The sequence below is a fragment of the Candidatus Rhodobacter oscarellae genome (genome assembly GCF_001078595.1).
Lineage (GTDB): Bacteria > Pseudomonadota > Alphaproteobacteria > Rhodobacterales > Rhodobacteraceae > Rhodobacter_B > Rhodobacter_B oscarellae.
Genome location: NZ_LFTY01000002.1, coordinates 2,666,793 through 2,891,881, shown reverse-complemented (window position 1 = coordinate 2,891,881; position 225,089 = coordinate 2,666,793). Strand labels below are relative to the sequence as shown.

Annotated in this window: 209 protein-coding genes, 2 tRNA genes and 4 pseudogenes (2 of these 215 cut by a window edge); 86 read left to right on the top strand and 129 right to left on the bottom strand. The window is 63.9% G+C overall.

From position 1 onward, the window contains the following. The 9 genes and pseudogenes from AIOL_RS18565 to cysQ all read right to left on the bottom strand — a co-directional run. A protein-coding gene (locus tag AIOL_RS18565) for a sulfotransferase family 2 domain-containing protein (protein WP_049644351.1) crosses the window boundary here: on the bottom strand, positions 1-1,269 show its 5' portion. Its footprint begins 159 nt before the window's first position; the window shows 1,269 of its 1,428 coding nt (coding positions 1-1,269); the start codon lies at positions 1,267-1,269; its stop codon lies off the left edge, out of view. A 6-nt stretch (positions 1,270-1,275) separates the two neighbouring features. Then, positions 1,276-2,958: a DUF5927 domain-containing protein gene (locus AIOL_RS18560; protein WP_049645537.1), complete on the bottom strand. Its 1,683-nt coding sequence runs from the start codon at positions 2,956-2,958 to the stop codon at positions 1,276-1,278. Between the two features lie 17 nt (positions 2,959-2,975). Beyond that, positions 2,976-3,906 (bottom strand): annotated as a pseudogene (locus tag AIOL_RS18555) (glycosyltransferase family 2 protein). Positions 3,907-4,030: 124 nt separating this feature from the next. Further along, a complete protein-coding gene (locus AIOL_RS18550) occupies positions 4,031-5,230 on the bottom strand; it encodes a glycosyltransferase family 4 protein (protein ID WP_049644350.1) in 1,200 nt (399 codons plus the stop codon). 99 nt (positions 5,231-5,329) lie between these two features. Then, the gene (gene galE / locus AIOL_RS18545) at positions 5,330-6,313 is read right to left on the bottom strand and encodes a UDP-glucose 4-epimerase GalE (RefSeq protein WP_049644349.1); all 984 of its coding nucleotides are present in this window, start codon (positions 6,311-6,313) and stop codon (positions 5,330-5,332) included. A 24-nt stretch (positions 6,314-6,337) separates the two neighbouring features. Beyond that, a complete protein-coding gene (gene galU / locus AIOL_RS18540; RefSeq protein ID WP_049644348.1) occupies positions 6,338-7,234 on the bottom strand; it encodes a UTP--glucose-1-phosphate uridylyltransferase GalU in 897 nt (298 codons plus the stop codon). 120 nt (positions 7,235-7,354) lie between these two features. Next, positions 7,355-8,590, bottom strand: a complete 1,236-nt coding sequence (locus tag AIOL_RS18535) for a glycosyltransferase family 2 protein (RefSeq protein ID WP_049644347.1) — start codon at positions 8,588-8,590, stop codon at positions 7,355-7,357. Then, positions 8,587-9,387: a 3-deoxy-manno-octulosonate cytidylyltransferase gene (locus AIOL_RS18530; protein WP_049644346.1), complete on the bottom strand. Its 801-nt coding sequence runs from the start codon at positions 9,385-9,387 to the stop codon at positions 8,587-8,589. The genes AIOL_RS18535 and AIOL_RS18530 overlap by 4 nt, the downstream gene beginning before the upstream one ends. Further along, on the bottom strand, positions 9,387-10,136 hold the full coding sequence (gene cysQ, locus AIOL_RS18525) for a 3'(2'),5'-bisphosphate nucleotidase CysQ (RefSeq protein ID WP_394298940.1): 750 nt from the start codon (positions 10,134-10,136) through the stop codon (positions 9,387-9,389). The genes AIOL_RS18530 and cysQ overlap by 1 nt, the downstream gene beginning before the upstream one ends. Positions 10,137-10,305: 169 nt before the next feature. Between cysQ and AIOL_RS18520 the strand changes: the two genes are divergently transcribed. Together AIOL_RS18520 and AIOL_RS18515 are read left to right on the top strand one after the other, a co-directional pair. Further along, complete coding sequence (locus AIOL_RS18520) at positions 10,306-11,127, top strand: ABC transporter permease (RefSeq protein WP_049644345.1); 822 nt, start codon at positions 10,306-10,308, stop codon at positions 11,125-11,127. A gap of 336 nt (positions 11,128-11,463) precedes the next feature. Beyond that, complete coding sequence (locus AIOL_RS18515) at positions 11,464-11,943, top strand: protein tyrosine phosphatase family protein (RefSeq protein WP_200898768.1); 480 nt, start codon at positions 11,464-11,466, stop codon at positions 11,941-11,943. Between the two features lie 107 nt (positions 11,944-12,050). On the opposite strand, the gene AIOL_RS18510 is transcribed toward AIOL_RS18515, so the two are convergent. Continuing rightward, on the bottom strand, positions 12,051-13,433 hold the full coding sequence (locus AIOL_RS18510; RefSeq protein WP_160314528.1) for a winged helix-turn-helix domain-containing protein: 1,383 nt from the start codon (positions 13,431-13,433) through the stop codon (positions 12,051-12,053). A 237-nt stretch (positions 13,434-13,670) separates the two neighbouring features. Between AIOL_RS18510 and AIOL_RS18505 the strand changes: the two genes are divergently transcribed. Next, the gene (locus AIOL_RS18505) at positions 13,671-14,144 is read left to right on the top strand and encodes a nuclear transport factor 2 family protein (RefSeq protein ID WP_082152679.1); all 474 of its coding nucleotides are present in this window, start codon (positions 13,671-13,673) and stop codon (positions 14,142-14,144) included. A gap of 48 nt (positions 14,145-14,192) precedes the next feature. On the opposite strand, the gene AIOL_RS18500 is transcribed toward AIOL_RS18505, so the two are convergent. Genes AIOL_RS18500 through AIOL_RS18490 form a run of 3 tightly spaced genes read right to left on the bottom strand, consistent with a single transcriptional unit; the run spans position 14,193 to position 16,626 of the window. Next, positions 14,193-15,254: a WD40 repeat domain-containing protein gene (locus tag AIOL_RS18500; RefSeq protein WP_049644341.1), complete on the bottom strand. Its 1,062-nt coding sequence runs from the start codon at positions 15,252-15,254 to the stop codon at positions 14,193-14,195. Then, entirely contained in the window at positions 15,239-16,210 is a 972-nt protein-coding gene (locus AIOL_RS18495) for a CobW family GTP-binding protein (protein ID WP_049644340.1), read from the bottom strand. Before AIOL_RS18495 ends, AIOL_RS18500 begins: the two co-directional genes overlap by 16 nt. An 8-nt stretch (positions 16,211-16,218) precedes the next feature. Then, positions 16,219-16,626, bottom strand: a complete 408-nt coding sequence (locus AIOL_RS18490) for a Fur family transcriptional regulator (protein ID WP_152912592.1) — start codon at positions 16,624-16,626, stop codon at positions 16,219-16,221. A gap of 94 nt (positions 16,627-16,720) precedes the next feature. Here AIOL_RS18490 and AIOL_RS18485 point away from each other — a divergent pair, with 94 nt between their 5' ends. The 4 genes from AIOL_RS18485 to AIOL_RS18470 are packed head-to-tail and all read left to right on the top strand — an operon-like array spanning position 16,721 to position 20,062. After that, entirely contained in the window at positions 16,721-17,143 is a 423-nt protein-coding gene (locus AIOL_RS18485) for a DUF1636 domain-containing protein (protein ID WP_049644338.1), read from the top strand. Between the two features lie 52 nt (positions 17,144-17,195). Beyond that, complete coding sequence (locus AIOL_RS18480) at positions 17,196-18,044, top strand: ABC transporter ATP-binding protein (protein WP_082152678.1); 849 nt, start codon at positions 17,196-17,198, stop codon at positions 18,042-18,044. A gap of 17 nt (positions 18,045-18,061) precedes the next feature. After that, positions 18,062-18,997 (top strand): ABC transporter substrate-binding protein, encoded by a 936-nt coding sequence (locus AIOL_RS18475; protein ID WP_049644337.1) that lies wholly within the window; start codon positions 18,062-18,064, stop codon positions 18,995-18,997. A 51-nt stretch (positions 18,998-19,048) separates the two neighbouring features. Next, positions 19,049-20,062: a FecCD family ABC transporter permease gene (locus AIOL_RS18470; RefSeq protein WP_235439086.1), complete on the top strand. Its 1,014-nt coding sequence runs from the start codon at positions 19,049-19,051 to the stop codon at positions 20,060-20,062. A 154-nt stretch (positions 20,063-20,216) separates the two neighbouring features. Here the strand turns inward: AIOL_RS18470 and AIOL_RS18465 are convergent, their stop codons facing one another. Together AIOL_RS18465 and AIOL_RS18460 are read right to left on the bottom strand one after the other, a co-directional pair. Further along, entirely contained in the window at positions 20,217-20,819 is a 603-nt protein-coding gene (locus tag AIOL_RS18465; RefSeq protein ID WP_049644335.1) for a superoxide dismutase, read from the bottom strand. Positions 20,820-20,864: 45 nt separating this feature from the next. Further along, positions 20,865-21,353 carry a hypothetical protein gene (locus AIOL_RS18460; protein ID WP_049644334.1) on the bottom strand — a complete coding sequence of 163 codons (489 nt, stop codon included), beginning with the start codon at positions 21,351-21,353 and terminating at the stop codon, positions 20,865-20,867. Between the two features lie 182 nt (positions 21,354-21,535). On the opposite strand from AIOL_RS18460, the gene mntR reads away from it, so the two are divergent. Further along, complete coding sequence (gene mntR, locus AIOL_RS18455; RefSeq protein ID WP_082152677.1) at positions 21,536-22,015, top strand: manganese-binding transcriptional regulator MntR; 480 nt, start codon at positions 21,536-21,538, stop codon at positions 22,013-22,015. 76 nt (positions 22,016-22,091) lie between these two features. Here mntR and AIOL_RS18450 read toward each other — a convergent pair whose 3' ends face one another. Together AIOL_RS18450 and AIOL_RS18445 are read right to left on the bottom strand one after the other, a co-directional pair. Next, positions 22,092-22,835 carry a Hint domain-containing protein gene (locus AIOL_RS18450; RefSeq protein WP_049644332.1) on the bottom strand — a complete coding sequence of 248 codons (744 nt, stop codon included), beginning with the start codon at positions 22,833-22,835 and terminating at the stop codon, positions 22,092-22,094. 766 nt (positions 22,836-23,601) lie between these two features. After that, positions 23,602-26,454: a DNA/RNA non-specific endonuclease gene (locus AIOL_RS18445; protein ID WP_049644331.1), complete on the bottom strand. Its 2,853-nt coding sequence runs from the start codon at positions 26,452-26,454 to the stop codon at positions 23,602-23,604. 799 nt (positions 26,455-27,253) lie between these two features. Between AIOL_RS18445 and AIOL_RS25220 the strand changes: the two genes are divergently transcribed. From AIOL_RS25220 to AIOL_RS18430, 4 genes are all read left to right on the top strand, one after another. Continuing rightward, positions 27,254-27,919 carry a hypothetical protein gene (locus AIOL_RS25220; RefSeq protein WP_152912591.1) on the top strand — a complete coding sequence of 222 codons (666 nt, stop codon included), beginning with the start codon at positions 27,254-27,256 and terminating at the stop codon, positions 27,917-27,919. Between the two features lie 108 nt (positions 27,920-28,027). Next, a complete protein-coding gene (locus tag AIOL_RS18440; RefSeq protein WP_049644330.1) occupies positions 28,028-30,166 on the top strand; it encodes an N-acetylmuramoyl-L-alanine amidase in 2,139 nt (712 codons plus the stop codon). Positions 30,167-30,185: 19 nt separating this feature from the next. Further along, positions 30,186-32,873 (top strand): hypothetical protein, encoded by a 2,688-nt coding sequence (locus AIOL_RS18435; protein WP_049644329.1) that lies wholly within the window; start codon positions 30,186-30,188, stop codon positions 32,871-32,873. Between the two features lie 631 nt (positions 32,874-33,504). Then, the gene (locus AIOL_RS18430) at positions 33,505-34,551 is read left to right on the top strand and encodes an IS30 family transposase (RefSeq protein ID WP_200898767.1); all 1,047 of its coding nucleotides are present in this window, start codon (positions 33,505-33,507) and stop codon (positions 34,549-34,551) included. Positions 34,552-34,699: 148 nt separating this feature from the next. On the opposite strand, the gene AIOL_RS18425 is transcribed toward AIOL_RS18430, so the two are convergent. The 4 genes from AIOL_RS18425 to AIOL_RS18410 all read right to left on the bottom strand — a co-directional run bounded on the left by AIOL_RS18425 (position 34,700) and on the right by AIOL_RS18410 (position 38,243). Then, positions 34,700-34,894 carry a helix-turn-helix transcriptional regulator gene (locus AIOL_RS18425; RefSeq protein ID WP_049645534.1) on the bottom strand — a complete coding sequence of 65 codons (195 nt, stop codon included), beginning with the start codon at positions 34,892-34,894 and terminating at the stop codon, positions 34,700-34,702. 261 nt (positions 34,895-35,155) lie between these two features. Beyond that, a tRNA-Arg gene (locus AIOL_RS18420) sits at positions 35,156-35,232 on the bottom strand. 122 nt (positions 35,233-35,354) lie between these two features. Further along, a complete protein-coding gene (locus AIOL_RS18415) occupies positions 35,355-37,868 on the bottom strand; it encodes a tetratricopeptide repeat protein (protein ID WP_049644328.1) in 2,514 nt (837 codons plus the stop codon). Positions 37,869-37,931: 63 nt separating this feature from the next. Further along, entirely contained in the window at positions 37,932-38,243 is a 312-nt protein-coding gene (locus tag AIOL_RS18410) for an ETC complex I subunit (RefSeq protein ID WP_049644327.1), read from the bottom strand. A gap of 388 nt (positions 38,244-38,631) precedes the next feature. Between AIOL_RS18410 and uvrB the strand changes: the two genes are divergently transcribed. The 3 genes from uvrB to AIOL_RS18395 all read left to right on the top strand — a co-directional run bounded on the left by uvrB (position 38,632) and on the right by AIOL_RS18395 (position 42,194). Further along, positions 38,632-40,809 carry an excinuclease ABC subunit UvrB gene (gene uvrB, locus AIOL_RS18405; protein ID WP_049645533.1) on the top strand — a complete coding sequence of 726 codons (2,178 nt, stop codon included), beginning with the start codon at positions 38,632-38,634 and terminating at the stop codon, positions 40,807-40,809. A gap of 1 nt (position 40,810) precedes the next feature. Next, the gene (locus AIOL_RS18400; protein WP_082152676.1) at positions 40,811-41,782 is read left to right on the top strand and encodes a DUF4268 domain-containing protein; all 972 of its coding nucleotides are present in this window, start codon (positions 40,811-40,813) and stop codon (positions 41,780-41,782) included. Positions 41,783-41,885: 103 nt separating this feature from the next. Continuing rightward, positions 41,886-42,194 carry a hypothetical protein gene (locus AIOL_RS18395; protein WP_049644325.1) on the top strand — a complete coding sequence of 103 codons (309 nt, stop codon included), beginning with the start codon at positions 41,886-41,888 and terminating at the stop codon, positions 42,192-42,194. A 398-nt stretch (positions 42,195-42,592) separates the two neighbouring features. On the opposite strand, the gene AIOL_RS18390 is transcribed toward AIOL_RS18395, so the two are convergent. Then, complete coding sequence (locus tag AIOL_RS18390) at positions 42,593-44,767, bottom strand: transglycosylase domain-containing protein (RefSeq protein WP_082152675.1); 2,175 nt, start codon at positions 44,765-44,767, stop codon at positions 42,593-42,595. A gap of 264 nt (positions 44,768-45,031) precedes the next feature. On the opposite strand from AIOL_RS18390, the gene AIOL_RS18385 reads away from it, so the two are divergent. The 3 genes from AIOL_RS18385 (at position 45,032) to AIOL_RS18375 (ending at position 47,630) form a co-directional block, all read left to right on the top strand. Next, a complete protein-coding gene (locus tag AIOL_RS18385; RefSeq protein ID WP_049645531.1) occupies positions 45,032-45,370 on the top strand; it encodes a P-II family nitrogen regulator in 339 nt (112 codons plus the stop codon). A gap of 24 nt (positions 45,371-45,394) precedes the next feature. Next, complete coding sequence (locus tag AIOL_RS18380) at positions 45,395-46,729, top strand: ammonium transporter (RefSeq protein WP_049644324.1); 1,335 nt, start codon at positions 45,395-45,397, stop codon at positions 46,727-46,729. 133 nt (positions 46,730-46,862) lie between these two features. Continuing rightward, positions 46,863-47,630 carry a hypothetical protein gene (locus AIOL_RS18375; protein ID WP_049644323.1) on the top strand — a complete coding sequence of 256 codons (768 nt, stop codon included), beginning with the start codon at positions 46,863-46,865 and terminating at the stop codon, positions 47,628-47,630. 73 nt (positions 47,631-47,703) lie between these two features. On the opposite strand, the gene xseA is transcribed toward AIOL_RS18375, so the two are convergent. After that, positions 47,704-49,263, bottom strand: coding sequence for an exodeoxyribonuclease VII large subunit (gene xseA / locus AIOL_RS18370; RefSeq protein WP_049644322.1), 1,560 nt, complete (start codon positions 49,261-49,263; stop codon positions 47,704-47,706). A 267-nt stretch (positions 49,264-49,530) separates the two neighbouring features. Here xseA and purD point away from each other — a divergent pair, with 267 nt between their 5' ends. Next, complete coding sequence (gene purD, locus AIOL_RS18365; protein ID WP_049644321.1) at positions 49,531-50,799, top strand: phosphoribosylamine--glycine ligase; 1,269 nt, start codon at positions 49,531-49,533, stop codon at positions 50,797-50,799. A gap of 81 nt (positions 50,800-50,880) precedes the next feature. Here purD and AIOL_RS18360 read toward each other — a convergent pair whose 3' ends face one another. The 6 genes from AIOL_RS18360 to AIOL_RS18335 form a co-directional block, all read right to left on the bottom strand. After that, positions 50,881-52,020, bottom strand: a complete 1,140-nt coding sequence (locus AIOL_RS18360; RefSeq protein WP_049644320.1) for an alpha-D-ribose 1-methylphosphonate 5-triphosphate diphosphatase — start codon at positions 52,018-52,020, stop codon at positions 50,881-50,883. A 12-nt stretch (positions 52,021-52,032) separates the two neighbouring features. Further along, positions 52,033-52,593, bottom strand: a complete 561-nt coding sequence (gene phnN, locus AIOL_RS18355; protein ID WP_049644319.1) for a phosphonate metabolism protein/1,5-bisphosphokinase (PRPP-forming) PhnN — start codon at positions 52,591-52,593, stop codon at positions 52,033-52,035. Between the two features lies 1 nt (position 52,594). After that, complete coding sequence (gene phnL / locus AIOL_RS18350) at positions 52,595-53,275, bottom strand: phosphonate C-P lyase system protein PhnL (protein WP_049644318.1); 681 nt, start codon at positions 53,273-53,275, stop codon at positions 52,595-52,597. 37 nt (positions 53,276-53,312) lie between these two features. Further along, positions 53,313-54,083 carry a phosphonate C-P lyase system protein PhnK gene (gene phnK, locus AIOL_RS18345; RefSeq protein ID WP_049645530.1) on the bottom strand — a complete coding sequence of 257 codons (771 nt, stop codon included), beginning with the start codon at positions 54,081-54,083 and terminating at the stop codon, positions 53,313-53,315. Continuing rightward, positions 54,080-54,646: a histidine phosphatase family protein gene (locus AIOL_RS18340; RefSeq protein ID WP_049644317.1), complete on the bottom strand. Its 567-nt coding sequence runs from the start codon at positions 54,644-54,646 to the stop codon at positions 54,080-54,082. Before AIOL_RS18340 ends, phnK begins: the two co-directional genes overlap by 4 nt. 210 nt (positions 54,647-54,856) lie before the next feature. Then, positions 54,857-55,759 carry an alpha-D-ribose 1-methylphosphonate 5-phosphate C-P-lyase PhnJ gene (locus AIOL_RS18335; protein ID WP_049644316.1) on the bottom strand — a complete coding sequence of 301 codons (903 nt, stop codon included), beginning with the start codon at positions 55,757-55,759 and terminating at the stop codon, positions 54,857-54,859. 62 nt (positions 55,760-55,821) lie between these two features. Between AIOL_RS18335 and AIOL_RS25595 the strand changes: the two genes are divergently transcribed. Next, the gene (locus tag AIOL_RS25595) at positions 55,822-55,986 is read left to right on the top strand and encodes a hypothetical protein (protein ID WP_160314527.1); all 165 of its coding nucleotides are present in this window, start codon (positions 55,822-55,824) and stop codon (positions 55,984-55,986) included. 99 nt (positions 55,987-56,085) lie between these two features. Next, on the top strand, positions 56,086-56,244 hold the full coding sequence (locus tag AIOL_RS25590) for a hypothetical protein (protein ID WP_160314526.1): 159 nt from the start codon (positions 56,086-56,088) through the stop codon (positions 56,242-56,244). Positions 56,245-56,267: 23 nt separating this feature from the next. On the opposite strand, the gene AIOL_RS18330 is transcribed toward AIOL_RS25590, so the two are convergent. The 3 genes from AIOL_RS18330 to phnG are packed head-to-tail and all read right to left on the bottom strand — an operon-like array spanning position 56,268 to position 58,354. Next, positions 56,268-57,350 carry a carbon-phosphorus lyase complex subunit PhnI gene (locus tag AIOL_RS18330; protein WP_049644315.1) on the bottom strand — a complete coding sequence of 361 codons (1,083 nt, stop codon included), beginning with the start codon at positions 57,348-57,350 and terminating at the stop codon, positions 56,268-56,270. Then, a complete protein-coding gene (gene phnH, locus AIOL_RS18325) occupies positions 57,351-57,911 on the bottom strand; it encodes a phosphonate C-P lyase system protein PhnH (RefSeq protein WP_394298928.1) in 561 nt (186 codons plus the stop codon). Beyond that, on the bottom strand, positions 57,911-58,354 hold the full coding sequence (gene phnG / locus AIOL_RS18320) for a phosphonate C-P lyase system protein PhnG (RefSeq protein WP_049644313.1): 444 nt from the start codon (positions 58,352-58,354) through the stop codon (positions 57,911-57,913). The genes phnH and phnG overlap by 1 nt, the downstream gene beginning before the upstream one ends. 104 nt (positions 58,355-58,458) lie before the next feature. Between phnG and phnF the strand changes: the two genes are divergently transcribed. Next, positions 58,459-59,172: a phosphonate metabolism transcriptional regulator PhnF gene (phnF, locus tag AIOL_RS18315; protein WP_049644312.1), complete on the top strand. Its 714-nt coding sequence runs from the start codon at positions 58,459-58,461 to the stop codon at positions 59,170-59,172. Here phnF and AIOL_RS18310 read toward each other — a convergent pair. Next, on the bottom strand, positions 59,165-59,467 hold the full coding sequence (locus AIOL_RS18310) for a DUF4387 family protein (RefSeq protein ID WP_049644311.1): 303 nt from the start codon (positions 59,465-59,467) through the stop codon (positions 59,165-59,167). The two genes, phnF and AIOL_RS18310, sit on opposite strands and share 8 nt — an antisense overlap. Further along, positions 59,460-60,788 carry an acyclic terpene utilization AtuA family protein gene (locus tag AIOL_RS18305; protein WP_049644310.1) on the bottom strand — a complete coding sequence of 443 codons (1,329 nt, stop codon included), beginning with the start codon at positions 60,786-60,788 and terminating at the stop codon, positions 59,460-59,462. The genes AIOL_RS18310 and AIOL_RS18305 overlap by 8 nt, the downstream gene beginning before the upstream one ends. Before the next feature lie 128 nt (positions 60,789-60,916). On the opposite strand from AIOL_RS18305, the gene AIOL_RS18300 reads away from it, so the two are divergent. Then, entirely contained in the window at positions 60,917-61,138 is a 222-nt protein-coding gene (locus tag AIOL_RS18300) for a DUF2061 domain-containing protein (protein ID WP_326973151.1), read from the top strand. Between the two features lie 4 nt (positions 61,139-61,142). Here AIOL_RS18300 and AIOL_RS18295 read toward each other — a convergent pair whose 3' ends face one another. Next, positions 61,143-61,907, bottom strand: a complete 765-nt coding sequence (locus AIOL_RS18295) for a citryl-CoA lyase (protein WP_049644309.1) — start codon at positions 61,905-61,907, stop codon at positions 61,143-61,145. Then, the gene (locus AIOL_RS18290; protein WP_049644308.1) at positions 61,904-63,094 is read right to left on the bottom strand and encodes a CaiB/BaiF CoA transferase family protein; all 1,191 of its coding nucleotides are present in this window, start codon (positions 63,092-63,094) and stop codon (positions 61,904-61,906) included. Before AIOL_RS18290 ends, AIOL_RS18295 begins: the two co-directional genes overlap by 4 nt. Before the next feature lie 117 nt (positions 63,095-63,211). Here AIOL_RS18290 and AIOL_RS18285 point away from each other — a divergent pair, with 117 nt between their 5' ends. After that, positions 63,212-64,234, top strand: a complete 1,023-nt coding sequence (locus AIOL_RS18285; RefSeq protein WP_049644307.1) for an aspartate-semialdehyde dehydrogenase — start codon at positions 63,212-63,214, stop codon at positions 64,232-64,234. Positions 64,235-65,455: 1,221 nt separating this feature from the next. Further along, positions 65,456-66,061: a hypothetical protein gene (locus AIOL_RS25210; protein WP_152912589.1), complete on the top strand. Its 606-nt coding sequence runs from the start codon at positions 65,456-65,458 to the stop codon at positions 66,059-66,061. On the opposite strand, the gene AIOL_RS18275 is transcribed toward AIOL_RS25210, so the two are convergent. From AIOL_RS18275 to AIOL_RS18230, 10 genes are all read right to left on the bottom strand, one after another. Continuing rightward, the gene (locus AIOL_RS18275) at positions 66,058-66,468 is read right to left on the bottom strand and encodes a GNAT family N-acetyltransferase (RefSeq protein WP_049644305.1); all 411 of its coding nucleotides are present in this window, start codon (positions 66,466-66,468) and stop codon (positions 66,058-66,060) included. The two genes, AIOL_RS25210 and AIOL_RS18275, sit on opposite strands and share 4 nt — an antisense overlap. After that, on the bottom strand, positions 66,465-67,109 hold the full coding sequence (tsaB, locus tag AIOL_RS18270) for a tRNA (adenosine(37)-N6)-threonylcarbamoyltransferase complex dimerization subunit type 1 TsaB (protein ID WP_049644304.1): 645 nt from the start codon (positions 67,107-67,109) through the stop codon (positions 66,465-66,467). The genes AIOL_RS18275 and tsaB overlap by 4 nt, the downstream gene beginning before the upstream one ends. Continuing rightward, entirely contained in the window at positions 67,106-67,522 is a 417-nt protein-coding gene (locus AIOL_RS18265; protein WP_235439085.1) for a GFA family protein, read from the bottom strand. The genes tsaB and AIOL_RS18265 overlap by 4 nt, the downstream gene beginning before the upstream one ends. Then, positions 67,515-68,075 (bottom strand): NifU family protein, encoded by a 561-nt coding sequence (locus tag AIOL_RS18260; protein WP_049644302.1) that lies wholly within the window; start codon positions 68,073-68,075, stop codon positions 67,515-67,517. Before AIOL_RS18260 ends, AIOL_RS18265 begins: the two co-directional genes overlap by 8 nt. A gap of 156 nt (positions 68,076-68,231) precedes the next feature. After that, positions 68,232-68,687, bottom strand: coding sequence for a universal stress protein (locus tag AIOL_RS18255; RefSeq protein WP_049644301.1), 456 nt, complete (start codon positions 68,685-68,687; stop codon positions 68,232-68,234). Positions 68,688-68,764: 77 nt separating this feature from the next. Then, complete coding sequence (locus AIOL_RS18250; RefSeq protein ID WP_049644300.1) at positions 68,765-69,730, bottom strand: ornithine cyclodeaminase family protein; 966 nt, start codon at positions 69,728-69,730, stop codon at positions 68,765-68,767. Then, entirely contained in the window at positions 69,727-70,587 is an 861-nt protein-coding gene (locus tag AIOL_RS18245) for a branched-chain amino acid aminotransferase (RefSeq protein ID WP_049644299.1), read from the bottom strand. Before AIOL_RS18245 ends, AIOL_RS18250 begins: the two co-directional genes overlap by 4 nt. 499 nt (positions 70,588-71,086) lie before the next feature. Further along, positions 71,087-72,109: a tryptophan--tRNA ligase gene (trpS, locus tag AIOL_RS18240; protein ID WP_049644298.1), complete on the bottom strand. Its 1,023-nt coding sequence runs from the start codon at positions 72,107-72,109 to the stop codon at positions 71,087-71,089. Positions 72,110-72,290: 181 nt separating this feature from the next. Continuing rightward, the gene (locus AIOL_RS18235; protein WP_049644297.1) at positions 72,291-72,590 is read right to left on the bottom strand and encodes a hypothetical protein; all 300 of its coding nucleotides are present in this window, start codon (positions 72,588-72,590) and stop codon (positions 72,291-72,293) included. 151 nt (positions 72,591-72,741) lie between these two features. Beyond that, positions 72,742-74,040: an aspartate aminotransferase family protein gene (locus tag AIOL_RS18230; RefSeq protein ID WP_049644296.1), complete on the bottom strand. Its 1,299-nt coding sequence runs from the start codon at positions 74,038-74,040 to the stop codon at positions 72,742-72,744. Positions 74,041-74,364: 324 nt separating this feature from the next. Between AIOL_RS18230 and AIOL_RS18225 the strand changes: the two genes are divergently transcribed. The 4 genes from AIOL_RS18225 (at position 74,365) to AIOL_RS18210 (ending at position 78,116) form a co-directional block, all read left to right on the top strand. Beyond that, positions 74,365-74,898, top strand: coding sequence for a DUF4329 domain-containing protein (locus AIOL_RS18225; protein WP_049644295.1), 534 nt, complete (start codon positions 74,365-74,367; stop codon positions 74,896-74,898). Positions 74,899-74,907: 9 nt separating this feature from the next. Then, a complete protein-coding gene (locus AIOL_RS26250; protein WP_082152671.1) occupies positions 74,908-75,360 on the top strand; it encodes a DUF4329 domain-containing protein in 453 nt (150 codons plus the stop codon). 98 nt (positions 75,361-75,458) lie between these two features. After that, entirely contained in the window at positions 75,459-77,021 is a 1,563-nt protein-coding gene (locus AIOL_RS18215) for an ABC transporter substrate-binding protein (protein ID WP_049644293.1), read from the top strand. Positions 77,022-77,204: 183 nt separating this feature from the next. Next, positions 77,205-78,116 carry a PAS domain-containing protein gene (locus AIOL_RS18210; protein ID WP_049644292.1) on the top strand — a complete coding sequence of 304 codons (912 nt, stop codon included), beginning with the start codon at positions 77,205-77,207 and terminating at the stop codon, positions 78,114-78,116. 125 nt (positions 78,117-78,241) lie between these two features. Here the strand turns inward: AIOL_RS18210 and AIOL_RS18205 are convergent, their stop codons facing one another. After that, on the bottom strand, positions 78,242-78,940 hold the full coding sequence (locus AIOL_RS18205) for an SDR family oxidoreductase (RefSeq protein WP_049644291.1): 699 nt from the start codon (positions 78,938-78,940) through the stop codon (positions 78,242-78,244). A 146-nt stretch (positions 78,941-79,086) separates the two neighbouring features. Further along, positions 79,087-79,539 carry a winged helix DNA-binding protein gene (locus AIOL_RS18200; protein WP_152912588.1) on the bottom strand — a complete coding sequence of 151 codons (453 nt, stop codon included), beginning with the start codon at positions 79,537-79,539 and terminating at the stop codon, positions 79,087-79,089. A gap of 63 nt (positions 79,540-79,602) precedes the next feature. On the opposite strand from AIOL_RS18200, the gene AIOL_RS18195 reads away from it, so the two are divergent. Further along, on the top strand, positions 79,603-81,063 hold the full coding sequence (locus tag AIOL_RS18195; protein WP_049644289.1) for a multicopper oxidase domain-containing protein: 1,461 nt from the start codon (positions 79,603-79,605) through the stop codon (positions 81,061-81,063). On the opposite strand, the gene AIOL_RS18190 is transcribed toward AIOL_RS18195, so the two are convergent. The 8 genes from AIOL_RS18190 to AIOL_RS18160 form a co-directional block, all read right to left on the bottom strand. After that, positions 81,060-81,389, bottom strand: coding sequence for a hypothetical protein (locus AIOL_RS18190; RefSeq protein ID WP_049644288.1), 330 nt, complete (start codon positions 81,387-81,389; stop codon positions 81,060-81,062). The genes AIOL_RS18195 and AIOL_RS18190 overlap by 4 nt on opposite strands. Positions 81,390-81,445: 56 nt before the next feature. Next, positions 81,446-81,916, bottom strand: a complete 471-nt coding sequence (locus tag AIOL_RS18185; protein WP_049644287.1) for a hypothetical protein — start codon at positions 81,914-81,916, stop codon at positions 81,446-81,448. Beyond that, a complete protein-coding gene (locus tag AIOL_RS25205; RefSeq protein WP_200898766.1) occupies positions 81,917-82,177 on the bottom strand; it encodes a sulfatase-like hydrolase/transferase in 261 nt (86 codons plus the stop codon). Then, a complete protein-coding gene (locus AIOL_RS26355; RefSeq protein ID WP_200898765.1) occupies positions 82,066-82,314 on the bottom strand; it encodes a sulfatase-like hydrolase/transferase in 249 nt (82 codons plus the stop codon). Before AIOL_RS26355 ends, AIOL_RS25205 begins: the two co-directional genes overlap by 112 nt. 81 nt (positions 82,315-82,395) lie before the next feature. Beyond that, a complete protein-coding gene (locus AIOL_RS18175) occupies positions 82,396-83,322 on the bottom strand; it encodes an OmpA family protein (RefSeq protein WP_049644285.1) in 927 nt (308 codons plus the stop codon). Beyond that, the gene (locus AIOL_RS18170; protein WP_049644284.1) at positions 83,319-83,894 is read right to left on the bottom strand and encodes a peroxidase-related enzyme; all 576 of its coding nucleotides are present in this window, start codon (positions 83,892-83,894) and stop codon (positions 83,319-83,321) included. The genes AIOL_RS18175 and AIOL_RS18170 overlap by 4 nt, the downstream gene beginning before the upstream one ends. 14 nt (positions 83,895-83,908) lie before the next feature. Beyond that, positions 83,909-84,604 (bottom strand): GNAT family N-acetyltransferase, encoded by a 696-nt coding sequence (locus tag AIOL_RS18165; RefSeq protein WP_049644283.1) that lies wholly within the window; start codon positions 84,602-84,604, stop codon positions 83,909-83,911. Beyond that, positions 84,601-85,329, bottom strand: coding sequence for a competence/damage-inducible protein A (locus AIOL_RS18160; protein WP_049644282.1), 729 nt, complete (start codon positions 85,327-85,329; stop codon positions 84,601-84,603). The genes AIOL_RS18165 and AIOL_RS18160 overlap by 4 nt, the downstream gene beginning before the upstream one ends. Positions 85,330-85,420: 91 nt before the next feature. On the opposite strand from AIOL_RS18160, the gene sfsA reads away from it, so the two are divergent. The 9 genes from sfsA to AIOL_RS18115 all read left to right on the top strand — a co-directional run bounded on the left by sfsA (position 85,421) and on the right by AIOL_RS18115 (position 94,041). Further along, positions 85,421-86,125: a DNA/RNA nuclease SfsA gene (sfsA, locus tag AIOL_RS18155; RefSeq protein ID WP_049644281.1), complete on the top strand. Its 705-nt coding sequence runs from the start codon at positions 85,421-85,423 to the stop codon at positions 86,123-86,125. 56 nt (positions 86,126-86,181) lie between these two features. Next, positions 86,182-86,997, top strand: a complete 816-nt coding sequence (gene map, locus AIOL_RS18150; RefSeq protein WP_235439084.1) for a type I methionyl aminopeptidase — start codon at positions 86,182-86,184, stop codon at positions 86,995-86,997. Further along, positions 86,997-87,923, top strand: a complete 927-nt coding sequence (locus tag AIOL_RS18145) for a serine hydrolase domain-containing protein (RefSeq protein WP_152912587.1) — start codon at positions 86,997-86,999, stop codon at positions 87,921-87,923. Before map ends, AIOL_RS18145 begins: the two co-directional genes overlap by 1 nt. 153 nt (positions 87,924-88,076) lie before the next feature. Continuing rightward, the gene (hpaE, locus tag AIOL_RS18140) at positions 88,077-89,591 is read left to right on the top strand and encodes a 5-carboxymethyl-2-hydroxymuconate semialdehyde dehydrogenase (protein ID WP_049644278.1); all 1,515 of its coding nucleotides are present in this window, start codon (positions 88,077-88,079) and stop codon (positions 89,589-89,591) included. A 122-nt stretch (positions 89,592-89,713) separates the two neighbouring features. Beyond that, on the top strand, positions 89,714-90,697 hold the full coding sequence (hpaD, locus tag AIOL_RS18135) for a 3,4-dihydroxyphenylacetate 2,3-dioxygenase (RefSeq protein ID WP_049644277.1): 984 nt from the start codon (positions 89,714-89,716) through the stop codon (positions 90,695-90,697). Between the two features lie 57 nt (positions 90,698-90,754). Beyond that, complete coding sequence (locus tag AIOL_RS18130) at positions 90,755-91,603, top strand: fumarylacetoacetate hydrolase family protein (protein ID WP_049644276.1); 849 nt, start codon at positions 90,755-90,757, stop codon at positions 91,601-91,603. Beyond that, positions 91,600-92,421 carry a 2-oxo-hept-4-ene-1,7-dioate hydratase gene (gene hpaH / locus AIOL_RS18125; protein ID WP_049644275.1) on the top strand — a complete coding sequence of 274 codons (822 nt, stop codon included), beginning with the start codon at positions 91,600-91,602 and terminating at the stop codon, positions 92,419-92,421. The genes AIOL_RS18130 and hpaH overlap by 4 nt, the downstream gene beginning before the upstream one ends. Positions 92,422-92,574: 153 nt before the next feature. Then, positions 92,575-93,537 carry an NAD(+) diphosphatase gene (gene nudC / locus AIOL_RS18120; RefSeq protein WP_049644274.1) on the top strand — a complete coding sequence of 321 codons (963 nt, stop codon included), beginning with the start codon at positions 92,575-92,577 and terminating at the stop codon, positions 93,535-93,537. Positions 93,538-93,573: 36 nt separating this feature from the next. Beyond that, positions 93,574-94,041: a DNA polymerase III subunit gamma/tau gene (locus AIOL_RS18115; RefSeq protein ID WP_049644273.1), complete on the top strand. Its 468-nt coding sequence runs from the start codon at positions 93,574-93,576 to the stop codon at positions 94,039-94,041. Positions 94,042-94,047: 6 nt separating this feature from the next. On the opposite strand, the gene AIOL_RS18110 is transcribed toward AIOL_RS18115, so the two are convergent. The 3 genes from AIOL_RS18110 to rpsO all read right to left on the bottom strand — a co-directional run bounded on the left by AIOL_RS18110 (position 94,048) and on the right by rpsO (position 95,740). Then, positions 94,048-94,740, bottom strand: a complete 693-nt coding sequence (locus tag AIOL_RS18110) for an EI24 domain-containing protein (RefSeq protein WP_160314525.1) — start codon at positions 94,738-94,740, stop codon at positions 94,048-94,050. Then, positions 94,737-95,315 (bottom strand): nitroreductase family protein, encoded by a 579-nt coding sequence (locus AIOL_RS18105; protein WP_049644271.1) that lies wholly within the window; start codon positions 95,313-95,315, stop codon positions 94,737-94,739. The genes AIOL_RS18110 and AIOL_RS18105 overlap by 4 nt, the downstream gene beginning before the upstream one ends. A gap of 155 nt (positions 95,316-95,470) precedes the next feature. Next, positions 95,471-95,740, bottom strand: a complete 270-nt coding sequence (gene rpsO, locus AIOL_RS18100) for a 30S ribosomal protein S15 (RefSeq protein ID WP_049645528.1) — start codon at positions 95,738-95,740, stop codon at positions 95,471-95,473. A gap of 316 nt (positions 95,741-96,056) precedes the next feature. Between rpsO and AIOL_RS18095 the strand changes: the two genes are divergently transcribed. Beyond that, complete coding sequence (locus AIOL_RS18095; protein WP_049644270.1) at positions 96,057-97,889, top strand: calcium-binding protein; 1,833 nt, start codon at positions 96,057-96,059, stop codon at positions 97,887-97,889. A gap of 64 nt (positions 97,890-97,953) precedes the next feature. Here AIOL_RS18095 and AIOL_RS18090 read toward each other — a convergent pair whose 3' ends face one another. From AIOL_RS18090 to AIOL_RS18065, 6 genes are all read right to left on the bottom strand, one after another. Beyond that, positions 97,954-99,138: a M24 family metallopeptidase gene (locus tag AIOL_RS18090; RefSeq protein WP_049644269.1), complete on the bottom strand. Its 1,185-nt coding sequence runs from the start codon at positions 99,136-99,138 to the stop codon at positions 97,954-97,956. A 79-nt stretch (positions 99,139-99,217) separates the two neighbouring features. Beyond that, on the bottom strand, positions 99,218-99,739 hold the full coding sequence (locus tag AIOL_RS18085; RefSeq protein WP_049644268.1) for a DUF1643 domain-containing protein: 522 nt from the start codon (positions 99,737-99,739) through the stop codon (positions 99,218-99,220). After that, positions 99,736-100,641, bottom strand: coding sequence for a tRNA pseudouridine(55) synthase TruB (truB, locus tag AIOL_RS18080; protein WP_049644267.1), 906 nt, complete (start codon positions 100,639-100,641; stop codon positions 99,736-99,738). Before truB ends, AIOL_RS18085 begins: the two co-directional genes overlap by 4 nt. A gap of 55 nt (positions 100,642-100,696) precedes the next feature. Next, positions 100,697-101,428, bottom strand: a complete 732-nt coding sequence (locus tag AIOL_RS18075) for a phosphodiester glycosidase family protein (protein ID WP_049644266.1) — start codon at positions 101,426-101,428, stop codon at positions 100,697-100,699. Then, a complete protein-coding gene (rbfA, locus tag AIOL_RS18070) occupies positions 101,429-101,827 on the bottom strand; it encodes a 30S ribosome-binding factor RbfA (RefSeq protein ID WP_049645527.1) in 399 nt (132 codons plus the stop codon). 84 nt (positions 101,828-101,911) lie between these two features. Next, entirely contained in the window at positions 101,912-102,619 is a 708-nt protein-coding gene (locus tag AIOL_RS18065) for a polysaccharide deacetylase family protein (RefSeq protein WP_049644265.1), read from the bottom strand. A gap of 86 nt (positions 102,620-102,705) precedes the next feature. On the opposite strand from AIOL_RS18065, the gene dapB reads away from it, so the two are divergent. Both dapB and AIOL_RS18055 read left to right on the top strand, forming a co-directional pair. After that, positions 102,706-103,518, top strand: coding sequence for a 4-hydroxy-tetrahydrodipicolinate reductase (gene dapB, locus AIOL_RS18060; RefSeq protein ID WP_049644264.1), 813 nt, complete (start codon positions 102,706-102,708; stop codon positions 103,516-103,518). A gap of 61 nt (positions 103,519-103,579) precedes the next feature. Continuing rightward, positions 103,580-103,936 carry a hypothetical protein gene (locus AIOL_RS18055; protein ID WP_049644263.1) on the top strand — a complete coding sequence of 119 codons (357 nt, stop codon included), beginning with the start codon at positions 103,580-103,582 and terminating at the stop codon, positions 103,934-103,936. A gap of 308 nt (positions 103,937-104,244) precedes the next feature. Here the strand turns inward: AIOL_RS18055 and AIOL_RS18050 are convergent, their stop codons facing one another. From AIOL_RS18050 to AIOL_RS18040, 3 genes are read right to left on the bottom strand one after another with little or no spacing between them, the layout of a single operon-like run. Then, entirely contained in the window at positions 104,245-105,024 is a 780-nt protein-coding gene (locus AIOL_RS18050; protein WP_049644262.1) for an ATP-binding cassette domain-containing protein, read from the bottom strand. Beyond that, positions 105,021-106,064 carry an ABC transporter permease gene (locus AIOL_RS18045; RefSeq protein ID WP_049644261.1) on the bottom strand — a complete coding sequence of 348 codons (1,044 nt, stop codon included), beginning with the start codon at positions 106,062-106,064 and terminating at the stop codon, positions 105,021-105,023. The genes AIOL_RS18050 and AIOL_RS18045 overlap by 4 nt, the downstream gene beginning before the upstream one ends. A gap of 29 nt (positions 106,065-106,093) precedes the next feature. Beyond that, on the bottom strand, positions 106,094-106,978 hold the full coding sequence (locus AIOL_RS18040) for a substrate-binding domain-containing protein (protein WP_160314524.1): 885 nt from the start codon (positions 106,976-106,978) through the stop codon (positions 106,094-106,096). Between the two features lie 504 nt (positions 106,979-107,482). Here AIOL_RS18040 and AIOL_RS24585 point away from each other — a divergent pair. Next, positions 107,483-107,896: pseudogene (locus AIOL_RS24585) on the top strand (integrase core domain-containing protein); the annotation flags it as partial. A 76-nt stretch (positions 107,897-107,972) separates the two neighbouring features. Here the strand turns inward: AIOL_RS24585 and AIOL_RS18030 are convergent. The 8 genes from AIOL_RS18030 to AIOL_RS17995 form a co-directional block, all read right to left on the bottom strand. Continuing rightward, positions 107,973-108,752 (bottom strand): hypothetical protein, encoded by a 780-nt coding sequence (locus tag AIOL_RS18030; protein WP_049644258.1) that lies wholly within the window; start codon positions 108,750-108,752, stop codon positions 107,973-107,975. Beyond that, complete coding sequence (locus AIOL_RS18025) at positions 108,749-109,120, bottom strand: hypothetical protein (RefSeq protein WP_160314522.1); 372 nt, start codon at positions 109,118-109,120, stop codon at positions 108,749-108,751. Before AIOL_RS18025 ends, AIOL_RS18030 begins: the two co-directional genes overlap by 4 nt. A gap of 118 nt (positions 109,121-109,238) precedes the next feature. Further along, positions 109,239-110,069: a dynamin family protein gene (locus AIOL_RS18020; protein WP_053101308.1), complete on the bottom strand. Its 831-nt coding sequence runs from the start codon at positions 110,067-110,069 to the stop codon at positions 109,239-109,241. Between the two features lie 111 nt (positions 110,070-110,180). Further along, positions 110,181-112,241 carry a dynamin family protein gene (locus AIOL_RS18015; protein ID WP_049644256.1) on the bottom strand — a complete coding sequence of 687 codons (2,061 nt, stop codon included), beginning with the start codon at positions 112,239-112,241 and terminating at the stop codon, positions 110,181-110,183. A gap of 181 nt (positions 112,242-112,422) precedes the next feature. Beyond that, a complete protein-coding gene (locus AIOL_RS18010; protein ID WP_049644255.1) occupies positions 112,423-113,454 on the bottom strand; it encodes a GTPase domain-containing protein in 1,032 nt (343 codons plus the stop codon). Beyond that, complete coding sequence (locus AIOL_RS18005) at positions 113,451-114,392, bottom strand: PP2C family protein-serine/threonine phosphatase (RefSeq protein ID WP_049644254.1); 942 nt, start codon at positions 114,390-114,392, stop codon at positions 113,451-113,453. Before AIOL_RS18005 ends, AIOL_RS18010 begins: the two co-directional genes overlap by 4 nt. Positions 114,393-114,396: 4 nt before the next feature. After that, positions 114,397-115,254, bottom strand: a complete 858-nt coding sequence (locus tag AIOL_RS25195) for an FHA domain-containing protein (protein ID WP_235439081.1) — start codon at positions 115,252-115,254, stop codon at positions 114,397-114,399. 33 nt (positions 115,255-115,287) lie between these two features. Then, the gene (locus AIOL_RS17995) at positions 115,288-116,553 is read right to left on the bottom strand and encodes a serine/threonine-protein kinase (RefSeq protein WP_053101306.1); all 1,266 of its coding nucleotides are present in this window, start codon (positions 116,551-116,553) and stop codon (positions 115,288-115,290) included. An 897-nt stretch (positions 116,554-117,450) separates the two neighbouring features. Here AIOL_RS17995 and AIOL_RS17990 point away from each other — a divergent pair. Continuing rightward, positions 117,451-117,807 (top strand): DUF2750 domain-containing protein, encoded by a 357-nt coding sequence (locus tag AIOL_RS17990; protein ID WP_235439079.1) that lies wholly within the window; start codon positions 117,451-117,453, stop codon positions 117,805-117,807. 811 nt (positions 117,808-118,618) lie between these two features. Here the strand turns inward: AIOL_RS17990 and AIOL_RS17985 are convergent. The 14 genes and pseudogenes from AIOL_RS17985 to AIOL_RS17920 all read right to left on the bottom strand — a co-directional run bounded on the left by AIOL_RS17985 (position 118,619) and on the right by AIOL_RS17920 (position 130,900). Next, positions 118,619-119,716: pseudogene (locus AIOL_RS17985) on the bottom strand (IS3 family transposase). 368 nt (positions 119,717-120,084) lie between these two features. Next, positions 120,085-121,389, bottom strand: coding sequence for a guanine deaminase (gene guaD / locus AIOL_RS17975; protein WP_235439077.1), 1,305 nt, complete (start codon positions 121,387-121,389; stop codon positions 120,085-120,087). A gap of 14 nt (positions 121,390-121,403) precedes the next feature. Further along, positions 121,404-122,477 carry a BMP family ABC transporter substrate-binding protein gene (locus AIOL_RS17970; RefSeq protein WP_160314520.1) on the bottom strand — a complete coding sequence of 358 codons (1,074 nt, stop codon included), beginning with the start codon at positions 122,475-122,477 and terminating at the stop codon, positions 121,404-121,406. A 27-nt stretch (positions 122,478-122,504) separates the two neighbouring features. After that, positions 122,505-123,401, bottom strand: coding sequence for an ABC transporter permease (locus tag AIOL_RS17965; protein WP_235439075.1), 897 nt, complete (start codon positions 123,399-123,401; stop codon positions 122,505-122,507). A 20-nt stretch (positions 123,402-123,421) separates the two neighbouring features. After that, positions 123,422-124,516 carry an ABC transporter permease gene (locus AIOL_RS17960; RefSeq protein ID WP_082152661.1) on the bottom strand — a complete coding sequence of 365 codons (1,095 nt, stop codon included), beginning with the start codon at positions 124,514-124,516 and terminating at the stop codon, positions 123,422-123,424. After that, positions 124,509-126,044 carry an ABC transporter ATP-binding protein gene (locus tag AIOL_RS17955; RefSeq protein WP_049644249.1) on the bottom strand — a complete coding sequence of 512 codons (1,536 nt, stop codon included), beginning with the start codon at positions 126,042-126,044 and terminating at the stop codon, positions 124,509-124,511. The genes AIOL_RS17960 and AIOL_RS17955 overlap by 8 nt, the downstream gene beginning before the upstream one ends. Next, a complete protein-coding gene (locus AIOL_RS17950) occupies positions 126,037-126,699 on the bottom strand; it encodes a glutathione S-transferase family protein (RefSeq protein ID WP_049644248.1) in 663 nt (220 codons plus the stop codon). The genes AIOL_RS17955 and AIOL_RS17950 overlap by 8 nt, the downstream gene beginning before the upstream one ends. Beyond that, a complete protein-coding gene (locus AIOL_RS17945) occupies positions 126,696-127,538 on the bottom strand; it encodes an aromatic ring-hydroxylating oxygenase subunit alpha (protein WP_049644247.1) in 843 nt (280 codons plus the stop codon). Before AIOL_RS17945 ends, AIOL_RS17950 begins: the two co-directional genes overlap by 4 nt. Then, complete coding sequence (locus AIOL_RS24005) at positions 127,535-128,179, bottom strand: Rieske 2Fe-2S domain-containing protein (protein WP_152912585.1); 645 nt, start codon at positions 128,177-128,179, stop codon at positions 127,535-127,537. Before AIOL_RS24005 ends, AIOL_RS17945 begins: the two co-directional genes overlap by 4 nt. A 137-nt stretch (positions 128,180-128,316) precedes the next feature. Next, positions 128,317-128,649: an acylphosphatase gene (locus AIOL_RS17935; RefSeq protein ID WP_049644246.1), complete on the bottom strand. Its 333-nt coding sequence runs from the start codon at positions 128,647-128,649 to the stop codon at positions 128,317-128,319. Between the two features lie 9 nt (positions 128,650-128,658). Continuing rightward, entirely contained in the window at positions 128,659-129,231 is a 573-nt protein-coding gene (locus tag AIOL_RS26005) for a hypothetical protein (RefSeq protein ID WP_235439074.1), read from the bottom strand. Positions 129,232-129,393: 162 nt separating this feature from the next. After that, positions 129,394-129,714, bottom strand: a pseudogene (locus AIOL_RS26350) (Rieske 2Fe-2S domain-containing protein); the annotation flags it as partial. A 260-nt stretch (positions 129,715-129,974) separates the two neighbouring features. Beyond that, a tRNA-Ser gene (locus AIOL_RS17925) sits at positions 129,975-130,064 on the bottom strand. A gap of 86 nt (positions 130,065-130,150) precedes the next feature. Further along, positions 130,151-130,900 carry an IclR family transcriptional regulator gene (locus AIOL_RS17920; RefSeq protein ID WP_049644244.1) on the bottom strand — a complete coding sequence of 250 codons (750 nt, stop codon included), beginning with the start codon at positions 130,898-130,900 and terminating at the stop codon, positions 130,151-130,153. Between the two features lie 80 nt (positions 130,901-130,980). Here AIOL_RS17920 and AIOL_RS17915 point away from each other — a divergent pair, with 80 nt between their 5' ends. From AIOL_RS17915 to AIOL_RS17850, 14 genes are all read left to right on the top strand, one after another. Then, positions 130,981-132,327, top strand: a complete 1,347-nt coding sequence (locus AIOL_RS17915) for a selenium-binding family protein (RefSeq protein WP_049644243.1) — start codon at positions 130,981-130,983, stop codon at positions 132,325-132,327. Between the two features lie 61 nt (positions 132,328-132,388). Further along, a complete protein-coding gene (locus tag AIOL_RS17910; protein WP_049644242.1) occupies positions 132,389-132,757 on the top strand; it encodes a 2Fe-2S iron-sulfur cluster-binding protein in 369 nt (122 codons plus the stop codon). After that, entirely contained in the window at positions 132,757-133,689 is a 933-nt protein-coding gene (locus tag AIOL_RS17905) for a hypothetical protein (protein WP_049644241.1), read from the top strand. Before AIOL_RS17910 ends, AIOL_RS17905 begins: the two co-directional genes overlap by 1 nt. After that, the gene (locus AIOL_RS17900; RefSeq protein ID WP_049644240.1) at positions 133,674-133,910 is read left to right on the top strand and encodes a hypothetical protein; all 237 of its coding nucleotides are present in this window, start codon (positions 133,674-133,676) and stop codon (positions 133,908-133,910) included. Before AIOL_RS17905 ends, AIOL_RS17900 begins: the two co-directional genes overlap by 16 nt. 10 nt (positions 133,911-133,920) lie before the next feature. Further along, entirely contained in the window at positions 133,921-134,385 is a 465-nt protein-coding gene (locus AIOL_RS17895) for a CoA-binding protein (protein WP_049644239.1), read from the top strand. Positions 134,386-134,500: 115 nt separating this feature from the next. Beyond that, complete coding sequence (locus AIOL_RS17890; protein WP_049644238.1) at positions 134,501-134,890, top strand: rhodanese-like domain-containing protein; 390 nt, start codon at positions 134,501-134,503, stop codon at positions 134,888-134,890. A 33-nt stretch (positions 134,891-134,923) separates the two neighbouring features. Then, positions 134,924-135,808, top strand: a complete 885-nt coding sequence (locus tag AIOL_RS17885; RefSeq protein WP_049644237.1) for an MBL fold metallo-hydrolase — start codon at positions 134,924-134,926, stop codon at positions 135,806-135,808. A gap of 208 nt (positions 135,809-136,016) precedes the next feature. Further along, on the top strand, positions 136,017-138,323 hold the full coding sequence (locus tag AIOL_RS17880; RefSeq protein ID WP_049644236.1) for a molybdopterin-dependent oxidoreductase: 2,307 nt from the start codon (positions 136,017-136,019) through the stop codon (positions 138,321-138,323). 607 nt (positions 138,324-138,930) lie between these two features. Next, complete coding sequence (locus AIOL_RS17875; protein ID WP_049644235.1) at positions 138,931-141,054, top strand: hydantoinase/oxoprolinase family protein; 2,124 nt, start codon at positions 138,931-138,933, stop codon at positions 141,052-141,054. Next, positions 141,047-142,747: a hydantoinase B/oxoprolinase family protein gene (locus AIOL_RS17870; protein ID WP_049644234.1), complete on the top strand. Its 1,701-nt coding sequence runs from the start codon at positions 141,047-141,049 to the stop codon at positions 142,745-142,747. Before AIOL_RS17875 ends, AIOL_RS17870 begins: the two co-directional genes overlap by 8 nt. Next, on the top strand, positions 142,747-143,970 hold the full coding sequence (locus AIOL_RS17865; protein WP_049644233.1) for an NAD(P)/FAD-dependent oxidoreductase: 1,224 nt from the start codon (positions 142,747-142,749) through the stop codon (positions 143,968-143,970). The genes AIOL_RS17870 and AIOL_RS17865 overlap by 1 nt, the downstream gene beginning before the upstream one ends. Positions 143,971-144,001: 31 nt before the next feature. Further along, positions 144,002-144,841 carry an NAD-dependent epimerase/dehydratase family protein gene (locus AIOL_RS17860; RefSeq protein ID WP_049644232.1) on the top strand — a complete coding sequence of 280 codons (840 nt, stop codon included), beginning with the start codon at positions 144,002-144,004 and terminating at the stop codon, positions 144,839-144,841. A 484-nt stretch (positions 144,842-145,325) separates the two neighbouring features. Then, positions 145,326-146,354, top strand: coding sequence for a uroporphyrinogen decarboxylase (hemE, locus tag AIOL_RS17855; RefSeq protein WP_049644231.1), 1,029 nt, complete (start codon positions 145,326-145,328; stop codon positions 146,352-146,354). A gap of 22 nt (positions 146,355-146,376) precedes the next feature. Then, on the top strand, positions 146,377-147,825 hold the full coding sequence (locus AIOL_RS17850) for a M81 family metallopeptidase (RefSeq protein ID WP_049644230.1): 1,449 nt from the start codon (positions 146,377-146,379) through the stop codon (positions 147,823-147,825). A gap of 421 nt (positions 147,826-148,246) precedes the next feature. On the opposite strand, the gene AIOL_RS17845 is transcribed toward AIOL_RS17850, so the two are convergent. Further along, positions 148,247-149,662: an amidase family protein gene (locus tag AIOL_RS17845; protein WP_049645521.1), complete on the bottom strand. Its 1,416-nt coding sequence runs from the start codon at positions 149,660-149,662 to the stop codon at positions 148,247-148,249. Positions 149,663-149,770: 108 nt separating this feature from the next. Here AIOL_RS17845 and AIOL_RS17840 point away from each other — a divergent pair, with 108 nt between their 5' ends. The 5 genes from AIOL_RS17840 (at position 149,771) to AIOL_RS17820 (ending at position 156,099) form a co-directional block, all read left to right on the top strand. Next, positions 149,771-151,360: an ABC transporter substrate-binding protein gene (locus AIOL_RS17840; RefSeq protein ID WP_049644229.1), complete on the top strand. Its 1,590-nt coding sequence runs from the start codon at positions 149,771-149,773 to the stop codon at positions 151,358-151,360. A gap of 93 nt (positions 151,361-151,453) precedes the next feature. Beyond that, entirely contained in the window at positions 151,454-152,395 is a 942-nt protein-coding gene (locus tag AIOL_RS17835) for an ABC transporter permease (protein ID WP_049644228.1), read from the top strand. Beyond that, a complete protein-coding gene (locus AIOL_RS17830; protein WP_049644227.1) occupies positions 152,395-153,303 on the top strand; it encodes an ABC transporter permease in 909 nt (302 codons plus the stop codon). The genes AIOL_RS17835 and AIOL_RS17830 overlap by 1 nt, the downstream gene beginning before the upstream one ends. Next, complete coding sequence (locus AIOL_RS17825; protein ID WP_049644226.1) at positions 153,303-154,916, top strand: ABC transporter ATP-binding protein; 1,614 nt, start codon at positions 153,303-153,305, stop codon at positions 154,914-154,916. Before AIOL_RS17830 ends, AIOL_RS17825 begins: the two co-directional genes overlap by 1 nt. A 10-nt stretch (positions 154,917-154,926) precedes the next feature. After that, positions 154,927-156,099: a M20 aminoacylase family protein gene (locus AIOL_RS17820; RefSeq protein WP_049644225.1), complete on the top strand. Its 1,173-nt coding sequence runs from the start codon at positions 154,927-154,929 to the stop codon at positions 156,097-156,099. Here the strand turns inward: AIOL_RS17820 and AIOL_RS17815 are convergent. From AIOL_RS17815 to betC, 6 genes are all read right to left on the bottom strand, one after another. After that, the gene (locus AIOL_RS17815; RefSeq protein ID WP_049644224.1) at positions 156,053-157,525 is read right to left on the bottom strand and encodes an amidase family protein; all 1,473 of its coding nucleotides are present in this window, start codon (positions 157,523-157,525) and stop codon (positions 156,053-156,055) included. The genes AIOL_RS17820 and AIOL_RS17815 overlap by 47 nt on opposite strands. A 113-nt stretch (positions 157,526-157,638) precedes the next feature. Beyond that, the gene (locus AIOL_RS25580) at positions 157,639-157,785 is read right to left on the bottom strand and encodes a hypothetical protein (RefSeq protein WP_160314519.1); all 147 of its coding nucleotides are present in this window, start codon (positions 157,783-157,785) and stop codon (positions 157,639-157,641) included. Positions 157,786-157,977: 192 nt separating this feature from the next. Continuing rightward, complete coding sequence (locus tag AIOL_RS17810) at positions 157,978-162,426, bottom strand: Hint domain-containing protein (RefSeq protein ID WP_152912583.1); 4,449 nt, start codon at positions 162,424-162,426, stop codon at positions 157,978-157,980. Between the two features lie 28 nt (positions 162,427-162,454). After that, entirely contained in the window at positions 162,455-162,625 is a 171-nt protein-coding gene (locus AIOL_RS25575) for a hypothetical protein (RefSeq protein ID WP_160314518.1), read from the bottom strand. An 895-nt stretch (positions 162,626-163,520) separates the two neighbouring features. Then, a complete protein-coding gene (locus AIOL_RS17800; protein WP_049644221.1) occupies positions 163,521-164,573 on the bottom strand; it encodes an acetyl-CoA carboxylase in 1,053 nt (350 codons plus the stop codon). A 296-nt stretch (positions 164,574-164,869) separates the two neighbouring features. Beyond that, positions 164,870-166,384 carry a choline-sulfatase gene (gene betC, locus AIOL_RS17795; RefSeq protein ID WP_049644220.1) on the bottom strand — a complete coding sequence of 505 codons (1,515 nt, stop codon included), beginning with the start codon at positions 166,382-166,384 and terminating at the stop codon, positions 164,870-164,872. 423 nt (positions 166,385-166,807) lie between these two features. On the opposite strand from betC, the gene AIOL_RS17790 reads away from it, so the two are divergent. The 3 genes from AIOL_RS17790 to AIOL_RS17780 all read left to right on the top strand — a co-directional run bounded on the left by AIOL_RS17790 (position 166,808) and on the right by AIOL_RS17780 (position 169,455). Beyond that, positions 166,808-167,689 (top strand): NAD(P)-dependent oxidoreductase, encoded by an 882-nt coding sequence (locus AIOL_RS17790; RefSeq protein ID WP_049644219.1) that lies wholly within the window; start codon positions 166,808-166,810, stop codon positions 167,687-167,689. Further along, positions 167,686-168,549, top strand: coding sequence for a sugar phosphate isomerase/epimerase family protein (locus tag AIOL_RS17785; RefSeq protein WP_049644218.1), 864 nt, complete (start codon positions 167,686-167,688; stop codon positions 168,547-168,549). Before AIOL_RS17790 ends, AIOL_RS17785 begins: the two co-directional genes overlap by 4 nt. Before the next feature lie 360 nt (positions 168,550-168,909). After that, a complete protein-coding gene (locus AIOL_RS17780) occupies positions 168,910-169,455 on the top strand; it encodes a hypothetical protein (RefSeq protein ID WP_152912582.1) in 546 nt (181 codons plus the stop codon). 424 nt (positions 169,456-169,879) lie between these two features. Here AIOL_RS17780 and AIOL_RS17775 read toward each other — a convergent pair whose 3' ends face one another. The 5 genes from AIOL_RS17775 to AIOL_RS17755 all read right to left on the bottom strand — a co-directional run bounded on the left by AIOL_RS17775 (position 169,880) and on the right by AIOL_RS17755 (position 175,228). Beyond that, positions 169,880-170,470, bottom strand: a complete 591-nt coding sequence (locus tag AIOL_RS17775; RefSeq protein ID WP_049644216.1) for a glutathione S-transferase family protein — start codon at positions 170,468-170,470, stop codon at positions 169,880-169,882. A 19-nt stretch (positions 170,471-170,489) separates the two neighbouring features. Beyond that, a complete protein-coding gene (gene holA, locus AIOL_RS17770; protein WP_049644215.1) occupies positions 170,490-171,518 on the bottom strand; it encodes a DNA polymerase III subunit delta in 1,029 nt (342 codons plus the stop codon). Between the two features lies 1 nt (position 171,519). Continuing rightward, the gene (locus tag AIOL_RS17765; RefSeq protein WP_160314562.1) at positions 171,520-171,999 is read right to left on the bottom strand and encodes a hypothetical protein; all 480 of its coding nucleotides are present in this window, start codon (positions 171,997-171,999) and stop codon (positions 171,520-171,522) included. Between the two features lie 40 nt (positions 172,000-172,039). Beyond that, positions 172,040-174,604 carry a leucine--tRNA ligase gene (gene leuS, locus AIOL_RS17760; RefSeq protein WP_049644213.1) on the bottom strand — a complete coding sequence of 855 codons (2,565 nt, stop codon included), beginning with the start codon at positions 174,602-174,604 and terminating at the stop codon, positions 172,040-172,042. Between the two features lie 84 nt (positions 174,605-174,688). Continuing rightward, entirely contained in the window at positions 174,689-175,228 is a 540-nt protein-coding gene (locus AIOL_RS17755; protein WP_049644212.1) for a DUF3576 domain-containing protein, read from the bottom strand. Between the two features lie 246 nt (positions 175,229-175,474). Between AIOL_RS17755 and AIOL_RS17750 the strand changes: the two genes are divergently transcribed. The 3 genes from AIOL_RS17750 to AIOL_RS17740 all read left to right on the top strand — a co-directional run bounded on the left by AIOL_RS17750 (position 175,475) and on the right by AIOL_RS17740 (position 178,546). Next, positions 175,475-176,485, top strand: a complete 1,011-nt coding sequence (locus AIOL_RS17750; protein WP_049644211.1) for a porin — start codon at positions 175,475-175,477, stop codon at positions 176,483-176,485. A gap of 85 nt (positions 176,486-176,570) precedes the next feature. Continuing rightward, a complete protein-coding gene (locus AIOL_RS17745) occupies positions 176,571-177,899 on the top strand; it encodes a tetratricopeptide repeat-containing sulfotransferase family protein (protein ID WP_049644210.1) in 1,329 nt (442 codons plus the stop codon). Then, positions 177,890-178,546, top strand: a complete 657-nt coding sequence (locus tag AIOL_RS17740) for a YggS family pyridoxal phosphate-dependent enzyme (RefSeq protein WP_049644209.1) — start codon at positions 177,890-177,892, stop codon at positions 178,544-178,546. Before AIOL_RS17745 ends, AIOL_RS17740 begins: the two co-directional genes overlap by 10 nt. A gap of 181 nt (positions 178,547-178,727) precedes the next feature. Here the strand turns inward: AIOL_RS17740 and AIOL_RS17735 are convergent, their stop codons facing one another. Both AIOL_RS17735 and ribA read right to left on the bottom strand, forming a co-directional pair. Then, positions 178,728-179,219: a L,D-transpeptidase family protein gene (locus AIOL_RS17735; protein WP_235439073.1), complete on the bottom strand. Its 492-nt coding sequence runs from the start codon at positions 179,217-179,219 to the stop codon at positions 178,728-178,730. Then, the gene (gene ribA / locus AIOL_RS17730) at positions 179,216-180,289 is read right to left on the bottom strand and encodes a GTP cyclohydrolase II (RefSeq protein ID WP_049644207.1); all 1,074 of its coding nucleotides are present in this window, start codon (positions 180,287-180,289) and stop codon (positions 179,216-179,218) included. Before ribA ends, AIOL_RS17735 begins: the two co-directional genes overlap by 4 nt. 152 nt (positions 180,290-180,441) lie before the next feature. On the opposite strand from ribA, the gene AIOL_RS17725 reads away from it, so the two are divergent. Next, complete coding sequence (locus tag AIOL_RS17725) at positions 180,442-181,128, top strand: response regulator transcription factor (protein WP_049644206.1); 687 nt, start codon at positions 180,442-180,444, stop codon at positions 181,126-181,128. A gap of 424 nt (positions 181,129-181,552) precedes the next feature. Here the strand turns inward: AIOL_RS17725 and AIOL_RS17720 are convergent, their stop codons facing one another. After that, entirely contained in the window at positions 181,553-182,800 is a 1,248-nt protein-coding gene (locus AIOL_RS17720; protein ID WP_049644205.1) for an MFS transporter, read from the bottom strand. Positions 182,801-182,881: 81 nt separating this feature from the next. Here AIOL_RS17720 and AIOL_RS17715 point away from each other — a divergent pair, with 81 nt between their 5' ends. From AIOL_RS17715 to AIOL_RS17675, 10 genes are all read left to right on the top strand, one after another. Further along, the gene (locus AIOL_RS17715) at positions 182,882-183,670 is read left to right on the top strand and encodes an exodeoxyribonuclease III (RefSeq protein ID WP_049644204.1); all 789 of its coding nucleotides are present in this window, start codon (positions 182,882-182,884) and stop codon (positions 183,668-183,670) included. Between the two features lie 171 nt (positions 183,671-183,841). After that, positions 183,842-184,624, top strand: coding sequence for a hypothetical protein (locus tag AIOL_RS17710; protein ID WP_049644203.1), 783 nt, complete (start codon positions 183,842-183,844; stop codon positions 184,622-184,624). Positions 184,625-184,717: 93 nt separating this feature from the next. Then, entirely contained in the window at positions 184,718-184,843 is a 126-nt protein-coding gene (locus AIOL_RS25570; protein WP_160314517.1) for an alpha/beta fold hydrolase, read from the top strand. A gap of 84 nt (positions 184,844-184,927) precedes the next feature. Beyond that, positions 184,928-186,415 carry an FAD-binding protein gene (locus AIOL_RS17705; protein WP_049644202.1) on the top strand — a complete coding sequence of 496 codons (1,488 nt, stop codon included), beginning with the start codon at positions 184,928-184,930 and terminating at the stop codon, positions 186,413-186,415. Between the two features lie 136 nt (positions 186,416-186,551). Continuing rightward, complete coding sequence (locus tag AIOL_RS17700; RefSeq protein WP_049644201.1) at positions 186,552-186,959, top strand: membrane protein; 408 nt, start codon at positions 186,552-186,554, stop codon at positions 186,957-186,959. Beyond that, entirely contained in the window at positions 186,956-188,020 is a 1,065-nt protein-coding gene (locus AIOL_RS17695; protein WP_049644200.1) for a hypothetical protein, read from the top strand. Before AIOL_RS17700 ends, AIOL_RS17695 begins: the two co-directional genes overlap by 4 nt. Further along, complete coding sequence (locus AIOL_RS17690; protein ID WP_235439072.1) at positions 188,010-188,312, top strand: hypothetical protein; 303 nt, start codon at positions 188,010-188,012, stop codon at positions 188,310-188,312. The genes AIOL_RS17695 and AIOL_RS17690 overlap by 11 nt, the downstream gene beginning before the upstream one ends. A gap of 65 nt (positions 188,313-188,377) precedes the next feature. Next, positions 188,378-189,301: a tetratricopeptide repeat protein gene (locus AIOL_RS17685; protein ID WP_049644199.1), complete on the top strand. Its 924-nt coding sequence runs from the start codon at positions 188,378-188,380 to the stop codon at positions 189,299-189,301. Positions 189,302-189,327: 26 nt separating this feature from the next. After that, positions 189,328-189,963 (top strand): LON peptidase substrate-binding domain-containing protein, encoded by a 636-nt coding sequence (locus tag AIOL_RS17680; protein WP_049644198.1) that lies wholly within the window; start codon positions 189,328-189,330, stop codon positions 189,961-189,963. Further along, entirely contained in the window at positions 189,963-190,145 is a 183-nt protein-coding gene (locus AIOL_RS17675) for a Trm112 family protein (protein ID WP_049644197.1), read from the top strand. Before AIOL_RS17680 ends, AIOL_RS17675 begins: the two co-directional genes overlap by 1 nt. A 166-nt stretch (positions 190,146-190,311) precedes the next feature. Here the strand turns inward: AIOL_RS17675 and AIOL_RS17670 are convergent, their stop codons facing one another. After that, entirely contained in the window at positions 190,312-190,917 is a 606-nt protein-coding gene (locus AIOL_RS17670; RefSeq protein WP_049644196.1) for a LolA family protein, read from the bottom strand. 77 nt (positions 190,918-190,994) lie between these two features. After that, positions 190,995-192,065, bottom strand: a complete 1,071-nt coding sequence (locus AIOL_RS17665; protein ID WP_049644195.1) for an ABC transporter ATP-binding protein — start codon at positions 192,063-192,065, stop codon at positions 190,995-190,997. A gap of 141 nt (positions 192,066-192,206) precedes the next feature. Here AIOL_RS17665 and AIOL_RS17660 point away from each other — a divergent pair, with 141 nt between their 5' ends. Continuing rightward, positions 192,207-193,352, top strand: coding sequence for a CaiB/BaiF CoA transferase family protein (locus AIOL_RS17660; RefSeq protein ID WP_049645519.1), 1,146 nt, complete (start codon positions 192,207-192,209; stop codon positions 193,350-193,352). 83 nt (positions 193,353-193,435) lie between these two features. On the opposite strand, the gene AIOL_RS17655 is transcribed toward AIOL_RS17660, so the two are convergent. From AIOL_RS17655 to AIOL_RS17640, 4 genes are all read right to left on the bottom strand, one after another. Beyond that, entirely contained in the window at positions 193,436-196,318 is a 2,883-nt protein-coding gene (locus tag AIOL_RS17655; protein ID WP_049644194.1) for a DNA translocase FtsK, read from the bottom strand. A gap of 12 nt (positions 196,319-196,330) precedes the next feature. Beyond that, the gene (locus AIOL_RS17650) at positions 196,331-197,518 is read right to left on the bottom strand and encodes an aminotransferase class I/II-fold pyridoxal phosphate-dependent enzyme (RefSeq protein ID WP_049644193.1); all 1,188 of its coding nucleotides are present in this window, start codon (positions 197,516-197,518) and stop codon (positions 196,331-196,333) included. Between the two features lie 271 nt (positions 197,519-197,789). Next, positions 197,790-198,518 (bottom strand): sulfotransferase, encoded by a 729-nt coding sequence (locus AIOL_RS17645; RefSeq protein ID WP_235439071.1) that lies wholly within the window; start codon positions 198,516-198,518, stop codon positions 197,790-197,792. A 246-nt stretch (positions 198,519-198,764) separates the two neighbouring features. After that, a complete protein-coding gene (locus tag AIOL_RS17640) occupies positions 198,765-200,099 on the bottom strand; it encodes an amidase (RefSeq protein WP_049645518.1) in 1,335 nt (444 codons plus the stop codon). Between the two features lie 81 nt (positions 200,100-200,180). Here AIOL_RS17640 and AIOL_RS17635 point away from each other — a divergent pair, with 81 nt between their 5' ends. After that, the gene (locus AIOL_RS17635) at positions 200,181-201,398 is read left to right on the top strand and encodes an FAD-dependent monooxygenase (RefSeq protein WP_049644191.1); all 1,218 of its coding nucleotides are present in this window, start codon (positions 200,181-200,183) and stop codon (positions 201,396-201,398) included. A gap of 345 nt (positions 201,399-201,743) precedes the next feature. Here the strand turns inward: AIOL_RS17635 and AIOL_RS17630 are convergent, their stop codons facing one another. Then, the gene (locus tag AIOL_RS17630; protein ID WP_049645517.1) at positions 201,744-202,340 is read right to left on the bottom strand and encodes a transglycosylase SLT domain-containing protein; all 597 of its coding nucleotides are present in this window, start codon (positions 202,338-202,340) and stop codon (positions 201,744-201,746) included. A 229-nt stretch (positions 202,341-202,569) separates the two neighbouring features. On the opposite strand from AIOL_RS17630, the gene hspQ reads away from it, so the two are divergent. After that, positions 202,570-202,896 carry a heat shock protein HspQ gene (hspQ, locus tag AIOL_RS17625; RefSeq protein ID WP_049644190.1) on the top strand — a complete coding sequence of 109 codons (327 nt, stop codon included), beginning with the start codon at positions 202,570-202,572 and terminating at the stop codon, positions 202,894-202,896. A gap of 180 nt (positions 202,897-203,076) precedes the next feature. On the opposite strand, the gene AIOL_RS17620 is transcribed toward hspQ, so the two are convergent. The 4 genes from AIOL_RS17620 to AIOL_RS17605 form a co-directional block, all read right to left on the bottom strand. Beyond that, the gene (locus AIOL_RS17620; protein WP_049644189.1) at positions 203,077-203,466 is read right to left on the bottom strand and encodes a rhodanese-like domain-containing protein; all 390 of its coding nucleotides are present in this window, start codon (positions 203,464-203,466) and stop codon (positions 203,077-203,079) included. Between the two features lie 12 nt (positions 203,467-203,478). Next, positions 203,479-205,059 carry a gamma-glutamyltransferase family protein gene (locus tag AIOL_RS17615; RefSeq protein ID WP_049644188.1) on the bottom strand — a complete coding sequence of 527 codons (1,581 nt, stop codon included), beginning with the start codon at positions 205,057-205,059 and terminating at the stop codon, positions 203,479-203,481. A gap of 325 nt (positions 205,060-205,384) precedes the next feature. Further along, the gene (locus AIOL_RS17610) at positions 205,385-205,816 is read right to left on the bottom strand and encodes an ATP-binding protein (protein ID WP_082152659.1); all 432 of its coding nucleotides are present in this window, start codon (positions 205,814-205,816) and stop codon (positions 205,385-205,387) included. Between the two features lie 15 nt (positions 205,817-205,831). After that, entirely contained in the window at positions 205,832-206,176 is a 345-nt protein-coding gene (locus AIOL_RS17605; RefSeq protein ID WP_049644186.1) for an STAS domain-containing protein, read from the bottom strand. Between the two features lie 93 nt (positions 206,177-206,269). Between AIOL_RS17605 and AIOL_RS17600 the strand changes: the two genes are divergently transcribed. Both AIOL_RS17600 and AIOL_RS17590 read left to right on the top strand, forming a co-directional pair. Next, positions 206,270-207,448 carry a thiolase family protein gene (locus AIOL_RS17600; protein ID WP_049644185.1) on the top strand — a complete coding sequence of 393 codons (1,179 nt, stop codon included), beginning with the start codon at positions 206,270-206,272 and terminating at the stop codon, positions 207,446-207,448. Positions 207,449-207,768: 320 nt separating this feature from the next. Beyond that, on the top strand, positions 207,769-208,779 hold the full coding sequence (locus tag AIOL_RS17590) for an NAD-dependent epimerase/dehydratase family protein (protein WP_049644183.1): 1,011 nt from the start codon (positions 207,769-207,771) through the stop codon (positions 208,777-208,779). Here AIOL_RS17590 and AIOL_RS25190 read toward each other — a convergent pair. The 8 genes from AIOL_RS25190 to AIOL_RS23995 form a co-directional block, all read right to left on the bottom strand. Then, positions 208,767-209,027, bottom strand: a complete 261-nt coding sequence (locus AIOL_RS25190) for a rhamnan synthesis F family protein (RefSeq protein WP_160314515.1) — start codon at positions 209,025-209,027, stop codon at positions 208,767-208,769. The genes AIOL_RS17590 and AIOL_RS25190 overlap by 13 nt on opposite strands. A 55-nt stretch (positions 209,028-209,082) precedes the next feature. After that, positions 209,083-209,283: a hypothetical protein gene (locus AIOL_RS17585; protein WP_049644182.1), complete on the bottom strand. Its 201-nt coding sequence runs from the start codon at positions 209,281-209,283 to the stop codon at positions 209,083-209,085. A gap of 209 nt (positions 209,284-209,492) precedes the next feature. Continuing rightward, a complete protein-coding gene (locus AIOL_RS17580) occupies positions 209,493-210,371 on the bottom strand; it encodes a glycosyltransferase family 2 protein (protein ID WP_049644181.1) in 879 nt (292 codons plus the stop codon). Next, positions 210,371-210,661, bottom strand: coding sequence for a TylF/MycF/NovP-related O-methyltransferase (locus AIOL_RS24575; RefSeq protein ID WP_200898764.1), 291 nt, complete (start codon positions 210,659-210,661; stop codon positions 210,371-210,373). The genes AIOL_RS17580 and AIOL_RS24575 overlap by 1 nt, the downstream gene beginning before the upstream one ends. A gap of 403 nt (positions 210,662-211,064) precedes the next feature. Then, entirely contained in the window at positions 211,065-212,108 is a 1,044-nt protein-coding gene (locus AIOL_RS17570; protein ID WP_049641827.1) for an IS110 family transposase, read from the bottom strand. A 143-nt stretch (positions 212,109-212,251) separates the two neighbouring features. Continuing rightward, positions 212,252-212,815, bottom strand: coding sequence for a TylF/MycF/NovP-related O-methyltransferase (locus AIOL_RS17565; RefSeq protein ID WP_049644179.1), 564 nt, complete (start codon positions 212,813-212,815; stop codon positions 212,252-212,254). Positions 212,816-212,899: 84 nt separating this feature from the next. Next, positions 212,900-214,093, bottom strand: coding sequence for a hypothetical protein (locus tag AIOL_RS24000; RefSeq protein WP_152912580.1), 1,194 nt, complete (start codon positions 214,091-214,093; stop codon positions 212,900-212,902). A 259-nt stretch (positions 214,094-214,352) separates the two neighbouring features. Further along, positions 214,353-215,537: a hypothetical protein gene (locus tag AIOL_RS23995; RefSeq protein ID WP_053101300.1), complete on the bottom strand. Its 1,185-nt coding sequence runs from the start codon at positions 215,535-215,537 to the stop codon at positions 214,353-214,355. Positions 215,538-216,461: 924 nt separating this feature from the next. Between AIOL_RS23995 and AIOL_RS17550 the strand changes: the two genes are divergently transcribed. Then, positions 216,462-217,274, top strand: a complete 813-nt coding sequence (locus AIOL_RS17550) for a creatininase family protein (protein WP_049644178.1) — start codon at positions 216,462-216,464, stop codon at positions 217,272-217,274. A gap of 541 nt (positions 217,275-217,815) precedes the next feature. On the opposite strand, the gene AIOL_RS17545 is transcribed toward AIOL_RS17550, so the two are convergent. The 5 genes from AIOL_RS17545 to AIOL_RS17530 form a co-directional block, all read right to left on the bottom strand. Then, positions 217,816-218,235 carry a hypothetical protein gene (locus AIOL_RS17545; protein ID WP_049644177.1) on the bottom strand — a complete coding sequence of 140 codons (420 nt, stop codon included), beginning with the start codon at positions 218,233-218,235 and terminating at the stop codon, positions 217,816-217,818. A gap of 344 nt (positions 218,236-218,579) precedes the next feature. Continuing rightward, positions 218,580-219,239, bottom strand: a complete 660-nt coding sequence (locus AIOL_RS17540; protein ID WP_152912579.1) for a hypothetical protein — start codon at positions 219,237-219,239, stop codon at positions 218,580-218,582. 571 nt (positions 219,240-219,810) lie between these two features. Continuing rightward, entirely contained in the window at positions 219,811-220,359 is a 549-nt protein-coding gene (locus AIOL_RS26000) for a hypothetical protein (protein ID WP_152912578.1), read from the bottom strand. Positions 220,360-220,527: 168 nt separating this feature from the next. Continuing rightward, positions 220,528-222,504 (bottom strand): bifunctional 2',3'-cyclic-nucleotide 2'-phosphodiesterase/3'-nucleotidase, encoded by a 1,977-nt coding sequence (locus tag AIOL_RS17535; protein ID WP_049644175.1) that lies wholly within the window; start codon positions 222,502-222,504, stop codon positions 220,528-220,530. Between the two features lie 602 nt (positions 222,505-223,106). Then, positions 223,107-225,089, bottom strand: the 3' portion of a protein-coding gene (locus tag AIOL_RS17530) for a glycosyltransferase (RefSeq protein ID WP_082152657.1). The gene runs 1,095 nt beyond the window's last position; 1,983 of the gene's 3,078 nt are visible here — the last part of the coding sequence; its start codon lies beyond the right edge, outside the window; its stop codon occupies positions 223,107-223,109.

Sequence of the window (225,089 nt, the reverse complement as noted above, 5' to 3'; positions counted from 1 at the left end):
CAGCTGCGCTAGCCCCGTCTTCAGATCCGGCTCGCGCAGCACCATATCGGGCACTTGGAATTGGGCGAAACCCGCCAGCACCTCGGTCTGCGAGGCCCAGGCCGCGTCCACCCGGATGCCGGTCTGCCCACCCAGATTGCCCTTCACGAAAGTGGCGAAGGCCAGGAAGGCGGCGCGATGCTGGTCGGCGCTGAAATCGTCGCCCGGCGCGCCCTCGGGCAGCGGCAGCGTGTAATTCTTGCGCAGGTTCTCGCGGATCTCGCCAAAGGTCTCATCGCCGTGGCCCAGGATATGCGCCACGAATGCCGCGTGCAGGCGCACCACCGGGTGGCGCACCACGGCAAAGCTGCGGTGACCGGGGTGCTGGCGCTTCCACTGCCGTAGTGTCTTTTGCGTGAAGCCGCGGCGCAGCGCGTCCGCGGTCACGCCATCCACCTGCGTCAGCCAGGCTTCGATCGCGGCGGTCGGCCCGGCCTTGATCGGCTGGTAAAGCAGCGGCGCCTCGGCGGCGGCGACATAGCTGGGGATCGCGGGGGCGCGCCGGGGCTCGAAATTCGGGGTGCGGGTGAGGTCAAAGCGGTCGATCTGGGCGATCTCGGCGCGCATCTCTTCAAAGTTGGCGACCTTGTGCTCCAGCGCGCTGGGGTTCTGCACCTTGGTGCGCTGCGTGGTGCGCTCTTTCTTGTGGTCGACGCCCAGATAGGCGGCCAGCCCGTCCAGCACGTCCAGGTCGCGGATGTCGTCATAGCCGATGTAGAACGCGGCCTGCCCGCTGGTCTGCAGCCCCTGCATCAGCCGGCGCTGAAAGCCCTGCAGCTTGTCCAGATGCGTCTCGAACTCGGCGCGATCAAAGGTGATCTGCGCGGATTTGGCGTTCTTCATGTCGTTGAGCCGCCACTGCCCGGTCTCGGCGGCGATCTTGCGCGAGACGTAGCTGTCGATGGGGTTGCGGGTCAGGATGATCTTGCCGCAGCGCGGGTCGGCCAGGGTCTTGTCCAGGATGCGCGGGTCGTGGTCGTGAAAGAAGCGAAAGCCGGGCAACCCTTCGGTCTCGGCCTGCATGCGTTGCAGCAGGCGCTCGGGGTCGGCCTCGCGCTCTTGCAGGGTGACGCCCAGCATCTCGGTCTTGTTGGCGCCGCCCATGAAGACCGGGTTAAACGCCTCGCCATAGCATTGCAGGCCGGGGTATTCGTTGACGTTCTCTTCCAGAAAGTTCGACCCGGTCCGCATCTCGGCATAGATCACAAAATAATCGAAGGGTCGGGTCATCCGTGTCTACTTTTTGATAAGGTAGGGTTTTCGGCGGTCGCGCGGGGTGTCCTGCACGGCGTCGCCGCTGGGGAAGTCGCCCATGAGATGCGGGTGCATGCCCTGGTTCTTGAGGTTCTGCAGGAACTGCCCAAAGCCGTTCAGGTCGACCAGCCGGGGCGCCTCGGTCAGGCGCCGCGAATAGCGCGGCCCGATCTCGTCGATCACGGTCTGCAGGGGCTCCATGGGGCTCTCGACGAAATCCGCCATGCTCCAGATGCGCACCCGCGCCTTGGTATGCGGCGAGCGCAGCGTGTCCAGGAACTGCGCCTCGATCTTTTGCAGGCGCGCCGCCTCTTTGCGGATCTCGGTGAAGTTTTGACTGGAATGAAACAGCGGAACCGCCCAGGCGCCGGAGATCACCGAGATCTGGGCGTTGGAATCCGCCGACAGGAACCGGTTTAGCTTTTGGTTGTCGCGCGGGCTTAGCTGGAAGCACTGGTGCTCGCCGCGCGTGTTCCAGATCAGATTGGTCAGGAAGCTGCGCGGGTTGTAATCCCGCAGGAGGGGGCTGTTGCTCAGCGCGCCAGAGAACGCCGTCTGCTCCCCCGCGAATTCCACGCGGTCGGGGGCGAACAGCTCGCCATGGACGCGGGCGCCGACCATCCGGCCCAGCCAGTCTTCGAACTCCTCAAAGAGGTCGCTGAAGCCTTGGAAGACAGAATAGGGCGCGCAGGTCTTGCCGTTCTCCCAGCCCTCGTTGGGGAAGCGGCTTTGCATGAACAGCCCGGCGCGGCCCCGGGTGCGCCGGTCCACCGCCTTGGCAAAGATCCGGTCGATCTTGCCGGGTTCGGGCTCTGCCGTGCCCATGATGTCGATGTCACCGGACAGGAAGGTCTCGTAAAGGCGGTTCGCGTGGGGCCAGATCTTGCGCGCCACAAAGCAGTTCGAGCGCCGCAAGAGCTGCAGGTGGTCGTCGTAGAAGATGTGCGGCTTGCCCTGGAAGTCGAACTTGGACAGGGTCAGCGACCGGCTCTCGATATTGCTGGAATGCAGCCTAACAAGGGTCTGATAATAGCTCTCGTCCGGGATCCAGACCCTTCGAAAGTAGGCGTCATAGGCGCGCCGATCCGGGTCGTGCAGGATCGCGGAAAGGGTCTGCCGCGTCAGGCACCACCACTGGCTGCCCAGATGCGGCACCAGGCCCTCCGGGACCCTGCGTTTCAGGCGCAGGGCGCGCTGCAATCTCACGTAGCGATCGAAAAGATAGCGCTGCCGCTTCCATGAGAACGGAAAGCGCAAGGTAAAGCGCTCGGAATCGAGCCCGCCAACCGTCCAGGGCACGTCCTCAGTCGTCACGGACTCGATGAAATTCGTCATCGGCCGGTCTTCAAGATAGTCGCGCAGCTCGCTGACGGGGCGCAGCGGTAGGCAGGACCCCGAGGCGAGATACACGTGCCGCACGTCTGGGAACGCGTCCAGCATCATGGTCGAGGCGCTTTGCGAGGCGGCCACAAGGCTCCACGTGCCCCATTCGCAGCGGTGCCGCTTGCAAAAGCGGATGTTGTCGAGATCGCGAAAGCTTTTGACGAAGTCGCTATGCGCCTTGCCGGGCACCCGCCGGTCGACATGGATCACCACGGGGCAGCCGTTCTTGGACCAGTGCCGGGCGACCCGCGCGGCGCGGTGCAGCGCGTCATGCACCAGCATCACAACGCCGAAGCCGCTCACGCCCAGTTCCCCTTGGACATCAGCCCGAGGATTTCAAGCTGGCGCCAGTTGATGTATTTCTCGGACCATTTGCACCACAGATCGGGGTTGTCCTTCAGGCGCCGGTTATAGGCCCGGTATTCGTGGCTGGCGGCGTAGTGCTGGCGGCGCTCAAGCTCTTCCGCGGCCTTGGTGCCGAACGTGTCCAGGAACTTGGCGTGCAGCAGGCAGCCCGAGGCTTTCTCGCCGCCCCACTCGTCATAGACCTGGTTCAGCCCGCGCGGCAGAACCATATGGGTCGAGCTGACATAGGCGTAAGAGCGGTCCCATTTGACCAAGGGGATCTTGTTGAGCGCCGGCGCGCGCGGGGTTGTCGGGGAAGAACACCCGCGCCCGGGGCCCGCCCTGGATCCATAGGTTGCCGAACTTCTTGTTCTTGGTGACCGCGTAGTTGCCGCTGTCGAACCAGTTGGCGATCTCGAACGGGTCCTGGCCCTCTCGGTAGGGGAAGGCGTCAATCGGCCCCTTGGGGTACATGTCCAAAAGCATCGCGCTGAAGGACTTGATCGAGGACGCGTCCAGCCAGTCGGTCAACGCGCGCAGCGGGCGGGTGTCGCAGAACGGGTAGATCAGGAACTCGTCGACATCGACCACCAGGTTCCAATGCCCGTGCCCGTATTTCGATTGCAGCCAGTTCAGCCAATCCACACCGAACCGCGCCCGCTTATAGCTGGCCTCTGTGGTCCAGACAGAGACGTCATCCTGCTCGGACAGGTACTCCAGCGAGCCATCATCCGAACCATTGTCCACGATCAGGAAATGGTTAACCCCCATCTGGCGGTAGTAGCGCAGGTAGTATTCCAGGCGGATCTTTTCGTTCCGCAGCGTGGCGAAGGCCAGGATGTCGTCAGGGCGAATGCGACCCGTCCGGTCGCTTGCCGCAACCATTTCCCGGCGCTTCCGAAACGCGCGAATGCGCCAGCGCTTGCGCTGAAGCCTAAGCCTGTATGACCGTATCGCGCCCAAACTCTTCCCCAATAGAGCCGCAAACCGTTGTCAGCCAACGCAGTTATCAGGATACCTTTAAGACGCGGTTGAAATGCGCGTCCCATGTCGGCAATGCCTGCGGCTTACTCCTTTTAGATGTGTCTGCCCTGTCATCCTGCCCCAGCAATTGTAGGATGGATTGTTTCCATAAATACATGTTGTTGGTATTTGCGTAAATGGGCATATCCCCCAATATTTCACGCAAGACCGGCAAATCTGAACAGATCACCGGGGTCCCCAGCCCAAGCGCCTCCGCCGGAGGCAGGCCGAACCCCTCTGCAAGCGTCGGAAAAAGCAGCCCCGCCGCGTTTTGGATCAGCGCCGCCAGGGCCCCGTCGTCCAGACCGTTCGCCTCAATGACGTTGGCGGGGTTGGCGTCCAAGCGGCGAAAGACCTCTGCGTTCTCCCAGCCGCGCGGGCCCGCGACAACCAGCGCCGGCGCCTGCGCGCCGAGATCCTGCCAGATGTCCAGCAGCAGCGCGTGGTTTTTGCGGGGCTCGATCGTGCCGATCGTGACGAAATAGGGTCTGTTCAGGCCCTCGAGGGCGGGCATCTCGCCCGGCTCGGGGATCTCGACGCCGATATGGGCCACATGGGTGGGCACCTCACGGCCCCATTGCCCGAACCAGTGCCTCACCCGTCGCTCTGTGTCTGCAGAGATGCAGATCACCCGGTCGGCATGGGCGGCCACGGCGCGCATCCTCTGCTCGAAACGCGCGACGGTGCCCGCGCGCTGATACTCGGGGAAATCCAGCGGGATCATGTCATGCACAAGCACGCTTACTTGGGCGTTTTCGACCCTGTTCCAGCCCGAAAGGCTCCTGTCGCTCAGGTTGGAATGCCCGACATTGAGGTAGCGGGTGCCCGGCGGCACGGCGCGCGCCAGCATGTCACCCAGGCGGGCGCGCCTGCATCGATCCGCGGCCAGCCGCCTTAGGTCGGCCTCGGCCCGGGCCTTGGCGGCAGGCAGGCGTCTCAGTCGCCCCAGCCAATCCGCCGCGCCCCATGCCGCGCGCCCCTCGATCCGATGCAGCACGGCCTCAAGCCCGTCCCGGTCCAGCAGAACATATCCCAAAGAGGTCCGAGCAAGCCCAAAGATCGGCGCGCCATGCGCCACGAAGAACCGCAGATAGGCCAGCTCCACCCGGTCCACGCCGGTCAGAACCCCACGCCCAACGCGCGAGATCAGCCGGGTTATGTCAAGGCACCGCGCTTGTTTTGGCACACCACACCTTCTGCCTTCTTCTTGGCCATAAATACGGTGGGGGGTCTGGGGGGCAAAGCCCCCCAGCGGGTCGACGCGCGAAGCGCGGCGAAAACAGCACTATTTCTCGTAATGCCCGTTTTGATGCCAGCGCCAGGCGTCGGTGACCATCTGCGCCATGGTGGAGCGCTTGGGCTGCCAGCCCAGCTCCTCGGCGGCGCGGGTCGAGCCCGACACCAGCCGGGTGCAATCCCCGGCGCGGCGCGGTCCGATCTGGAACGGCACCTCGCGGTTGGTGACGACGCGGCTTTGGTCGATGACCTCGTGCACCGAGAACCCGTGCCCGGTACCCAGGTTGAACACGCGGCTGCCCTTGTCGGCCTCCAGCCATTTCAGGCCCTGCACATGGGCGTCGACCAGGTCCATGACATGCACGTAGTCGCGGATGCAGGTGCCGTCCGGCGTGTCGTAATCGTCGCCGAAAACGGTCAGCCCGTCGCGCTTGCCGTCAATGGCGTCCAGGATCAGCGGCACCAGATGGGTCTCGGGCTGGTGGAATTCGCCGACCTCGCTGTCGGGGTCCGCGCCCGCCACGTTGAAGTAGCGGAAGATCACCGATTTCAGACCCGAACTCGCCTCGAAATCGACCAGCATGTCCTCGATGGCGCGCTTGCTGGCGCCATAGGCGTTCAGCGGCGCCTGGGGGCAGCTTTCGTCCAGGGTCACGCCGTCCTGCTCGCCATAGGTGGCGCAGGTCGAGGAGAACACGAAGTTCAGGCAGCCATGGTCCACCGCGGCCTCGATGAGGTTCAGCGATCCCAAAACGTTGTTGCGCCAGTATTTGCCGGGGTCGCGCATCGCCTCGCCGACCTGGCTGAAGGCGGCGAAATGCATCACGGCGGCGGGCTGGTGCTCGGCGAAGGCGCGGTCCAGATCGGCACGGCTCAGCAAGTCACCCTGCGCGAAGGGTCCGAACTTCACCGCGTCTGACCACCCGGTCGAGAGGTTGTCGAACGTGACCGGCGTGTAGCCCGCTGCCTTCAGAACCTTACAGGCATGCGACCCGATATAACCGGCGCCGCCGGTCACCAGAACGTTCGGCATATCCCTCTCCTGAGATGCGGCGCGCTATTGCGCGGCAAGCTGGGTTGCCGTCATCGAGCGAAGGTAGTCGCCGAATTCGTCCTGCAAGTCCTCGCGGGCCATGCCGAAGGCGACCGTGGCCTGCAAGAAGCCCGCTTTAGAGCCGCAGTCAAAGCGCTGCCCACGGAAGCGGTAGCCATAGACGGGACGCTCTTCTTCGATCTCATGCGCAATGGCGTCGGTGAGCTGGATCTCTCCGCCAGAGCCGCTCTTGAGCTTGTTGAGCGACTGCAAGACCTTGGGCGTCAGGATGTATCGGCCGATCACCGCCAGGTTCGACGGCTCGGTTCCGGCGGCGGGTTTCTCCACCATGCCGTTGACCGAGACCATGGCGCCCATATCGTCGCGGATGTCGAGAACGCCATAAAGCGAGGCCTGCTCTGGCGGGACCTCCATCGACGCGACCATGCAGCCTCCGGTTTCCTCATAGGCTTCGACCATCTGCTGCAAGCAGGGCTTCTCTGCCGCGATGACGTCGTCAGGCAGGATCACGGCGAAGGGCTCGTTCGGGGCGATCAGGCGGCGCGCGCACCATACGGCGTGGCCCAGGCCCAGCGGCTTGTTCTGGCGGACATAGGCGATGGCGCCGCTGTCCATGTTGGTGCTTTTCAGCTCCTCCAGAAGGGTGTCCTTGCCTTTCTTGCGCAGGGCGGTCTCAAGCTCGGGGGCGGTGTCAAAGTAGTCCTCAAGCGCGCCCTTGCCGCGCGAGGTCACAAAGATGAACTCTTTGATTCCCGCGGCCCGCGCCTCGTCGATCGCATACTGGATCAGCGGACGGTCCACCAAGGTCATGATTTCTTTCGGGATCGACTTTGTAGCGGGAAGAAAACGGGTCCCCAAACCAGCAACAGGAAAAACGGCTTTTGTAACTTTACGTGCCATGCTCACACCCTACATATTTTTGCTTTACTTACCACCACAGCGCGACTTTGCCACAGTCGATAGGCAAATTGCATCAGCTTTCTGATGTTAATCCGCTAATGTGCCTATCGCGCTTCGACGTCAAGATGAACATGTGATGCGAATGTCCGCAAGAAGCTTTTTTTCCCGTGCGACCCGTGACTTACGTCGCCAGGGCTTAAAAATCTTGTCATTGCGGTCCGACTTGCCGAACAAACCGCCGATTTGCTCCCAAAACCCGTGTTGAAAGCTCGCCCGGTGATAAAGCGCCGTGGAGCCGAAGAGAAACAGCGTGACCCGCCGTCCCTGGGCAGCGGCGGCGCGGGCCTCGGCCCGCAAACGGCCTGCGGCTAAGCGGTGCCCGGTCATGATCAAGGGGTCTCCGTAAGGAACTCGGCTCTGAAAGACCTTAAATGGGCGTGTTCGCTCGGGGATCGCGGTGGGCGGCTCAAGACTGCGCGCCAGCCCATCCTGGATGCCGCTCTCTAGCCCGGCCATCAACCCCGAGACGTCCCGCGGTTCGCAGGCCCCGGCGACCATATTGCGGACCAGCCGGGCGCGCTGCTCTTGCCGGAAAGCATCCATGGCGCCGTCTCGCATGTCAGGCAGAGCATGCTTGCGCAGAAAAACGGCTTGGCTGGCGCCGATTTCGGTCAGGCTTCTAGGCGTGCGGTCGGCGGCGCGATACCGGGACGCGTGAAAGCCGTGATGCACCTGCGCAAGGGGCACCACCGCGGTTTTGTGGTGGTCCTTCGCCAGGCGCATATTCACATCCGTTTCGTCCAGAAAGAACCTAAAATTCGGGTCAAAACCGCCGATCTTCGCCAGGACGCCGCGCCGGAAAGCGCAATTGGTGCCCTCGGTCTTCACGGCCTTGCCCGGGGCTCCGGTCAGCACCACATGGGCGCCCTCCGCCGCAATCGCCGTTTCGCGGCCGGTCGTGTCCACCCAATTGGCGCGGGACTGAAACGAGATACCGTTGCGCCCGCGCACGTAACCACCAGCGGCCACGACCTCGTGATTCGCGAATGGGGCAGACAGGTGGTTGAGCCAAGTCGGCTCGGGCACCGAATCGTCGTCAATGAAGGCAACGACCTCTCCCGCGGCCTGCGCGATGCCAAGATTGCGCGCCGCAGAGATATTGGCCTCGTTGAATTCGATCAGGCTTACGGCCTCGCCCAGCCCCATGTCGCGCACGGCGTCACATCCGGCGCGGTCCGCGACGATGACGACCTCGAATTGGCCATAAAAGAGCTGCTCTATCCCCTCCAGGCAGCGTTGCAGCGACGCCGGGCGATCCCGGCTGACGATGACAACGCTGATGGGGATTTCGGTCATGGCGTGCCGAGTTCCGCCAGAATAGTCTCGATCCGGGGCAGGTCCTCGGGGTTGTTAAGCTCCCAGAAGGCGCGCCCCTTGCCCTCGACCTCGACGCAAAGAACCGGGCGGGCCTGCTCTAGAAACCGAAGCTGTTCCAGGCCTTCCAGCGTCTCCAGCGGACCGACCGGCCAGCGCGGATAGGCGGCCAGCGCCGACGGGCGGTAGGCATAGACGCCGACGTGGTGGAAGACCGGCGTTTCATCCGCGTCCGCGTAGGTGCCAGGGGTGTAGGGGATCACCTCCTTGGAGAAGTAGAGCGCCTGGTTGTCCGCCCCGAACACCGCCGTGGTGCCGCCCACGCGCCCCGCGCGGCGGTCCCCCAGGAAGCCGTTCAGCGCCGCGCCGTCGCAGCGCAGCACCGGGGTGGCGACCTCTGCGGTGGCCGCATTCTGCAGGCCCGCCACAAGGTCCTCGATGAACCAGGGCGGGGTCAGGGGCGCGTCGCCCTGCAGGTTGACCACGATGTCATAGCCGCCGCCCAGCGCGTCGAGCGCCTCGGCGCAGCGCTCGGTGCCGTTGCGCGCCTCTGACGAGGTCATGACCACCTCGGCGCCGAACGCCTCCGAGGCAGAGGCGATCCTGTCGTCATCGGTGGCGACCACGACGCGATCCGCGCCCGCGACCTGCTGGGCGACCTCCCAGGTGCGCTGGATCAGGCTCTTGGCCTGGCCGGTCGCCCCGCGCAGCTCCACCAGCGGCTTGCCAAGGTAGCGAGAGGAGGCGTAGCGCGCGGGGATTACGACAAGTACAGACACTAACCCGCCTTAAGCTCTACGCCGGGCGCGTAGGCGATGAAGAACGTGTTCTCGTATCCCGGCTTGCCGTATTGGAAGGTCTCGTGGTCGTCAAAGCGCACCATCTTGCCGCCCGCGCCCCGCAGCACGGCGTCGCCCGCGGCGGTGTCCCATTCCATGGTGCGGCCCAGGCGGGGGTAGATGTCGGCCTCGCCCGCCGCGACCAGGCAGAACTTCAGCGACGAGCCCGCGCTGGTCATGTCCTTGACGGCGTATTTGTTGATGTAGTCGTCGGTGGCCTGGTCGCGGTGGCTCTTGGAGGCCACGACCATCAGCGCGCCGTTGTCGGGGGTGGTGACGCGCATATCGCGCTGGGCGCCGTCGATTTCCTCGACCGAGACACCATCGGCGCGGGTGTAGAACAGCCGCTCCTTGGCGGGGGCATAGACCACCCCGCGCACAGGCACGCCGTTCTCGACATAGGCTATGTTGACGGTGAACTCGCCGCGGCGCTTGATGAACTCCTTGGTGCCGTCCAAAGGGTCGACGATCAGGAAGGTCTCGGCCTGGGCGGAATGGCTGGCGGACTGCTCCTCGGTGACCAGCGTCACATCCGGGAAGGCGGCGCGCAGCCCGGCCGAGATATGCGCGTCGGCGGTCTCGTCCGCGATGGTGACCGGGCTCTCGTCGGACTTGGATTTCACCTCGAAATCCTCGCGCCCGTAGATCTCCATGATCAGCGCGCCGGCCTCCAGCGCCAGGCGCCGCATTACAGCCTCTAGTTGTACAAAATCCACCACTTGCCTCCGTTAGCCTGCATTCCAGGCCTGTTGATTGATAAACAGCCTCGGAACCCTTATGCTTTCATGTTAAACGAACGGCAAGAATTCCCTGCATATAGTATAGGGGCGGGCCCGAGGCAGAATCGCGAACCAATTTATGTTTCAGCAACGCACGCATACAACGACGTTTCAGTCGGCCATCTCGCTGCTGGAGCTGATCTATCATGCGATCGTGCGCAACGTCCGGCAGAGCCATGGCAACGCCGTCGTCGGCCTGCTGGTCAGCATCGCGCAGACGGCGATCCTGGTGGTCGTGTTCTACGTGATGTTCACGGTGCTGGGCCTGCGCGGGATGGCGATCCGCGGCGACTTCCTGCTTTACATCATGTCTGGGATCTTCCTGTTTCTGACGCATAACAAGTCGGTAAGCGCGGTCACCGGGGCAGAGGGCCCGGCCTCGCCGATGATGCTGCACGCGCCGATGAACACCACGATTGCGATCATTTCCTCGGCGCTCAGCACGCTCTACATCCAGGTGCTGGCCCTGATGGTGATCCTGTTTGTGTACCACGTGGGGTTCGCGCGGCTAGAGGTTTACCAGCCGATCTATGCCTTCGGGATGGTGCTGCTGGCGTGGTTCTCGGGCGTGGCGGTGGGCACGGTGTTCTTGGCGGCCAAGCCCTGGGCGCCGGGGTTCGTTGGGATCGCGCAGCAGGTCTACACGCGGGCAAACATGTTCGCCTCGGGCAAGATGTTCGTGGCGAACACGCTGCCAAGCTCGATGATCGCGATGTTCGACTGGAATCCGCTGTTTCATTGCATCGACCAGGCGCGGGGCTTCTCGTTCATCAACTACAACCCGCATTTCAGCTCGGTGTCGTATCCGCTATATCTGTCGTTTGCGCTGATCGCGATCGGGATGATGGGCGAGTTCTACACCAGGCGGCAGGTCTCGATCAGCTGGTCGGCGGGCAAGTAGGCTGCGCGGGCTGGTCCTGGGGCGCTGACCACCGCGCGCATTGGTTACCAGATCGTAACCGCCGGGCGGCATAACTTCGCCCCGAGCGCTCAACTCAACGACCATCCGGCCCCATAGACCACCCCCTCATTGGGTGCAGGGGCGGGCTTAGCGATGGGGCAAAACCAGCCCGAGCCTATTCTGGGGGCCAACCGGCCCTCGCGGAGACTTGGCGGCGCCGCCAACCCACCCTCGGTGCACGACACATAGAGCCATTGAGACGTCGCTTTGGGACCGCCCCCAAAGCGGGCGATTGCTATGCTGCGTTCAAGTCATTTTGAAAAGCAGGAGCATGTTATGGGCGATCCCACGGAAATTCTGAACTTTCGGCGCGTGAGCGACAAGATCACGCTGTCCGGGCAGCCATCCGAGGCGCAGCTGGCCGCGCTAAAGCCGCTGGGCGTCAGCCATGTGATGAACCTCGGCCCGCATCACAACAAGGGCGCCCTGCCGGACGAGGCGGGCAGCCTGGCGGCGCTGGGCCTGGACTATGTCTACATCCCGGTGGAGTTCGACGCGCCGACGCAGGACGATTTCGATGCCTTCTGCGCCGAGATGGACCGGCTCGACGGAAAGGTGATCCACGTGCATTGCATCTACAACGCGCGGGTCTCGGCCTTCTTCTATCGCTACGCCAAGGAGGGCCGCGGCGGGGATGCGGACGAGGCCTTCGCGCGGATGGATGGCATCTGGCGCCCCGGCGGGGTCTGGGCGGCGTTCATCGGCGACGAACAGTCTCTAAACCTGCCCAACCGATACGCGGGCGAGGATTACTAAGCCGGCCTTCGGCGAAACTAGGAAGCCGGGGAACGGACCAACGTCCTCTTTGCGGGGATGCTTGGGACCGGTCGGCTGAGGGGGCGACCCAACACCCGCGCAGTGTTCTAGAGCAAGAGGCCCGCGACAGTAGCGTCTTCCAGGATCGCCGCGCGCAAGGGATCGACCGTGCCGTGCGCCTCCAGCAACTCGGTAACGGTCAGGTCGGGGGGCGCTACGGCGCGAAAAGTGGCGAGCGCAGAGGCCAGGTGGCCCGGCTCGCCGGTGCGGACAGCGGCCGAGATCATGAACAGCGCATTGCCGAGCGGGAACGGAAACGGCTCCAATATGCGAAAGGCCTGCATATAATCCGAACTGTGATAGGCGGCAAACCCCAGCGCGTGCCGGTGAAACGGAACCTCCCCCGGCACCAGCGACAAGAGCCGGTCGCGCAGGTCTTTCGCCCGGCCTCCGAGCGGCGCGCAGAAGCCGCCCCAGATCAGGGACCGGGCCAGCACGTCCGGGTTGTTCGGCTGGAGCGCAACCGTGCGGTCGAGGATCTCCATGGCAGCGCCCGGGCTCCCTTCCAGCACGGCCAGAAGCGCCCCTTGCATCATCGCGATCGGGTCCTCGGGGTCCAGCGCCGCACAGCGCCGGGCCGCCTGTAGCAGCGCCGCGCGATGGGGCTGGCGCAGGTCACGGGTCTTTTCCGCGCAGAGCAGGGCGTGATGCGCCGTTGTCACCAGCGACCAAGCCGCGGTGTATTCGGGATCGGCGGCAACCGCCTTTGTTGCATGGTCAAGCGCCAGCCGTACCCCGGCCAGGTCGAAACGCAAAAACGCCTCGACGCCGAGCAGCCAGTGCTCGAATCCGCCCAGCGTGCCGGGCAGGCGCCGATGCGCGCGTAGCCGCAGGCTACGGACATGTGCCCCCGTCCAGGCTTGGGCAAGCCCAGCCACAGTCTCCGCCGCGGTTTCGTCGATCATCGAGAAGACATCATCGTCCGAGAAATCCCGCCGGGCGGACCAAACTACTTCGCCCGTGTCCTCCGCGGTCAGACAGAGGGAAATCAGCACGCGTCCGCCGTCGGCCAGCAGATCGCCAGACAGCGCAAATCCGCCCTCCTGCGGCCCGCCCCCCCGCAGCACCGCAAGCCAGGGGTTGGTGGACAGCACGCGGGTGATCTCGCCGCTGATGCCGCGGGCGATGCGCTGCCAGCGCGGGCTTCCCGTCAGGTCTTCAAGCCCCATAACGCGCAGGGTTAAGCGCGACGCCCCCGGCGGCGCGACGGGCACAGCGCGCAGCCGGTAACCGCGCCGCGGTACCGTCTCCAAGTGTGTGGCGTCGTCGCCAAGTGCCACGCGAATGTCTCCGATGCACTTGGTCAGACTGTCCTCAGTCACATGGACCTCACCCCAGACCGCGTCCATCAACGTGCGTTTGTCGATCGTCTGTCCGGGTAGGCTGGCCAGAACCGAGAGCAGCTGCGTGGATTTCGGTCGCAAAGCCACGTGCCGACCCGCCGGGTCCCGCAACTCACCTGCTGGCAAGCGAAGCCTGAATTGGCCGATATCGACCTCGACTTCCTGTGCCTCGCGCGCCAATCCGCTCCCCCTCTGCACAAAAATTCCGGGAAGTTTCCGAACACTTTCCGGACTTCCGGACCACGGGGAAACACTATCGAACACGGCCACCGGTGCCTAGAGCAGCCTTCCCAACAGGCCGACCCACCCCAAAGGAGACGTATCATGCCAAGAATGACCCGCCGCATAGCCCTGCTCGCTGGCCTCGCGCTGGGCGCCGCGACCATGGCATCCGCCGCCGACACAGACGCGGCCCTGACGGCCTTTATTGAGGCCAATAACCGCTATGCGCCACCCAATGCCGATCCCTCTGCCGTCGCCGCAACCTACGCCGGTAACGCAGTCGTGGCGCACCCGATGGCAGAGCTTCCCGGGGGTCCGGTGCATGGTGCGGACGCGATTCTCGCCATGCTGAAAGAGATCCACGGGCGCTATGACACGCTGGAGCATGTCGAGGCCCGGCGGCTTGTCTCTGGTGACCGCGCGGTCTGGGAGGGCTGGGTCGCGGCGACGATCCGGAACGACGGCCCGGCATTCCGGATCCCGTTTGTCCTCAGCCTTACCTTCGACGCCGACGGGCGGGTGACCGAGCAGTTCACCTATGTCCGTCCCGAGCAGGTTCGCGAAGCGCGGCAGTAGCCGCGCTTGCCTGAAACGGCGATGGCCTAGGGATCGGGGCGGGAGCGGTCAAACCCGTTGCGCAAAGCTGGTTCCCTCCCAAAGAGGCGCCCACAGCACGTTGCCCTTGGCGTCACCCACCAGGATATGCAGCCCTGATACAACAATCGCCGTGACCTCCGCGCCGGTGGAGCCAGAGATCACAATCGCCTGTTTGGCCTCATCAAGCTCGGCGAGTTGAACCGCGCCGTCCCGATAGCCCGCAAAGACGGCGTTTTCTCCGGGCAGGGTGCGCAGGCAGGTGACCAGCTCGTCTTGGTTATAGGCCACGCAGACCGGCTTGCGCCCCAGGGGGCCCTTCTTGCCGTCGAATGGCCAGGCGATGGCTTCATCGGCGCCAGAGGTGACCAGATGCGGGGCATCGCCGACCCAGGCCAGGCTCTTGATCTTCGCCGGATAGCCCGGCATCGCGAAATCCCCCTTGTCGCGCAGGCGCCAGGCATGCAGCGCGTTCTCTTGCATGCACGTCACCAGGTACTTGCCGTCCGGGCTGAAACAGGTATCGCCGTGGAAGCCCTTCCAGACCAGCTTTGAGGCCTTCCAACGCTTCTCGCGTGCCCAGACGGTCGCCCCGCCATAGTAGGTGACGGCCAGGCGCTTGCCCTTCGCGTCAAAGGCAAGCCCGCCCACCGTGCTGGCATGCTCAAAGACGGTCACTTTGCTTTGCCCGGCGGTCCAGACATGCGCCTCTTTCCCCGAGGAGCAGGCAATGTGGCCGTGGCTTGCGGCGACGCAATCCACCCAGCGGGTGCCGAAATGCGCCAGCTCATCAACGTGGCCGTCAAGCGAGGTCCGCAGGAACTGCCCGTCATCGCCGCCGGTCAGGACATGCCCGTCGCCATCGGCGGCCAGGCACAGGATAACGCCCTCATGCAGCTTAAGCTCCTGCGGCATCCTCCCTTCTCGGAAGAACCGCAGCATGCCGTCGCCGAAGCTGACAACAACGGTCTCGCCAACGCTCACCGCGGCGGTGACCGGGGCGCCAAAGGCGTACCGCGTGCCGCGCTGCTCGAGCGCCGTGGGCTTGAGGCCGGTTTTGCGGGCGGGCTCGGCCTCTACGCCGCCTTGCACGCTTCGAACCCTTCCTTGAGATCCATGCTGTCCAGATTGCGCCCAATAAACACCACGCGAGAGTTGCGCGCCTTACCATCGGGCCATGGCCCCATATCCGATCCGCTCATCAGCATATGCACGCCCTGGAAGACATAGCGGTCCTCCTGCCCGGCGAAGTCGAGAATGCCCTTGGAGCGCAGAATGTCCTGGCCACGGGTTTGCAGCAGCTTGCCGAACCAGGTCTGAAACTTCTCCAGATCAAGCGGCGTCTCAGAGGTGAAGGACACGCTGGTGACATCGTCATCATGGTCATGATCGTGGTCGGAGGTCAGAAAGTCAGGCTCGACCTCCAGGACCCGGTCCAAGCTGAACGCGTTCAGCCCCACGACTTCGTCCAGCGGCGCGGTGCAATGCGCGGTGCGGATGATCTTGGCGTAGGGGTTGATCTTACGGATGCGCGCCTCGACCCGCTCCAGGCCGTCGGCCTCGACCAGATCGGTCTTGTTGAGCAGGACGACATCGGCAAAGGCAACCTGTTCCTCGGCCTCGTGATGCGCGCCAAGCTGCCCGTCCAGATGCACCGCGTCCGCGACCGTCACAATCGCGTCAAGCTTGGTGCGGCTGGCCACGTCCTGATCAACAAAGAACGTCTGCGCGACGGGCGCGGGGTCGGCGAGCCCGGTGGTCTCTACGATGATGGCGTCCAGCTGATCGGCCCGCTTCATCAGGCCGCTCAGGATGCGGATCAGATCGCCCCGGACGGTGCAGCAGATGCAGCCGTTGTTCATCTCGAACACTTCTTCATCGGCATCCACAACCAGGTCGTTGTCGATGCCTTCCTCGCCGAACTCGTTGACGATGACGGCGTATTTCTTGCCGTGGCGCTCCGTTAGGATGCGGTTGAGAAGGGTGGTTTTTCCGGCGCCTAGAAAGCCGGTTAGTACGGTGACGGGCACCCGCGCGGTCTGGTCCATGGTTTGTCCTATTGGTGGGCTGGCACGGCGGTGTTGCATTCGCTGCATCGGCCGTGGATTTCGAGAACTGTGTGATTGGGCGCAAAGCCCGTGCGTTTGGAAAGGCTTTCGACGCTGTGGGCGAAGCCAGAGTCGACATGCTCGGTCACGTTGCCGCAATCGTCGCATATCGCGAAGACGGGGATGTTGTCGTCATGGCCGCCGCAGCAGACCGTCCAAGCGTTGAGCGATTCGATCCGGTGCACCTGGCCCGCGTCCAGCAGCTTCTCCAGCGCGCGATAGATGGTCGTCGACGCCGTGACGCCTTCCGGGCGAAGGCCCTCAAGGATCTCATATGCCGAAAGCGGGCGCTCCTGGCCTTTCAGAAAGCCCAACACGCGCTCGGCATGGGTGAGCCGTTTTTCACGATTCTGCACTGCTTCGCCTTTCGCACGGATTGCGCTTGACCTCATGTAACAGCTCAGATTACTTGACGCAATGTTACAACGTTACATCTAGGATGCTCTCTGCATGCAAGACGAACCTGCGCTTTTGTCGGTCTGCACGACCTGTCGGGATGGCCGCGAGAAGGACACTGGCGCGCGTGGCGGGTCGCGCCTTGCCAAGGCCATTCACGCGCGCCTTGACGAGCTGATTGCAGCCGGGGCGACGCTGCGCGGGGTGACATGCATGAGCCAATGCAAGCGCCCTTGCATCGTGTCGCTATGCCAGGACGAAAGGTTCACCTATGTCTTCGGCGATCTTGATCCCGAGCGCCCCGAGCACATAGACGCGCTGTTGGATCTCGTGGCGCGATACAAAGAGGCGCCCGAAGGTTTTTTGGGGCGCACGGACCGGCCTGAGCCGCTGAGGGCCAACATTCTTGGGCGGTTTCCGCCCACCCGCAGCGCGTCCTTGCTGGTCACGCATCTCGACCCGATCGCCGCGGAATGAGCGCGGATCAACGCGTCCGCCGCGTGCCAGCCCAGCCACAAGGGTCTGAGACATGAAGGACCTCGCGACGCATTTTGCCCCGTTTGATGCCCATTACACGCGTCACGACGCAATCGGTGTCGCCGACGCGGCCTATCTGAGTGTCGAGAACGCTTGCTGGTCAATCCCCCGAAGCGGGCAGCGCGTTCTGCATCCCGTCAGCTTCGAGCTGGCCCGCGGCCGCGTGCTTGGGGTGGTCGGGCCCAACGGCGCGGGCAAATCGACGCTGCTGCGGCTGCTCTACCGTTATCTCGCGCCATCCGAGGGCTGCGTAAGGATCGACGGCATCGACATTTGGTCCCTGACGGCCCGCGAGGTCGCGCAATCGGTGGCCGCGGTGTTGCAAGAGCAGCCCACGGATTTCGCGCTGACTGTGCGCGAGATCGTGGCGCTGGGGCGCACGCCGCATCGCAAGGGGTTTGGCGGCATGTCCGGGGCGAAGGACGCCGCCATCGTCCAGGAGGCGCTGGATCGCCTTGATCTGGACGGGTTCGCGAATCGGCGGCTCGGCACGCTGTCCGGCGGCGAGCGGCAGCGCGTCATGGTCGCGCGCGCCCTGGCGCAGCAGCCCCGGCTGCTGATCCTTGATGAGCCGACCAACCACCTTGATATCCGGCATCAGCTTGAGGTGCTCGCCCTGATCCGCGATCTGCCGCTCACGATTGTCACATCGCTGCACGATCTGAACATGGCGGCGTCCGCCTGCGATGACGTCTTGATGCTGCAGGCCGGGCGTCCGCTTGGCTTTGGGCCACCGGATACCGTTCTCACGGAAGGCACCGTGTCAAAGGCCTTCTATGTGACAGCCAGGCAGGAGCGTCTTGCGCCCAGCGACACCCATCACCTGACATTCCACCTGTAATCTAAAGGAAACCCAAGATGAGACAATTCGTTCTCGCAGCGCTTTCGCTCGGCCTAAGCGCGGGTCTGGCCTCGGCGGAGACCAGCGTGCAAAGCTGCAACCGCACGGTGACATTCGACGCGCCGCCGACGCGCGCGGTCTCCAATGACGTGAACCTGACCGAGATGATGCTGGTGCTTGGCCTGGCGGACCGCATGGTGGGCTATACCGGCATCTCAGGCTGGAAGACGCTCGACGCGGATATGCGCGCGGGGGTCGAGGCGCTGCCCGAATTGTCCGCGAAATACCCCACCAAAGAGGTGCTCGCAGGGGCCGACGCGGATTTCTTCTTCGCGGGCTGGAACTACGGCATGAAGGTCGGAGGCGAGGTGACGCCCCAGACGCTGGCGCCCTTCGGCATCAAGGTCTACGAGCTGACCGAAAGTTGCACCCATATCATGGACAAGGGCAAGGCCAGCATTGCGGATATGTATGCAGACCTGACCAATCTCGGCGCGATCTTTGGCGTTGAGGAAAAGGCCGCCAGCCTGATCGACGGCTACAAGGCGGATCTGGCGTCCTTCTCTGACGGGCTCGAGACCGGCGATCCATTGCGGGTGTTCGTCTATGACAGCGGCGAGGACGCGCCCTTCACCGCCGGTCTCTACGCCATGCCGACCGCTCTGATCGAGGCCGCCGGTGGCACAAACGTGATGAACGGCTTCGAGAAAAGCTGGGGCACCGTGACCTGGGAGGAAGTGGTCGAGCAGAACCCAGAGGTGATCGTGATCGTGAACTATGGCGACGTGACCGCGGCGCAGAAACGCGCGTTCATGATGTCAAACCCGGCCTTCGCCGAGATTGACGCGGTCAAGAATGATCGCTTTGTCACGCTCGAATATGTCGAGGCAACGCCGGGCCCCCGCAACATTCAGGCGATCAAGACGCTCGCCCAGGCGTTCTGGGCGCATTGATCCATGCATGAGGCAGCGGCGGCGCGATCTGCGCCCACCAAGGTGGCAAACATGCCATTCCTGGCCCTGGGCGGTCTGATCGCGCTGCTTGTGTCGCTTTCCATCGCCGTCTCCGTGGGGGCCGTCCCGATTCCCGCGGGCACGGTCTGGGGGGTCTTGGCCAACAAGCTGTCTCCGGGGTTTGCCGAGCAGACATGGAGCCAGGGCCGCGAGGCGATCGTTTGGAACATCCGCTTTCCGCGCGCGATCCTGGCCATGATGGTCGGCGGCGGGTTGGCCATCGTGGGGGCCAGTCTTCAGGCCGTCACGCGCAACCCGCTGGCCGATCCGCATCTGCTGGGGATTTCCTCGGGCGGGGCGTTTGGCGCGATCTTCGCCCTGCTGCATGCGGGGCTGTTCTTGGGGCTCTTGACGGTGCCGCTCTTGGCGTTCCTGGGGTCGCTGGCCGCGACGCTGATTGTGCTGGGGGTGTCGCGCCTTGCCGATGCCGCAAGCGCCGATCGGCTGGTGCTGGCCGGGGTCGCGGTGTCGTTCATCATCATGGCCGGGGCGAATGGGCTGATCTTTCTGGGGGACCCGCGCGCCTCGCACACCGTGGTCTTCTGGATGCTCGGCGGGCTTGGCCTGGCGCAGTGGGACCAATTGATCTACCCGCTGGTGATCCTGGTGATCCTGGTGCTCTGCGGGGCGTGGCTTATGTCGCGGACGACCCAGTTGAACGCGATGACCATCGGGGACGAGACCGCCGCCACGCTCGGGATCGCGGTGGCGCGGTTCCGGCTAGTCGTCTTCGTGGTCGGGGCCCTGATCACCGGGGTGATGGTCGCGTTCTCGGGGATCATCGGATTTGTTGGCCTAATGGTGCCGCATATCGCGCGGATGCTGGTGGGCGGGGATTACACCCGCGTTCTGCCGGCTTCGGCCCTGATCGGCGCGATCTTCCTGCTTTGGGCGGATATCGCGGCGCGCACGGTCATGGCGCCAGAGGACATGCCGATTGGCATCGTGACCGGGCTTGTGGGCGGCGTGTTCTTCGTGTGGCTGCTCGGGCGGCGCTCGCTGTGAGGCGCGATGCGGCCCGGGGAGGCCCGGCGCCTACCTGCCCTGTCTCTGCCCACCCCACTCGCTTTGGTATCCCGGGATGGTTCCGGACGGGCTTTTGATCAACGCCAGCGCCCGATGATCAGGCGCTGGCGGGTGCTGTGTTGCTGGGCCCGGCTTACCCGGTCACCGCTTCCAGCCGATCCGCAACGACCTGCCAGTCCACCAGGTCATTTAAGAAGGTCTCGACATATTTGGGACGCTGATTGCGGTAATCGACATAGTAGGAATGCTCCCAGACGTCGCATGTCAACAGGGCCGTATGGCCTTGCGTGATCGGCACTTCGGCGTTGCCGGTCTTGGTGACCGACAGCTTGTTGCCATCGAACACGAGCCAGCCCCAGCCCGACCCGAATTGCGTCAGGCATGCCTGAGTGAATTCGGCCAGAAACGCGTCAACGGACCCGAAATCGCTGATCAGCCGCTGCTCCAGGTGCCCGGGCATCGCACCGCCGCCGCCTTTGCGCATACCCATCCAGAAATGGGTGTGGTTCCAGTGCTGGCCCGCCTGGTTGAACAGCAGTGCCTGGCCGGGATCCTGCGCGGATTGCTGGATGATGTCCTCCAACGAGGCCGCCTCCAGCGGCGTACCCGCGGTCAACTCATTAAGCTTGTCGACATAAGCCTTGTGGTGCTTGCCATAGTGAAACTCCAGCGTTTCGCTGGACATGGCAGGGGCAAGCGCATCCATGGAGTATGGCAACTCCGGTAGTGAGAACATTCGGTGTCTTCCTTGATTTGGGTGGATGAATGAGGCTGATCTGGTTCAGCAGGCCCGGGCGTTTGGCGTCCACATCAGCTTGCGAACCCGTGCAATCTCCTGCGCGATCCGAGAGCGAGACGCCCCAGTCATCTGTAGATGCGTGGCCAGCGCGACCATCGCCGGTTGTAGCTGTGAGGCGCATAGCTGACGCAATGTGTCGGGGGCGGTGGTCTTGGCTGCCAGCTCAAGCAGGCAATCAAACGCGGCCTGATAATGCGTTGTCGCCCGGGCCGGCCGCGAGCGACCAAGTTCCAGTTCCGCGATGTTGTGGTGCGAGACAACCAGCAGGACCGGAGCCTGTGGCAGGTTCAGCCCGTTCTCCGCCTTTGCCAACAGATCCTCGGCTTCCGCAAGGGCGCTCGCATAGAGCTGTTCGGCCTGTTCGATGTCATCACGTTCCAGCGCTGCATTGGCGGATTGAGTCTGCATCTTCCAAAGCGTGTCAGCGGCGACCTGAATGGCGCCGGTTTGGGTGTCGGCTGGGGGGATCATCGCTCTACTCCGCGGGGCGAATAGTCCGAGGTCGAGTGGGGCATGCTGATCTCCTTGCACCTGGATTCTGGGTTCAGACCTGAGTTCCTATACATATTTAGCCGAGGCTAAATATTGTCAATTGGTTTTTAGCTCAGGCTAAAAGTTTGCCTCCTGCGGCGCGCCCATGCTAAGCACGCCGAATGAAAAACGGATCATCAGCCGCATCGCCCCAAATGGACTCTGAACCCTCTGCCGCTGATCAGGCCCGCAATTTCCTGCGCGTCCGCGAAGCGCATAAACGCGAGATCGCAGAAGACTATGTCGAGATGATTTCGGAATTGTCGCAGACCCAGGACGCCGTGCGCACCGGTCATCTTGCGGAACGTTTCGGGGTCTCGCACGCCACGGTCACCAACCACATCCAACGATTGATTGCCGAAGGGCTGGTACATGACAGGCCGTATCAGCCGCTCGTATTAACCGAGCAAGGCGCGGCGCTGGCCCATCAGTCCCGCGGACGGCATCTGCTGATCCGTTCCTTCCTGATCGCAATCGGCGTCAGCCCCGAAACTGCAGAAGCCGACACCGAAGGCATCGAGCACCACGTCAGCCAAGAAACCCTGGCCTGTTTCACCGAGCTGCTTAAATGGATTGAACGGGAAGGCTCGCCAATTAGCTGACACCCGCGCAGATCGCAGTGGATTTCTGCGTTCCTCCTGGTCAGGGGAACTGTCCCCTAGCGATCGAGCGCCGCGTTCAGAAGTTCGAGACAAGATCCAATTCATCCCGCCCATATCGCTCATATTCAATCCCCAAACGGGATTTGATGGCCTCTGGGAGGAGGCGGCGAGACGAGATGCGCGGGCGGTTTATCTCAGGGATAAGGCGATCCGCGCCGTAGAGGTCGACATATTCCTGATAATTGTCGAAATGGGAGCGGGTGGCGGCATCCACAAAGGTCTCGGCAGGCGCACCATTCGCGAGGATCACGTCATGGGCTTCCGTCTCGATGTGGTAGACGGCAAAGCTGCGTTCTAATGCGGCTGCAGGGATCCAATCTATTGAGCTTCCGTTCACGAGCGCCGCGGCGTTGATAACATAGCCATCAATGACTATGCCGTGATCGGCGGTAACGGTCAGGTCGCTGTGGGGCAAACCATTGGCCAAAGCGCCGGCACGAATAAGGACCAGTTGTGACCGAAGGCCAGAGAAAACACTCTGCATCGCTTGGACGCCTATCCATTTGACCGCCACGTGGGATCCTGCTTCCGTCAGGATCAGGTCCCCGATTTCCAAGCTCTCGACTGCTCGCTCGTTGTCTGGAGTGCTAATGAGTGTTCCCGCCGCGAAGCAATAGGCGTAGGTTCCTGAAGTCGAACTGGAGATTGTGCTTCCGTTCATGAGGCTGCTGTTGTTGGTCAGCAGATTCAGCGAGCTGTCTGCAAACTGAACAACCGGGCCCTCAGGCGTCAAGGCGACCAAGACCACCGGCTGGTCCAAACTGGGAAATCTAGGGAAGCCTTAAGTTAACGTCTCACCGATGGGCGACATGCCATCAACCGGGGCGTCGACCTCGGTTAGGGACGCAGAAACCCCGGCAGGATTAGCACTCAATGTCAGCGTGCCGCCTGGAGTCCCCGTAATGGCGATTGCCTCGGAGAATACTTCATTTGCCATGTCTACTTTGCTTTCAAAAATCTACGTAAGGTATGAAATCCAATGGGATGGGTGCACTGTAATGCTATGCCGATGAATAACACAACAAGTTTCTCTCGTAGGTAAAAAAAGCGGCACTGTTGTTGATCAGCTGATGCCATAGGGCTGGATCATTGCTGTGATCCACATTTCAACGCTTAATCGGATCTTAATGTTTCGGGCAAATCGCTAGAAAATGCAGAGAGCATTTTGCTAGGGTCTGAGAGAGTGCGGACATTCAATGCATTCCATTTGGACGGAGGGGTTGCGGGACCAGGCGGACCCCTGCACGTGCGGCGAGGATTTGCGAGGGATCGCGACTTTGACTTCGCGCGTGCAACACGCAGGATGCAGCGCCGCAGCAGGCTTGCACACCCATAGCCACCCTAAGATAACTCAAAGGTCCGCTCTTGGCGATCGATGGCTTGGGAACTCTCGACCCGGTTGTCGGAACCCTCAATTCAGCAAATGGCACAAATTGGCTTTGGCGGTCAGGTGTATCTTTGAATGCAGCCAAACAGCCCAGATTGATATGGATGAATGCACTGATTGAGATTCCCCTAAAGCGGGATCAATTCCCGGTGGATATACCCAGGAACATGATCGGCGGCAGGTCCCGGACGCTCCCGAAATCAAGTCCGGTGATTTCTTCGATTTCCGCAATCGAGACCTGGCTGTTAACTACATCGAACGGCTCGGCGGCGCCGGTCAGCTCGTCGCCATCAACCGCAATGGTTTGACGCAACACATATCCCACGGCGCTCGGAATTCCGTCGATCTCGGTAATCAGGACTTTCCAATAAGCCAGTGGGATCTGAACATCGCGATAAATTGGGTCTGCCTCAGAAAGAACCGGTCCGGAAAACACCGTCGCTTTCAGGCCGCCGTTCTCAAGGAAAGAGGAAATGCCGTTTTCCAACTCCCGCCAAGTCCGCCGATTAAATTCTTCGTGCTGCGGCGTGGCGTTGGTGTAATAGTACGCCGTCCGCTCCGCACGCTCCGCCACGATCAACCCGCCCCAGGTCACATTTCTGGGCCGCACCAAGTGCCCCCTATCCAAAGCGTTTCTTGCATATAGCTGATTGTCAGCCTGCTGTGCTGCGGCTAGTCGCGGATCCAGCATCCACTGGCCCGACCGCCTCATCTGGATCAGCCTTCCGCTATCAATGTTCTCTGCAGCAATGACCGGAAATCGTCTCTCATTGTGCATCACGATCGTATGATGGACATAATGCAATGGATCGCTCGCAACGGCCATCAGGTCGCCCCTGGCCGCCGGGAAGGGAATTGATAACTTGAGGAAATCCGAATCGTAACCGGGTGTCATGTCCGGCTGCAATTTGCCTGGATCCGGCGAGACCTCTTCTGGGTCCATGGGCTCTAGCTGCAACATCGCCAAGACATTTTCCACATCGCGTTTCTTAATATCCGGGACCTGTGCCGCCAGTCCGTCAAGCGACAGGTTGCCCACGTTTTCACGCATATACGCGCGCAAGGCGCCACCGTCGAACATCCACGAAACTGGGCGAACATAGGCAAATTTGCCGTCCCGTAGCGTTTGCCAACGGCCGGCCACGTTCAACCCAACTAGCCGCCCGGTGCTCAGGCTGATCAGCGGGGCGCCGCCTGTTCCGCCGCTGGTGCTTGCATCGACGACGATTGATCCGCCGCTCAAAACGGATGCATTCGATGGCGTGCCCGGTGCGGGAACGGCTAGAACCTGTCCCGGCATGATGCGCTTTACTCCACCACCCTTCTCGCCCAACAGGTTCTCCATGAATTCCTTGGGCAATCGCGCGTCCAGGTTGGGAAACCCGATCAGGAATGCGAAATCATTCACGCCCACTTGGGCGTTTTGCTCCAGATCGGCCGTCAGCGGCGGGAAGGCTGCTACATCATGGCGCTCGATCTCTAACAGCGCCAACTCGGGGCGGGTGTCATCACTCCTGCTCAGATAGAGAATGCGCTTGATCGGCAAACGCGGCGTGGTCGCGTCGGTATCCTCCGGCCAGGCATCGGCAAAGACGAATTCTGCCGTGTATTCGCCCGGAATGGCGATCAGTTCGGATCCGTCGCCTCCTGCGCGCAATCCGTCGTCCAGAATGCTGTAGGCCATCGTCGCAATCAGGTTTGGACCAATCGCAATACCCATCACCGGCGTGGAAGCAAAGGTCTCGCCCGCCTCAGGCGCATAGATCCGAAACAGCCCCGTAGCCCGCGCGGCCCGCTTGATCGCCTCTTTCGACGCCTCGTAATCCAGTGCACGTTTCCAAAGGTGCCTGGCTTCATCGACAACCGCCCCATCACTTACAACAAGAGCCGGACGAGCTTCGGCCAGAACCCGGTATGCCTCAGCGTCAGTCACGTCTTTATTGCGGGCCAGCGAATCCTTCGGGTCAAGTCGCAACAGGGTGAGATAATTCAATTGATCGTTCTGGATCCGGACCAACAGTGCATTGCGCTTTTCGTTCGGCAGCAGGTTTGAAAAATCCGCTCGCAAAGACCAGAATTTCGGATACTTCGCACCATTGTCGATTGCGTGGGTCAACGCGGTCAGCGCCGATTCGACTTTGGTCACCTCGTCTCTGGAAAGCTTGCCATTGCGTCGCAACCGATGCGCCAGAGTTTGATACTCGGTCCAGCGCATGGTCCAGTTACAGAACTCCTCGCGCCCAATGACCGCGATATCCTTGCCCAGCTTTGCCGCGTCCAACCAGATCAGGCTGCAGGCAAGATCAAACGCAATTTGACCGTAATCCCCCGCCCCCTGAAAGTGCAATGTACTGGGCAGCTTCCGGCCATCGGCCAGCACAATGTCCTGGTCAACCAGTTGCAACGCCGCCCGATAATCACTTCCAAGTTTCGAAATCGTGCCGCTCAGCTCGCGCGGGCCACCCACCCAACGACGGAGTTTTTCCAGAATGTTGGTGACCGGAATCTCCTGAACCGTAATCTGAAGATCGGTCAGCACAGTTTCAGCGCGTTCAATCGGCGGCCCCGTCACCGGCATCAGCTGTCGCTCGGTCTCAAATTCCGACGGCTCCACATTCGAAAATCGCCAACGCAGATCGGAATGGCGCTCGATAACGCTTAACCCCAGGCTACGCCCGATCTCCTCTTTCTCGACAGCCTCTTCGATATAGATAAAGCTGCCGATCGTTGTCCGGGTATCCAGCCAAATGCGCCGGATTTCCGAGGCAAACAAGAAGATGAGTCCAACCAGTATCATTGAATAGATGACCTTCACCCAGGTGAAGGTTAGAAACATGGTCGATATCGTGGCGGAGGCTGTCTCCCGAATCTCATGCCTATATGGCGAGAATAACAGGCCAAAACCGACGATCAGAAAGAGCGCGCCAAGAAAGATGTATGTGACGTCGCGACCCAAAATCATGCGAAGAGTAATTCCGAAAAAAGACTCCATATCAAATAAACTAGCACGAATCCGACAAAAGTATAACTTAGGAAATCTGGTTGGCACTTCTGTGATTGTGGCGGAATAGGGGCCGCCAAATGTTTGACCCCGCAACTTTGCGCGAACGGTACGGGTTAGTGCCTCTATAGAGGTAGCGGTTCACAGGTCGGCACTTACCAATTTTTGACAATGTGGGCAATTCTGTCTTCGGAACCGCTAAAGTATCTTGAATTTCATTACTTACCCGGTGCGTCGCGTGGCAGAGGGGGCCCGAGAGAAAGAGGTATAGGACCACCAACCCCAACGCCTGGCCAAGGTCGGTCCCTGTGCCTCTCCAATCCATGGCGTGGTCGCCGTCGGTCAATCAGAGGCCCGGCGGTCACGAAGTGGAATGCGTAAATGCCTGCTTTTTGAGCCGCACTGCGGCACCAGAATTTGCCGCGGGACCGCAAACGATATTCTGCGTGCGCGCGTAGCAAATTTCCCTATCTCTTTCGTTCGCTGCAGCCTTTTTGCAGTACTCAGATGACGCCGAATCAGTTTCGTCGCGCTAGACTCGTACGCCACCCGTTAATACTTCAATCCCGTGCGGCTGGAGAAAATTTAGGTGATACAGGATTTATTTATATTACAATCGCGTAGAGGAGATATTCACTCCTTACCGGACTCTTCGGGATCTTAATTTTCCAATGTTTGGTTTACAGGAAATTTATTGACGATATAATTCATAATATATATTTTGTTCTTTTTATTCATAAGTTAAGGGGGGGGTGCGGTTATCCGTTTGTCGCGATTCTCAATTATCACTGTGTGCCTCACACTGCTTGCTGGATGCAGTTATCAAACGAATATAACACGGGCAGAGTTAGAGGGCGCGAAAAAAGCATCTCTGGGATCACTGCCGATTGATGTAACCCGAAGTTATTCCGACGTTCTGAAATTCGGCACGTCGCTGTCGAACATCTATATCAACGAAGCATCCTCTGCTGCCAGTGACCAGGACGCAGGGTTCTTTGCATTGTTGGGAATTGCGACATTGGGCTCGGTCAGAGCTATCAATGGGGCGTCAGCTGTAGAATTAGGCAAAATTGCCGTTGCAGGTGCAAGTTCCAATCAAGCCATTCAGTACACGCGATCGGCGACGGCTGTCCAAGCCCTGATCACGGCAGCGACCCAAACGAATTGCCTTGTGTCGACTGGGGCTGCTTATGAAGTTGAATTCACGCCCGTTTCCACACATGGCACCAACGCCAAACAAACTCTTCTGACGGCCTATGATACCGTAAGGATCAATCTCAGGCGGTCCCTGCTCCGCCAGGCGCCGGACTATGCGACTTTGCTTGAAAACCTGCGCCAAGCATCCGCAGACAACGCGTCGAACGGTTTACTGGGGTTATCTGCGTCCTCAGTCGATCTTAATAAGCGATTGGCAGCGCTTCGAGAGCAAGTCGCCAAATGCCTTTTGAAAGTCTAAGACGTGTTGTTCAACTAGCATCATGATGAGACGGCCTTAGAAGGCCAAATACCCGCTCATCTTTTTTTGTTAATCGACTTCCGATTCTGAACCATAGGCAACGGTATTTTGCCAGATAAGGATATCATAACGATTGCTATCGACCCGCAGGGCGGCGGCGAAAATTCGATTGCCGGATCGCACCCCTCGCAGGTCGCTGCGCCGAACGGGCTCGTCGACAAGGACCTGATCCTGCAGATAGCTCTTGAGATCGAAAAGGTCTTGGAAGGGCGCGGCATGCGCGTGGCGATGACGCGCAAATCCGATCGAAACCTGGCCAAGGCAAAGCGCAGCCAAGTTGCCCGTGACGCCGCAGCGAGCCTGTTCGTTTCCTTGGGCTTTTCCGCGTCCGAGGACCCGAATGAACAGGGGGTGAAGGCGATCGTTCATCCCGACGCCGATGCCGGCTCGAGCAAACTGGCCGAAGACTTACAGCAAGCGCTCTCTGTTGCGGTTGGCCATCCGCGGCTGGGGATCAAACGGCGCAAGCACGCTGTCCTGCGCCCCGACCGTCTGCCCGAGGGGACCCCGGCCTGTGAATTGGCGATCGCCTATCTCAGCAATCCGGCAGAGGCTGATCGGCTCGCGGACCCGGCCCATCTGCAGGGCATCGCCCATGTGATCGCCGACGTTCTTTGGGACAGTGCCGGAGGTGCGTATCCCAGGATCGAAGAGCCCGAGGCGACGCGGCCCGAACCCAAGCGAATGCCCACAGCCGAAGTGCTCAAATCACAGGACCTTCCCGCCGAAAAATTGCAAAACCGAGAGGATTTCAACATGGCAACCATCGTCATTGACCCCGGTCACGGTGGCACCGCAGATCTGCCGTGCTCGTCGAAGAACAACGCAGTAGGCCCGGTCTTCGGAACGCTCGAAAAGAGCCTTACGCTGGACGTTGGCCTCAGACTCGACCGCGAATTGCGAAACCGCGGCCATAACGTGACGCTGACCCGGTCGACGGATGTGAATGTCGCCGGACGGGAGCGGGCCAAGATCGCCCAAAGGTTGAACGCCGACGTCTTTGTATCGATCCATTTCAACGGCTCGACCGGCCACAACGCCCAGGGCACCGAGACCTTCATCCACAGACGGCATTCCAGCACCGGAGACTCCGCCTCGCTGTGCCGTAGTGTGCAGGCGGCGGTCTTGCGGGCAACGGGATTGCGCGACCGCAACGCATTGCACCCGCCGCATTTCGTTAAGAAGGCCGGCTTCTGCGTGGTCAATCCCAGAGACCACTCCGCAAACACCGCCGCCGTTCTGACCGAGATCAGCTTTCTCGACCGCGCGGACGAAGAGCGGCGGCTGCAACGCGACAGCTATCGCGACGAGATCGCGTTTTCACTGGCGGAGGGCATCGAGGCTTATCTCACGCCCGAGACCTCTGTGTCGCCCGGGCTGGAGGACGCGGACGTCGAAGATGCGTTTGCCTTGTCCGACTGGGAAAGTGCCGCAGAAGGGTCGGCCTTCCTGCAGGCTGAGCCGCAAGAATATGGCGATGGGGTCGAACAGGGAGGCCATGCAATTGCGGGCGCAACGCCTGGGGTTTCTCCCTCAATCGACGCCGGTGTCAGGGACATCGCGCGCGCGTTAAGTGCCGCACCGCCATCAACCCGCGCCGATCCCGATGAACGGGGCGAAGAAACGCATCTGAATGGCAGCGACGCACCGGATTTCTCGGGCTTCGGGCAAGATGTTGACGCGGATGCCCGAACGCTCGGGCAGGTGTTCGGTCCCAGCATGGCCGCGCTGACAAGCTTCGACCACCCTGCATTCGCCGACTTCGTGCGTAGCCTGAACTTGCGGCATTTCCAACCGATTGAACTGCTGTTTCTCGGGAGCTCACATGGAAATCCGGGCAGCGATTGCCATAACCTGAACGAACTGCCGCCGCGGCATCTTTGGTCCCGCATCGCCGCGACGATCCAGATGCTCGATGAGATCCGCGCGCGCCTTGGCGGCCCGATCCGCATTCTGTCGGGCTATCGCAACGAGGCCTACAACGCTTGCGTCGGCGGCAAGCCGGGCAGCTTGCACAAGCAGTTCAACGCGCTCGATTGGACCTCTACCGTAGGCGACGTTCCGCAATGGCATGCGATCGCCAAACAGGTCAGGGCCAGCGATCCGAAGTTCCTCGGCGGGATCGGCGATTACCCGTCCCGGAATTTCGTACATATCGATACCCGCGGCCACCAGGCCGATTTCTGACCGATCCGGGAGAGTAATTATGTTTGTACATCGTGATCTGACGAAACCCCAATTTCTTGAGCGAAACAAAAGCGAACTCCAGGCACTGTTTGACAGGGTAAACGCGGATCTGGCGGCACGGTACGGCGCCGCGCTGCAGCCGCTGACGCCGCATGACTTCTGGCTGGTCTTCTTTGCCGAGGCCGCCATCGACGCGCGCGGACATGTAGACATCAACGGCAGACATTCGCTGGGCGAGCGCGGCCTGCTGCCGCTGCCCTCAAACATCACGTTCTGGAATGGCCCCGGCGCGCCGAACCCGACACAGCCGCATTCGCTGACCGAGAACCTGACGCACTACGCGCTCTACCTCGGGCAGCTGAAGAACAAGGTGGTCCGGCAGCGCGGTGGCAGAGACATCTATCCCGGGCTCTTCCGGCATCCTGGCATTGCCGGAAACAGGGGCCGCATGGCAAAGGTTCTGGCGGGGGTGGTTCATGGCTATTTCTTCGGCGGCAATTACCGGCCCGGTCCACCGCCGGACAACGCCCTTCTCGATGGATTTGCCCGGGATCGCTCGGTTGCCGACATGCTGCGCGGCACCACCTATGTCCATGCCGGCACGTCTATTCTGGAAAACCGGCAAAGAAATATCGACGAGGCGATGGCCTTTATCGAACGCCACTTCCCGCACAGCGGACCAGGAACCGGCGGCATTGTCCCTGCCAACGCCGACGGGCGATACACCCTCGCTTCCGGCGCCACGTCGGGATTTGCCACCGCCATTCTGCGCATTGATGTGGATGGGCCGCAGGCGCAAGGCCATCTCAGCCTCGAGGTCACCCAGGGCTTTCCCAGGCTGTTGACCCATGTGGTCGCCGAGGTCGTGGACGACGGCCAGCAAAATGGTGGACGCCGCATCCAGGCGGTGCCGATATATCAATCCGGTGATGATTGGCTGGTTCGCGGCGACGAAATCACGCTGGTGCTTCCTGCCTCGGGTGATGTGAATGTCGTCGTGCGCCGGGGCTCTGCCGTCATTTCAGAGTTCGATGTCACCCATGAAGGCCCGTATTTCGACAAGGTAGAATTCGAAGTCGACGTTGTCGAAAACGCCGGACGCGTGCACGAAATCTACGACCCACACAGCCATCCGAACCGCCCGGCAACGCTGCCCGCCGCAGCGGTCACGATTGAAAGAGCCTTCCGCGAGGCTGGCTTTGACGTGCAGATGTCGGCGGAGCGTTCGAGTATTCCGCTAGAGGATGCAGGAAGCAACGAAACCTGGAGCAACAGCGAGCTTCACAATGCCATGCAGCGCTTCTGGTCGCGCTATGACGACCAGGCCCAGTGGGGATTGTGGGTCATCTATGCTGCAATGCATGACAGGGGCGATGACCTTGGCGGCATCATGTTCGACAATATCGGTAGCAATCATCGCCAGGGCACTGCGATATTCACCGACAGTTTTATTTCCCGGCCGCCATTTGGCGAAACGCACCCGGATGCCTGGCGCCGCCGAATGCAGATTTGGACCGCTGTGCACGAGATCGGCCACGGCTTCAACATGGCGCATTCCTGGGAAAAGGCCCTAGGCGACGCCTTTCCGCTGACGGCGAAAAACGAACCCGAAGCACGCAGCTTCATGAATTATCCCTATGGGGTGAGCGGCGGCCAAGAGGCGTTTTTTAGCGATTTCGAATTTCGGTTCTCGGACCGCGAGCTTCTGTTTCTACGCCACGCACCGCGCGATTTCGTACGGATGGGGGGCGCCCGGTGGGGATCCAATCACGGGCTCGAAGCGCCGCCGGACATGACCGAGCAGCATTTCCAGCTGGAACTTCGGCCAAATCGCGACCGGAACGTCTTTCCGTTCATGGAACCGGTGCACCTGGAACTGAAGTTGACGAATACGTCGACCGAGCCACGCAAGGTTCCAAGCGACATTCTGACCGATGGGCACCATTTGGCAATTGCCGTCGCCCGTGACGGAGCCGAAAAAACGCGTCGGCACCGGCCCTTCGTGATGGCTTGCCAATCTCTGCAAACGACCGAGGTTGCGGCTGGAAAGTCGCTTTATGCGACGCATTTCGTCGCGGCATCGACCGGGGGCTGGCTGATCGACGAACCTGGATTCTACTCGGTCCAGGCAGCCGTTTCGATCGAGGGCGAGATGCTGATCTCGAATGTATTGCGGATCTATGTAAGCCCCGGTTCGCATATGCAAGCGCACACCATTGCGCCCGATTTTTTCAACGAGGACGTCGGTCGTGTGTTGGCATTCCAGGGTGTGCCCGAACTCAGCAAGGCAAACGACGTATTGCAGGAAGTGATCGAGACTATGCCCGACGCTGCAGTGGCTCAACACGCTCGGTTGGGAGTTGCAGGCCCTTACATGCGTCGCTTCAAGCGGTTGATAATCGGAGATGATCGTGCCGACCTTCGGGTGCAGGCTTCCGCCCCGGATCTCGACAGAGTGCTGGAATTGCAGCGGTCGATGTTCGGGGAACGCGCAACGGAAACCGCCGAAACGCTTGGGCATATACAATATCGCGCGTCCGCGGAATCGCTCGCGCAATCTCTCGCCGACAATGGTGCGCTCGACGAAGCTGCGGCTGTGCAAAACCAACTCGTGGATACCCTTGAACGCCGCGAAATTCTGCCAAGTGTCATTCGCGACTGCCGAGCGATCCTCGGTGTTTATCGGGGCGCGCAGAAGAATGGGTAAGGAGTGTACCACAATGGCGAATGGTGCTTTCTAGATAATAGTTGATAATCTTGAATGGATTTTTGAAGACGTGATGCATACCGGCCTGCCTGCAGTGCCGCATGGCGGGCAAGAGCCCAATGGGCGCGTCGAAAGCGATGCAGCGAAGGCACCGATTTTAAGGCTCCCAATTGCGGGAAGCTAGGTAAAACGCCAGAACCAACAGCATGGAATTTATCTGGGCTGATCTTCCCGCTTATGTGACGGGTCGGCGAACCGACACGTCACTTTCGGCTATCGTGTGTCCCGGTTGTTCAAATAGGTGAGCAATAGAGCCAGTCCTGCCAGAACCAGTTCGATCTCTGCTCACCTCCCCTCAGCTCTTTGCGGAGGCTTACCTCATGCGCTGTCGTTGTGCCCGACAGCTATGTTTTCTCAACTAATAAGTCGTTACGATGTCTTCCGATTCAAGGTATCCTGTCGGTTGTTCTAGGTCTGCGTATGGCAGCAGACGACGGCCCGATTTTGCGCCACCTCATGACCGTTTGGAGCTTATTCTGGAAAAAGGGTGTAGGGTGAATTCAGGCGTGTGGTGCAACATCGTTGGCGGAATTGATATCCGCTTGTCGTCAAACGAGAAAACGATGTTGCCATGTCAAAGTACACGCAACTCTCCCCATACGAAAGAGATCAAATCGCTGACCTTAGAGCTCAAGGGCTTGGTCCGACAGCCATCGATGCGGCCATTGGTCGGGACAAATCCACGGTGAGCCGCGAACTCAAACGCAACGATCATCAGGACGGTGCTTACCGGCCTGTCTATGCCGAAGGTTCGTATCGTTTCCGCCGCCAGCGCGGGGCCGTTCTGGAGAAAGATGGTCGCCTGCGGCAATTCGTTCTCGACCGCTTGGCGGAAGGATGGACACCGGAGCAGATCGCAGGCTGGCTCAAGTGCGGAATCGAGATTGGTCTGAGCGCGATCAGCACAAAAACCATCTACACTGTCATCTTCCGCAGTGGCCAGAAGACGCAAAGGCTTTGGAGATATCTGACTCGCCGCAAAGCCAGCCGGGGTCACCGCGCTCGCAGATCAAAGGACAAGATTGCAAGCAAGACCCTTATCTCTGAGCGCTCCCAGGCCGCAAATGATTGCGCAGAACCGGGTCACTGGGAAAGTGACCCGGTGATTTGCAGGCAAAACCGCCCGCTTCTGGCGCTGCATGAACGCAAGACGCGCCTGACAATCATGACCCGCCTCGTCAGCAAGACCGCCGCCGAGACGGCTACCGCCATTACGGGTAATCTTTCAAAGATCGACCCAGGAATGCGCCGGAGCGTGACCTTCGACAATGGCGGTGAAATCGCACGGCATTCCTTGCTCAAGGACGCGCTCGGATTAGCAGACATACTTCTGCGATGCCTATGCAAGCTGGCAAAAAGGCGGGGTCTAGTAGGCCGCTTCTCAGGACATTGCTGCGCAATACCCTGCCAGCCGAGGAACGGTCGCATCAGGCGATGGTTGCCAAGACAAACCTATCTCGACGCGCTGACTGAAGAGGACATCCAAGACGTCAGCATGACCCTCAACCTCACTCCGCGGAAGTGCCTTGGCTTTCGCTCACCAGCAGAGGCTTTCCTAAACGAACTTGGGAAATCGCTCACAATCCGCTTCAATAACAACGTTGCACTTGGCGTTTGAATCCACCCATTTCTCGGGCTGCGAGCGCACGCAGCACAAAATCATAACGGCCGGGTCGGGCTTGTAGTCAGCGTTCTCTGCGAGTCGATCAAATGTCTGCAAACAACTCGGCGACCCGGATTTGCGCAACCGGGCCGCCGCTGCATCGTTAGGAGCTTGTTTGGTCACCGTGTAACTCCACCCGTTCAGAAATCCAGTCCTGCACTTCGCTTTCCAGCCAACCTACGCGATTGGGTCCGAGTTGTATCCGCTTGGGAAACTGACCCGCTTTCTCCAATCGCGCCACGTGCTGCTGCGAATACAAAACCACCTCCTTCAGATCGCGTTTCGACAGTATCCTCATCACAATGTCTCCTTGAGTAAGGAGCATCGCGATGCCCCGGTGGGATTGACCCCGGTCCGAGTGATCCCAGGAAAATCCAGTGGCGCAAGAAATTGTAGAGATTCGATGAGACGCACGAACCCAAACGCCGGAACAAGTGGTTCAACGCTGTGGTGAAATTACTCATAGCGGAACATGCCAGCTCATCACAAGATATTGCAATTTCTGAGCCTAGGATGAGCCTAAGACTCGGCGTTATGTCTGCTTAGCGGATAATTTATTTGGCGATCCCTCGAGGACTCGAACCCCGAACCTGCTGATTAGAAGTCAGCTGCTCTATCCAGTTGAGCTAAGGGACCGCTCGCGCGCCGTTCTGCGGCAGGGGGCGGGATTAATCAAGGCTCATAGAGCATGTTCAGCCAAAGTGGGTACCGGTTTGGCGGTTCGAACATGCGACAAATCAATAAGCTGGCGTCTGCGGCTACTTGGTGGCGCCGGTGACGGGCGAGGGCGGGCCGAAGTCGCGGTTCTCGGGGTCCTCGGCGACCCAGGAGCGATGCTCGGCCTCGATCTGCTCGACATAGGGGACGATGTCAGAGCCGTCCCCGCTGGCGAGCCGCTGGGCTTTGTACTTTTGACCGGAGGCGGTCCAGAGGTGGAGGAGTTCGGCAATGTGGCGCTGTGTCTCTGGGTGCCTCAATTGATCGAGCGAAAGGTCAATGGCGACCGCCTTCGCCATGTCCTCCGCTGCGCGGGCCATGTCGCCCTGATTGGCATACATGACAGCGAGATTGTTGAGCCGGGCCGTCACCTCTGGGTGCCGTGTGCCGCGCAGGGCACGGGTAATCTCCGCCGATTTTTCGGTATACTCCACCTCTTTTTTGCGATGCACTGGGTCGCCGCTTTCGTTGCCCCAATCATAGTAAATGGCGCCGAGATTGCTGAGGTCTATTGCATAATTTGTCGAAATCTCACCAAGCGCGACCTTGTCGATTTCCGTTGCGCGTTCAGTCAGCTCCACCGCCTTGGCGAAATTCTTGCGCCGCCGATGTAAGTTACCGAGATTCGAAAGCGTGATTGCGAGAGACGGATCACTCGGCACCAATATCTCTTCTTTGATTTTCAAGGCGCGGAGATAGGTGGCCTCTGCCTCGTCCCAGGTCTCTTCACGTTCTTGCAGGTGTCCCGCGAGATTGCCGAGCGCAGTGGCAAGCTCCTTTGCATTGTCTTTATGCAATTCCTCACTCAGCGCTACACTGCGCCTAAGCAAATCGATTGCACCGTCAAAATCGCCACGAGCGTTCAGAAAAAGAGCAGCTTGATTCAGCACGTAATCCAGCGCTACGCCGAATTGGCCGGGGCCGGGAGTGTGAGATTTCAGCGCTTCGGCATGCGGTACCAACCGCGCGCAAAGCGGCCAAGTACCGGGATCATCGACTTGATACGGCATCAACCGCCGGATCATCATGATCGCCGCGTCCCGCCAGGTCTCGGCCTCTTCCTCGCTCAGCCGCGCGCGGGCGACCTCGCCGATTAGCCGGTGCATGACCAAGACCGGGCCAGCCGGGCTCTCTTCGCCATATCTCATCAGCGCAAAGGCGGTCAGCGCTCTGAAGGCTTCGCTGGCCGCCAATTTATCGGACAACGCGCTGCTTGGTGGGTCAGGCAAGATGTCGGACTCACTCGCGGTCGCTTTCAGCAGTTCTACATCAACCCCATCCGGCGACAGGAACGCACAGATGTTCAAGATCGCCAGCGCGGCCGCGCCGTGAGGACGTTTTGCCACCGCCTCAATGGCCGCACTAAAAGTCGCCATGACCGTTACCGGCACGGTCAGGTTGTCATATTCGTGCGCAAGCAAATCGACCAGATGCGCCTCGTACTCTGCGAAGTCCCAATCACCGTGTTCGCGTAGATAGGCTCCGGCCTGTTCCGCTGCCAGCGGCAGCCCTTCCAGTCGCTTGGCAAGCGACCGCGCCTGTGTTTTCGTGCCCCTCTCCACGCGGCGCAGCAGGTATTCCGTCGTGGTGTCCTCGTCCCAGATATCGAGCGGCATCATCTCTGCAACGTTCTCAAAGTGGCGAAAGCGAGAGGTCACGATCACCTTGGCGGAACCTTGGGGCAGCCAATCCTTCACCGTCTTAGCATTTGGCGCGTTGTCGAAGATCACCAGCCAGGGCAGCGCCGAGGGTTGCTGGCCCAGCCAGTCGCGCACGGCGATGGCGTTCTCGCGGCTGTCCTTTTGGCGGTCGATATCCGGCAGCTTCTCGGCCAGGGTGTCATAGGCGTTGATGACGCCCGGCGCGGTCTCTGCCGGGATCCACCACACGCCGCCGAACCGCGCGCGGTTGCCGTGGCGCAGCGCGTATTCCCGCGCCAGGGTGGTCTTGCCGACGCCGCCCATGCCCGCCACGGCGGTGATCGCGGTGGCCCCACCCGCGCGGATGCGCTCGTGCAGGTCCGCCATCTCGGTGTCCCGCCCGGTGAAGAGCGGGTTTGGCTGGCCCTCTACGTTCCAGAACTCCGGGCGCCGCTTGTCCAGCGTTAGCCCACCCGCCTGTAGCCGCGCCTGCTTTGCCCCGTCTTCCTGCAAGGCCGCGACCAGCGCCGCCCCCATCTCGGGCGCCTGCTTCCCGCGCAGGTCGATCCTTTTGAGCGGTCCCATCAGGGACGGGAAGGTGCAATCCTCGATCTGTACCGGAACGATCAGCGGGTTGGCGTTCAGCGGGTCCTGCCAGAACTTCGCCAGCCGCTCGGCATGGGAATAGACCTTCTCTTCGGCGAAGTATTTAGTGGAGCAGACAGCGATCAACTGGCGGGCAAGGTCCAGCCCGGTTTCCATCCAATAGGCGATATGTCCTCCGGACGGTATATCTTTGGGGTGGAAGTAGGTCGAGAACCCCGCCGCGTTCAGGGCGTCGTTGAGGACCGTGGCGACCTCTAAGTCGTCGATGGTGAAACTGATAAAGAAATCGCGCTGGGCTTGGTCGGGCATATCGCTGCAATCAAAAGCTGACTGCAGTTAGTCATCCACACCCAAGGGCGTTGGGGCAAGCGATTAGTGCGTCCAGGCCCCACGGCGGTTGGTGGCGAAGTTCTCGGCATAGCCGCCGGCGCGGATGTTGGGCTTGCGCTTTTGCGGGGCGAGCACCGTGGCGGTGATGCCCTTCTCCTCGGCGTAGTCCAGCGCCTCTTTCTTGGTCTCGAAGGTCAGCCGGACCTGCGCCTGGGTGTCCGCCGAGCTGGTCCAGCCCATCAGCGGGTCCACCTCGCGCCCGGTGTCGGGCGTGAATTCCAGCACCCATTGCTTGGTCTTGGCCGTGCCGGATGACATGGCGGTGCGCGCGGGCTGGTAGATACGAGCTGGCATGGGGCGGGCCTCCGAGGTTGCGGGCCCTGTATCGCAAATTCCACGGCCTCGGCGCAAGCGATCAATTCGACGCATTTGAGCGTTCTGCGCGGCGGTTTTTGGGGGAGTTGATCGCCGGCCAAGCGCGTCGGGTGGTGGGATGGGGTGGGTCGCGCGCCCGGCCAGCGATCAGAGGTGTAATTGCTTACAAATACACGGTATGCGGGATTATCCACAGGGGCAACCCGAAAATGACGCTATGATTGCAATTTCTTGACCCGCACACGCTGGGTTAGATTTTTGCACCTTTGAGCCCGCCGGTTTTGGCCCCGTTCGCATGGGCAAGGCCTCGCAGCTTGAACAAGAACAAAAAGTGATCAACTCTAGCGCAGGAAAGGAATCACCCTTCATGAACGAGCCCATCCTGAATGCCCCGGCCCCTGAACCGCGCAGCCGCGAAAAGCTTGAGGGCGGGGTGGTCCTCCGCATGCAGACCGCGTTTGAGCCCGCGGGCGACCAGCCCACCGCGATTACAGAGCTGGTGGCGGGCGTGAATGCGGGGGAGCAGGACCAGGTGCTGCTCGGCGCCACCGGCACCGGCAAGACCTTCACCATGGCCAAGATTATCGAGCATACGCAGCGCCCGGCGATCATCCTCGCGCCCAACAAGACGCTCGCGGCGCAACTATACGGCGAGTTCAAGGGGTTCTTCCCCGATAACGCCGTGGAGTATTTCGTCAGCTATTACGACTACTACCAGCCCGAGGCCTACGTGCCGCGCTCGGACACCTATATCGAGAAAGAGAGCCAGATCAACGAACAGATCGACCGGATGCGGCACTCGGCCACCCGGGCGCTGCTGGAGCGCGACGATGTGATCATCGTGGCCTCGGTCAGCTGCATCTACGGCATCGGCAGCGTCGAGACCTACGGCGCGATGACCCAGGACCTCAAGGCGGGGGGCGAGTACGACCAGCGCCAGGTGATGGCCGACCTGGTGGCGCAGCAGTACCGCCGCAACGACCAGGGCTTTGCCCGGGGCTCGTTCCGGGTGCGCGGCGACAGCCTAGAGATCTGGCCCGCCCACCTGGAGGACCGCGCCTGGCGGCTCTCGTTCTTCGGCGAAGAGCTGGAGGGCATCACCGAGTTCGACCCCCTCACCGGCGCCAAGACCGACACGTTCGAGCGCATCCGCGTCTACGCCAACTCGCATTACGTGACCCCCCGGCCGACGCTGAACCAGGCGATGATCAGCATCAAGCAAGAGCTGCGCACCCGGCTGGACCAGCTGGTCAGCGAGGGCAAGCTGCTGGAGGCGCAGCGGCTCGAGCAGCGCACCAATTTCGACCTGGAGATGATGGAGGCCACCGGCGCCTGCAACGGGATCGAGAACTACTCGCGCTACCTCACCGGCCGCGCCCCCGGCGAGCCGCCGCCCACGCTATTCGAGTTCATCCCCGACAACGCCATCGTCTTCGCCGACGAGAGCCACGTCTCGGTGCCCCAGATCGGCGGCATGTATAAGGGCGACTACCGGCGCAAGTTCACCCTGGCCGAGCATGGCTTCCGCCTGCCCTCCTGCATGGACAACCGGCCTTTGAAGTTCGAGGAATGGGACGCGATGCGGCCCCAGTCCGTCTTCGTTTCGGCCACCCCCGCGTCGTGGGAGATCGAGCAGACCGGCGGCGTCTTCACCGAGCAGGTGATCCGCCCCACCGGGCTTTTGGACCCAAAGGTCGAGATCCGCCCCGTCGAGATGCAGGTGGACGACCTGCTGGACGAGGTGCGCCGCGTCGCCGCCGACGGCTATCGCACCCTGGTGACCACCCTGACCAAGCGCATGGCCGAGGACCTGACCGAGTACATGCACGAGCAGGGCATCCGCGTGCGCTACATGCATTCCGACATCGACACGCTGGAGCGGATCGAGATCCTGCGCGACCTGCGCCTGGGCGCCTTCGACGTGTTGATCGGGATCAACCTGCTGCGCGAGGGGCTCGACATCCCCGAATGCGGGCTGGTGGCGATCCTGGACGCCGACAAGGAGGGCTTCCTGCGCTCCGAGACCTCGCTGATCCAGACCATCGGCCGCGCCGCCCGGAACGCCGAGGGCCGGGTGATCATGTATGCCGACAAGATCACCGGCTCGATGGAGCGCGCGCTGAAGGAAACCGACCGTCGCCGCGCCAAGCAGATGGCCTATAACGAAGAGCACGGCATCACGCCCGAGACGATCAAGAAGAACGTCGATGACGTGCTGTCGGGGCTCTACAAGGGCGACACGGATATGAGCCGCGTGACGGCGACGGTGGACAAGCCGATGGTGGGCGCGAACCTACAGGCGCATCTGGACGGGCTGCGGCTGGAGATGCGCAAGGCGGCGGAGAACCTGGAGTTCGAGGAGGCCGCGCGCCTGCGCGACGAGGTCAAGCGGCTGGAGGCGGTGGACCTGGCCGTCGCCGACGACCCCATGGCGCGCCAGTCCGCGGTCGACGCCATCGCCGCGGGGGCGGTCGCTACGAAGGGCCGCTCGACGGCGGGGAGACCGGGGCAGAGGGGTGGGAATGTGAAGCGGAAGAGGCGGTGAGATGGATCTAAAAACAATAGACAGATTGGACCCGCGAGATGCATGGCCAAACGAAGCCACTGATTTTACTCCATGGCTTGCCGAAGATCCAAACTTTCAAGTTTTAGCTGACGCATTGCATTTAAATGATGCTGTTGTTGAGGGTACTGAGCGGTCTATCGGAGATTTTGCGGCAGATATTATTGCGAGGGACCGCGACGGCTATATCCTGGTTGAGAACCAGTTAGCACAAACCGATCATAGCCACCTCGGGCAAATCCTCACATATCTTGCGGGGTTAGGATCTTCTGCAAAAGTGATCTGGATATCGACTAGGGTTAGGGAGGAGCACCGGGCAGCGGTCGACTGGTTAAATGAAGAGACAAGCAACCAATTTTCGTTTTTTGCCGTGGAACTAGAACTCGTCAAAATTGGGAACTCACCTATGGCTCCCCTCTTTCATGTTGTGGCAAAACCCAATGAGTGGACTCGCCATTTAAGTAGAAAATCCCGGCAGATCAGCGGTTCGGCCGTGTCAGAACGCCAGAAAATGTACCTTGGGTTTTGGACCGAATTCGCCCAATACTTGGACGAGAAAAGTCCAGGATTGCGAGGAAGTAACCCTCCAAAGGACCATTGGTGGAACTTTCCTGTAGGCCGCGCGGATTTTGCAATAGTCCTCACAGCAGGAGCCCGTGATTCGAAAATCGGCGTCGAACTGTACATCCACAATGACACAGAGAAGCTGATCTTTGAGCATTTCAATGAAAGTCGCGAGGAAATTGAAGCCGAGTTTGGCTACCAATTGAGCTGGGAAAGATTGGATGATCGTAAAGCCTCAAAGATTGCATTGAGACGTGAGAACATCGATCCAATGGATACAAACAAGAGGAACGAGGTTTTTGACTGGTATCTGAAAGGGCTCACTGACTTCCGACGGGTATTTTCCACCAGATGTCGAAAGGTTGAGATTGAGGAGCTTCGCTTGGAATAAACGCGCTAGGGGTGCGTGATAGCATGCACCGCCTTGGGCGCACGCTCTCTATTGGCCACAGAATTTACCCCGCCTTAACCAAAACAAATTCAATCTGCGGGACATGCAAAACCGAAACTCGCCGCTCTCGCCCGAGGTCTTCTTACAAGACCTCTTTACCTCCAAAGCCGTGATGACCGGCGGCGTGATCCGCCGCAAGGCGCGGGATGTGGAGCGCTTCGCAGGGATGGACCGCTTCATGGCCGAGATCCTTCGCCGAGGCTTTCACGTCGCCGAGAACTCCGGGCAATTGGTCATCTTCTGCAACAACGCTCCAATTCGTTGGCTGACCTCTCCGCCGGGCGCGCAATCCTTAAAGGATTGCGAATCGAAATCCTTTGAGGATTTCGGAACCCGCGCGCGATACGGCTGATCGTCCCGATGCGCCAGACGGTCTGATACCTCAGGCGCTTTCTACCCAAATCAAAAAGAACACCGCCTCCCGGCCCGAAGCAGCGAGCCGTAGGGTGGGCAATCTGCCCACCGCGATCACACGACCTTCCATCACCGCGCGGTCCGTTAATCACGCTCCTTGCCCGACATAGTGCCATACGCAAGGCCGACACTTTGCCGACGCTTTGCCGACCGCGGATTTCCCAACAAAATAAGCCGTTAACCGCCCGAATCGCAGACCCACGGCGAAAACCGCCGCCCGCGCCGTTCACCCCTCGGTAACCCCTACAGCGTGGCGGCCAGCCGCGTGCCCTGATCAATGGCGCGTTTGGCGTCCAGCTCGGCGGCGACATCCTCCCCGCCGATGACGTGGCGCGGCTATCGCCTTGGGGCGCCGAAGATCGAGTCCAGCACGTTCTCGATCGCGTTTCCGAGGCCCTGGTTCGGGCGGCCGGGCGAAGACACCGCCGTCGGCACGTCCCGCGGCAGCTGCGCCGGCGTGAGCATCGGCAGCGTGCGCGGCGGCAGCCCGGCATGCACGCGGGTCATGACCTCCTGCCAGATCTCCGCCGGCAGCCCGCCCCCCGTCACCCCGGAAAGCGGCGTGTTGTCGTCATAGCCCATCCAGATGCCCGCCACGTAATCCGCCGAGAAGCCCAGAAACCAGGCATCCCGCGCGCTGTTCGTGGTGCCGGTCTTGCCCGCCACCTGCCAGCCGTCCAGCTTGGCGCGCCCGCCGGTGCCCGTCTCGACCACCTGGTGCATCATGTAGATCAGCTGCTGCGCCGCCTGGGGCGAGATCACCCGCTCCCCTAGCCCGCCGGTCTGCGTCATCAGCGGGCTCTGCTCGCCTAGGAACCGCAGGTCCACCAGCCCGTAGGGCCGCACCGAGGAGCCGCCGTTCAGGATGCCCGCATAGGCGCCCGTCATCTCCAGCAGGCTGGCCTCAGAGGTGCCCAGCGCCAGCGCCGGGCCAGAGGCCAGGTCGCTCTCGATCCCAAAGCTCTCGGCCACCGTGCGCACCATCCCGCGCCCCACCGCCTCGGAGACCCGGATCGCCGGGATGTTCAGCGACCAGATCAGCGCCTCGGTCAGGCTCACCGGCCCGCGGAAATCGCGCGTGTAGTTCTTGGGCGTCCAGGGCCCCGAGCCGGGAATGTCGATCGTCAGCGGGCTGTCATCCACGAAGTCATCGAACCGCCAGCCCAGATCCAGCGCCGTGGCATAGACGAAGGGCTTAAACGCCGAGCCGGTCTGCCGCTTGGCCTGCACCGCGCGGTTGAACCCGCCCGAGACGCCCTTGAACTGCCGCCCGCCCACCATGGCGCGCACCGCGCCGTCCGCCGACATGATCACAATCGCCGCCTGCGCCTTTGAGCCCTCCTTGAGCTTGGCGTCCAGCACCGCCTGCAGGCCCTCCTCGGCGGCGGTCTGGATGCGCTGGTCATAGGTGGTCTTGACCACCACGTCCTCGGTCGTATCCCGCGTCAGGAAGTCCGGTCCGCGCCCCATCACCCAATCGGCAAAGTAGCCCCCCGCACGGGCCTCCGCCGCCTGGCTCAGCGTGGCGGGCGCCGCCGCCGCCGTGGCGCGGTCCGCGTCCGTGATATAGCCCTGCTCATGCATCAGCTTGAGCACCGTGGCGGCGCGGTCCTGGCTGCGCTCTAGGTTGTTGGTCGGCGCGTAACGCGTCGGCGCCACCAGAAGCCCCGCCAGCATCGCCGCCTGCGGTGCGTTCACCTCGGCCGCCGAGCGCCCAAAGTAGCGCTGCGCGGCGGCCTCGAACCCATGCGCCCCGGCGCCCAGGAAGGCGCGGTTGAGGTAGATCGTCAGGATCTCGTCCTTGGTGAACTTCAGCTCCATCGCGACGGCGTAATGCATCTCTTTGAGCTTGCGCCACATCGAGCTCTCGCGGCAGTCCGCCTCGTAGGCGCGCTCGCTGTCCCAGATGTCCTTGTCATAGGGCACGCCCATGCAGATCAGCTTGGCGACCTGTTGGGTGATCGTGGAGCCGCCATGCCCGGAAAGCGGCGGGCGCCCCTCGCGCATGTTGATCCGCATGGCGCTGGCTATGCCGCGCGGGCTAACGCCCAGATGCCGGTAGAACCGCTTATCCTCGGTGGCGACCACCGCGTCGCGCAGCACCGGGGCCACCGTATCGGTGGTGATCGAGCCGCCGAACTGCTTGCCGCGCCAGGCGAACACCTCGCCATTGCGGTCCATGATCGTCACCGAGCCGCGGGTGCGGCTGTCGAGCAGATCCTCAAGCTCGGGGATCCCGGACATGAAGTTCCAGATGGTGATGCCAGAGACCAGCGCCAACGCGATGGCGCCGCGCGACACCGCCAGCCAGATCAGCCACGAAAAGAAGCCACCGATCCGACGGAACAACCCGCGCTTGGGCGCCGCCGCCCGGCGCGGGCCGCGGGGCTTCTTCGGTTTCGCTTTTGCCTTGTTTCGCGCCGCAACGGGCGTGTAGCCCTTGCCACCGCCCGCGCCATTCGTGCGGCGCGTGTTCACCACGCGACGTGTGCCGTTACCCTTACTGCTCATCTTAGCCCTGCTCGGCTTCGTTGTTTGACCCAGTTTAGCGCGGCGGCGCGGAAATGTGGACCCGATTCTTGGCCGGGCGGCGAGGGCGCGAATTCGCATTCCGCACAATTTTTCACCATTGCGCACAGAAAGTATAATTTTTGTGCAGATTGGCCGGGAAACGCCCCGCCCAGCCGCAGCGCGCCATTGAGGTTGCCGCGCTGCAGCGCTGTTTTGCGGCAGTGCCTCCCGTATCTCGGGAACCTGATGTCAAAGGGGAATAGGGTGAAACTGATCATTGCAGCGATCAAGCCATTCAAGCTCGACGAGGTGCGCGAAGCGCTCACCGAGGTCGGCGTAGGTGGCATGATGGTGTCCGAGATCAAGGGCTTCGGCGCCCAATCCGGACACACAGAGATTTATCGCGGCGCGGAATACGACGTGAATTTCGTGCCCAAGGCCAAGCTGGAGATCGTCGTACCGGACGCGATTGCGGAGCAGGTGGTCGAGACGATCCAAAGCAAGGCAAAAACCGACAAGATTGGGGACGGCAAGATTTTTGTCCTCGATGTGGCTCAGGCCGTGCGCGTGCGCACCGGCGAAACCAATGAAGACGCGCTGTAGAGCGCCGCATTACGAGGACCTGATATGAAACTTCTAAAGACTGTAAGCGCGGCCGCCCTGATGGTGGCACTGCCCTCGTTGGGCCTGGCGCAGGAGGCAGCGGAGGCACCCGCGGCCGTCCCCACCGACGTGGTGTGGATCATGACCACGTTGCTGTTCCTGATCGGCGGCTTCCTGGTGTTCTTCATGGCCTGTGGCTTTGCGATGCTCGAGGCCGGCCTGGTGCGCCAGAAGAACGTGACCATGCAGCTGACCAAGAACATGGGCCTCTTCGGCTTCGCCTGTATCGCCTACTACGCCATCGGCTATAACCTGATGTACCCGCTGGGTACCTGGTCGATCGAAGGCATCCTTTCGGGCGTTTGGGGCCCGGCGGTCATGGAGGCCGTGGGCGTTGGCGCCGACGCCGTGGACGACTATGCCTATGCGTCGACCGGCTCGGACTACTTCTTCCAGTTGATGTTCTGTGCCGCGACCGCCTCGATCGTGTCGGGCGCGCTGGCCGAGCGCATCAAGCTCTGGCCCTTCCTCGCCTTTGTGGTCGTGCTGACTGGCGTGATCTACCCGCTGCAGGCCTCCTGGAAATGGGGCGGCGGCTTCCTGGACAACATGGGCTTCTTGGACTTCGCCGGTTCGACCGTTGTGCACTCTGTGGGTGGCTGGGCCGCTCTGGCGGGCGCGATCATCCTGGGCTCCCGGGTTGGCAAGTACAAGGACGGCAAGGTCGTTCCGATGCTGGGCTCGAACCTGCCTCTGGCAACGCTGGGCACGTTCATCCTTTGGCTGGGTTGGTTCGGCTTCAATGGCGGCTCGCAGCTGGCCATGGGCTCGATCAGCGACATCGCCGACGTGAGCCGGATCTTCGTGAACACCAACATGGCTGCGGCCTGTGGCGCCATCGCCGCGATGATCCTGACGCAGCTGGTCTACGGCAAGGTTGACCTGACCATGGTGCTGAACGGCGCGCTGGCTGGTCTGGTGTCCATCACCGCCGAGCCGCTGACGCCGACGCTCTTCATGGCGGGCCTGATCGGTGCCGTGGGCGGCGCGATCGTGGTCTTCGGTGTGCCCTTCCTGGACCGCCTGAAGATCGACGACGTGGTTGGCGCCATCCCGGTGCACCTCTTCGCGGGCATCTGGGGCACCCTGGCCGTGGTCCTGACCAACGGCGACGCCAACCTGGGCACGCAGATCTACTCCATCGTGGTCGTGGGTGTGTTCACCTTCGTCGCCTCCGGTGTGGTCTGGTACATCCTGAAGCTCGTCACGGGCATCCGGGTTGACGAGGAAGCCGAGATCAACGGCCTCGACACCTCCGAGCTGGGCATGGAGGCCTATCCAGAGTTCTCAACCACTTAATCTCCTCCCAAGAGACTGGTTGACACTTGCCCGGGCGTTCGCGCCCGGGCCTTTTTTGTTGCGATGGGAACCATATCTAAACCCTTGGGGCTTACTGCGTCGGAGCAGAGCATGAACCGCCAGAAGGCCCAGGATGCGTCAACGCGCGAAACCCTTTCTAACATTCGTTTTCATGGCGCTGTGGGCGCATTGCGCTGCGGCGTTCTCGCTGCTGATAGACCCAGACGCCACGGGCGCGCGCGCGCCGCTGGTGAACCTCTCGGGCGCCGCCGCGCCGATGCCGCAACAGGCCAGCCTGCCGCCCGACCAGCCCATGGGTCGCGCCAGCCTGTTTCTGGACCGCGACGTCGGCACCTTCTTCGCCCCCCTCCCTGAGCGTGAGAACCAGCCCGCCAAGCGAATTCTGTCGGGGCAGCGGGCGCCGGGCGTGACCGGACTGCGGGATCTCATCGCCTCGGCAGAGGCCGGGGCCGCGGGCTATAACGCGGTGCAGCACGGCGCGCGGATCAAGCCCGGCAAGCGGCCCACGCAAATGACGATTTCCGAGATCTTCGCCTGGATCAAGGCCACGCCGGGGCAGCCGCACGCCATCGGGCGCTACCAGATCATCCCCAGCACGCTGCGCTACCTTGTGTCCGAGCTTGGGGTGGACGGGCGCGTGGTGTTCTCGCCGCAGGTGCAGGACCGCATGGCGGACCTGCTGATGGCCAATGCCGGGTTCGGCAAGTTCCGCGCGGGCAAGCTGACCCGCGTGCAGTTCATGAACAACCTTGCCAAGGTCTGGGCCGGGCTGCCCACCTCCAAGGGCACGTCGCATTACCACGGCTATGCCGGGAATTACGCGACGATCTCTTGGGCGTCATATGAGGCCGAGATGAAGCGGCTGTTCCCGCAGAGTTGATCCGTTGAGTTAGCCGTGCGTGCCTTTAGGGCGGCAGGTTTCGGCCAATGCTCCCTGCGCGCGCCTTCGCTCTCTAGAAGAGGCTGCCCTGCTCCTCATCGGGCGGGCTCGGCTTTGTCGCGCGTTTCGGCGCCGGTTTTGGTCGCTCGCCGCCCACCGAGAACCGCCCGTCAGAGAATTGGATCTCCAGCGCGCTGGCCTCTTCGGCCCCGGACTTGCTGGTCACAACGGTCTCGCCGTCGCGCACGACGGCATAGCCGCGCTCTAGCGTGGCCTCATAGCCCATAGAGAGGCGCAGCCTCTCCAGCCCCTCAAGCTGCCTACGCCAGGTGGCGGTCTGCGTGCCCGCGACCGCGGCAAAGCGCCGTTCCAAGCGGGTGAAGGCTTCGCCAGCGCGGACCAGGTCGCGCTCCAGGCGTTCGGGGCGAAGACGGCTGGACTGCGTGGCGAGCACCTCGCGGCGGCGCTTGTCCTGGCGGGCGTGGCCGGCGGCCAGGCGTTCCGCTGCCGTGGTCAAGGCGCGCGCGCGCTCGCTCAGGCCCTGCCGCAAGGCCTGCGGCCGCAATGCGCCAGCTACTTCGCTTAGCCGAAGCCGTTTCTTGCTCGCCGCGGCGGTGAGCGCCTGCGGCAGGCGCGCGTCCATATGGTCCAGACGCTGCCGTGCCGAGGCCGTCAGCCCCTCGGGACGCGGCAGGGCCCGCGCCAGATCCGCTAGGCGGGTCTTGCGCTGCTGGATCAAACGGCTCAGCCCCCCAGAGACCCGCGCGCCCTGCGCTTCGACCCAGGCCAGCAGTTCTAGGCGCACCGGCACCGCCAGCTCCGCCGCTGCCGTGGGCGTAGGCGCGCGCTTATCCGAGACGAAGTCGATCAGGGTCGTGTCCGTCTCATGCCCCACGGCGGAGATGAGCGGGATCTCGGAGGCCGCCGCGGCGCGGGCCACGATTTCCTCGTTGAAGCCCCAGAGGTCCTCGATGGAGCCGCCACCGCGGGCGACGATCAGCAGATCCGGTCGGGGCAGGGCCCCGCCAGGCGTCAGCGCGTTGAAGCCCTCGATCGCGCGGGCGACCTCTGGCGCGCAGGCCTGACCCTGCACCGCCACGGGCCAGACCAGCACCTTGCGTGGGAAGCGATCCCGCAACCGGTGCAAGATATCCCGGATCACCGCGCCCTGCGGGCTGGTGACCACCCCGATCACCTCGGGCAGAAACGGCAGCGGGCGCTTGCGGGCGTCGTCAAAGAGCCCCTCTGCGGCGAGCTGCTTCTTGCGCTTCTCCAAAAGCGCCATCAGGGCGCCCTCGCCCGCCACGGCGACGTGCTGGGCGTTCAGCGAGAACTTGGATTGGAAACCGCTGGCGGTCATGCGCCCCTCGGCCACGACCTCCATGCCCTCCTCGGGCATCACGCCGATCCCTGGCACCTGGCCCTTCCAGGTCATGCAGCTAAGGACGTTGCGGTCGTCCTTGAGGTCAAAATAAAGATGCCCGGAGCGGGCCAGCACCACGCGGCCCACCTCGCCGCGCACGCGGACCCAGCCGAGCTCTGCCTCGACAAGCTTTTTGACCGCGCCCGCGATCTCGCCGACGGTGAATTCGGGCGTGTTGGAGCCGGGGGTGGGGTCGTCGATTAGATCCATGCACATGTCCTCAAGTAGCGAAGCGGTAGGACAACATCACGTCCTCAAGTAGCGAAGCGGTAGGACGACATCACGTCCTCAAGTAGCGAAGCGGTAGGACCACATATATGCCGGTCTTGTGCTGCTCTTGTGCCAAGACTAGAACGCCCTTGCGTTAAGGGAAAGGCTCCTCCGCGCCTTGCGGGCGTCCTCGCTGCGAGGAGGGCCCGACAAGCGGGCTTGCCCGCTCAGGGCGCGAGGAGCAGGCCGCCAAATGGAGAGCAACAGATGAACATCCTTATCCTTGGCGGCGGCGGCCGCGAGCACAGCCTCGCCTGGGCGGTCAAGCAGAACCCAAAATGCGACCGCCTGATCGTGGCGCCGGGCAATGCGGGCATCGCGCAGCTCGCCGAATGCGCCGCCTTGGACATCAACGACGGCGGCGCGGTGGCGGAGTTCGCCCTGGCGCAAAGCATCGACTTTGTGATCGTGGGGCCGGAGGCGCCGCTGGCGGCGGGCGTGTCGGACCGGCTGCGCGCGGCGGGGATCCTGGTCTTCGGGCCCAGCCAAGAGGCCGCGCAGCTTGAGGCCTCCAAGCGCTTCACCAAAGAGATCTGCGACGCCTGCGGCGCGCCCACGGCGGCCTGGGCGCGGTTCACCGAGGCGGCACCCGCGCGCGACTATGTCAAAGCGCAGGGCGCGCCCATCGTGGTCAAGGCCGACGGGCTGGCCGCGGGCAAGGGCGTGATCGTGGCGATGACTGAGGCCGAGGCGCTGGACGCCATCGACGACATGTTCGGCGGCAGCTTTGGCGAGGCCGGGGCCGAGGTGGTGATCGAGGAGTTCATGGAGGGCGAGGAGGGCTCGCTCTTCGTGCTCTGCGACGGCGAGGCCGTGCTGCCCGTGGGCAGCTCGCAGGACCACAAGCGCATCGGCGAGGGCGACACCGGGCCGAACACCGGCGGCATGGGCGCCTATTCCCCCGCCCCGGTGCTGGAGGGCGCGGTGGCGGACCGCGCGCTGCAGGAGATCGTTAAGCCGACCGTGGCCGAGATGTCCAAGCGCGGGATGCCCTATCAGGGCGTGCTATATGTGGGGCTGATGGTCCAGGACGGCGCGCCGCGCCTGGTCGAATACAACGCCCGCTGGGGCGACCCCGAATGCCAGGTCTTGATGATGCGGCTTGGCGCGCAGGCGCTGGACCTGATGCAGGCCTGCGCCGAGGCGCGCCTGGCCGAGGCGCAGGTGAACTGGGCCGACGACCACGCGATGACGGTGGTCATGGCGGCGGAGGGCTATCCGAGCGGCTACCAGAAGGGCTCGGTGATCGGCGGCCTGGACGCGCTGCCAGAGGATTCCTCTAACATGGTCTTCCACGCCGGCACCAAGGAGATTGATGGCAAGGTGACCGCGAATGGCGGGCGCGTGCTGAACGTCACCGCACGGGGGGCGACCCTGCAAGAGGCGCGGGACCGCGCCTATGCGATGGTCGACCAGATCGACTGGCCCGAGGGCGTGCATCGGCGCGACATCGGCTGGCGAGCGCTGTCCGATTAGGAAAGACGGAACAGACACTCTGGGCGGGCCCAAATCTCTTCCAAGAGATTTGCACTTTCCTTGCAAGGAAAGTGGCCGCGCTCAGCCGACCTGCGCGCCCTGCACATAAGCCGCGCGCAGCACGGGGGTCGTGCCCGCCAAATCGAACCGGATCACATCCGCCCGCCGGCCCAATTCCAAGGCACCGCGATCCGCCAGCCCCGCGCTCTCGGCCGGGTTCTTGGTCACCGTCGCGATGCCGCGCGCCATGTCCCCCCAAAGCTGGCCAAGCTGCGCACCGCCCAGAAGCAGCGAGGAGGGGATGTAGTCCGACGATAGTATGTCGACGCAGTCTTGCTCTGCCAGCGCCTGGGCCGAGACATTGCCGGAATGCGAGCCGCCCCGCACCAGGTTCGGCGCGCCCATGATCACCTGGATCGCCTCGGCGCGGCAGGCCTGCGCCGCGTCCTCGGTGGTTGGGAACTCCGCCAGCGATGCCCCGTGCGACTTGGAGGCCGCCACGTGCTCGGTCGTGGTGTCGTCATGGCTCGCCAGCGTCGCGCCAAAGCGCGCGGCTGCGGAGACGGTCGCCGCGGTGTGCGCCGCGCCATTCTGTGCCGACACGCCGCGCAGATAGGCCATATACTCTTCGAACTCCGCCTGAGAGAACCCGTGCTTGCCCTTGTAGTAGACCTCCAGCTTCGAGACGTCGCGGAACTGGCGCTGCCCGGGCGTGTGGTCCATCAGCGAGACGATGCCCACGCGGTCGCTGTCGTCGAACTCTCCAAGCTCGGCGGTCAGCGTCTCCGAGCATATCTCGGCGCGCAGGTGCAGGTGGTGGCTAATCTTCAGCGCGCCGCGCGCGCGCAGGGCCATGATCTCGGTGGCGACCTCGCGGGCGTATTTGGGGTAGCTGCCGCGGCTGGGATTCGAGCCCACACGCAGCGCGTCAAAGACGGTGGTGATCCCGGTGGAGGCCAGCTCGCGGTCATGGGCCATGATCGCGGCGTAATGCGGCCAGTTGACCTTGGGGCGCGGCGAGAGGTGGCGCTCTAGGTTGTCGGTATGCAGCTCCACCAGCCCCGGCGCGACGTGATCCCCGCCGCAATCCACCGCGCCAGCGGGCACGGCGCGCCCCTCGTTGATCTCGGCGATCAGCCCATCGCGGAACAGGATGCTGCCGCGGATGGTCTCAGTGGGAAGCACAAGCTCAGCATTGGCGAGGCAGGTCTCGGTGGTCATGTCGTTCGGTCCTTAGGCGTGTTCGGGCGTGTCTAGCGCCCGATCGGCAAAGATATGTGACAGCGCGGCGCGCACGGTGTCCTCAAGGTCGCCGCCATTGTCGAGGGTCAGCACGTCCAGCCCCTCGGGCAGCGCGACCCGGCGGGTGAGCCGCTTGGCGATGTCCTCTTCGGTCTCGCGGCCCCGCGCGGCCAGCCGGGCGGCCAGCACCTCGGGCGCGGCGGTTAGGTTCAGAACCAGCATGCCGGGGAAGGCCGCCGCGGCCTCGGTCAACCGCTTGCGCGAGAGGTTCGCCAACAGGATGCGCCCCGCGTCCAGATCGGCCCGGACGGAATTGGGGATGCCATAGCGCAGCCCGTGGGCGGGCCAGGACAGCGCGAACTCTCCGGCGGCCTCGCGCTTGGCGAAGTCCGCCTCGGTTGCGCCCACGAAATCCTCGCCCCCCGCCTCGGCGGGCCGGGTGATCACCCGGCGCACCAGGCCAAGCCGCGCGTCCGCCGCCACCAGAGCCTGCATCACCGTGTCCTTCCCGACGCCGGACGGACCCACGACCGCGATGAACCGCCCGCCCATCTCAGGCGGCCTTGGGCGTGAAGGCGCCCACGTCGATCTCGCGATCCGCCACGCGGTCGCGGGCGGGCGCGTCATGGAAGATCCCCACTATGGCGCTGCCGGCGGCCTTGGCTTCTTCGATCAGTTCAAGCACGGTGTTGCGGTTCTCGGCATCCAGGCTGGCGGTTGGTTCGTCCAGCAGCATCGCCGGGAATTGGTGCGCGAAGCCGCGGGCCACGTTTACGCGCTGCTGCTCGCCGCCCGAGAAGGTGGTGGGCGAGAGCGCCCAGAGCCGTTGCGGGATGTTCAGCCGGCGCAACAGCTCCTCTGCCCTAAGACGGGCGTCTTCGTTGGGCGTGCCGACCTCCAGCAGGGGCTCGGCCACGACCTCGACCGTGGGCACCCGCGGCACCACGCGCAGGAACTGCGTCACGTAGCCAAGGGTTTGACGCCGCAGGGCCAGGATCTCCCGTGGCGCGGCGCGCGCAACGTCCACCCCGCCCACGCGGATCGAGCCCGCCTGCGCCAGGTAGTTGCCGTAGATCATCCGCATCAGGGTGGACTTGCCCGCCCCGGACGCGCCGGTGAGCGCCACGCACTCCCCCGGCGCCACGGAGAAGCCCGCGCCGGTGATCACCGGGATCTCCGCCGCGCCCTGATTGTGCAGGGTGAACGACTTGGTGACGTCCGTGAGTTCGATCATGACTGCCCCTTCACCTTGTTCCAAATACGCATTGCGCTCACACCTGCAACACGCTCGACACCAGCAATTGGGTGTAGGCGTGCTGCGGGTCGTCCAGCACCTGATCCGTCAGGCCGGATTCGACCACGTGGCCGGATTTCATCACCATCAGCCGGTCCGCCAGCAGGCGCACCACGGCGAGGTCATGGGTGACGATGATCGCCGAGAGCCCCAGCCGCCGCACAAGGCCCCGCAAGAGGTCAAGCAGGCGCGCCTGCACCGAGACGTCCAGGCCGCCGGTGGGCTCGTCCATGAAGACCAGCCTTGGCCCCGTCACCAGGTTGCGCGCGATCTGCAGCCGCTGCTGCATCCCGCCGGAGAAGGTCGAGGGCCGGTCGTCCACGCGCGCGCCGTCGATCTCGACCTGGTCCAGCCAGTCCAGCGCGGTCTCGCGGATCTCGCCGTAATGCCGCGCGCCCACGGCCATCAGCCGCTCGCCCACATTGCCGCCCGCCGAGACGCCCATGCGCAGCCCGTCGCGCGGGTTCTGATGTACAAAGGCCCAGTCGGTGCGCGCCAGCATCCGCCGCGCAGGTTCGGACATGGTCACAGTGTCCCGAAGTCCCTCGGCGCGGGTGTCAAAGAGAACCTCGCCCCGATCAGGGGCGAGGTGCCCGGCCAGGCAATTCAAGAGGGTTGACTTGCCCGAGCCGCTCTCGCCGACGATGCCCATGACCTCACCAGGAAAGAGATCAAAGGAAACGTCAGCGCAGCCGATTTGCCGACCGTAGGTCTTGGCGATGTTTTTGACGGATAGAAGAGGTGTCATATGGCCCTCCATTCGGTTGCCGCGGAGGTCATGTCCGGGGCGAAAGCATACCAGTTGCCGCCGCCGCCCGATTGATCCTGCGCGCGTGAGATCGGGATCCCTGCCAGATGGCAGCGCAGCAGTGTGGCCACACCGCCATGCGCCACGATAAGAACGTCGCCCTCAGAGCGCGGCTCCGCCAGCGCCTCCCGGACGGCAGTGACGATGCGCGCCTGCGCATCCACCGCGCGTTCCCATCCGCGAATGCTGTCTTGCGGATTGGCAAAGAACAGGTCGGCTGTGGCCTCGAATTCGGGTCCGGGCAGGTAACCCGTGGCGCTGCGGTCATTCTCACCCAGAGCCGGGCGGATGCGTGGCGCTACGCCCAGGACCGCGCCGGTGATCTCGGCCGCATCACGTGCCTTGCGCTCGGCAGAGCAAAAGATCGTGCCGACGCTTTGCAAGGCCGGATCGGTGGCAAAGCGGGCATGCCGCGCGCGCCCCAGGTCGTTCAAAGGCCAGTCCGGCACGGGGGTGTCAGGGTCGATGATCACCTCGGCATGGGTCAGGAAGATCACCTTCATGCCTCGTCTCCAGAAAAGGCAACGGGTGCGCGCAGGCGGCCGATGGCCTCACCAGGAGAGAGATCAAAGGAAACGTCAGCGCAGCCGATTTGCCGACCGTAGGCCTTGGCGATGTCTTTAGCGGATAGAAGAGGTGTCATCTGTTTCTCGCGGTGGCGGAATTTTGGAAAATTCCGGCAATTTTCTTGCAAGAAAATTGGGGCGCCAAGATCATGCGGCGTCCTCCGTGCCCAGCCGTCCCACATGGCCTTGCGCGCGGCGGGCGGCGCAGAAATCAGTGTCGGAGCAGACAAACATCCGCCCGCCCGCGTCGTCCACGATGACCTCGTCGAGATAACTGTGCTCGGCCCCGCAGAGGTCGCAGGGATGATCGGCTTTCGACGGGTCAAACGGGTGGTCGTCGAAGTCCAGGCTCACCACCTGCGAATAAGGCGGCACCGCATAGATCCGCTGCTCGCGCCCCGCGCCAAAGAGCTGGATCGCCGCCATCTCCATTTTGGGGTTATCGAATTTGGGGATCGGCGAGGGGTCCATGATGTAGCGCCCCTCGACCTTCACCGGGTAGGCATAGCTGGTGGCGATGCGCCCATGCCGGGCGATGTCCTCGTAGAGCTTCACATGCATCAGCCCGTATTCCTCAAGCTCGTGCATCTTGCGGGTCTCGCTCTCGCGGGGCTCCAAGAAGCGCAGCGGCTCCGGGATCGGCACCTGATAGACCAGGATCTGATCCTCGGTCAGCGGCGTCTCGGGGATGCGGTGGCGGGTCTGGATCACGCTGGCCTCTGCGGTGGCCTCGGTCACCGCCACGCCCGCGGTCTTCTCAAAGAAGCGCCGGATCGAGACCGCATTCGTGGTGTCATCGGCGCCCTGGTCGATCACCTTCATCGTGTCGTCCGGCGTCAGCACCGCGGCCGAGACCTGCACCCCGCCGGTGCCCCAGCCATAGGGCATGGGCATCTCGCGGCTGGCGAAGGGCACCTGGTAGCCCGGAATCGCCAGCCCCTTGAGGATCGCCCGGCGGATCATCCGCTTGGTGTCCTCGTCGAGATAGGCAAAGTTGTACTCCGCGTTTCTCGGGTTAACTTTATGATGTGTTTCCAGAGGCTCAGTCATGAAACTGTCTCACTTGCCGCATATCTTTTCGCCAGTTGATTCCAGCCACAGGATGTCGCGTCATGCTGACCGCTGCCGCCACCTTGACCTGCGCGTGTGTTGCCGCATGGTTCGTCTTTAAACCGCTGGCGTTCCGCCTGCTGCCGCAGGAGTTCGCGGGCCCGGACGGCTGGTACTATGACACCCGCGCGCGCAAGGGCATCTTCGACTGGCCCGGTAAGGCCTAGCGCTCCGGGGTTTTCACCGAATGTGAAGACTTCCCGTGCAGTATCGCGCGCCTGTGCCCCGCACTCGTGACGGGGCCACGCGTGGGTATGGGGTGCGCCATGGTTGTTCTGATCAACTCTCTGATCTTCATAGATTTCTTCCTGGCGGTGACGCTGGTCGTCGCGCTGTGGGAGCGCTACGAGGACCGCCACTTCCCGCGCGAGACCGAGGCCGATAAGGCCCGCAAGCGCCAGGTTCTGGACGGCTGGCGGCGCTGAGCTTTGCAAGCCCCCGGCGCGCATCACTGCGTTGCCTCTTTGCGGGCCCCGGCCTCGGCGCGCAGCTTACGCACCAGCTCGATCTCGGATTGGAAGTCCACATAATGCGGCAGCTTGATATGCTCTAGGAACCCGGTCGCCTGGATGTTGTCGGAATGGTAGAGCACGAATTCCTCGTCCTGCGCGGGGGCGCCCACGTTGTCCTCGCCCAGCTCCTTCCAGCGCAGCGCCCGGTCGACCAGCGCCATGGCGATCGCCTTGCGCTCTGACTGGCCAAAGACCAGCCCGTAGCCGCGGGTGAACTGCGCCGGCTCGGTCTTTGATCCTTTGAACTGGTTCACCGTCTCGCATTCAGTCAGCTCGACCTCGCCGATCTCGACGGCGAAGCCCAGCTCGGGCAGCTCCATCTCGACGGCCACTTTGCCGATGCGCAGCTCGCCCACGAAGGCGTGGTTGCGGGCGTATCCGCGCTGGGTGGAGTAGGCCATGCCCAGCACGAACCCCTCGTCGCCGCGGGTCAGCGATTGCAGCCGAAGGGGGCGCTCGGCGGGCGTCTCCAACGGCTCGCGGGTCAGGTCCGGCGCAGGGGCGTCAGAGGCGGGCTGCTCTTCGATCAGCCCCTCCTTGTTGAGGAACTCGGTGATATGCGGCGTGGCCTCTTGTCGCGGGGCCGCTTGCGGCACCTCGACGGGCGCGCCGTCAGCCGCCAGTTTGAAATCCAGCAAGCGGTGCGTGTAGTCAAAGGTCGGCCCCAGCACCTGCCCGCCCGGCGCGTCCTTGAAGGTCGCCGAGATCCGCCGATCGCAAGCCATCTCGCCGGTCTCCAAGGGCTCCGAGCGCCCGAACCGGGGCAGGGTGGTGCGGTAGGCGCGGATCAGAAAGATCGCCTCGATCAGGTCACCGCGCGCCTGCTTGATCGCCAGCGCCGCCAGGTCCGGATCATAGAGCGAGCCCTCGGCCATCACGCGGTTCACCGCCAGGGCAAGCTGCTCGCGAATCTGCTCCAGGCTCAGCTCGGCGACGTTCAGATCGCCGCGCCGCTCTTCGGCGAGCCAGGCATGGGCGTTGTCGATGGCCTTCTCGCCACCCTTTACGGCGACATACATCTAGGAAACCCTCGTTGTGCGCGGCAGGCCTGCTACTGCGGTGCCGGCGGTGAAGTAGAAATCCAGCCCAAGCGGAAAGAGCATCGCGTTTCTTTGAAACGCCGCCAGCTCGGGGAGGTTCAGCGCGTGTTCGCTTTCAATGCCGGGGCCGCTTAGGGTGGCGCCTTCGCGCGCGAGGGCGGTGCTCTCGACGATCAGCGTCGCGGAGCGGTCGGGGTAGTCGGCCAGGCCCACCATATAGGCATCCAGCGGCTGCAAAGCGGCCCAGTCGCCGAGCGCGAACATCGCCTTTGCCGCGCCCACCACCGGGGCGCCGGTGTGGAAGGTGATCCAGGTCCGCACCGGTTCGCAGTCCCATGCGCCCGCCAGATGCACCGGCGTGCCGGCGTCGCATAGCGTCAGGATAAGCGCCCCCGCCGCGACCGACATCGGTGCGGGCGGCACCGCGCCGCCGATCTCGTAGATCCGGCCCGGGCGGGCCATGGCCTCCATCGCGGCGCGGAAGGCTTGCGCCGCATCAACGGGTGGATTGGCAAAGCCGCCTTCTAGTGTGACGCTCATCAGTCCTCCCCCCGCACCATCGTGAAGAAATCGACCTTGGTGGCGGCGGCCTTGGCCGCGCGCTCGGTCTTGGTCTTGGCCCAGCCCGCCGCGAGGGGCGCTATGATGTCGCGCTTCACGGTCTCGGCGGCATCAGATTGCAGCAGCGCGTCCGCCAGCGCGGCCTGCTCGGCCTTCGCGCGATCACGGCCCTGAACGACGGCATGGCCGACCTCGCCGCTGGCGAGCCGCACCGAGGCGCGCGTCACGGTCATCTCGCCCAGGCAGAAGGGCGCGCCGGTGGCGCCGGTGCGGCCCTGGACCATCACCGCGCCGATCTCGGGCCGGCGCAGCCACTGGAAGTCGGGGGCCAGGCCCGCCTGCTGCCAAAGCGCCGCCAGTGCCTCGGCGGGGGCCTTGGCCAGCGTGCCCATCCAATCCTTGCGGGGGTTCTCTTTGGTCATTTAGACACCTTGCGGGTTTGTCTAGTACACTATACAACTAGACAAATCATTACCGGCGGGCCGCGACTCTGGCAAGGCCCGTCATGTGAAACTTTGGTGACAGCATGGCCCGCACCCCGATCTGGAAATCCATCGCCGAGGCGCTCCGCCAGGAGATCGCAAGCGGGCACTACGCGCCCGGGGACAAGCTGCCGACCGAGGCGCGGCTGGCATCGCGGTTCGGCGTGAACCGCCACACCGTGCGGCACGCGCTGGCGGCGCTGGCCGAGGACGGGCTGGTCTTTTCCCGCCGCGGCGCGGGCGTATTCGTGTCGCACCACCCGACCGACTACCCCATCGGGCAGCGCGTGCGCTTCCACAAGAACTTGGAGGCCGCGGGCAAGATCCCCGGCAAGGAAGTGCTGTCGGTCGAGACCCGCCCGGCAGACGCCGACGAGCGGCGCGCGCTGGGCCTCGCAGAGGCGGCGCTTGTCCACGCCTATCACGGGCTCTCAACGGCGGACGGGACGCCGATTGCGGTTTTCCTGAGCGTTTTCCCCGCCGCGCCCTTGCCCGGTCTTCCGGCGGCGCTGCGCGTTACCGGCTCGGTGACCACGGCGCTGAGGGCGTGCAAGATCGAGGACTTCACCAGGGCGTCGACGCGGCTGACCGCGGCGCTGGCCGGCCCCACCCAGGCTCTGCATCTGAGCCTGCGCGAGGGCGCGCCGCTGATCTATTCCGAGGGGATCAACCTGGACCCGGACGGGCGGCCCATCGAGTTCGGCCGCACCTGGTTCGCGGGCGAGCGCGTCACGCTGACGCTGGGCGGCGTTAGTTGACCTCTAGCTCTGCGATCAGCGCCGCATAGCTCGCCCCATGCATGTCGCGGTCCGCGCGCGTGCCCTGCACCTGCGGGCGCGGCAACGAGAACTTCACCACGTTCAGCGACGGGATGTCAAAGCGCTTCAGCTCGGAGGCCTCCGTCTGGAACAGCCCCGCCACGCGGTCGGTCGAGACTCCATCGCGCACCCGCGCGAAGGCCTGCGCCGAGCCGCAGAAGATGTCGATGGTCAGCCAGAACGGCCCCGCGTTCTTGCTGCGCACCTTCTCGACGATAGAGCCCAGCTCAGCCAATCTCGCGCACCTCTAGCCGGAACGCGTCCATCGGGTGCTCCAGCGGCAGCACATGGTTAAGGCAGAACTCATAGATCTCGCCCCGCTCGATCTCGGCGGGCGAGAAGGGGAAGGCGAAGGTGGGCTGCTCCTCCTCGGGCGTCAGCGGGTGGTGCAGAAGGTAGGGGTTCAGCATCTTTCCGATCTCGTCCACAAGCTCCGGCGTCTGCGCGGTCACGATCCCCATCACGCCCAGCTCCACCGCGCCATTCGCGCGGTTCTCCAGCGCGCCCAGGGTGGCGTCGCGGCCAATGATCCGCAGCTCGATCTCGAACGCATCCGTGCCCAGGCGGGCCTCGGCCTTGGCGCGGCACTTGGTCAGGATGTCGTCGCACCAGGCAGGGGCGTTCTCGACATAGCGCCGGTCCCGCAGCAGCGTCAGCAGCACCGACTGGTAGCCGACCCGCCGCGCGCCCTCCAGCTTCACCGAGTAGCGCCCCGGCACCCATTGCGACCCCGTCACGCGCACCCGCCTGTCGTCCAGCGCGTCATAGTGCGCCCCGGTCACGTCCAGATGCCCGCCGGGTTCGTATAGGATGAACGGGTCGGAATTCTCATAGAGCATATGCGCCGAAACGGTGTGCGGCGTGGCGTGGGCGCCATCGGCCAAGGGTGTCACGGTGAAGCCCTCGGCGTCGAAATCCACCAGGATCACCCCCGATTGCGGGTTCGTGGCGCATAAGGCGCCGCATTCGCCGATCTTGGCGCCGTGCCAGGCCCCACCGGGATGGCAGCCCCGCTGCAACGGCAGGGCGGCGATGATCGCCGTATCCGTGGTGCGCCCGGCGATGACGATGTCGGCGCCGGTGTCCAGCGCCGCCTGGATCTGCTCTGCCCCGGCCAGCGCCACGATGTTGGTGCAGTCCGCCAGCAGCGCGTCGTCGATCTCCGGCGCGGGGTGGAGCGGCGCCAGCGCCGCGGCCTTAATCTCCGTCTGCCCCGACTTGAGGATCGCGACGCGCAGCGTCGCCCCCCGCTCGCGCAGGATCTCTTCGGTGATCCCCACCAGCCAGTCCACCGCGCTATCCGCCCCACAGGTCCCCGCCGTGCCGATCACCAAGGGGCAGCCCGCGCGTTGCGCCGCATCGATCAGCCCGGCCCATTCGATCTTGGTCGAGGCGCGGCTATACTTGCTGACCCCGCGGCCCAGATAGCTGGGCCCGCTATCGGTCGAGCCGCCGTCAATGGCGATCAGGTCCGGCTTGGCGGCGATCCCGCGTTCAAGGGCGGTCTTGTCATAGCCAAGGCCCAAAGCGCCGGAGGGGATAAGGATGCGGGTCATGCGACTAAGCTCCACGTCCCGGGATAATTATCTACAACTGTTTGCAAAATCGACAGATGGGATTTTTTGCAGCGCATATCCAGAATTATCACCGCACCCATCCTCCAGTACCACTGCCCACAAAATGAATGGAGCACGATATGGATACTGCGAAACGCACCCTAGCGAAAGCCACGACGTGGCAAGTCTCTGGCTTTGCAATGATGACCCTGCTTGGTTTTCTGATGACCGGCAGCTTGGCCACTGCCGGGGGATTTGCTGTCGCAAGCACGCTTATAGGGACCGTAAGCTATGTCGTGCACGAGCGCGTTTGGGCGCAGATCGCGTGGGGTAGCGGACGTCCCGTCTAGGGTCCTAGCCCTCTGGCTCATATGTCCATCGGTACTCCGGCGGGGTCGGGCCCTTGTTGCGCCCGCCCTGCTCGGTCTGCTCCCAGGCATGCGCCAGGATGCCCACCGAGCGGCTTAGGCAGAACAGCCCGCGCGCCAGGGGCGGCGCAAAGCCCAGCTCGGCATAGATCACCGCCGTGGCGCCATCGATGTTCATCGGCACGGGCTTGCCCGCCTTGCTGGCGAGATGCGCCTCGATCCCCTCGGCGATCTCCACGAAGGCGCCGCTCGCATCGCCCTGACGGGCGGCCTCGCGGGTCAGCGCCATCAGCCGGGGTGCGCGGGGATCAGTCGGCGTGTGGAAGCGGTGACCAAAGCCGGGCACGTATTTGCCGCGCTCGGCCTGCCAACGAGAGACCGCCTCGGGCACAGAGCTCTCCAACGCCATGTGGTAAAGCTCCACCGCCTGCTCCCCGGCGCCGCCATGCACGTCGTCCAGCAGGTTCACCGCGCTCGCCATCGCCTGGTTCAGGCTGGCCCCGCAGGTCACCGCCATCCGCGCTGTGGCGATCGACGGCGCCTGCGGGCCATGGTCCACCGCCGCCACCAAGGCATGCTCCAACAGCCGGGCCTGGCCCTCGGTCGGCAGGTCCCCGCGCAGCATCAGCCAGATCATCTGGGGAAAGCTCACAGCGCCAATCAGCTCCTGAATGGGACGCCCGCGGATGTCGATCCGCCCCGGCTCCATGTCGATGATCGCGGTGCGCCACCAATCGGATACGTCGCTCATAGGGCGCCCTCCTTGTGCAATTCGGCAATCTCGGCCTCGGAAAGGCCAAGCTCTGTCAAAACGGTTTCGGTGTCGGCGCCAAGCTCTGGCGGGCCGGCCTCAACGGTCAGCGGCGCCCCGTCGATCTGCACGCCGGTGCGGACAACCTCAACCGAGCGCCCGTCCCGCAGCGTGAACCCCGCGACCTGATCGCGCTGTTGGTATTGCGGCTGCTGCAACGCCTCCTCCATGCTCAAAACCGGCCCGGCGGGCACGCCAATCGCGTTCAACTCCTCCACCCACACCGAGGCGTCGCGGCTGCGCAGCACCGCCGCGATCCGCGCGTTCAGCGCGTGACGGTTGGCCTTGCGATCCGCGCGCGTGGCGAAATCCGGGTCCGCCAGCATCTCCGCCAGCCCCAGATGCCGCGCCAAAAGCTCCCACTGCTCCTGCTTGTTGGCCGCAATATTGATCGGCGCGTCGGCGCATTGATAGGCCGCCGAGGGCGCCGAGGTGAGGTTCTCGTTGCCCGCGGGCACTGGGTGCACGCCGCCCACCAGCAGATTCGACACCGCCCAGCCCATCGTTGCCAGCAAAGAATCGAGCATCGCCACGTCGATGAAGCCCCCACGCGGGCGCGCGTTTAGCGCCGCCGAGATCGCCATCGCCGCGGTCAGCCCACCCACCGTGTCCGCCACCGGCCAGCCCGCGCGCAATGGCGCGCTGCCTGCGTCGCCGGTGATCGCCATCGCGCCGGCCATGCCCTGGATGATCTGGTCATAGGCGGGGCGGTCCCGTAGCGGCCCGTCCTGGCCAAAGCCCGAGATCGCGCAGTAGATCAGGCGCGGGTTCTCCGCCTTCAGCGCCTCATAGCCCAGGCCCAGCCGGTCCATCACCCCGGGCCGGAAGTTCTCCACCAGCACGTCCGAGCGCGCCACCAGGCGCCGCAGGATGTCCTTGCCCGCCTCGGATTTAAGGTTCAGCGTCATCGACCGCTTGCCGGGGTTCGGCGCCAGGAACGAGATGCCCATATTCTGCGCCGAGAGCCCCTCGTCCTGGCCCAGCTGCCGCGCCAGGTCGCCGCGCCCCGGCGCCTCGACCTTCAGGACCTCCGCGCCCAGATGCGCCAACTGGTGGCAGCAGAACGGTCCGGCGAGCACATTCGTCAAATCCAGAACCCTCACGCCCTCAAGCGGCTTGGCAGGCATCGGCGGCCCTCCCTTGCCTGCATTGTTATGCCCTGATGGCGGCCATCACAAGAAAGCGCTTTTCCCCGTGTACCCCTTGGGCTATCAGGCGACGCCGATCCAAGGAGCACGCCGAAAATGGGTTACAAAATCGTCGTCGCGGGCGCCACGGGCAACGTGGGCCGCGAAATGCTGAATATCCTCGCCGAGCGCGAGTTCCCCGTCGATGAGATTGCAGCACTCGCCTCGCGCCGGTCGCTTGGCACCGAGTGCTCCTTTGGCGATGACACCCTGATCACTCAGGACCTTGATACGTTCGACTTCACGGGCTGGGACATGGCGCTGTTTGCCATTGGTTCGGAGGCGACGAAGAAATACGCGCCTAAGGCCGCGGCGGCGGGATGTGTGGTGATCGATAACTCGTCGCTCTACCGCTACGACCCGCAGGTGCCGCTGATCGTGCCCGAGGTGAACCCGTCAGCGGTGCATGACTACGCCAACAAGAACATCATTGCGAACCCCAACTGCTCGACCGCGCAGATGGTGGTGGCGCTCAAGCCGCTGCATGACCGGGCCACGATCAAGCGCGTCGTTGTCTCGACCTACCAGTCCGTGTCCGGCGCGGGCAAGGACGGCATGGACGAGCTCTGGGACCAGACCAAGGCGATCTACAACCCGACCAGCGAAGTCCCCCCCGCCAAGTTCACCAAGCAGATCGCCTTCAACGTGATCCCGCATATCGACAGCTTCATGGACTCAGGCGAGACCAAGGAAGAGTGGAAGATGGTCGCGGAGACGAAAAAGATAGTGGATACAAGGATTAAGGTCACCGCGACCTGCGTGCGCGTGCCGGTCTTTGTGGGCCATTCCGAGGCGATAAACATCGAGTTCGAGGACTTCCTGGACGAGGACGAGGCCCGCGAGATCCTGCGCACCGCGCCGGGCATCCTGGTGGTCGATAAGCGCGAGGATGGCGGCTATGTGACCCCGGTGGAGAGCGCCGGGGACTATGCCACCTTCATCAGCCGGATCCGTCAGGACAGCACGATCGAGAACGGGCTGAACCTGTGGTGCGTTAGCGACAACCTGCGCAAGGGCGCGGCTTTGAACGCGGTGCAGATCGCCGAGCTGCTGGGCCGCGAGGTTCTGAAGAAGGGCTGACCACCGGTCCGCGAAGCGGTCGGGTTAAACGCCGGTTAACGCTGCGCGCGCCCCGAACCGCCGCCAGCCCTGCGAATCAGGGCGTTAACCCCTTCTTTTGTGGGGTTTTCGGCGGTCGGACTTTTGTCGGCAAAACGTCGGACTTTCGTCGGACCCGTTCCGCCAAACCGCCCGGGTTAATAGACCGCGCGGCGGGTTAGGAATTCGTTGGGGGCAGGGGCGTGGCACCGCGCGCACCACCTGGGCGGCAGGATGGGGTGGAACCCCATCCTACGATGGCTGCCCTGCCTTCCCTCGCGAAAGAGATGCCGTTACCCTGCCCATAGGTTGAGCGAGCGGCGCATTTTGGACGGATTGCTAAAAGTCATTTCGGAGCTAGGATTTTGGGGCGCGCTTTTTGCCGTCACCTTCACCTCATGCTTCTGGTTCATCGGCAATCTGAAAGACAGCCCGAATAGCCGCAGGCGGATGATGGTCTGGCTGCAGGACGACACCTGGGGCGTGGCCTATCGGCGGCTGTTAAAACGCAGGCTGAACATCCTGGATTCGGTGCTGTGTGCGCGCGACGAGCGCATCTTGCCCAAGACCCACCCCGCACGAGCGTGGAGTCTGAACCTGCTGTCCTTTACGCTGATCTTCGCCTTGGCCTATCCGGTCCTGTCGCTTTGCCTGCGCTGGATGGTGACGAATTCGGGGATGGTTGGCGGTGTAGAGGTTCTGGCACCGGAGCCACGCACCTGGCTGCGCTATGGGACGATAAGCCTTTTAGGTTTTGGCTTGGCCATGGTGCTAATTTCCACCCGGTTCACCGATCTCACCCGACGACTACTAGTCTTCGTCGGGTGGGGGTCGATAATGGCAATGTTGGGCCTGTCGATCTGGCTCGATAGTTCCGCAGTCGCATTCGCAGTCGCAGGCGCAGGAGCATTCGCATTCGCATTTGTAGGCGTATTCGCAGGCGCAGTCGCATTCGTATTCGTCGGCGCAGTCGCAGCCGCAGTCGCAGGCGCATTCGCAGGCGTAGGCGCATTCGCATTCGCAGTCGCATTCGCATTCGCATTCGGATTCGCAGTCGTACTCGTGTTCGTAGTCGCAGGCGCAGGCGTAGGCACAGGAAGCTGGCTCAATCTATGGTTCGGACAGAAAACTGGTCGTCCTAGATTGGTACTTGGCCTATGGGCGGCGATGGCGTTGGTTTTCGTGTGGTTCGCCACGCCTTTCATGCCCGAGCTAGACAATGAAGAACGCGGGCAGCTTTTGTTCCTGTCTTTCCTGCCGCTGGTGAACGGGCTGGCGGATTTTGCGTCCATTGGTCTGACTCGCTGGTCCTTGCGCAAGGGCGTGCAGGGGATGCTGCCCTGGTCCTGGGTGATCGACCTGGCCGGCGCGGTGGTGATCTTTTTTGGGCTTGGCGCGGTGATTATCCTGTTCATCCATATGGCGCAGCCGGGCGGGGTGCCATTGTTGAGTCTCGAAGTTCTCTTTGCCGAGATCAAAGGCCCGGCCACGCGGGGTCAGTACTGGTGGCTCTTGTTCATGCTGTTCTCGACCCTGATCCCGACCGTGCTGCACGGGGTGGTCGCGGCCACGGCGTTTTTCACCATCTACCCAAAGCCCTGGCGGCTGCGCATCACCGCATGGCTGCGCGACGCCCCGGAGGACGCCATCGCGGCGCGGGGCGGGCGGGTCACTTTGGCGCTGGCCTTCACATTGGCCTTCTTTGTGCCGGTGTTTCTGATCGTCGAGGCCGTCCGCTGGTGGCCCGGCATTCTGAACGGCACGATCTGGGTGTTTGAGGGCTTCGCGTGCTTGATCGGCGCGGCCTAAAGCGCGCGGCGCATGACGACCGCGTTGCTAAGCTCTCCGTTGGGATGCTTGTAGTAGCGCGGGCGCGTGCCGATCCTGGCGAAGCCGTCCTGCTGATAGAGCGCGATGGCGGCGGCGTTCGCCTCGTCCACCTCTAGGAAGACCGCCTGCGCCTCGCGCCGCCGGGCCTCGGCGGCGAAGGTCTCTAGCAGCGCCCTGCCCCTGCCCGCGCGGCGGGCGTCCGGGTCCACGGCGATGGTCACAAGCTCTGCCTCGCCCGCGACCGCCCGGCCCAGCGCGAAGCCGTCCTGGATCGTGCACAGGAACACCGTCGGCCCGGCCAGCAGGTCGGCGAATTCCAGCGCCGTGAAGGGCCGCGGCACGGTGAAACAGCGCGCGTGCAGCGCCGCCAATTCCTCCGGCGTCACGGCAAGGTCTCGGGTAAGATAACCGGCGGCGCCTCGCGCGGCGGGGCGGCATCGGCGGCGCGAAGATAGAGGGGCGCCGGACGCTCTGGCGCGGCGGCGGACCTGCGGGCGGCGATCCTGGCAATCGCGGATCCCGGCGCATAGAGCGCGGGCGCGTGCGCGGCGCCCAGATGCGCCGCGGCCTCTGCGCCCAAGCTGCCAATGCATTTCAGGCCGGGCTCTGGCTCTAGATCGTCCAGGCTGCCCAGGAACGGCTCTGCGGTTCCATAGCCGAACCTCTGGAAGTAGCCCTGCCCGCGCCGCGCGTCCAAGCAGGCCAGGACGGGACCCTCGGTCCCATAGGCCAGCGCCTCCAGCAGCGTCACGCCCATCGCGGGCACGCCCAGGCCCAGCGCCAGCCCGCGCGCCGCGGAGACCGAGATGCGCACCCCGGTGAAGTTGCCGGGGCCGATGCCCACGCCGATGCGATCCAGGTCGCCCCAGGCGGCGCCCGCCTCGGCCAGCACCTCTTGCAGCATGGGCATCAGCCGCTCGGCCTGGCCCTTGGTCATGTCCTCGTACCGCGCGGCGGGGCAGTCCCCGTCCACGATCAGCGCCGCCCCGCACCAGGGGCCGGAGGTGTCGAAGCCCAGCGTGATCATTTGGCGGCGTTCAGCGCGTCGCGCCCGGAGCCCTGCACGCGCGGCAGCCCGTCCTCGGGGTGCAGCCAGGGCACCTGCTGCTCGGCGTGGCAGTGCATCGTCGGGGCCAATGCGTCCATCTGGTCGATGATCCCGAGGGGCACGTAGATCTGGTCCGGGACATAGGCGAACCGGCCCGCGATGGGCCCATCACAGGCAGCGCAGGTCCAGCGGGTCACGGCCTCGCCGAAATGCCGCTCTCGCAATCCCGGCGGCAGCGGGAAATCCGCCTCCGCGAAGCCTGCGAGCACGGGCACCGCCGCGCCGGTCCAGCGCTTACAGTCGCCGCAATGGCAATAGCTCACCACCAGAGGCGCTTTCGCCTCGATCCGAACCGCGCCGCAGTAGCATCGCGCCGTCACCCTGTCAGGCAACAGGGCGCACCTCGAGCACCTCGGGGATGTAGTGGCGCAGCAGGTTCTCGATGCCCATCTTCAGCGTCAGCGTCGAGGAGGGGCAGCCCGCGCAGGCGCCCTGCATATGCAGGTAGACCACGCCGCGCTCGAAGCCGTGGAAGGTGATGTCGCCGCCGTCCTGCGCCACGGCGGGGCGCACGCGGGTGTCCAGAAGCTCTTTGATCTGGCCGACGATCTCGCCATCCGGGCCGGTATGCTCGGCATGGCCAGAGCCCGCCGCGGCCTCGCCCTGGATCACCGGTTGGCCGGACTGGTAGTGCTCCATGATCGCGCCGAGGATGGCGGGCTTGATATGCTCCCAGGCGACGGCGTCCTCTTTGGTCACCGTCACGAAGTCATTGCCGAAGAACACGCCGGTGACACCCTCGACCGCGAAGATGCGCTGCGCCAGGGGCGAATCCCCGGAGGTATCCGCCGTCGGGAAGTCGGCGGTGCCGGCCTCTAGCACGGTCTGGCCGGGCAGGAATTTCAGCGTGGCGGGGTTCGGCGTGGATTCGGTCTGAATGAACATCTGGGTGCTCCCTCTCTTGGTGTATGGATATGCGGCCTGGGGGCGCCCAAGTCAAGAGTTTAGAATGATTCTAAAAGTACGCCACGGGGACCGCCAGCAGATGCCACGCGCAAAGACGCCCAATCGGGCGGGCGCGCGGCCCCTGCGAGGCCCCAGCTAGCAGATCGCCTCGAGCTGATCGCGCGACAGCTCGCCCGGCACGATGGTGATCGGCACCGGCAGGCTCCCCGAGGAGCGGCTGAGCTGGTTTACCAGCGGCCCCGGCCCGGACCCGTCATTGCCCGCGCCCAGCACCAGCACGCCGATCTCGCTGTCCTCGCGCACCTGGGCGAGGATCTCTGGCACCGGCTCGCCCTCGCGGATCACCAGCTCTGGGTCGACGTTCTGCCGGTCGCGCATCCACTTGGCGAAGACCTCGAAATGGGTGTGGATGCGCTCGCGGGCCTCCTCGCGCATGATCGCGCCGACCCCGATCCAGTGCTGGAACTCCTCCGGCGGGATGATGGATAGAACCTGCACGCCGCCGCCGGTGCGCGCGGCGCGCAGGGCGGCGTATTGCATGGCGTTGAGGCATTCTTTGCTGTCATCCAGCACGACCAGGAACTTGCGCATGGGGTCTCCCTTGGTTGAACCGGATCATCGCCGGTTCCGGCGGGCGAAGCAATGGGGCCGGGCTGCGGCGGCGCGCCTCAGGCGGTGACGCGCTGGCCCGCGCCTGCGGCCTGGGCGCGCTCTAGCACCAAGGCCGTGGCGGCGTAGTCCCCCAGCGCGATGCCGCGGAACGCGAAACAGGACGGGCGGGCGGGGTCATATCGCAGAGGCTTGGCGCCGCTGACCAGCTCTGTCAGGTCGGCCCCCACGATCTCGGGCGGGATCATTTTGCGCTCGGAGGCCGCCTCCTGCTCGCGCTCATCAATGACCGCCTGCCCGAACGCTTTGAGGCTCTCTTGATGCCAGGGGATGCCCAGATCGGTGATCGCGGCGAAGGCGCCGGGCTTGAGCCAGCCCGCGTCCAGGAAGGGCGCGATGGCGTAATCCAGCGTCACCGAGGTAACCACCAGGTCCACGCCCTCCAGTGCCTCTTGCGGGGTGGCGGCCCTGCGGGCCGCGAGGCCTTTTGCCTTTGCCTCGGCGCAGAGCCGGTCCGCGTTCGCCGCGCCGCGCCCATAGACGCGCACCTCCTCCAGCGGGAAGAGCTCCATGAACGCCGCGAGATGGGTCGAGGCCTGCACCCCCGCCCCCACGAAGGCCACGCTTTTGGAGGCCGGGTTCGCCAGCCGCCGCGCCGCCACCGCCGACAGCGCCGCCGTGCGCGCGCCCGTGATCCAGTTCGCGCCCAGAATCGCCCTCAGCAGCCCCGTCTGCGCGTCTAGCGCCATGATCGCGCCGTTGATCGCGGGCAGGCCCCGGCCCGGGTTCTCGGGGCAGACGCTCACCTGCTTGAGCACGGTCAGGTCCTCGGCATTGCCCACCGCCAGGGTGGACATCATATAGCGGGCGTCACCGGGCAGCAGCGCCGATTTCGGCGTGGTATGCAGCGCGCCCTCCGACTTCTGGATCAGCGCCTTCTCGATGGCGTCCGCCACCTCGCCCGGCGCGATCCCCAGCGCCTCCAGCGCGCCGTCCGGGAGGTAGAGAAAGCCCTCGTCGCTCATGCCGAATGCGCCCAGTCCCAGTACATCTCGCGCACGCGCCGCGTCACCGGCCCCACCTGGTAATGCGTGCCGTCGAACTCGGTCACCGGCGTGACCTTCATCATGTTGCCGGACAGGAACACCTCGTCGGCCTCGCGGAAGTCGTCAAAGCTCAGCACGGTCTCGTGCACCTTGGTGCCGTCCAGGCCGAGGTTCGAGATGTGCCGCGCGCGGGTGATCCCGGCCAGGAAGGTGCCGTTGGGGATGGGGGTGAAGACCTCGCCGTCCCTGACCATGAACACGTTCGCCGTGGAGCTCTCGGCCACGTTGCCATTGGCGTCCGCCACCAGCGCGTTGCCGTAGCCCTTGGCATTCGCCTCGGCCAGCATGCGCGCGTTGTTGGGATAGAGGCAGCCCGCCTTGGCGTTGGTCACCGCGTTCTCCAGCACCGGGCGGCGGAAGCGCGTGGTGGTCAGCGTGGTGGCCGCATCCGGCGGGGCCAGCGGCTTGGCCTCCAGGCAGATCGCAAAGCCGGTCTTGCCCAGCGCGGGCACGACGCCCATCGGGCCGGCGTCAATCGCCCAGTACATCGGCCGGATATAGACCGCGGCGTCCTTTGGGTAGCGCTTTAGGCCCTCCCAGGCGATCTCGACCATGTCCTCGGTCGAGACCGTGGGCTCGATCATCAGCGCCTCGGCCGAGCGGTTCACCCGCGCGCAATGCGCCTCTAGGTCCGGGGCCACGCCCTCGAACAGGCGGGCGCCGTCAAAGACGTTGGTGCCCTGCCAGGCGCCATGATCGGCGGCGCTCATGATGGGGACGTCGCCCTCGTGCCAGGTGCCCTGATAAAAGGTGCGAATGTCGGTGCCCATGACCATGCGGTGATCCTCCTGTTTGGTGCGAGACTAGGCGCGCGGGAGGGGAAGGTCCAGGCGAAGTGACCCCCGGCCGCGGGCAGGCCAGGGGTCGAGTATGCGATGGGGTGGGGAAGATTCCATCGCGGGACGATGGCCACAATCTATCGCGGCGAGGCCACAGTTTTGTGACGCGGCGACCGGCGGCGCGGGCGGCGTGCCGCGATGCGCGCGGGGCTGACACGGTGCTGGAACTTGCTTGTTGAAAGGGATGTGAGATTTGGGCCGGAGCGGGCGTTGGTGCGCCACAATTTTCTTGCAAGAAAATTGCGAAACTCTTGTAAGAGTTTCTTTGGCGCGCGCCGCAATGATCCGCCATGCGCACCCTCTCACCGGACGCGGCCCCAACTTTCCTTTGAAGGAAAGTGCAAATCTCTTGCAAGAGATTTGGCGCGTCCAATGGGCGATCTGGGCCTTAGAGCTGCGAAGGACTGACCAAGCAAACCGCTCTCGAAAAGAGCGGTTAAGCGCCAGAGCCCACCATGCCGACGATCTCGTAGGTCTTTGCCAGGATTGGGGCGGTGATCTCGCGGGCGCGCTCGGCGCCGCGGGCGAGGATCCGGTCGATCTCGGCCTGGTCATCCATCAGCCGGGACATCTCGGCGCCGATGGGGCCCATCGTCTCCGCCGCCAGCTCCGCCAGCTGCGGCTTGAACTGCCCGAACTGCATCCCGCCCACATCCGACATCACCTGATCCACGCTGCGCCCGGACAGCGCGGCCATGATGTTCACCAGGTTGCGCGCCTCGGGGCGCCCGGCCAGGCCCACATATTCCGACGGCAGCGGCTCTGGATCCGTGCGCGCCTTGCGGATCTTGTTCGCGATCGCGTCCGCGTCGTCGGTCATATTGATCCGGCTCATATCGCTGGGATCGCTCTTGGACATCTTCTTGGACCCGTCCCGCAGGGACATCACGCGGGTGGCCGCGCCCTCGATCACCGGCTCGGTCTCGGGGAAGAAATCCACGCCGAAATCATGGTTGAACTTGATCGCGATGTCGCGGGTCAGCTCCAGATGCTGCTTCTGGTCGTCGCCCACGGGCACATGGGTGGCGTGGTAGACCAGTATGTCGGCGGCCATCAGCGCGGGGTAGGCGAAGAGCCCCAAAGAGGCGTTCTGCGCGTTCTTGCCGGCCTTGTCCTTCCACTGGGTCATGCGCTGCATCCAGCCCATCCGGGCGACGCAGTTGAAGACCCAGGCCAGCTGCGCGTGCTCGGGCACGGCGGATTGGTTGATCAGGATCGAGCGCTCGGGGTCGATGCCCGCCGCGATGTAGCCCGCGCAGAGCTCGCGCGTGGCCGCGGCGAGCGCCTTGGGGTCCTGCCAGACCGTGATCGCATGCAGGTCCACCATGCAATAGACCGTCTCATGCGTGCCCGCGTTCTGCATATCCACCCAGCGCTTCATCGCCCCAAGGTAATTGCCAAGGTGCAGATCCCCAGAGGGCTGCATGCCGGAGAAAACTCGGGGGGTGAAATCGGCCATTGTCTTGGTGCCTCCTGAGGCGGCGGCGGGACAAGTCCCGCCCTACGGGTTGCGCCGGGATGCGCTACCGGAAGGGGCGGGGGGCGTCAAGGAAGGCGGGCCGCAAGGGGGTGCGCCAAGACGGGCGCGGGCCAGGCAAAGGTGGTCCATAATACCGGCGGCGGTCTGGCACCGCCGGGGCCTATGCCTCTGGGTAGAGGGCTGCAACAGTGTTCTGCACCGCGGGCTCAAACTCGAACGCATCGCTGCGGTCGAGCCCGGCGGGCACCGCCGCGGGGCGTGGCGTTGGCTTGCGCGGCGCCGCTTTTGCCGCGCGCTCGCCCAGATACATCGGGTGAAATTGGTTGATCGCCATCCCGGCCTCATAGAGCCCGCCAGGGGTCCCACGCGCCAGCCTCTTGAGGCAGTCCTGGCGCAGAAGCTCAAACAGCTTCGCCCGCCCCAGAGATCGCGGATCAATCCCGCGCTGCATATCCAACATGAATTCACCTTTTGGCCTGCAAAGAATGTCCGAAAACCTCTCCGCACTGGGAGCAGCCAATTTAGAGTTAACTTTGCCGAAGATCTTCTCATTTTGGGTCATTGTCCCCGTTTCGGGAACAAGCCCACTAGAGACCCGGCTTTGTTTCCCCCTACGCCTGGATCGGCGTGTTTTGCAGCGCCCTGTGCAGCGCCTCGACCATCTGGTCCACATGCGCGCGGCTGAACTGCAGGTTCGGGCGGATCTTGAGCGTATTGTAGTGGATGCCCAGGCGGTTGAGCAGGATGCCGTCCTGGCGCAGCGCATCGACCATGCGCGTGGTGAACGCGGCGGCCGGGGCCTTGCTGGCCCGATCGGTGACGAGCTCGACGCCGCAGAACAGCCCGGCGCCGCGCACATCGCCAATCACCGCGTGCTGGGCGGCCAGCTGCTGCATCGCGGTCTTGGCATAGGCGCCAACATCGGCGGCCCGCGCCATCAGCCCCTCCTCCTCGATCACATCTAGCACGGCCTCGGCGGCCGCGCAGGCCACCGGGTTGCCGGCGAAGGTGTTGAAGTAGCGGAAGGTCTCTTGGAAGGCCTCCATCACCGCGGGCGAGGTGATCACCCCCGCCACGGGAAAGCCGTTGCCCATGGGCTTGCCAAGGGTCACGATGTCCGGCGCGCAGACCGTGCGCTGATGCCCCCACATATGGCTGCCCAGGCGCCCGAAGCCGGGCTGCACCTCGTCGGCGATCAGCACGCCACCGGCGGCGCGGATCGCGGCCTCGGTCGGCGCCAGGAACCCCGGATCGAGATCCGGGAACCCCTCATTGGCAAAGAACGGGCAGAGCATCATGCAGGAGAAGCCGTGCCCAGCCTCCTCGAGGTCGCTGATCGCGCGCTGCACCTCGGCCGCGAAGGCCCGCGCATGGGCCGCACCGGCCTGCCCGCCCAGCGGGCGGTAGCTGTCCGGCGCGGGCACGTGCCGGATATGGCTGCCATCGCCGGTCTTGGGCGGGTTCGTGCGCGACAGCGCCGCCACCGCGGTGGTGTTGCCGTGATAGGTGTGGTCGGTGACGATGATGCCGCGCTTGCCGGTGACCGCCTCGGCCATGCGCAGCGCCAAGTCGTTCGCCTCGGAGCCGGTGCAGGTCAGCACGCCCATAGAGAGCGGGTCGGCGAAGCTTGCCGTCAGCCGGTCAAGATAGCGCAGGATGCCCTCGTGCAGGTAGCGCGTATGGGTGTTGAGCGTGGCCGCCTGGGTCGCCACGGCCTCGACAACCTTGGGGTGGCAATGGCCCACATGCGGCACGTTGTTGTAGCAGTCCAGGTACTGGCGCCCGTCCGCGTCCCAGACCCAGACGCCCTCGCCGCGCACCAGATGCACGGGCTCTTCGTAGAAGGTGGTGACCTTGGCCCCCAAAAGGCGCGTGCGGTCGGCGATCAGATCGGCGGATGTGCGGGTCATATCGGGTGCCTCGTTTTTCGCCGGGAGATTGGCGAGATGTAGGCGAAAGCGCAATCAGGAAAACGGGGAGGGGGGCGGCAAATCTCTTGCAAGAGATTTGCACTTTCCTTCCAAGGAAAGTTGGGCCCGCGTCCGGTGAGAGGGTGCGCATAGCGGATCATTGCGGCTCGCGCCGAAGAAACTCTTGCAAGAGTTTCGCAATTTTCTTGCAAGAAAATTGTGTCGCGCCAGGGTCCGCTGGGGAGGGCCGAGGGGAGCGCAGCGCTCCGCTCACAGCCGCGCTTGTCGCTTGCATTTCCTGCGGTGCCACCGACAAATGCAGACATGCTCGCACGGATTGCTGCAACCTCTCTCGCGCTTTGGCTTGGGCTCGCCCTGCCAGGCGCCGCGCAGCTGTCGGACGAGCTGGCCCTGGCGCGGCAGGTCCTGGCAAGCGTGCAGGCCGCGTCCTTTGACCGCAACCGCGAGTTCTGCGGCATGCTGGGGCGCACCAAGGACGGGCGCCTGGTGGCTTCCAAGCCCAGGCGCGGGCGCCGCGTGAGCTGTCTGCCGCGCCGGCCCTTTCGTGCCAAAACACTGGTGGCAAGCTACCACACCCACGGCGCCTACAAGCAGAACGCGGATGGCGAGGTGCCCTCGCTGGACGACGTGCTGGGCGATATGGATGACGGGGTGGACGGTTACCTGGCCACGCCGGGCGGGCGGTTCTGGTACATTGACGGCACCACCGGCGTGTCGCGGCAGATCTGCGGCCTGGGCTGCCTGCCGCAGGACCCGGGCTTTATCCCCGGCGCTTGGGGCCCGGTGCGCAAGGTCTACACGCTAGAGCAGCTTGCCCGCCGGTTCGGTGGCGGCTAGCCCCCAGGCATTGCAAGGAGAAACGGGCATGAGGCATCTAGGATTGATCATCGCTGGCACCCTGCTTGCACAGCCGGCCGCGGCGCAGAGCCAGGACGAGATCGCCGCGGCGCGCAACGTGCTGATGCAGCTGCAAGACAGCTCTTTCGCGGCCAACCGCGCGACCCGCGCGACGCCGCCGAGATCATCGCCAGCTTCCACACCCATGGCGGCTTCGACGAGGACGCCGATAGCGAGGTGCCCTCGGTCTCGGATGTGCTGGCGGATATGGAGGAGGGGCTGGACGGGTACCTGTCCACGCCGGGCGGGCGGTTCTGGTTCATCGACGGGCAGACCGGCGTGTCGCGCCAGCTCTGCGGCCTGGGATGCCTGCCGCAGGACCCGGATTTTGCCCCCGGTTTGCACGGAACTATCTCTAAACGCTATACTTTAGGGCAGCTTGAGGCCCGCGAGAACGAATAGCGCCCGCGATCACGGCCACGTGCGCGATCGCCTCTTGGCAATTCCTGCCACTGGGTTAGGCTGGGGCGATACAAGACGACAATCTGGGAGTTAAGCTCATGAGAACAATCGCCTTCGCGGCGCTGGCCGCCATGGCCGCAACAGCCGCATCAGCAGAGACCTTTAAATGGGCGGGCACCACCGACCCGCAGACCATGGACCCGCATGCCGTAAACTCGGCCCCGGTCCTTAGCTTTCTGAACAACGTCTACGAGGGCCTGGTGCGCCGCGGCAAGGACATGGCGATCGAGCCCGCCCTGGCCACCTCCTGGGAGCCCATCGGCGAGGGCGAGGGCTGGCGCTTTACCCTGCGCGAGGGCGTGAAGTTCCAAGACGGCAGCGATTTCAACGCCGATGACGTGATCTTCAGCTATGAGCGCGCGGCCTCCGAGGTCTCTGACGTCAAGGGCTGGTTCGCGCCCATTGCCGAGGTCAAGAAGGTGGACGACTTCACCGTGGACTTCCTGACGAGCGCGCCGAACCCGATCTTCCCCGACAGCATCGCCAACTGGATGATCATGGACGCGGGCTGGACGACCGGCATCGACGCCGCCGTGCCCGACAAGGAGAACGGCAACGCCGCCACCCTGCAGGCGAACGGCACCGGCGCCTTCATGGTTTCGGACCGCCAGCCGGGGCTGCAGACCAAGCTGACGCCCTTTGACGGCTGGTGGGGCGAGGTCGAGCACAACATCACCGAGGCCACCTTTACCCCGATCAAGAACCCGGCCACGGCGGTGGCGGCTCTGTTGTCCGGCGACGTGGACCTGATCAACCCGGTGCCGATCCAGGACGCGGGCCGCATCGCCGAGCGTGACGGCATGAACGTGATCCAGGGGATCGAGGCCCGCGTGATCATGTTCGGCTTTGGGCATGAGGCGGACACGCTGAAATACGGCGCCGACGCGGGCAAGCCGAACCCGTTCCAGGACGTGCGCGTGCGCGAGGCCGTGGCCAAGGCGATCAATGTCGACGCCATCCTGGCCACGATCATGCGCGGCAATGCCGAGCTGGCAAGCCAGCTGGTGAGCCCGGCCATGCGCGGCTTCTCGAGTGCCAACGACGCCCGCCCGGTCTATGACGTGGAGGCCGCCAAGGCCCTGCTGGCCGAGGCCGGCTATGCCGACGGCTTCTCGTTTGGCCTGAAATGCCCCAATGATCGCTATCTGAACGACGAGGCGGTCTGTCAGGCGGCGGTGTCCATGCTGGCGCAGATCGGCGTGAAGGCAGAGCTCGACGCGATGCCGGTCAACAACTACTGGCCAGAGCTGCGCGCCGACAATTACGACATGTACCTGCTGGGCTGGTCGCCGGGCACCTTCGACCACGAGCACCCCGTGCGGTTCCTGGCCTCGACGCCCAACTCCGAGAAGAAGCTGGGCAGCTGGAACTTCGGCGGGTACTCGAACGCGCGCATCGACGAGCTGCTGCCGATGATCCAGTCCGAGATCGACGACACCAAGCGCCAGACTATGATCGATGAGGTCACCGGGATTTATCAGTCCGAGCACGCCTATGTGACGATGTATGTGCAGCCGCTGGTCTGGGGCACACGCGCCGGCGTGGAATTGGTCCAGCGCCCGGATAACTTCTTTATCCTACGGTGGGTCACAGCCAATTAACCCTCCCTAACACCGCATTAAGGGCGTCCGCGATCTCGCGGGCGCCCTTTTTATGTTGGGCATAAGCGCCTCAGCAACAAGCTGTTTCCCGGTGCAGCGCGCGCACGTTAACATTTCGTTAGGAAATGCGTTGCAGACTCCGCTCAGGTGGAACCAGGCCCGACTCCTGAGAGGCTCAACCGAATGCAGAACCGAGACCAAGACGCGGTAAGCGCGTTGGCGGATGGGTTGCGCCCGGAGCGAACCAGCGCATTCGCTGAAATTTTTCGAACGCATGGCGCGCGCGAACCCACCATCCTTTGGGATCCCAGCCTTGATGATATCGACAACCCGCTGCTGCGGCAGTTCCATTCCCGCTGCACCGCGCTTGCGGTGGATGGCGGTATCCGCATGCAGGACTTCCGGCTCGAGGATTTCAGAGGGCTAGAGGACTGGATGACGCTCCTGGACGTGGAGGCGGATGGCCGCGTCTTCCGCTACCGCCACTTCGGCGACGGCATCGCCAACATTCGCGGCCTGAAGCTGCTGGGGCAGACCACACAGACGCTTGGCGGCCACATCGCGCTGTTCTTTGACGCCGTGTTTCGGGCCGCGCTGCAGCACCGCCTGCCGGTCTTCACCGTGCACGAGCCGCCCAAAGCCATCTTCGCGCTGCAGTGGTCGCGGCTGATCTTCCCGCTCTTGGACGAAAGCGGTGACATCCGCCAGTTCCTGGTCATGACCCTGGCGGACAATGAGCTGCGCGCGGGGCTAGAGATCATCCCCGACCCGGTGCTGATCGTGGATCGCGATCAGATCATCCGCTTTGCCAACCGCGCCGCGCGCGAATCCTTCGGGCGCGAGCTTTACCTGGGCTCGGAAGTGGACCTGTTCCAGTTCGCGGGGATCGACATCGAGCTGCCCGCCACGCCCGAAGAGATGGCGCGCTCGGAGACCGTGCGGGACGTTGTCAGCCTGGCGATCCGCGGCACAATGATCGAGCGCTTCCACCTCACCGTCAGCGGCACGGCGCAATGGGGGTGCTGCTTTTACGTGATCACCCTGCGGCCGGCCACCAACCAGACGCAGGTGCCGGTGCAGTCGCAGATCGCCTAGCGGATAGAATTGAGCCGGCCTGTGGGCGGTGTGATTGGCCCGAAAGGGTGCGCGCGCGTAAGCACGCACCGCTTGTCTGCGAAATCCCTGGGCGGGCCGATAACCATCCCCCCCCCAGCGCTTGCCTAGACCGACGCCGTGGCCCCGCCATCCATGCGCATGTTCTGCCCCGTGATGTAGCCCGCGCCCTCAGACGCCAGGTAGGAGACCAAGGACGAGACCTCTGCCGTGGTGCCGTAGCGGCCCAAGGGCACCCGCTGGCGGCGCTCCTCCTTTTCGGGCAGGCTGTTGATGAACCCCGGCAGCACGTTGTTCATCCGCACATTGTCGGGCGCGTATTTGGTGGCGAAGAGCTTTGCGAAACTTGCCAGCCCGGCGCGGAACACGGCGCTGGTGGGAAAGAGCGGATCGGGCTCGAACACGCAGAAGGTCGAGATGTTGATGATCGCGCCGCCGCCCTGGGCCTGCATGATCGGGGTCACGATCCGGGTCGGGCGGATCACGTTCATCAGGTAGTAGTCCATGCCCTTGTGCCAGTCCTCGTCGCTGATATCGAGGATCGGCCCCTTGGGTCCGTGCCCGGCGGAGTTGACCAGCACGTCCACGCGGCCCCATTTCGCCATGGCCTTGTCCACCAGCGCCTGGTGGCCCGCGATCTCAAGGTTCGAGCCGGTATGCCCGACCCCGCCCAGCTCCTCGGCCAGCGCCTCGCCCTTGCCCGAGCTGGAGAGGATCGCCACCTCGAACCCGTCCGCGTGCAGCCGCCGCGCGGCGTCCGCGCCCATGCCAGAGCCCCCGGCGGTGATCAGTGCAACTTTTTTCATGTCTTGGTCTCCTTTAGTCGGGGCCACCCTATGAGGGCGGCGCAGGGACGAAAAGCCGTAATCCAGGCAGGCGCCCCCGGCGCAAAAGTTCAGCCCGCACGCGCCTCTTTATTGGGCCTGTAGGAGGCCGCGGTCCCCTTGAGGGATCAGCTCCGCCGCTGGCCCTCCACCAGCCGCACCAAGAGCGCGCGCAGCTGCTCCTTGCCGTCCTCGCCGATCACATCGGCGCAGCCTTCCTCGATCTGGCGGATCTGCACGGCGGCGAGGGTCCTAAGCCGCTGCCCCTTCTCGGTCACCGACACCACCTTGTCGCGCCGGCTGCCCTGGGCCAGGGCGACCTGCAGCACGCCGTGACCGGCGAGCCGGTCCACCGCCTGCTGCGCGGCCTGGCGGGAAAAGCCCAGCTCGCGGTGGATGTCCGACAGCTTCATCACCCGCCCGCGAAGCTGCCCAAAGACCCGCATGTCGGACTGGCGGATCTCGGCGAACTCCGTCGCCGCGCGGCCCTCGTCCATATAGCCGTTCCACTGCGCCAGGAGGGTCATCATCATGCCCTTCAGGTTGGTTCCCAGGAACGTGTCGTCTTTTTTGTCAATCAAGGTTGACATACCTCCAGGAAGCCTTACTTCGTCAACCATAGTTGAAGTTCTTGGGAGGCCGCAATGAACAGGCGCAGATTTCTGAAGGCAAGCGGGGCGGGGGTGGCCATGGCGGGCGCCGGGATGGGCTGGGCTCAGACGGGCGCGCGCCCGCTGCCGGTGCTGGCGATGACCGACCTCACCGGCGGCATAGAGGGCCGCATTGCGCTGGGCCTTGCGCCCGCCACCCATGATTTCGGCAACGGTGCGGCCAGCGCCACCTACGGGATCAACAGCAGCTATCTGGGCCCCGTGCTGCGCGTGAAGCAGGGCCAGACCCTGCCGTTTGACGTCAGCAACGGCCTGGCCGACCCCACGACGCTGCACTGGCACGGGCTGCACATACCCGGCCCGGTGGACGGCGGCCCGCACCAAGAGATCGCCCCCGGCCAGACCTGGTCCCCTGACGTGCCGATCCAGCAGCGCGCCTCGATGAACTGGTTCCATTCCCACACCCATGGCCGCACCGCGCAGCAGACCTACAAGGGGCTGGCCGGAGTCATGCTGATCGAGGACGACGCCAGCCTGTCCGCCGACCTGCCGCGGAGCTACGGCGTGGACGATTTTACCCTGGTCCTGCAGGACAAGCTCTTCGATGGCGCGGGGCGGATGCGCTATGAGGTCTCGGGCGAGGTCTTCGAGGACGGGTTCCAGGGCGACACCCTGGTGGTGAACGGCGCCATCGCGCCGCTGGCGCAAACCGTGCCGCGCGGGCTGGTGCGCTTGCGCATCCTGAACGCCTGCAACGCGCGTTTCCTGACGCTGTCGATGGCGGAGGGGCCGGTGCAGGTGATCGCCTCGGATGGCGGGTTCCTGGCGGCGCGGGTCGAGGCCGACAGCATCCTGATGTCCCCGGGCGAGCGCTATGAGATCCTGGTCGACCTGCGCCGCGCCGCCAGCAACAGCCTCAACGTCAGCTTCGGCGAGGGCGGCGGGTTCTTGGCGGGGCTCTTTGGTGGCGCAGAGACCGCCGCGCTGACGCTCAACTCGAATGCCGAGCCGGGCCTTGACGCCGCGCTGCCAGACGCGCTGGCCAATCTCGCGCCGCCTGAGCCGTCCGCGGCGCGCGTGACCCGCTCCTTCGCGCTAGAGATGGACACCGGCGCGGACCTTGCCGCGCTGGCCGCCAACTGGGGCAACTTCTGCGGCGGCGGCGCCATGGCGATCAACGGCCAGCCGATGAAGATGGACCGCATCGACGAGGCCGTGCGCAGGGGCGACACCGAGATCTGGCGGATCAGCGTCGATGACATGCTGCACCCGTTCCACATCCATGGCGGCTCGTTCCGCATCCTAAGCCAGAACGGCGCCCCGCCGCCCGCCTATGCGCAGGGCTGGAAGGACATGGTGCATGTCGAGGACGGCTGGTCCGAGGTGATGATGCGGTTCGACCACGAGGCCCCCGCCGACGCGCCCTACATGTATCACTGCCACATCCTAGAGCACGAGGATTGCGGCATGATGGGGCAGTTCACCGTGACCTAAAGCGTTGCGGTCATGGCGGCGGCGGTGGGGCTGGAGAACAGAAAGAACGGGTCGCCCCCGGTCACGATGGATTCAATCGCGTCCCCAAGCGCCCTCTGCAGCAGATAGGCCAGATCGTCGATGCGCGGGCTCATCACGCCGACGCTGATCTCTTGTCCGCCTTTCACCGCCTCGATCACGTCGAACATGGTCTTCCAGCCGTCCTCGGTCTGCCCAACAATCGCAAGCTGGAACCCCGCCGTTGTCGCGAGCCCCGTGAAGTCCGCGGGCGACAGGCCGTTCGCGGCGGTCAAAAGGTTGTAGCCAAGCGATTCCGTCACCGCCATGCCGATGGCTGTGCCGTCGTTGGGCTCTTTGCTAAGCGCGATGGGTGGCGCCGCAGTCAGGTCGCGGCAGGCGCGTCCTGGTAGGCAAATACCGGCGCCCAGTCCTGGCCCCAGACCCCGCGCCAGTAGTCCTGCAGCATGCTGTTCTGTATTGGCGCGCGCCCGGACCACAGATCGGCGTCCGGCCTGGAATGGCGCGCGAAATAGGCGTCGATCCTGGCCGAGAGATCCCTGACCACCCCCGCATGCGCCGGATCATCGGCCAGGTTCACCTCCTCGCCGGGGTCGTTGCTGAGATCATAGAGCGCGTCCGGCAGGTCCGGGGCGTTCGGCGCGCGCATAAGCATCGAGAAATCCAGGCCGCGCCCGCTGCCCGCCTGCCCCATCATAAAGTTCCGCACGGCCTCGGCGGATAGGCCCCGCCGGGGCACGCTGTCCATCGGGCAGCCGTCATACCGCGCGGCATGGCGGTTGCGGTTGCCGTCATTGGTGGCGGGCCAGTGCCCGTCGGGCGCCGGGAAGGGCACCTAGGCGAAACAGGGCCCGTCCTGCGCGCCGATCCAGTCCAGCGCCTTGTCGGTGAAGAAATCCACCGAATGGCCCGGCTGGGCGTAGACCTCACCGTTGTCAAAGATGCGGTTGTCGTAGAAGGACCGCACATGGCCGGCCGCCATCGTCACCCAGTGGTCCCAGCCGGGCGCCTTGGCCGACGGGTCGCCCAGGTGGTACTTGCCAAAGAGCCCCGTCGCATAGCCAAGCCGCTGCATCTCTTCCGGCAGGGCGAGCAAAAGGCGTTCGAGAACCGCCTGCCGCGCGCGGCCATCCGGTCGAGGTTGGGCGTGTAGACCTCGGCGTTGCCATAGCAGCCCAAAGTCTCGGCCATCTGATTGTCGGTGAAGATCAGGATGATGTTCGGCTTGCGCATGGAGGCGGCCTCGTAGAATTGTCCCGTCGGGGGCAGCATCCGGCAAGCGCGTATGTAAAGCAATGCGGCAGGGCCTGCCGGTCACTCCGTTGAGGTCAGGATGGCCTCGACGCGGCGGTTCTGTGCGCGCCCGTCCTTGGTCAGGTTGGTGGCCACCGGGGCAAGGAACCCGACCCCATCCGCCGAGACCTGCGCCCGGCTGACGCCAAGCGCGCGCACGAGCCGGTCCATCACCGCCGCGGCGCGGCGCTTGGACAGCGCCACATTCGCCGCCAGGCTGCCCTCGCTGTCGGTGTGGCCGACCAAAACGACGGTGCGCTCGGGCCGGGCGGTCAGATACGCGGCAAGCCCCTGCAGAGAGGCAAAATCTTGGTCGGCAAGCTCCGATCTGCCGGGCTTGAAGCTCAGATCGCCCAAGGTGGCATGACCCGTCGCCTCCAGCTGCGCGCCCACCGGGCCGGCGTCGGCCACGGTCGCGCGCGGCGCCTTGGTGGAAGCGACGACGGTCGCGGCCTGCGGCGTGGCGCCGACCTGGGTGAGCTGCACAAACCCCGCATTGGCGCTGCGGCTGACCACCAGGCTTGCGTATTCCGGGCCGTCATCGCCATGGCGCTGCGCCAGAAGGTAGCGGTAGTCGCCGAGGCTGACATGCATGTCGGGCTCTGGCAGCAGCTCCAGCTGGTAGCGGAAGTCAAACCCGCCGCATTGCCGGTCCTCGCATTCGAAGGCGATCTGGTAGCCCGCGGCTTCAAGCTGCACGCGCAGCGGTTTGAGCAGCTGCAGCGTGGTCAGGCTGCCCGCTCCCACCCGCCAGGTCATCTGGGTCACGGCGCCCTCGGCGGTGACGCCTTGTTTGGCGCCCTCCGAGAAGGCGGCGGTGGGCAGGAAAACGCTGTCCTTTGAGGTGCTTGTTTCCGCGATCGGGGTGGCTTGCGTGGGGAATTCCAGCTCCAGCGCTAGCGCCGCGCTGGGCGCCGCCAGGCAAAAGAGGCAGGCCGCTAACCTCACCGCGCCGCCGCGTGATAGGCGTGGTTGGGCTGCATCCCCGTGGCCGAGGCCACCCGGTTCGACATGTTGAAAAACCCCACCACGCTGGCGATGTCAAAGATGTCGCGGTCGCTGAACCCATGCGCGCGCAGCGCTTCGCGGTCCGCCTCCTCGATCTCGGCGCTGGCCTTGGTGACCTGCTCGGCAAAGCGCAGCATCGCGCGCTGCCGGTCGCTTAGATCGGCCACGCGCCAGTTCATCACCATCGCCTCGCCCAGCTTGGGGTCGCCCGAGAGCTGCCGCACCGCCGCGCCATGCGCCACCTGGCAGTACCAGCAGCGGTTGATCGCGCTGACCACCACGGCGATCATCTCGCGCTCCAGCTTGCTGATCCCCGAGGGCGCCAGCATCAGGTCGTTATACATGCCGGTGAAGGCGTTCAGCTTGTCGATGTCAAAGGCGTAGGCGCGCAGCACGTTGGGCACCATGCCCAGCTTGTCCTCGCAGACGTCGAAGTATTTCTGCGTCTCGGGCGGCAGCGGGTCGACCTGCGGCAGGTCCAGCGCGGTGGGCGAATTCTTTGGGTCGGTCATCTCTGCTCCGGGCGTCAGGCGCCTTCTTTTGTGCGGTAGTGATAGTGTCCCACAATCTGCATCCCCAGGGAAGAGTAGAGCGCGTTGGCCGGGGCGTTCGCGCGGGTCACAAGCAGCGCAAGCGTCGTGGCGCCCTGATGTTGCGCCCATAGCGCCGCGCGCCGCAAGATATTCGCGCCGACGCCCTGGCGGCGCATCGCCGGGGTGACCTCGATGGCGTGGATCATCGCGACGTTGTCATGGATCGCAACGAAACCCGTGCCGGCGGGCTGATCGTTGTGCCGCGCCAGGATCGCGGCCCTTGGGCCGCCCGCCCGCTCCATCACCGCGACGCGCTCCGGTCCGATCCCGCCCTCCGCCCAGAGGTCGCGCTGGATCGCCAAGGGCGGCCACAGCGCAAAGGAGGAGACCGGCGGCAAAGGCGCGCCCGTCAGCGCCGCGACGGGACAGGCATAGGCCACAGTGGGGTCGGCCACCGCATAGCCCTGCCCCGCCAGCACGGCATCGAGCCTGTCCTCACCCGCGCGGACCATCACCAGGGCGGGGCTCTGGGCGCTTTGGGCGTCCCATGCGCCCGCGCCGTCGAGGGTCGCCGCGCTGACGCGCTTGCCGCCCCCCGCGCCGTCACGCAATGTCCAGTCGCCGTCGCGCCGCGTGGCGGCCGGGGGCCAAGTGGCCTCAATCACCGCATAAAGCTGATCGGCCGTCATATCGCGCCCGGAAATTGCGCCCTAAGGTCCCGCGCCACGGCGGCGACGCTCTCCGCATCGGAGCCGCGCACGACGATATTGGTGCCGTAGATGCCGTTCTGGCTGAACGGGTAGGATCCCAGCGACAGCTCCGAATGGGCCGCGGCCAGCGCGGCCAAGGGACCGGCCACGTCGCCCTCGCCGCGCTCGATCCGCACGCTCTCGCTGACCAGCGGAGCGCCGCCCGAAAGCTTGGGCAGGACAGATGCGACCATGGCCTGAAAGATCGCGGGCACCCCGGCCATGACATGCACGTTTTCCAGCGTGAAACCCGGCGCCGCAGAGATCGGGTTGTCGATCAGGACCGCGCCGTCGGGGATGCGCGCCATGCGCAGGCGCGCGTCGTTGATCTCGGTCCCGGCGCGGGCGTAATGCGCCGCTAGGATCGCGCGGGCATCCGCGCGCACGTCGATCTGCGCGCCAAAGGCGGCGGCCACGCAATCGGCGGTGATGTCGTCATGGGTGGGGCCGATCCCGCCGGAGGTGAAGAGGTGGTCAAACGCGCTTCTAAGCGCGTTCACCGCGGCCATAATGGCCGCGCGGTCGTCCGAGACCACGCGCACCTCGCACAGGTCGATCCCGACCTTGGTCAGCTCGCCCGCGAGGTGGTACATATTCGCATCGCGCGTCCGGCCCGAGAGGATCTCGTCCCCGATCACAAGCATCGCGGCGGTGGGGTTGGGCATGCACGTCTCCTCTGGGCGGGGGCAAGAATTTTCCAAAATTCTTGACAAAAATCTTCCAAGATTTTTGCGTCGCCCGGTATAGAGCGCTCATATGAAGTTTCAAACCCCTCTCATCCCGGCACGGTTGCTGAGGCGCTACAAGCGCTTCCTGGCCGATATGGTGCTGGAGGACGGGCGAGAGGTCACCGCCCATTGCGCCAATCCCGGCTCGATGATGGGCCTCAAGGACCCCGGGCTGCGCTGCTGGCTAGAGCCCAATGACGACCCCAAGAAGAAGCTCAAATACGGCTGGCGGCTGGTCGATCACGAGAACGGGCATCTGACCGGCGTCGACACCAGCCTGCCGAACCGGATGCTGCGGGCCGAGCTGATGGCGGGCCGCGTGCCCGAGCTTTCGGGCTATGACCTAGTGCGGCCCGAGGTGCCCTATGCCGCCAAGAGCCGCGTCGATTTCCTGATGCAATCGCCCGGTCGGCGCGATGCCTATGTCGAGGTGAAATCGGTGACGCTGAGCCGCCAGGCGGGCCTCGGCGAGTTCCCCGACAGCGTCACCGCCCGCGGCGCCAAGCATATGGGCGACCTGGCCGAGATGGCCCGGCAGGGCCATCGCGCGGTGGTGTTCTTTCTGATCCAGCGCACCGACTGCGACCGGGTCAGCATCGCCGCGGATATCGACCCGGCCTATGCGGCCGCCTTTGACGCGGCCATGCAGGCGGGCGTTGAGGTCATTGCCTATGACTGCGCCATCACGCCCGAGGCTGTGACGCTGCGCCACTGCGTACCCGTCGACCCCTAGCCCTCGGCGGCGACCTGCCCTATATGCAGCGCGACACCAAGCAGAGAGACAGACCCGTGGACGAGCGCAACCGAGGACGCCTGACCAAAGACGGCATTCGCATCTATGAGCCGAGCGATTTTGAGGGCATGCACGCGGCGGGCCGTTTGGCCGCTGAGATCCTCGACAACGTGGCGCCTCTTGTGCAGGTCGGCGCGACCACCGCCTTGTTGGATGACTTCATCCGCAACGCGGTCGAGGCGGCGGGCGCGAAGTCAGCCACCATCGGCTATAAGGGCTATCAGCACGCCAGCTGCATCAGCGTGAACCATGTGGTCTGCCACGGCATCCCTGGCGGCAAGGTGCTGAAGGATGGCGACATCCTGAATATCGACGTCACGGTGATCGTGGATGGCTGGTTTGGCGACACCAGCCGGATGTATGTCGCGGGCAAGCTTTCCCGCCGCGCCGAGCGGCTGATCCAGGTGACCCATGACGCGCTGTTCAAGGGCATCGAGACAGTCAAGCCGGGCAACACTTTCGGCGATATCGGCCACGCCATTCAGGCCTATGTCGAGGCGCATCGCATGTCCGTGGTGCGCGACTTCTGCGGGCATGGGCTGGGGCGGGTGTTCCACGCGCCGCCCAACGTCTTGCACTACGGGCGCGCGGGCACCGGCGCGGTGCTCGAGGAGGGCATGTTCTTCACCATCGAGCCGATGGTGAACCTGGGCCGCCCCGAGACCAAGGTGCTGGCCGATGACTGGACCGCGGTGACCCGCGACAAATCCCTCAGCGCGCAGTTCGAGCACTCGATCGGCGTGACCGCCGATGGGTTCGAGATATTCACCCTATCACCGGGCGATAAGTACCACCCCACATACACGGCGTGATGCGGGCCGCGCTGGCGGTTCTGCTCTTGGGTCTCTGGCCGTTTCAGGCCGGGGCCGCCGAGATCGGCGACGCCTATCGCGCTTGGGTCGCCTCGCATGGGGCCGCGCCCGCTACCCTGGCCGTGATCTCGCCCGAGGGCGTTTTGACCGAGCAGCTAGGGGTGGCGGCGGCGCCGAGCGCCGCGATGCCTCTCGCCTCTGTCTCCAAGACCCTCGCGGCGCAATGCGTGCTGGATCTGGCGCGGGCAGGCGCGCTGTCGCTCGCCGATACCTTGCAGCAGCATCTGGGGTGGCAGGGCCCGCAGGGCAGGGTCACCCTGGGCGCGCTGCTCACCCACACAAGCGGGCTCTGGCCGGACAGCACGCAGGAGGGCGCCACGGGCCGCACCCTGCGCAGCACGCGCCACGCCGAGCGGATCATCGAGGCGCTGAGGACCCGCCCGCTGGCGACGCCAGAGCATCGCTACAATAACGAGAACTACCTGGTGCTGGGCGACGTCCTGCGCGCCGCTGGCGGGGCTGACCCGTTCGAGACCTGCAAGGCCCGCGCGGGCTCCTGGCAGGGGCTGGAAAGCCTCGCCATGGCGCCGGGCACGCGCGCGCTTGGCATGGCGGGGGGCTATGCGGGCGCGGCTCCGGATCTGGCGCGCTTCGTTGCGGGGCTAGAGGCGCGGGCCGATTGGCCGAGCGTGCAGGTCGCCCCGGGGGTGCTCTATGGTCCGGGCGTCCTGATGCGCAACGTGCCCAAGGGGCGCAACATGTGGCATTTCGGCGGGATCTGCACGCGCGTCTCGGCTGAGAATATAGGCGCCTTTGTGGTGCAGCTGGCCAGTGGTTGGAGCGTCGCCGCGCTCTATTCCGGGTGTCAGGACGCGGAGGCGCTCTTGGCCTTGCAGCGCGATATCTTGGTGCCGCTCGACCGTTAAGCGTCCCCCGCGCCACGCCCGTCGTGCAATCCACGGTAGGGCCTTGATTTCGCTTCACACGCACCGGCACGCGGTCTAACGCAAGGGAAGCGGCCAGGCGGGGCCCGCATGTTTGGCCCGCGCCCTGGCCGCACAATCCCAGGGGGAAGAATTTTGGGCGCGCTTGATCAGAACCTTGAGATCCTAAACCAGCTCTTGGAGCGCTTCAAAAACACCGGCATCCTGAACCGGATCGGCGGCGCGGATCACGACGGCGCGGGCGGGACGTTCCAATCCCGATCGCCGGTTGACAAGAGCCTGATCTGCCAGGTTGCGCGGGGCGACGGGCGCGACATCGACGCCGCCGCGCGGGCCGCCGCTGGGGCCTTTCCTGCCTGGCGCGACATGCCCGCCAAGGAGCGGCGCGCGATCCTGCTGCGCGTGGCCGAGGGGATCGAGGCGCGGGCCGAGGAGATCGCGCTCTGCGAGTGCTGGGACACCGGCCAGGCCTGGCGCTTCATGTCCAAGGCCGCGCTGCGCGGGGCCGAGAACTTCCGCTACTTCGCCGACCAGGTCTCCGGCGCCCGCGACGGCCAGCACCTGCCCTCGCCCACCCTGATGAACGTCACCACCCGCGCGCCGATCGGCCCGGTGGGCGTGATCACGCCCTGGAACACGCCCTTCATGCTGTCGACCTGGAAGATCGCGCCGGCGCTGGCCGCGGGCTGCACCGTGGTGCACAAGCCCGCCGAGCTGTCGCCCCTGACCGCGCGCCTGCTGGTGGAGATCGCCGAGGCGGCCGGGCTGCCGCCGGGGGTGCTCAACACGGTGAACGGGTTCGGCGAGGAGGCCGGGCGCGCGCTCTGCGAGCACCCCGCCATCCGCGCCATCGCCTTTGTCGGCGAGAGCAAGACCGGCAGCATGATCGTGCAGCAGGGCGCGCCCACGCTCAAGCGCAACCACCTGGAGCTGGGCGGCAAGAACCCGGTGGTGGTGTTCGAGGACGCCGACCTGGAGCGGGCGCTGGACGCGGTGATCTTCATGATCTACTCGATCAACGGCGAGCGCTGCACCTCGTCCTCGCGCCTGCTGGTGCAGGACAGCATCCGCGCCGATTTCGAGGCCCGGCTGGTGGAGCGCGTGAACGCCATCAAGGTGGGCCACCCGCTGGACCCGGCCACCGAGATCGGCCCGCTGATCGCGCGGGAGCATTTCGACAAGGTCACGGGCTATTTCGAGATCGCGCGCCAGGACGGGGCCGAGATCGCCGCGGGCGGCCAGGCGGCGCCCGGCGATGGCTACTACGTGCAGCCGACGCTCTTCACCGGCGCCACCAACGACATGCGCATCGCGCAGGAGGAGATCTTTGGCCCGGTGCTGACCTCGATCCCGTTTGCGACCGAGGACGAGGCGCTGGCCATCGCCAACGACAGCCCCTACGGCCTGACCGGCTATGTCTGGACCAATGACCTGACCCGCGCGCTGCGCTTCACCGAGCGGCTGGAGGCGGGCATGATCTGGGTGAACTCCGAGAACGTGCGCCACCTGCCGACGCCCTTCGGCGGGGTGAAGTCCAGCGGCATCGGGCGCGACGGCGGCGACTGGTCCTTCGAGTTCTACATGGAGCAAAAGCATATCGGCTTCGCCACCGGGCAGCACAAGATCAGCAAGCTGGGCGCATTGGACTGAGACAGGACTAAGACAGGACAAAGACAGGGCCCACCCGTCCCAGGCTTGACCCGGGACCTGCGCCAAGATTTGAATTAGAGGCCCCGGGTCAAGCCCGGGGCGCGACAAACCAGGAGGCCAACGTGCCGATCCCCGCACCAAACCTTTACCCGCCATTCAATACGATCCGGCTTAGCCATGTCTGCCTGAACGTCTCTGATCTGGCCGCGTCGACAAAGTTCTATTCCGACATACTGGGGCTTCAGGTCACCGACGCGAATGACACTCATGTCTATCTGCGCGCCATGGAGGAGCGCGGCCATCATTGCGTGATCCTGCAGAGATCCGCGCAACCCGGCACGGTGGAGGTGATGGGCTTTAAGACCTTCGACGAGGAGGACCTGGACCGCGCCGAGGCGTTCTTTCAGTCCCAGAACCGCCCGACGCAATGGGTCGAGCGCCCCTATCAGGGCCGCACGCTGCTGACCTCGGACAATTTCGGCATCCCGCTGGAGTTCTATCACAAGATGGACCGGCTGGAGCCGATCCACCAGAAATACGCGCTCTATCGTGGGGTCAAGCCTCTGCGGATCGACCATTTCAATGTCTTCTCGCCGAATGTGGACGAGAGCGTGGCGTTTTACTCCCAGTTTGGGTTCCGCGTGACGGAATACACCGAGGATGAGGAGAGCAAGCGCCTTTGGGCGGCCTGGATGCACCGCAAGGGCGGCGTGCATGACATGGCCTTCACCAACGGCACGGGACCCCGGATGCATCACCTGGCCTTCTGGGTGCCGACGCCGCTGAACATCATCGACCTCTTGGATCTGATGTCCACCACCGGCTATGTCGGCAATATCGAGCGCGGGCCCGGGCGGCACGGCATCTCGAACGCGTTCTTCCTCTATATCCTGGACCCTGACGGGCACCGCACCGAGATCTACTGCTCGGACTACCAGACCGTTGATCCCGACCTCGAGCCGATCAAATGGGACCTGCAGGACCCGCAGCGCCAGACCCTTTGGGGGGCGCCCGCGCCGGAAAGCTGGTTTCAGCATGGCACGCGGTTCGTGGGCGTGGACACGCAAGACTCGACCATCGCTGCCAGCCCGATCATCGCGCCGTAGCGCGTTCGGCAGGCGGCGCGCATCCGTATTTTTGGCCAAGAAGAAGCAGGAAAGAAAATGAGATTTGCAACCATACGCGCGAGCGGCGCGCAGCTTTATGGGACCGTGTCAGAGGCGGGTTTCACCGCGCTGTCCCCCGAATTCCCGCAGTGGAGGACCCTGCGCGACGTCATCGCCGCGGGCGGCCTGGCAGAGCTGGCGCTGGCATCCGCCGGCCGCGACGTGACCCATACCGAGTTCAGCTATGACATCCCCGTGCCCGACCCCGAGAAGATCATCTGCGTGGGCGTGAACTTCCCCGACCGCAATGCCGAGTATAAGGACGGCCAGGACGCGCCGCCGAACATGTCCCTATTCCCGCGATTCGCGCGCAGCTTCACCGGGCATGGCCAGCCCCTGACCCGCCCGCCGGAGAGCCACAAGCTGGACTACGAGGGCGAGATCGCCGTGGTGATCGGCAAGGCCGGGCGGCGCATCCCGCAGGCGCAGGCCTATGACCACATCGCCGCGCTGACGCTGTGCAACGAGGGCACGATCCGTGACTGGGTGCGCCACGCCAAGTTCAACGTCACACAGGGCAAGAACTGGGACGGCTCCGGCGCGATGGGCCCCTGGCTGGTACCGTTTGAGGACCCCGCGCAGTTGGACGATGTGCGGCTGACCACCCGAGTGAACGGCGAGACCCGCCAAGAGGACCGCACCGGACGGATGCTGTTCCCGATCCGGCGGCAGATCGCGTATATCTCGACCTTCACCACCCTGGTGCCCGGCGACATCATCGTCACCGGCACCCCCACCGGGGCGGGGGCGCGGTTCGACCCGCCGATCTTCCTCAAACCCGGCGACGAGGTTGAGGTTGAGGCCCAGGGCATCGGCATCCTCAAGAACGGAGTGGTGGACGAATGACCCCCCAGGAACACGCCGCCGCCGCCGCGGATCTGCTGCGGGCCGAGCGCACCGGGCAGCAGATCGGGCTCTTGACGCTGCGCCACCCGGAGATCTCCATGGATGACGCCTATGCCATCCAATCCGCCATCCTCGCCGCCAAGCTCGAGCAGGGGCGCCGCGTGATCGGCTGGAAGATCGGGCTGACCTCGAAGGCGATGCAATCGGCGCTGGGCATCGACATCCCGGACAGCGGAATATTGTTCGACGACATGGCCTTTGACAGCGGCGCGACGGTGCCGGCGGGGCGCTTCATCCAGCCGAGGATCGAGGCCGAGATCGCCTTTGTCATGGGCGGCGCGGTGGGCGGCGAGGGCGTCACGCGCGCGGACGTGATGGCCGCGACGCAATACGTGGCCCCCGCAATCGAGATCCTCGACACCCGGGTCGAGCGCCGCGACGCCGCCTCCGGCCAGCCGCGCAGGATCTTCGACACGATCAGCGACAACGCCGCCAATGCCGGGATCGTCCTGGGGCGCGAACGGCACCCCCCCGACAGCGACCTGCGCTGGGTCGGGGCGATCGTGTCGCGCAACGGGGAGGTCGAGGAAACCGGGCTGGGCGCGGGCGTGCTGAACGACCCGGTCGAGAGCGTGGTCTGGCTGGCCCGACGCATGGCGCAATACGGCCAGAGCATCGAACCCGGTCAGGTGATCCTGTCGGGCAGCTTCATCCGCCCGGTGGAATGCCCGCCCGGGGCAGAGATCCATGCAGATTTTGGCCCGTTCGGGTCGGTGGAGATCGCCTTTGCAGGCGGCGCGCGCCCGGCGCCGCGCTAGTGACGGAGCATTGAAGGCCCCGCGGGGCGGGGCGGCCTGGCTGCTGACCTGGACTTGGGCGCTTGCCTTGCGAAAAAACCCGGCCTTTGGGGCCGCCTGACCGTTTGCGCGCGGCGGCCCGGCATGCCAGACAGTCGCCAGGGAGATCGAAACATGAAGATCGCGGAAGAGGTGACATTCGGGGGCTCTGGCTTGGACCGGGCGGCCGAGCTTCGGGACAAGCCGGAGGCGATTTCGCGGCTTCTGGCGGACCCGCAGGCCCGCGGGCTGGTGTTCTGGCGCGGCAAGCCCTTGCTTGCGGGCGAGGACCGCGACGCGGCGGGGCTGGTCAAGACGGATCACCCGGTCCTGCAGGGCGCGGCGGCTCCGCTGTTTCTGGGTCTCGACGAGGCGGGCGCGCGCTTTGCCTACGACATCTCGCATTGGGAGCCAGAGGCGCTGCCGGACACGATGGGGCAGTTCTTTGACCCCTCCGAGGTGGCGCATCCGGCGCTTGGCCCCGGCTATGTGTTTCACGAATTGCGCGGAGTCATGACGCGGCTATCGGCGCGTGACGCCGAGCTGATTGTCACCGCGCAGGCGCTGTTTAACTGGCACCGGACGCATAAGTTCTGCGCCCGCTGCGGCAGCCGCTCCGAGATCACGAACGCCGGGTGGCAGCGCAATTGCTCGGCCTGCAACGCGCCGCATTTTCCGCGCACGGACCCGGTGGTGATCATGCTGATCACCCGCGGCAACAAGGTGCTGATGGGGCGTTCTCCCGGCTGGCCGGAGGAGATGTACTCGCTGCTGGCGGGCTTCGTGGAACCGGGCGAGACCATCGAGGCCGCGGTGCGCCGCGAGGTCTTCGAGGAGGCCGGCGTGCGCGTGGGCGCGGTGGAGTATCTCAGCTCGCAGCCCTGGCCCTATCCCAACTCGCTGATGTTCGGCTGCTGGGGCGAGGCGACCTCTGACGAGATCACAATTGACCCCAATGAGATCGAGGATGCCAAGTGGGTCACCCGCGAGCAGATGATGGATGTGTTTGCGGGCAACAGCGACGCCATGAAACCGGCCCGAAAGGGCGCAATCGCGCATTTCCTTATTTGGAATTGGCTGCGAGACGCGCTAGATTAACCCGGCGAAAAGACCAATAAGACATAGAGCAGCAGCATGCGTTTTTCGACCAAAGAAGACATCGAAGCACCGATCGAGCACGTCTTTGCTTCGGTCACTGATTTTGACGGCTTCGAGCGCCAGGCCCTGCGCCGCGGCGCCGAGGTGCAGCGCCATGATGCTTACGGCAAGCCGGGCATCGGATCGGAGTGGAACCTGAAGTTTAAGTTCCGTGGCCGCATGCGCGAGGTCTACGCCCGGATGACCGAATTTGAGGCGCCGAATGGCTTTGTCACCGCGACGGAAGCCGGCGGGCTTGAGGGCGATGTGGCGCTAGAGCTGGTGGCCCTGTCGCCGCGCCGCACGCGTATGCAGGTCTCTGTCGATCTTAAGGCGCGGACCTTGGCGGGACGCCTGCTGGTGCAATCGCTGAAATTCGCGCGCGGCAACCTCAACAAGCGCTTTGCGAACCGCACCTGGCAATTCGCGCAAGACGTGGAGAGAAAGTACAAAGAATCGGCGTAGCGCGGCCTAGCTCGGGCTGGCGTGGTAGAGATGCGTGAACGCGGCGACCCCTATGAGCGGGGCGACAAGCTGTACCACCGGGATGTTCAAGCCAAGCCCGACCAATAGGCCGACCGCGCAAAGCGGCAATATGCCTGTGCGGAAGGCCGCCTTCGCCTCTGGCGTCGGCACCCGCCGCAGCGCCACGGTTTCGAAATACTCTCTTGCGATCAGATAGCCGCCGGCCAGCACAAACAGCAGTGCGGCGGGCAGCCCGGTGAGCCAGGCGATGACCCAGGCCGCAAGGCTGACGCCCAGCATCAAACCCAAGAACCGTAGCGCGTAGCCGATGACCTCGCCCGCGCCGCGCCTGCGGACCTTTGGCAAGTGCGGGTAGTGGCGCGCCTCCACCGCCTCCACGATGGGCTCCAACAGCGCGCCGATGATGGCCACGGCGAGGGGCGACATGATGTAGGTCCAAAAGAGCCAGGACGACCAGCGCACCCAGCCGCCGCCCTGCTCTGAGGTCTCGCCGCCCCAAAGCCCGGCGGGCGATGGGATCCAGTCGATCACCGCGGCGATACCGACAATCACCAGCAGGAATGGCCCGGTGACCAGCACGGCAATCACCAGCGCCAGGACCAGGATCCCAAGGATGCGCCTGTCGGCGAGCTGCGCGAGCGCCAGCGACAGCGCGCGGGGCAGGGCGGTGGCGTTCACGCGGAACGCCACTCGGTGATGGCGTCCAGGTCCGGCCGCGGGCGCTCTGGAGGCGCGACGGTTTCGGTCCCGATATGCATCAGCCCGGCCACCCGTTCGTGATCGGCAAGCCCCAGCCCGTCGCGGATGAAGTCACGGTCATGGCTGGGCCAGCCCGAAAGCCAGTTCGCGCCCCAACCCGCGGCCAGCGCCGCGTTCAACAGCGCCAGGCAGACCGCCCCGGCGGAGTAGACCTGCTCGATCTCGGGGACCTTCTCTGAGGGCTTGGGCGCGCTGACCACCGCCACGGCCAGCGGCGAATTGGTGTACTCGTTTGCGGCCTTCTCGACCTTCTCGGGCTCGATCCCAAGCGCCGGGCCGCGCGTGCGCACCAGCGCGGCCAGCCGGTCCAAGGCGCCGCGCTCCAGCACGATGAACCGCCAGGGCTCTAGCTTGCCGTGATCGGGGCTGCGCGCAGCCGCTGTCAGCAGCGGTTCAAGCGCCGCGCGATCCGGCGCGGGCCCCGAGAGTGTCTTGGCCGGGCGCGAGCGTCGGGTCAGCAGGAATTCCGAGGCGGCGGGATTTGGGTCGGGCATGTGTCCTCCAGGTTTTTCGCTGATGTTGGGAAGAACGCGCCGGGCTTCAAGCCATGGTGCGGTCATTTGGTGACAACTGCGTGAAATCCGCCATGCCTAGACAGCAAAAAGCCCGGGACTGGCCCGGGCTCTCAGCGTCGCGACAAAGGGCGGCCTTAGCGGCGGATGCCCAAGCGCTTGATGATGTCCTGATAGCGCGCCACGTCCTTGGCCTTTGTGTAGTCCAAAAGCTTCCGGCGCTGCGCGACCAGCTTTAGAAGGCCACGGCGCGAGTGGTTGTCCTTCTTGTGGGTCTTGAAGTGCTCGGTCAGGGTCGCGATGCGGCTGGTGAGGATGGCCACCTGAACCTCAGGCGAACCGGTGTCGCCCTCTTTGGTGGCGAATTCCTTCATCAGGCGGGTCTTTTCTTCGGCAGTGATCGACATCGGGGTCTCCTGTCTTAAAGGGTTGATGGCGCAAGCCGGGATGTCGTCCAGCAGGGCCCGTGGAGGGGTCTTTGCCCCCATTGGAGGCGAAGATGGGCGCGTATAAGAGAAATCCTTGCGCAATGGAAGCGGAATCTTCGCGGCGGTCCCTGCGCCTGTCCGCGGCGGTTGAGGCGCGTTCTCGGCGCGCGCCCTGGCGAGCCGGGGCCGCAGATCCCGGTGGCGCCAGCCATTTACCTTAAATTGACTCTACTATTCCCAGCGTTCCCGCCTCAATCAATGCTATTGTGACATCTTGGGATGACTGGAGCGAACCATGCTTGCGGCCTTGATCATACTGGGACTGGTGCCCCTGGCGGCGCTGCCTTTCTTGGTAGAAGTCGATAGCGATGCCGACGACCAGGCGGATGACGGCGCGGCCGCGGAAGCGGGCGGCGCGGAGCCGCAGTCTCAGGTCGTGCCGCTGGAGGACGTCGTCTCGCCCGAAGGGGACGACCCGACCGGGGCATCGGGCGACGAGGCGGGCGCGACCGGCGAGATATACAGCCTGGACAGCGGCTCTGGCGACATGACCATCGAGAGTTTCGAGCCCGACCGGGATATCGTGGAGCTTGATCTTTCGGGCACGACGGGCGGCATCCTCTTTGAGGCGATGGATACCCCCGACGGCGCAATGGCGCGTTTCGATATCGGTGGCGAGGCCGAGATCTCCATCCTATTCCAGGATCAGGGCGAGGTTCCGGCGGACGACATCATGCTGCGCCTGCCCGATGCGGTTGATGGCTCGATCTTTGAGATCTCCTTGTCCGATGCCTTGGTCGCCGAGGAAATAGGCCAAGTGGTTTCACCCGACGCGCCGCCGCAGACCGAGCTTGACCCGGATCGCGAATTGGTGGACCCGCTTTTGGGCGTCATTGACCCGGTCGATCCGAACGCGCCGGACCCACGGCCTGTGGAGCCTCTTGACCCCGACACGATCATTGATCCCGTGGACCCCAACGCCCCGGACCCGCGGCCTGTAGAGCCCATTGACCCCGACACAATCCTCGATCCCGTGGACCCGGATGCTCCGGCTGATCCAGTGGTGGACGGAGGCGCCGGTGACCCGCTCGATCCGGTGGGTCCGAACGACGAGACATTCGGCCCCGAGGGGGATCTTGCGCTGCGTGAACTGTTGGAGCGGGACAGCGACAACCTTGTCGGAATGGGCGAGACCCTAAGCTCGGCGCTTGCGGCGGGTGTGGAGGACCTCACGCTCAGCGATGCGGGTGACGCGGTTGCCTTGGCCGAAGGCACCGGCGCAAGCACGTCCTTGGAGATGGGGCAGACCGCCCCCGTCGTTGGAACGGATGGCGTGGTTCAAGTGGTTGACGGGGCGCTGGGCGATGACCTCATCACTCTGGGCAGCGATGGCGGGTATGCCTTTGGCGGCGAGGGCGACGACACGCTTGTCGGCGGCTCGGGAAGCGGGGCTTTGTACGGCGGTGCGGGGGCGGATGATCTGACCGCCGGCGAGACCGGCGGCTACGCCGACGGCGGCAGCGGCGCTGACGTGATCACAGGCGGCGCGGGCAATGACGTGCTGGAAGGCGGCGAGCATGCGGGCGGCGCGCCGGGTGGCGATGACAGTATTGACGGCGGCGCGGGCGATGACCTGATCCGCGGCGGGCATGGCGCGGATACGCTGCTGGGCGGCGCGGGCAACGACGTGATCGACCATCTTGGCCGCACCGAGGAACGCGAGATTATCGAGCACCACGAATTCGCCTGGCATATTGGCGAGGATGCGGACAGCCTGGCGGGCGGCGAGGGCGACGACACGCTTATCTTTGACCGCCACGACACCGCCGAAGGCGGCGCGGGCAGCGACATGTTCTGGCTATACCATGACGGCGCGGACGGTTTGGAGGTGGCCCAGGTGGCGGACTTCCAGGTCGGGGAGGACTTCCTGCGCGTGTCGCTGAACCCGCAGATCGGCGAGAATGAAGAACCCGTGGTCGAGGTGCGCCCTTCCGCGGATGGCTCTGATGCCGTGGTGATCGTGAACGGTGACCTGGTGGCGGTGCTGCAAGGCGCGCCGACCGCCACCGCGTCAGACGTCTATGCCTCGGTAGAGCCCGATATCTTCCCGCTCGGCTCGGCGGCCTAAACCATCGCCGTTGGCGCCTGGCTTAGAAGCCAACAAGTGAGCCAGGCCCCGCCGGGGGTTCCCTCTAGGGCTTCGCGATCAATTCCCGCGGCAGATCGCAAAAGCACTCCGCCGGGCCCTCCGCGGTGATGCGAATGGGCTCGGTGATCTCCAGGCCCCAGTCATCCATCCAAAGACCCGGCATGAAGTGGAAGGTCATGTCGGGCTCTAGCACGGTCTCGTCCTCCTCGCGCAGGCTGATCGTGCGCTCGCCCCAGTCCGGCGGATAGCTGAGCCCGATGGCATAGCCGCAGCGGGCGCCGCGTTCGATCCCGGCCTTCTCCATCTCGGCGCCCAGGGCGTTGGCGATGTCGCGCGCCTGGTTGCCCGCGCGGGCGGCGTCCAGGCCCGCCTCTAACCCGGCGATCAGCGCGGCCTCGGCGCGCCGGATGTGGTCCGGCGGATCGCCCAGGAACACGGTGCGCGAGCAGGGCACGTGATAGCGCCGGTAGACGCCGGCAAGCTCAAAGAACGTCGCCTCGCCGTCGCGCATCTCGCGCCCGTCCCAGGTCAGATGCGGCGCGGCGGCGTCGGACCCGCTTGGCAGCAGGGGCACGATGGCGGGGTAGTCGCCCCAGTCCTCGCCGACGCCCAGAATGCCCTCGGCCATGATACCTGCGGCCAGCTCGTTCTTGCGCAGGCCGGGGGCGGCGCGCTCGATGGCATGGCGCTGGATCTTCTCGGTGATGCGCGCCGCACGGCGCATAAAGCCCAGCTCTTCGTCGGACTTCACCGCGCGGCACCAGTTCACCAAAGCCGTCGCGTCCAGGAGCGTGGCCTGGGGCAGTGCCTCGGACAGGGCGGCATGGGCCTTGGCCGAGTAATAGTAATTGTCCATCTCGACGCCGATCCGGCCTGCGCCAAGCCCCATGTCAGAGAGCCGCGCGGCGAGGTCCTGCATCGGGTGCCGTGTGGTGGATTGCACGTAGTGGTCGGCATAGCCCGCCACGTCCGTGCGGCTTAGGTCCACCGTGCGTTTGGCGCCGTTCGCGTCCTGATTGCGCCCCCACCAAAGCGGGCGACCGCCGGCCGGCAGCACCACCGCCTGATGCACATAAAAGGACCAGCCGTCATAGCCGGTCAGCCAGGCCTGGTTCGAGGGATCGGTGGCAATCACGGCGTCCAGGTCCTGCGCGGCCATGGCGGCGCGCGCCTTGGCAAGGCGGCGATCATACTCGGCGGCGGAGAAGGGGGGAATCGGATCGGTCATGCGCCAAGACTAGCGGGGTGATCCGGGATGTCGAATGGCGTTTAACGCCCTGGCGGCCCGAGCACCCGCCCCGGCAATCTTAGCACGCGCCCTGAGGGCTCCAAGCCACCGGCCCTTGCGCGTAGCCCACATAGAGCGGGTGCCTGGGGTGACCCTCTTTGGTCAGACCCAGCGCGAAGAGCTCTTGGCCCGTGCCGCGCAGCAGCGCCTCGACCTGCGCGCCGCGCTGACGGTGCGCGCCATGCGTGCCCCAGCCGCAGATGATTTGCTGCGCCCATCCCGCGCTTGCCAAGAGCGCCGCGTCGTTGCCCTCGCCCACCGGTTCGGCGGCCGCGCGCAGGTCCTTTGGGTCGGTGGCCCGCCAAGCAAAGAGGTTCACCACCCGGAACGCGCCGAACCCCATCGCGCGGGCGCGCCTTTCGCAGCGCTCTACGGTGGGGTCGTTGCGCAGCTCGCTGGCGGTGGAGGGGTTGAGCATCACGAAGGCCACGCCGCGCCCGGGGTGGTCCCAGGTCCGGGTTAGGCTGTAGCGGTAGCGCTCGCAGTCGGAGTATTCGGCCACAGAGGCGCAGCCTTCCGCCTCATGGCGGCGTGTGATCAAAGCACGAAGACCCGGCTGGGGTGCAGCTCGCCCGCGCGGTAAGTGCCCACCGCCACGGCCTTGCCATCAAAGCTGGCCCAGGCCTCGTCGCCGTATTCCGCCTCGGAGCTGAACACCATGCCGGGGTTGCCGTTGCGCAGCCGGGCCGCGCCCTCTGGCGTGCAGCGCAGCTCTGGCAGGTCGAACAGCCCGTCCTCCAGCGGCCGCAGAAAACCGTCCAGATCCGGCGACTTCGCCATCTCGTCGATCTGCGCGAGGGTCAGCCCGTCCGAGGCCTCGAACGGCCCGGACCAGAGCCGCCGCAGCGTGGTCACATGGCCCTTGCAGCCCAGCATCTCGCCCAGGTCGCGCGCGATCGAGCGCACATAGCCGCCCTTGCCGCAGACCAGGTCCAAAACCACGTGATCCGCGTCCGGGCGCTCAACGAAGGACAGCTCGTCCACAAAAAGCGGGCGGGCGGCGATCTCCATCTCCTCGCCATCGCGGGCGCGCTTATAGGCGCGCTCGCCGTCGATCTTCACGGCGGAGAATTGCGGCGGCACCTGCATGACGTCGCCCTCAAAGCTGGGCAGCGCGGCCTTGATCGCGTCGTCATCCGGGCGGGTATCAGAGCTGGCGATCACCTCGCCCTCGGCGTCGTCGGTGTTGGTGGCCTGGCCCAGCCGCGTGGTGAAGCGGTAGGCCTTCAGCGCGTCGGTGATATAGGGCACCGTCTTGGTGGCCTCGCCCAGGGCCACGGCCAAAACGCCGGTCGCCTCGGGGTCCAGCGTGCCCGCATGCCCGGCCTTCTTGGCCTCATACGCCCAGCGGACCTTGTTGACCACCGCGGTCGAGGTCATGCCCGCGGGCTTGTCCACCACCAGCCAGCCCGAGATGTCGAGTCCCTTGCGCTTGCGTGCCATGCTACTTGTTCCTGTTTTTACGAGCGCGTCGGCTACCGCGCCCGGTGCGCCAATGTCAACCGGCGGGCTTAACCGTGCCTATGATCGGTCCCATCGGCAGCCCCAGGTCGTGCCGGTCCAGCCCGGGCACGTAGAGCTTGGAGACCTTGCCATCCAGGTAAAGAGCGTTCGCCGTGCCGGCCAGGTCGCGGAAGAACCGCGCGAAGTGATGGAAGTTCACCGGCTCGTCGGAGATCCCCAGCACCACCTCGCGGCCATTGGCGCGCACGCCCACGCCGTTGCGGATGTGGCGGCTGTCGCTATCGGCCAGAAAGCGCGGGTGAAGCGCGCCGTCGATCACCAGCAACGGCCCGGATTGCGTCGCAAAGCGGCAATCAAGCGTCCCGGCATGCGCGCGGCTGTCCATCACGGCGGCCCCGCCGTCGCGCAGGCAGAGCACGCCGTTCGGGAGCATGCCGAAGTTGCCGGGCCCGGCGCGGGTCACAATCGGCGCCAGGGTCTTTGATTGCTCGACATATAGGCCCACCGGCGCGCGGTCGGGGTGGTACATGCCCGCGTTCATCGCGATGCCCAGGCGCGCGCCGCTCTGGCTTAGATGCTGATCCAGCCGGTCAAAGCTGCCAAAGGGCGTGCCCGCGTCGTCATGCAGCCAGAGCCGCATCTGCTCTGCCTCAAGATCCACCACGCACCAGGTAAAACCGGCGCCGTCAAAGCGCGCGGCTTGGCATTCTGCGGCTTGCGTCGCGGGCGCGAGCAGCGTCGCGATGAGCAGCGCAAGCCCCCGCATCTAGCCCTCGTCAATATCCCGCCGCACGTCGTCTTGGCCCAGCAGGCGCCGGGTCTCATCCATGCGGTCAAAGCTCTCGTCCAGCACAAAGCGCAGCTCGGGCGAGAATTTCAGCGTCAGGCCCTTGTTGATCGCCCGGCGCAGCTCGCCGCGGTTGCGGCGCAAGGCGTCGAGCGCTTCCTCGCGAAAGTTCCCGCCCAGCGGCAATACGTAAGCCGTCGCGACCTTGAGGTCGGGCGAGGTGCGCACCTCGGACACCGTGATCGACATGCGGTTCAGATCGGGGTCGTGAATGTCCCCGCGGTTAAGCACGTCTGACAGCGTGCGCCGGATCAGCTCTCCGACGCGCAGCTGGCGCTGCGACGGGGCGCGGCCCGGATTATGAGATTGCTTGCCCATGAAACGCGTGGTCCTGATCTGCGGCACATCCCAGCCTGCGCTGGGCTGACCTAGTTATGACACTTTCAGCGGTTTTGGAAGCGTTCAGTGTGGCGCTTTGCCAAGAAGCTCTGAAACGGTGACCAGCTCAAAGCCGCGATCGCGCAGCCCGGTGAGGATCGCAGGCAGCGCTGCCCGCGTTCCCGGGCGGGTGGAGTACATCGGGTGCAGCAGGATGATATCCCCCGCCCGCGCCTGCGACACCACATGCTTGGCCAGCGCCGCCGGGTCCTTTTGCAGCGCCAGATCGCCGTCGCCCTCCAGGCTCCACATCACCGAGAGCCGGTTCTGCCGGGCAAGCACCCAGGGCAGCACAAAGAGCTTGTTGCCATAGGGCGCGCGGAAGTGGATCGGGCCGTCATAGCCCAGGCCCCGGATCGCGGCGTCCGTCTGGTCCAGCTCGCGGCGCACAAAGCCCGGCGCGCGGAACACCATCCGCGCGTGGGTATAAGAGTGGTTGCCGATCTCATGGCCGGCCTCAGCGATGGCGCGGCTGGCCTCGGGGTGCTTTGCGATCGCCTCTCCGATCAAAAAGAAGGTCGCCACGGCGTCCTGCTCGGCCAGCATAGCCAGCACCTCGGTCGTGTGAGGCTGGCTCGGGCCGTCGTCAAAGGTCAGCGCAACGCGGGGCCGGTCCTGCGGCCCGTGGCTGCGCATTTCGCCGAACAACTGCACGCTCTCGACCCGCGCCAGTTCGCGCAGCCCGTAAAACGCGGCGGCCAGGATACAGATCGCAATGAACAAGTAACGCATTCCCGCTGCTTGAACGGTGCGGAGGTGAAACACAAGCTTTGCCAAGCGCGGGGCGGCAGGGTACAGGGGCGCAAACGGAGGGCGAGATGACGGAACGACCTGGGATCGTGGTGACGGGCGCCAGCGGGCGCATGGGGCAGATGCTGGTGCGCACGGTGCTGGGCTCGGACAAGGCGCGGCTGGTGGGCGCGGTCGAACGCGCGGGCCACCCCTGGCTGGGGCAGGACCTGGGCGCGGCCATGGGCGGCGCGGACCTGGGCGTGACCGTGACCGACGACCCGCTGGAGGCCTTCGCCAAGGCGCAGGCCGTGCTGGACTTCACCGCCCCCGCGGCGACCTTGGAGTTCGCGCGCATCGCCGCGCAGGCCCGCGTGGTGCATGTCATCGGCACCACGGGCATGAGCGCCGAGGAGATCGCAGCACTCGAGCCCGCATCGCGCCATGCGGTGATCGTGCGCGCCGGCAATATGAGCCTGGGCGTCAACCTGCTGGTGAAGCTGACCCGCATGGTCTCTGCCGCGCTGGACGAGGATTTCGACATCGAGGTCATCGAGGCGCATCACAACCAAAAGGTCGACGCGCCCTCGGGCACCGCGCTGATGCTGGGCGAGGCCGCGGCTGAGGGGCGCGGCGTTGCGTTAGAGGACGTCGCCGACCGGGGCCGCGACGGCATCACCGGCGCCCGCAAGCGCGGCGACATCGGCTTCACCGCGATCCGCGGCGGCGACATCATCGGCGAGCATGACGTGGTCTTCGCGGGCGCCGGCGAGCGCCTCACCCTGCGCCACGTGGCCAGCGATCGCAGCCTGTTCGCCAAGGGCGCGCTGCGGGCCGCGCTTTGGGGGCAGGGGCAAAAGCCGGGGCAATACGACATGATGGACGTGCTTGGATTAAACTGATCCAAACGATCCCCCGATACGTAGCCCTATTTGTTAGTGCGCGTTCAGTCGGGGGCATCCGATGCGAATTCTTGTTGTGTTTTTATGTTTGGTTGGGCTCTTTTCGGTACCTGCTGCGGCGGAGTCATTCCGTCACATCCAGGACGAGCGGAGCTTTGTGGATCTGGTGACCGGGAAGAAACTCACGCGGCTTGGCATCAAGCTTAGCGTGACGAATAACGGGCGGATCCAAGGCCGCGCCTTCGGCAAACCGGTGACGGGCAATTGGCGCTGGCAAAACGGGGCGTTCTGTCGAGATCTCTATCATGGCGACACCGACCTGGGGCCGAATTGCCAGCTGGTGAAGATGCGCGGCAACACCGTGCGGTTCATATCGGACCGCGGCACCGGGATTTATGCGGATTTTGCGCTGCGCTGAGGCCTGGGGTCTGGGACGGGGTTTGGCCTGGAGTGGACGTTGCGAGGCTCCAACTCCAAGTGCGACACCGGCGGACAGTTCAGCGCAGAAACTCGTGTGGCTCGGAGCATCTGTGTTCCCCTCCAATGTTCTGTTTCCGCATCCTTTCCGGTTCTTGGGGCGCGGGGTTCCTCTTGGGGGAGTTTGCTGTCGATAGTAAAGCGCTTCACCAACGTCAGAGGCAATGCCTAGGCGTAACGTGCCACAAGGAAACCTCCTGCGAGGCCGGGCAGCACCGGCAGCAACCAGCTGGCCCGCCAGCGTTACGATTAGACTGCGGGATCGGCCCCAAGTTCCTTCAGGGTCTCGGTCTTACCCGCCATCAGCCGCATCAGTTGCTGCTCGGTCAGTTCCGACTTCTTGAAGGTTCCCAAAGAGCGGCCCAGGAACAAGACCACAAAGGTGTCGCCGACCGGATACGCATGCTGCACGTTGTGTGTGATCAGGATCACGCCGACCCCGTTGTCGCGCGCCTCGCGGACGTAGTTCAGGACCATCTCGGCCTGACGCACCCCGAGTGCCGAGGTCGGCTCGTCAAGAATCAGGACCTTCGCCCCGAAGTGGACCGCGCGCGCGACCGCGACGCTCTGCCTTTGGCCGCCGGACAGGGTTGCAATCGGCCGCATGACATCGGCGGCCTCCGCGCCCATGCCGCGCATCGCCTCTTTGGTGGCCGCGATGGCATGCTCGGTGTCGAACCGGCGGAAGGGCCATCGCCCCTTGGCGGGCTCCCGACCAAGGAAGAAGTTGCGGTAGACCGGCATCATCGGCACCACCGCGAGGTCCTGGAACACGGTGGCGATGCCGAGATCGAGCGCGTCGTCCGGCCCATCAAAGACAATGTCCTCGCCATTGACCCGAATGGTGCCCTCGTCTGGCTTGATCACGCCATTCAGGGTCTGAATAAGGGTGGACTTTCCGGCCCCGTTGTCCCCCAGCAGGCAAACGACCTCCCCCGGGGCGACACTGATGGTCACATCCTTGAGGGCGGAGAAACTGTCATAGAACTTAGAGACGCCGACGGCTTCGAGGTAAGGTGCGGCGCTCATGAACGGCCTCCCTTCGGCTTTAGCGCCAGGGTGCGCGTATAATTATTGATGACCACTGCGATCAGAAGCATCCCGCCGAGGAAGGTCATGAACCACACGTCAGGCAGCGGCGTGAAGAAGAAGCCCTGGCCGACCATCCCGAACAACAGGGCGCCGAAGAACGCCCCGATGGGCGAGCCATAGCCGCCGGTCAGCAGCGCGCCGCCAATCACGGCGGCCGTCACGACCTCGAATTCGCGCCCCAGAGCGGCGTTGGCGTTGCCCTGGTTGATAGCATAGACATTGATGGCGGCGACAAGCGCTGCCGAAACGGCGGTGGCCACGTAAAGGATTATCTTGACCCGGTCCACCTTAATACCGGTGCGCACAGCGGCGGCGCGGTTTCCGCCGGTCGCGTAGATCCAGTTCCCGAAGATCGACCTCTGCAAGACCCATGCGCAGAGAAGCGAGACGCCAATCCACCAGATCAGCGATATCGAGAACGGTCCAACTGAGGAATTGAACAACAGCGACACCGGATCTTCGTCGGATACCGAGCGCACCCGGTCGATGATGCTATTGCCGGTCAGCATCCGCAGGATGCCCTGTGTCGCCCCGCGAATTATAAACAGCGTCGCAAGTGTTATGATGAACGACGGGAGCTTTGTTTTGACGACGAGGTATCCGTTGGTCAGCCCGATCAGTGTGGCGACCGCGACGCTGAAAAGGAAGGCCGGCAGCACCGCCCACCCCGCGTAGACAATTAGGTAACTCAGTGTGATCTCGCAGGCGGCGACGACAGATCCAACCGACAGATCGAATTCACCAGCCACGAGCAAAAGCGTGATGGGGGCGGCGATGATGCCAATAGTCGCCGCCACCTCCAGATAGTTTCTTGTCATCACCAAGGAGAGGAAACCAGCGTCGCCTGTGAATATCGCGAAGAACGCGAAAACGACAACGGTTCCGACGATTGCGGTGAACTCGGGCCGCGTGAAAAGTGCACGCAAGGCAAACCCGTTCCCCCGAGCGCGCCGAGCACTGGCGTCCGCTGCTGGCATGGTATTCTCCTTAGTGAAGGCAGGTACGGTTACTGAACGGCCAACAGGCTGTCGACGTTCTCAGGAGTGATAACCGCGGGCCCGGTGATAAACAGGCTGGTCGCCGGAAGGACGGCTTGGCGGTGGTAGAGCGCCAGCAGGACCACCGGATAGTATCCCTGCGCGTATTGCTGGGCGTTCAATGCGAAATCCATCTCGCCGGCCTTCAGCGCGTCCGTCGCGCCAACGGTGACGTCGATGGTGCCCCATTGCATCGCCTCTCCCCGGTCGCCCAGGTCGTTGCGCGCCTCCAGCATCGCGCTGATGCAGCACGAGCCGATGGAGAACACCGCATCGATCTCTGGGTCCTTGGTCAGCTCGGTCATCGTGATGGTCTTAATCCGGTTCGCATCGTTCAGATTGCTCACCGGGATCTCGGCCAGCGTGGTCCCGCCGTTGAAGGTGTCGCTGAACCCGTTTGTGCGGGCATCCACGAACGGGATGGCGCCGATTGGTGTGGTGATCACCAGGGCCTTCTTCGCGCCCATAGCGTTGTACTGCGCGGCCCCGATCTGGCCCTGAATCGTGGGGTCGTCGCCAACGAAGGTCAAAGCGTTCACCGCCTCCACCTGATCGCCGCCCTGGTTCACAAGGATAACGGGGATGCCCGCGTCGGTCGCCTTCAGGATCGAGTCGTTCAGCGAGTCTGGGCTGGGATTGCTGATAATCAACCCGTCCGGCGACGAGGCGATCGCAGCCTCGATGTTGCGCTGCTGCTGATTGGGATCGTTTAGGTTCTTGTCAGTCCCTCGATAAATGACGTTTACGCCCAGGTCCTCACCAGCCTGCTCAAGTCCGCTGACAACGCTGGTCCAGTAGGGGTCAGAAGACGGCGAGTGCGTGACCATCATAAAGGTCAGATCATCTTCAGCCATCACTGGCGTGCTCAGCCCCATCGCAACTGCGACAAGCCCGGCAATACGTGAAGATCGTGTAAACATGGTTGGTCCTCCTCCAAAGATCCGTAGCGCTGGAAATGTTCCGCGTTCACCAAGACCTCTCGGCTAGGTTTGCCGCGAAAAGCGCCGCTTCCAGCAAAAGTAAAGCGCTTTACTTATTTTGTTAAAGCCATTGTTAAAGCGCTTTACCTTTCTGTGTCAATCGCCGTTCGCCAAGCTCTCAAAGAATGCGTGCAGCAACAGGACGGGCGGTATGACGCCTAGTCTAACGATGGACGAAATCGCAGCGCGCACCGGCGTTTCGCGCGGCGCGCTAAGTCTGGCCCTGAGGAGCTCGCCGAAGATTTCGGCGAAGACCACCTCTCTCTTACAGGAATAGGGGCTGTGACGCCCGGGACATTCGGCTGGGTGTCCTGGTCTTCGAGGCTGACTTATGCACCATCATATCGCGGGTCTTGCTAACTCTTGGTCTTTTTCCCTTCAGGCGAGCGTGTGGCCCGTGAACTGGATCGGATCGCTGAGATGCGGGGTTATCCCTGTCTGGTTGTCAGCGATAATGGCACTGAACGGACTTCAAAAGCGATCCTGAAATGGCAAGAAGATCGCAAGGTCGATTGGCATTACATCGCCCCCGGCAAGCCCCTGCAAAACGGATTCGTGGAAATTTTCAATGGACGCATGAGGGATGAATGCTTGAATGAACATCTGTTCGATAGTCTGCGCCAGGCCCGAAATCTGGTGGCAGCATGGCGCACCGACTTCAACCACCACCGGCCCCATTTTAGCCTCGCTGGCATGACACCGGCGGAATATGCTAACCGGTCAGAAGAAGACCAAAACCTGAACAGAGCTAACCCAAATTGGCGGACCCTAAGCGGAGCAGGTCACAGTTAATGCGGCGTTTCGGCTTAAAATATGTCTGTGATGGGAAGGTCCGCGGCTGAGAACGGCCAAGTCTTGGTGCCCGGCGTTAAAGCCCCGCGGCGCGCCAGGACTGAATGTAGTCTTTGCCGAGGCCGCCAACATCCGTGGCGCCAAAGACCCAGTCTTCGGACCACGCGAACACCGCGGCGTGACGCGCCGCGCCAGCCCGACCATGCACCAGCAGCTGCGGCCCGGTCCCTTGGGCGGGAACGCTTAGGAGCGACCGCAACGTTGCAATCGATTGGACCAGCGCATGGTCGGGTGCCGAAGCGGAGTGGCCGACAACGGCGTCGTTCTCTGTCATCACCCAGGTCCTTGCATTGTCCATCACCGGGGCCAGGAAGGCCGCAAGGCTTTCGGTGGGATCGCGCGAAGCCTGCATGGCGCGTTTCGACAGCCGGTCCTGGATGGCTTGAGGGGAGATGCCCTGCTGCCCCCTTGGGTCGAAGTCGCCAAGCAGCGCCGATCGCGTCAAGAGCTCTGTGGAGGTTGCGCAGAAGCCATGCAGCAGCTCTGTGACCTTCGCGATATGCTCTGGCGTGTCGGAAAGTGCCACGCCCACAGACATGTCGACATCCGCACAAAACTCCGATGGTGCCTCTGCAACCGAGCAAAGCCGCCGGTTGCCGGCCAATATGCAAAGGGAAAGGCCCTTTGTGTTTTGGTATACCAGCCGCGCCGGGAGCATCGCGAGCGAGATGTCGCGCAAGAGCGCGTGGGTCAGGTCCTCGCCATCTTGCGCGGTCAGCTTGCGCCACCCCCGGGACGTCTCATCCTCGCCGATAAGCACGTCAATCAGAATGCCGAGTTCGCCGCGTTCGGTCATGCGGCCTCCCCAACCCATTTGAGCGTCAGCCGCGCCCCAGCTTCGACCGCGTCGGGGTCAACATCCGCGCCGCATCTGCAACAGATAACCTCGCCCGGATCACCGGTGGAGCGCATCAAAAAGTAGGACCTGTCTTGCGTGAGAAACGTCGTGAATTCGGTTTCAGACGCATGGTCCCCCTCAGCAGGGCAGGGGTTAGAGCGAAGAAGAACGCAGGCCATCTCTGCTAGGGCGTCCAGCTGCTCTTGCGGGGGCTTTTGCGGGGCGCTGAGCGACATCACCAAGGCGACGTCCAGATCGATATAGGCGCACAGGTCGCAGCCGGGCAAAGCGCTCCGCAGCTCGTCCAAGAGTTCGCCAATTCTCAAGTCACACCCGTTTTAAAGCGGACCATCCCCGCCAGCGGCGGTTTAACCGCATTTGCTTTATGATCTCCTAAGCATGGTCTTTTTAAGCGTTGGGGCAAGGCGGAAGCAGGGGCGCCTCCTAGGCCGGGGGGCGCACCGGTCGCTCCCGGTAGCGTGGCCCGGACTGCACGCGGCGCGGCATCACGGCGCCCTCGGAAACCGGTGGCGCGGGCCGCCGATTGAGCGGCGTCACGGTCTCAGCCTCAGCCCCAGCCACTCTCTGGTTCTCCACGTCGGTCGTGCTCGGATCGGTTCCGCCCGCGTCAGTCCCCTCCGCTGATAGCTCGCGAGACAGGCCCACCAGCGCGGATACAAACTCCGCGGCGCCGCTTTTCTCCCAAAGCGCAAAGTCGTTCTCGGCGTCAAGCGCCTGCGTCAGCGAGATTGGCAGGATCGCGCGAAACATATCCCCCGCCTCGGTCTGCATGCGTTGCAGCACGCGGCGGCGGTCGCTGTCGCTCAGGATCTTGTCAAAGCGCGTGACCAGAAGCAGGCTCTTGTCGGCCAGCGCCTCGGAATAGGCCTCCCAAACGGCGGCCTCGCTCTGCCGCCAAGCCTGCGTCGCGTGGGTGCACCAGATCGCCGCGTCGGCGAATTCCATGACCCGCTCCCAGACCTCGGCGGGGATGTTGGGGTCCGAGATCCCCGGCATGTCGATGATGTCAAAGAGCTCCAGAGTGTCTGCCTTATGGAAGATGCGGATGTATTCGGTGTCATGCGGCGAGATCTGGTCGATCTCATTGGTGTCAAAGGGGCAATCCTCGCCTTCGGTGCTGCGGAAATAGGGAGCGTCCGCGCCGTGCGAGATCCACACTGGCGGCAATTGCGTGGCCGTGACCTTTGTGGGCAGCGCGTTGCGGCCGATGAGCATGTTCGTCAGCGTACTCTTGCCCGCGCTGAACTCCCCCATGATCGCCAGGCGGGGTCGACCTGGCGCGCGTGCCTTACTGGGATCTGGGGGGAAGAATGACTGGGGGTGCGGGGGCATGAAAACCTCATCCAATGGGGGCGGGGCGGCGCGTCAGGCGACCATGGTGCTCAAGATCTCGAGCGACCTGTCGATGTCTTGGGTGCTGCGTGGCTGGTCCTGGCGCGCTTGCCCGGTGTCTCTTTGTGGATCCATAGCGGGGTCGGCGCGCGCCATGCGCTGCAGTGCCTCGTGCTGTTCCTGTAGGAACTCGGAGAACTGTGTGAGCAGCGCAGCGCGCAGCGGCTCGGCGTATTCACGGCTGAGCCCTTCTAGGATGGGCAACGACTCTGCCTTCACCAGCTCATAGAACTCATCAGAAAACGCGCTGTGCCCGCGTCTGCGCCGCCACCATTTCGACCACCAGTTGCTTTTGAGATCGAGCACGATCGTTTGCCCGAGGATCACCGGCGGCGCGGGTTTTTCTGGCTCCGGCGGGGTGATCTTGAAGACTGCGTCCCGAGCGACACCGCTGTTGCGGCAAAGCGCGGTGGCCTCTTGAGCCGCGCGCGCGAACGCCTCTTTGGCGTTTTGGACGGCGCGCTTTGCAAAGAGCTGATAGGCCGAGCGCAGGAGTACACGCAGCCCGGTCGGGTCGTAGGACCAGACCACGTCCTCGCCGTGGGCGTCGAGATGAGTCACCAGGGCCGCTGTGGCGCGGGACAGGAAGTTCCTGTGAACGCTTTGCATTCGGGTCTCGAAATCTGCCAGGTGCTCATCCAACACGCCCTGCAACACAGCGCCTCCGTCGGACCGCAGCTTCTCAAGCTGTGCCATGGCTTCGTCGGGCGAGATCGAGGCCTCTGTCGGCGCGGATTGCGTCGGTGCGCGCATGGCGGACTTTAGCTCGTAGGCGAGGTTCTGTGCGCGCCGCGCAACCTGATCGAGTGCCTCTTGGCCAGGACCCGCGGCGATGCGCCGCGAGATGGCCTCGAAAAGCTCGGGCACTCCCGAGAGCTTCCAAAGGATCTTGTCGTGCTCGGTAAGCCCTGGGAATTTGCCCCTATGCGCGGTGCCCCAGTTCTTGAGCGACGCAATCGCGTCCTGCGTCAGCGGCACGGCGTCCGTCTGCAGGGCGGCGGTCGCCCAATGCGCGCTGCCAAAAACGATCTCAAAGTCCTTCGTGCCGTTGAGATCCCGCAGGGTGCGCTCGATGCTCGCCTTGATCTCGGGCACTTGATTGCCGGGGTCAGACAGCTCGTCGATGCGGTTAACGAAAATCACGACTTGGCGCGCGTCCACGTTAGAAATCAAGCGGATTAGGGCCATATCCACCGTCGACAACGCCTGATGCGCCGACAGGACCACCACGCAGATGCGGCTGTCGCGGATCGCGCGGATGGTGATCTGCTCCCGCACCATGAAGGTGTCGTTTACGCCGGGGGTGTCACGGATGGCGAGGTTCATCGGCAGGCCGGGCCGCTCTAGGTAGAGATCGGCGGATTTGGTGATGTCGGCAAAACGTCCGTTGGCGCGCGTTGCATCCGTCTGCGAGTCGAATGCGTCGCCGAGGCAAACGTAGCGCTCGATCAAGCTACTGTCGAAAGTCCCGTAATCGTGGCTTTGGCCCAGCAGCAGCTCGTATTTGCGGCCCAGCCTGCGGCGTGACTTCTCCTGCATCGCCTCGACCTGCTGGCGGACCTTCTCGGCCTCGCTTTCCGAGCCCGCGCGGCCCGCGATCTCGCCGACCCGCCCGCCATTGGTGACGAGCCGGTCCCACTCGGCCTTCTCAAAGAAGCGGAACTCTGCCTGCGTGTCGCGTATAAGCGTATCAGGGGTCAGGTGCAGGGACGTTACAACCGAGGTCCATGGGTTCACATCCGCTGGCAGCAATCCCGGCCAGCCTACCATCGCGTTGACCAGCGACGTCTTGCCCGCCTTTACCTGGCCGATCATCGTGATCGAGGGTTCCGCTGCGGTCAGCTTGCCCTGCAGCGTTTTGGCCTTGGCGCCGATGGCCGCCCCGCCCGTGGCCCGTAAGGTCTGCAGGACCGACATCAGGTCGTCGCGTTGCGCCCGAAGCGCGTCGAGGGGCGCGAAATTGTCATGCACCAGCTTTTCATACCCCCGGGATACGGAAGGCTGTGGCTTTTCGAATTTGGCTTTTGCGTTCATCTTGACCTATCAAGTCGGTGCGCGTGCAGGGTCCAAGCGGCACTCGGGGGCGGCTGGGCGGCGCGGGCGCATGCTGGGGAGCATTCCGCTTGCCGCTGTCGAAACATGGCCAGGCAATTGGGCAATTCTGCGTCGCTGCGGGGCAAATGCGGGCCTGAAACCCGCAAATGAACGCAGGGTTTTAGGCGACTTTTAAAGACACGACGTGGCGTTTGAGCTGGATCATGGCGAGCGTGGCCTCGATCGCGGCGTTTTCGGTGTTTTCCAGTTGCAGCAGCATCACCAGATCCTGGGTCTGCTGGATGTGGCCGTCCAAATCGCCGGGCAGCGCCCGGTCCTCTGCGAGCGCCTCCAGCGTGTCCAGATAGTGCTGAATGACGCGATCCTGATGGCCGTCAATGTCAGGTTCGAGCGATTTTAGGGAGGCCACGCGACCGGAGAGCGCTTTCGATATGGCGGCGGTACAAACCTGCTCGGGCGGTGGCGCCTTCACCGGGGCCTCTGTTGTCTGTGTCTTGGGGCGGGCGGGCTCTTGGTGCTTTGCTGCGGCAGGCGCGGTCTGGGTCATATCGACGGGGCGGCGACGCATCTTGAAGTAGCGCTGCAGGAATAAAAGCGCGCCGTCTATGTCGGCCTGGCATCCCGCGTCCACGTAGGAATGCAAGGCCGAGAGCAACCTCTCAAAGTCGTTCGGCTCTAAGAGGTCCGACGTTTGTTCGCCAATCCGGGAGTGCTCGCGCAAAACATTCAACGAGAAGGCCGCGTTGAACCCCAGGCGCTGGAAGGCCGCGAGCGCCTCCTGACTTGGCGCGTCTTCGCCGGGCCTTTGATTGATCACCAGGAACGCGTGCCGCGTGAGCTCTGCTGGGAGGTCCTGCCAGCTGTCGAGCGCCGAGGCCAAGCCGCTGGCGGCAAGCCAGATCACCATGTCAGTTTGGGTCAGCACGTCGGCCCAGCTCTCGGCACTGGACCCGGGTTTGGTGTCCACAAAGACGATGTTGGGTGCGATCCCGGTCGCGGTTTGGATCGCCGAGAAGGTCTGGTAAAGCAGCGTTTTGCCAACGCCGGGATCGCCCGCAAGCGCAACCCGAACCGGAGACGTCAAGCGCTCGATCAACCGCTCCGCCGTGGGGCGCGCGCCCGCAGGCGTAGCCTTTGACTGCAAAAGCTCGGCAAGCTGGTCTACAATCTGTTCAACGCTGGCTCTGGTCATGGATTCGGGGTCCGGCTGACGGCGCGCAGGATGCGTGTGAGTTGTCGCATGGGCTTCTTCGGTTGTGCCTCTGTGGCGCCATTGTCAGCCATCAGTGGCAGTGCGTTGGCGGCGCGAATTTCATTGATGCGCATCTGTTCATCGGCCCGTTCGTCCGAGACCTTCATAAGCGCAAAGCACACATTGTCCTGGTCCGGGCAGTCCGCCATTCGAATCGCGCTAAGCACCTTCTCGGAGGCCTTGGCGCACGTCCTGTCGGCGTTCTCGCGGATCACGCGCGCGATTTCCGAGGGCTTCAGCGAGCAAAGCCCGTCGCTGGCGACGATCAAGGCGTCGCCGTTCTTCAGCGAAAAGGGCGCGTCCGAGCAGTCCACATAGCGAATCTCTTGGCCGTTGATGGCGGAGGTCAGAACGGAGCGGTCGGGGTGGGTCCTGGCCTGCTCGGGCGTCAAGACCCCCTGCTGCGCCAGGTAGTCGATCTGGGGCGCGAGGGAGTGCTCTTCGTTCAGCCGGGTCATCTTGCCGTCCCGCAGCAGGAACACCGGCGAGTCGCCAACCGACAGCCAAAAGAGATCCTTCCCCGTTTGGACCGCGATCACCAGCGTGCAGCCCATGCCCTCGCAGTTTGGGTTCTCGGAGATGTACCGCTTGAGGTAGCCATTCACCTTCTGCGCCGCCGACAAGAGCCGCCCCGGAATGCTCGCGGGGTCCCTGAGCATGAAACGTGTCGTGTATCGGAGTTCGCGAAACACCTCTGTTGTCACCAGGGTGCTTGCGACGTCGCCCGCGTTGTGGCCGCCCATCCCATCGGCAAGTACGACAATGCCCAAGCGGCTTCCGATGGCGAAGTCCGCCAGAACGGCGTCTTCTTGGAATTCTCGCTTGCCCTTGTTGATTGCGACGGCTGCATCGATCTGAAATCTGGCGCGCTCAAACAAGGGGCTACTCGTGGTCTTGGCCGGGTGCCCAGGTGAAACCCTCGCCGCATAGGGCAACGAAGCGCAGCGTTGTCTCTCCAATTCGGATCTCATCACCCGAGGCGAGTTCCTCGGTGCTCAGGACCGGTTTGTTGTTCAGCCGCACGATGTTGGTCTTGCCGCCATGGCCCAGGTAGAAGGCGTTCAATTCTCTGTCATAGGCGACCGCGGCGTGGTTCTCGCGCGAGATCGCCGTGTCACCGAAATCTAGCGATATGGCCTGGTCATGCCCGCGGCCGATCTGCGCGGCCCCCTCCTGCAGAGAAAAGGACGCGCCAGCGCCCGGGCCACCTGTCACCACCAGCCAGCCGACGGGAAATTTCACACCCGCGTTTGACGGCGTGGCCTGCTCTGGGGCCGCGTTGCCGAAGATGTCGCCCTCTCCCGGCGCCGCGGCGCCGAACCCCAAGAGTCGGGTCTTTTGGCGCCCCTGCTCGACCTCGTGCACGTCCGAGACGGCGCGCTCCTTGAGCATCTTCAGGGCTTCCTGCGCCATCATGCGTTTCGCGTCGAAAGCATCCTGCGTGGATTGAGGCTGGGGCGGGTCTTCGGCCGGTGTGGTCAGCACCAGCGGGGGCGGATCTTCAGCCGGAGTGGTCAGCACCAGCGGGGGCGGGTCTGCGCGCGCGTCCTCAAAGGCCGCGTCGGGGTCGTCTGGGCTGTCAAAGACGGGGAACTGATCCGGCGCGGCGCGGTCGTGCTCACCTATCTCAACGGCGGGCATGTCGGCCGCGGGCCCGGTTTCGACCCCCTCAGGGTGCTCGCGCTGCATATCCTCTTTACCAGATGTCGTCCGGGCAATCATCTCACTCAGTAATCGCATTGAACTCCTGCCGCCTCTCGTTCTTGTTGCCTGTTAGTGTTGCTTGGTTTCTGGGGTCCAGGTTGCCAGGTCGACCGGCTTCTCGGGTCGAGGGGGCCGCCCTGGGCGCCGCCGCTTGGGCCGAGACGGATGCGGCTCTTCTGCAGCGTCGCCAGGGTCCTCAAGCTTTGCAGTCATGGCGTCGCGCTTAAGCTTGCGGGCCTTTTCGGCCTTTGCCTTCTCTTCGGCGGCGCGTGCCTCCTCTTGCCGCTTTTGCGCCTGCGCCTCGATCGCTTTAGCGATGGCGGCGTTTGTCTCGCGGGTCAAAGCCTCGATGGTCTCGTCGATCAGGGTGTCCTGTCGCGCCTGCTCGACCAGCGCGGCCTGCCGCAGCGATTCTTCGATCAGCTGCAGCCAGTCCCGCGCGGTCGCCAGCCTGTCGCTTTCGAAGACCTCCAGAGCGCGATGGATCGCCTGTAGGAAGTACCGGTCGTAGGGGCCGGAGCGCGCGGGGATCGGCTCCAGCGGGTCGGGCTTGTTGGCCGCGATCGCCGCCAGCCGAGTTTGGCTGTCGGGCGGCGCCTGGCCAGTGATCACATGATAGAACGTCGCCGCGAGTGAGTAGAGATCGCTGGACGGGCTATGCGCGCCGTTTTGCACGTAGAACTCCTGCGGCGAGTAGCCATCCTTCACCATATGCAGCTCGGTCCCCAGCGCGTCGGCGCGGGCCGCGAGCTCGTGCGCGGCGCCGAAATCGATCAGCACCGCGGTGCCGTTTGGGTCGATCAGGACGTTATCGGGCGAGATGTCCCGGTGCAGGATGTTGCGGTCATGAAGATAGGCCACCGCGTCCAAGAGCTGCCGCAGGACGGCCTGGATATCGTCAGGCGACAGCGCCTCGGGGTCGCTCTCGACGATGTCCAAGAGGTTGCGGCCTGGCACCATGTCCAGCGCCATATAGGCGGTGCCGTTCTCTTCGAACACCTGGTGCACGCCGACGATGTTGGGATGCACCAGGCGCGCCATGCGGCGGGCCTCCATCCCAAAGTCGCGCACAATCGCCTCGAAGGTCGTCTGCAGCTTCCGCGAGCGCGTGCGCACAAGTTTGTCGGAGCGTCTGCAGATCGAGTTGGGGAAGCACTCCTTGATCACCACCCCACGATCCAGGCAGTCGCGCGCCCGGTAGGTGATGCCAAAGCCGCCCGCGCCGAGGAACTGCTCGATCCGGTACTGGCCCTGCAACAGAAGATCGCCCGCGCGGAGGGCGTCCTCTGCGAGGTCTTCCTGAACCAACCGTGGAGAGCGTGCGACGATGTTCATTCCTAAGGCACCCACATTCCGAGCAAAACTTCGTTTCCAAGGGGCGCCCATCGGCGGGCCCCGGTCCCGTTTGATTTTGGTTCGAAATGTGGCGAAACCTCGGCGCCGGTATGCGCATTGATTGGCTTACCTGAGCAAGTTGAGGGAACCGCCGTACGGGTTAGCCGGCGTCGGAAAGCGCTTTATCCCATGCGGCGGTCACCTCGTCCACGTCCTCAATCACCAAGAGTATCTTGATCGCTACGGTGCAGAAGGGCTCATTCCAGAGATGCCGCACCCAAGGATAGCGTCACAGCGGCTTGTTGCGCTGGCGATCAAGGATCGGCTTGGGATTGACGACGGCCATGGAAGGCTGACCGCCTGAGTTTTAACAATTCTAGGGATCTGTTCAGCCCAACAAGCACCAATTGTGGCCTCAATCAGCCCTTGGTTGTTTTCGAGTTCCAAAGCGGACGAAACGCCAATGTCGCCCTTGTCCGCGTCTTGTCAGTCCATCGTGACCGCAGCGAAATGTTGGTTTGGATTTATCCAATTTGAACCCGTATGAATGACTGCAAACGGGAAACGTCACGCACCGCAGAAACCAGCCCGCTGCATCCGCGAACAGATGCTGCATTGACGAAGGGCGAAAATTCAAGGTCGGAAAAGTCCGCAGACTACCAGTTCGCCGTCGTCTTGATTTCGCGTCCGCAGCGAACGGCGGCAATGCGGGCTGCGCCCGCAGCGTCCGAGTGCCTCGGTGAGCGGCTGGTTTGGGCCGTCAACAGCGGCTTCTAATGTTACGGCAATCCATGTGCTGCTCGACCGCATGGCCGCGAAGAGCCCATGTTGACCTTTTGCTGCGACTTCACCAATGTCGTTTTCAGAACCGACTTCAGAAGTACCTTATGGTCAAAAATGATTATCAACAGCGCAGATAGTATCGCGGCATACCACCGTTTTGTTCAAAGGGTGTTAGAGAGTAAGTCAGTTTGGCTTGTTGTTGAAACGGATAGAGACTTGCCCGTCACGTGCGCATCAAATGACGATATGGATACATTCGTTGTACCCGTCTGGTCTGATCGCGCATATGCCGTAAGAGCGCAGCCCAAGTTTGCGTTTAATACTGACGTTGAGGAAGTATCGCTGAAGAACTTTCTAGAGAGAACTATCCCCTTTCTGTCGGAGCAAAATGGACTTACCGGGCCCAACTGGAATGCTGATCTGGCAGGTTTGGAAGTCGATCCGTTAGAGCTCTTGGAGAAACTGCAGTAGTGTAGGACAGCTCAAGGCGAGTAGACAAAAGGCAATTTAAGCCGAACGATGCCCCAAGCCAGAGATTCCATTCACCTTTGCCAAAGTCCGCTTCGTCCGCAGAGCGGCCATCTAAGCAAGCGTAGGGTGGGCAATGTGCCCACCACCCTTAATAGCCGTACCCAAACATCCTCCAGCAAACGTAAGCTGCGCGAACCCACGCCTCCCCCCTCAGATCCCAAACAAACCCCAAACCCACCGCGCGCTGCGTTAATCCACCGGTTTGCCCGACAAGGTGCCATACGCAAGGCCGACGTTTTGCCGACGCTTTGCCGACCGGCGATTCCTCAACAAAATAAGGCGTTAACCCACCGATGAGCGGCCCCACCCCCGGAACCACCGCGCGCAGGGTTAACCCCTCGGAAATGCCCGCCGCGCCGCTGGACCGGCCAGATGTTATGTCCCCCGCAAAAAGGTTCCTGAGTGTCGTCGATAAGGACGCTTTTCGGTCTTTGGGGTCCAGGGCCGAGCCCGATCGAGGCGCCCAAGGCAGACGGCTCGGCGGATATCGTTTCGAAAGCCAAAGACCCCGTTTGTGCGGGCGGCCTCTTTCGCTTCCGATTTGGTCTTTAAGGGACCCGTCGCAATGGCTGTTCTGAGCCCACAGCAGAAGTCTTGGTCCCTCGCTGCGCGCGCTCACAGAACGAAAAATTCAGCATGAGGGAGATCAAGGTACCGCCGCGCAGCAAAAAAACCCAGCCATCCATGCAGGCCGCGGCATACATCGGAGGTCGAATTTGGAGAGCCGCCATCGGGTGGTCCGGGTCAATTGTTAGTGCATGATGGGCCTCTGGTCTATCGGGACGAGGCTTTCTGGCGCGGGCGGTCGGTATCCCAGGGCGCGGTGTGGCCTGATGGTGTTGTAGTGGATGCGCCATTGGTTCGATCAGGATCTGAGCTTCTCTGAGCGAGTAGAAGATTTCGCCATTGAGCAGCTCATCGCGGAACCTGGCATTGAAGCTTTCGCAGTAGCCGTTCTCCCAGGGTGATCCAGGCTCAATATAGGCCGTCTTCGCACCGACCGCTCCGATCCATTCCCTGACCTTCAGGGCGATGAATTCGGGTCCGTTGTCCGACCTGATAAACTCGGGCGGTCCGCGCAAGATGAACAGGTCTGTCAGGGCATCCACGACATCAATGGAATTGAGCTTGCGATCGACACGGATCATGAGAGCCTCCTTGGTGAACTCGTCGATGATGTTGAGTGTGCGATACGCACGCCCGTCATGGGTCCGGTCCTGAACGAAGTCATAGGACCAGACGTGGTTCGGTCGTTCTGGCCGAAGCCGCACACAGGAACCGTCGTTCAGCCAGAGCCGCCCCTTCCTTGTCTGTTTTTGCGGGACCTTCAGCCCCTCACGTCGCCATATCCGTTCAACCCGTTTGTGGTTCACATACCAGCCCGAGTTGTTGAGCAAGCCAGTGACCATGCGATACCCGTACCGCCCAAACTTTCGGGCAAGCTCGATGATATCCTCGGTCAACAGCTCCTCATCGGACCGGCCAGTTGGAACCTTGCGTTGGGTCGAGCGGTGCTGTCCCAATGTGCGGCAGGCGCGGCGCTCGGATACGCCAAGCGTCTGCCGCACATGATCAATGCACCGGCGGCGACGTGAAGGGCTTAGTAGTTTCCCCGTGCGGCCTCAGTCAGGATCAGCTTGTCGAGGGTCAAGTCAGACACTGCCCGCCTAAGATGCTGGTTTTCTTTTTCCAGTTCCTTGAGACGTTTCAATTGCGCCCGGCCCATCCCACCGTACAATTTGCGCCATCGATAATAGGTCTGCTGCGTCGTCCCGACCTGACGAACGGCATCTGCAATCGACATGCCTTGCCCCTGCAACACCTCAATCTGACGCAGCTTCGTTACGATATCTTCCGTTCTTCGGCATTCCTCGAACCAGTGGCGGAACGCCTCGAACTCTCTCGTTTTCCAGCCATTCTCTGGTCCTCCTGAAATCGGGATACTTCTATCCCAGTGGGTGGACCACTTTCAGGGGGCTATTCCAGGATGGGTTTTCAACCGAACCGGGTCCACAGTGACTGCGAAGAGAGGCGTGACCCGGATGAGAGACGAAGACCCCAACAACACGGGAACGAAACCATGAAATGAATTTGACCCAAACGCCCGATTAGAGACGTGGACCTTTGCAGCAACGGCACGGATGTCCGCTTTCATTCGCCTTGTGGCAGCCGCTGGTCATGGCCGGTCTCCAAAATGGAGAAGCCTTGATCAGATCGCTATTGATCGTCACAGACGCGGCGGCCCGCGACCCATGTCGCCTTGAGGTCAGCCGGTGTTGCGCGCATGACTATGGCTTGCAGAAGGTCTTCGTCCGAGAGCGGCACAAGATCCGTGTCCGGTAGATCGACCAGCACCGCATCGAAGTGACGGCCTGCCGCAAATAGCCCAACTGGCAGGTCCAAAACATCGGCGCCGCCCATGGTCGCAAGCCAAAACGCGCCGCGGAAATCGATGCGGCTTTCCGGGACGCCGCGACTGTGCTGTTCTTTGGACGGATCGGTTCCGGTCTCCAGCATGCGCGACGTGGCAACGGCCGCCCGGGCGTTGTCGAGCAGGAACGCGCTCGGCCCGCCGGAGATGTCAGTGCCAAGCCCGACCCGCACCGACTTCTCCAAGGCATGCCGCAGCGGGAACGCCGCATTGGCAAAATAGGTGTTCGACAGGGGGCAATGGGCGATCCCCGCCCCCCGCGCGCGGATCAAATCCATGTCGTCGTCATCGATAAAGCCCGCATGGGCCAAGACCGTGCGCCGGGTCAGCAGGCCAAAGCTGTCGAGAGCAAAGGTATCCGACATCCCGCACCGAGCATGGACAAAGTGGTGCTCCCAATCACTTTCAGAGCAATGGGTCTGGATCGGCGCATTCATTTCGGCGGCCAATTGCCCCAAACCTGCCAGCGCTTCGTCACTGCAGGCGGGAATAAAACGCGGCGTGACCGTGGCCTCGACCAGAGTGTTGTTGGGGATCGCCCGAACAGCGGTGATAAAATCGGCGGTGTCTTTGATGGCCGTTTTTGCATCGGCATCGCGGTAGTATTCGGGGCAGCTTTCAGGGTCATCCATCGCGACCCGCCCGACCAAGGCGCGCTGTCCTAGTTCAACACAGATCTCTGCCAGCCGCAGGCTGGAGGCGGCGTGGATGGTCGCGAAGTAAACCGCGGTCGTCGTCCCGCCCGCCAGCAGGCGGCGGACCATCGCACCATAGACTTCCGTCGCAAAATCTAGGTCCGCGTAACGTGCCTCCAGCGGAAAGGTGTACCGCAAGAGCCAGTCTTCCAGCGGCACATCAAGCGCCATGCCAAGTTGCGGGAACTGCGGCGCGTGGATGTGAAGATCCACCAGCCCAGGGATCAAGACCCCTTGCCCGCGCAGGTCGATCGTATCAGGGGTCGTTTTGGCCGCGCTGTATTGCGCGACAGAGGTAATCATCCCGTCGCCATCGACAGAAACGAGCGCATCGGGGATGCGCTCGATCTGGCCCCTTTCGGGGCTGTGCAAAAGGTCGGCCCGATACTGGGACACGATGTCAGGCAAAGCTATTGTGGAATGCGGGTTTCCACGCCCGCCACCAGCCAGTTGATGCCGGACATTGACGCATCGTCGATGACCTCTCCCGCCGCGAGGCGCTCCGTGCCGTCTTGATCCATGATCGGACCCGTCAGCGGATGGAACTCACCAGCACGCATCGCGGCCTCAGCACTCTCGATCATCGTCATGGTCTCGGCAGAGATCGACGAAGACCAGCTTTTGACATCGACGGTGTCATCGACATAACCGCCCCAGAACGCTTCGCCTTGGAACGTGCCATCCATGGTCGCCTGCGCGCTTGCGACGAAATAGTTTGACCAATCCGCAATCTGCGAGGCCAGCAGCCAATTGGGCGCGTATTCCTTCATGTCCGAGGAGGTGTTGATGACCCAAACGCCTTCTTCCTCGGCCACGGTCACAACGGACGGCGTGTCTTGGTACAGCGAATAGACCACGTCCGCGTCCTGTGCGATCAGCGCACGCGCACTCTCCTGAGCCTTGGGCGGATCGAACCAAGAGTTCAGCCAGACGACCTTGACGGTCACATCAGGCTTCACAGCCTGCAGGCCAAGCGTGAAGCCGTTGATCATGCCCACGACCTCCGGGATCGCAAAGGCGGCGACGATACCAACGGTGTTGGATTCCGTCACATCCGCAGCCGCCATTCCCACTAGGTAAGAGGTCTCGTAGTTGCGGCTTTGGAAGTTGCTGAAATTGTCGGCCAGCTGGTAACCCGAGGCATGGATAAACGTCAGATCAGGGCGTCTTTCGGCCAAGGAAATGCCGTCGTTCATATAGCCAAACGAGCCCAGCATGATCATGTCGGCCCCTTGCGCGGCCATCTGGTTGATGATGCGCGCCGCATCCGGGCCTTCGGGGACGTTCTCGACAAAGAAGGTCTCAACCTTATCGCCAAAGGCCTCTTCGATGGCCAGGCGGCCGGCATTCAGCTCAGCCGACCAACCGACATCCGCGATCGGTGACGGGTAGACGAAACCGATCTTCATCGGGTCGTCGGCCGCCGCAGGCAAAGCGAGCGTCGCAGCCGCCGCCAAGCTTAGGAGTATCTTTCTTCTTTGCATTTGGGTCCTCATTTAAGGCTGTTGTATTTAGGAGATTTTTAGCACCGCACCGAGACTGGCAGGGCTGTTTAGGCGAATGAAAGCGAGATTTCGGGAAATCACCGCAAGCATGATGATCGTTACGACATAGGGCAGGACGGACATCGCTTGGCTTGGGATGTTCCAACCAAAGGCTTGGATCGACAGCTCTAGCAGCGACATCGACCCAAAGAGATACGCTCCAAAGGCCACACGCGGCACAATCCATGTGCCAAACACCGTCAGCGCCACAACGATCCAACCGCGACCGGCGATCATCCCTTCGGCCCAAAGCGGCGTATAGGCGGTGGACATATAGGCGCCGCCAATGCCTGCCATCGCGCCACCAAAGCCGACGCAGCCCGCGCGGATCAGGCGGACCTTCAGCCCAAGCGCATGGGCGTTCTCGGGGCTTTCGCCGATGGCACGGATCACCAGCCCAAGCTTGGTTCTTGTCAGCACATACCAGGTGGCAAAGATCAGAGCGATCGACAGATAGACCATGATGTCTTGCTGAAAAAACATCTCGCCGATGACGGGGATATCCGACAGGGGTCCTAGATTAAGCTCGGGAAGCCCCGCGACGGTGCGACCCTCGTAGCTCTTGCCAATCGCCGACGACAGGCCAAGGCCAAGGATGCCAATTGCCAGCCCCGACGCGGTTTGATCGGCGCGAAACACCAGCGTCAGAACCGCATGGACCAGCGACAGCAGGCAGCCCAAGACCGCCGCGGCCACGAAGCCGACCGTGTAGGACCCCGACAGCGACACGGCGACAAAGCCCATCGCGGCCCCCGTCGCCATCATCCCTTCGATGCCAAGGTTCAGCACACCAGATTTCTCAGCGACAAGCTCGCCCATTGCGGCAAAGATCAATGCCGTTGCCGCGGCCAAGGTGCCACTCACTATGAAGACCAAAACATCCATCAGTCAGCCGGAGCCTCCTGTTTCAGAGCATCCGGTTTGATCCAACGGATGCGCGACGTCAGCAGGAAGGAACACGCCAGATAGAAGGTCAGGAGCATACCTTGGAAGATGCCGGTGACGGCATTGGGCACTCCCAATGACAACAGCGCGAAATCGCCGCCGACATAGACCAACGCCATCAAGGCGGATGCAAAGATGATCCCTATTGGATGCAGCCCGCCCAGCACCGCAACAATGATGCCCGCATAGCCGTAACCGGGTGAGATATTGCGCTGCAACATGCCCAACGGCCCCGAGACCTCCCCCACGCCCGCCATGCCTGCCGCCCCACCAGAGATCAGCAAGGCCAACCAGATGGCCTTCTTTGAGGAATAGCCAGCATAGGTGGCCGCCGCGGGGGCAATGCCGCCCACAGACATTTTGTAGCTGACAAGGGATCGCTGCACGAAGATCACCGCGATCAGCGAGGCCACCAGCCCGATGAAGAGCGAGGCATTCACGCGGGTGCCCTCAATCAAGATTGGGAATTTCGCCGCCGCGTCGAACCGGATCGACTGCGGGAAATTGAACCCCGACGGGTCACGCATGGGCCCCGCGACAAGGTAGTACAGCAGCTGCAGCGCCACGCTGGTCAGCATGAAGGTGACAAGGATCTCGTTAGCATTGAACTGCGCGCGCAGTAACGCCGCAATCCCGGCCCAGACCATCCCGCCCATCATCCCGGCGATGATCATAGCGGGCAGCAAGAGCGGCGACGTGGTCCCTTGGAACTGGATCGCAAGCGCCGTGGCGGCAATCGCGCCCACGATCAACTGCCCCTCCGCCCCGATATTCCAGATCTGCGCGCGAAACCCGATGGCCAGCCCCTGCGCGATCAACAGCAGCGGCGCCATTTTAAGCAGGATTTCCCCAACCCCATAGCTGGTTCGCAGCGGGTCAATGAATATCGCATCAAGGCCCTTAAGCGGCGGGACCCCGTAGATCATAAACAGCACCGATCCGCCCAGACAGGTGAGAAGGACTGCCAAAAGACTGACCTGGATCGGGGCCCAGACGGTTCTTTCGGGACGGGATTCGATCACCAGCCTAGACATGCGCGGCTTCCCTCAAAACCAAGGCGTCGAAATCGCCGGCCATCGCCAGGCCCACATCATCAATCGAGGCCGTTTGCGCCTGAACAGGCGGCGACAATTGGCCCCGGAACATCACTTGAATGGTGTCGCAGATCTCAAAGATCTCTTCGATCTCCTCGGACACGATCAAGATCGCGGCCCCTTCGTCGCGCAGATCGATCAGTTTTTGGCGGATGGCGGCGGCCGCGCCGACATCAACGCCCCATGTGGGCTGCGACGCGATGAGCACCTTGGGACGCAACGCCAGCTCGCGTCCGACGATGAATTTTTGCAGGTTCCCGCCCGACAGGCTCTGGGCCGTGGCATCCGGCCCGCCGCAGCGCACGTCCATCGCCTCAATGGTGCCCTGCGCCAAGGCGCGCCGCTTGCCCAGTTTGACCATGCCCCAGTTCACAAGCCCGGCGTGATGGGTGGTCAAACCAGTGTTCTCAGACAGGGTATGAATGGGCACCGCACCGCGCCCAAGCCGCTCTTCGGGCACAAAATGCAGCCCCTTGGTCCGGCGCTGGTCCGGCGTATCAGCGCCCAGTTCTGCGCCCTCCAGCACAATCGTTCCGGCGTCTTGCGATCCTTGAACGATCTCGCCCGCCAGCGCACGGGTCAGCGCGTCCTGCCCATTGCCTGACACACCTGCGATCCCGGTGATCTGTCCGCTGCGCAGAGTTAGCGAGATATCTTTCAGCGCCGGTGCAAACGGGTCTAGCGGCGTATGGTTTAACCCGGCGACTTCGAGGACGGCGTGCCCGTCACCGCGCTCGGCACTGTGGCTTGGGGCCGCGATTTCTCGCCCGATCATAAGCCGCGTCAGGCTCCGGGCGTCTTCAACCTTGGCATCCACCACGCCGACAACGCGCCCGCCGCGCATAACGGTCGCCGTGTCACACAGAGCCTTGATCTCATCAAGCTTGTGGGAAATGAAGATGATCCCGATCCCCTCGCTGGCCAGGCGGCGCAGGGTTTCGAACAATTTGGCGATGCCTTGGGGCGGGAGAACCGAGGTCGGCTCATCCATGATGATAAGCTTGGGTTCCTGCAAAATGCAGCGCAGGATTTCGATCCGTTGGCGCTCGCCCACGGTCATGGCCTGCACGCGGCTGTCAGGCTCCACATCCAGCCCGAACTGCGCAGACGCCGCGCGAATGCGCGTTGACAAGTCGGCGATCGTGCCGGGCACGGCAAGGGATATGTTCTCGGCGGCGGTCAGGGTTTCAAACAAGGAAAAATGCTGGAAGACCATGCCAATGCCAAGGTCGCGCGCCTTCAGCGGCGACTGGATGTCCACCTGTTCGCCACGCCATTCCACAGTCCCGGCATCAGGGCGCACCGAGCCATAGATGATCTTCATCAGGGTCGATTTTCCGGCACCGTTTTCGCCCAGAACCGCATGGATCTCGCCGGGCATCACATCGAGGTCGACGGCATCATTGGCCAATACAGCCGGGTAGGCCTTGGTCACGCCGCGCAGGCGCAAGAGGGGCGTCTCAACCATCGCTCTCGGCCTCGCGCAATTCGTGCAGCGGATGAATGCCGGGCATGGTCACGAAACCAGGCAGGCTGCGCACGGCATAAAGCCAATTGCGAATTGCGGGATATCCGTCATGTTCGAACCCCGCATCGGGGCTGAGCGCCACATACGGAAAACAGGCGATATCCGCGATGGTCGGCCCGTCGCCAACAAGCCAAGTTTGCCCGGCAAACACGCGGTCCGTCAAAAGCACCTCCAGTTCATCAAGGTCTTTGCGCGCCGCGCCACGCACGGTCTCGATATCCGTGGGCCAATCAAGCATGGCGTTCAAACGGGCGGCGCCGACACTCGCTGTAAGGCGCGCCGAAAACCCCAGCCATTGCAGAACTTGCGCATGCAGGCCCGCATCCGAGACCGGATACCACATGCCGCTGCGATCGAAGCTTGCCGCAAGCCATCCCAGCATCGATTGCGTCTCGGACAGAATCAGTTCTCCCGCCACAAGCACGGGTAATGTCCCCGAAGGGTTCAGCGCGCGCATCGCCTCTCCGCGATGCTCAAGCCCCGGATAAAAATCCACGGGCACCGTGTCATAGGCGACGTTCAGCAAACCCGCCATCAGGCGGATCTTGTAGCAATTGCCCGAAAGCACGTAGTCATACAGGGTAAACTGGCTCATGCGTCCTCGGTCAACGCGCCGTAGAACGCGCCTTTGGATTTCAGCCACCGACGGTACGCGATTGAGGTCAAATCCGCCCGCGTCGGTATCTCCATTTTCGGATCAAGTGGCAGTTTCACGGGGCGCTGGTTTTCCAAGATAGAGCGGTCTTGCAAGAAGATTTCCTGCTGGAACTGAACCAACCCGGCAAAAGCCGACACGTCATCATAGAGCGCCATCCAAGGCCAGACGTCGCATTCCGTCTCCGTCCGAGGCTGGACGAAAATCGCGATGACATCCATCGCTTCGGGCTTGGGCGGGCAGGTCTTGTACAGCACGGCGGTGGTGGGCGCGGCCACGCGGTACAAGTATTGCGTATCGCCTCCGGCTTCGGCGCTCTTGGCGGCTTGGGGTTGGTAAAAGCTGATCTTGGTCGCCCAAACCTCATCCACGTCATCGCGGATTTCGGCCTTATAGGGGGCCACTTCCGTATGCGGCTCGCTGCCCAAAATGCCGGTATGCACAAACGGAAAATGCGCGATATCGAGAAAGTTCTCCACCGCCCGCAAAGGCGAGCATTTCACGCGGACAACGCCGCAAGGCACCAGCCGCCTGCCGGGCTCGTCCGCTTCGGGAATATCAAACAAAGGGCGCGGAGCGTCGCCCAGAGATGTCCAGACATGACCGTATCTGAATTGCGCGGGATAGGCGGACCCTTCGGCATCAATCACCCGTAGGTCATCCGTTGTGCCCGACACAGTCACCTCTTGGTCGAGCAGCATCGTGCGGCGCGGTCCGCGGGCCAAAACTTGTGCATCGGCTACCGCGTACCAATCGTTCAGGGCATAGGCGCGGCTCATGCGGCCACCTTCTCTTCCTGGGCCGACCGTCGCACAGCCTCGCACCAACGCGACAGGGCGGCGCAGCCTTCCGGCGTCGCATCCGCGTCAGCGAGCGCTGTGATCTGAAGACGTCCCTGGTCCAACGGGTTCTCCAATAAGAAGACTTGCCGCGCGCCCAATTGGTAAAGCCCCTGTTCAAGTTGCTCAGGGAAAGCCCCCTCAAAGGCCACCGTCCGGCATGCACGGGCCAGGCTTTCGGAATGGGATACAACATGGAAGCTGCGCAAAGGCTGGCTGGCCATCGGAACCGGCGCAGGCTCTGCCGCGCCTTGCGTATTCACCCAAATGACCCCGTCCGCTATGGCCACAGAAAACACCGTTGCCTTGATCGTTTTGGGGGGATCTAGTTCAGGATGGGCGGGGATATACCGGCACACGCCAGTGCCGCCGTAGTGCCAGCCATGATAAAGACAGGCCAGATCGTTGCCCCGCACGAACCCGTGACTGAGCGCCATGCCGCGATGTGGACAGCGGTTGTCCCACGCCGAGATATCGCCATTGCTGGCGCGCCAGACCACAAGGTCTTGACCATTTACCTGTGCCCGCATCACCCGTTTCGGGTCCAGGTCACGTATTAAACCCACCGGTGCCGTTAGCATTGTCGTCCCGTCCACTTCCTTCTCATGCTTACTATTTTTGAGGCGAAGAAAAGAGACGCGATGCGAGAAACAGACCCGCCCCAAGGCATCTGCTCAAAATCCATGCGATCGGTCAACAAATGAGCAAAACGCAGGCGCTACCCAAGCACTTCGAAGCCCGTCAGCCGCGGGTTGGGCGCCATAGAGCGCACCTCGATTCTTTCGACATTTGCGTCCATCGGGCCAAGGCTGCAGGCCATTTCCATGGCATCAATCATGGGCTGCGGGCCCTGCACATGGATGTACATATCCGTATTGCCTTGCGCCTTCACCGATCCAGCCAGATCCAACAGCCGAGCGCGGTGGCATATCCAGCCGACAAAGCTCTCCGGTGCAAACACGCCGCCCAACCAGATTTGCACCGCGGTCACAGCCGCATCCGCGAGCGCATTCGAACGGCGCAGGTGTCTTAGGTCATCCGCCTGATTCACAGAATTCCCCTAACTGCTCAGAGGCGCGCCGAGGCCGAATTTGTCCACCAAAGCCCGCCGATACGCCACTGACATCCGGTCTGCTGGAATATGCACCTCGTCCATGATCCCCAACGGGAGGTCTTCGGGGTGCTGGTTTTCCACCAATGGCTTGTCCTCATTGTTGATCATCATGCTTTCTTTGATCAAGAACGCCTCGTCCGGGGCGCCAGTCGTATCCGTGGCCACCTGAAAGATCTTCGTCTCATGGGCGGATACAGGGCAAACGGTGTCTGCGAAATACTGGACATACCAGCTGTCATTGGGGCGGATGATCAGGATCGTCGAGAACGGAAAAGTGAGCTCATAGGTATAGACCACATGGCGGGTGTCGCCGGGGACGTCGTCGGGAAAGCGGTTGAACCCTTCGTCGTAGCCAAGGTCAAACGTCAGCCCGTGGCCGGTCTCATGAACATCATAGGGCGGGATGCGGTCGTTTTCGTCGCCGCCGAACGTGTTCACATGCACCCAGGGAAAATGCGCAACATCGTTGAAGTTTTCGACATGGCGGCTGGCGGCGGCTGCCCATGTGTCTGGGGGCATGAAGATCTTTTTAAGGCTGTCATCCCCAACCCCAGGCCACTCTGGCAGCGGCCAGGTCGGCGTCGCGGCAAGACAGGTCCAGACAATTCCATAGCGCTCTTCGACCCGCAATGATTGCAGGCGAAGGCGCGGTGATACGCGCGCGTTTTGGTCAGGATTCGACGGGATTTTGGTGCATTGTCCAGAGCCATCAAAATGCAGCCCGTGCATGGGACAAATCAGTATACCATCATCAACCCGTCCAGCGCTTAGGCGCGTCCCGCGATGGGGGCATAGATCCCGCGCGGCAGAGACGCCGTCCTTTGTTCGCCAAATGACCAAGTCGACATCCAAAAGCCGCGCTGCAACGGGGGCGTCCGTGATGTCATGGGCAAAGGCGACCGGATGCCAAAAGCCAGACAGGATGCGCCAGTCATTCGGGGCAAAAGTGCAATTTTTCGGCAGATCGTTGTCGTGTTGCGCATGATCAACTGGCAGAAACATCCGGTATAAGTCCTCGTCGATCCGTCAGGCATCTCTGGCCGAAACATCTGCGCCATAGCCGCGCCTGTTTCCATTAAGAAGAGACCACATACTCATCAGTGACAAGAGACCCAAGCAAGATTTTCGGCGCGCTCGATGGCGCAGCACCCTGCTGCTGTCTGACGCGCCAATCCCATACGCCCGAAACAAAGGGTTTCGAACCGCAAAAACCACCTTACCCTTCAAGGTCTTAGGCGATCTCGACGACTATGTTGAGCAAGTGGCGGAGACGAAGGGATTCGAACCCTCGAGACGATTCCTCGCCTACTCCCTTAGCAGGGGAGCGCCTTCGACCACTCGGCCACGTCTCCACCGGCGGTTCTAGGGCCAAGAGGGCGCGGGTACAATGGGAAAATGCGTGCGGTTGGTGGTCTTTGGCTTCTTATCGCAACGCGCCCTAGGCGGCCTCGCGGTCCAGCTGCAGCGCGGCGGCGATTTTCTGCCCCACATCGATCAGCTGGCGCCCGATTTCGGCGCGGCGCGGCTCGGTGAATCGGCGCACCGGCCCCGTGGCGCCTACGCTGAAGGGCGCGCCCACCGGGCCCACGCGGATGGGCGCCGCGACGGAGGACACGCCCAGCTCGATCTCTTGTACGCATTCGGCGTAGCCGCAGCTCTGGATCGCCAGGAACTCCCGGGCGATCGCGGCGGGGTCCGTCTTGGTGTGCTCGGTATAGTCGCGCATCGGCCCGTCCACGATGCTCTGCCGGAACGCCTCGTCCGCGAAGGCCGCGATGGCCTTGGAGCAGCTGCAGGCATGCATGGGCCGAACGCCCAGCCCGGGATGCATGTAGGAGCGCGCCGGGTCCGCGGGCAGCTCCACCCGGATGATCTCCACCCCGGCCTCGCGGAAGCGCGCCAAGAACACCGCCTCGCCGAGGTCCCGCGCCGCCTGCCGCATCGCGGGCTCTGCCAAGCGGGACACGTCCTGATCCGACTGCCCCATCAGCGCGATGCGCGTCAGCCGCGCGCCAACCAGGTAGCCGCCCTCCACCGCGTCCAGCAGCCGGTGCTCGGTCAGGCTTTGCAGCAGCCGATACGCCGTGGGGCGGGGCAGGCCGGTGGCCTTATAGATCGCGGCCGCGGCAACGGGGCGCCCCGCGGAGGCGACGGTTTCGAGGATGTGGGCGAGGCGGTCCAGGTGCATATGTCTCAAAATACGGACAGTTGTTTCGAAAGGCAAGACGCACTAGGATCGCCGCAGGACGAATCGCGGGAGGACACGGAATGGAATGCTGCGGCCCCGGCTATGCCAGCCCGGCGGAGGCGATGCAGGCCCCGCGCGAGAAGCTGCTTTACACCATCGCCATCTATACCGGCACCGGCATCCAGAAGCCCGACTATCTGGTGACCATCGACGCCGACCCCGACAGCCCGACCTATTCCCAAGTGATCTCGCGGCTGGAGATGCCGGGCATCGGCGACGAGCTGCACCATATGGGCTGGAACGCCTGCTCGTCCTGCCATGACGATTCCAGCATGTCCCGGCGCTACCTTCTGGTGCCCGGCGTGCGCAGCTCGAACATCCATGTCGTCGACACGATCGACCCGCGCAACCCGGTGCTGCACAAGGTGATCGAGGGGACCGAGATCAAGGCCAAGACCAACCTCTCCGCACCGCACACCGTGCACTGCCTGGGCTCCGAGATCATCATCTCGATGCTCGGCGACGCCAAGGGCGAGGCGCCGGGCGGCTACCTGCATCTGAACAAGGATTTCGAGATCGTCGGCCGCTGGGAGAGCTCCATGGGCGACATCAAGTTCGGCTATGACTTCTGGTACCAGCCGCGCCACAACGTGATGGTCTCGTCCGAATGGGCCGCGCCGAACACCTTCATGCCGGGCTTCGACCTAGAGGAGGTCGGGCACCTGAAATACGGGCGCGAGATCCATTTCTGGGACTTCGAGAAGAAGGAGCCCAAGCAGACCTTCTATCTCGGCGAGGACGGGCTGGTGCCGCTAGAGGTGCGCTTTCACCACGAACCGGCCTCCAGCCACGGCTTCGTCGGCGCCGCGCTGAGCGCCAACATCATCCATTGGTGGAAGGACGGTGCGGGGGAATGGCAGTGGGAGAAGATCATCGATGTGGAGAACGAGCCGCATCCCGAGTGGCCGATCCCCGTGCCCGGCGTGATCTCGGTGATCCTGCTGTCGATGGACGACCGGTTCCTTTACTTCTGCAACTGGCTGCATGGCGACATAAGGCAGTATGACATCAGCGACCCGCATAACCCGGTGCTGACGGGGCAGGTCTGGATGGGCGGGCTCTTGGGCCGCGCCCCCGAGGTCAACGGCTGCAAGGTCACCGGCGGGCCGCAGATGATCCAGATGAGCCTGGACGGCAAGCGGCTCTATGTGACGACCTCGCTGTTCTCGACCTGGGACAACCAGTTCTACCCCGAGATCCGCACCAATGGCGGCGTGATGCTGATGGTGGATTGCGACACCGAGAATGGAGGCATGAAGATCAACGAGGATTTCGTGGTGGATTTCGGCAAGGAGCCGAACGGGCCCAGCCGCTGCCACGAGACGCGCTATCCGGGCGGGGATTGCACGTCGGATATCTGGCTGTGAGGCGCCGCGGGGAAGATGGGGTAGAACCCCATCCTACGCCCAACATGACGGGGGATCCGCGATGAGCACGGTCACCATAACGCTCGCGAACCGCGACTACGCCCAATACAAGGTCGAGGCGCGCCGCCCGCTGCTGGACACCCTGCGCGAGCAGGGCGTGGACCTGCCCTATGGCTGCAAATACGGCGGCTGCATCACCTGCGCGGCCAAGCTGACCGAGGGCGAGGTGGACCAGCGCCGTCAGGTCGCGCTGAACAACCGCCAGCTGGGCAACGGCTATGTGATCCTCTGCGTGGCCCGGCCGGTGACCGACTGCACCTTCGAGATTGGCGTGGAGAGCCACGACAAGCTCTACCGCAACCCCTGGCTGGACCCGCTGGAGCCGCATGAACTCAAGGCGGACATCGCCGCACCACGCCGAGGTAATTGATGGTAGATGTCAGCGATCAATTCTTGTTCACTCCGATTGGATTTCTGGCCCTTATCATTTTGGCGCCCGCGATTTGGGTGACCAAGCGGATTATCCTTGGCGCCCTAAACCTGTCCTTTGTAGAGCAAACACGCGCGTTGCGGATCGCTGGGGTATTCTGGGCAGCCGCGGTCCTTGTGGCGCTGTGGTTTATCTTTGAACTTATCGTCATGGCCTTTGGCTTTATCGCGGGCGGCGTGGGCGGGATCATACTTGCGGCATTGTTCTGTCTGATCGTCGCGACACGCGCTTATTTCTCTTGCATGACCCCGCGCATGACCGGGCTCTGGCTACGCAAGTTTCATGTCGAGCCGGACAGCGATTTTCGCCTATCGCGCATGTTTGAACGCCTATCAATCAGCGATGTCCGAATGATGACCCTGGCCGATAGCCGCGTTGAAACCTCGACCCTGTCGAAACGCCAATCCATCTATAAGCTTTTGCTTGAGGTGGTGATGTACTTCCTTTTCCCGGCACTGATGTCGATCGTGATTTTTCTGATTTGGTTCAACGTCGCAATCAACAACTCTGAACTTTTCGCCCGAAATGAGTCTATCCCCGACTGGTTCACGTCGATGACGCTGCTATACATCCTTGGAGGGATCCTGGCAGTTTACACGATCATCGGTATCTTCGAACTGGTCCGCAACGTTCTACGCATCCGTGTGGTCGGGGCAGGACGGGTGAAACTTAAGGGGCAGCGGATCTTTGACTATCTTGAACGGGAGCGGCGCAAGGCCCTTGCCGGAGCGCAGTCGGAGTACTTGTCGGGTATGCGCATCCTGCGGGTCCTTACCGCTGAATGGCAACAAGTCATAGCGCGGTCGATCCAATCCGTGGACATAATTTTTTTGATATCACCGAGCTTACGGACAACATGGCCTGGAAACTAGGAACGGTCCATACGAGTGGGGCGCTGGGTAAAACAGTATTTCTGTCCCAAAACGCCGGCGACATTGACGCCGTCATCCAGCGCCTTGGACTGGCGACTGACACCGCGCTGAACCATCTTGTCTATGGTGATCTTAAAGACGCCGAAAAAGGCGAAAAGCTACTCCGAAAAACGCTTCGCCGTGCCGCGCTTATGCTCGGCGCAGGCGGCGCCAACACCTAGGGACCCAAGCATGCCAGACGCAGACATCGACCACCGATATGACTACGCGCCGGAGTATCTATCGGGGATACTTAATTCGGTCAAAACCATCGCCATGGTCGGCGCCAGCCCCGACAAGACCAAGTTCAGTTACGGCGTGCTGCGGGTGCTGCACGAGACGGGCTATGATATGGTGCCGATCAACCCGCGCCCGGACGTGACCGAGATCCGCGGTCTGAAGGTGTTCAATTCGCTGGCCGAGGTCGACCGGCCCATCGACATGGTGCAGGTCTTCCGGCGGCGCGAGGATTTCTACGGCGTGGCCGAGGAGGCCGTCGCCGTGGGCGCCAAGGTGCTTTGGGGGCAGATCGGGGTCTATGATGACGCCGCGGCGAGGATGGCCGAGGAGGCGGGCTTGCAGGTGGTGATGGACCGCTGCCCGAAGATCGAGCTCTTCCGGCCGTTCTGGAAGCCGCGATTGGACCTGGCGATCTGATACGGGCGCTGCCATTCTCTGCTGCGTCGGCCTAAGGTTGCGGCAGCGGCGGCGCGGCTGGCCGCTCGGCGCGCCGCTTGCGAGACCGAAACCAATAGGAAAGGGCCCAAAGAAGATGCCACAGAACATCACCAAATCCGCCAAGGCAATCGTCAAAGAAGCCCTAAGCGCGGTGCCCAGCATCTCGACCGAGGACGCGCTGGGGCTTGTCGGCGCGGACAGCCATGTCTTCGTGGACCTGCGCAACCCCGATGAGCAGGAAAAGACCGGGCGCATCCCCGGCGCGGTGGCCAGCTCGCGCGGGATGATGGAGTTTCATCTCGACCCAGAGAGCCCGGCCCACAAGCCTCAGTTCAACCAGGACAAGACCTATGTCTTCTACTGCGCCAGCGGCGGGCGCTCGGCGCTGGCCGCCAAAGTGGCGATGGAGATGGGGCTGAACCCGGTGGTCAATCTGACTGGCGGGATTGGAGCCTGGAAAAAAGCGGACGGGCCGCTAGAGTAGCGCCAGGCGCGGCGCGACTTAAGGAGGAGTGCGATGCCAGACTATCCGGTGGATATGGAGATGCGGCCCGAGGTCGAGGGCTTCTTTGATCCGGCCAGCAACACGATCAGCTATATCGTGAAGGACCCAGGCAGCGATGCCTGCGCGATCATCGATAGCGTGCTGGACATCGACTATGCGGCGGGGCGGATCACCTATGACAGCGCGGATGCGCTGATTGATGCGGTCACGTCGCGCGGGTTGTCCCTGGAATGGATCATCGAGACCCATGTGCATGCCGATCACCTCTCGGCGGCGCCCTATATCCAGGACAAGCTGGGCGGCAAGATCGGCACCGGGGCGCGGATCATGGAGGTGCAGGAGACCTTCGGCAAGATCTTCAACGAGGGCACAGAGTTCCAGCGGGATGGCTCGCAGTTCGACGCGCTGTTTGAGGATGGCGACCGCTACGAGATCGGTGGCATGAGCGCCTTTGCCATATCAACGCCCGGGCACACGCCGGCCTGCATGGTGCATGTGATCGGGGATGCCGCCTTTGCGGGGGACACGTTGTTCATGCCCGATGGCGGCTCGGCGCGCGCGGATTTCCCGGGCGGGGACGCGGGCGAGCTTTACGACAGCATCCAAAAGGTGCTGGCGCTGCCCGAGGCGATGCGGCTCTTTATCTGCCACGACTACGGCCCCGGCGGGCGCGCGATCGCGTGGGAGACCAACATTGGCGCGCAGCGCGAGGCCAACATCCATGTTGGCGGCGGCAAGACCCGCGAGGAGTTCATCAAGTTCCGCACCGAGCGCGATGCGCAGCTTGCCATGCCCAAGCTGATCATCCCCTCGCTGCAGGTGAATATGCGCGCGGGCGAGATCCCAACGGACGAGACCGGCAATCCGGTGCTGAAAGTTCCAGTGAACGGATTGTGACTTGGCGCGGCGCAAAATTCTTGGAAGAATTTTGACCAAATCCTTGCAAGGATTTGGCGGCGCTCGCCGATGAGGGACCGTGCGTTGAGGGCGGTCACATTGTGTTGAGGCCACCGAGATCAACGCTTGACGCCTTGCGGGACCAAAACTTTTTTGAAAAGTTTTGTCCAAATCCTTGCAAGGATTTGCCACCGAAAGCCGCACTGTCATGATCAAACCAGACCGGGACCTTCTAACCTCAAGCCATTGGGGCACCTACCGCGTGGAGGTCCAAGACGGGCGCGTCACCGGAATGCGCCCGTTCGAGCGTGATCCTGATCCCTCGCCTATCGGGCCCGCATTGGTGGATCTCTTGGACGATCCCATGCGCATCAAGGCCCCGATGGTGCGCAAAAGCTGGCTGGAGGGCGGGCCAGGCACCGCGGGGCACATGCGCGGGCAAGAGGCCTTTGTGCAGGTCACCTGGGAGGAGGCGAACAGGCTGGTCGCCGACGAGCTGCAGCGGGTGCGCCGCGAGCATGGCAACCAGGCGATATATGCCGGCTCCTACGGCTGGGCCAGCGCCGGGCGCTTCCACCACGCCCAGTCCCAACTTAAGCGCTTTCTGAATTGCATCGGCGGCTACACCTCCAGCAGGTTCACCTATTCCTTCGCCGCCGCCGAGACGATTGTGCCGCGCATCCTTGGCACGTTTCGCGGGTTTCTTAACAATCAGACGAGCTGGGAGAGCATCGCCACCGATTGCGACCTGCTGGTCGCCTTCGGGGGCATCCCGCTGAAGAACGGGCAGATCAGCCAGGGCGGGCTCGGCGCGCATATCCAGCGCGACGGCGTGTTGCGCGCCAAGGCGGCGGGCGTGGAGTTCGTGAACATCTCGCCGCTGCGCTCGGATATCGACGCGGCCATTGGGGCCGAGTGGCTGGCCCCGCGCCCCTGCACGGACGTGGCGTTGATCCTGGCGCTTTGCCACACGCTGCTGGTCGAAGACCTCTGCGACGACGAATTTCTGGCGCGCTACACCGTTGGCATGGAACAATTCTCTGCCTACCTGCTTGGGTGCTCTGACGGGGTGGAGAAGACCCCGCAATGGGCCGCCGCCATCACCGAAATCCCCGCCGAGACCATCCTTGAGCTGGCCCGCCGCATGGCGCAGAGCCGCACCATGGTCTCTGTCGCCTGGGCGCTCACCCGCCAGCAGCATGGCGAGCAGCCCTTCTGGGCCGTGATCGCGCTGGCCTCGATGCTGGGGCAGATCGGGCGGCCCGGAACGGGTTTTGCGTTCGGCTACTCGGCGATGAACAACACCGGGCTCAACCGGCAGCAGGTCAACTACGCCTCGCTGCCGCAGGGCAAGAACCCGGTGGCAGAGTTCATCCCCGTGGCGCGGGTGACCGAGATGCTGGAGCGCCCGGGAGACGCGTTCGACTTCGACGGCACGCGCTACACCTATCCCGACATAAGGGTGGTCTGGTGGGCCGGGGGCAATCCGTTCCATCACCACCAGGATCTGAACCGCTTCCGCCGCGCCTGGGCCAAGCCGGACACGGTCATCGCCAACGACTGGTGCTGGAACAGCCTGACCAAGCATGCCGACATCGTGCTGCCCTGCACCACGACGCTGGAGCGCGCCGACCTGGCGCTGACGCCCAAGGACCGCCACCAGGTGGTGATGGACAAGGCGATGGAGCCGGTCGGGCAGGCGCGCGACGACCACGAGATCTTTCGGGGGATCGCCGCGCGTCTGGGCGCGGAGGAGGCCTTCACCGAAGGCCGCTCGCCCGAGGAATGGCTGCGCTGGATCTACACCGTCTCGCGGCAGCGGGCCGCGGCCGAGGGCGTGGAGATGCCCGATTGGGACCAGTTCCAGCGCGACGGCTGGATGGAGGTGCCCGCGCCGCCCAAGCTCACAGTGATGATGGAGGCGTTCATCGCCGATCCAGACGCGCACCCCTTGGCCACGCCCAGCGGCAGGATCGAGATATTCTCGGAGACCATCGCTGGGTTCGGCTATGACGACTGCCCGGGGCATCCGGCCTGGATGGCGCCTGCGGAATGGTTGGGGGCGGCGGCACCGGACGAGCTGCACCTGATGTCGAACCAGCCGCACAACAAGCTGCACGGGCAGATGGACCACGGTCGGGTCAGCCAGGCGGACCGGCCAGACGGGCTCGAGCCGGCGCTGATGAACCCCCGCGACGCGCGGACGCGCGATCTGTCCGAGGGGCAGCCTATCCGGCTCCACAACGCGCGCGGGGCGTGCCTGGCGACGCTGCGCCTGTCGGAAGCGATCCGCCCCGGCGTGGTGCAGGTGGCGACAGGCGCTTGGTGGGACCCGGACCCGGATGGGGACCTGTGCCGACACGGCAACCCCAACGCCTTAACCCCCGACCAGGGGACCTCGAAATTGGCGCAGGGCCCCGCGGCGCATAGCTGTCTGGTCCGGGTGGAGGCCTTTGAGGGCCGGCTGCCCGAAAGGCGGGCGCATCAGCCGCCCGAGATCGTGCCGCGCGGGTGATGCCTTTGGTTGGATGGCGGGCTTGGGTTTGACGTGGAATTTGAGCAAGACGCGCACCGCTCTGACAACGCTTGCCGACACCAGATACAACGGGACTCATTTGGAGCGACCGCCCAGCTTGCCTGGGCTGCGGCCATTCGGTCATTCGCTCGAACCGGTGGCGCTGAATGACCTCATTCCCCCAGGAGGCCGCAATTGCAACCGCGCATACATTTGCAACGTTGCGATTTCCAGAGATGTCGTTGTCGGTTGATCTGATGCGCAGGCGACCTCCAGGTCGGCCGCAGCCCGGGTGATGCCTTTAGTTGCATAGCCGCCTTTGGCCCGAAGCGGGCATTGGTGCGCTGCAATTTTCTTGCAAGAAAATTGTGAAACTCTTCCAAGAGTTTCTTCAGCGCCCCCCGAAATGATCACTCTATCCCACTCTCTTACCGGCGCGCGGGCCCACTTTCCTTGGAAGGAAAGTGCAAATCTCTTGCAAGAGATTTGGCGCCCAGAAGCCCGCTCCAGCCCAAAAGCAACCAGCTCCGGCGCGCCAAGAACAATGCGTTAGACACGCCCCGTCGCGCATTCTAACGTGCAGCCGAATGCGAAGCGGGCGGGCAGGATGTCTCTAAAACCAGCAAGACTTGGTGTCGATATCGGCGGCACTTTCACCGACGTGGTCCTGGAGCGCGGTGAGGCGCTGTTCTCTACCAAGGTTCTCACGACCTATGCCGCGCCGGAGGACGCGATCATCGCGGGGATGGCAAAGGTCTGCGCGAAATCCGGCACCGCCCCGGAGGAGATCGGGCAGATCATCCACGGCACCACCTTGGCCACGAACGCGCTGATCGAGCGGCGCGGCGCCAAGACCGCGCTGATCACAACGCAGGGCTTTCGGGACGTGATCGAGATGCGCACCGAGAGCCGGTTCGAGCAATACGACCTGAACCTCAAGCTGCCGGAGCCGCTCCTGCCGCGCAACCGGCGCTATGTGCTGCGCGAGCGGATGGACGCGGATGGCAACGTGCTGATCCCGCTGGAGCGGGCGGAGATCGAGGCGCTCGCGCAGGAACTCAAGGCTGCCGATTACGAGAGCATCGCGGTGGGGCTGCTGCACGCATACGCCAACGATGCCCATGAACGGATGATCGCCGAGGTCCTGGCAGAGGTCCTGCCGGGCGCCATGGTCTCGCTATCCTCCGAGGTCTCGCCGCAGATGCGGGAATACGAGCGCTTCAATACCACCATCGCCAACGCCTATATCAAGCCGCTGATGAAGTCCTACCTGGACCGGCTGGCGGGGCGGCTGGCCGCTGAGGGTGCGGATTGCCCGATATTCCTGATGCATTCCGGCGGCGGGATCATGTCGCTTGAAAGCGCCGCGGAGTTCCCCGTGCGCCTGGTGGAGAGCGGCCCCGCGGGCGGCGCGATCTTTGCCGCCGACATCGCCGCGCGGCACGGGCTGGACAAGGTGCTGAGCTTTGACATGGGCGGCACCACGGCCAAGATCTGCCTGATCAAGAACCAAACGCCGAAGACCGCGCGGGTCTTTGAGGTGGCGCGCAGCTACCGGTTTAAGAAGGGCTCGGGCATGCCGATCTCGATCCCGGTGATCGACATGGTCGAGATCGGGGCGGGTGGCGGGTCGCTGGCCCATGTGGACGCGATGAACCAGATCCGCGTCGGGCCAGAGAGCGCGGGTTCCGAGCCGGGGCCCGCCTGCTATGGCCGGGGCGGCGAAAGGCCCGCCGTGACCGATGCCGATCTGGTGCTGGGCAAGCTGGACCCCGATAATTTCGCCGGGGGGACGATCCCGCTTGATCCCGGGCGCGCCTCTTCCGCCCTTGCGGGCGTCCTCGGCGCGCCCCTGGGCATGGACGCCACCGAGGCCGCCTGGGGGCTGGCAGAGGTCGTGGACGAGAACATGGCCAATGCCGCGCGGGTGCATGCGGTGGAGAATGGCGAGGACCTCAGCGGGTACACCATGATCGCTTTCGGCGGGGCGGCGCCGCTGCACGCGGCGCGGCTCTGCGAGAAGCTGGGCGTGGCGCGCTGCCTGGTGCCACAGGGCGCGGGCGTGGGCTCGGCGATCGGATTCCTCAAGGCCCCGTTCAGCTTCGAGGCCAACCGCTCTGTCTTCATGTGGCTGTCGGCCTTCGATCCGGCCCAGGTCATTCAGCTCTTCGCGGAGATGGAGGAGGAGGCCACGCGCTTCGTGCGCTCCTGCGACGCGCAGGCCGAGATCGCCGCCGACCACCGCGTCTACATGCGCTATTCGGGGCAGGGCTGGGAGATCCCGATCAGCCTGACCGCAGGGCAAGCGGCCAAGCCTGACGCGCAGACCCTCCTTGAGCTTTTCGAGCGCGACTACGCGGTGCTCTTTGGCCGCGCCGTGGACGGCATGGAGGTCGAGATCACCGTTTGGTCGGTGAACGCCTACACGCAGCAGGAGGTCCCGGATCAGGTCCGGGACGTGGGCGGCGCAACACCCGACCGTCCCGGGCTTGCGCCGGGACCTCTGGGCCAGCGCGCGCTCTTTGACCCGGCGCTGGGCGCGCAAGCCCAGGCGCAGGTTCACGCGCGCGACACATTCGCTCAGGGCGACTGGGTCCAGGGCCCGGCCCTGATCACCGAGGATGAGACCACCGTGGTCGTGCCATCGGGCCGCGCCATGCGGGTGCAATCGGACGGCACGCTGGACGTTCACGCCACCCGCGCGCCCCAGGAAGGAGACGCCAATGCCTAGCCCAAGCCAGGTCGCCTACCAGGTCATGTGGAACCGCCTGATCTCGGTCGTCGAGGAGCAGGCGCAGGCGCTGATCCGCACCGCCTTCTCTACGAGCGTGCGCGAGGCCGGGGATCTCTCGGCGGGGGTCTACAACGCCGGCGGCGAGATGCTGGCCCAGGCGGTCACCGGCACGCCTGGTCATGTGAACGCCATGGCGGACGCGGTGGGGCATTTCATCCGCCGCATCGGCCGCCAGAACATGGCCGAGGGCGACGTCTACATCACCAACGACCCCTGGGAGGGCACCGGGCACCTGCATGACATCACCATCGTCACGCCCTCGTTTCTGAACGATCAGCTGATCGGCTTCTTCGCCTGCACCGCCCATGTCACCGATATCGGCGGGCGCGGCTTTGGCGCGGACGCGAACTCGGTCTACGAGGAGGGGCTCTACATCCCCATCATGCGCTTCGCCGACCGCGGCGCGGTGGATGCCACCCTGATGGCGATGATCCGCGGCAACGTGCGCGAGCCGGACCAGCTGGTGGGCGACATCTACGCCCTGGCCACCTGCAACGAGATCGGGCACCGGCGGCTTGTCGATATGATGGTGGAGTTCGACCTGGCCGACCTGGCGGGGGTCTCGGAGTTCATCCTGTCGAACTCGCGCCGCGCCACGCTAGAGCGCATCAACGCGCTAGAGCCCGGCACCGCCGAGGGGCATATGCGCATCGACGGCAACGACCGGCCCATCGACCTGCGGGTCCGGCTGAGCATCGAGCGCGACCGCATCCTCAGCGACTGGGCGGGCACCAGCGGGCTGGACAAGAAGGGCATCAACGTGCCGCTGGTCTACACCAAGGCCTATGCCTGCTACGCGCTGAAATGCGCCATCGCGCCGGAGATCCCTAATAACGCGGCCTCGCTTGCGCCGTTCGAGATCACCGCGCCAGAGAACTCCATCGTCAACGCGCTGCATCCCGCGCCGGTCGCGCTGCGCCATATCATCGGGCATATGGTGCCGGACACGGTCTATGACGCGCTGGACAAGCTCTTGCCGGGGGTGGTGCCCGCCGAGGGCGCGGGGTGCTTGTGCAACTTCCAGCTCTCGCTGCGGCCGGCGCCGGGGGCGGGCCCCGGGGCGCGCCGGGCCGAGGTGCTGACCTTTAACTCCGGCGGTTCCGGCGCGCGGCCCTCCCTGGACGGGATGAGCGCCACCGCCTTCCCCTCGGGGGTGATGACCATGCCGGTGGAGGCCACCGAGCAGGTCGGCCCGGTGATCATCTGGCGCAAGGAGCTGCGCCCCGACAGCGGTGGCGCGGGGGCGCATCGCGGCGGGCTGGGGCAGTACATGTCCGTCGGCGCCCGAGAGGGCCACGAGTTCGACATCTCGGCGATGTTTGACCGGGTGGACCACCCGGCGCGCGGGCGGCGCGGCGGCGAACCCGGCGCGCCGACACGGCTGGCCCGCGAGGATGGCTCGGCGATGCGCGGCAAGGGGCGCCAATCGGTGCCCCATGGCGGGCGCGTGGACATGGCCTTTCCCGGCGGGGCGGGGTACGGCGACCCCGCTTGTCGCGATCCTATTGCCGTCAAGCGCGACCTCGCGCTGGGCTACATCTCCGCCGAGACCGCCCAAAACACCTATGGCCTCACCCAGGCCGAGATCGACGCCGTGCAACGCGCGGCCAGCCAAGGAGAGGATTTCTGATGGCAAGCGGCGCATTCGCGAAATCCCCCGGTCAGGCCTCTTACGATGTGATCATCATTGGCGGGGCGATCATGGGCTCTTCCACGGCCTGGTTCCTCACTGACAACCGGGACTTTGACGGCTCGGTGCTGGTGGTGGAGCGCGATCCCTCCTTTGAGGCCTGCTCCACCGCGCATACCAATTCCTGCGTGCGCCAGCAGTTCAGCGAGGAGCTGAACGTGCGCATCTCGCAGTTCACCGCGGATTTCGTCAAGAACCTGCGGGCGCATATGGGCGGCGACGAACGCGTGCCCGAGCTGGGCATCCAAAGCTATGGCTACATGTATCTCGCCGATAACGAGGGCTTTGCCGATGTGCTGCGCGCCAACCAGAAGGTGCAGCTGGACTGCGGGGCCGAGACGCAGCTGATGCGCGCCGAGGAGATCGCCGCCAAATACCCGTTCTACAATGTCGACGACATCGTGTTGGGCTCGATCAACACCAAGGACGAGGGCTATTGGGACGGCGGCACGGTGTTCGACTGGTTCCGCCGCTCGGCGCGCGAGCGCGGGGTGGAGTATATCGACAACGAGGTGGTGGCGATCACCAAAAACGCCGCCGGCAACCGCGTCGAGAGCGTCACGCTGGCCTCGGGCGAGGTCGTGGCCTGCGGGCAGGTGGTGAACGCCTCGGGACCGCGCGGCGCGCGAACGGCGGCGATGGCTGGGCTCGAACTGCCGGTGGAGCCGCGCAAGCGCTTCACCTGGATCTTCTCCGCCGAGCAGCCGCTAGAGCAAGAGCTGCCGCTGACCATCGACCCCTCGGGCGTGCATATGCGCCAGGACGGGCCGCGGACCTATTTGGCGGGCTGCGCGGCCGACCCGGACCCTGCGGTCGCCTTCGATGACTTCGCCATGGACCATAACCGCTGGCAGGACCACGTCTGGCCGATCATCGCCACCCGCATCCCGCAATTCGAGGCGATCAAGGTGGTGACGGAATGGGCCGGGCATTACGCCTTCAACACGTTCGACCAGAACGCGGTCGTGGGCCCGCATATGGAGGTCGAGAACTTTTTGTTCCTCAACGGCTTCTCTGGCCACGGGCTGCAGCAATCGCCTGCAATGGGGCGCGGCACGGCGGAATGGCTGACCTATGGCGCATTCCGGGCGCTTGATCTGACCCCCTTCCGCTATGATCGCATTGCCCAGGGGCGGCCTTTCGTGGAAAAGGCCGTGATCTAGGCGCCGCCCCCCTGCAAGGAAACCACATCCCATGAAGAAACTCGTTCTCACCGGCGCCGCGGGGCGCCTTGGCTCTTACCTGCGCGAGCCGCTGAGCAAACTGACGGAAGAGCTGGTCTCCTCCGACATCGTGGAGGACATCGGCAAGCTTTACCCCGGCGAGCGCTATCAGCGCGCCGACCTGGCGGAGTTCGCCGCGATTGAGGCGCTTTTGGAGGGCGCCGACATGGTGGTGCATTTCGGCGCGATTGGGGATGAGGCGCCGTTCGAGCAGATCCTCGGGCCCAACATCGTCGGCGCCTATAACATCTGGGAGGCCGCGCATCGGCATGGCCTGCGCCGGGTGGTCTATGCCAGCTCGATCCACGCGGTGGGGATGCACCCCAAGACCGAGCGCATCGGCATAGACGCCCCGCACCGCCCGGACACGTTCTATGGGCTGGCCAAGTGCTTTGCCGAGGATCTGGGGCGGCTCTACTGGGACAAGCGCGGGCTGGAATCGGTGCATCTGCGCATCCTGTCCTGCGCGCAGGTGACCAGCACGCGGGCGCTTGGGACCTGGCTCAGCTACGAGGACCTGGTGCAGCTTGTGACCCGCGCCATCGAGGCGCCGGTGACGGAATGCAGCGTGATCTATGGCGTGTCCGATAATGACCGCGTGCCGGTAGACAATAGCGGCGCGCAGTTCCTGGGCTTTCGGCCCAAGGACAATGCTGAGATGTTCGCGACTGATATCCTGGCCGCCGCGGAGCCTGCGGACCCGGGAGACCTCGCCCAAACGCGCCATGGCGGACCATTTGCCGCCATCGCGCTGGGCAATAGCGGCCTGGCGGTGATGGATGTGATCGACGACACCAAGAGCGTTGAGTAAGTCGCCGCGTTGTCTTCTATCTGGCATAGAGCCGACGTTCCCAACACGCGCAACGCTCAGCGATATCTGCCGACACCAGACGCACCGGAACCCAAGCAAAGCAAGCGCCCGAGCTTGCCTCGGGCAGCGGCCGACCTCCCCCAGGAGGCCGCTTTTGCAACCGCGCATCTAGTTGAAACGTTTTGATTTCCGGAGATGATGTGATCAATTGAGCTGATGCGCAGGCGACCTCCAGGTCGGCCGCTGCCCGCGTTGCGCTTGGCTCAAGGTGGCGGCCCAGGATCAAGCCCGGGGCGGAAGGTCTTCAACGTCAACACCACGCCAAAAAAAGACCTTCCCTCACCTCACGCCGAGTGCGTTCCAAGCAACCGGCACGTTTGTCCCTGTCCAATCCCGGCCGGCTTCTGCTAGACCTTCCCGAAAGGGGCGCGCAGGTTTGAGGCCCGCCCAGCACCGAAACGATGAAGCGATCCGAAAACGCCCCATGACCGACAAGACAATCCTCCGCGCCCTGGCGGGCGAGACCCTGCCGACCCCGCCGGTCTGGCTCATGCGCCAGGCCGGGCGCTACCTGCCGGAGTACCGCGCCACGCGCGAGAAGGCGGGCGGGTTCCTGGACCTTTGCTACACGCCCGAGCTGGCCGCCGAGGTCACGCTGCAGCCGATCCGGCGCTACGGGTTCGACGCGGCGATCCTCTTCGCTGACATCCTTCTGGTGCCGCAGGCGCTGGGCGCGGACCTGGCGTTTGAGGCGGGCGAGGGGCCGCGCCTGTCGACGGTGCAATCGGCCGAGGACTTCGCCAGGCTGCGCGGGGTGGACGGCATCCATGACACGCTCTCGCCGATATACGAGACCGTGCGGATTCTCTCCAAGGAGCTGCCGCGCGAGACCACGCTGATCGGGTTCGCGGGGGCGCCCTGGACCGTGGCGACCTATATGATCGCGGGGCGCGGCACGCCGGATCAGGGCCCGGCGCGCAGGCTCGCCTATGGCGACTGGGAGACCTTCCTGAGGCTGCTCGATCTGATAACCGAGGCCACGGCGGAGTACCTGATCGCGCAGATCGATGCGGGCGCCGAGGTGGTGAAGCTCTTTGACAGCTGGGCGGGGGCCTTGCCCGGCCCGATGTTCGAGCGCGTGGTGATCCAGCCCGCGCAGCGCATCATCGCCGCGATCCGCGCCAGGCACCCCGATACGCCGGTGATCGGCTTCCCGCGCGGGGCGGGGGTGGGCTATAAGAGCTACGCCCAGGCGGTCGACATCCAGGGCCTGGCCATCGACACCAGCGTGCAGCCGCAGATCGCCGCGCAGGAGCTGCAACCGCTGACCTGCGTGCAGGGCAATCTCGACCCGATGCTGATGGTGCTGGGCGGCGACCCGCTGCGCCGCGAGGCCCGGCGCATCAAAGAGGCGCTGTCGGGCGGGCCGCATATCTTCAACCTCGGACACGGGATCACGCCGGACGCGGACCCGGCCCATGTGGACCAGCTGCTGGAGGCGGTCCGAGGATAGAAGCAGGACAGGGGAGGCGGAAATGAAGCTCTTCATTGCGGGGCTTGCGACCGAGACGAACTCCTTCTCGCCGATCCCCACCGGGGATCTGGCCTTTCAGGACAGCTTTGTCAGCCGGCGGGCGACCGCTGAACCCGCCAATCTCTTCTCCGCCCCGCTGCACGAGTGGCGGCGCCTCGCCGAGGCGCGATCCTGGGAGGTGCGCGAGAGCCTCGCCGCCTTCGCCCAGCCCGCGGGTACTACGATCCGCGCAACTTACGAGCGCTTCCGCGACGAGATCCTGGACGACCTGCGGGCGGCGGCCCCCGATGTGGTGCTGCTATCGATGCATGGCGCGATGATCGCGGATGGCTATGACGACTGCGAGGGGGACCTCCTGGCGCGGGCCCGCGAGATCGTGGGCAAGGACGTGGTGATCGGGCTCGAGATCGACCCGCATAACCACCTCACCGAGGCGATGCTGGCCAGCGCCGACCTGATCGTCGCCTACAAGGAATACCCGCATACGGACAGCCCCGACCGCGCGCGCGAGCTCTTCGCCTTGGCCGCCGACACCGCGGCGGGCAAGATCCGACCGGTGATGGCCGCCTATGACTGCCGCATGATCGCGATGTATCACACCACGCGCGCGCCAATGCGCGGGTTTGTCGACGATATGCAGGCGCGGGAGGGCACGGGCGGCGTGCTGTCGCTGTCACTCAGCCACGGCTTCCCCTGGGGCGATTGCGCCGATGTGGGCACCAAGATGCTGGGCATCGCGGATGGGGACGCGGCGCTGGCGGCCTCGGTGGCCGAGGAGTTCGGCCGCCGGCTTTGGGACCTGCGCGAGCAGATCCGCCCAGACTGGCCAGGGATCGAGGACGCGCTGCGCCAGGCCTCCGCCGCGCCTGAGGGCCCGGTGGTGGTGGCGGATTTCGCCGACAATGCGGGCGGTGGCGCGCCGGCGGATTCGACCTTTGTCCTGCGCGAGGTCCTGTCGCAGGGGCTGCGCGATGTGGCGCTGGGCATCGTCTTTGACCCGGTGGTGGTGCGCATGTGCCAGGACGCGGGTGCCGGTGCTCGGATGCGGGTGCGGCTGGGCGGCAAGATCGGCGAGATGTCCGGCGACCCGGTTGATCTGGACGTGGTGGTGCGCGGCGTGCGCACCGGCATGCATCAACTTATGGGCGAGACCCGGATGGAGATGGGCACCGGCGTCTGGCTTGAAGCCGACGGGGTGCATATCGTGGTCAATGACAAGCGCACCCAGGCGTTTCACCCGATCTGCTTTACCGATCTGGGGATCGACCTGTCGGCGATGCAGGTGGTGGTGGTGAAGTCCTCGCAGCACTTCCATGCGGGCTTCGGGCCCATCGCGTCAGAGGTGCTCTACATCTCCGGCCCGGGCGCGATCACGCCGGACTACGCGGCGATCCCCTATACCAAGCGCGAGCGGAACTTCTGGCCGCTGGTGGAGAACCCTTTCGGGTGAGGCCTGTTTGGGCCCTGGGGTGGATCTTGGCGCGGCACAATTTTCTTGCAAGAAAATTGCGAAACTCTTGAAAGAGTTTCTTCGGCGCGCCCCGCATTGATCCGCTATGCGCCACCGCCTATCCGCTTGCGGGACCAACTTTCCTTGGAAGGAAAGTGCAAATCTCTTGCAAGAGATTTGGCGCGCCCAAAGAGCGTGCCGGACCCCAGATCCCACTCGGTCGGTCGAACAGGGTTTGGCCCCGTCGACCCACCGTGCGCAGTGTTAACCATGGCACTTCCCGACCATGTGGCCGACGCAAAGCCGACGTTTTGCCGACGTTTTGCCGACAGCGGAAATCCCAGCCAAATAAGGGATTAACCCCCGATTCGCGGCGCGATCAGACTCGCGCCGATAAGACCTTGTTAACGTCCGCCATGCGCTAGCCCCGCTCAAACAGCCGCTGGGCCATGACGCCGACGCGCGACTCCACCGCCTCGCAGGCATCCAGGATCATGTCCTCGCGGAACCGGCGCCCGACAATCTGCACGCCCACCGGCAGCCCGTCATTGTAGTTTGCCGGCACGTTGCCCGCGGGCAGCCCCATGAAGTTCATCGCGAAGCTGTAGAAGCCCTTGAACATGATCTCCGCGGCGCCCTCGCGGCCCTGATAGTCGCGGTCCCACGCGTAGGTCGGCGAGGGGAGAAACGGCGTCAGCACAAGCGGGTAGTCCTGCATGAACAAGAGCCAATCGCGGATATAGCTCGACCGCCGGGCGAAGGCGCGCAAGAGCTCGTCGCCCTCATGCGGTGGGTTCAGCTCAAAGCAGAGCTCGAAATAGTCGTTGAACCCTGGGCTGCCATGCTCGCGCATGGCGGGCAGCAGCAGGGATTTGACCTCGCCAAAGAGCGTGCGCATCCCGTCCAGCCCGATCTCGCGGCAGTTGGGCGGCTCGACCTCGACCACCTGATACCCGGCGTCCACCAGGGCGGCGCGCGCGTTCTCCAGTGCGGCGTCCACCGCCGGGTCCAGATCGAACTCATAGCTATTCTTGGTCATGGCGACCTTGATCGGCCCCTCCATCGCGGGCCCCTCGAAGGGCATCGGCACCTGCCAGGGGTCATGCGGGTCATAGGCCACCGCTGCCTGCATCCCCAGGCGCACATCCGCCACCTCGCGGGCGATCAGGCCCTGCACGGACATCAGTTGCGCCATCAGCCCGCGCTCTTCCTTCTGCGACGGGTTATAGGCGGGGGTGCGACCCAGCCCCGGCTTCACTGTGGCAGAGCCGGTCGCGGCGGCGGGAAAGCGCAGGCTGCCGCCGATATCGTTGCCGTGACCCAGGGCGCCCATCCCGGCCATCACCGCGGTCGAGGCCCCGCCCGACGAGCCGCCCGACGACGCCCAGTCATTCCAGGGGTTATACGTGCGCCCGTGCAGCGGGTTGTCGGTGGTGCCGCGGAACGAGAACTCTGGTGTGTTGGTGCGCCCGATGACCACGGCGCCGGCCTGCAACATGTTCTTTACAAAGGGCGAATCCGCCGGCGCGATCACGTCCTTATAGGCGGGGACCCCGTTCGGGGTCGCGTGTCCCACCTGGTCGATATTCTCCTTGATGGTGATCGGCACGCCGTGCAGCGGGCCGACCGGGCCGCCCTCCGCCATGGCCTTGTCACGGTCCGCGGCCTGCGCCATCGCGGTCTCGCTGAGGTCATCCACCACGGCGTTCAGCTTGGGGTTGACGCTGTGCATCCGCGCGACGGCGGCGCCCACGGCCTCGACCGAAGAGATCTCTTTGTTCGCAATCTGCTTAGCCATTGTGCAGGCGTTCTCCTGCCAAAGTTCCGTCTTGCTCATTTTGTTCCCCCGCGCCGCGCGCATGTATACCGTATTCCAATGATCGTTGACTCAAATCCGGCGCCATTCAATAGTGAAGTAAGAAAAACCACCAATGGGGAGATTGTTATGTTTTCATTCGCACGTCGCGGCATCCTGGTGGGTGCGGCAGCGGCAGTGGCGCTGAGCCTTGGGCTCGCCACGCCGCAGGCCCAGGCCGAGACCGAACTTAGGGTTGTCCCGCATTCAGGCCTGAAGATCCTCGATCCGATCTGGACCACCGCCTATATCAGCCGCAACCACGGCTATATGGTCTATGACACGCTGTTCGCGCTGGACACCGCGGGCGAGGTGCAGCCGCAGATGGTGGACAGCGTCGAGCGCTCGGCGGACGGGCTGACCCTGACGATCACGCTGCGCGACGGGCTGAAATGGCATGACGGGGCGGATGTGACCGCCGAGGACACCGTGGCCTCGATCAACCGCTGGGCCTCCAAGGATGCGATGGGTCAGAAGATGATGACCTTCGTCGACAGCCTTGAGGCCACCGACGCCAAGACCATGATGTTCAAGCTGAACACGCCGACCGGCCTCGTTGAGCTGGCGCTGGCCAAGCCGTCCTCGAACGTGCCCTTCATGATGCCCGCGCGCATCGCGGCCACGCCCGGCAGCGAGCAGATCGAGGAATATATCGGCTCCGGCCCGTTCATGATGAACCTGGACGAGTGGGAGCCCGGCGTGAAGGTCGTCTATGAGAAGTTCGACGACTACGTGCCGCGCGACGAGCCCACCGACGGCCTGGCCGGGGCGAAGCTTGCCAAGGTGGACCGGGTGATCTGGACCCCGAACCGCGACATCCAACAGGCGATCAACGCGCTGAACGCCGGCGAGGTGGACCTGATCGAAAGCGTGCCGCCCGATGTGCTGCCGCTGGTCGAGGAGGCGGGCGAGGCCTATACCGCGCGCCACAGCCCCTCGGGCCTGCAATACACCTTCCGGTTCAACGTGCTGCACCCGCCGTTTGACAACCCCAAGGTCCGCCAGGCGCTGCTTTACGCGTTCAACCAAGAGGACTTCCTAGAGGCCACCATCGGCAACTCGGACTACTTCGAGACCTGCAAGGCGATGTTCGTCTGCGGCCTGCCGTTCGAGACCGACGCGCATATGGATGGCCTGTTGGAAAGCAACTTTGCCAAGGCAAAGGAGCTGCTGGCAGAGGCCGGTTACGATGGCACGCCGGTGGTGCTGATGCACTCCACCAACGTGCCGGTGCTGACGAACCTGGCCCCGGTCGCCAAGGACCTGATGGAGGCCATCGGCATGAACGTGGACATGCAGTCGATGGACTGGTCGACCCTTGTGGCGCGCCGTTCCAAGCAGGACTTGCCGGCCGATGGGGGCTGGAACGCCTTTGCCACCGCCTGGGACGCGGGCGACCTCTTCAACCCGCTGGCCATGGCGTTCTTGAACTCCTCCTGTGACCAGGCCCTGTTCGGCTGGCCCTGTGACGACGAGATCGAGAAGCTGCGCGATGACTTCGCGCGGGCGACGTCCTTTGACCAGCAGAAGGCGATTGTCGAGGACATCCAGGCGCGTTGGGTCGAGTACCCGACCCATATCCACCTGGGCCAGTGGTACACCCCCGCCGCCATCCGCAACAATGTGGAAGGCTACCTGCAGGGCGGCGTGCCGGTCTTCTGGAACATCTCGAAGAACTAAGACAAGCGTCGCGGCGGCCCTCGGGTCGCCGCGCATCCAATTTAGCGGGGCGGCCCTGGGGGCGCCGCGCATCACATCCAGCGGGGCAGGTGGATGCTTTCCTATCTCTTGAAACGGCTGCTTGCGACCATCCCGGTCATGCTTGTCGTGGCCGTGTTCATCTTTCTGCTGCTCAGGCTCACCCCCGGTGACCCAGCGGCGATGATCGCGGGCGACTACGCCACCAAAGAGCAGATCGACGAGATCCGCATCGGTCTGGGGCTGGACGAGCCCCTGCTGAAGCAGTTCTTCATCTGGATCGGCAATATCGCGCAGGGCGATCTGGGCGAGAGCTTTTTCTTCAAAAAGCAGGTCGCCGAGCTGATCGCCGCGCGGATCGAGCCGACGCTGTCGCTGTCCATTATCACCATCCTCTTCACCGTCGCCGTGGCCGTGCCCCTGGGCGTGATCGCGGCCTACAAGCAGGGCTCTTGGCTGGACCGGATCGTCATGGGGTTCTCGGTGCTGGGCTTCTCGATCCCGGTCTTCGTGATCGGGTTCGGGCTGATCTGGGTGTTCTCGCTGGAATTGGGCTGGTTCCCGGTGCAGGGCTACAAGCGGCTGGGCGATGGGGTAGGCGGCTGGCTGAGCCATCTGATCCTGCCCGCGCTGGCGCTCTCGATCATCTTCGTGGCCTTCATCGCGCGCATGACCCGCACCTCGGTGCTGGAGGTCCTGTCCGAGGATTACATCCGCACCGCCCGCGCCAAGGGCCAGACCGAGACCCGCGTGCTGATCCGCCACGCGCTGAAGAACGCCGCGGTGCCGATTGTGACGGTGATCGGCTTTGCCTTCGCGATCCTGATTGGCGGCGTGGTCGTCACAGAGAGCGTGTTCAACATCCCCGGCTTGGGCCTTCTGACGGTGGACGCGGTGCTGAACCGCGACTTCCCCACGATCCAGGCGGTGGTGCTGCTGTTCTCGTTCATCTACGTGCTGATCAACCTGGTGATCGACCTCAGTTACACCGTGCTTGATCCAAGGATCCGCTACTGATGCGCGCGCAATCGCCCTTCGCGCGGACGCTGCGCAGCCTCATGGGCCACCCGTCAGTGGTGATCGGAGGCACGTTGGTGGGGCTGATCTGCCTGATGGCGGTCTTCGCGCCGATTCTGGGCACGATTGACCCGAACCTGAACTCGACCTCCACCCGGCTGAAGCCGCCGGGGTTCGAGGGCGAGATGAAGGTCTATACCGACGAGGGGCGGGTGAAGATCCCGGTGACCTATCGGATGGGCTCGGACAATCTGGGCCGGGACGTCTATAGCCGGGTGGTCTATGGCGCGCGGATCTCGCTGGTGGTGGGGATCGCCGTGGCGGCGATCTCGATCTCGCTGGGAATGTTCATTGGCCTTATCGCGGGGTATTTCCGCCTGCTCGATAGCGTGATCATGCGGATCATGGACGGGCTGATGGCGATCCCGGCGATCCTATTGGCCATCGCGGTGGTCTCGGTGTTCAACGCGGGGATGCTGTCGGTGATCATCGCGATTGTGGTGCCGGAGGTGCCGCGCGTGGTGCGGCTTGTGCGCTCGATTGTGCTGTCGATCCGCGAGGAGCCCTATGTCGAGGCCGCGATCACCGCGGGCACCCGCGTGCCAACGCTTCTGGTGCGGCATGTGCTGCCCAACACCGTGGCGCCCCTGATCGTGCAGGGCACGTTCATCGTCGCCTCGGCGATCATCATCGAGGCGATCCTGTCTTTCCTCGGGCTTGGCGTGCCGCCGGACGAGGTGCCCACCTGGGGCAACATCATGGGCATCGCGCGCGAGAACTTCCAGCTGCACCCTTATCAGGTGTTCTTCCCCGGCGTGATCCTGGCGGTCACGGTCTTGGCGGTGAACATGCTGGGCGACGGGCTGCGCGACACGCTGGACCCGCGCTTTGCCAAGCGGGGCGCGTGATGACCGAGAACGTGCTTGAGGTGAACGACCTGACGGTGGCGCTGCCCAAGGATGGCGACCGTCCGAACGCAATTGAGGGGATCACGCTGTCGGTGGCGCCGGGCGAGATCGTCTGCGTTGTCGGTGAGTCGGGCTCGGGCAAATCGGTGACCGCCCAGGCGGTAATGGGGCTTCTGCCGCCCGCGCTACGGCCCACCGGTGGCGAGACCCTACTGGCGGGCGAGAACACCCTGACGGCCACCAAGTCGCGCTTGCGCGACCTGCGCGGCACCAAGATGGCGATGATCTTTCAAGAGCCGATGACCGCGCTGAACCCTGTGACGCGCGTCGGCGATCAGATCGCCGAGATGCTCGAGATCCACACCGGGCTCAGCGCCGCCGAGCGGCGCGCGCGGGCCATCGAGATCATGGACATGGTGCAGCTGCCGGACCCCGAGAAGATGGTGGACGCCTTCCCGCATCAGCTCTCTGGCGGGCAGCGGCAGCGGATCATGATCGCGATTGCCCTGGTGCTGGACCCGGCGCTGCTGATCGCGGATGAGCCCACCACCGCGCTTGACGTGACCACCCAGGCGCAGATCCTCAAGCTGATCAAGGAGATGCAGGAGCGGCGCGGGACCGGTGTACTGTTCATTACGCATGATTTCGGCGTGGTGGCCGAGATCGCCGACCGCATCGTGGTGATGCAGAACGGGCGCGTGGTGGAACAGGGCACCCGCGACGAGGTGCTGCTGTCCCCGCGCGAGGCCTACACGCAGATGCTGATGGCCTCGGTGCCCTCGATGACCCCGCCCGCGCGGGCGGAGGTGTCTGGCGAGCGCGCGATTGACGTCTCAAACCTGGTTAAGCGCTACGGCTCCAAGGGCTGGTTCGGCGGCGGGCGCGAGGTGCTGGCGGCCTCGGATGTGAACCTGCATGTGCGCAAGGGCGAGACGCTGGGGATCGTGGGCGAGAGCGGTTCCGGCAAGTCCACCGTGGCCCGTTGCATCGCGCGGCTGATTGCGCCCACTGCGGGCTCGATAAGCCTGCACGGCACCGAGATTGCCACCTTGCCCGAGGGGCGCCTGCGCCCCCACCGCCGCAAGGTGCAGATCGTGTTCCAGGATCCCTACCGCTCGCTGAACCCGCGGCGCACGATTGGGCTGTCGCTGATCGAGGCGCCGCTGAATTTCGGCATGGCCAAGGACGCCGCGCTGGCGAAGGCGCGCGACCTGATGGAGCTGGTGGGGCTCTCGGGCGACGCGCTGGACCGCTATCCGCACCAATTCTCGGGCGGACAGCGGCAGCGGATCTGCATCGCCCGCGCTTTGGCGGTGGAACCGGACGTGCTGATCGCGGACGAGGCGGTCTCGGCGCTGGACGTGTCCGTGCAGGCGCAGGTCCTGGAACTGCTCGATGACATCCGCCAGCGCTTTGACCTGGCGATGCTCTTTATCACTCATGACCTGCGGGTCGCGGCGCAGATCTGCGACCGCCTGCTGGTGATGCAAAGCGGCGTGGTGGTCGAGGAAGGCCCCACACGGGATGTCTATTCCGCCCCGCAGCACAACTACACGCGCCTGTTGCTCGATGCCGCGCCCGGGGCCGGCGTTGAATTTGGCGGCGCAGCCTAAGGAGAAACGAATGCCCACACTACCGATCATCGCGGACTCGAGCGAAGAACTGACCGCGATCTTCAAGGACCTACACGCCCATCCCGAGATCGGGTTCACCGAGACGCGCACCGCGGGCGTCGTGGCCGAGAAGCTGCGCGGCTATGGCGTGGATGAGATCCATGAAGGCATCGGCAAGACCGGCGTGGTGGCGCTGATCAAGGGCAAAGGCGGCGGGAACCGCCGTGTTGGCCTGCGCGCCGATATGGACGCGCTGCCCATCGACGAGCAGACGAACCTGCCCTACGCCTCCCAGAACGAGGGCGTGATGCACGCCTGCGGGCATGACGCGCATACCACGATGCTTCTGGGCGCGGCCAAGCACCTGGCCGAGACCCGCGACTTCGACGGCACCGCGGTGCTGATCTTTCAGCCCGCAGAGGAGGGCCTGGGCGGCGCGCGCGGCATGCTGGCGGACGGGCTCTTTGAGCGCTTCCCCTGTGACGAGGTCTACGGGATGCATAACTTCCCCAGCGGCGAGCCCGGCAAGGTCGGCATCTGCAAGGGCACCGCGATGGCGGGGGCCGCATTCTTTGATATCGAGATCACCGGCCGCGGAAGCCACGCGGCGATGCCGCACCAGTCCCGCGACCCCATTGTGGTGGCCTCGGCGCTTGTGGGGCAGATCCAGACGATCCTGTCGCGCAACGTAGCACCCCTGGAGGCCTGCGTGATCTCGGTGACCCAGATCCATGCGGGCGCGGCCTATAACGTGGTGCCCGAGACCGCCTCGCTGAACGGCACGATCCGCTACTTCAAGGACGAGGTCTACGCGCTGACCGAGACCAGGATGCAGGAGATCTGCGACGGCATGGCCAAGGCGCATGGCGTAGAGGTCAACGTCCAGTTTCGCAACGTCTTCAACGTCCTAGAGAACGACCCAGGGCTGTCGGACGCCTATCTGGAGGCCGCCGCAGATGTCGTCGGCGCAGAGCAAGTCACCGACCAGCGCGAGCCCGCCACCGGGTCCGAGGATTTCGCCGACATGCTGCAGGTGGTGCCGGGGGCCTATTGCACGGTGGGGCATGCGGGCACGGTGCCGCTGCACAATCCGGGCTTCGTGCTGGACCCCGAGATCCTGCCCGTTGGCGCGTCGATCATGGCGCGGATGGTGGAGCGGCGAATGCCATTGGCGGCGGGCTAAAGTCCGCGATCTCTCGCTCCGCCGCGGCGGCGAAGGCCAGGGCGGTGCGATCCCGCCCGTGGCCCGCTATGGCCTGGTAGCCGACGGGCAAGTGCCCGACGCGGCCCATTGGCCCGACCAGGCTCGGCAGGCCGACCACGCCGGAATAGCCCGACCAGAACAGCTCTAGCGGTTCCAGCTGCGGCCTGCCGTTCACCTCGATCCGGCGCTTGTAGCGCGGCACCACCTCGTCCTTGAGGGGTGCCGCCGAGGCCGCCACGGGCGCGAGCAGAATGTCCACGTCCTCAAAGAACGCGTCAAAGGCCAGCCGCGCCTTGCGCCGCTCGTTGTCCAGGGCAAGCCACTCGCGGTGGCTGATGGCCTGGCCCTCGATGCGGTGTCCGAAGACGCGCTTTTCGATGTCGCCCTCGGCGTCGATGCGCGCGCGCATCTCGGCGATGCCCTCATCGGTGGCGGACATCGACAGCGCGGCGCCGAGCAGCCGCAGATAGGTGGTGAAATGCGCCTCGCTGTCGATCTCTGGCAGGCGGTCGCGGATCACGGGGCCGCCCGCGGCCTCGATCTTGCGCGCGAAATCGTCGAGCGCGTCCAAATAGGGCTGGTCCACCGGGCTGGCGGGGTCGCCCAGTTTCACGGCCACGCGGAACTCTGAGAGCCGCGTGCGCGGGTCCTCGGGATGCGCGGGCAGGAACTGCGAAGCCTCAAACCGAGAGGGCCCAAGCAGCACGTCAAAGGCCAGCGCCAAGTCCCCCGCGCTGCGTGCCAAGGGGCCGCCCGCGCCGATGTCGGTGTCGCCGTACCAGCCGGGGCGCTTGTGCCCCTGCATCGACAGCGCCCCCCAGGTCGGCTTCAGCCCGAACACCCCGCAGAAATGCGCCGGGTTTCGGATCGACGATCCGATATCGCTGCCCAGCTCCAGCGCGCTCATTCCCGCGGCCAGCGCCGCGCCAGAGCCGCCCGAGGACCCGCCGGGCGTGCGCGCCAGGTCCCAGGGGTTCGACGTGGAGCCATAGACGTCGTTAAAGCTCTGCCATTCCACAAGGTTCAGCGGCACGTTGGTCTTGCCATAGACCACCGCACCCGCGGCGCGGTAGCGCGCAACCAGATCGGCATCCGTTGTCGCGATGACGTCCTTCCAGGCGGGGTCGCCCCAGGTCGCCGGGCTGCCCGTGAGGTCAAAGCTCTCCTTCACCGTCACCGGCACGCCATGCAGGGGGCCGCGCAGGCTCCCCCGGGACTGCTCGGCGTCGCAGGCGCGGGCCTCCTCCATCGCGCGCCCGCGATCCTGCCAGATCACGGCGTTCACCTGCGGGTTCACCCGGTCAACCTGGTCGAAATGCGCGGTGAGCAAGTCTACGGCGGAAACCTGCCCCTGGGCCACCTGCCGGGCCATCTCTTGAGCTGAAAGAAAGGTGATATCCGCCATGTCGACCCCGTTGCAATTGACCGCGTGGCCGCATGGCCGCTTGGGCGAAGTATAGGGAATTTGGGACCGTGCGCCATGGGGTTAGGCGCGCGCGCCTACAGCGGTAATCGTCCCTAGAAAATAAAGTCGGCCTGATCCAGGTCGCTGTTATTCACGCCCGCAAGCGTGATCGTGCCGGCGCCGGTGTCGATCACCACGTCCCCGCCGACCTGGCTGATGGCGTTCGTCGCGACCATCTGCGCGAAGCTCGCAAGCGCCATTGATACTGTCATCAACCGCTAAGTTGCACTGGTCAGTTGACTCCAAGAAGCGCTTTAGGTTCGCGGATTCTGGTTGGCGCCAAAGCGTTTACAGAACCCGTGCGCGCAAATGCTTACATTGGAAAAAAATTAAGGCCCGCCCCCCGAAGGGGACGAGCCTTGTAGCGAACTCTTATCAATGGATGTGGAGGTTTATTCCGCAGCCATCGTCTGGCGCAGCATCCGGGCCTCATGCGCCTTCAGCGACTGGCGCGCCGAGCCATAGGCGCGGCGGCCCTGGCGGCTCTGCAGCTCGGGGAACAGCGTGAAGATCTCGTCGCGCTGGTCGGCGTCGATGCCCGACAGGCTGTGGTCGCCCGGCTGGAAGCTCTCCGTCCAGGCGCCGTCGCCCAGGATCACCTGGTGGCGGTCGAACATCACGTGGATGTACTCCGTCCCCAGCGTGTCGATCTGGTGCACGCCCGGCTGGCCGACCAAGTGCTTGGCCGCCACCAGGACCTCGCGCTCGTCGAAGAGCACCTGGGTCTGGCTGTTAGCCACCAGCATCCGGTGGTTCGGGCTGACCATCATGTCGCGCTCCGGCAGGTTGTTGCCCAGCGCGCCCTTCTTGATCAGCACCGGCCGCAGCTTGGGATCCGCCAGCAGGTCCTTCCCGGTCACCTTCTTGGAGCCGATCCAGTTGATCGCCTGCACGCCGTCGTCGCGGGTGATCACGCGGTCGCCCACATGCAGGTCCTCGACGCTGATCTCGCCGCGCGGGGTCGCGATGCGCGCCCCAGGCGTGAAGCAGATGATCAGGCGCTCGATCTCGGTGAACTCCAGCGAGCCCTCCACGCTGCCGTCGGCAGCCAGGAAGTTCACCGTGCCCGATGTCGAGTCGCCATCCGCGTCGACTGTCTCGCCGACCACCTGCAGGCGCCCCAGACCGCGCAGGTCCAGCGTGTCCACGTCGTTGCCGCCGGTGCCACCGTCGACCACGTCGCCAAAGGCATGCTCGCGCTCGTCGATGAAGAACTCGTCCCGGTCGTTCTCGCCCCGCATCGTGTCGGCGCCCTGGCCGCCATAGATGTCGTCCTTCGAGTTGCCGCCCAGGATGCTGTCGTCGTCCACGCCGCCAAAGATCGTGTCGGCGCCGCCGCCACCCAGGATGGTGTCGTCATCGTCCTGGCCGTAGATCAGGTCGTTGCCGGCGCCGCCCTCGATGTAGTCGCGGCCGTTCTCGGGGTCCGGGTCGCCGCCATTGGGGAAGCTGCCGTCATCCGGGATATCCGCGCCATCGAACGGAACCACCGCCGGGTCCAGCCCGCCATAGATGGTGTCGTCGCCCGCACCCGCCGAGATCGTGTCCGAGCCCTCGCCGCCAACGATGAAGTCATCGCCGAAGGTCGAGGTGATGCTGTCATCGTCGATGCCAGCGTCGATCACGTTGTCGCCGGAGCCCGCGATGATCGTGTCATCATCGTCGCCGGTGATGATCGTGTCATCGCCCGAGCCCGCGGTGACCAAGTCGCGGTCGTCGTTCTCGTTGCTGTCTGCGATGAGACCCGGCAGCGGACCGTAAGGCCCAAAGCCGAACCCGTCGCCATTCTTGTCGTCCAGCAGTGGCGCGCTGCCCGAGGTGTCGATCAGGTTGTCGCCGTCGCCGCCGTCAACCGTGTCCGCGCCGTCTCCGCCGGTGATCGTGTCGTCGTCGTTGCCGCCGAGGATCGAGTCGTCGCCCGCACCGCCGTCGAGCTCGTCCCCGCCGCGCCCGCCGTCGATGGTGTCCGCGCCGTCGCCACCCATAATGGTATCGGCCTCGTCGCCGCCCACCAGGCTGTCATCGCCGTCGCCGCCTTCCAAAGTGTCCTCGCCGTCGCCGGAGAGCAGCGTGTCGTTGCCGTCCCCGCCCACGACGCTGTCGTCGCCGCCGTTGGTCTGGACATAGTCATCGCCAGTCGACCCCATCACGGTGTCGTCGCCCGAGCCGGTCTCGATCATCTCGATCTCTTCAAAGGTGGTTGTGTCCACCCCATCAGTGATCGTGCCAGTCTCGGGTGCGGTGATGTCGACGGTCAGATCGTCCTCGAAGTCCGAGGCGTCCAGAAGGTCGCCGCCGTCATCCTCGTCGGTCTCGCCGCCAATGATCACATCGTTGTCGATGTTCTCAGCGTCGTCGGCCAGCACAAAGACGTCGTCGCCCGCGCCGCCATATACGGTGTCGTCGCCGACGCCGCTGTCGATGGTGTCGTCGCCGCCATTGCCAAAGATCGTGTCATTGTCGCCATCGGTGCCGTCGATCATGTCGCCTTCGACATCGGTGTAGCCAGGAGCCATGACCTCGCCGCTGTTCAGCCCGTCTACCGGTCCGATCACGTCCGTCACGGTCACGGTTGCCGTCCCGGTGTCGCTGCCGCCATTGCCGTCCGAGACGGTATAGGTGATCTCGGCGTCGCCCACGAAGGCCACAGCCGGGGTGAAGGTCACCGTGCCGTTGCCATTGTCGACAACCGCTCCCTGACTGGCGGGCACACTGACCGAGGCGATCTCCAGCGTGTCGCCGTCCACATCGGTGTCGTTGCCCAGCAGGTTGACCTCAACAGGCGTGCCCTGAAGCGTGCTGCCGCTGTCGTCGTTGGCGACCGGATCGTCATTCACCGGGGCCACGTTGAAGGTGACCGTGGCGGTCGACGTCTCACCCGACGGATCCTGGATCGTATAGGTGACCGAGTCCGGGCCGTTGTAGTTCGGATCGGGCTCGTAGGTGTAGGTCCCGTCGCCATTGTCGGTCAAGGTGCCGTTGGCCGGATCGCTGATGGAAGTCACCTCCAGCGGGTCGCCATCCGGATCGGTGTCATTGGCGGTCGGGTTGAAGGTGACGCTTTGGTCCTCGTCCACATTGACGGTGTCGTCGTTGGCGGTCGGGGCCTCGTTCTGCGGATCGGTCAGGATCGTCTCGATCTGGCTGAAGGTCAGCATGGAGCCGTCCGAGAAAGTGACCGTGCCCGACTGGGCGCCGTCGTCGCTGCCGTCAGCAGAGGCGTTGATGGTCACCTGGCCCGCGCCGCGCAGGTCCAGCGTGTCGTTGTCGGCGCTGTCGTCGGGGCCGTTGCCGCCGGTGATCACGTCGCCGTCGCCCTCGGCACCGCTGGCCACGATGAACGTGTCGTCGCCATCCTCGCCATACATCTCGTCGGCGCCGTCGCCGCCGGTGATCACGTCATCGCCGGGCTCGCCGAACGTGGCGTTCACGTCAAATGCGATGTCGGTGACGTTGATGCCGGTATTGTTGCCGCCGTCCTGCTGGTGCTCGACCGTCCAAGAGGCGACGGGGCCCGCAATAGTGACCAGGACCGAATGCTCAAACGCGGAGTCCTGGGTGTAGTCGTCGTCATTGCTGGATGCGGTGTTGCCGGACAGCGTAAGCCCCGAACCCGCGTCGGACAGCGTCACCGGGATCTCGTTGCCAAACTCGTCATAGGCGCGCACCACAACCCGACCGTCGCCGTCGATGTCGTTGATGCGGAACTCGACATTCTGGATCGGCTCCTCGGACGTCCAGCTGTAGAGCGCGCTGTTCGCGTTGCCGTTCAGGATGGATTCCAGCGACGACTGGGCGCCCACACCTGCGTCCAGATCTTGGGTGTTCTGCAATTCAGTCTCGAACTGCGTGTCGACGCCGGAGGACTGCGATTCAACATCGAAGGTGATCGTGGTCGAGCCGGTGTCCTGCGAGAAGCCGGTGGTCTGGACATTGTTGCCAAAGCCGGCGGCCTCGGACCATTCAAAGATCTCGCGCGCGGGCGCCCCGTCGGTGCCGCTGTCGCCATAGATCGTGTCATTGCCACCTGCGCCAGAAATGGTGTCGTCACCGCCGTTGCCAAAGATTACGTCGGCGTCTTCGGTGATCAGGTCGCCGCCCTGGTCGGTGGGCGCGTTGCTGTCGTCGTAGCCTAGCTCCATGACTTCGCCGTCGGCCTCGCCGTCGACGACGCCATTGGGATCAACCACCGGCGGCTCTCCGCTTTCGTAGATGGCGACATAGTCGATCGAGCCGTCAAAGAACCGGTCGTAATCGTCGTCATCATTTTCGCGCGCGCCGAAGGTAAAGCTTGCGTCGTCGTCACCGATATCCATCGACAGGCCGGTCTGCGAGCTGTTGACGCTGGCAGTCGAACCATCATCAAGGTTCTCAACTTCCAGCGTAACGCCGCTGTTGATGTCCCAGCTGTACTTGACGTTGATCAGGTCGCCCGGATCCACAAGACCGGCCGAGGTCGTCAGGATCTCTTCGTCGCCATTGTCGTTGCAGTGGATGACTTGGACGGCGCCGTTCGCCAGGACGGAAATGCTAAAGTAGCCATCGTCGCCCGCATCCTCGTACTCGCCGCGGCTGACCAAAGTGTCGGGGCTGCTGCCGATATGGCTGTCTTGGGTGAATTGCACCTCGATGGTGCCCTTGTCCAAGTTGTCGAACACATCATCGTCATCGTCGTCGGCTATGACGTCAAAACGGTCTCCGTGCCCGTCGAAATGAGCGCGGTCACCCGAAGCCCCGGCATTGCCTTCGAACGCGCCGTTCTGGGCGATCCCGTCAGCGAGGCCGGTATCCGCATTGGCATTGCCATTGATGAAGTCCCATAGGCCAACAAGACCTGTCACAGAATTTGGATCAAAATTCGACATGTTCTTACTTCCCTACAGCTTGGGCTAATGCGCCTCCGTCGGCGCGCTTTTGGAGTTGGATCGGTACGGAGATGCGGTTCGGCGATACGCCTTCGTTGGGCGCGGCAAACAACAACGGCATCGGTGTTTCGCCGATCCCCCTCGTGTGTTGCCGCGCGAATGCGCTTCGCTTCATCTTTAACTCCCATCCCCCGACCATCGGAGGCACCATTTGAATGGGCCGGGCAAAAGTCACCCGACCCAAATGCGGCGCTTCGCAAAGCGCGCATGGTTCGTTCCAATTGTTGCGGACCCCCCACGTGCCCGTTCACCCTTGGCAGCTCTCTGACACGGAAACCCGCGCCTACAGAAAACGGCGGGGCCCCCGCCCGACCGTCATACCCGAACCATGCCGCTGTCGTTGCGACACCCCATCGGTACCTCCAGAATATGCTTGGACTCCTGCCGACTCGAAAAGAATTTTGTTCGAATTCGGGCGCAAAACGGTTTTTGACTCCACCGATGGTAGCTTTGCCTGCTCAAAGGTTAATGCGGTATGTCACAAAGAATACATTGCATTGTTTAGCATAATTGTAAGACGATGGACCCAAACACGGCCAATTCCGGAGTATTGTTTCCAAAAACATCGGGAATGGCTAAATTTGCCGCGATTGGCTGTTTCCAGATTGCGTCTAAAGCCACATTTCAATTTTCATCCTAAGGTTGATTTATTTGCGAAGCGCTTCTGCGCACAAACATTCAACAAACGGGTCGTTATCTGATTATTACCTCGCGCTTGCGAAACAAACTCGCAGAGAATCAGAGAATCACCCGGTCGGTATTCGCCGATTTCGGCGCAGATCCACCGAGAATGCGGTGGAATCTTGCCGACATGCGAAAGGCCCAAAGGCAGCGCGTGGCGACCGAGGGTCAGGCAATACAACCCGCGACTGAGCGGCGCGGGTCGTAACCTTGCTCTCCGCGGCACATTCCAATCCGCCCGCGATGCTGGCTTTCTGCGCCGCAGTTAGCCCGACACCAAGACCGTTTGTCCGCCGCGGGCTTACGGCAGCGCTATGGCTGCCAATGCGCTATGCGATCGAGCGCGCCGTGAGGTGAAGCCGCGCGTCGACCTGGTCCACGACACGATCAACCTCTTGATGCCAGGTCCCCATCGAAGCGCCGATGGTCCGCACCAGCCTGTCCACCCGCTCGATCTGCGCGGCGCCTGCCTCGATGGCGCGCGCGGCGGAGGAAGGCTTCATCAAGGCCTCTGCGGCCTTCGCGTATTTCTCAAAGGGTACCTGATCGCTTGGATCCGCGCCGAGCCTGCGCGCAAGGTGACCGACCCAGGCGTAGACGTCTGCGCTGAGCGCCAGGTCGCCATGTACGGCGTCGCGGATGGATCTGGGTTCGTCTGCGGTGACGCAGCGGTAGTTCCCGGTCAAGAGCATCGACCATTTCGCAAGGGGCACGAAGAGCGAGTCATGCACCCGCAGCTTCACCGGAACCTCCTTGCCGTCGATGCGCACGGCCTCGATGTCGTCCGCAAGCTCCTGCAGTAAGGCGGTGTGCTGCGGGTCCTCAAAGGGCACGGCCTTAAAGTTTGTGGGCAGACCCACATGCAGCACATTGGCGGCCTCTTCTGGCGGGCGGAAGGCCTGCGGGTCGGGCGAGCACAGTGAGACGAGGCCCGGCTGGAACCCGTCCCAGACCTCGGGGCAGGAATACGCCGCGCGCAGCATGGAGGTCTGCAGCCCCGGCAGGCGCATCAGATAGGGCAGGGGCGGCATGTTCATGATCGAGAGGCATGGCTTGCCCGAGAGGGCGATCTGGCGCATCAGCCAAGCAATCTCTGGCGCGCGGTATTGCGGTTCCTGCATCGCCAGGCAGACCAAGTCGAAGCGCGTTGGGTCCACATTGGTGGGCGTGATCGCCCGGACCGAGCCCGGCAATGCGCCGGACGGCAGCGCCCGGTGAGTGTCTTCGCCGCGCAGCTTTATCCGCACGATGGTGCCCGCGGCGTTGATGCGCGCGGCGGTCGCCTCGCGGCAGGTCATCGTGACATTGTGCCCGGCCATTGCCAGCTTGGTGGCCAGAAGCGACCCGTAGGACGCGCCGAGGATAAGGATGTTGCGTGACATGATAGCCTCTCGAAATTTTGTGACTGTTAGGCTGGCACATTGAGGGGGTTCCCATAAGCCACTTTGGGTGGTCAAAGTGACGCACCAGTCTGGACGTTAAGCCATTGAAAATAAACGTACTTAACGCAAAACAAACATATGCAATTGTATACGTTTGCGCATCTTTACGGTGTGCGATTGCGTACCGATTCACGTCCCGAGCGCGTCCGTCCAAGCGCCGATCCCACCGACCGGCGCCCAAACGGTCTTTATGCCCTCACGGCCCGGATTGGCCAAAATGATCCTTCGGCCGGACCCTATTTGTGATCGCGCGGCGCCGGGTATTGCATCCGATGCAGCACGTCGTCCCAGCTAACAGTATTGCGCACAAATTCCTGTGTTGCGTCCCGCGGGGGTTGATAGTCCCAAGGCGTCATCCGTCCGGTCTCTAGAGCGGGCTGCACCACACGCCGCATCCGTTGCGAGGCTATGACGTCGCTGCGGATCGCTTCGTCATCCCAGCGCTCGGTTGCCTCCTTGGCAAACTCCGCCGCGATCTGGGCGTGACCGGCATCGGCGGCCAGGTTGGTCAGCTCGCCAGGGTCCTCCTCGAGATCGAAGAGCTGCGGGTCGTCCGCCGCGCAGTGGATGTATTTCCAGCGCCCGCGCCGGATCATGCACACCGGGTATCCGGGCGTCATCTCGGCGCAGTATTCGCCAATCGCCTCGGTCTGCGTCTCGGTCCCCGTGGTCAGCGTGGGCCAAAGCGAGACGCCATCGACGGCCATGCCAAGCGCACCGTTATCCTGGGCGATCTCGCGGAAGGTCGGCAGGATATCGACCAGCGAGCAGGGCGCCGCGACCTCTTGCTGGCGCACGCCCGGCCCGGCCACGATCAGCGGCACGCGGGCGGAATGCTCCAGCCAGGACATCTTGTACCAAAGCCCGCGCTCGCCCAGCATGTCGCCGTGATCTGCCGTCACCACCACGATGGTGTTGTCGAGCATGTCGGCCTCTTCCAAGGCCTTCACGATCTTGCCGACATTGGCGTCGAAATAGCTGGTATTGGCGTAGTAGCCATGGCGGGCGTTGCGGATCTCTTGCTCGGTCACCGCGCCCTGATGCGCCTCGATCCCCAGGGCCAAACGGGCAGAATGCGCGTCCGTCGCAGAGGGGGATGCGGGCATGTCGATCTGGGCATTATCGTAGAGATCCCAATATTCAGGCCGCGCCACGTAAGGGTCATGCGGGTGGATCAGGCTGACCACCATCGCAAGGGGCTGATCGGCAGACATCGCGTGATCGAAGATCCGCCGCCGCGCCAGGAACACCGCCTCGTCGTCATAGTCATACTGAAAGGTCGTCATGGCCTGATCGGCCTGCCGCACCGCATCCATATTGTGGTACCAATGCGCGATGCGGCGGTCTGGGTCCTCCCAGTTGGGCGTCCAGGCGGTGTCGGCGGGGTAGATATCGGTGGTCAGGCGCTCCTCGAACCCGTGCAGCTGATCGGGGCCGACAAAGTGCATCTTGCCGGACAGAACAGTGCTGTACCCCGCCGCGCGCAGGTAGTGGGCGAAGGTCGGGATCGTGGCCGGGAACTCGGCGGCATTGTCATAGGCGGCGATCTTTGAGACCTGCTGGCCCGCCATGAAGCTGGCCCTGGACGGCGCGCAGAGCGGCGAATTGCAATAGGCGGCGTCAAAGCGGGTGCCGCGGGCGGCCAGCGCCTCCATATGCCGGGTTTTGACCAAGGGGTGGCCATAGGCGCCGGTGAATTGCGGGGCCAGTTGGTCGGCCATGATCAGGACGATATTGGGGTGCTTTTGCATGTTGGTGTCGCGTCTTATTTTGTGTCGGTAAGTGGCTATCGCATGGCGCATTGCCCTCGCACCAACACGGGCGGCGGCTGATAAGTCATGGCCTTAACATGCATCACCTATGCCCCTTTCTTGCCCGCATGAGCGTAGCGGGGGCCTCACACGGCTTCTGATCTGCCGGCGACAGATGCTTGTCGCGGATGGGCCCTGGCCGCGCCAGCCCGTCGAGGGGCGGCCCACCCACCCACCCCCGCCCCCCGCCGGGCCGCCGCGGCCAGGGCCCGTGGTGAACTTTCCCGTTGCGTTTCCAGCGTATTTCGCCAAGCCTGAGCACGCTGCTCGGGAGGAGCGGAGCGAGATGTCAACCTCGGGCATGGCGCCTGGTCCCGCCGCCAAGATGGCGGGGCGGAAAGCCAAATATAGAGGAGATCTTACATGACACGAGTGGGCGTAGTGGGCCTGGGCGATATGGGCTCGGGATTGGCGAAGAACCTAATGGTAGCGGGGTTCGAGGTGGCGGGGTTTGACCTGTCATCGGAGCGGATGGCGGCTTTCACCGGCGCGGGCGGGGTCGGCTGCGGCGCGGCGGCGCAGGTCGGGCAGGGCGCCAAGGCCGTCTTCGTCATGGTGATGAATGGTGATCAGGCCCGGCAGGTGATCGCGGACCTGGCCACGGTGATGGCGGCGGGATCCGCGGTGATCCTCACCGCCACGATCCACGCCCATGAGGCGCGCGAGATCGCCGCCTCGCTGGAGGGCACAGGCATCGACATGATCGACAGCCCCGTCTCAGGCGGGCAGCCCGGCGCGATGGGCGGCACCCTGGCGCTGATGGCCTCGGGCACGGACGCGGCCATGGCCGCACAGCGCGACGTGCTTGAGGCGGTGTCCAAGGTCATCCATCATGTCGGCCAGGAGGTGGGCGACGGCCAGGCGATGAAGGCCTGCTTGCAGTCCCTGATCGGCTCGCTTTTCGCGGCCACCTACGAGCTGAGCGTGCTGGCGGGCAAGGCGGGCATCTCGGGGCAGGTGCTGCGCGAGGTGATCGCCTCGACCGGGGCGGGCAACGGCATCACCGATGGCTCGCTTGAGAACATCATGCATCGGCGGTTCGACGGCACCGGCTCGGGCATTGGTACCATGTGGAAGGACCTGACGATCTCGCTGGAGATGGCCAAGCGCGAGGGCGTGCCGATGCACACCACCGCCACGGCGATGCAGATATTCCAGGCCGGGATCGCCAAGTACCCGGCGGGTGACAACCAGTCCGCCGCGCGGGTCATCGAGGAGATCGTCGGCGCGGAGCTGGCGCCATGAAGCTGGGCGTGATCTGCGACGGCATTAGTCGCGACCTCAAGCATGCCCTTGATGTGATGGACGAATTCGGGCTCGACCATGCCGAGCTGCAATTCGTTTGGGACAAGGAGGTGGGCGATCACTCGGCCGATGAGATCGCCGGGATCAAGGCGCTGGTGACCGGCTTTGGCAAGCCGGTCTCGTGCCTCTCGCGCCATATCTTTGCCGGGCTTACCACGGCGAACAAGCCCGGCGACGAGGCCCATACCCGCCATATGGACGCGCTGAAACGCGTGATCGACATGGCGCATGCGCTGGACTGCCCCTTGGTGCGGATCATGACCAACAAGAAGGAGCAGATCCTTTGGGGCGCGGGCGGGGCCGAGACGTGGAACGTGGCCCATGGCGCCTGGGATGCCACGCTGGAGCTGATCGCGCCGGCGATCCCCGTGGCGCGCGCGGCGGGGGTGACGCTGGTGGTGGAGACCGGCAACGGCACCATGGTGAACTCCAGCTATACCGGGCGGCGGCTGATTGATGACCTGGACGCCCATGGGGTGCTGAAGGTGCTCTGGGATCCGGCCAACAATTGCTGGTGCCACGAGCTGGCCTATCCGGACGGCTATGAGGCGCTGCGGGGCGGCTATCTGGGGCATGTGCATATCAAGGACGTGCTGGTCGACACGCCGCGCGCCAAGCTAGAGGTGCGCGAGATGGGGCAGGGGCAGCTGGGCCCGCTGTTCCAGCCGATGGCGGACGCGATGCGGGCGGATGGCTATGACGGGGTGATCTCGCTGGAGAGCGTCTATCACCCCGGTGACGGCGATTTCGAGGCCGGGTTCCGGCGCTGCGTGGGGATGTTCAAGGACATCTTTGGCTGATCAAGACGGGCTCTCGTCGGGGTGGCTGGGGACCTGCCCCGGCGGCGGCCGCGTTACCAATGGGTAAACGATACGGGCTGTGGTTTTGCGGCGCCGCGCCGCGAATCGAAGCTTAACGGCTTATTTTACGGGGTTTTGCGACGTCGGCCTCGCGTCGGCAAAACGTCGGCAAAGCGTCGGCGCCCGTTTGGTGATTAGGCCGGGTTAACAGAGCGCGCGGTGGGTCTCGCGCAGCTCTTGCACGGACGCTCCGAGGGGCCAGAGGTGACGCATCCCGCCGCGCGGCTACCAATCCTGGGCGAATGCTGTAACATCCCGACCTGTTTAGCGAGTCGTGCGGCTCACCATAGGTGCATTGGAATGCGACCGATTGCTTTGATCATAGCGGTATTGCTCGCCGCCGTCCCGGCCCATGCGCTGGACATCCGCTGGCGCTCGGAACTGGCCAAGCCCGGCGACTTCGTGACCATCGACCTGAGCCAGGACGGGCGCATCCACCACGTCTATCGCGGCAAGTCCCGCGGGGCCTTCATCGTGGACAGCTATCGCGGCAATAAGCCCAGCGGCAGGCCCATCTTTACCAGCTACCTGGATGCCCAGGGCAATTTTCTGCGCTGGGTGAACGCCGAGGGGTTCCAGATCCGCTATCGCCCGCATGACTGCACCCGCACCATCGGCAAGTGCCAGTACACCGAGCTGCATTCGGACGGGCTGCGCGAGCGGCGCGTGCGGGTGACCAAGGCCACGCGGAACGGCTTCAGCTTCAAGGAATATGACGGGCGCGGGAAGTTCATGTTCGGCGGCACGATCAAGATCGACGAGCGCGGGTTCGCGCGCGACGGGTTTATCAAGGGCGAGGGTGTGAACCAGCGCTTCCGGTTGGTGAAGCGGCGCTATCAAAAGTAGTGGGGTTTACGAAATCTTGGTGATTCGCCCCGGATCATGGATCCGGGTGGGCGCCGAAGGCGCCTAGTGGGAGAGGTGAGCGTTGGCTTGGAGCGGACGTTAGAAAACGCCGCCCCGGACTTGATCCGGGGCCTCCACCTTGAACTGAGCGCAACGCGGGCAGCGGCCGACCTGGAGGTCGCTTGTGCTACGGATCTGCGTTGCGTGCGGTCTTCGAAAACGCCTCCGCTTCAATGAGTTGCGACGTTGCAAAAGCGGCCTCCTGGGGGAGGTCGGCCGCTGCCCGAGGCAAGTTCGGGCGGTTGCATTGCTTGGGTGTCGTCGCGTCTGGTGTCGGCAAACGTTGTCAGGGCCATGCGCCAGATAGCCAACGCCCGCGCCAGCCCAAACTCAGCCGACGCGCCGCCGCAATGCACCTCTGAACCTACTGCGTCTTTAGCGCGCGCAGGTAAGCCGGGCGGCTGGTCAGCCGCTCAAGATAGCCCTGCACCGCGGGCGTGGGCTCGGGAAATTTCGCGTTCGCTGCCCAGCGGCAGCAATGCGCGGCGAGCATATCTGCCAGGGTCATCTGATCGCCCATCAGGTAGGGCCCGTCGCCGATGCGCGCCTCGAGCCGTTCCAGGCTGCGCGCGTATTCCCATTTCAAGCTGTCCTTGACCTCTGCAATGCGGTGCTCTTCCGGCAGCACAAAGCTGTGCTTTGCGGCCATCCACAAAAGCGCGTCCAGCTCGTCGTTCAGGAATTGCGTGTGGCCGTCCTGCTGGGCGCGTTCAAGCGTGCCCGCGGCACAGGTGAGGGCCCCGTGCTTGTCGGCCAGGTAGGTCATGATCGCCACGGAATCGGTCAGCACCGTGTCGTCCTCCAGCAGCACGGGCAGCTTGCCCACGGGGTAATGCGCCGTCACCTCGTCACTGCGCGGGGCGGCCAGCACGTGCTTATAGTCCAGCCCCAGCTCCTCGAGCATCCAGATGACGCGAAACGCGCGGGAGCGGGGCCCGCCGATCATTGTGTACATGTGCTGAAATCCTTTCGTGTTAGCGCCGCGACGCCAGCATCGCCAGGCGCACCAGGGTGCGCTCGACCAGCGCCATCTGCGGCGCGCGCTGCGCGGCGGAGCGCAATTGCAGATCCGTGTCGGTGAGCATGGTCAGGGCCTGCTCCAGCTTTGGCCGCCCCCAGCCCTGCGCCTGGCGCAGCATCCGGTCGCGCCGGGGGCCAAAGACCGGAGGCCGTACCCTGGCGATGCCCGAGGCCGCGCCGCCGGGGTCCGAGGCCGCGGCATGCAGCGTGCGAAAGTGGCGCGTCGCCCCAATGCAAAGCCCCACGGCCTGGGTGCCCTGACCGGTCAGCTTCTGCATCAGGGGGCCGATCTCGCCGGTGCGGCCCTCGGCGACCACATGCAGCACGTCATCCAAAGCGGCCTCGATGGTTGCGGGGGCGCAGGCCTCCAGCTCGGCGCTGGTGGCGGGGGTCGCATCGCCCAGCTTATAGAGCGCCAGCTTCTCGATGGTCTGGCACAGGTCGCCGGGGTCGATCTCGCGCGCCAAAGCCGAGAGGTCCTGCAGCGCCTGCGGATCGATCGCGGTCAGGCCTGCCTTCTTCAGCTCGGCCTCGATCTCGGCGCGGCTGGGCGGGTCGTCATAGATGCCGATGGCAAAGGCGGTCTTGGCGCCCTCAAAGGCCTTGCGCAGCGTCGAGCGCGCGGCGAGCCCGCCCGCGGTGACGATGATCTGCGCGTCGCCAGGCTGCCATTCCGACAGCGCGGCGGTGACCGCCTTGGTCACCGAATCGGCGGCCTCCTCGACAAAGACCGCCCGCGCGCCGGGGAAGAACCCCGTGGCCTTGACCGCGTCCACCAGCCGGGCGGGGTCCTTGCGCAGCTCGGCGGCGGTCATGCGTTCGAGCCGCATCTCCTCCTCGGCATTCGGTCCCAGGAGCGCCGCGAGCACGTCCTGGCGCTTTACCGCCACGCGCATCGCGTCCTGGCCGTAAAGCAGCGCGCCGCTGGCGGAGCGGTCCGGGTCCTGGAAATACCGAGCGGCCTGGGCGCCGGTGAGCTTCATCTCAGTTAGATCCGCGCCATTCGGGCGCGGTCGCGATCAGCCGGGTGACCACCTGGTCGGCGAGGAGCACCATCAGCCGCTCATGCGCCTCGCGGTCCACGGTCTGCGTCGAGACGATCAGGCGGGTGGCAGAAAAGCCGGTGAAGTTCTCGACAAAGCCGCGGGTCACCTCGCGGTCCGTGCCCATTTCGACCAGCGTGTAATCCACCGCTCCGAACACATTGAGGCGGGTGGTCTCGCCCGCGGGTGTCAGGCCGACGCCCTCGACCCGCGTGCGGATGCGGTAGCGCAGGGCAAAGCGCGGCGCCGCCGCGCGGCCCAGGCGTTCCTCGAACTGGCCCACAAAGACAAAGGCGTTCCGGTCGCGGGGCTCGTCCGCCAAGATCTGGCCCTGCAGGCCGTCTGCCTGCCCGCCCGGCGCGTAGACCGGAGAGAAGCCACAGCCCGCCAAGGCCAATGCCGCGCCGCCGGCGGCCAGCAAGAGGCCCCGGCGCGTTGGCCGAGGCGGCTTGGCGATTCTATCAGACGACGACATTCACAATCCGGCCCGGCACCACGATCAGCTTTTTCGGCGCCCCACCGTCCAGCGCCTTGATCACAGCTTGGTCGGCCAGGGCCAGCTTTTCAACCTCTTCCTTGGGCATATCCGCGGGCACGCTGATTTCCGAGCGCCGCTTGCCGTTGATCTGGATCGGCATTGTGACGGTGTCCTCGACCAGCATCGCCGCGTCGGCCACGGGCCATGCGGCGCCGGTCACGAGGCCGGTTTGGCCCAGCATGGTCCAGAGCTCTTCGGACAGGTGCGGCGTCATCGGCGACATCAGCTGCGCCAATGCGCGCGCCGCCTGCCGTTTGGCCCCGTTCGAGGCCTTGGCCTTGGCCAGCGTGTTGGTGAAGGCGTAGAGCTTGGCGATGGCGGCATTGAAGCCAAAGCTTTCGACGCCCATCGTCACGTCGTGGATGGCCTTGTGCATCTCTTTGAGCAGCACCTCATCCGTAACTTGCGGCCCGGACTGGTCGTCTTCTTCGGCTTGGGAGGCGATCTCGGAGACGATTCGGTGCACGCGGGAGAGGTGCTTGAACGCGGCCTCCGCCCCGGACGCGGTCCATTCCACATCCCGCTCGGGGGGCGAATCGGACAGCACGAACCAGCGGGCCGTGTCGGCGCCGTAGTTCTGGATGATCGAGAGCGGGTCCACCACGTTGTTCTTGGACTTCGACATCTTCGCCGAGGGCACGATTTCCAGTTCGCGATCATCCTCCTTAAAGAAGGCCTTGCCGTCGCGCAGATCGACCTGCTCGGGATAGTAATAGTCCGGGCGTCCGGTTTGCGGATTGTCGCTTTTGTAGATCGCGTGGGTCACCATGCCCTGGGTGAACAAAGCATCGAACGGCTCATGCGCCGATTTCGGCAGGTGGCCGCAGATCTCCATCGCGCGGGCGAAGAAGCGCGAGTAGAGCAGATGCAGAATCGCGTGCTCGATGCCGCCGATATACTGGTCGACATTCATCCAATACTCGGCATCCGCCTTCTCGGTCGGCGTGGGCGCGCGCGGCGCGGTGAAGCGGGCGAAGTACCAGGACGAATCGACAAACGTGTCCATCGTGTCGGTCTCGCGGGTCGCGGGCTTGCCGCATTTGGGGCAGGCGCAGCTGCGCCAGGTCGCGTGCCGGTCCAGCGGGTTGCCCGGCGTGTCAAAGCTGACGTCATCGGGCAGCTCGACGGGCAGGTTTTCTTTCTTTTCGGGCACCACGCCGCAATCGTCGCAATGCACCACGGGGATCGGGCAGCCCCAGTAGCGCTGGCGGCTAAGGCCCCAGTCGCGCAGGCGGTATTTGGTCTGGCCGGTGCCTTTGCCCTGGGCCTCGAACCAATCAATTGTGGCGTCGATGGCCTCTTGGCTGGTGCATTCGGTCACGTCTGCGAAGTGGTCGATGAACACCACCTTCTCGGATTTCGCAGGGACCAGGGCCTCGTTGCCCACTTCGGTCTCGTCGCCGGGCATGTAGAAGGCGTTGCGCACCGGCAGGCCGTATTTGCGGGCGAAATCCAGGTCGCGCTGGTCATGGGCCGGGCAGCCGAAGACCGCGCCGGTGCCGTAATCCATCAGCACGAAGTTCCCGACCCAGACCGGCAGTTCGCGGTCCTCGGTGGGATGGCGCACGGTGATTCCGAGATCGATTCCCTTCTTCTCGGCCTTCTCCATCGCGGCCTCGGTGGTGTCCATCTTGCGGGTCTCGGCGATGAAATCCGCGAGCTCCTGATTCGTTGCGGCCATTTCGCGCGACAAGGGGTGCTCGGGAGAAATTGCGATGAACGAGGCGCCGCGCATCGTGTCGGGGCGGGTCGAGTAGCACAGAATCGGCGCGCCGCCATCCGCACGCTGGAAGGGGATCTCTATCCCGCGGCTCTTGCCGATCCAGTTCTCCTGCATCAGCCGCACCTTGGCGGGCCAATTCTCCAGCCCGTCCAGCGCGCTCAGCAGATCCTCGGAGAAGTCACTGATCTTAAAGAACCACTGCGTCAGCTCGCGCTTTTCGACATCGGCGCCAGAGCGCCAGCCCTTGCCGTCGATCACCTGCTCGTTGGCGAGCACGGTCATGTCGACCGGGTCCCAGTTCACCACCGCGTTCTTGCGGTAGACCAGGCCTTTCTCGAGGAAATCCAGGAACAGCGCCTGCTGCTGGCCGTAATATTCCGGGTCGCAGGTGGCGAACTCGCGCGTCCAGTCGATGGACAGCCCCAGGGGCCGCATCTGGTCCTTCATCGTGGCGATGTTGTCATAGGTCCAGTCCTTGGGGTGCCCGCCCGAGGCCATCGCGGCATTCTCGGCCGGCATCCCGAACGCGTCCCAGCCCATCGGGTGCAACACACTGAAACCGCAGGACATTTTGTACCGCGCGATCACGTCCCCCATCGTGTAGTTGCGCACATGCCCCATATGGATGCGCCCGGAGGGGTAGGGGAACATCTCGAGCACATAGTACTTTTCCCGCGCGGGGTCGCGCTGGGCAAGAAAGGACTGCGCCTCATCCCAGGCGGCCTGCCATTTCGGTTCGATCTGTGCTGCGTCGTAGCGGGACATGGGTCGTGGGTCCTTCAGGGAGGGGTGGAACGAAAAACGCCGGGCAAAGCGCCCGGCGTTGATACTTTGGCTTTTAGCCGGGGTCTATAGGCGTCCGTCGGCGATCCGGAGCTGGCGCGCGCGGGTGAGAATCGCGTCCTCCACGGCCTGGACGGTCTCGCGACTCACCGGGCCCGAGCGGCTTTGCAGCGCCAGGTTCAGCGAGCGCGCGTCAAGGGCCGGGTCCTGCACATAGATCGTCGCGCGATAGGCCCGCCCGCCGCCGGGCGGGGTGCCATATCCGGTCACGATCACGCCCGAGAACGGGTCGGCGGCCTCGATAGGCAGGAAGTTAAGCACGTCAAGTGCCGCGTTCCAGATGTACTTGTTAACCTCAACGGTGACGTTTGGGTCGTCCGTGGTCGCGAACAGGTCCCAAATGGTGCCACTTTCCTGCCGCTCCCGGCGCTCAATCGCTGCTGGGGTGTTCTCGTACTGACGGCGCGCGTTCTCGCTCTTGCTCGAGGTGGTGCGCTTTGAAAATAGCCCGTTGCCAATGCCAAGGCCGCCATTGTTGCCGCAGCCCGAAAGCGCAACCGCGGCAAGCAAAATGCTTCCGGTAAACAGTGGCTTAAGTCTCGTCATGTTCATATGCCCCGTGCCCAACTCGCGCTGTTAGTATCCGAGCCCCGTTTGGGCGACAAGAGATTTCCCGAATGGGCGGATTTCCGCGCCCAAAATTCACTGTGACATAGCTGCATCAATTTTCGGCCCTTTCTTTGACGGTGCGGTGGCATTTCTTGCAATCCGAGGCCTGTGGAGCGAGACAAGGCCATACTCAATTCGAATACCGGGTTGGGGTACACCTTTTAATAGAATGAGGGAAAACCAATGAAAAAGGTTCTCTTCGCAACTACCGCTCTCGTGGCCTCCGCCGGTATCGCGTCCGCTCAGGGCGTTGAGCTTTCCGGTTCGGCCGAGATGGGCGTCTTCGCCGCAGATTCGATTGATGCGCTTGGTGTTTTCACCAACGGTGAAGTTAGCTTCTTCACCGACATCGACGTAACGTTCACCATGTCTGGTGAAACGGACAACGGCCTGTCCTTCGGCGCTTCGATCGACCTGGACGAGTCGGATGGCTCCGGCACGTCTGGTGCATCTGCAGCTTTCTCGCCCGCTACGCAGGGTGGTGAGTCGATCTTCATCTCCGGCGATTTTGGCACCCTGACCATGGGTGACACCGACGGTGCCTTCGATTGGGCGATGACCGAGGTAGGTATCGGTGGGACACTTAACGACGACCACACTTCCCATGCTGGCTTCAACGGCAACGCTACCTTTGACGGGTCCTACGATGGTCAGGTTGCGCGCTACGACTATTCGTTCGATGACTTCGCGTTCGCCGTTTCGGCGGAAATCGATGACGCTGGCGTCGGCGATGCTGTGTTTGGCATCGGTGCAACGTACTCCGGCGATCTGGGTGGCGTGACGCTTGGTGTTGGCCTTGGCTACCAGCAAGTTGGCTCCCGCGACGCCATTGGTCTGAGTGCTACGGCACAGTTGGATAGCGGCTTTGAGGCTCGCCTGAACTACTCGACATACAGCGCGTCGACGGTTTCCAGCTTCAATCAAACAAGCGCTGTTGACAGCCATCTTGGCCTTGGTCTCGGCTACTCCATGGACGCTCTGACGATCGGCGTAAACTATGGCGTGTTTGAAGCTGCGACCGCTGGCGAAGCTAACCACGAAGGCTTCGGTATCGCCGTTGATTACGATCTCGGTGGCGGTGCAGTTGTTCAGTTTGGTTACGGTTCGAGCACCGTCGCAGACGCGTCCACTGCTGTCGGTGGCGACACTCTGAGCGCAGAAACCTGGTCGCTCGGCGTTGCAATGAGCTTCTAATCCTTCCAAGGATTACTGCTTACGGAGAGAGCGGGCCTAGCGCCCGCTCTTTTCTTTTTGTGGATCGCTCTGTACGACATGCGGCGTGGCGACCCTAGATGACATCCGGCTCTTGTTGAAACGCGGCTTGGCGGACAAAGCCGTGCCCGCTGCGTTGTCGCTGTCGCGGCGTCGGCCAAGGGACCCCGGGGCGCTGGAGTTGCTGGCCCAGGCCTACGCCGCGGCCGGTCAGCACAAGACGGCGCTGGCGAGTTATGACCGCCTGGCGAGGCTGGCCCCGAAGAGCGCCAAGCCGCTGGCCGACAAGGCGCTTTTGCTGCAGCAGATGGGCGATATGCAGGCCGCGGACGAGGCATTGCGTCGCGCGCTAAGGCTAAGTCCGTTGAACGGCAGCCTGCTGCGGATGCTCACGGCGGCCAAGACACCGCCCGACGATCCCATTGTCGCGCGCTTCAAAGAGGCGTGGGAGAAGCAGCAACTGAGCGCGGCGGACCGGATCGAGGCCGGGTTCGGCCTGGCCAAGGTCTTTGGCGCGCAGGGCTGGGATTATCTGAACGAGGCCAACGCGTTACAGCGCGCGGCGGCGCCCTGGAAGATCGCGGATCGCGACGCCGAGGTGACTGGGCTCTTGCGGGCCATGGGCTCTGGGCCTTGGCCGGAGGCGCCCGCGCCCGCCGCGGATAGAAGGCCGATCTTTGTGACCGGCATGCCGCGCTCTGGCACCACCTTGTTGGAGCAGATCCTGTCGGGCCACGCGGACGTGCAGGGCACCGGCGAGACCGGGCTGCCCCTGCGGGCCTGTTATTCGGTTCTGGTGCAGAATGGCGGGTTTCGCGACGTCTCTGGGCTGACCGGCGCGGAGCTTGCCACGATCGGGCAGCGCTATCTGGACGGGATGGAGCGCTTCCACCAGGCGACGGGCGTTTTCACCGACAAATCCATCAACACCTACATGATCATGGGGCTGCTTCATCACATCCTCCCCCAGGCGCGCGTGATCGTGGTGCGGCGTGATCCAAGGGACATTGGGCTCTCGATCTACCGCAACTTCTTTGCCACCGGCACGCATGGCTATTCTAACGATCTGGCGGATATCGCGCGCTATGTCGCCACGATGGAGCGCTGCGTGGAGCATTGGCACGCGGCGCGGCCCGAGGCGTTCCTGGAGGTCCGCTATGAGGACCTCGTCACCGACCCAGAGCCCGCCATCCGCGGCATGCTGGACTATTGCGGCCTCGATTGGGATCCGGCCTGTTTGACCCCAGAGAAGAACCTTGGCGCGGTCAAGACCCTGTCCGTGGATCAGGTCCGCTCGCCGATCAACCCGAACTCGGTTGGTGGTTGGAAGCGCCACGCGGCTGCGCTATCCCCGTTGCTTGAGACATTGGGGGAGCTTACCGCGCCATGGGACTAGAGGACGTACGCGCTGCATTGGACGCGGCCTGCGAGGGCGCCGGCCGAGCGCCGGAGGATGTGGCGCTGATCGCGGTGTCCAAGGTGCAACCCATTGAGCGCGTCGAGGCGGTTCTGGCGGCGGGGCATCGCGTGTTCGGCGAGAACCGCGTGCAGGAGGCCGCGGGGAAGTGGCCCGATCTAAAGGCGTGCTTCTCTGGCGTCGAGCTGCACCTGATCGGGCCGTTGCAGACCAACAAGGCGCGGCAGGCGCTGGACCTCTTCGACGTGATCCAAACCGTGGACCGCCCCAAGCTGGCCAAGACCCTGGCCCGCCTGGCCCAGGAGACCGGGCGCTGCCCGCCGCTTTACGTCCAGGTGAACACCGGAGAGGAGCCGCAAAAGGCGGGGGTTCTGCCCGGTGACACGGATGGTTTCGTGGCGGAATGTCGGTCGCTTGAGCTGCCCGTGGTCGGGTTGATGTGCATCCCGCCGGTGGAGGAAGAGCCCAGCCTGCATTTCGCATTGCTAGCCAAGATTGCGGCGCGCAATGGGCTCAAAGAGCTCTCCATGGGGATGAGCAGCGATTTCGAGCGCGCCGTTGCGCAGGGCGCGACCTCCGTCAGGGTCGGCTCTGCGATTTTTGGGGCGCGTGTCCCGCCGCACTAGGTGGGTCAAATTTTTTGCAAGAAATTTGCCACTTTCCTTACAAGGAAAGTGCCTGCCCCATGGGCGGGGGGCAGACCTTCGGCCCGCGATCCTATTGAGGCAGGCGCTGATCCGAAACTCTTGGAAGAGTTTCGCAAATCTCTTGAAAGAGATTTGGCCCGCGTCGCGATGGGGCTTTCGGTCAGACCTGTAGAACCGTACCCGGAGCAGCCCGTCCAGCGATCCAGCGCAGGTGGTCGCCTCGGAATGCGATGCAGCCCTCGGTGGGAAATCCGGGCCGACGCCATTGATGCAGGAAGATCGCCGAGCCTGCCCCTGGCGTCGCCAATGGCCAGTTCCAATTGGTGACCAGCACGATGTCATAGAGCGGGTCGGCGCGGCGCAGCGCCTCGTGGCTGGGCGCGTAGGGGGCCTGCACCAGCGTGTTGTAGCCCGCGTCCTCGGGATCGTCCGACCAGAGATCGCCGGGCAGGATCGGCTCGGCCCAGGGCGCGGGGCAGGGCGCGCGGTCGGGCCGATAGAGGCAGCCCACGATGCGGTGCCGCCCCATGGGTGTGGCGCCATCGCCCTCGCGCTTGTCGGCGCGCAGGCCGCCGCGTCCGATCACACAGGGCAACAAAAGCCCTGCAAACCGCAGCCCGCGCGGGGTCAGCACCATATCCGCGGGGCTCACAGGATATGCCCCGACTTCTTGGCCTTTGTGTTGAGATACTTCTCGTTCAGCGGGTTCAGCCCGACCTTCAGTGGCACGCGCTCGACCACGCCGACGCCGCAGGCCTCCATCATCGCCGTTTTCGCCGGGTTGTTCGTCATCAGACGCACCGACGCAAACCCCAGGCGCTTGAGGATATCCGCGCCGATCCGGAAATCGCGCTCGTCATCCTCAAAACCCAGGCGATGGTTGGCCTCCACCGTGTCGAAGCCCTGGTCCTGCAGTGAGTAGGCGCGCATCTTGTTGGCCAGCCCGATGCCGCGGCCCTCTTGGTTGAGGTAGAGCAGGATGCCCTCGCCCGCGGTGCCCATCTGCTGCAGCGCGGCCTGCAATTGCGGCCCGCAGTCGCATTTTAGGCTTCCCAGGATGTCCCCGGTGAAGCAGGCCGAGTGCAGCCGCGTCAGCACGGGCTTGTCGCGGGCAGGGCGGCCTATTTCGACCACGTAATGCTCCTCGCCGCCGTCATCGGGGCGGAAGACATGCACCCGGCCCGCCTCGGACACCGAGAGCGGCACGCGCCCCGACACCACCGGCGCAAGCGGGCTGAGCGCGTGCAGCGCCTCGGAGGCCAAATCAATGTTGATGCGGGTGAGCTGCCGATGTTCGGCCGTGGTGGGGGCCACCACCATCGCGGGCAGCAGCCGCGCGGATTTGGCCAGCGCGATGGCCGCCCGATGCGGCTCGGGCGAGCCCGCGCGCAGGGTTTCGAACGGGCCCTTCATGGGCGCGGTCATGTCGTCGGCGGGATCGGCGACCTGGGCGATCCAATCCACGGAGGCGGTGCCGGGCACCGCGATCCTGGCCAGGTCCCCGTCATAGGCGCGTGCCTTCAAGGTCTCGGCCCGACGCGCGGTGATCGCCAGCACCGGCGCGCCCTCGGCGCGCATTGAGCCCAACCGCTCGGGCGTCAGGACCTCCGCCGAGGCGGCCAGCGCCAGCCCCTCCTCAGAGCGCAGCACCACCGGCAGCCCCATGCGCAGATCCGCCCGCGCCCGCGCCAGAAGTTCGACAATTGTGGGGATCAAGCTCATGCTGAGGGCCGGTTTTTCTGTAACACTTGCCTGTCATATGCAACATTTCCTCGCAGGTCGACACGAGAGCGTGAATTCACTGACGCAAAACTTGGCAAGCGCCCCCCGTTGTCCCAATTGTCGATAAGACGGCGGCTAGGAGGCCCAGGGAAATGTCGAACCTAAAGAAGATATTGCTGGTCGATGATGATGACGACCTGCGCGAAGCACTGAGTGAACAGCTTGTGATGACCGAGGATTTCGACGTCTTTGAGGCCGCCAACGGCGCCGACGCGATGACGAAATCCAAAGAGGGCCTGTACGATCTTGTGATCCTTGACGTCGGGCTGCCGGACACTGACGGCCGAGAGCTTTGCCGTCTGATGCGCAAGCAGGGCGTGAAATGCCCGGTGCTGATGCTCACCGGCCATGACAGCGACAGCGACACCATCCTGGGGCTGGACGCGGGCGCCAATGACTACGTCACCAAGCCCTTCAAGTTCCCGGTCCTGCTGGCCCGCATCCGCGCCCAGCTGCGCCAGCACGAGCAGTCCGAGGACGCCGTGTTCCAGCTTGGGCCCTACACGTTCAAGCCCGCCATGAAGATGCTGATCACCGAGGAGGACCGCAAGATCCGCCTCACCGAGAAAGAGACCAACATCCTGAAGTTCCTCTACCGCGCCTCCGAGGGCGTGGTGGCTCGCGACGTGCTGCTGCACGAGGTCTGGGGCTACAACGCGGGCGTGACCACGCACACGCTTGAGACCCATATCTACCGGCTGCGGCAAAAGATTGAACCCGAACCGTCGAACGCGCGACTACTGGTTACAGAGTCCGGCGGCTATCGGTTGATTTCCTAGGCCCTGGCCTTACCCCCTCCCGCCCCGCGCCCGGGTTATGGCGCGGAACCTCCCTGTTGGACTGCCCGGGCCTTGCGCCCGGGCTTTTTTTTGAGGGGGGCGTTGTGGTTGGCCTGGAGCGGTCGTTAGAAACCCGCCGTCCCGGGCTTGACCCGGGGCCTCTGCCTTGAACCAAGCGCAACCTGGGCAGCGGCCGACCTGGAGGTCGCTTGCGCATCAGATCAACCAACAACGGCACCTCTGGAAATCGCAACGTCTGAACCAGATACGCGGTTGGAAAAGCGGCCTCCTGGGGGAGGTCGGCCGCTGCCCGAGGCAAGCTCGGGCGGTTGCACTGCTTGGGTCCCGTTGCGTCTGGTGTCGGCAAGCGTCATTAGGGGGGGCACCGCTCGCCCGAGTGATGCTTTGCGGGCACGCGCGGGGGCTATTCCTCGATCCGAAGGCGCAGCACGGCAAAGACCAACAGTGCCACTGCGACCACGGCGCCGACTAGGTAGGGCAGGCGCAGCGCCACCTCGCGCCCAAGGCTGGGCTCTGCCCAGGCCACCAAGAGCCCCGCTGACAGCGCCCCCAGCGGGATCGAGCCCCAGCCGAAGAACCGATAGATGGCGTTCACCCGGCCCAAGAGCGCGGGCGGGATCACCCGTTGGCGCAGCGACACCGTCACGATGTTCCACACCATGCCCCAGAACCACATCCAGGCCAGGGCGAGCGCCGCCATGATGGCGTTCGGCGCCAGCGCCACCGCAAGGAACGCGGTGACGAACATCGCCAGCGCCGCAAGGATCGTCGGGCGCGACCCAAGCGCGCGCGCCACGCGCGGGCCCAAGAGGCCGCCCGCCACGGCTCCCGCCGCGCTCACCGTCAGCAGCAGCCCGTGCCCGGTGGCCTGCAGCCCCAGCACCTCTTGGCTAAACAGCACCAGGACCGCCATGTTGCCGAAGGTCACGAAGTTCAGCACGCTCAGCATGATCGCAAATGTCAGGATCGTGCGGTGCGCGCGCATCCAGCGCGCGCCTTGCGCGAATTGCTGCCAGAAGCCGCCCTCGGGGGGCGCCAGCACCACCTGGCGCAGCGTGACCGCCCAGATCAGGCAGGCCGCCACACCAAAGGTGGCCGCGTCGATCAGGAAGGGCAGGGGCACCGACACCGCGATCAGGAAGCCGGCCACGGGCGGGCCGATGAACTGCCCCATGATCTGCTCGATGGACCAGAGTTGCCCGTTGGCAGTCTCTAGGTCCTTCTTGTCGACCAGCTGCGGCAGGGCGGTCTGGGCGGTGTTGTCGCGAAAGACCTCGGCCACGCCAAGCAGGAACGCCAGGGCGCAGAGCCCCGCGATGAGGCGCGCCGCGCCGGCGTCGGTGTCCGCCATGGGCAGGTCCGGCGCGGTCAGTACCAGGCCCACAACGGCCAGCGTCAGGAACATCCGCAGCGCGTCCGCCCAGATGATCAGCTTGCGCCGGTCCACCCGGTCGGTCACCACTCCCGCGGGCAGCGAGAACAACAGCCAGGGCAGGCGCTGTGCGGCCGCCACCGCGCCGATCAGCACCGGGTCGCGGGTGATCAGCGTCGCCAGCCACGGAAAGGCCAGGGCCGAGATGCCGTCGCCCAGGTTCGAGACCCCGGCCGCGGAGAAGAACAGGCGGAAATTGCGATTGCGCGTGAGCAGCATGGAATGAACAACTTTCGGGCTGGTATCGGGGCGAGCTTCCCCCTACCAACGAGGAACGTCAACCCTCCCGGAGCCACCGCCATGCCCTTCACGCTTTGCACCTGGAACATCAACTCGGTCCGCCTGCGCGAGCCTATCGTGTTGAAGTTGCTCGAGGAAGAGGCACCAGACGTGCTGTGCCTGCAAGAGTGCAAGTCGCCGGTGGAGAAGATCCCGACCGAGGGCTTCGCGGCTTTGGGCTACAGCCATATCGTGGCGCGGGGGCAGAAGGGCTATAACGGCGTGGCGATCCTGTCTAAGACCCCGCTGGAGGATCTGGGCGATCGCGATTTCGCCTCGCTGGGCCACGCCCGCCACGTGGCGGTGCGGCTGGAGAACGGCGTGCGGCTGGAGAATTTCTATATCCCCGCAGGCGGCGACGTGCCGGACCGTGAAGTGAACGAGAAGTTCGGCCAAAAGCTCGATTACATTACAGAGATGCGCGACCACTGGCGCGCCGAGGCACCCGAGAAGGCGATCATCGTGGGTGACTTCAACATCGCGCCGCGCGAGGATGACGTCTGGTCCCACAAGCAGCTTCTGAAGGTCGTCAGCCACACGCCGATCGAGGTAGAGCATCTCGCCGAGATGCAGGACGCCGGCGGCTGGGTGGACATCACCCGGCAGGACATCCCCGAGGGGCAGCTTTACAGCTGGTGGAGCTACCGCGCCAAGGACTGGTCCGCCGCCGACAAGGGCCGCCGGTTGGACCACATCTGGGCCACCCCGGACATCTCTAACGCGGCGCATGGCAGCCGGGTGCTGCGCGACGCGCGAGGGTGGGAGAAACCCAGCGACCACGCCCCGGTTTTTGCGAGTTTCGACCTCTAAAACCGGCGTCGGTATTACCTCGGTATCGCGTCGGTGCGCTTCCTTGGGGGGGCGAGGTAGTGCTGGCGCCTCGTGGGCCCTAGCTCCAACGCTTGTACTCTGTCAGATAGCGGCCTAGCGCTGTCGCCGCGTTCCGCCTACCTTGTCAGCAGAATTGCAGACGAGTGATAGATGAACGACGAAGAGACGCTTCGACAAGCCGAGCTTCGCCATGTCGAGAACGCAACCCATTGGGCGGGCATAATCGACCGGGCTGAGAGCGAAGCGCGGGCGGTCTCGCCGCCACGTCCCTGCGACTACAAGCGCTGGACGGAGGCCATCGCGCGCGCCTGCGGCAAGGACGCCGTTTGGCTTGGATCTTACTGGATAATATTTGGCAACAACGCGGAAGGGTTGATGGCATACACGGCGATGGTCGCTCGCCCTGTTTGGCCGGAGGAACACCAACACCTCGTCGAATTCTCCCTGCGGTTCCTTGAGGCGGATGTGATGCTCTTTCGGTCGGGCTACGCCAAGAAAAACCTGTTGCAGCGGTCGCGGCAGGCGCGGCTGAGCGACGATCACAAAGCGCGGCTGCGCCAACTGGTGCGCCGTACGTTGCTGCAGGGGACGGGGATGGACGAGTTTCGCGAATATTGCCGCATGGCCGTGAAACTTAGCCCGCTTGGCTTTGAAGGTGAACTCAAAGAATGGGCCGCGCAAGCTTATTTGACGACTGAGATTCCAGGCATTGAGCTTATCAAGATCATCACGCAGTTGGACGAGAAGGCTTGTGAACGCTGGGTGACTCGCACCCGGAACCGCGGTGCCCGATATTATGCCGTCCGCTCCGACCTCTCTTTGCCGCTCGTCAAGGTCGCTGATTTGCCTGTTGAGAACAAGCTATGGCGCTCTGCCTGGCTCATGCTGCAGCACCTGCGGCGCTGTGGCGTGATAGCCGAGGAGGCGGAGTAGCATGCGCCACATGGCACGGGCGTTGGTTTGTTTTTGTGGTGCTTCTGCTTGTGGCGCCGAGGATTGCGGCGGCGGTGCGCGAGGCAGAGGCCCGTGATGGGGTCCTGCCCGCCGCTGACCGTGCTGGAAGATGCCGGCCACATCCCGCATATCGAGGACCCCGCAGCGTTCAACGCCGCGCTGGTTTCTACGCTGCAGTCACTGCGCAACAGCCCGTGACCCCACGTCAAAGTAAGGCATACCCGACCTGACGCTTTGTGGTAGGTGTGCTCCATTCTTGGGCGAGAATTGGTGGAGCGTGAGATGGCCGGATTGATGCGGCGGGGATTGTTGCTGGGCGCGGGAGCAGCCCTGGGCTGGGCCGGGGCCCGCGCGCTTGGGCCGAACCTGCCGGTGCTGGACGGCACGGCGGCGGTGGGGCCTTCGGACGCGCAGGGCGTGCTGAACGACGCGAGCCTCTTATCCGAGACGCCAGTGCACAGCCACATCACCCTGGGCCAGGACCCGGGCGAGGCCCTGGTCGCGGCGCTGCGGGGCGAGCTGAAAGCGGCCGCCAGCGAGAGCCGCGCGGTCAATATCGGCGCAGCTAGGCATTCCATGGGCGGGCAGGCCATTCCCAGGAACGGCCACGCGGTGAGTTTCGACAACGGGCTGATTGAGCCGGACACCGCGGCGGGCACGTATCGCTGCCACGCTGGCGCGCGCTGGTCCCAGGTGATCGCTGCGCTGGACCCTATCGGGTTCGGCCCCAAGGTGATGCAGTCCAACCATGATTTCGGCGTCGCCGCGACCTATTGCGTGAACGCCCATGGCTGGCCGGTGCCGTTTGGGCCGATGGGGCACACGGTGCGCGCGGTCGAGATGGTGCTGCCCTCCGGCGATCTGGTGCGCGCCAGCCGCGAGGAGAACGCCGAGCTCTTCACCCACGCGATGGGCGGCTATGGGCTGACCGGGCTGATCATCGCGATGGAGGTCGAGATGGTCGAGAACCAGCTCGTAGAGCCCAGCTTTGCCGAGATGCCTGCCGAGGCGTTCGCCCCCGCTTTCCAGGCTGCGCTGGACGACCCGGGCGTGACCATGGCCTATGGCCGGCTGAACGTCGCCCGTGCTGCGTTCTTCGACGAAGCGCTGCTGATCACCTACCGCCCCGCGGCGGACCAGTCAGAGATCCCGCCCGCCACCGGGTCGGGCTGGATGAGCCATATCGCGCGGCATGTCTACCGCGCGCAGTTGGGCAATGAGCGGCTGAAGGGGGTGCGCTGGTGGACGGAGACGGATGTGGGCCCGGCGCTGGGCGGCGGCGCGGCGAACCGCAACTCGCTGATGAACGAGCCGGTGGCGACGCTGGATGACCGCGACCCGACCCGCACAGACATCCTGCACGAGTATTTCGTGGGCTTTGACCGGTTCCCCGACTTCCTGGAGGTCTGCCGCCGGGTGATCCCCGCCAGCTATCAGGAGTTCCTGAATGTCACGCTGCGCTACGTGGCGCAGGACGATGAGGCCTGGCTGAGCTATGCGCCCGTGCCGCGCATCGCCGCCGTGATGAGCTTTAGCCAGGAGATGACCGCGCGCGGCGAGGCGGATATGGCGCGCATGACCGAGGCGCTGATCGAGGGGATCATCGGCATCGGCGGCAGCTATTACCTGCCCTATCGCCCGCATGCGACGCAGGCGCAGTTCACGCGCTGCTATAAGCGCGCCGGCGAGTTCGTCGCCCAAAAGCGCGAGATCGACCCGGGGCTGTTGCTGCGCAACGGGCTGTGGGACGGGTATATGGCGGCGCTATGAGGCTGGGCTCCGCCGCATATCCGCCCGCGCGGAAAAACGTCGCACCCGTTAGGGAATTATTTCTGATTCGCCCAAAGGATAAAGGGCGGTAGGGAGGGGGAAACTCGTGCGCAAATATGCGCCCGAGCCTAATGTCATGACCAACACCAGACGCATCGCATTCGCTTACTTCTTCGTCCTGACCATCGTGGCGGGGCTGAACTACATCCCCGGCCTGACCGACGCGGACGGGCTGGCCTTTGGGATATTCGCGCTCGACATCTTTGACGACGCGCTGCACCTAGCCTCGGCGCTTTGGGCGCTGGCGGCGGCGCTGATCTCGCACCGGGCGGCGCGTCTCTACATGTTGATCTTTGGCGCGCTCTACCTGGCGGATGGGGCGATGGGGCTGGCGGTGGGCTCGGGCTATCTGGATATGGGGATCTTCACCAATGGGGTTCTGGAGCTGCCCTTTGGGTTCAAGATCCTCGCCAACCTGCCGCATATCGGGCTGGGCGGGATCGCCCTGGCGGTGGGGCTGTTTCTGGATCGGGACGAGCGATGATCCGCTTCGTTCTGCGATGGCTTAGGCGCGTGATCTTCGGCCTGGTGTTGCTGGTTCTGCTGCTGCTGGCGCCGGTGGGCTATAACGAGCTGGCCTGCTCGGGCGAGCCCGTCGCCGACAGCTACCAGCCGATCGTGAGCGACCCCGACTGGCACCGCGCCGAGGCGCGCAGCTTTTTGACCTACCCCGAGTGGCACATCGTGCATGCCTATGACGACTATGCCCGCGTGATCCGCGACGGCGATCCGCATCAGTTCGGGTATGTGCAGGCGGTCCGGGGCTTTTGGGGCTCGCTCTGCGCGCTGACAGAGGTCTCGGCCCGCCATGGCGGGTTCGATTGGGTGACCAAGCAGACGATCTACACAATCGGGGTGAGCTTCACGCTCGAGCTGGGGCTAAAGGCGGCCTATGAGGAGACCCTTGGCCGGATCGCCACGTTGATCCGTGGGCAGAAACGCGCGCCGCTGGATGATCTCTCTGCCAAGCAGGCCGCGGATTACGCGGCTTTCCTGCAGCAGGTGCCCTGGTATCGATGGGACTTTGCGGGCGATGTCGCCGCGCTGAAATCCGCCAATACCGGGTCATGGCGCGACACGGAGCGGCGCGTGGCCCTGGGGCTCGAGTTCAGGGCCAAGGCGGGCTACGCCAAGGTGATCGCCGCCGCCGTGGCCAGCGCGGGGTTCGACGCGCTGCGGCTGCGCATGGTGGTGACCGGGATGGACGCCGCGGCGCTGGAGGCGCTGGGCGAGGTCGCGGTGATCGAGCAGACCGCCGCGCATATTGTGATCGAGACCCCGCGCTACCGAGAGCTGACGCATCTGCTGACCGAGATGGCCGACCAGGGCGCGGAGTTCATCGAGATCGCGGGCAATGACGACATCATGCTGACCGCCATCGCGCCGCGGGGCGCCGAGCACGGCGCGCTCTTTGCCTTTGACCGGCAGGGATACGGCGACACGCGGCACCTGATCTCGATGAAGGTCAGCGCGCTGAACGATTGGCTGCGCGCGGCCCGCGACCCATCGGGCGGGCTGACCCTTGAGCATATCCATGATTATTAGGATCGCGGCGGGCAGCGCCGCCCTCCTCGTCGGTTGGGTGGCGGTTATGGCGCTGGTGATGCGCTTCACCGATGCCGCGCCTGCGGCGGTGGTGATCCTGCCGAGCAAGCCCTTTATCGCGGCGATGCCCGAGGGCATTGCGATCCTCAGCCAGAACCGCCTGACCCTCACCTTGCGCGACGACGGCCCCGATCTTGCCGCCCGGCTCTATGCCTCGGGGGCCTGGTTGGTGCTGCCCGCGGGGCTCACCGGATGCCTGCCCTTGCCAAAAACCCTGCGCCAATCCGGCTGACGCCCTTGCAACCCTGGGGCCGGTGCGCCATCTAGCGCACAACACCGGACGCAATGGAGGCTCATATGCTGGAGCTTGGGCAAAACGCGGGCGCGGCACCTGCCGGCGATCTGATCAAGGACGGCTCTGAGGCCACGTTCATGCAGGATGTGATCGACGGCTCGGCAGAGGTGCCGGTGATCGTGGATTTCTGGGCCGAATGGTGCGGGCCCTGCAAGACGCTTGGCCCGATGCTGGAGGCGGCGGTCACCCGCGCTGGCGGCAAGGTCCGCATGGTCAAGATCGACGTCGACAAAGAGCAGCGCCTGGCGGCGATGCTGTCGCAGCAGGGCCTGCCGCTGCAGTCGATCCCCACGGTCGTAGCCTTTCACCAGGGCCGCCCCGTGGACATGTTCCAGGGCGCGGTGCCGCAGTCAGAGCTCGACGCGTTTGTGGCCAAGGCCGCCGCGCTGGCGGGCGACGGTGGGCTGGGCGAGGCGGTTGAGGCCGCCGAGCAGATGCTGGCCGAGGGCGCCGCAGTGGACGCGGCCCAGACCTTTGCCGCGATCCTGGGCGAGGCCCCCGACAACGCCGCCGCCTATGGCGGGCTGGTGCGGGCGCATGTCGCGATGGGCGATCTGGACCAGGCCGAGGCGATCCTGAACGGCGCGCCGGCGGAGATCTCTGAAAGTCCCGAGATCGAGGCCGCCCATGCCCAGATCGAGTTGGCCAAGCAGGCCGCCAATGCAGGCCCGCTGGGCGAGCTGCGCGCGGCGGTCGAGGCCAACCCCGACGACCTGCAAGCCCGGTTCGAGCTGGCCCAAGCGCTGCACGCCGCGGGCGAGGTCGAGGACGCCGTGGCCGAGCTTTTGGACCTGTTCCACCGCGACCGCGAGTGGAATGACGGAGCGGCAAAAACCCAACTCTTCACGATTTTCGACGCGCTGAAGCCCACGGATCCCATCGTTCTGAGCGGCCGGCGAAAATTATCCTCAATGATATTTGCCTAATGCCCCGCATGGTTTAGGTTAGGTGCATGTTTGCATCGGCCGACCTGCCGGACATGATTCCGGTCTTCCCGCTGCCCGGGGCGCTGCTGTTGCCGCGCTCCAGGCTGCCGCTGCACATCTTTGAACCGCGCTACCTGGCGATGCTGGACGACACGCTCAAGACGTCGCATCGCTTGATCGGCATGATCCAGCCCGGCGACAGCGATGGCGAGCGGCTGCAAAAGATCGGCTGCGCGGGGCGCGTCACGGCGTTCTCAGAGACCGAGGACGGGCGCTATATGATCACGCTCGCCGGGGTGTCGCGCTACAGGGTGCGCAAGGAGGTGGACGGGTTCACGCCCTACCGGCGCAGCACCGTCAGCTGGGACGGCTTCGCCCGCGACCTGGGCCCAACCGAGCACGACCAGGGTTTTGACCGGGCGGAATTCCTGTCTCTGCTGCAGCGCTTTTTCGACGATCAAGAGCTGAAGGCCGATTGGGACAGCCTACGCGAGGCGGAGGACGAGCTGTTGATCAACTCGCTGTCGATGCTCTGCCCGTTCGAGCCCGAGGACAAGCAGGCCTTGCTCGAGGCGTCGTCGCTGTCAACGCGGCGCGAAACCCTGGTGACTCTGATCGAGTTCGCGCTGCGCGGCGGCACCGTCGAGGAGCGCATGCAATAATGAGCGACGCGCCGCTATACGACCGCAAGATGCTAGAGGCGCTCGTCTGCCCCAAGACCCAAGGCGTGCTAAGCTATGACGCCGAGCGCCAGGAGCTTGTCTCGAAGGCGGGGCACCTAGCCTATCCGATCCGCAACGGCATCCCGGTGATGCTGGTGGACGAGGCGCGCGCGCTGGACTAGGGCCCGCGGACACTCACCAGACCGTCTCGCCCGTTTGGGCTTTCGAGGATTTTCGCCCTGCTTGCGTTATCTGAGCTTGGAATAGACGGCTATTTCGGCGCTCAGATGCCTGAGCTGGAAGAAAATTCGACTGAGACTGAGGCGCTTTGGGGATTGACCACGGGCCCTAGTTGCTGCGCTTGTTGATCTCTGTCGGGATGCTAAAGAGCGCCGGCGGCAGGCTGCCGCCCAGCTCCGTATCGCCCAGGATCACCGTGGTCTGCGAGCCGTCCTGATTGGTGATCACCCATTGGCGCAGCTCCACCGGCGGGCCAGAGAAGACCAGGCGGATATTGCCGAGCTCTGGGTTCTCGGGGTCCTGCGCTGTGACGCTGGTGGTGGTGCCGTCAAAGTCATGCCCCACGACCATATTCTCGGCGCGCAGGTTCACGTTGCGCTTCAGGATCAGGTTCAGCGGCGTGCGCTTGAGCGGGTACTGCTCAGGCCCCTGATTGGACTTTTGGTCAAAGATCGCGACCTGCCCGCCGCCCACCATCACCAGCGGTGCGTTCTTGCCCTCGTATTCGAACCGCGCCCGCCCGGGGCGCTTGATGTAGATCGTCCCCTTGTCAAAGGACCCATCGCTGTTGATCTGCGTGAAGGCGCCTTTGACCGTGTCGAGGTCATTAAGGGCGCGCGAGATGTCCCTGAGCGACAACTTCTCTTGCGCCCAAAGGGGCGCGGCGGTCAGCGCAATCAGGATCGGGGCCACAAGGGCAACTGCTCTTTTCATAGGGGCAATCTAAGCGCCCTTGCGCGGGATTGCACCCAGGGCCGCCCAGAGATCGCGAAGAATTGCGCATCGCCGGTCTACTCGCCGATCTGCTGCACCGCGCGGCCGTCGATTTCGACGGCCACCTGATCGCCAACCGCGAAGCGCGCCTGCTCTGCCGGGTCGTTCTGGCGCCGGGCAACCAGCGTCGGCCCCTGCGCCAAGCGCAGATGGAAATGCGTGTCGGTGCCAAGATAGACGAGGTTCTCGATCTGGCCCAAAAGCTCAGTTTCGTTGCCCTGAGGCGCCGCGATCCCAAGATGCTCGGGCCGCACCAGCAGGGTTGACCGCCCCATCGTCGCGCCCTCTGGCAAGGCCACCGCATGGCCGCAGGGCAGGCGCGCCATGGCCCCGCTGTCGCCCTCCGCCGTGACCGTCACGTCCAAGAAATTGCTGTCGCCGATGAAGCCTGCCACAAAGCGCGTCTCTGGCCGGTCGTAGATCTCGCGCGGGCCGCCGATCTGGTGGATGCGGCCCTCGCTCATCACCGCGATCCGGTCGGACATGGTCAGCGCCTCCTCCTGGTCGTGGGTGACGAAGATGAAGGTAATGCCGGTCTCGCCCTGCAGGCGCTTGAGCTCGATTTGCATCTCTTTGCGCAGCTTGAGGTCCAGCGCCGAGAGCGGCTCGTCCAGCAAGAGCACCTTGGGATGCGGCGCGAGCGCGCGCGCCAGGGCGACGCGCTGCTGCTGCCCGCCGGAGATCTCAGAGGTGCGCCGGTCGCGCATCGGCTCCATCTTGACCAGCGCCAGCATCTCGTCCACCGCAGCGGCGACCTCGGCGCGCGGCTTGCCCTGCATCTCCAGGCCAAAGCCGATATTCTCGGCCACGGTCATATGCGGAAAAAGCGCGTAGCTTTGGAACACCGTGTTCACCGGGCGCTTGTTGGGGGGCAGATGCGCAATGTCGGCGCCGTTCAGCTTTAGCGTGCCGCCAGAAGGGGCCTCGAATCCCGCGATCAGGCGCAAGAGCGTGGTCTTGCCGCAGCCCGACGGCCCCAGCAGGGTAAAGAACTCGTTCTCGGCGATCTCTAGGCTCACCTCGTGCAGCGCGGTGAAAGCCGCGGCCCCCTGTCCGAAGGTCTTGGTTATTCTCTCGATCTCGATCATGCGCGTGCTGTCCCTGCCGTCCCCTGCCTTCGCCCCGGCTGCGACTTCGCCACAAATTTCGCGACAAAACAATCTTTTGCGGCTGACAATTTCGCAAACTCTCGCTTAGCCTTGCCTTGAATGGGCAGAAAAGAGGCGGAAATGTTGGGCGAGGACAAAAGCGCGCCCCTGGCGGGGATCAGGATCATCGAATTCGCGGGCCTGGGGCCTGGCCCCTTCGCGGGCATGATGCTGGCGGATATGGGCGCTGAGGTGATCCGCATCGACCGCCCCGGCACCAAAGCGGCGCCCACGGATTTCCTGGCGCGGGGGCGGCGCTCGGTGATGCTGGACCTCAAGCAGCCCGCGGCAGTGGAGGCCGCGCTTGCGCTGCTTACCGGGGCGGACGGGCTGATAGAGGGGTTCCGGCCCGGCGTGATGGAGCGGCTGGGGCTTGGGCCCGCGCCCTGCATGGCACGCAACCCGCGCCTGGTCTACGGGCGCATGACCGGCTGGGGCCAGGAGGGGCCGCTGGCGCATGCCGCGGGGCACGACCTGAACTACATCGCGCTAAGCGGCGCGCTTTGGGCGATGGGAGAGCCGGACCGCGCCCCGGTCTTCCCGCTGAACCTGCTGGGCGATTTCGGCGGCGGCGGCATGTACCTGGCCTTCGGCATGGCGGCGGGGCTGCTGAAGGCCGCACGCACAGGGCAGGGCGACGTGATCGACGCCGCGATCTGCGACGGCACCGCCTCGCTGATGGCCATGATCTATGGCTGGCGCGCGGGTGGTGGCTGGCAGGACCAGCGCGGCGCGAACCTGTTGGATGGCGGCGCGCCCTGGTACGGGGTCTATTCCTGCGCGGATGGCAAGTGGGTGACCGTGGGCGCGTTAGAGCCGCAGTTCTGGGCGCGGCTGCTGCAGCTTTTGGAGATCCCCGAGGCGGAACTGGGCGACCGCCATGACCGGGGCAACTGGCCGGTGATCCGGGCGCGCCTGGCAGGTGCGTTCGCCCAAGGACCGCAGGCGCATTGGGTGGCGCTGCTGGAGGGCACGGATGCCTGCTTTGCCCCGGTGCTGGACCTAGAGGAAGCCGCGCAGCACCCGCATAACGTCGCGCGGGGCGTGTTCGCGAACGGTGGGCAGTCCGAGCCGATGCCCGCGCCGCGCTTCGCTGGATCAAAGACCCCAAAGCCAGGCGCCCCGCCCGAGCCCGGCGCCGACGGGCAGGCCGTGCTGGCGCAGGCCGGTATGTCGCCCGAAGAGATTGCCGCGCTGCTGCGGACGGGCGCGCTGGCGCTGCCGTGAAGCTGCATGAGCCAAGGACGCGCCGCTGGGCTTTGGATTGGGGCAGCTTTACCTAACGCCATCCTCGGCCAAAGCCAAAGTTGCTACTGCTGCTCGGGGACCAGGATCTCGCGCTTGCCGACGTGGTTGGAGGCGCTTACCAGCCCCTCGTCCTCCATCTGCTCCACCAGGCGCGCGGCCTTGTTATAGCCGATGGCCAGCTTGCGCTGGATGTAGGAGGTCGAGCATTTGCGGTCCTTGATCACGATCGCCACGGCCTGGTCGTAAAGCGCGTCCTCGCCATCGGTGTTCCCGCCGAGGCCCAGCACCAGGTCGATATCGCTTTCCTTGTCGTCGTCGGGCCCGTCCACCACGCCGCCGATATATTCCGGCGGGCCGAAGGACTTGAGGTAGGTCACGATCTCCTCGACCTCTTCGTCGCTCACGAACGGCCCATGCACGCGGGTGATCTTGGCCCCGCCCGCCATGTAAAGCATGTCGCCCATGCCCAGAAGTTGCTCGGCGCCCTGCTCGCCCAGGATGGTGCGGCTGTCGATCTTGGAGGTCACCTGGAACGAGATCCGCGTCGGGAAGTTGGCCTTGATCGTGCCGGTGATGACGTCGACCGAGGGGCGCTGGGTGGCCATGATCAGGTGGATGCCCGAGGCCCGCGCCATCTGCGCCAGGCGCTGGATGCAGGCCTCGATCTCCTTGCCCGCCACCATCATCAGGTCCGCCATCTCGTCGACGACGACCACGATGAAGGGCATCTTTTCGGGGGCGAATTCCTCGGTCTCGAACACCGGCTCGCCGGTGTCGTCGTCAAAGCCGGTCTGGACCGTGCGGGTGAACATCTCGTCGCGGCTCAGGGCGTCCTCGACGCGGCCGTTATAGCCCTCGATATTGCGCACGCCCATCTTGGACATCTTGCGATAGCGCTCTTCCATCTCGCCCACGACCCATTTCAGGGCCACGACCGCCTTTTTTGGGTCGGTGACAACGGGCGAAAGCAGATGCGGAATGCCGTCATAAACGCTGAGTTCCAGCATCTTGGGGTCGATCATGATCAGCCGGCATTCCTCGGGCGTCAGCTTGTAGAGCAGCGACAGGATCATGGTGTTGATCGCCACGGACTTGCCCGAGCCGGTGGTGCCCGCGATCAGAAGGTGGGGCATCTTGGCGAGGTTCGCCACGACCGGGTCGCCGCCGATATCCTTGCCCAAGGCCAGCGGCAGCTTTTGGTTGCCATCGCCAAAGTCGCGGGCCGAGAGCACCTCGCGCAGCACGCACATCTCGCGGTTGGCATTCGGAAGTTCGATCCCGATCACAGAGCGGCCCGGCACGGTGGATACGCGCGCCGAGAGCGCCGACATCGAGCGCGCGATGTCATCGGCCAGGCCGATCACGCGGCTGGCCTTGAGGCCCGGCGCGGGCTCCAGCTCGTACATGGTGACCACGGGGCCGGGGCGCACGCTGACGATCTCGCCCTTGACGCCGTAATCGTCCAGAACAGTCTCCAACATCCGCGCGTTCTGCTCAAGCGCGTCGTCGCTGAGGTGGTGGCGCTGGATCTTGGTCGGGTTTGTCAAAAGCGACAGCGGCGGGGTCTCGTAGGTGGGGTAGTGGTCCTCGAATTTCAGCTGCGGCTGCGCCTCGGCCTTTGCCTGGCTAGAGACCGGCGCCTTTCGGGTGCTGTGCTGGACCATCGGCTTTTGCGCAGGCGGGGTGCGCAGGATCGGGACCGAGGAGGGCTCTGCCTCGAGATTGGGTGTCGAGAGCATGGGCCCTGCGGTCTGCTCGGTCTGCGGTGTGGCGGCTTCAAAGTTGATCGTCGGCGCGGTCATCGCAGTCGGCGCGGCGGCGCCCGGCGTGGTCGGTTCGACATCGGCGAGGATCATCGGCTGCGGGCCCTTGGCGCGATCTGCCGTGGCGCGGATCACCGGCGGTTCCTGGCGCATCGCCTGGGCGGCGTGGCTTTGCCTGGCGCGTGCCTTGATCGCATCGGAGATGCGCGAGCTTACGCGGTCCTCGCCCTCTTCTATCAAAGGCGGGACCGGCTCGGGTGCCGTCAGCGGCGGCTCCTCGGCCACGGGGGCGCGCTTGACCAGCGTCGGCAGGCGCAGGCGTAGCCCGGTTTTGGGTTCGACCGGCGGTGCCTCGGAGGCCGAGACGAGCTCTGGCTCGAGGGGCCAGGCCGCCTGCTCGGTCGTGGCGTAATGCTCGGCCTCTGCGGCCTGGGCGATGCTTTGGGCCGCCTCGCGCCGCTCTGCGCGGCGTTGCCGCCAGCCCTGCGCGCCGCGTGCCGCGCCCCGAGCCAGGCCCGTTGCGCCGCGCCCAAGCAACGTCATCAGGTTGCCATAGGCCAGGATGAAGCTGACCCAAAGAAAGCGCAGGATCGCCGAGAGCTCTCGCAGGGAGAAGCCAAGCACGAAGAGCCCCAAGGACAGCCCGATGATCGCGAAGGTGACCGACCAAATCTTGAGCGCCAGGCCAGGCTCGACCGGGAGCACGTAGATCAGCGGCCCCAGCACCATGTCGCCCACGGCGCCACCGATGCCCACATAGAGCCCGAAGGAGTTCGTCCACTCCTCCGTCGGCAGGAACGTCGCCACGTAGGGCGCCAAAAGGAAGATCCAGAGCGGCGCGAAGACCATGCGCCAGACCCAGTCCCCCGGCATGCGGTGGAAAGCGAACCGCGCGCCCCAGGCCAGCAGGAAGATCGCGATGCCCCAGCTTGCCTTGCCGATGATGATGAAGAGCGGCGAGGCCACCGTCGCGCCGAACCGGCCCAGCAGGTTCACCGCCGGCTCATCGGTGACAGAAAGCCAGCTTGGGTCCTCGGGCACGTAGGAGCCCAGGATCATAGCGGTCAGCACGCCGAACCCCAGCATCACAAGGCCCGCAAGCTCCTTGCTGCGGCGTTCGATCGTCGCCTGGGTCTTGCTGTCCAGAAGCCGCCCGCGTCCACCTGCCTGATAAGCTGCCATGCTATCTTATCCTTACCCGTAAATGCAGGCGCGCAGGGCCTTCAGCCCGCCCGCCAGTTCGTCCCTTGGGGCGACCAGCGCCGCCCGAATATACCCGTCGCCGGGGTTCCGCCCGTCCACCTCGCGCCCCAGATAGGGCCCCGGCAGCACGCGCACGCCGGTCTCGCGCCAGATCTTGAGCGTCGCGGCCTCGGCATCCTCGACGGGCAGCCACAGAAAGAAGCCCGCGCGCACCGGCTGGAACCCGGGCACGCCTGCGAAGATCTCGTCGGCCAGCTGGTACTTGTCCTGATAGAGCGCGCGATTATGCGCGACATGGGCCTCGTCGCCCCAGACCTGCTGGGCCACGCGCTGCAGCGGCAGCGGCAAGGGCGCGCCGGCATAGGTGCGCAGCTGCTTGATGCGCGCGATGCAGTCCGGCCCGCCCGCCACGAAGCCAGAGCGCAGCCCCGCAAGGCTAGAGCGCTTGGACAACGAGTTGAACAGCAGCACGCGCTCGGGCGAGATGCCCATGTCCTTGGCGACCTGCAGCGCGCCCACGGGGGCGGTGTTGCCGGCGTAGAGCTCCGAGTAACACTCGTCGGCGAAGACCTTAAAGTCATGCCGCTCGGCCAGCGCAAAGAGCTGCGCGAGGTAGTCGCGCGAGGCCACGGCGCCCTGCGGGTTGGAGGGTGTGCAGATATAGGCGATCTCGGTGCGGTCCAGAAGCGCGGGATCAAGCGATGCGAAATCCGGCAGAAAGCCGGTCTCGGCCAGCGCGGGCAGATAGACCGGCTCGGCCCCCACCGCCAGGGCCGCCACCGCGTAGACCTGGTAGAAGGGGTTCGGAATGAGGATCGCCGGGCGCTGCCCCGCCGCCGTCTTCTCTGGGCAGAGCGCGAGGCAGGCGTTGAACAGCCCCTCGCGCGTGCCGTTGAGCGCCATGACCTGCTGGTCCAGGGCCAGATCGACGCCGTAGCGGCGCGAAATCCAACCGGCGATTGCGTTCAAAAGCTCAGGCGAGCCCTCGTTGGGGGGGTATTTGCCAAATTCAGAGGCGTTCTCGGCGATGATCTGCGGCACCCATTCTGGGAACGCATGTTTTGGCTCGCCAATGGACATGGACACGACCGGGCCGCCCGGGGCGTGGCCGTCCAATAGCGCGCGCAGGCGCGGGAACGCGTATTCTGGCAGGTCCGAAAACCGCTCTGGAAACGTCATGGGTCTGCTATATCTGCCTCAGTGTCGGGATCATTCTCGCCCCGTTCGCTGCAACGATAGCGGCCCTGGCGGCCTCGGTCCAGGAAATCCCTGCAAAAATCGCACCTTGCGGCGGCCTATTGTGACTTTTAGGCCCTATTGGGCCCGTTCTGGCCGGGCGCAGGATGACTCCATAAGGGGCGTTCGCGATTTGGGGGATATCGAAGGCGCGGTCTGGGCCGTGGACCCTGTCTGGAATTCAACAGAACAGGGCTTGTCGGAGTTATTTCCTTCAGGTTGCCGCCAGTCTGGTGGGGAAAGCCACCACAGATTGCCCCGCGTGGGGTGAAGGTAAAGAAAGAGGTGGCCGAAATAGCCCCTCAAACACTTTGTCCGCTATTTGAATCCGCGAGTCTCGTCTAGAGTTGAGGTTCATCCAAAATCGCTTCTCAAGGATGAAGTCAGGTGCTGCGAAGTCGATCAGCTTTTCGATTGGATCAGCGTCGATGTTGAATTCAAGAAAGCACTCTTTCTTATCGGAAAAAAACTCTCGAACAGATGAATTGTGGGCTTCGTAGTCATGCTGCCATGCGTGGAGAATTTCAAAGCCTGCACGATCATGACGTTTCGCAGCACGCAGCAGATAATCACCATTGGCATGCCCTGCTCGGCTTCGTATCCAATCCCATTTGTTTCTTACGTTTAGCATGAATTTTGCATCGGGGTAGGCTGCGTAAAGTTCTCTGAAGCTTTTGAAATTCTCGATCTCGTCATCGTCGCTCGTGAATTCCATATCAAAGAAGGCAAGACTCTTGCTCAGCCCTGCTAGGGGCTTTTTGTTATGACTAAAGTTTTTCCTTATTCTGGATTGGACGTTCCAATGATATGGATCCCGACCAGAAATCAGGCTGTTCCTTGTCCCCGTATGCTTAACACACGGAATCCCTGATCTCGCGAACAACTTGAAGAGTGAGGTTGTGCCGCACTTGTTGAAACCAATCTGGAAAAATCTCACAGGCATTCTTCGCATTTAGCGTATTAACCTTCTTGGGTCTTCCCGAAAATTGGAAACAAACTGTGTGCTGTACAGATCAGAACATGATCGTCGCCCCTCAAGCTCAGCCCGGCCTTGCGCTACATAACTTCCGTTCGCGGACCTGCGTGGTTCGCTACGGACGAGGGAGGTCGGCGCAGGGTTGTGGAAACCCTTCAGCTTTTGCCTCCCAATCCTTAGGGTGTCATTCTGCCCCCACCCAGTACTGCGCCCCTATGCCAGCGCGACCTCCGCCGCGGCGCCCAGCCGAAGCAGCCGTTCTTCGCTCATTGGCGGCGTCAGCAGCATTGCGCCGGTGGACGGCACGCCCGTGGGCAATGTCAGCCCCGCCAGCCCCATCAGGTTGCCGATCCGCGTGTTGCGCAGCGCCATCAGGTTCTCTTCGACGAAATAGTCGAAATCGGCCTCAATGCGGGCGATATTGGCGGGCAGGCGCGGCGCGGTGGGCAGGATCACGGCGTCATAGCCCGCGACCGCCTTGGCCCAGTCCACGCGGATCGCCTCCAACCGCTGCCAGGCCGCAACGAACGCGTCCGCGCCGTGGTCGCGCCCAGAGCGGAAGCGCTCTAGGATGCCCTTATACATCTTCTCGGGCGCGGCCTCGATGACCTCGCCCCAGGTGCCGTAGGCCTCGCCGGTGAAGAGCAGCCCGGCCAGGCCCATGGCCTCGCGGATCGGCTCGAAGGCGCCGCGTTCGATGATCGCACCGGCGGCTTGCATGCGTTCGACCGCGCTTTGGAAACCGGCGGCGGGGGCGCCGTCGAGCTCTTCCATCGCGATGGTTTCTAGGACAAGGAAGCGCGTGCCCCGCAGGGTCGCGCCGCGCAGGTCCGGCGCCGTGCCGCCCTCCATGGCGGCCAGCATCAGCCCGGCGTCCTCGACCGTGCGACAGAGCGGCCCCACCGTGTCAAAGCGCGCGCAAAGCGGCACCACACCCTCCAGCGAGAGCCGCCCGGAAGTGGTCTTGAGCCCTACCAGATCGTTCCACACGGACGGAATCCGCACGGACCCGCCGGTGTCAGACCCGATCCCGCAGGGGGCCATGCCCTGCGCCACCGAGGCCGCCGCGCCAGAGGAGGAGCCGCCCGCCACCGCGTCCGGATCGTTCACGGAAGGCGGCGTTTCGGTCACGGGGTTATAACCCAACCCAGAGAAGGCCAATTCCGACATATGCGTTTTGCCCAGGCAGACCAGCCCCGCCTTGGTGGCGGCGCGCAGCACCAGGGCATCGCGGTCAGGCACCCGGCCCTCCAGCAGGGCCGAGCCCGCCTCGGTCGCCACGCCAGCCGTGTCAAACAGGTCCTTCCAAGAGATCGGCACGCCATCCAGCGGCCCGCGGCGCTGCCCCAGCTTGGCACGCTCGGCGGCGGCCTCGGCCTCGGCCAGGGCCCGATCCGCGGTCACGCGGGCGTAAACGCGATCCCGAAGGGGATGCGCATCAATGGCCGCCAGGTAGGTCTCTGCCAACGCCACCGGATCGACCTCGCCCGTCGCGATGCCCCGCCCTAGATCGCCCATGCTCGCCCAAAGCCAGTCCTGGTTCGTCATACCCGCCTCCTGTTTGTTCCCGCGGACGGTAGCGGCAGTGGGGCGCATGGACAATCCCGCAAGCGCGCCCATATCTGGGGCATGGATTACGACGTTATCATCGCGGGCGGCGGTCTGAACGGATCGGCCCTGGCTTTGGCCCTGGCAAGCGCTGGGCTGGAGGTGGCCGTGGTTGACCCGCTGCCGGTCGAGGCGCGCGTTGATCCGGGCTTTGACGGGCGCAGCTATGCGCTGGCGCTGGCGTCGCAGCGGCTCTTAGGCGCGCTGGGCCTGTGGGAGGGTCTGGCTGCGCAGGCGCAGCCGATCCTAGAGATTAAGGTCTCGGACGGGCGCGCGGGCGAGGGGCCCTCGCCCTTCGTGCTGGAGTTCGACCACGCCGAGATCGAAGAGGGCCCGATGGGCTTCCTTGTGGAGGACCGGCATCTGCGGCGCGCCTTGCTGGACGCGCTCACGGGGGCGGGGGTGACGCATGTGAGCGGCGCTCGGATCGCCGGGCATATGCCCGGCCCCGCTGGCGTGGAGGTGTCCCTCGAGGGCGCGCGCGCGCTCCACGCGCGGATGCTGGTAGGCGCCGACGGCGCCGCGTCCGCCACCGCGCAACGCGCCGGTGTAAAACGCACCGGCTGGGAATACGGCCAGACCGCGCTCGTTGCAGCGGTTGCCCACGCGTACCCGCATCGCGGCATCGCGCATCAGTTCTTTATGCCCGCCGGCCCGCTGGCGATCCTGCCCCTGACCGGGGACCGCTGCTCGATCGTGTGGACAGAGACCGACGCAGAGGCCGCGCGCATCCAAGCCCTCGATGACGCGGGTTACCTGGCCGAGCTGCGCCCGCGCTTTGGTGGCTTCCTGGGCGGGATTGAGCTTGCGGGCGCGCGCTTCACCTACCCGCTGGGGCTGTCCTTGGCGCAATCCTTTGTCGCTGACCGCGTGGCGCTGATCGGCGATGCCGCGCATCGCGTGCACCCCATCGCGGGGCAGGGGCTGAACGCTGGGCTCAAGGACGTGGCCGCACTGGCCGAGGTGCTGACGCTTGCGATGCGGCGGGGCGAGGATATCGGCCGCGCGGATGTACTGGAACGGTATCAGGCTTGGCGCCGCTTTGATGTTGCGGCGCTCGCGGCGGCGACGGATGGGTTTAATCGGCTGTTCTCAAATGATCTGGGTGGCCTGCGGGTGACGCGCGATCTTGGGCTTGCGGCGGTGAACGCGTTGCCCGGGGTGCGGCGCGGGTTCATCCGAGAGGCCGCCGGTCTTACGGGTGACCTGCCGCGGCTCTTGCAGGGTGAGATTCTGTAGGCGGGGGCGGGTTTGCCTTCGAGGCGGACGTTGGAGATCAAGCGCACAGCTCTGACAACGCTTGCCGACACCAGACGCAACAGGGCTCACATAGAGCAACCGCCCGAGATTGCCTCGGGCAGCGGCCGACCTCCCCCAGGAGGCCGCTCTTGCAAGGTAGCAACCCATTGGAACGCTGGCGTTCTCGAAGATCGCTCGCAAAACAGAGCCGATGCGCAAGCGACCTCCAGGTCGGCCGCTGCCCGGGTTGCGCTCAGTTTAAGTGGGAGGCCCTGGATCAAGCTCGGGGCGGCAAGTCTCTAATGTCCGCTCAAGCCCAAAAACCGCCGCAGCCAAATACGATCCCTAAAGCCCGCGCACCCGGCAGCGTGCCAGCTGGCTTTGGTACATCTGCCCGCGCGCCTCGACCTTGTCGGCCACTGCCAGGAGCCACGCCTTACGGTTGTAGCTGCCGCGCAGATATCCGGTCTGGCCCTCGTGATAGGCCAGGTATTGGTTGCGGGTGTCGGTCAGTGCCACGCCGGTGCGGTCGCGGGTCTGGTTCATGTACCAGCCCATGAAATCGGTGGCATCGGCGATGTCGTTGCGCTTGGCGCGGCGCTTGCCCGTGGACTTTAGGTACTCGTCCCAGGTGCCGTCGAGCGCCTGGCTGTAGCCGAAGGCCGAGGACTGGCGCCCCATCGGGATCACGCCCAGCGCAAAGCGGAACGGCGTTCGAGCGTTGCTGACAAACCTGGATTCCTGGTGGATCGTGGCCATCTGCACGTGAACCGGCACGCCCCAGCGGCGCTCGGTGCGTTTGAAGGCGCGCGTGTATTTTGGCTTCTGCTTTAGGATGCTGCACGCATTGTCCAGGTTGCGCGGCGAGCCGGAGTTGCCGCCGCCGCCGCCGCATCCCGCGAGGACCGCCATTAGTGCCATGGTGAGGAAGATCCTGCTCATCTGCCCCTCGTTGTTTTGTTTTGACGCCTTGTAGCGCAAATCCCGGCGACAGGGAATGGCTTTTCCGCAGGCGCGGCCGCAATCCACGCGACTGTGATAGCGGGGCATGGGCAGAGCTCCGCCGACTGTAAGGGCAAAGTTCACAGACTGTTTCCCTTGAATCTCGCGCCGATCCATGGACAAAAGCCGCACTGACCGTTTAGGAAAGTGTGTCAGGGGGACACGAGATATGTTGCAAACGCGGGCCAAATACCACCTGGGTCAGGTGGTGCGCCACAAAAAGCACCCGTTCCGCGGGGTAGTGTTCGACGTGGACGCAATGTTCTCGAACACCGATGAGTGGTACGAGTCGATCCCCGAGGACAGCCGCCCGCACAAAGAGCAGCCGTTCTATCACCTGCTGGCCGAGAACGATCACAGCTATTACGTGGCTTATGTTTCCGAGCAGAACCTGGTTGCGGATTACTCTGGCGAGCCGGTGGACCACCCCGACCTGCCGGATCTATTCGGCGATTTCGAGGACGGGCACTACCCGCTGCATTTCCAGCTGAACTGATCGCGTCGGGCCAAATCTCTTTGAAGAGATTTGCAACTTCCTTGGAAGGAAGTTGGGTGCGCAAGGTTCAGGTGAAGCACCCCGGCATCATGTCATGCTTCGGCGCGCAGCGCCCAAAACTCTTTCAAGAGTTTTGCCGATTTCTTGCAAGAAATCGGGGCCGGTCAAGGCAGATCGGTGTTACTCTGCCATGTCCACCGCGGCGCCGGACGCTCTCCAGGCCTTAAACCCGCCCTCCATCTCGGCAATATTCTCGGCGCCCATATCCTGTAGGGCCTTGGCCGAGAGCGCAGAGCGCCAGGCGCTGGCGCAGAACAGCACCAGTGTTTTGTCCGTCGCCAGCGCTTCCTTGTGGTAGGGCGAGGCGGGGTCCACCCAGAATTCCAGCATACCGCGCGGGGCGTGAAACGCGCCGGGCACGCGGCCCTCGCGCTGCAGCTCGCGGATGTCTCGGATGTCGACCAGAAGCGCCGTGCCGGCCTCCTGCGCTGCGCGCGCCTCTTCGACGCTGAGGCTTTTGATCTCTTGCTTGGCCTCGTGGACCAGCTCCTTTACGGGGCGAATGGGCATTTGTGAGCCTCCCTAATAGCCAATGGCGCAGCCGTCCTTGCGCGGGTCAGAGGCGCCTTCGAGCACCCCATTCATGTGGTCGATGCGGATCATCTGGGCCCCGCCGATGCCGGTCTGCGGCACAACGACGTTGTGGCCCATATCGGACAGCTCTTGGCGCACCGCGTCCGAGTACCCCTTCTCGACCCGCATCTCGCCCTCCTCGGTGAAGCAGCGCGGCGCGTCGATGGCCGCCTGCGGGTCCAAACCGAAATCGACGATATTGGTCACCATGCGGGCGTGGCCGCAGGACTGGTACTGCCCGCCCATCACGCCGAACGTGGCCGAAAGCCGCCCGTCAGAGCGCAGCATCCCAGGGATAATCGTGTGCATCGGGCGCTTGCCCGCGCCCGCTTCGTTGGGGTGGCCCGCCTCGAGCGTGAAACCGGCGCCGCGGTTCTGGAACAGGATGCCGTATTTGTCCGAGGCCAGCCCCGAGCCGAAGCTGTGGAAGATCGAGTAGATCAAGGACACGGCCATGCGATCTTTGTCGATCACCGTGATGTAGATCGTGTCGCGATGCACCGCCTCGCTGATGGCCGTTGGATCCGGCATCGCGCGGTCGGGGTCGATCAGCGCGGCGAGCTTTGCTGCGGTCTCGGGCGACAGCATATGATCGAGCCGCGCCATGTGGTCCGGGTCGGCGATAAAGCGGTTGCGCGCGTCATAGGCCAGTTTGGCGGCCTCGATTTCGATATGCGCGCGCGTGGAGCCGAATGGGTCCATCGCGGGCAGGTCGAACTGCGCCAGCATATTGTTGAGCAAGATCGCGGTCGCGCCCTGGCCGTTGGGCGGATGTTCGACAAGCTCCAGCCCCTTGTAATCGCCCCGGATCGGCGTTGTGTAGTCACAGCGTGTTGCCGCGAAATCTTCTAGCGTGTGACTGCCGCCCAGCGCGCGCAGCGAGGCGACCATGTCCTCGGCGATCTCGCCCTCGTAGAAACCGGCCCGGCCCTCTTTGGCAATGCGGCGCAGCACCTCTGCCTGCTGCGGGTGGCGAAACAGCTGCCCCGTCTGGGGGGGCTGGCCCTGGCTCAGATAGAAGTTCCGGGCGCCGCCCTGCAATTTCTCCGCGCTGCCAGACCAGTCGAGCGCGACGCGCGGCGCTACGGGCACCCCGTTCTGCGCATAGGCGATGGCCGGAGCGAGGATCGCCTCGACACCCAGCAGGCCGTAATCCGCCGCAAGCGTGCACACCGCGTCGACCGCGCCGGGCACGGTGACCGCATCGGCGGTGTCGACGGGGATGTCTTGCAGGCCGCGTTCCCTGAGCGCGGCGGCGGAGAGGCCCGCCGGGGCGCGGCCGGAGCCGTTCAGCGCGACGATCTCTTCGGTGCCCGCAGGTTTGACAAGAGCGAACAGATCGCCCCCAATCCCGGTCATCTGCGGCTCGCATATGCCCAGCAGAACCGCGCCCGCAAGGGCCGCATCGACGGCGTTTCCACCAGCTTGAAGCGTGTCCACCGCAATCTTTGCCGCCAGAGGATGCGAGGTGGCGCATATGCCGTTGGCCGCAAAAACCGGTGCCCGCCCGGGCAAGTGAAAATCGCGCATGAACGCCTCCCTTATATTCGAAGGCGAGCCTATCTCGAAAATTCTTGGGCGCCAGCCCAAATACGGCGCAAGCCATGGGCGCGCGTTCGGTTCGGGGGAGTATACCTGCGGGAGTCATTCCCGACGCCGTGTGCTGGGTGGGGGCTATGTTGACGCGGCGTCGGGAGAAGCTATGCAGCTACAGGGGCGTTATTCGCGTACAATTCGGGCCGGTTTTTGAACGAATTGCGGCGATTTGTGGAAATTGTCGCTGAATCGTGAATTCAGCCCAAAAAATCCTCCGCGACCACGGACCCCTGGCGGAACCGGCGCGGCGCGGTGTCGGCTATTCCTGCGCGGGCACGCAGAATTGCAGGATGTTGCAATCGCCCGAGCGGCGGTACCGCAACTCTTTCGTCATCTGCTGGATCAGGAACCAGCCAAAGCCGCCCTCTGGCAAACCCTCAAGCTCTTCACCGATCTCGACGCTGTCAACCATGGGGATAGCCCCGTTCGGCATCGGTTGACCGTTGTCTTGGACATCGAAATGCAAGCCACCGGTAGCCAGCCTGTGGTCCAGAACGACCGCACCGTCGCTGCGCCCCGCATAGGCGTGCTTGACCACGTTGTTTAGAACCTCGGCCAGCACTTGCTCGGCGTCCGCGCAAAGGCGCGGGTGAGCGCCCCAATCGCACCAGGTCTTCTGCGCCTTGATCAGAACATTGCGCACCACGAATGGATCTGATCGAAACTCAATACGATGTGCGGGGTCACTCACGTCAAAGGGGGTCCTTCAAGAGGCGCGGGCCAGCTCTGCGATCGCGGTTCGGGCATCCTTGTGGATCGTAAAGACCGTTTCCATGCGGGTGAGGCGGAAAACCTTCTCTACCGTGGTGGTCAGCGCCGCGAGCTCCAGCGATCTGCCGCTGTCGAGATGCTTCATCGCGGCAACCAGGGCCCCCAGGCCGCTGCTGTCCAGAAACTCTACCTTACTCATGTCCAGGACCACGCGCTCCGGTCCATCAGTGGCAAGCTCTCGCACTTTTTCCTTGAACTGTATGGCAACCGCAGCGTCGATTCGCGATTCATTCACCAGAATCAGCACCGCATCGCTGTAGACCTGACATTCCATTTGCATGGCTCTCTCCGCCGTTGATGCTGGGTTACGCTAGACGGAAATCGTTACCATCCGGTATGCAGGGGCCAATTCACAGACAGGGGGACGATTCTTATGCGGGACGTGATAATTGCAGGCGCGGCGCGCACGCCGATGGGCGGTTTTCAGGGCGCGCTTTCGGGCGCGACTGCGGCCGAGCTGGGCGGCACGGCGATCAAGGCCGCGTTGGAGGCCTCCGGCGCCGCGCCGGCGGCGGTTGAGGAGGTCCTGATGGGCTGCGTACTGCCGGCGGGGCAGGGGCAGGCCCCGGCGCGCCAGGCGGGGTTCGCGGCGGGCCTCGGCGACGCGGTTCCCGCGACCACGCTCAACAAGATGTGCGGCTCGGGCATGAAGACCGCGATGGTCGCCTTTGATCAGATCGCGCTGGGCCAGGCGGATGTCATGGTCGCCGGCGGCATGGAGAGCATGACCAACGCGCCCTATCTGCTACCGAACATGCGCGGCGGCGCCCGCATCGGGCACGGCGCGGCGCAGGACCACATGTTCCTTGATGGGCTCGAGGACGCCTATGACAAAGGCCGCCTGATGGGCACCTTCGCCGAGGACACCGCCGAGAAGTACCAGCTTTCGCGCGAGGCGCAGGACGAATACGCGCTGCGCTCGCTGAGCCGCGCGCAGACGGCGCAGGCCGAGGGCGCGTTTGAGGCCGAGATCACTCCGGTGACGCTGGCCACCCGCAGGGGCGCGGTCACGGTGGGTGAGGACGAGCAGCCCGGCAATGCGCGCCCCGACAAGATCCCGCACCTCAAGCCGGCCTTCCGCAAGGACGGCACGGTGACGGCGGCAAACTCCTCGTCGATCAGCGACGGGGCGGCGGCGCTGGTGCTGGCCTCTGCCGAGGCCGTGGCCGAGCAGGGGCTGACCGCGCGCGCGCGCATCCTGGGCCATGCCAGCCACGCCCACGCGCCCAACTGGTTCACCACCGCGCCGGTGCCCGCGGCGCAGAAGCTGCTGGAGCGGATCGGATGGGACAAGGATGACGTGGACCTGTGGGAGGTCAACGAGGCCTTCGCCGTCGTGCCGATGGTCTTCATGCAAGAGATGGGGCTTCGCCCCGAGATCGTGAACGTCAATGGCGGCGCCTGCGCGCTGGGCCATCCGATTGGCGCCTCCGGCACGCGGATCATTGCGACGCTGCTTAACGCCCTCGAAAAGAGGGGGCTCAAGCGCGGCGTGGCCGCCATCTGCATCGGCGGGGGCGAGGGCACCGCGATCGCGATCGAGCGGGTCTAGGCTCTGCGCTGGGAGGGCGCTTTCGAATGGCTCCTCATAGGTGCCATTCGAAACGACGGTTCGCCCAAACCGGCCCGCCGAGTTGGCTTAGGACACCCAAGCGGTGATAGGGCAGCAGCACAAAGCCGTGCGGGTTTACCGTCTCGACCTGAACGCGCTCAGTGTGTATCAGCCCCATTGAATGGACGGCATGCTTCAGCCATTGGATGAAGGACATTTGAGGTGGGAGTTAAGATAATGATTGCAGCGCTTAAAAATGTCGGTCCTTGTGGCGCCGTCAAAGACATGACCTTCATCCAAAAACGTCGCGGAGCACTCTAATGCCCACCGCACTTGTCACCGGCGCGGCCGGCTTTATCGGGTTTTACGTCTGCCGCAAGCTCTTGGGCGAGGGCTGGCGTGTGATCGGCTTGGATTCCATGTCTGACTATTACGATGTGGAGCTGAAAAAGGCCCGCGAGCGCCAGCTGCGCCAATCTGCGGATTACCGTTCCGTGTTGGGCAAGGTTGAGACGCCGGGGCTGCTGATGCAGCTCTTTGAGCAAGAGCGCCCCGATGCAGTGATCCACCTCGCCGCGCAGGCCGGGGTGCGCTACTCGATCGAGAACCCGCGCTCTTACCTTGAGGCCAACATCGTCGGCACGTTTGAACTGCTGGAGGCCGCGCGCGCCTACCCGCCGCAGCACATGCTCTTGGCGTCAACCTCCTCTGCCTTCGGGGCCAACACGGTCATGCCCTATACCGAGACCGACCGGGCCGACCACCAGATGTCGTTCTACGCGGCCACCAAGAAATCGACCGAGAGCATGGCGCATTCCTACGCGCATCTGTTCGACCTGCCGATCACGATGTTCCGCTTCTTCACGGTCTACGGGCCGTGGGGGCGGCCCGATATGGCACTGTTTAAGTTCACCAAGGCGATCCTCGAGGGCAGGCCCATCGACGTCTACAACCATGGCGACATGAAGCGCGACTTCACCTATGTCGAGGATCTCGTCCACGCGATCTGGCTGCTGATCGCGACCGCGCCGGAGCGCCCCGCGGACGGCGTCGTGCCGGATGGTGACAGCCTGTCGCCGGTGGCGCCCTTCCGGGTGGTGAATATCGGTAACTCACACGCGGTGCAGCTGACGGATTTCATCGCCGCGATCGAGGCCGCGACCGGAACGCCCGCCGCGCGCAATCTGCTGCCAATGCAGCCCGGGGACGTGCCCGCAACTTGGGCGAATGCCGACCTGTTGAAGGCCCTCACCGGATATGCGCCCGAAACCGGTGTCACCGAGGGCGTCCGGAACTTTGTCGACTGGTATCGCGGGTACTATGACGTCTGAGGAGCAATGGTCGCGGGCGTTTGCACGGTCATATCCTGCGCAGCGGCCATCACGCCAAGAAGGCGCTCTATCCCATGCGCAAACGTGCCGTCAGTTTGGCCGCATTCCGGCTCAAAATCCTCTGCTTGCAGCGACAGATCTGCCATCCGAGTTAAAATCGGCGCCTTAAGCCAACACATCATTCCGGCAGGAAAACTAAAGTTTGCAGGCATTGGCCCCAGTTCAACGCGCTGCAACAGTTCAGACACCCGTAGCTTGTTTGCCCCCAATTGCTTGGCCCATCAAAGGCGTGCCCATTGGCGGTTAAAATGGCGGCCTTCGGGACTGCGAACCCCGCAGCGGGTCCAGACCCGGCTTGCTGCGATGAATCACCGGGTGCTGCGCCGTTTCGCTGTGAAGACGCGCGCGCATCGACAGGTAGACACCATGGATCGGGGTGGCTGCGGGGCGTTTTCCGTCCCCGAAGGAAATCTTCTTGTTATGCACGGCGATGATGGCATTCATCAAAACCGTGCCGCCGTGCTGGAGACGATGCGAACCCTCAACCCAGAACTGCGCGTGATTCTCACGGTCTCACCGGTGCCTATGACCGTCACATACCCGGGAAAACAGTGGTTGTGGCAACGATGCGGAGTTCGTTGTTCTCGCCAGCGCCCGGGTGACGCGCGTGTAGGCTCCAGCTAGATCCCGCGGTATTGATCATACTAGATCCTTTAGTTCAGCCCGGCGAAACGGCGCGCGCCTTCGGGAAGCGTTCCAAAATATGTGACCGCCGGGGAGGGTGCGACCGCAAACTCGGCGTGCCGAATCCTGCGATATTCCTCCATGAATTGCGCCATGGGATGCTCTTGGCGCGGCACATTCGTCGCCACGCCTCCGTGGAACTGGTGGAACACGCCCTCTCCCAAAAGCACGACACCGCCAAGGTCCGGTTCTGCCAGGACGCGGTTACGAAAATCATGGTTCACCAACCCGCCCCCTGGCGATTGGAACCGCGTCTCAAAACCACCAATGCGCTGAAACGTGTCATGTCGCATCGCCAGCCAACTGCATTCCGGAGGAATGCGCCCAAAGAACCCCGGATTAGACGACTGCGCTAAAGTCGAGATTTCAAACAGCCGATATCCGTCATCCGGCCACTTTATGCTGTCTAGAAGCTGATCCTCTTCTGTCTGACCATACCCTTTGAGCATCGAGTCGTTTTGAACCTCGGGGCCCAAATGCCAGGACAAGCCCACCACGAAGGGCTGCGTTTTCAAGGGCAGGGCGCTTAGTGTGGCTCCGATCAAGCCCGGGCTGGCCATGCGCGCGCCGTCCACGATCACGGCAACATAGCGCCCTTTGGCCTGAGACACGCCAAAGTTCACCGCGTCGACGGGTGAGACAGAGTCGGTTTCAAGGGCATGATAGGTAATCTGGGGGCCAAGCGCCGTCACCTCGGCGGGATCTAACGGTGCCGAGGATCCGTTGTCGATGGCAAGGACCTCATAGCTTTGCGGATCAACCCCTTGCTGATAGGGCGGCACCAATGACCGCAAGGTGCGGGCCGCTTCGCGCCGCATGTTGTGGAAAATAACGACGATCGACAGCATTATGGTTTCCGAAACCAGACGCCAGACCAATCCTGTGTGTGCATCTCCGGCAAGGGCTGGTCCCGTCCGGCGAAGAAATCCTGAACGGCCTTCCGGCAGGGGGGCAGCACGCCCCAATCGTCTATGATCACGATGCCGCCGGGGCAGACCTTGTCATAGAGCGCGGTTAGGGCGTCCATCGTCGACTCGTAGAGGTCCCCATCCAGGCGCAGCAGCGCCAAGCTCTCTGTCGGCGCGTCGCACAGCGTGTCCTTGAACCAGCCCTTCCGTAATGGGCCAGTTGATGTCAAGGACAGCGTTTTCACCCTCAAAAACCCGGGAACCGACGAAGGTTTCCGGGGTGCCTGCCAGGCGCAGTGAGGTTCACAGCGGAGTGATTGTGCTGTGGCGATGGGGAATATGCCAGTGTTGTTGGCCTCGCCTGTCGGCATGCCTGCTCACCGTGATGTGTCTGCGCCGGGCTCGTGCTTCCGTCCGTGGTCAGCGCAATGGCTGCCAACTTCATACCTTGTCCGGTTCGGCTCCCGAGTGTCGATCTTCAGGGCGCGCTCAACCCTGGAACGGGTCGGCAGATGGCAGCTTGCGTACATCATCGGGGACCGCGTCCCGGCTGGGACACTGGTGGGCCGGCACCGTCAGGTGCGGCCGAACGCTCCTTGTGCTGAAAACATTTCAATCATGGATGCGGGGCGCTCAGGCGTTCTGCCGGAGCGCCATCGCCTCGTCACGGGTGAAGCGGAACCCGGTTCCATCCACCCACATCCGGTGCAGCACCACGCCGATGCGACGGGCCAGCGCCACGGTGGCACGTCTCTTCCCACGACGCTCGGCAAGGCGCAGCGCCCAGGACTTGAGCCAGTTCGGGCCGCCATGATGCAGCATCACGTTGGCCGCCTGGTAGAGCGCCGCCCGGAGACCTGCGTCTCCGACCTTGGTGATCGCGCCCACAATGGACCGCTCGCCGGATTCATCCCGCCCCGGCGTCAGCCCGACCCAGGGGCCAACATCACGAGATCGTTTGAAGCGTGTGGGATCATCGATCGCGGCCTTCACCGTCAGCGCAACGACGGCACCCACACCGGGCATGGTCATCAGCAGGCGACAGATCGGATCGATCTTCGCCTGATCGCGCACCATCTTCTCGAACCCCGCAAGTTCCCTTCGCAGCTCTGCGCGGGCACGCAGGATCGGCTCAATAGCCGCTTTCAGCACAGTATTGCCCGCCGCCAGGTCCCTGACCCGCTGGTCATAGCGACCTTTCGAGACGGGTCCCATCTTCAGGCCAAAGTTGCGCAACACGCCCCGCACCGACAGTTCCAACTGGATCAGTACCTTCTGGATCGCCTTGCGCGCCGTCAGCAACACGCGTGTTTCCTGAGCAGGAACCGACTTGCAGTGCACGGCGCTGAACCAACCCATCTGCAGGAGATGCGCGATCCCCTGTGCATCCCGCCGATCCGTCTTGATCGGGCTTGCTTTCAGCGCCGCCTTCACTTGCCGCGTTTCCATCAGGATCGCGGGTAGCCCGGCCTCGGTCAGCCCCTTGTGAAGCCATTGGGACAGTGGACCCGCTTCCAGGCCAATCCCGGTAATCTCGCAGGGCAAGGCCTTGAGGAAGCTGACCAACACTTCCGGCTCGCTGGCGACGTCAGTTTCCTTCAGGATCTTGCCGCGATCACCGAGCACGCAAACAGCCGTGCTTGCCAGAGAGACGTCCAGTCCGATAAAGATATCCATGTCGTTGTCCTTTCTATTCTTTGGAATTGAGGCGCGCCATCTGGCAAGACCTCGTAGACACGCATCATGCGTATCAAAGGGCAACGACACCCTCTCTGCGACACCGCTTCAAGCGTAACGACCGAGATTCGCGCCGAGGCCCATTACGGTATCTTCAGGAAGTGGATATGCGCCTCGAGCAGGCCATAGGCGGCGAAGTTAGCCTTCACCTCGTCCAGCGAGACGGCCAGCTCGGGGTAGGCGGACTTGTCGAGTTGCAACCCCTTGTCTGGCTCTTTTTGGCTGACGGGTAGGCCTTCGAAGCTGTCGGCCAGGATCACCTTGCGCCCGCCAATCCCGTGGTCGCGCAGATATCCCGCCATGAAGATGCAGGCCCCCCCGCGCCAGACCCCGCACTCCATCAGGTCGCCGGGGATGCCGTCGCCGATGATCTTGTCGAGGCAGACATGCAGCCCATTGAGGCGCGCGCGCCCGATCATCGTATGACTGAAGCCCGAATTGCGGATATTGCGGTCCATGAACTGGCCGATGCTGCGCGCCGCGCGGAGCTTCTCGAATTGCTCGGGCAGGGCGGCGCGGATGTCGTGATACGTGGCGAAGTCAAAGGTTTCTTCGCCGGACAAGCAGGCCCGCAGATAGAGCAGCCGCAGTTCGTCGTCGAGATACATCTCGTTCAGGAGGCACCGCTTCAGCAAATCGAGATACATACTCACACCCGGCGACAAACAAGCCCCAAATTGTGTGGGGCTTGCTGTATCGTAGGTCTCTGTGGAGACTAAGGCAAGGATGCCTCACTCGATGGTCAGGGCCTCGACTTGGCCTTCAAGCGCCTCGATCTTTGCTTCTTGCGCCAGTGTATAGAGCGTCAGCTCTTCGACCTTCTTCAGAAGCGTCATCTGCATCGCGGTCATGTTCAGCGAGCCGGTGTTGATCTCGGTCGCCGAGGGCACATTCGGCAGATGGTTGTTCGCGATGATGAAGGCGCCGACCTCTGCAAGCGGCATCAGCTCGTAATCCGGCGCGAAGACGTAATCCGGCACGTTGAGGTTGGTGCCGTTGACCGAAAACGCCGCGCCCGCGGGCAGCTCGATCCCGGAGGCGCTGACCTCCGCCCAACGGTCGCCGCCCGACACGGTTGGACCGGCCAACAAGATCTCGTTGTTGTTCAGCGAAATCTGGCTGCGCTGGGTGGTGCCGTCGCTGTCAGTGGCGAGGATCCGGCGGTTGTCGGTGCTGTCTGATTGCATGCGAATCTGGACCGCATTGCCGTCATTGCTGGAAAAGCGGACAAGTTTGAGGCCGTTGCCGGAAATCTCAAGCGCTTCGCTCGAATTGTTGTTGATCTCAAGCGCTGCTGCAGGGTTGTTGGTACCCATCCCGATATTAGCCGTACTGTCGACATAGAGCGCATCGGGCTCGATGCGGAACGGCAGTCCAGAGCCGTTGGTCACGTCTCGGACGAAAAAATTCGACTCGTTACCCGCCAGGTCCCAGGTCTGCGGGGTAAAGCCCTGGGAACCGTCCTGCTCCAGCCGCAGGGTGGGCGTGTTGCCTTCCGCAACATGCAGGTTCACCACGGGGTTGGAGGTGCCGATGCCCACATCGCCGTCGTCTTCGACATAAAGCGCGTTGGCGCGGGCGCCAGCCTCAATGCGGAAGGGGAAGCGGTTCGCATCGACATCCTGGACGGCGAAGTAGTTCGCGCCGCCATTGCTGCTGTCATTGATCTGGATGCGCCAGTCATTGGTGGGGAAGCTTGCCGACGAAGAGGTGTCTTGGAAGTGCACGCGAAGGTTGTTTTCCTGGAACCGCTGAGTGTCGGAGCCAAAGGCCGGCGCGGCGGGGCAGTCGACGCCCACACAAAGGCTGCCATCCACCACGACATCCGACAGGAAAACCGGGCCACCGGCATGTGCTGGGATCGCCGCCATAAGCGACATCATTGCACCGGCCGAGGTCGTGTAAATCAAATTGCGATGAGACATGATCTATTGCTCCTTATTAAAATTGAACCCAGCGGGAGAATCCCATTAGGCGAGTAAATTCCAAAATCAGAATACCTGATTCTACCAATTGGGTAAAATAAATTGACGTTAGGTAAGCCTGTAGGGTGGCGAAAGTCCGCCATTCCATACCTAATGCGCTATTCACGCTTACAAGATTTTCCGTGGCTTTTGGGCAATTGAAACGCCAAGCCAATCTGGAGCCTTAAACGGCTCCAGACATTTTGCCGTACTGTTGGACTTATCTGTCCGCCAAGAGCTGGTCGATGAGCTTCTGCTGCTCTAGCGTGTAAAGCGTCAGCTCTTCCACCTTCTTCAGCAGCGTCAGCTGCATCTCTGTCATGTCGAGGCCGGCCTCTTTGATCTCCGCCGCCGAGGGAACCTCTGGCAGGTGGTTGTTCTCAACGATAAAGGCGCCGACCTCTGCCAGCGGCATCAGCTCGTAATCCGGCGCGAAGACGTAATCCGGTACGTTGAGGTCGGTGCCGTTGACCGAAAACGCCGCGCCCGCGGGCAGCTCGATCCCGGTGGCGCTGACCTCCGCCCAACGGTCGCCGCCCGACACGGTTGGACCGGCCAACAAGATCGCGGTGTTGTTCAGCGAAATCTGGCTGCGCTGGGTGGTGCCGTCGCTGTCAGTGGCGAGGATCCGGCGGTTGTCGGCGCTGTCTGATTGCAGGCGAATCTGAACCGCATTGCCGTCGCTGCTGGAGAAGCGGACAAGTTTGAGGCCGTTGCCGGAAATCTTAAGCGCTTCGGCCGAACTGTCGTTGATCTCAAGCGCTGCTGTAGGGTCGTTGGTACCCATCCCGATATTACCCGTAGTGTCGACATAGAGCGCATTGTTGGGCGCAGTGCGCCTGATGCGGAACGGAAGCGCAGAGCCGTTCGTCGCATCACGGATGAAAAAGTTCGTCTCGTTGCCCGCCACGTCCCAGGTCTGCGGGGTAAAGCCCTGGGAACCGTTCTGCTCTAGTCGAAGGGTGGGCGTGTTGCCATCCGTAACATGCACGTTCACCAAGGGGTTGGAGGTGCCCAGTCCGATGTCGCCGCTGTTATCCACGTAAAGCGAATGGCTGGGCGCGCCTGCCAAGATGGTGAAGGGCGTGCGGCCGCCGTCGATATTATCGATCGAGAATTTGTTCTGCCCGCCATTAGAGCTGTCATTGGCGGTGATCTGCCAGTCAGTGGTGGGGAAGCTTGCCGAGTTCGAAGTGTCCTGGAACTTGATCCGCAGGTTGTTTTCCTTCAGCCGGATCGTGTCAAAGCCAAAGCTCTCACCGTTCGTACAGTCAAAGCCGACGCAGAGCGAGCCGTCGACAATCAGATCATCCAAGATTACTTGATCCGCCTGCGCGAATGGCGTCGAGAAAACGGTTATGGCCGCGGCAAGGCCCGCGAAATTCCTATACATCAATTTGGTCATTAAAGATTGCTCCTAGATATCTTCTCGTTACCCTCAGAAGGATTGATGCCTTCAATCCAGTTACTTGTTGTTTGGGGCCCAGGGCGGAACACAAAAAAAAAAATGCCAGTCGGGCCTCCGCTGGATTTTTAACCCATTTTTTTCCAACGGTCTACTACGCCCTGTTTCTCAAGTGTTATGCCGCAATGGGATGCGACCTGCGACCCGGCCAGTTTCGACCAGCCCCCATCGCCCGGTCGAGGAGTTGCAAGCCGATCTGGACGCGTGCCTGGCCAAGCACAACGAACCGCGGCGACACAATCGCGGCGTGAGGCGCGCCAGTTGAGACCGCGGTATCGATCATGTGACGCGGACATGCGCGCAGCGGTGTGGTCCTCTCCGGGGTCATGAAGCCTTCGGTCCGATTGAGAAACCTCAATCGTCAGACAGGTTCGACGGACCCCCAACAAAGCGTCGCATGATCTGTGGTGGACGACGGCAGCCAAACCCGCCAAGGCCGCGGGGGCGGGTCAGTCCTGGGGCTCCGAGGCGACCTCGATCTCCTGATATGAGCCCGCCCAAGCGGCCCGATGGACCAGAGCCGCAAGCGGCACCGCGCGAGGCCCTCCGCGCCATCATAACAACGTGTAAACGCCGCGCGCGGCGCGTCCGTTGGGCAGGCCGCCCGAACTGGGGGTTAACGCCTTATTTCGTTGAGAAAATCCGCGTCGGCCATGTGTCGGCAAAACGTCGGACTTCTGTCGGGCACGGTGTCGGAAAACTGCGGGTTTAACAGGGCGCACGGAGAGTTTCTTGAAACTTAATCTCGCGGACTTAGCCGATATGAGCACCCAAGTGACATTGACCTTTGGTGCCATTCGCGGTGATCGTGATCCGTCGACCTGTAAAACGGGTCACAGCATTTGAAGAACAGGAGACGGCCAAATGATTGAAGTGGACTGGGCGCGGCTGAAAGCACATGAACTGCGCGCGCTGGCAAATGAGAACGCGGTTGTGATTTTGCCCATTGCATCGATCGAGCAGCACGGGCCGCATTTGCCTGTGATGACCGACACGCGTCTTGGTCAGGAAGTGGCACATCGCGCGGCGCGCAAGGCGTATGGAACCCGGCCCGTTGTGGTGACGCCGGTGGTCTGGTCAGGCCTGTCCGAACATCACATGCCGTTTGGCGGCACATTGATTCTCAGTCATGACACGTTCCGGCGGGTTGTGCGGGATTTGATCGCCTCCATCACCCGCCACGGGTTTCGCGATATTCTGATTGCGAATTCCCACGGTGGAAACACCATCGCGATGCAGCAGATCTTGGACGAACTGTCCCCTACTTCGGAGGCCACGCTGGTCGCGACCGCCTATGCCACCGAGGCCGGCGAGGAGCTGTCCCGACATCTCGAGGACCAACCGGGTATAATGCACGCAGGCGAGGCGGAAACCTCGATGATGATGGTGTGCGAACCAGAACTGGTCGACGACAGCGATCTTGCTGGGCTGGCCAGCCCCATGGGCGCCAAAAAGTTCCTGCAAGCTGGAGAAAAATCGTATCGCTGGAGGCCCTTCGCGCATGTGACCGAAAATGGTCTGGCGGGGAACCCCGCGCGGTCAAACGCGGACAAGGGTGAAAAATTGCTGGAGGCCGGCGCGGATGCGTTGGCGCGTTTGATCTGTGATCCCGAGACCTGGGCCGCGCCCAATGACCTGCGCCTGGAAAGCACAGGGGGCGTTCCGTTCAGGGAGTAAAGCACGCTCTGCGAATTACAAACCTGCTGCGTGAATTCGCGCGCCTTTTTCTGCTCTGGGCTCTGAGCCGAGCTTGGTCTTTTTATCGGAGCCTGGCCGGGGCGAGTTCCAGCGCCCGCCCCGGTAAGTCATCGCATCAGAGCTGCAGGCGGAACCGCGCGAGGCCATCCGCGCGGTCATAACAGCGTGTTAACGCCGCGTGCGGCAGGTCCGTTGGGCAGGCCGCCCGAATCGGGGGTTAACGCCTTATTTCGTAGAGAAAACCGGCGTCGGCCATGTGTCGGCAAAACGTCGGACTTTTGTCGGGCACGGTGTCGGGCTGTTGCGGGGTTTACAGGGCGTACGGTGGGGTGATTGAATGTTAATCTTGCGGACGAACCCGACATAAAAACCATACTGGAGCGACTACGAAGTGAAAGCGATGGTTTTTCGTCTGGTTGCTCTTGAGCGCGCGTTTGAGTGATCGAGTTTGGTTTGAATGAAAAACCGCGCTGGTATCCGGCAGGTTGGGCAAATCAACTCATTTCTGCGCGGTCCCGGATCATTTTACGCGGACACACGCTCCCCGCGCATGCTCTGACTGGCCATGACGACCGACGGAAGCGCGCATTTTCAGCGAGAGCGTCTCGCGATCCAGTGTCGCCGTATAGCGGACGTTGATCTTCGCGCCCGTTGTCGTGCGCGCTCCGTCCCAGTCGAACCTGCCGCGCAGCTTGCTGCCCTTTTCGCTCAAAACCCTAGCCGGGAAACTGCCAAAACGTTCTCCGCTCGATCCGTAGCTTTCCACCATGACCTGCTTCTCACCCCGCGTGTGGGAAAAAACATAGGCCGGGAGGAACCAGCCCTTCGTGTATCTCGCCTCGACCTGGCATTTATAGACATCCGCCGATGCCGCCCCTACCGCCAGAAGGGAAACCGCCCCGGCAATGAAAAAAGACCCCGTGATGTAACGTTTCTTCATAAGCTTGACTCTCAAATAAGCTGGATTTCCCCATGTGGCCAATCGTTGAACGACAAAGTCAAGTGAATCTTCGGGTTTAGCAAATACTTCTTCCCGCGTGGCGCCTGTGGTCGTGGAAGCGCCTATAAAATAGGTGGCGCTACTTCCCCCCCCTGTTGTCATTGCTCTTGATTGGATGGAGTGGGACCCTGCGCTTGCCGAATGGGGAGACCGCCTAGCGGGATCTTGATGTTACTCGCACGTGTTTGGTCAATGCCCGCAATGGAAAGCGAAAGGCAGATGCACTAGATGTATGGAACCCAAACAGCGATCAGCTTCACATCCCAAGCGCAAATATTGCATGATTAACTTTCTGACCTTCTCATCAGCTTGATCATTGCGGGGGTGATTGATGCCATCATGATCGGCAAGAACTCAAGTCTTAGGTATCCATAATACCAGACCCAGCTGGACAGCGATAATTTGTGTCGAGCGTATTCGCTGATCAGCAACCCGGCCAGACTAGCGCTGATTATACCCCAGCGCGCCAACCTAGTTTCATCTTCAGAAAAGAGCGTCTCGCCATTGTCACCATGAAACAGATGGGTTCCTTTTTGGAGAAGCCCGTAGAGTTGTTCTAAAACATTCAGCACACACCATGCGCTCGGAAGAAGTTGAAAATACAAGAAATTTCCAGTGGATAAGGTCAGGGATGCGCCAAGTGGCAACAAGAGAAGTCGTAAAACTTCGCCCGACCAGGTTCTGCCTTTGAAAAATTCGACGCAACGGCGGATCAACCACAAAGCTAGGGCAACCGTCACCGCCGCCAGAAATCCGAATTGGTAAAATGCGAAGATCACTGGTACCGGGAAAAGCAGCAGAATTGATAGCTCCCAAAGACAGCCACGTTGCGCTGGCTCCGAGTTTTCATCTTCATTCAAATGGGCTGATGCAAGCTTAAAAGAAGCAATAGCCAAGCCGCTCAAAATGCAGAATATCACGATTGGAATAATGAGATATATCATATTCTTCCAGTTTGGGGTTGCCTAGTCGAAGTCGCACTCTTCCTATCTACATCTCAAGTATTTTTCCAGCTCCAGGCAATGCAAAGACTCTTGAAAACTGCGACGTTCAACGCAATTGGCTCGGAGCCGACCTTGATTTTAAGATGGAAGCCTGGCCAGGGCGGGAAGCGCCCGCCCCGGCGGCCTTGGTGCATCAGAGCTGCAGGCGGAACCGGGCCAAGCCCTCCGCGCGGTCATAACAGCGTGTTAACGCCGCGTGCGGCGATTCCGTTGGGCAGCCCCCGAATCGGGGGTTAATGCCTTATTTCGTTGAGAAAACCTGCGTCGGCCATGTGTCGGCAAAACGTCGGACTTTTGTCGGGCACGGTGTCGGGCAATTGTGGGATTAACAGGGCGCACGGTGGGGTGACTGAATGTTAATCTTGCGGACAAAGCACCATTTCGCTGCGGGTGCGCCAATGACGGCTTTGGATGAAACGTCCCTGCCAAAAACGGTGGTTTTCGCCGGTGACAGAATCGTATGAGTTTTGGCAGATTTTCCCTGATACTAAGCTGTCCGACAAATTAAGGCTTAGTCTGGTGAGCGGGTCACCGTTAGTGTTTTGCGGAATCCCCAGCCTTCGTCGAGGACGATTCGGTACTTGCAAGTATCAGTTCGGACAATAGAAATGGCTTCGCCAAAGTTTGGAGCGATCAGACTGGTTGCGACGACCGTATTATCCGCATTCCAAGCCTCAAATCTGAAAGCGGTTCCTGTCGCCGCTTCCGCAATATTTGATACAGCCGATCCGAATTGAACGACCAAATCATCTCCAAAGTATTCTCCCGCTAGGTTTGGCCGCGCCACTGCAGTCTTGCTCTCAGTCCCACTCGTACATGCGTACGATGTCGCAGGCAGCATTAATCCACATAGCAAGATCGCGAGTGATCGGAACATTCTTTCCTCCTTGGTAGACTTGACATGAGCATCTTCGTTGCGGATTTCAATGTACGACGTCAAACGCCCAAACAGGTCTGCGTTCAGGTCAAAAACGTCCGGCCACAACCCCTCTGCCAAAAACGGACGTTTTTGACACTTCGAGTGGTCTTGCTGAAATGGTTGGAAAATCTTGGGCCACAACCCCTTGGCAAAACTCTGTTTGATATTGTCACGTTTTTGGCCGTCGCTCCAAGACCGGACATTCGTGCGCAGCGCAGCATCGGTGAAAGGGGCTCAGAGCCGACCTTGAGTTTTCGTTCCAAACGCCGCCGGGGCGGGGGGGGGGCCTGCCCCGGCGGCCTCAGTGCATCAGAGCTGCAGGCGGAACCGGGCGAAGCCCTCGGCGCCATCGCCGGCCTCCTCGATGGTCACGCCTTTGACATCCTCCGCATAGCCCTTCGCCGCGGGGCCGGTGTCAAACAGCACCGTCGCGCCGTCCAACGGCTTGAAGGTCCAGTTCGCGTCCGCCGAGGGGTTGATCGTGCCCTGCTCGACGATGTAGCGCACGATCACGTCGCGGTTCGTGTCCGGGGCCTCGAAGATGATCGTGTCGCCCTTGGCGCCCGGGAAGTCCCCGCCGCCCGAGGCGCGGTAGTTGTTCGTGGCGATGACGAACTCCATCTCGTCGGTCACCGGCGCCCCCTCGTAGGTCAGGTTCACGATCCGGTTCGCGCCCGGGTTGGCCATGCCGCCCTTGGGGTCGAATTTTGACGGCTCGGAGAGGTCGATCTGGTACGACACCCCGTCAATCACGTCGAAATTGTAGCTGGGGAAGCTGGGGTTCAAAAGCTCGGCGTCCCTGGCCCCTGGCGCCACCTGGTTGAACATGCCCGCCGAGCGCTCCAGCCAGTCCTTCACCTGCGCGCCGTTCACCTTCACCGCCCGCACCGTGTTGGGGTAGAGGTAGAGATCCGCCACGTTCTTGATTGCCACGTCGCCCGCGGGCACGTCGGTGAAATACTCCGGCCCGCCGCGGCCGCCCGCCTTAAAGGGCGCCGCCGCCGACAGGATCGGCAGGCCCGCGTATTCCGTGCCCGCCAGCATCTCGGAGATGTACCATTTCTGCGCGATCGACACGATCTGCACCGAGGGGTCATCCGCCACCAGCGCAAAGTAGCTGTGCAGGGGCGCCGAGGTCTTGCCCACCCCGCGGCGCACATAGGCCAGCGTCTCGTCATGCTCCTGCTGGACGGAGGCGAGGACCTCGGCGTCGTCCTCCACCAGGGCGGTGATCGAGCGGTCCTCGTTGCGCTTCGATATCGGGCGCGCGGAGCTCTCATGCGCCATCACGCGCCATTCGCCGCCGGACTTCTCCAGCATCAGGTCGATCAGCCCCAGATGCGAGCCCCAGAAGCCGCCCATTGTGGCGGGCGTGCCCATCAGCGTGCCCGCGGCGGGGTCCACCACGTCGGTGCTCTCGTGTTTCGGGCCCGGGAAGACCAGATGCGTGTGCCCCGTGAGGATCGCGTCGATCCCATCGACGCCGCCCAGGGCGGTCGAGGCGTGCTCGAGCATCTCGCCCTCCGGCGCGCCGATGCCGGAATGGCTGAGCGCGATGATGATGTCGGCGCCGGCCTCCTTCATCTCGGGCACATAGGCCCTTGCGGTGGCCACGATGTCGCGCACCTCCACGTTGCCCTCCAGGTGCTTGCGGTCCCAGTTCATGATCTGCGGCGGGGTGAAGCCGATCAGCCCCACCTTGATGGCATGCGCCGCGCCCGCGCCGTCGGTGACCCGGCGGTCCAGGATCACATAGGGCCTGAACAGCGTCTTGTCCTGCCGCGGGGCCGCGCCCAGTTCCAGCGCCACATTCGACAGCACCACCGGGAAATCCGCCCCGGCCATGGACTTCATCAGGAAATCCAGCCCGTAGTTGAACTCGTGGTTGCCGATGGTGGCGGCGTCATAGCCCAGCACGTTCATCGCGGTCACGATGGGGTGGCTGTCGCCCTCCTTCATGCCGCGCTCGTAGGCGATGTAGTCGCCCATCGGGTTGCCCTGGATCAGGTCGCCATTGTCGAGCAGCATCGAGTTCGCCGCCTCGGCGCGGATCCCGCGCACGATGGAGGCCGCGCGGCTAAGCCCAACAGTGTCGCGGGGCCGGTCCGCATAGTAGTCATACGGGAAGACATGCACGTGCAGATCCGTCGTCTCCATGAGACGCAGATGGACCTGCCCGGCGGCCGCGCGGGCCGAGAAAGGGTGCAGCGCGATCAAGGTGGCTCCTGCGGCGGCGCCGGCAAGGAAAGTCCGACGAGAGATCAGGTTATAATTCTTTGTGGGCATAGCAAGCACTCCTATAGGTACTGGAACTTGAATAGGGGGCGGGCGTGACCGTTCGATGACAGCTGGGGCACGCCCAGGCCTGGATGCAACCCTAGCGCGGGTCGGTTGGTGGGGCTAGAAGAAAGGATTTCGCGGCGGGTTCGCGCCGGGTTCATGAAGCAATCCACGAACGGCCACCCCATCCGGCACGAGACCAAAACCGACCCAGATGGCAGCCGCGTGAAGTGGTTCCAGATCAGGACGTTTTCGCAAAAGCCAAAACCGGTAGCGGCGAGGGGATAGGAGAAATCTGTCTGGCGATGCGTCGCGTTGGCCTTCGGTCAAAATTGTGCAAGGCTGGCGAACCTTTAAAGAAAAAGTATTCTCAATAATCTTCTGGTGATCTCGCCATTTTTAGCAGGGCAGGTCACTGCGATTGAGGCCGCGACCGGCAAGCCAGCGATGCGTAACTTGCTGCCGATGCAGCCCGGCGATGTGCCGGCTACCTGGGTAAATGCGGACCTGTTGCGGAGGCTAACCGGATATACCCCCCGTACAGGTATCACCCAGGGCGTCACGCGTTTCGACGAATGGCACCGTAATTACGGCAGCGTTTGAGCAGCTCAGGCGCCCGGCGCGGGCGGGTCCGTCTGGGCAAAGCAATCCGTTAGTAGGTGAACATAATCCGCCGCCTGTTGTGGCATCTCCGGCGCGGGCTCGGTTGCACCCGGCGTACCCTGGTCCAGCTTCGCCTGAATGGTGGCCAAGAAGCGCTCGTGAGTTTCGCAGATCGTCAGGAGGGCGTTCGCCTCGATACCGGGTACATCGGTCGAAACCGTATGCAGGCCAACGGCGCGGTACATATACAGCTTCAGCGGGTTCATAAAGGTGGACACCTTGTCCGCCGTGTGTGGCATGATCGCAAGATCGGCCCGGCTCAGAAATGGCAAGAGATCGCGTTCGGGCTTGGGGCCGTGGAAGACTACGTTTGGTTGCTCAAGCGCCTGATAGAACCCGTCCTTGGCCCGCATTGCGGCGCCCACCAGATGCAGCCTGATATGCGGGTCCAGCTGCGCCAACGCAACGACGAGATCCCAGTCAATCCTGTCGTTCATATTGCCGCTATAGACGATCTCGAATTGTGTGTTCCGGTCTTGATTAGGGGTGCGATTAAAGCCAGCCGGCAACGTGTACCAATTCGGAATGACATGGGCTGCCGCCTCTATATCGCTCTGGACAATGCCCGAGGAGCGGAAAAAATCTAAGTTCCGCTGCGAGTTGAACACCAGGCGATGCGCCAGCCTGGCTAAGATGTTGTATTGGGTCTTGATCTGTGTGACCGCCGCCCCTTTGGCCCATGAAAGCTGATTGTCGACGACGTCCACGACAACAGTATAGGGGGACAGAACATCGTACAGTCGCTCAAGAGAGTTGATGTAAGGAAAGAGCACGACCGTCGCGTTCGCAGGTGTAATGTTCTGTGCGGCAAGGAAGTCGATCACCATGCCTTCGAGTAGGGCAAACGCGCGCATGTAGATCTGGTGGTAGGCGACGCCATCGTCATCAACATACACGCCTTCGCGCTTTAGATCGCCCAGATGCACAAGCTGTAGGTGGTCGGACATGAAGGCCTGCCGTCCCTCTCGGTATTGCTCGTCAGATGTTGCGTGCAAGAACTCGAGCACAACGACCCTATGGTCAGGGAAGGCGCGGCGGTAGGTGCGCGCGATTTGATCAATCCGGCGGCCGTAAAGCCCGGCATCATGCTGCTTCCAGACCAGCAGTAGGACAGGTTTTGAGGGCGCGCGTCTTTCCGGCTCGCTTCCGGGGAACAGCTGCGCCAGAGCAACGGCTGCGCGTGGTGCCTTCTCGGCGACGGCCAAGGCTTGGGTGAATCCCGCATAGCCGCCGTCGAAGGTGAATTCATGCGGCAGGCGCGCCTGGCCACGGTAGGCCAAAGCGGCCTTGAGCTGCTCTTCAAAGTCCTCTTCCGTGAAAAGAAAGACGCCGTCCGTGTCCGCAAGGTCCATCACGCTTGCTGATTTGGGCACCAAAACGGGGCGTTGGACGCTCAGTGCGTCGCCGATCTTCGAGGAAATCTGATACCGGGTGATCTTGTCATCCATGCCCTCTGAGGAGGCGTATCCCGTCAAAATGATGTCCATCTCTGCAAGATGGGCGCTGAGTTTGTGCTGCAAGATATTGCCGCCAGTCTCTGCGCCGGCCTTTTGCAAAGAGACCCGCAGTTGGTCGGGGTTGATGTCGCCAGCAACATGAAAGGAGATGTTCAGGTTAGAGCGCTTCTTGATGTCCTGGATTATCTGCGCGACTTCCAAGATCCGCTTATGCGGGCGCACGGTGCCAATGAAGCCAATCTTTAGGGGGCGCTCGGCGTTGTTGGTCGTGTTATCTATTTTGCGTTTGGGCGTAGGCCTGCGCACATGGCGCACGAAGGCTGCGTCAAACTCCTCCTTAAGCGTGATGCTGGCGGCGGTGCGGGCCGGCACGCGTTCGGTTGCGGCTCGGCTCAGCCCAATCGTTGGCAGCCCGTAGGCCTTATCTCGGCTCGCCTTGGAGCGAGAAAAATGTTCCTCGTTGTCGTCGAG

What these genes read in the sequence shown, in the direction of transcription:
- AIOL_RS18560 (WP_049645537.1), bottom strand. Translation starts at nt 2,958, where the DNA reads ATGCTGGTGCATGACGCGCTGCACCGCGCCGCGCGGGTCGCCCGGCAC.
- galE (WP_049644349.1), bottom strand. Translation starts at nt 6,313, where the DNA reads ATGCCGAACGTTCTGGTGACCGGCGGCGCCGGTTATATCGGGTCGCAT.
- galU (WP_049644348.1), bottom strand. Translation starts at nt 7,234, where the DNA reads ATGGCACGTAAAGTTACAAAAGCCGTTTTTCCTGTTGCTGGTTTGGGG.
- AIOL_RS18535 (WP_049644347.1), bottom strand. Translation starts at nt 8,590, where the DNA reads ATGACCGAAATCCCCATCAGCGTTGTCATCGTCAGCCGGGATCGCCCG.
- cysQ (WP_394298940.1), bottom strand. Translation starts at nt 10,136, where the DNA reads ATGCGGCGCCTGGCGCTGGAGGCCGGCGCGCTGATCATGGAGATCTAC.
- AIOL_RS18520 (WP_049644345.1), top strand. Translation starts at nt 10,306, where the DNA reads ATGTTTCAGCAACGCACGCATACAACGACGTTTCAGTCGGCCATCTCG.
- AIOL_RS18515 (WP_200898768.1), top strand. Translation starts at nt 11,464, where the DNA reads ATGGGCGATCCCACGGAAATTCTGAACTTTCGGCGCGTGAGCGACAAG.
- AIOL_RS18505 (WP_082152679.1), top strand. Translation starts at nt 13,671, where the DNA reads ATGCCAAGAATGACCCGCCGCATAGCCCTGCTCGCTGGCCTCGCGCTG.
- AIOL_RS18495 (WP_049644340.1), bottom strand. Translation starts at nt 16,210, where the DNA reads ATGGACCAGACCGCGCGGGTGCCCGTCACCGTACTAACCGGCTTTCTA.
- AIOL_RS18485 (WP_049644338.1), top strand. Translation starts at nt 16,721, where the DNA reads ATGCAAGACGAACCTGCGCTTTTGTCGGTCTGCACGACCTGTCGGGAT.
- AIOL_RS18480 (WP_082152678.1), top strand. Translation starts at nt 17,196, where the DNA reads ATGAAGGACCTCGCGACGCATTTTGCCCCGTTTGATGCCCATTACACG.
- AIOL_RS18475 (WP_049644337.1), top strand. Translation starts at nt 18,062, where the DNA reads ATGAGACAATTCGTTCTCGCAGCGCTTTCGCTCGGCCTAAGCGCGGGT.
- AIOL_RS18470 (WP_235439086.1), top strand. Translation starts at nt 19,049, where the DNA reads ATGCCATTCCTGGCCCTGGGCGGTCTGATCGCGCTGCTTGTGTCGCTT.
- AIOL_RS18465 (WP_049644335.1), bottom strand. Translation starts at nt 20,819, where the DNA reads ATGTTCTCACTACCGGAGTTGCCATACTCCATGGATGCGCTTGCCCCT.
- AIOL_RS18460 (WP_049644334.1), bottom strand. Translation starts at nt 21,353, where the DNA reads ATGATCCCCCCAGCCGACACCCAAACCGGCGCCATTCAGGTCGCCGCT.
- mntR (WP_082152677.1), top strand. Translation starts at nt 21,536, where the DNA reads ATGAAAAACGGATCATCAGCCGCATCGCCCCAAATGGACTCTGAACCC.
- AIOL_RS18445 (WP_049644331.1), bottom strand. Translation starts at nt 26,454, where the DNA reads ATGGAGTCTTTTTTCGGAATTACTCTTCGCATGATTTTGGGTCGCGAC.
- AIOL_RS18435 (WP_049644329.1), top strand. Translation starts at nt 30,186, where the DNA reads ATGTTTGTACATCGTGATCTGACGAAACCCCAATTTCTTGAGCGAAAC.
- AIOL_RS18430 (WP_200898767.1), top strand. Translation starts at nt 33,505, where the DNA reads ATGTCAAAGTACACGCAACTCTCCCCATACGAAAGAGATCAAATCGCT.
- AIOL_RS18425 (WP_049645534.1), bottom strand. Translation starts at nt 34,894, where the DNA reads ATGAGGATACTGTCGAAACGCGATCTGAAGGAGGTGGTTTTGTATTCG.
- AIOL_RS18415 (WP_049644328.1), bottom strand. Translation starts at nt 37,868, where the DNA reads ATGCCCGACCAAGCCCAGCGCGATTTCTTTATCAGTTTCACCATCGAC.
- AIOL_RS18410 (WP_049644327.1), bottom strand. Translation starts at nt 38,243, where the DNA reads ATGCCAGCTCGTATCTACCAGCCCGCGCGCACCGCCATGTCATCCGGC.
- uvrB (WP_049645533.1), top strand. Translation starts at nt 38,632, where the DNA reads ATGAACGAGCCCATCCTGAATGCCCCGGCCCCTGAACCGCGCAGCCGC.
- AIOL_RS18400 (WP_082152676.1), top strand. Translation starts at nt 40,811, where the DNA reads ATGGATCTAAAAACAATAGACAGATTGGACCCGCGAGATGCATGGCCA.
- AIOL_RS18395 (WP_049644325.1), top strand. Translation starts at nt 41,886, where the DNA reads ATGCAAAACCGAAACTCGCCGCTCTCGCCCGAGGTCTTCTTACAAGAC.
- AIOL_RS18390 (WP_082152675.1), bottom strand. Translation starts at nt 44,767, where the DNA reads ATGAGCAGTAAGGGTAACGGCACACGTCGCGTGGTGAACACGCGCCGC.
- AIOL_RS18380 (WP_049644324.1), top strand. Translation starts at nt 45,395, where the DNA reads ATGAAACTTCTAAAGACTGTAAGCGCGGCCGCCCTGATGGTGGCACTG.
- AIOL_RS18375 (WP_049644323.1), top strand. Translation starts at nt 46,863, where the DNA reads ATGCGTCAACGCGCGAAACCCTTTCTAACATTCGTTTTCATGGCGCTG.
- xseA (WP_049644322.1), bottom strand. Translation starts at nt 49,263, where the DNA reads ATGGATCTAATCGACGACCCCACCCCCGGCTCCAACACGCCCGAATTC.
- purD (WP_049644321.1), top strand. Translation starts at nt 49,531, where the DNA reads ATGAACATCCTTATCCTTGGCGGCGGCGGCCGCGAGCACAGCCTCGCC.
- AIOL_RS18360 (WP_049644320.1), bottom strand. Translation starts at nt 52,020, where the DNA reads ATGACCACCGAGACCTGCCTCGCCAATGCTGAGCTTGTGCTTCCCACT.
- phnN (WP_049644319.1), bottom strand. Translation starts at nt 52,593, where the DNA reads ATGGGCGGGCGGTTCATCGCGGTCGTGGGTCCGTCCGGCGTCGGGAAG.
- phnL (WP_049644318.1), bottom strand. Translation starts at nt 53,275, where the DNA reads ATGATCGAACTCACGGACGTCACCAAGTCGTTCACCCTGCACAATCAG.
- phnK (WP_049645530.1), bottom strand. Translation starts at nt 54,083, where the DNA reads ATGACACCTCTTCTATCCGTCAAAAACATCGCCAAGACCTACGGTCGG.
- AIOL_RS18340 (WP_049644317.1), bottom strand. Translation starts at nt 54,646, where the DNA reads ATGAAGGTGATCTTCCTGACCCATGCCGAGGTGATCATCGACCCTGAC.
- AIOL_RS18335 (WP_049644316.1), bottom strand. Translation starts at nt 55,759, where the DNA reads ATGACTGAGCCTCTGGAAACACATCATAAAGTTAACCCGAGAAACGCG.
- AIOL_RS25595 (WP_160314527.1), top strand. Translation starts at nt 55,822, where the DNA reads ATGCTGACCGCTGCCGCCACCTTGACCTGCGCGTGTGTTGCCGCATGG.
- AIOL_RS25590 (WP_160314526.1), top strand. Translation starts at nt 56,086, where the DNA reads ATGGTTGTTCTGATCAACTCTCTGATCTTCATAGATTTCTTCCTGGCG.
- AIOL_RS18330 (WP_049644315.1), bottom strand. Translation starts at nt 57,350, where the DNA reads ATGTATGTCGCCGTAAAGGGTGGCGAGAAGGCCATCGACAACGCCCAT.
- phnH (WP_394298928.1), bottom strand. Translation starts at nt 57,911, where the DNA reads ATGAGCGTCACACTAGAAGGCGGCTTTGCCAATCCACCCGTTGATGCG.
- phnG (WP_049644313.1), bottom strand. Translation starts at nt 58,354, where the DNA reads ATGACCAAAGAGAACCCCCGCAAGGATTGGATGGGCACGCTGGCCAAG.
- phnF (WP_049644312.1), top strand. Translation starts at nt 58,459, where the DNA reads ATGGCCCGCACCCCGATCTGGAAATCCATCGCCGAGGCGCTCCGCCAG.
- AIOL_RS18305 (WP_049644310.1), bottom strand. Translation starts at nt 60,788, where the DNA reads ATGACCCGCATCCTTATCCCCTCCGGCGCTTTGGGCCTTGGCTATGAC.
- AIOL_RS18300 (WP_326973151.1), top strand. Translation starts at nt 60,917, where the DNA reads ATGGAGCACGATATGGATACTGCGAAACGCACCCTAGCGAAAGCCACG.
- AIOL_RS18295 (WP_049644309.1), bottom strand. Translation starts at nt 61,907, where the DNA reads ATGAGCGACGTATCCGATTGGTGGCGCACCGCGATCATCGACATGGAG.
- AIOL_RS18290 (WP_049644308.1), bottom strand. Translation starts at nt 63,094, where the DNA reads ATGCCTGCCAAGCCGCTTGAGGGCGTGAGGGTTCTGGATTTGACGAAT.
- AIOL_RS18285 (WP_049644307.1), top strand. Translation starts at nt 63,212, where the DNA reads ATGGGTTACAAAATCGTCGTCGCGGGCGCCACGGGCAACGTGGGCCGC.
- AIOL_RS25210 (WP_152912589.1), top strand. Translation starts at nt 65,456, where the DNA reads ATGCCCGAGCTAGACAATGAAGAACGCGGGCAGCTTTTGTTCCTGTCT.
- tsaB (WP_049644304.1), bottom strand. Translation starts at nt 67,109, where the DNA reads ATGATCACGCTGGGCTTCGACACCTCCGGCCCCTGGTGCGGGGCGGCG.
- AIOL_RS18260 (WP_049644302.1), bottom strand. Translation starts at nt 68,075, where the DNA reads ATGTTCATTCAGACCGAATCCACGCCGAACCCCGCCACGCTGAAATTC.
- AIOL_RS18255 (WP_049644301.1), bottom strand. Translation starts at nt 68,687, where the DNA reads ATGCGCAAGTTCCTGGTCGTGCTGGATGACAGCAAAGAATGCCTCAAC.
- AIOL_RS18250 (WP_049644300.1), bottom strand. Translation starts at nt 69,730, where the DNA reads ATGAGCGACGAGGGCTTTCTCTACCTCCCGGACGGCGCGCTGGAGGCG.
- AIOL_RS18245 (WP_049644299.1), bottom strand. Translation starts at nt 70,587, where the DNA reads ATGGTCATGGGCACCGACATTCGCACCTTTTATCAGGGCACCTGGCAC.
- trpS (WP_049644298.1), bottom strand. Translation starts at nt 72,109, where the DNA reads ATGGCCGATTTCACCCCCCGAGTTTTCTCCGGCATGCAGCCCTCTGGG.
- AIOL_RS18235 (WP_049644297.1), bottom strand. Translation starts at nt 72,590, where the DNA reads ATGTTGGATATGCAGCGCGGGATTGATCCGCGATCTCTGGGGCGGGCG.
- AIOL_RS18230 (WP_049644296.1), bottom strand. Translation starts at nt 74,040, where the DNA reads ATGACCCGCACATCCGCCGATCTGATCGCCGACCGCACGCGCCTTTTG.
- AIOL_RS18225 (WP_049644295.1), top strand. Translation starts at nt 74,365, where the DNA reads ATGCTCGCACGGATTGCTGCAACCTCTCTCGCGCTTTGGCTTGGGCTC.
- AIOL_RS18215 (WP_049644293.1), top strand. Translation starts at nt 75,459, where the DNA reads ATGAGAACAATCGCCTTCGCGGCGCTGGCCGCCATGGCCGCAACAGCC.
- AIOL_RS18210 (WP_049644292.1), top strand. Translation starts at nt 77,205, where the DNA reads ATGCAGAACCGAGACCAAGACGCGGTAAGCGCGTTGGCGGATGGGTTG.
- AIOL_RS18205 (WP_049644291.1), bottom strand. Translation starts at nt 78,940, where the DNA reads ATGAAAAAAGTTGCACTGATCACCGCCGGGGGCTCTGGCATGGGCGCG.
- AIOL_RS18195 (WP_049644289.1), top strand. Translation starts at nt 79,603, where the DNA reads ATGAACAGGCGCAGATTTCTGAAGGCAAGCGGGGCGGGGGTGGCCATG.
- AIOL_RS18190 (WP_049644288.1), bottom strand. Translation starts at nt 81,389, where the DNA reads ATGGCGGTGACGGAATCGCTTGGCTACAACCTTTTGACCGCCGCGAAC.
- AIOL_RS26355 (WP_200898765.1), bottom strand. Translation starts at nt 82,314, where the DNA reads ATGCGCAAGCCGAACATCATCCTGATCTTCACCGACAATCAGATGGCC.
- AIOL_RS18170 (WP_049644284.1), bottom strand. Translation starts at nt 83,894, where the DNA reads ATGACCGACCCAAAGAATTCGCCCACCGCGCTGGACCTGCCGCAGGTC.
- AIOL_RS18165 (WP_049644283.1), bottom strand. Translation starts at nt 84,604, where the DNA reads ATGACGGCCGATCAGCTTTATGCGGTGATTGAGGCCACTTGGCCCCCG.
- AIOL_RS18160 (WP_049644282.1), bottom strand. Translation starts at nt 85,329, where the DNA reads ATGCCCAACCCCACCGCCGCGATGCTTGTGATCGGGGACGAGATCCTC.
- sfsA (WP_049644281.1), top strand. Translation starts at nt 85,421, where the DNA reads ATGAAGTTTCAAACCCCTCTCATCCCGGCACGGTTGCTGAGGCGCTAC.
- AIOL_RS18145 (WP_152912587.1), top strand. Translation starts at nt 86,997, where the DNA reads ATGCGGGCCGCGCTGGCGGTTCTGCTCTTGGGTCTCTGGCCGTTTCAG.
- AIOL_RS18130 (WP_049644276.1), top strand. Translation starts at nt 90,755, where the DNA reads ATGAGATTTGCAACCATACGCGCGAGCGGCGCGCAGCTTTATGGGACC.
- hpaH (WP_049644275.1), top strand. Translation starts at nt 91,600, where the DNA reads ATGACCCCCCAGGAACACGCCGCCGCCGCCGCGGATCTGCTGCGGGCC.
- nudC (WP_049644274.1), top strand. Translation starts at nt 92,575, where the DNA reads ATGAAGATCGCGGAAGAGGTGACATTCGGGGGCTCTGGCTTGGACCGG.
- AIOL_RS18115 (WP_049644273.1), top strand. Translation starts at nt 93,574, where the DNA reads ATGCGTTTTTCGACCAAAGAAGACATCGAAGCACCGATCGAGCACGTC.
- AIOL_RS18105 (WP_049644271.1), bottom strand. Translation starts at nt 95,315, where the DNA reads ATGCCCGACCCAAATCCCGCCGCCTCGGAATTCCTGCTGACCCGACGC.
- rpsO (WP_049645528.1), bottom strand. Translation starts at nt 95,740, where the DNA reads ATGTCGATCACTGCCGAAGAAAAGACCCGCCTGATGAAGGAATTCGCC.
- AIOL_RS18095 (WP_049644270.1), top strand. Translation starts at nt 96,057, where the DNA reads ATGCTTGCGGCCTTGATCATACTGGGACTGGTGCCCCTGGCGGCGCTG.
- AIOL_RS18090 (WP_049644269.1), bottom strand. Translation starts at nt 99,138, where the DNA reads ATGACCGATCCGATTCCCCCCTTCTCCGCCGCCGAGTATGATCGCCGC.
- truB (WP_049644267.1), bottom strand. Translation starts at nt 100,641, where the DNA reads ATGGCACGCAAGCGCAAGGGACTCGACATCTCGGGCTGGCTGGTGGTG.
- AIOL_RS18075 (WP_049644266.1), bottom strand. Translation starts at nt 101,428, where the DNA reads ATGCGGGGGCTTGCGCTGCTCATCGCGACGCTGCTCGCGCCCGCGACG.
- rbfA (WP_049645527.1), bottom strand. Translation starts at nt 101,827, where the DNA reads ATGGGCAAGCAATCTCATAATCCGGGCCGCGCCCCGTCGCAGCGCCAG.
- AIOL_RS18065 (WP_049644265.1), bottom strand. Translation starts at nt 102,619, where the DNA reads ATGCGTTACTTGTTCATTGCGATCTGTATCCTGGCCGCCGCGTTTTAC.
- dapB (WP_049644264.1), top strand. Translation starts at nt 102,706, where the DNA reads ATGACGGAACGACCTGGGATCGTGGTGACGGGCGCCAGCGGGCGCATG.
- AIOL_RS18055 (WP_049644263.1), top strand. Translation starts at nt 103,580, where the DNA reads ATGCGAATTCTTGTTGTGTTTTTATGTTTGGTTGGGCTCTTTTCGGTA.
- AIOL_RS18050 (WP_049644262.1), bottom strand. Translation starts at nt 105,024, where the DNA reads ATGAGCGCCGCACCTTACCTCGAAGCCGTCGGCGTCTCTAAGTTCTAT.
- AIOL_RS18045 (WP_049644261.1), bottom strand. Translation starts at nt 106,064, where the DNA reads ATGCCAGCAGCGGACGCCAGTGCTCGGCGCGCTCGGGGGAACGGGTTT.
- AIOL_RS18040 (WP_160314524.1), bottom strand. Translation starts at nt 106,978, where the DNA reads ATGGCTGAAGATGATCTGACCTTTATGATGGTCACGCACTCGCCGTCT.
- AIOL_RS18030 (WP_049644258.1), bottom strand. Translation starts at nt 108,752, where the DNA reads ATGACCGAACGCGGCGAACTCGGCATTCTGATTGACGTGCTTATCGGC.
- AIOL_RS18020 (WP_053101308.1), bottom strand. Translation starts at nt 110,069, where the DNA reads ATGGGGGAGTTCAGCGCGGGCAAGAGTACGCTGACGAACATGCTCATC.
- AIOL_RS18015 (WP_049644256.1), bottom strand. Translation starts at nt 112,241, where the DNA reads ATGAACGCAAAAGCCAAATTCGAAAAGCCACAGCCTTCCGTATCCCGG.
- AIOL_RS18010 (WP_049644255.1), bottom strand. Translation starts at nt 113,454, where the DNA reads ATGACCAGAGCCAGCGTTGAACAGATTGTAGACCAGCTTGCCGAGCTT.
- AIOL_RS25195 (WP_235439081.1), bottom strand. Translation starts at nt 115,254, where the DNA reads ATGCGATTACTGAGTGAGATGATTGCCCGGACGACATCTGGTAAAGAG.
- AIOL_RS17995 (WP_053101306.1), bottom strand. Translation starts at nt 116,553, where the DNA reads ATGAACATCGTCGCACGCTCTCCACGGTTGGTTCAGGAAGACCTCGCA.
- AIOL_RS17990 (WP_235439079.1), top strand. Translation starts at nt 117,451, where the DNA reads ATGATTATCAACAGCGCAGATAGTATCGCGGCATACCACCGTTTTGTT.
- AIOL_RS17970 (WP_160314520.1), bottom strand. Translation starts at nt 122,477, where the DNA reads ATGCAAAGAAGAAAGATACTCCTAAGCTTGGCGGCGGCTGCGACGCTC.
- AIOL_RS17960 (WP_082152661.1), bottom strand. Translation starts at nt 124,516, where the DNA reads ATGTCTAGGCTGGTGATCGAATCCCGTCCCGAAAGAACCGTCTGGGCC.
- AIOL_RS17955 (WP_049644249.1), bottom strand. Translation starts at nt 126,044, where the DNA reads ATGGTTGAGACGCCCCTCTTGCGCCTGCGCGGCGTGACCAAGGCCTAC.
- AIOL_RS17950 (WP_049644248.1), bottom strand. Translation starts at nt 126,699, where the DNA reads ATGAGCCAGTTTACCCTGTATGACTACGTGCTTTCGGGCAATTGCTAC.
- AIOL_RS17945 (WP_049644247.1), bottom strand. Translation starts at nt 127,538, where the DNA reads ATGAGCCGCGCCTATGCCCTGAACGATTGGTACGCGGTAGCCGATGCA.
- AIOL_RS24005 (WP_152912585.1), bottom strand. Translation starts at nt 128,179, where the DNA reads ATGCTAACGGCACCGGTGGGTTTAATACGTGACCTGGACCCGAAACGG.
- AIOL_RS26005 (WP_235439074.1), bottom strand. Translation starts at nt 129,231, where the DNA reads ATGCCCCCAGACACATGGGCAGCCGCCGCCAGCCGCCATGTCGAAAAC.
- AIOL_RS17920 (WP_049644244.1), bottom strand. Translation starts at nt 130,900, where the DNA reads ATGCACCTGGACCGCCTCGCCCACATCCTCGAAACCGTCGCCTCCGCG.
- AIOL_RS17915 (WP_049644243.1), top strand. Translation starts at nt 130,981, where the DNA reads ATGGAATGCTGCGGCCCCGGCTATGCCAGCCCGGCGGAGGCGATGCAG.
- AIOL_RS17910 (WP_049644242.1), top strand. Translation starts at nt 132,389, where the DNA reads ATGAGCACGGTCACCATAACGCTCGCGAACCGCGACTACGCCCAATAC.
- AIOL_RS17905 (WP_049644241.1), top strand. Translation starts at nt 132,757, where the DNA reads ATGGTAGATGTCAGCGATCAATTCTTGTTCACTCCGATTGGATTTCTG.
- AIOL_RS17900 (WP_049644240.1), top strand. Translation starts at nt 133,674, where the DNA reads ATGGCCTGGAAACTAGGAACGGTCCATACGAGTGGGGCGCTGGGTAAA.
- AIOL_RS17895 (WP_049644239.1), top strand. Translation starts at nt 133,921, where the DNA reads ATGCCAGACGCAGACATCGACCACCGATATGACTACGCGCCGGAGTAT.
- AIOL_RS17890 (WP_049644238.1), top strand. Translation starts at nt 134,501, where the DNA reads ATGCCACAGAACATCACCAAATCCGCCAAGGCAATCGTCAAAGAAGCC.
- AIOL_RS17885 (WP_049644237.1), top strand. Translation starts at nt 134,924, where the DNA reads ATGCCAGACTATCCGGTGGATATGGAGATGCGGCCCGAGGTCGAGGGC.
- AIOL_RS17880 (WP_049644236.1), top strand. Translation starts at nt 136,017, where the DNA reads ATGATCAAACCAGACCGGGACCTTCTAACCTCAAGCCATTGGGGCACC.
- AIOL_RS17875 (WP_049644235.1), top strand. Translation starts at nt 138,931, where the DNA reads ATGTCTCTAAAACCAGCAAGACTTGGTGTCGATATCGGCGGCACTTTC.
- AIOL_RS17870 (WP_049644234.1), top strand. Translation starts at nt 141,047, where the DNA reads ATGCCTAGCCCAAGCCAGGTCGCCTACCAGGTCATGTGGAACCGCCTG.
- AIOL_RS17865 (WP_049644233.1), top strand. Translation starts at nt 142,747, where the DNA reads ATGGCAAGCGGCGCATTCGCGAAATCCCCCGGTCAGGCCTCTTACGAT.
- AIOL_RS17860 (WP_049644232.1), top strand. Translation starts at nt 144,002, where the DNA reads ATGAAGAAACTCGTTCTCACCGGCGCCGCGGGGCGCCTTGGCTCTTAC.
- hemE (WP_049644231.1), top strand. Translation starts at nt 145,326, where the DNA reads ATGACCGACAAGACAATCCTCCGCGCCCTGGCGGGCGAGACCCTGCCG.
- AIOL_RS17850 (WP_049644230.1), top strand. Translation starts at nt 146,377, where the DNA reads ATGAAGCTCTTCATTGCGGGGCTTGCGACCGAGACGAACTCCTTCTCG.
- AIOL_RS17845 (WP_049645521.1), bottom strand. Translation starts at nt 149,662, where the DNA reads ATGAGCAAGACGGAACTTTGGCAGGAGAACGCCTGCACAATGGCTAAG.
- AIOL_RS17840 (WP_049644229.1), top strand. Translation starts at nt 149,771, where the DNA reads ATGTTTTCATTCGCACGTCGCGGCATCCTGGTGGGTGCGGCAGCGGCA.
- AIOL_RS17835 (WP_049644228.1), top strand. Translation starts at nt 151,454, where the DNA reads ATGCTTTCCTATCTCTTGAAACGGCTGCTTGCGACCATCCCGGTCATG.
- AIOL_RS17830 (WP_049644227.1), top strand. Translation starts at nt 152,395, where the DNA reads ATGCGCGCGCAATCGCCCTTCGCGCGGACGCTGCGCAGCCTCATGGGC.
- AIOL_RS17825 (WP_049644226.1), top strand. Translation starts at nt 153,303, where the DNA reads ATGACCGAGAACGTGCTTGAGGTGAACGACCTGACGGTGGCGCTGCCC.
- AIOL_RS17820 (WP_049644225.1), top strand. Translation starts at nt 154,927, where the DNA reads ATGCCCACACTACCGATCATCGCGGACTCGAGCGAAGAACTGACCGCG.
- AIOL_RS17815 (WP_049644224.1), bottom strand. Translation starts at nt 157,525, where the DNA reads ATGGCGGATATCACCTTTCTTTCAGCTCAAGAGATGGCCCGGCAGGTG.
- AIOL_RS25580 (WP_160314519.1), bottom strand. Translation starts at nt 157,785, where the DNA reads ATGGCGCTTGCGAGCTTCGCGCAGATGGTCGCGACGAACGCCATCAGC.
- AIOL_RS25575 (WP_160314518.1), bottom strand. Translation starts at nt 162,625, where the DNA reads ATGAAGCGAAGCGCATTCGCGCGGCAACACACGAGGGGGATCGGCGAA.
- AIOL_RS17800 (WP_049644221.1), bottom strand. Translation starts at nt 164,573, where the DNA reads ATGTCACGCAACATCCTTATCCTCGGCGCGTCCTACGGGTCGCTTCTG.
- betC (WP_049644220.1), bottom strand. Translation starts at nt 166,384, where the DNA reads ATGCAAAAGCACCCCAATATCGTCCTGATCATGGCCGACCAACTGGCC.
- AIOL_RS17790 (WP_049644219.1), top strand. Translation starts at nt 166,808, where the DNA reads ATGACACGAGTGGGCGTAGTGGGCCTGGGCGATATGGGCTCGGGATTG.
- AIOL_RS17785 (WP_049644218.1), top strand. Translation starts at nt 167,686, where the DNA reads ATGAAGCTGGGCGTGATCTGCGACGGCATTAGTCGCGACCTCAAGCAT.
- AIOL_RS17780 (WP_152912582.1), top strand. Translation starts at nt 168,910, where the DNA reads ATGCGACCGATTGCTTTGATCATAGCGGTATTGCTCGCCGCCGTCCCG.
- AIOL_RS17775 (WP_049644216.1), bottom strand. Translation starts at nt 170,470, where the DNA reads ATGTACACAATGATCGGCGGGCCCCGCTCCCGCGCGTTTCGCGTCATC.
- holA (WP_049644215.1), bottom strand. Translation starts at nt 171,518, where the DNA reads ATGAAGCTCACCGGCGCCCAGGCCGCTCGGTATTTCCAGGACCCGGAC.
- leuS (WP_049644213.1), bottom strand. Translation starts at nt 174,604, where the DNA reads ATGTCCCGCTACGACGCAGCACAGATCGAACCGAAATGGCAGGCCGCC.
- AIOL_RS17755 (WP_049644212.1), bottom strand. Translation starts at nt 175,228, where the DNA reads ATGACGAGACTTAAGCCACTGTTTACCGGAAGCATTTTGCTTGCCGCG.
- AIOL_RS17750 (WP_049644211.1), top strand. Translation starts at nt 175,475, where the DNA reads ATGAAAAAGGTTCTCTTCGCAACTACCGCTCTCGTGGCCTCCGCCGGT.
- AIOL_RS17740 (WP_049644209.1), top strand. Translation starts at nt 177,890, where the DNA reads ATGGGACTAGAGGACGTACGCGCTGCATTGGACGCGGCCTGCGAGGGC.
- ribA (WP_049644207.1), bottom strand. Translation starts at nt 180,289, where the DNA reads ATGAGCTTGATCCCCACAATTGTCGAACTTCTGGCGCGGGCGCGGGCG.
- AIOL_RS17725 (WP_049644206.1), top strand. Translation starts at nt 180,442, where the DNA reads ATGTCGAACCTAAAGAAGATATTGCTGGTCGATGATGATGACGACCTG.
- AIOL_RS17720 (WP_049644205.1), bottom strand. Translation starts at nt 182,800, where the DNA reads ATGCTGCTCACGCGCAATCGCAATTTCCGCCTGTTCTTCTCCGCGGCC.
- AIOL_RS17715 (WP_049644204.1), top strand. Translation starts at nt 182,882, where the DNA reads ATGCCCTTCACGCTTTGCACCTGGAACATCAACTCGGTCCGCCTGCGC.
- AIOL_RS17710 (WP_049644203.1), top strand. Translation starts at nt 183,842, where the DNA reads ATGAACGACGAAGAGACGCTTCGACAAGCCGAGCTTCGCCATGTCGAG.
- AIOL_RS17705 (WP_049644202.1), top strand. Translation starts at nt 184,928, where the DNA reads ATGGCCGGATTGATGCGGCGGGGATTGTTGCTGGGCGCGGGAGCAGCC.
- AIOL_RS17700 (WP_049644201.1), top strand. Translation starts at nt 186,552, where the DNA reads ATGACCAACACCAGACGCATCGCATTCGCTTACTTCTTCGTCCTGACC.
- AIOL_RS17695 (WP_049644200.1), top strand. Translation starts at nt 186,956, where the DNA reads ATGATCCGCTTCGTTCTGCGATGGCTTAGGCGCGTGATCTTCGGCCTG.
- AIOL_RS17690 (WP_235439072.1), top strand. Translation starts at nt 188,010, where the DNA reads ATGATTATTAGGATCGCGGCGGGCAGCGCCGCCCTCCTCGTCGGTTGG.
- AIOL_RS17685 (WP_049644199.1), top strand. Translation starts at nt 188,378, where the DNA reads ATGCTGGAGCTTGGGCAAAACGCGGGCGCGGCACCTGCCGGCGATCTG.
- AIOL_RS17680 (WP_049644198.1), top strand. Translation starts at nt 189,328, where the DNA reads ATGTTTGCATCGGCCGACCTGCCGGACATGATTCCGGTCTTCCCGCTG.
- AIOL_RS17675 (WP_049644197.1), top strand. Translation starts at nt 189,963, where the DNA reads ATGAGCGACGCGCCGCTATACGACCGCAAGATGCTAGAGGCGCTCGTC.
- AIOL_RS17670 (WP_049644196.1), bottom strand. Translation starts at nt 190,917, where the DNA reads ATGAAAAGAGCAGTTGCCCTTGTGGCCCCGATCCTGATTGCGCTGACC.
- AIOL_RS17665 (WP_049644195.1), bottom strand. Translation starts at nt 192,065, where the DNA reads ATGATCGAGATCGAGAGAATAACCAAGACCTTCGGACAGGGGGCCGCG.
- AIOL_RS17660 (WP_049645519.1), top strand. Translation starts at nt 192,207, where the DNA reads ATGTTGGGCGAGGACAAAAGCGCGCCCCTGGCGGGGATCAGGATCATC.
- AIOL_RS17655 (WP_049644194.1), bottom strand. Translation starts at nt 196,318, where the DNA reads ATGGCAGCTTATCAGGCAGGTGGACGCGGGCGGCTTCTGGACAGCAAG.
- AIOL_RS17650 (WP_049644193.1), bottom strand. Translation starts at nt 197,518, where the DNA reads ATGACGTTTCCAGAGCGGTTTTCGGACCTGCCAGAATACGCGTTCCCG.
- AIOL_RS17645 (WP_235439071.1), bottom strand. Translation starts at nt 198,518, where the DNA reads ATGCCTGTGAGATTTTTCCAGATTGGTTTCAACAAGTGCGGCACAACC.
- AIOL_RS17640 (WP_049645518.1), bottom strand. Translation starts at nt 200,099, where the DNA reads ATGACGAACCAGGACTGGCTTTGGGCGAGCATGGGCGATCTAGGGCGG.
- AIOL_RS17635 (WP_049644191.1), top strand. Translation starts at nt 200,181, where the DNA reads ATGGATTACGACGTTATCATCGCGGGCGGCGGTCTGAACGGATCGGCC.
- AIOL_RS17630 (WP_049645517.1), bottom strand. Translation starts at nt 202,340, where the DNA reads ATGAGCAGGATCTTCCTCACCATGGCACTAATGGCGGTCCTCGCGGGA.
- hspQ (WP_049644190.1), top strand. Translation starts at nt 202,570, where the DNA reads ATGTTGCAAACGCGGGCCAAATACCACCTGGGTCAGGTGGTGCGCCAC.
- AIOL_RS17620 (WP_049644189.1), bottom strand. Translation starts at nt 203,466, where the DNA reads ATGCCCATTCGCCCCGTAAAGGAGCTGGTCCACGAGGCCAAGCAAGAG.
- AIOL_RS17615 (WP_049644188.1), bottom strand. Translation starts at nt 205,059, where the DNA reads ATGCGCGATTTTCACTTGCCCGGGCGGGCACCGGTTTTTGCGGCCAAC.
- AIOL_RS17605 (WP_049644186.1), bottom strand. Translation starts at nt 206,176, where the DNA reads ATGCAAATGGAATGTCAGGTCTACAGCGATGCGGTGCTGATTCTGGTG.
- AIOL_RS17600 (WP_049644185.1), top strand. Translation starts at nt 206,270, where the DNA reads ATGCGGGACGTGATAATTGCAGGCGCGGCGCGCACGCCGATGGGCGGT.
- AIOL_RS17590 (WP_049644183.1), top strand. Translation starts at nt 207,769, where the DNA reads ATGCCCACCGCACTTGTCACCGGCGCGGCCGGCTTTATCGGGTTTTAC.
- AIOL_RS17585 (WP_049644182.1), bottom strand. Translation starts at nt 209,283, where the DNA reads ATGAATGCCATCATCGCCGTGCATAACAAGAAGATTTCCTTCGGGGAC.
- AIOL_RS17580 (WP_049644181.1), bottom strand. Translation starts at nt 210,371, where the DNA reads ATGCTGTCGATCGTCGTTATTTTCCACAACATGCGGCGCGAAGCGGCC.
- AIOL_RS17570 (WP_049641827.1), bottom strand. Translation starts at nt 212,108, where the DNA reads ATGGATATCTTTATCGGACTGGACGTCTCTCTGGCAAGCACGGCTGTT.
- AIOL_RS17565 (WP_049644179.1), bottom strand. Translation starts at nt 212,815, where the DNA reads ATGTATCTCGATTTGCTGAAGCGGTGCCTCCTGAACGAGATGTATCTC.
- AIOL_RS24000 (WP_152912580.1), bottom strand. Translation starts at nt 214,093, where the DNA reads ATGTCTCATCGCAATTTGATTTACACGACCTCGGCCGGTGCAATGATG.
- AIOL_RS23995 (WP_053101300.1), bottom strand. Translation starts at nt 215,537, where the DNA reads ATGACCAAATTGATGTATAGGAATTTCGCGGGCCTTGCCGCGGCCATA.
- AIOL_RS17550 (WP_049644178.1), top strand. Translation starts at nt 216,462, where the DNA reads ATGATTGAAGTGGACTGGGCGCGGCTGAAAGCACATGAACTGCGCGCG.
- AIOL_RS17545 (WP_049644177.1), bottom strand. Translation starts at nt 218,235, where the DNA reads ATGAAGAAACGTTACATCACGGGGTCTTTTTTCATTGCCGGGGCGGTT.
- AIOL_RS17540 (WP_152912579.1), bottom strand. Translation starts at nt 219,239, where the DNA reads ATGATATATCTCATTATTCCAATCGTGATATTCTGCATTTTGAGCGGC.
- AIOL_RS17535 (WP_049644175.1), bottom strand. Translation starts at nt 222,504, where the DNA reads ATGCCCACAAAGAATTATAACCTGATCTCTCGTCGGACTTTCCTTGCC.